Origin of the sequence: Sphingomonas sp. (assembly GCF_035910975.1) — a bacterium.
In the GTDB taxonomy this organism is placed as follows: domain Bacteria; phylum Pseudomonadota; class Alphaproteobacteria; order Sphingomonadales; family Sphingomonadaceae; genus Sphingomonas.
Map to the genome: position 1 here is coordinate 115,344 of NZ_JAMHWM010000026.1, position 220,017 is coordinate 335,360.

Sequence of the window (220,017 nt, forward strand, 5' to 3'; positions counted from 1 at the left end):
CCGCGAAGGTCAGGGCAGCGAACGCCGGCGTATTGTCGGCGATCAGCAGCAACGGTCGATCGGCCGGCGCGTGATCGAGCAGCCACTGCGTCGCCGCGTCGATCCGCCCCTTCAATTCACGATAGCTAAGCGTCGCCCAGCCATCGCGCCCGGCCTCGCGCCACGCCAGCGCGACCTTGTCGCCCTGCTGGCCCACACTGTCGGCCAGCGCGCGGGGCAGGTTCGCGTCGAAATCGCCGATCGGCACGTTGCTGCGCAGCAGGATCGTGCCGTCGTCGCGCCGTTCGACATCCAGATCGACCGGCAACAGCTTCGCTTCGCGGAACGGGGGAAGTGCGCCCTCGGTCATCGTCAGACGGCCGGACGGTCCAGCATCGCGTCGACGGTCGCCCGCACACCCTTGCCGGCGATCTGTTCCTCCTGCAGCCGGCCTTCGAAATATTCGCGCCAGTGGCGGATCTTGCCGCCTTCGTAATTCAGGATGCCGCAATAGGGGATGGCGACGCGGGTGCCGTCGATCGTGTCGAATTCGTCGACACCCTCCATCCACACCGTGTCGCCCACCTGCGCCACGTCGAACAGCCGCCAGCGGTTGTTCTTCAGCCGGCCCTTCATCGCCTCCAGCGTCTTGGCCATCTGCGCCTTGCCCTGGATCGGCGGCTTCAGCCCGCCCGAATTGTTCCAGGTCACATCGTCGTGCAGTTCGGCGAGCACGCCGTCCGCATCGGCGCGATGCCAGCTTTCGATCACGCGCTTCAGGCTGGCGATATGGTCGGCCATGTTTCTCTCCTTCGCTAGTGCCGGATAGGTGACGGCGACAGCCATCCCCCCGATCAGTATCGTCCTGCGATCGATCACCGCTGCACCACCAGACTGACCGTGGTCGTGGTCGATCCGCCGATGTTGAGCGTCTGGACGGTCCGCGCCCCTTCGACCTGATAGTCGCCGGCGGTGCCCGTCACCTGCTTGAACGCGTCGAGTGCCATGCGCACGCCGGTGGCGCCGACTGGATGGCCGCAACCGATCAGCCCGCCCGATGCGTTTATCGGATTGGCGCCGCCGATCGCGATCGACCCGTCCTCGACGCGTTTCCACGCCTCGCCCGGCGCGGCGAGGCCGAGGTGCTCGATCGCCATATATTCGGTCATGCTGAAACAGTCGTGGACCTCATAGGCGTCAACCCGGTCCACCCCGGCGCGCGCGCGCGCTTCGTCCGCCGCGCGCTTGACCTGCGGAAAGACATAGCCCGACGGGTCGCGCGCATCGAGCTTGCGCCGCGCCGCGATCGGCGCGGAGCGATGCCCCCAGCCGGCGATGCGCGGCAGGCTGGCGACATCGATCCCGCGTTCTTCGGCATAACGCTTCGCCCGGTCGGCGCTGGCGAGGAAGATCACGCTGGCGCCGTCGGTCACCTGGCCGCAATCGGTCTTGCGCACGCGGCCCTCGACGATCGGATTGGCTTCGGGATCGTCGGTGAAGCTCGCCGCGCCGAACTGCCAACCGCGGGTCTGCGCGTTGGGATTGCGGCGACCGTTGGCGAAATTGATCTCGGAAATGCGCGACAGATGGCGCGGATCGATGCCGAAACGCCTGTCATACTCCTCGGTCAGGTCGGAAAAGGCGCGCGGCCAGACATAGGTGGCGTCGCCGAATTCATGCCCGGTCCATGCCGCCGCGCCCAGATGCTGCGCAGCAATCAGGCCCGGCACGTTGCGCATCTGCTCCATGCCCACAACGCAGGCGAGGTCGTAGCGCCCCGCCTCGATCTCCGCCGTCGCCGCCAGGATCGCGACCGATCCGCTGGCGCAAGCGGCCTCGTGGCGGCTGGTCGGCAGGCCGTCGAAATCCGGGTGGACCAGCCCGAAGAAACCGCCGAGCAGCCCCTGTCCGGCGAACAGTTCGGCGACGAAATTGCCGACATGGCCGGTCTCGACCTCCCTCGCGTCCAGCTTTGTCGCGTCGAGCCCGGCCTCGACCGTCTCGGCAAAGGCATCGGCCAGGTCGACGCCGCGGCGCGACCAGTTGTCCGCGAAATCGCTCTGCCAGCCGCCGAGGATATAGGTCACCGGGCCTCTCCGATTCGTGCTGACGCAAAGTCAGTCTGATTAAGCAAGCTTATGTCGGGATAGCGCCGGGGTCAACCGGGTTCGCCGCCGCCAACGCGCTCACCGCGCGGCCGAACGGGCGGATCGACAGCAACACCATCGTCCCCGCGATCGGGCCCAGTATCACCGTCGCCAGCGCGATCGCCGGCCCCAGCGCTGCAGGATCGCCAAGCACATGTTCGGTGATGAGCGCGACGCTGACCGGGCCGATCGTCAGCCCGACCAGCCCCAGCACGAAATAATAGAGCGCCGCCGTGCGGCCGCGCAGGTCGCCCGGCGCCGCCTCGCACAATGCCGCGACCGCGATCCCGCCCGACGCGGTGAAGGCGACCATGCCCGGTGCAAGGATGTAGAGCGCGGTCCAGCCGTCTGGCGCGAGGCATGCGGCGATCAGCAGCGGGGTGACCAGCAGGATCGACAGCCCGGTCACCTTCAGGCTCGCCGCCTGCACGCCGCGCATCGCCAGCCGCGACGCCAGCCACCCGGCGCCGGCCAGTCCGAATCCACCGAACACCATCACGACGAAGCCGTAGCGCAGCCCCACCTCGCCCGCCGTCCAGCCGAACGCACGAATGAAATAGGCCGGCATCCAGCTCAGCACGCCGTAGATCAGCACGCAGTAGCAGGCCATGCCGCCCAGGTGCAGGACATGGAATCCGCGATGCCGGCGGATGTGGGCGATCAGCCCGCTGCCGCCCGTTTCCTGACGCACCGCCGCCTCGCGCCGCGCCGGCTCCGTGACGAAGGCGAGCAGCACGACGACGATCAGCCCGCCCAGCCCGACGATCACGAACGTCGCCTGCCACGGCGCGAGCAGGCCGACGATCGGCAGTTTCAGCCCCTGTGTCTTCGAAATCGCCTGGATCGCGGCACCGCCCAGCATCAGCGCGAGGCCCGCGCCGATCGACGACGCCATCGAATAGACGCTGATCGGAAACGCGCGCTTCTCCGGCGGGAAGCTGTCGCCGATCATGCTGATCGCGGCGGGCGACAATGTCGCCTCGCCCGCGCCCACGCCCATCCGCGCGACGAATATCTGCCAGAAGTTCGACGACAGCCCGCATGCTGCCGTCGCCAGGCACCAGAAGGTGACGCCGCCGGCGATCACCTTCTTGCGCGATACGCGATCGACCAGCCAGCCGAGCGGCATGCCCATCGCGATGTAGAACAGCCCGAACGCCAGCCCCTGCAGCAGCGCGATCTGCGTATCGCTCAGCCCCAGGTCGGCCTTGATCGGATCGATCAGCAGGCTCAGGATCGTGCGGTCGACGAAGCTGACGGTGTAGCCCAGCGTCAGCACCGCCACCGTGAGCCAGCTGCGCGCCGGGGACGGCCAGCCGCCCGTCACGCCCGCCGACGGTGCCGTCGCCCCGGCCATCACCGCGTTGCTGAATCGAAGTCCTGCACCACGCCCATCTCGCTCAGCAGATGGTGGCGGTCATAATATTCGCGCCAGACCTTGATCTTGTCGCCCTCGAACTCGAGCGCGCCGCACACAGGCGCGGCACCGGGCTTGCCGTTGCACACGAAGGTGTCGAGCCGCTCCATGTACAGCGTCCCGTTGATGACGCCCATGTTGCGAACCTGCAGGTCGATCGACGAGGCAAGCGCGCCGAGCCCGGAAATCCGTTTGTGGATCGCATCGCGGCCGACGATCGGGTCGATCATCATCGAATGCAGCACGGCATCCTCGGTCATCAGCGCGGCGGCGGCGTCCCAGTCCATCGCGTTCCACGCCGTGATCATCTCGTGACCGACCTCGATCTTGCGTGCGTCGGATGCCTCGCTCATCGCCTGTCTCTCCAGTTAAGTCGTTTTATGCAAGTGAAGGTGCCGCAGCGGACCGGCCGTGTCAACGCCGACCCAGTCCGGCCTGTCACCGACCACCCGTCGCACCTAATCCGGCGGGTTGCGGACGCTCTTGACAAGGATCAACTCCGGGCAGATGTTCGTGCCGCTTGCTTAAAGCGACTGAGTTCGACCGCCCGATACGGGGCGGCGACGACCAGGAGAGGATCTGATGGCCGCACGTCCGTTCACCGCCGTTTCGTGTCTCGCGATCGCCGCCGCCTTCGCCGCGCCCGCCGCCGCCCAGTCGGCTCCACCGCCGGCGCAGCAGGAGGCTGACGGTCCGCAGGTCGCCGACGTCGTCGTCACCGCGCGCAAGCGCGAGGAAAGCCTGCAGGACGTGCCGATCGCGGTGACCGCCTACTCGGGCGACGCGATCCGCGACGCGCAGATCGTCGATCTTTCCGCCATTGCCGGCCGCACCCCCAGCTTCACCTTCCAGAAACAGGGGTCGATCGAGCAGGAGGCATTCATCCGCGGCGTCGGCACCGTCCGCCTGACCAGCGCCACCGCCGACCCGTCCGTCGGCCTGTTCATCAACGAGGTCTATATCGGCCGCCGCGGTGCCGCGACGCCCCCGATATTCGATCTCGAGCGGGTCGAGGTGCTTCGCGGTCCGCAGGGCACGATCTTCGGCAAGAACGTGGTCGGCGGCGCGGTCAGCCTCATCACCGGCGCGCCGCGCTTCGAATTCGGCGGCGCGGCCTATATCGCCGCCGGCAATTACGGCACCGTCCAGTCGGAAGCCCATGTGACGGGCGCGCTCAGCGACACCGTCGCCGCGCGCATCGCCTTCGCCACCGACCGCCACGACGGCTACAGCCGCAACATCGTCAACGGCCAGGAACTGGAGGACACCAACGGCTATGCCGGACGCCTGTCCTTCCTGGTCAACGCCTCCGATCGCCTGACGCTCAACTTCGTCGGCGACGTCAGCCACGATTCGGGCGGCGGCCAGGCCCGCCACGCAGTCGATGACCCGACCCGCGCGGGCGTCGGAGCCATCGCGGCGGCGAACCTGTCCAGCGATCCGCGCACCACCTTCACACCGTATGAGCAGTTCCAGCGCCGCACGACCTACGGCTTCTCCGCGCGGGCCGACTATGACTTCGGCGGCGCGACGCTCACCTATCTCGGCGCGCTGCGCGGCGGCGATTCGGGACAGCGCTTCAGCCAGGCCGGCGCCGGCGCACCGCCGTCGCTGACCGATTCGGTGCTCACCCAGTTCGAGAAATACACCGGCGTCACGCAGGAACTGCGCATCGCCTCCGATCCCGCCAAGCAGCTCCGCTGGCTGCTCGGCCTCTACTATCTGCGCGAGGAAACCGATCGCAGCTCGGAAAACGCCGCGCGTTCGGCCCTGCCCGGCGGCCCCGGCGGCACCCGCGACAGCCTCGACGGCGTGAACAACTTCACCCAGAACGGCGTGGCATCCAACTATGCCGCGTTCGGTGAAGTCGAATATGAATTCATGCCCGGGCTGACCGCGTCGCTCGGCGCGCGCTACACCATCGACAACAAGGTGACGGACGCGTCCGCCACGATCATCAGCTTCGGCATGCCCGGCGACATCCTGTCACCCGCGCCGCTGCGCACACCGTACAACATCTCGGTCGAGAACACCTGGCGCGAGCTGACCCCGCGCGCCGCGCTCGAATGGAAGGCGTCGGACAATGTCCTCGTCTACGCATCCGCGGCGAAGGGCTTCAAGGGCGGCGGCTGGCAGGCTGCGACCCCCGATCCGGTCACCGCGGCGCGGCCGTTCAACCCGGAAACCGCGTGGAACTATGAAATCGGCATCAAGAGCGACCTGTTCGATCGCCGTGTCCGCCTGAACCTCGCGGCCTTCCGCCTCGACTTCAACGACCTCCAGGTCGAACAGCTCGACGACGTGCTGCTGACCACCGTCGTAACCAACGCCGCCAGCGCGAAGATCCAGGGTATCGAGGGCGAGGTCTCGCTCGCCGTTACCGAGGGCTTCACCCTGTCCGGCTCCGGCTCGATCCTCGACGCCAAGTACAAGCTCTATGTCGATCCCCGCCGCAACATCACCTACACCGGCAACTCGCTACCGCGCACGCCAGACTATCAATTCTCGGTCGCGGCGGACCTGAAGCAGCCCATCGGCGGCGATCTGGAGCTGATGGCGAACGCCAGCTACACCTATCAGGACACATTCTTCTACGGCCCCGACAACACCAATTTCGAGCCTGGCTACGGCCTGCTCGACGCGCGGCTCGGCATCGGCAAAATCGGCGGCCGCTGGGCGGTGTCGCTTTGGGGCAAGAACCTGACCAACCGTTTGTACCGTACCAGCGTGATCCCGTTCCTGGGCGACGAATCCTCGCTCTACGGCGCCCCACGCACCTACGGCGTCCGTCTCTCGTCGAAATTCTGAGGCCAAAGGGGGCGTGTGACTGGCCGGTGCGGGAGATCGCTCCGGCCAGTCACTTGCATTACGAGACTATCTGGTCTAGGCCAGTAATCAGGCGCAATCCGAAAGACATGTCGTGATGAAGGTCGAACGTCTCCCCCCCGTCGTCACCAGCCTGAAACCCGGCAACCATCCCTATCTCAACGGCGCCTGGACCCCGCTGCACGAGGAGGTGGACGCCGAGGATCTGGAGGTGATCGCCGGCGCGATTCCGGCCGACATCGACGGCGTCTACATCCGCAACACCGAAAACCAGGTGCACCAGCCGCTGGGGCGCCATCACCCCTTCGACGGCGACGCGATGATCCACCAGATCGCGTTCCGGGACGGCAAGGCCAGCTACCGCAACCGCTTCGTCCGCACCCGCTGTTTCGAGGCGGAGCAGGAGGCCGGCCGCTCGCTATGGGGTGGTCTCGCCGATCCGCCGGGCACCTCGGTCCGTCCCGGCTACGGCGCGCATGGCAGCCTCAAGGACAATGCCTCGACCGACGTCGTCGTCCATGCCGGCAAGCTCTATTCGACCTTCTACCAGTGCGGCGAGGCCTATACGCTCGACCCGCTGACGCTCGACGATCTCGGCATCGCGCCATGGGCGCCGATCGACGGCGTGTCGGCACATTGCAAGGTGGACGAGGCGACCGGCGAGCTGCTGTTCTTCAACTATTCGAAGCACGCGCCGTACATGCATTACGGCGTGGTCGATGCCTCGGGCAAGCGCACCACCTACATGCCGATCCCGCTGCCGGGCCCGCGGTTACCGCACGACATGGCGTTTTCGGAACGCTTCTCGATCCTCAACGACCTGCCGGTGTTCTGGGATCCGGGCCTGCTGGAGCGCGGCGTCCACGCGGTGCGCTTCTTCCGCGACATTCCCTCGCGTTTCGCCATCGTACCGCGCCACGGCGGCGACGTCCGCTGGTTCGATGCCGCGCCCTGCTACATCCTCCATTTCCTCAACGCCTATGAGGATGGCGACGAGCTGGTGCTCGACGGCTATTTCCAGGAAGACCCCACCCCGCCGCCGCTCCACGGCTCGGTCGAGGGCCATGAACACATGATGGCCTATCTCGACATGCACAGTTTCAAGAGCCGCCTGCATCGCTGGCGCTTCGACCTGAAGACCGGCGCGACGCGCGAGGAGCGGCTGTACGACGGCATCGTCGAATTCGGCATGATGAACGCGCGCTACGCCGGAAAGCCTTATCGCTACGCCTATTCGGTCACGTCGAAGCCCGGCTGGTTCCTGTTCGACGGCTTCGTCAAGCACGACCTGGAAACGGGCGAGGCGCAGACGATCAAGCTGGAGCCCGGCCGCTACGCCAGCGAAGCCCCATTCGCCCCGCGGGTCAACGCCTCGTCGGAGGATGACGGCTATCTCGTCAGCTTCGTGATCGACGAAAATCGCGGCACGTCCGAATGCATATTGATCGACTGCAAGGATTTCGCCGCCGGTCCGGTGTGCCGAATCGCACTGCCGCACAAGATCTCCAGCGGCACGCACTCGGTCTGGGCCGATCGCGCCTTCATCGAGGGCGGGCGCGCCGCCTGACATGGCCGTGCGGGTGATCCAGTGGGCGACGGGCGCGATGGGACGGACGTCGCTCCGGCGGATCATCGACCATCCCGACCTCAAACTCGTTGGCGTCTACGTCTATTCCGCCGACAAGGCCGGGCGCGATGCCGGCGATCTGGCGAAGCGTCCGGCGACCGGCGTGATCGCCACCGACGATATCGAAGCGATCCTCGCCCTCGACGCCGATGTGGTGATGCATATGCCGCGCATCACCCTGCCCTATGATGCGATGAACGCCGATGTCGCGCGGCTGCTCGCCTCGGGCAAGAACGTCATCTCGACCGCCGGCTTCCACTATCCGCCCGCCCATGCTGCGCATTATGCTGCGCCGCTCGCCGCAGCATGCGTGGCCGGCGACAGCACGCTCGCCGGGCTGGGCGTCAATCCCGGCACGATCGTCGAGCGGCTGACGCTCGCCGCGACCGGGCTGTGCGCGGACCTCGCACATGTCGATATCCGCGAGACGGTCGATGCCTCGTCGATGGCGTCGAAGGAATTCGTGTTCGGCCTGATGGGGTTCGGGGCCGATCCCGCGACCGACGACATCACCGACGGCCCGCTTGCCGCGCTCTATACCGCGCTGTTCTCCGAAGTCCTGCACCTCGCCGCTGCCGGCCTCGACGATCCGGTCGTGGGGATCGCGCCACGCCACGAAATCACCGCCGCGCCGCGCGATATCAACCTGCCCGCCGGGATCATCCCGGAAGGCACCGTCGCCGCGACGCGCTGGCGCTGGACGGCGACGCTGGCGAGCGGCATCTCTCTGACGCTATCGATCCTGTGGACCGCCGATCCCGCGCTTCATCCCGAGGACGGGCGCGGCCACTGGACGATCGACATCACCGGCCGGCCCAACATCCGCCTGACCGTCGCGATCGACGAAGGCGATCCGGCGGCAGCCCCCGCCCGCGCGCTGACCGACGCCACCGTCGCGGTCGCCATCGCCGGCATCCCGGCGGTGGTTGCCGCCCCGCCCGGCTTCTTCGCCTATCCCGCACCGCCCGCCTTCCGCCGGCGGCTGGGGTGACGGCAGGGGTTCAGAAGTTGGATTTCGACTGGCAGCGTCGTCGTCCGATGGCATCTGAATCTTTCCCGCTCCCCGGCGCGCGGCGCGCCTTGCCCACGCCGATAGCCGGCGGGGCGAAGCCGGATCGATCGCGCGCGTTGCCCCTACCCTCGTCAACTTCGGACCTGCGATCATGACCGTCTACATCCGCGACGCGCTGCGCACCCCGCGCGGAAAGGCCCGGCCCGACGGTGGGCTTGCGCAGCATATGCCGCAGGACCTCGTCGCGGCGCTGATCGACGCGCTGGAGGATCGCGCGCCCGGCGCCCGCGCCACCGACAGCCTGATGCTCGGCTGCGTCGGCCAGGTCGGCGCGCAGGGCGGCAACATCGCGGTGGTCTCGAAGCTCGCCGCCGGCCTGCCGGATGGCGCCGCCGCGCAGACGATCAACGCCTATTGCGCCAGCGGCCTCGTCGCGGTCGGCCAGGCGGCCGCGCTGATAGAGAGCGGCACGATCGACACCGCGCTGGCCGGGGGTGTGGAGATGATGTCGCACGTCGGCTTCATGGCCGACAAGGCTGCCTTCTACACCGACCGTAATCTGCCCCGCGCCGCGCAGTTCATCCCCGTAGCGGTCGCCGCCGATCGCCTTGCGACGCGCGAGGGCATCGATCGCGCGGCGATGGATCGCGCGGCCGAGATCTCGCAAGCCCGCGCGCTTGCCGCCGAAGCCGATCCGGCGCTGACGAAATCGCGCATTGTAGTGGGCGACCTTTCCCGAGAGGAAAACCCGCGCGCGGGCATGACGCTCGACAGGCTTGCCGCATTGCCCGCCGCCTTCGCCGATCTCGCCACCGCCTATACCGACGTACTGGGCGACGAGGCGATCACCTATACGCACAGCATCGCCCACGCCCCGCCGATGTGCGACGGCGCCGGCCTTGCCGCGCTCACCCGCGATCCCGCCGGCGCCCGCGCGCGCATCATCGCCTATGCCGAAGTCGGCGGGGACGCATCCGCCTCGCTCACCGCCGGCTTCGCCGCGATGGACCGGGTGCTGGGCCGCGCCAGCCTGACCCTCGCCGATATCGACCGTATCGAGTTCATGGAGGCGTTCGCTGTCGTCATCGCGAAGTTCCTGCGCGACCGCGATGTCGACCCCGCGCGCGTCAACATATCGGGCGGCCATCTCGCCAAGGGGCATCCGATGGGCGCGACCGGGGCGATCCTGCTATCCACCCTGCTCGACACGCTCGACGCCGCCGAAGGGCGTTACGGCATGGTCGTCGTCACCGGCGCGTCGGGAGTAGGCGCGGCGATGATCGTCGAGCGCTGCGCATGATACCGTCGCTGCGTATGCCGGTCGTCGCCGCGCCGATGTTCCTGGTGACCGGACCCGACCTGGTCATCGCGGCGAGCAACGCCGGCATCCTCGGGGCCTTCCCGACCAGCAACTGCCGGACCGCGGAGGAGCTCGACAGCTGGATGGCGCGTATCGCCGGCGCGGTCGGCGATCGGCCGTGGGCGGCGAACCTCATCACCCATTCGACCAACCCGCGCCTTGCCGATGATCTCGCGCTGGTCGCCAAATATCGTCCGCCGCTCGTCATCACCGCACTCGGCAGCCCCGTGCCGGTAATCGATACGGTCCATGCCTATGGCGGCACCGTGCTGGCCGACGTCGTCGATCTGAAGCTTGCCCGCAAGGCGCTGGCCGCCGGCGCCGACGGCCTCGCCTGCGTCAGCCACGGCGCCGGCGGCCACACCGGCAGCCTTTCGCCGCTCGCCTTCGTGTCGGCGGTACGGCAGTTCCATGCCGGCCCGCTCGCGGTGGGCGGCGGGATCGCCGACGGCGCCGGTGTCGCCGCCGCGATCGCGGCGGGCGCCGACCTCGTCTACATGGGCACCCGTTTCATCGCCGCGACCGAGAGCCTTGCCGCGCCGGGCTACAAGGCGATGCTGGCCGAGGCGACGATCGCGGACATCGTCGTCAGCGCCGCCCCCACCGGCACGCCCGCGTCGTGGCTGCGCCCCAGCCTCGCCGCCGCCGGCTACGCCGACGACGCCCCAGCCGGTGCCCGCAACTATGGCGCGCCCGACGAAGCCGTGAAACGCTGGCGCGACATCTGGGCCGCGGGGCAGGGCGTCCACGCCACCACCGCCGAACAGCCGGTCGCCGAGATCGTCGCCGAGCTCGAAACGGGCTTCCGCGCAGCCCAGGCCCGGCTGGCGCGTTTCTAGAGGAGCGCGAGGTCGCTAAGCCGGCCGATCAGGGCAGCCGGCATCGCCCCGACACCCTCGGCGCCGCCACCGAGATCGACCGGCGCATCGGCGTCTTCCAGATAGCGCCACCCCTGGTGGGCCCGCTTGCGGCGCGGCTCGACGACGATCAGTTCGCGGCCCAACTCGATCGCCACGCGCCCGCCCTCCGCCTCGCCGAAGCCGATGATCGGCGACCGCGCGACCAACTGGTGCTTGATGATCCAGTAGAGCGATCCGCCGGGCACGATTTCGCCGTGCCGCTTGGGCAGGTAGCGCGTGGTGAGCAGCAGGCCGCTGCCCTGTTCGGCGCGCAGCCGCGCCCGCTCCTCCAGCGACGCCAGGCTGTCGTGCCCGAAGGCGACCTTGGTCAGATGGAGCGGCACCACGGCGATGTGGGGAGTGCAGCGGCCCCGCTCAACCCACCAGCCCGCTCACCACCGCAAGGCCAAGGAAAGCGAGGAACCCCATCGAATCGGTAATCATCGTGACGAACACCGACGAGGCGACCGCCGGATCCTGGTCGAGCCGCTCGAGCACCACCGGCACCAGAACCCCCGCCAGCCCGGCGACCAGGATGTTGATGAGCATCGCCACCGCGATCACCCCGCCCAACAGCGGATTGGAGAAAACCAGCGCCGCGCCGATCCCGATCAGCACCGCGATCGTCCCGCCATTCAGCACCGCCAGCACGATTTCGCGGCGGATCGTGCGGACGGTGTTCGACCGTGTAAGCTGGTTGGTCGCCAGCGCGCGCACCGCGACCGCCATCGTCTGCGTCCCGGCATTGCCGCCCAACGAGGCGACGATCGGCATCAGCACGGCGAGCGCCACCATCTGTTCGATGGCCGCGCCGAACAGGGCGATGATGGTCGACGCGACGAGCGCGGTGCCCAGATTGGCGATCAGCCAGCGGACGCGGGCGGAATAGCTGGTCCGCACCGGCTCGTTGATGTCGCCGTCGCCCGCGCCCGAGAGCAGCAGCGTGTCCTCGCCCGCTTCCTCCTGGATGATGTGGACGACGTCGTCGACGGTTATCATGCCGACCAGCCGCCCGCTCCCATCGACGACGGCGGCGGAGATCAGCGCGTATTTCTGGAAGCGCAGCGCGACTTCCTCCTGGTCCATGTCGACCGGGATCAGCGTCTGCTCGCGCTTCATCACGTCGGCGATGGCGATGCCGCGCGGCGTACGCAGGATCCACGACAGTTGGCAGGTGCCGATCGGCTTATGTCGCGAATCGACGACGAAGATTTCCCAGAAATCGGTGGTCAGGTCGTCGTTGCGGCGCAGATAGTCGATCGCGTCGCCGACGCTCCAATGCTCGGGCACCGCGATCAGCTCGCGCTGCATCAGGCGGCCGGCGGACTCTTCGGGGTAGCTGAGCGCCTCCTCGATCGCGGCACGATCGTCGGGCTCCATCGCGCGCAGCACCTCGCGCTGCTCGGCGACGTCAAGGTCCTCGATGATCGCCACCGCGTCGTCGGTATCGAGTTCGGCGGCCAGGTCGGCCACCTCCTGCGGTTCGAGCGCGTCGATCAGGTCCTCGCGGACGTGATCGTTCATCTCGGCGAACACGTCGCCGTCGAGCAGTCCGTGCAGCGCATGGGCAAGCACCGGGCGCTGTTCGTGGCCGGCCAGCTCGAACAGGTCGGCGATGTCGGCCGGGTGCAGCGGTTCGACCAGCTCGCGCGCGCGCTCGACCTCGCCGGCCTCGGCCGCGTCGATCACGGCCCGGACGAACTCGGGCTTCAGCCGGTCGTCCTCGTCGAGTTCGCTGTCGTCGATCGGCTCGACGGCGGGCAGGTCTGTCTCGCTCATCGCCGTTCCCTTCGCACGCCGCCGTACCGCCTGCGCGCTTAGCGAAGCCTGACAATGTTTGTCAGCGGAAAAGCGCAGCCGCCCGCGATACGCATCGGCAGGCTCTCCGGAGCTGGCGGGAGGGTGTTGACGCGACCCACGCCCTCCCGCCTTACGCGCGCCGCCCGCTGCATGATTTGCAACGCCACGCGCCCACCGCTAGGGCACCCGCCGAGTTATCCGACAAATCTGGAGCAAGCCCGCGTGTCCGACACCCTTCCCGAAACGCTGACGATGACGCTCGATACCGGCGAGGTCGTCATCAAGCTGCGACCCGATCTGGCCCCCGGCCATGTCGCGCGGATCGTCGAGCTGGCCAATGACGGCTTCTACGACGGCGTCGTGTTCCACCGCGTGATCGACGGCTTCATGGCGCAGGGCGGCGACCCGACGGGCCGCGGCACCGGCGGATCGAAGCTGCCCGACCTGAAGGCGGAGTTCAGCCGCCAGCCGCACGTTCGCGGCGTCTGCTCGATGGCGCGCACGATGGACCCGAACACCGCCAACTCGCAGTTCTTCATCTGCCTCGACGATGCGACCTTCCTCGACGGCCAGTACACCGTCTGGGGCGAGGTGACGTCGGGCATGGACGCGGTCGATGCGCTGCCCAAGGGCGAGCCGCCGGCGAAGCCGGGGAAGATCGTGCAGGCGCGGGCGGTGGCAAGCGCTTAGCGTCCGCTAAGCGCTGTCTCGGCCACCGCCCCGGACGGCGTCACGTCAGTGACGACCGACGGCGTGGCTTTGCCACGCCGGGCCTTCCCCGTTTACCTACTGTCGATATCAGCACCGGGTGAACCCGGATCAGCTCCGCCGATCCGCCCCCGGCGCCGCTAGTCCGCTACGAGCGTTTCGACCAGCCAGTCGTGGAACAGCCGCACCGGGCGAGTCTGGAGCGCGCGCGGGCGACAGGCGAACCAATAGCTATAGTCGCTCTCGGTGGCGACGTCGAAGAGGTGGACGATGCGATCGTCATGCGCCGCCTCGAAGTGCGATTCGAGCATGAACGCGACGCCCAGCCCCTGCGCGGCGGCTTCCAGCATCAGCGATCCCGAATCGAAATGGTCGATCGCCAGCGGCTCCAGATCGGGGTGACCAGCGGCCTTGCGCCACTGGAGGAACGTCTCCGGCATGTCGCGGTGCAACAACGCGGTCAGACCGGTCATCTGTTCGGGCCGCGTGACCGGATTGTCCCCCTCGATCAGCGCGCGCGCGCCGATCGCATAGACCCGATTGCGGTCGAGTCGCCGGGCATAGAGGGTCGGATCAACCTCTCGGGCGAGCACGATCGCCGCGTCGAGCCCGTCCCCGAGCCGGGTGGTGCCGTGCCCGCCGGTGTCGACGTCAAGGTGCAATTCGGGATGGCGCCGCTTGAGCTCGCCCATCCGCGGCAGCAGCCGCTGGGTCGCGAACAGCGGCAGCACGCCCAGCCGCAGCCGCAGCAGTTCGACCCCGCTGGTCATCGCCTCGACCGTATCGGACATCGCGTCGAGCGCCGGGGCGATTCCCGCCAGCAGCCGTTCGCCGTCGGCGTTGAGCTTCAGCGCCTGGTGGCGACGCTCGAACAAAGGCTTGCCGATGAACCGTTCCAGCGCCTGGACGCGGCGGCTGAGTGCGGGCGAGGACAGGGCGAGTTCCTCGGCCGCGGCCTTGATCGACCCGAGCCGTGCGACCTGAACGAACGCCTCGATCGCGGTGAGGGGCGGCAGCCTGCGCATGTGCAGCATAGTGCATCGTGCGACGCTGACTTGTCAAAGCTGCAACTGAAACCGGTCCCATGGTTGCAATAATTGCAACTCACTCGATTTATTTCGCACTTGCACAATAACGCGCTGCACCGCACATAGAGCAGGCCTTTCAGGCATCCTCTCCTAAAACTTTTCCGGCCGGTCCTTCGGGATCGGCCTTTTTTTCGCCTCTCGCACATCCGGAGCCGGCTCCCTATCTCGCACGCTTGCGGATTTCGCGAGTGGAAAAAGGGAGGGCCCGATGGCCGACGACGAGACGCCGACCAGCAGGAAGCTTCAGGTCGCCAACTCACGGCCGGAGGATTCGGGTCGCGGCATCGCCCATCTGCCCCGCGCGCTGATGGCGGCGCTGGGCATCGGCCAGGGCGACGTGATCGAGATCGTCGGCAAGCGGTCCACCCCGGCGCGCGCCGTCTTTCCCTATGCCGAGGACGAGGGGCTGGAAATCCTGCGCATCGACGGGCTCCAGCGCGCCAACGCCGGCGTCGGTTCAGGCGACTTCGCCGAAGTGCGCCGCGCCGAATCGAAGCCCGCGACCCGCGTCGTCTTTGCGCCGGCAGCCAAGAATGTCCGCCTTCAGGGCCAGCCCGGCGCTCTGAAACGCAGCTTCATCGGACGCCCGCTGTGCGCCGGCGACACGGTGGCGACCGTCGGCCAGCAGCGCGTCGCCGGGGGCGATCTGCCGCCCAACGTCGCGCAGATGCTCAACGCGCCTGCTTACGCCCTGCAGGAAATCCGCATGGCGGTGGTGACGACCACCCCGAAGGGCATCGTCCATATCGACGAGGATACCGAGATCGAGCTGCGTGCCGATTACGAGGAGCCAAAGGAATCGCGCCGCGCCGACGTGACCTATGATGATCTGGGCGGCATGGCCGCGACGATCGACCAGTTGCGCGAGATGGTCGAACTGCCGCTGCGCTATCCCGAACTGTTCCAGCGGCTGGGCGTCGATCCGCCCAAGGGCGTGCTGCTCCACGGCCCGCCCGGCACCGGCAAGACGCGCCTCGCTCGCGCGGTCGCCAACGAATCGGACGCCAATTTCTTCCTCATCAACGGCCCCGAGATCATGGGGTCCGCCTATGGCGAGTCGGAGAAACGCCTGCGCGAGGTGTTCGAGGAAGCGTCGCAGAGCGCGCCGTCGATCGTGTTCATCGACGAGATCGATTCGATCGCCCCCAAGCGTGACCGCGTGCAGGGCGAGGCGGAGAAGCGTCTGGTCGCGCAGTTGCTGACGGTGATGGACGGGCTGGAAGCGCGCGCCAACATCGTCATCATCGCCGCGACCAACCGGCCCGAGGCGATCGACGAGGCGCTGCGGCGGCCCGGCCGCTTCGACCGCGAGATCGTGATCGGCGTGCCGGACCAGCGCGGGCGTCGCGAGATCCTGGGCATCCACACCCGCGGCATGCCGCTGGGCGAAGGAGTCGACCTCGACGAGCTCGCGCGCACCACTCACGGCTTCGTCGGCGCCGACATGGCCGCGCTGGTTCGCGAGGCGGCGATCGAGGCGGTGCGGCGGATCATGCCGAAGCTCAATCTCGAGGACCGCTCGATCCCGGCCGAGGTGCTCGATACGCTGTCGGTGACCCGCGAGGATTTCATCGACGCCCTGAAGCGCGTCCAGCCGTCCGCGATGCGCGAGGTGATGGTGCAGGCGCCGACCGTGCGCTGGAGCGACGTCGGCGGTCTCGACGACGCGCAGGAGAAGCTGAAGGAGGGCGTCGAGCTGCCGCTGAAGGACCCGGACGCCTTCCGCCGGCTGGGTATCCGTCCGGCCAAGGGCTTCCTGCTCTACGGCCCGCCCGGCACCGGCAAGACGCTGCTCGCCAAGGCGGTCGCGCGCGAGGCCGAGGCGAATTTCATCGCCGCCAAATCGTCCGACCTGCTCAGCAAATGGTATGGCGAGAGCGAGCAGCAGATCGCCCGGCTGTTTGCCCGCGCACGCCAGGTCGCACCGTGCATCGTGTTTATCGACGAACTCGATTCGCTGGTGCCGGCGCGCGGCGGTGGCCTCGGCGAGCCGCAGGTCACCGAACGCGTGGTCAACACGATCCTGGCCGAGATGGACGGGCTGGAGGAGCTCCAGTCGGTCGTGCTGATCGGCGCGACCAACCGCCCGAACCTGATCGATCCCGCGCTGCTGCGCCCCGGCCGCTTCGACGAGCTGATCTATGTCGGCGTCCCCGACACGGCGGGGCGCGAGCGCATCCTGCGCATCCAGACGCAGAAGATGCCGCTGGCCGACGACGTCGATCTGGGCGTCGTTGCCGCGCGGACCGATCATTTCACCGGCGCGGACCTGGAGGACATCGTGCGCCGCGCCGGCCTGATCGCGCTGCGCCGCGCGCTGTCCGCCCCCAATGTCACGATGGCCGATTTCGAGAAGGCACTGGACGAATCCCGCGCCTCCGTCACGCCGGAGATGGAGGAGGAATATCGCGCCATGTCCGACAAGCTGAAGCGCGATGCGGTGTCGATCCAGCCGATCGGCTTCGTCACTCCGGGCCAGCTGAAGGGCCGTGGGCCGAAGGGCGCAGAGTAAGCACCGCATAGCCGATCAGCACGACAAGCGCGGCCGCCGCCGTCAGGTAGGGCAGCGGCCGCGACAGTTCGTACAGCCCGACGCCGATCGACGGGCCGAGCACGAACGAGGCACCGTTGACCGAGGTGATCTTGCCGGCGACCGAGCTTTGCGCCGCCGCCCCGACCGCCAGCGACGCGCCGGCGGTGTAGCCCGGACGGACGAAGCCGAAGCCCATCGCCGACAGGGCATAGGCGGTGGCGATGCCGTAGAGCGAGGTCGCCAGCGCCAGCGCCGCGCATCCGATCGCGGCGATCACCAGCCCGACACGCACCAGCGTCGGCGGGGTCAGGTCGAGCAACGGGATCAGCCCCCATTGCACCAGCAGCGCGGCGCCAGCGCCCATCATCAGCACCAGCCCGGTCGGCGCCAGCGCCTCCATCGGCGGCAGGCCGAGCCGGTCGATCACCAGGAAGCCGATCGCCTGGCCGGTCATCGCCTGGGCATGCCCCATCACCAGCCCGACGATCACCCATACGCGGATGCGGTGATCGAAGAAGCCGACGCGCTCGCCACGCTCGCCGGTCGCCGCCGTGACGCTGGCGCCGGTCGGCTGGCCGCCGATCGACGGATAGGCCGAAGCCGCGCCATGGGCGGGAAGCTCGCCCGCGCTGTGCGGCAGCATCCGCGCGACGGCGATTCCCACCACCCCGCCCAGCACCAGCGCGAAGAACGCCGGCCCGGCAAGCCCGATCTCGATCGCACCGACATGGCCCAGCACCAGATAGGGCGCGATCGCCGGGCCCAGGATCGTGCCGAGGCCGAAGGCGGACGCGAGCAGCGCCAGCGCGCGCGTCCGCTGCGCGCGCGTCGTCCGTCCCGCGACGATCGCCTGCACCGCCGGGGGCGCGGCCGATCCGAACATGCCGTAAAGCATCCGCCCGCCCACCAGCAGCACGAAGGTCGCGGTGCCAGAGATCCAGCCGTTGATTCCCGCCAGCAGGAACATGCCGACCAGCAGCTGCGCCGCGCAAAAGCCCGCCATGCCCAGCAGTATCATCGCCCGCCGGCCATGCCGATCGGAACGATTGGCCCAGAAGGGCGCCGCGACCACCCACATCAAGGCGGAGACCGAGAAGACGGCCGCGACGACGCTGTCGGTGACCCCCAGCGTCCGCCCCAGCGCCGGCAGCACCGATTGCAGCGCGGTGTTGCCGACCGCGACCGTCAGCATCACCGCGAACATCAGCGTGAAGGTGCGATCGGGGCGAAGCTTGGGGGCGGCCATCGGCCCCGACCCTTGGGCGTTCGCCCGCCGGTTCGCAACCTTTCGTGGCGACGTGCGCTTCGCTCCGGCGCGGAGACGCTTGCAACTTGCCCGCAAACTTGCGACGCACCTTCGCCTTCCAATGGGTTGTTCGGAACAGGGATCCTCATGAATTCATCGGCCACCACCGCGGCGCGCCCGCGCAAGCGCCACGCCGGCCGGCCCTCCCCCTGGGGCATGTTCTTCAAGGGGTTCCTGAAGCACCCGGTGATGGTGGGATCGGTGATCCCGTCATCGGACAAGCTGATCGACCGGATGCTCGGCCAGGTTGATTGGGCGAACTGCAAGGTCTTCGTGGAATATGGCCCCGGCGTCGGCACCTTCTGCGGCCATATCCTCGAACGCATGGCGCCGGATGCGCAGCTGATCGCGATCGATACCAACCCGGATTTCGTCGACTATCTGTCCGACGGCATCCGCGATTCGCGGTTTTCGGCGGTCCATGGCTCGGCGGCGGACGTCGGCGCGATCGTCGCCCAGCACGGCCATGAACAGGCTGACTTCGTGCTGTCGGGCCTCCCATTCTCCACCCTGCCGCCAGGCGTCGGTGCCCAGATCGCGGCGGAAACGCACAAGGTGATCCGCCCGGGCGGCGCCTTCCTGGTCTATCAGTTCAGCCCCAAGGTACGCGATTTCCTGAGCCCGCATTTCGAGCGGATCGATCACGGCATGGAATGGTGGAACATTCCGCCCGCCCAGCTGTACTGGGCGTGGAAGGACTGACGCCCACGCGCACCACCACCGCCTGGCTCAACGCGATCGGGACGGCGGTTCCCGAACACGACATCCACCACGCCTTCATCGACTGGGCGCGCGAGCGGATCCGCGATCCGCGCCAGGCGCGCGTGTTCGATCGCATGGCGGCACGGTCTGGCATCGCGCACCGCTGGTCGGCGCTGCCGCCTACCCGGGAGGGTGGATCGCCGGTCGCCCCCGGCGGCTTCTACGCCAGCGATCCGATGCCCGGCACGGCGGACCGCATGGCGCTCTACGCCTCGTTCGCCCCCGTGCTTGCGCTTAGCGCCATCGCCGCGTTGACCAAGCGAGTTCCACTTGGTGAGGTCACCCACCTTATCGTCGCCAGCTGCACCGGCTTTGTCGCGCCGGGCATCGACCAGCGCATCGCCCAGCGGCTTGGGCTCAAGCCCTCGGTCGAACGGCTGCTGATCGGGTTCATGGGCTGTTACGCCGCGGTGGCCGCGCTGCGCAGCGCACGCCATATCGTCCGATCGCAGCCCGATGCGCGCGTGCTGGTCGTCACGGTCGAGCTGTCGACGCTCCACCTGCAGCCCGATCGCGAGATCGAACCGCTGCTGGCGATGCTCCAGTTCGGCGACGGCGCCGCCGCCGCGATCGTCAGCGCCGATCCGCTGGGTTTCGCGATCGACGCGCCCTTCGCCACCACGCTGCCCGACAGCGGCGACCTGATCCGATGGGACATCACCGACCGGGGCTTTGCGATGCACCTGTCGGGCGAAGTGCCGGCACGCATCGCCGCAGGCCTCGCGGACCCCGATTTCGCGCACGCCGCGACCGGCGGCCATGACGTCGCCATGATCGACGGCTGGGCGGTCCATGCCGGCGGACGCTCGATCCTCGACGCGGTGGAGGCCGCGCTGCACCTGCCAGGCGACGCGCTCGACGCCTCGCGCGGGGTGCTCGCCGATCACGGCAACATGTCGTCGGCGACGCTGATGTTCGTCCTCGCGCGCCTGCTTGGCCGCCCGGTCGAGCGCGGCGTCGCGCTCGCTTTCGGCCCCGGCCTCGCCGCCGAGGGCTTCGGCTTCCATTCGGCATGACCCTCGCCGTCCGCGCCCAGGACGAGGAGCGGATGGATGCGGAAGACCTGCCCGCGGAAACGCTGGCCGCTGTGCTGCGCGATCTGGCGGAGGTCAACGTCGTGACGATGGCGGCACGGCCGACGCTCGCCTTCCTCGACCGCGCGGTGGGGCACTCGACCAGCTTCCGCCTGCTCGATGTCGGCTTCGGCGACGGCGACATGCTGCGCCGGATCGCGCGCTGGGCCGCGAAGCGGGGGATCGCCGCCGAACTGGTCGGGATCGATCTCAATCCGAACAGCGCGCCCACCGCCCGAGCGCATACCCCGGCCGACATGGCGATCGACTATCGCACCGGCGACTATGCCGCACTCGCCGGGGAAGGGTGGGACGTCATCGTCTCCAGCCTGGTCGCGCATCACATGAGCCACGACCAGCTGATCGCCTTCCTGCGCTTCATGGAAGGTGAGGCGGCGCGCGGATGGCTGGTCAACGATCTGCACCGCCACGGCTTCGCGCATCGCGGGTTCCCGATCCTCGCCCGGCTGTTCGGCTGGCACGAAATCGTGCGCCATGACGGCACGTTGTCGATCGCGCGATCCTATCGCCCCGCCGAATGGCCGCCGATCCTGACCGAGGCCGGCGTCGCCCACGCGCGGGCGTACCGCGTCTTCCCCTTCCGCCTGTGCGTCGAACGGCTGCGCTGATGCCGCCATTGATACTGGGCGGCGGCCCGGCGGGCTCGGCGGCGGCGATCGCGCTGGCCGAAATGGGCATCGCCGCGACGATCCTGGAACGTACGCGCGAGCCGGGCGATGCCCTGTGCGGCGGCTTCCTGAGCTGGCGGACGCTCGCAGCACTCGAACGCCTCGGGCTCCCGGCCGACATGCTCAACCCCCGCGCCACGCTACGGCTGCGGCTGTTCGCCGGCGATCATGTCGCCGAGGCAGCGCTGCCCGGACCGGCGCGGGCGGTGTCACGCCGCCGGCTCGATGCCCTGCTGCTCGCGCGCGCCGGGGAAGTGGGGGCCAGCGTAGAGCGCGGCGTCGCTGTCCGGACGCTGGACGGCGGCACCGCCCGGCTGGCCGACGGCGGCGAGGTGACCGGCGACACGATCCTGCTCGCCACCGGCAAGCATGAACTGCGCGGCGCGGCGCGCGATGCCCGCGATACCAACGATCCGATGATCGGCCTGCGGGCCCGGCTGAAGCCCACGCCGGCGATCGGCGACGCGATCGAGCTGCACCTGTTCGACCGTGGCTATGCCGGGCTGGTCGTGCAGGAGGACGGTCGCGCCAACCTGTGCCTCGCGGTCGCACGGTCGCGCCTGCAAATGGCGGGCGATCCGCCCGCGCTGCTCGCTGCGCTCGCCCGCGAGAACCCGGCCCTCGCGACCCGCCTCGACGGGCTGGAGCCGGGCGCGGGCATCGATGCAATCGCCAACGTCCCTTACGGCTGGCGCGCGACATCGACAGTGCCTGCCCTGTACCGGCTGGGGGATCAGGCGGCCGTCATCCCGTCGCTGGCCGGCGAGGGGATGGGCATCGCGCTGGTAAGCGGCAAGATGGCGGCGCGCGCCGTCGCCCGGGGGATCGATGCCCGGCTGTTCCAGACCCGGCTCGCGCATCACGCGGCGCGCCCGCTCGCAATCGCCGGCGCGATCGCCGCGATCGCCCGGCGTCCATCCGGCGCGCGGGCGATCGTCAGGCTTTCGCGCGCGCCATGGCTGGTGCGGGCCGCCGCCCACCTAACCCGGATCAACCAATCGGGCGTTGACGGCGGCGCGTGACGGGCACACATCGGACGGCCATGGATCATCTCAACCTGTCCGAAGCAGAATGGCGCCGCCGGCTGTCGCCCGAGCAATATCATGTGTTGCGCGAAGCGGGCACCGAACGCGCCTTCGCCGGCAGGTACGATGGCAACAAGGCCGACGGCATCTATCGCTGCGCCGGCTGCGCCAACCCGCTGTTCGATTCGGACGACAAGTTCGATTCGGGCTCCGGCTGGCCCAGCTTCACTAGGCCAATCGCGGCGGAGGCGGTGACCGAACACGGCGACACCAGCCACGGCATGACCCGCGTCGAGGTCCGCTGCGCGAAATGCGACGGGCACCAGGGCCATGTCTTCCCGGACGGCCCGCCGCCCGCCGGCCTGCGCTACTGCATCAATTCGGTCAGCCTGGATTTCCGCCCGCGCGAGGCGTGATCCCCAGCCCCTTGTTCAGCTATCGCTAACCGCGTAATCGCTTGGGCTACGCGATGGCCCAACGCTCCCGATCCCGCTCCGCCAAACCGCCGTCGCGCTGGCGCCGCATCCTGAAATGGACGGTGGGTCTGGGCGTCGCGGGGGCCGTGCTCGGCCTGCTCGCGCTGGTCATCGCGGTCTATACCGCGCGCGCCTCGCTCCCCAGCTTCGATGAACTGAAATCCTCGCCCAACGGCCAGATGATCCGCGTCCATGCTGCCGACGGCACGGTGATCGTGTCGCTGGGGCCGAGCTATGGAGAATGGATACCCTATTCGCAGATTCCGCAACCGATGCGTGACGCGATGATCGCGGTGGAGGACCGGCGCTTCCGCAGCCACTGGGGCGTCGATCCGGTCGGCATCGCGCGCGGTATCCAGGTCAGCTTCCAGCGCGATCGCCGCGTCGCCGGCGTGTCGACGATCACCCAGCAGCTCGCGCGCAACGTGTTCCTGACATCGAACCGCTCCTACATCCGCAAGCTGCGCGAAGGCATTCTGGCGCTCGCGCTCGAACGCAAGTTCAGCAAGGACCAGCTTCTCGAACTCTACCTCAACAAGGCCTATTTCGGCGGCGGCGCTTACGGCATCGACGCCGCCAGCCGGAAGTTCTTCGGCCACCCCGCCGCCACGCTCAGCCTGTCCGAATCGGCGATCATCGCCGGGCTGGTGAAGGCGCCGAGCAACTATTCGCCCACCGCCGACGCCGATGCCGCGATCGATCGCGGGCGCGTGGTGCTGCGGCTGATGCGGCAACAGGGGGTGGCGGGCGCCGATGCGGTCGAGGAAGCCGATATCAAGGCGGTCAAGCTCGCGCCCGAGCCGATGCAGAACAGCGTCCGCTACTTCACCGACTGGGCCTTGCCGCAGCTTGAGATGCTGATCGACGAGACGGTCCAGCCGCTGGAGGTGTGGACGACGCTCGACCTCGACATGCAGCGCGCCGCCGACCAGGCGGTGCGCGCCAACACCCCCGGCGGCGCGCAGGGCGCGCTCGTCGCGCTCGATCGCGGTGGCGAGGTGCGCGCGATGGTCGGCGGCAAGGATTACGTCAACTCGATCTACAACCGCGCGACCCAGGCGACGCGCCAGCCGGGATCGGCATTCAAGCTGTTCGTCTATCTCACCGCGCTGGAAGCGGGGCACAAGCCCGACGACCAGGTCGTCGACGAACCCGTCACCATCCAGGGCTGGAGCCCGCGCAATTCCTCGCGTCGCTATTCGGGCGCGATCGATCTGCGCACCGCCTTCGCCTATTCGATCAACACGATCGCCGCCAAGCTGGGGCTGGAGGTCGGCTTCGGCGCGGTCGCCGACATGGCGCGCCGCTTCGGCATCACCACCCCGGTCAACACCCAGCCGTCGATGGTGCTCGGCACGTCCGACGTCCGCCTGATCGACATGACCCGCGCCTTCGCCAGCATCTCGCAGAAAGGCGTGGCGGTGACCCCTTACGGCATCACCCGCGTGACGGCGAACAACCAGGTGATCTACCAGCATCAGGTGGATACCAGCCGCGTGCTGGTCGCTCCTTATGTCGCCGCGCAGATGACCGACCTGTTGCAGACCGCGGTCAACACCGGCACCGCGCGCGCCGCCCAGATCGGGCGGCCGGTCGCCGGCAAGACCGGCACGACCAGTTCGAACAAGGACGGCTGGTTCCTCGGCTTCTCCAGCGGGCTCACCACCGGCGTGTGGATGGGCCGCGACGATGCGAAGCCGATCCCTGGGCTGCAAGGCGGCACCGCGCCCGCGCGCGCCTTTGCCAACTTCATGGGCAAGGCTGTCGCCAAGCGCCCGGTCGAGCAGTTCGACACCCAGGTGACCCTGCCCGATTGGCAGCTCGAACCCGATGACGAGACCTATTTCGGCGAACCCGACAACGCCATGATGGTCGATGCGGACGGCAATCCACTGACCCCCGCCGCGCCCAACGACCCCGCCGTCGATGACGAACGTCCGCCGGCCGAGCCCGCGCCGACGCTCGATGATCTGATCGATCGCATCACCGGTCGTCCCACGCCGCGCCCGGAATCGGCGCCGGTTAGGCCGCCCGCCGGCTCGGGCCCGGTTCGCGATGTGCCCGCGCGGCCGCCCGTCGCTCAGCCCCGCGATCAGGAACCGGCGCGTCCGAACCAGTGAAGCGACGCGCCGTTGGCCTTGAGCCAGCGGCGCGCGGGCGTCGGATCGCCCTCATAGATTTCGGCGACCAGCGCGTGGAACGCCGGCGAATGGTTCATGTGGATGCGGTGCGCCACCTCGTGCGCGACGGTCGCGCGGCGCACCGCGACGGGCGCCAGGATCAGCCGCCAGCTGTAGCGGATCGCCCCCGATGCCGAGCAGCTGCCCCACCGCGAGCTGGTGTCGGCGACCCCCACCCGCTCCACAGCGACTCCGGCCTTCGCCGCATATTCCTGCGTCTCGGTGGCCAGCAGCCGCGCTGCCTCACGCCGCAGCCAGCGCGCGATCCGCGTCTCGAATCCGTCGCGCGGCCCCCCGGAAACCAGCGCCTTGCCCTCGCGGCGCGGCAGGCGCGGCGCGGCCTCGCGCCAGACCAGGGTCACCTCCTCGCCGGCCACGGGAATCGCCGCGCCCGGCTCGAACGGCCGCGCGGCTGGCAGTTTCGCCTTCTGCGCCTCGATCCACGGCCGATGCTCCGCCGCCCAGGCGAGCCCGGCGTCGAGGCTCGCGCGGCGCGGCAGCACCAGCCGCACCCGTCCGCTCGCCGGATCGAACGCCAGCTTCATTCGCCGGGCGCGCGCATGGCGCACCACGTCGATGTCGCCGGCCCCGGCGGTCACAAGTCGCGCTCTACCAGATGATGTTCCAGATCGCCGGCGTCATCCTCGCTCACCGTCCAGCCGCGTGTCGATTCGCCGGCGGCGTGAACCGCGCCGGGATCACCGCTCACCAGATAATGCCAGTCGGGGAGTGGCCTGCCCTCGCCGCGCAGCCGATAGGCGCAGGTCGTCGGCAGCCAGTCGAGCTCCTCCACCAGCCGCGGTGTCAGCCGAACGCATTCCGAGACATAGGCGTGACGATGCTTATAGTCCGAACACCGCCCCATCCGCCGGTCGAGCAGGCGACAGGCGACGTTGGTCGGCATCAGCTCGCCGGTCTCCTCGTCCTCCAGCTTGTGCAGGCAGCATTTGCCGCACCCGTCGCACAGCGCCTCCCACTGCGCGCGGTCGAGCTTCGCGAGCGGCGTCGTCTCCCAGAATCGGTCGCCCGTCGTCACTGGACCCATTTCGCGAGTTCGGCGGCCAGCTCCTGCGGGCCCTTTTCCGCCGGCAGCAGCGCCATCGGCTTGCCTTCCGGGTCCATCAGATAGACCTGGCGCGAGTGATCGACCAGATAGCCACCCTCGGCGGTCGGCGCGCGCTTGGCGAAATAGATGCCGTAAGCCTTGGCCGCGGCCTTGATCGCGTCGACGCCGCCGGTCAGCCCGACCATGCGGGGATGGAAATTGGCGACGAATTCCTTGACGACAGGCGGCGTGTCGCGCTCGGGATCGATCGTCACGAACATCGGCACGACCCTGTCGGCGCGCGCCTTGTCCTGCGCCTCGAACGCCTTCAGCCCGGCGCCGATCACCTGCACGTCGACCGGGCAGACGTCGGGGCAATAGGTGTAGCCGAAATAGACGATCCGGTACTTGCCGGCGAAGTCGCGATCCGTGACGGCCTTGCCGTTCTGGTCGGTCAGCGCGAACGGTCCGCCGATCCGCGCGCCGGCGAGGGGCGGGTCCTGGCGGGGGCCGGGCTGGGTGCCGCAGGCGGAGAGCAGCAGAGCGGCGACAGCGGCGGAGATGAGGCGTGTGTTCATGGCGCGGCCAGCCATGATCTGATAGGCGAACGCACGCAAGCCAATCACACCCAGAGGTACGATCGCCATGTTCCGTCCGTTCGCTTCCGCGCTCGTCGTCCTGCTCGCCGCGCTGCCCGCCGCCGCGCCGGCCCAGCGGATGTCGGACAGCTATGAGTTCCTGAAGGCGGTAAAGGACGGCGACGGCAACAAGGTGACGGAAATGCTCGACAAGCCCGGCTCGTCGATCGTCAACACGCGCGAGGCCGACAGCGGCGACACCGCGCTGCACATCGTCACGCGACGCGGCGACGTCACCTACATCCGCTTCCTGCTCAGCCGCGGGGCGGCGATCAACAGCCAGGACGCGCGCGGCAATTCGCCACTGGTGATCGCGGTGAACGGCAATTGCCGCGAATGCGTCGACGTGCTGCTGACGCGCAAGGCCAATGTGAACCTCGCCAACACCTCGGGCGAGACGCCGCTGATCCGCGCGGTGCAGATGCGCAACCTCGACCTGGCCGACGCGCTGCTCAAGGCAGGCGCCAATCCCGACCAGACCGATCGCGTCGCCGGCAAGAACGCGCGTGACTATGCCAGGCAGGACAATCGCTCGCCCCAGCTCACCAAGCTGCTGACCGACGCGCCGAAGGTCGGCGCGCGCGCGGCGTCCGGCCCGAAGCTGTAACAGGCGCGGCTCTGCCGCTGAAGACAACGCTACTCCGGCCGACGGCGTGACGAATCGTCTTCCTGCTACCGCAGGCCCAGTCCGTCCGCCTCCGGATCGACCAGCCCGATCACCCGCCGCGCCGCGCGCCGGGCCAGCGCCGTGGTGCAGCGGCGCCGCGCCGGAGCCGGCATCGCCACCACCTGCGCCTCGCGCACGATCGCCGCGTCATAGCGATCGGCGACGATCACCCCGGCCCGATCGGGCAGGAAGGCCGGGCCGTCGAGCGGACTGGCGTCGAAGCCCTGCGGCACCGCCCAGAAGAAACGGTCGCAATGCGGCAGATAATCGGTCCATTTCGCATCGCCCAGCAGATCGGCCCGCGATACCTTGATCTCGACGATCACCAGCTCGCCCTTCGGCCCGATCGCCATCAGGTCGGCGCGACGGCCGCCGTCGAGCGGCACCTCGGCGATCGCGACGATATCGTGACGCAGCAGCATCCGGCAGACGCCCCGCGCGACATCGACCGCGATCAGCGGCGCGCAGGACGCATCAAGGGGCACGACCGAAGCCATGCCCCCCGATAGAACATTGGTGGAACGCGGGGAAGCCCCGCGCGCCTCAGCGATAGAAGATGTGGTTGCCGATCGCGGCCAGGCGGGTCTTCTGCCAGCCCGGCGAGACGCGCCGCGCGTGGAAGAACAGCGCATCGTCGGCGGCACCGCCATCCCACAGATCCCGATGCGCGACCTTGGCGACGGCGACCGCAGTCTTCCAGCCGTTGCGGCCCTCGGCGTTCGGCACGACACCGCCGCGCACAAACGAGAACTGGCCGCGCTGGGTCAGCACCGAGCAGATCGACCTGGGGAAGCGCCCGGATTTCGTGCGATTGAGGATCGTCTGGGCGACGGCGAGCTGGCCCGCGAGCGGCTCGCCGTTCGATTCGAAGAACACGCCCGAGGCGAGACAGCGGAGTTCCTCGCCGGAAATCTCGTGATCCTGCGCGGCGACGGCCTGCGCCAGGCTGCCGAAATCGGCATCAGCATCAGCATCGGCTTCGTCGATCTGGTCGGCCGGGACGTAATCGTCCGGCAGCGACTGGACGGTCTGGAAAACCGCCGGCTGGGCGGTCGTCCGAGCCTCGGCGGCGGTTTCCGCGATCGGAACCTGCGGCAGCGTCACGGCGTTGAGTGTAGAGAGATTTGCCCGGTCGAGCTCCTGCGCGATACCGGGGGTCGTGCCGATCAGGGCGGCGGCACAAAGAGTTGTCGCCGCGAGGGTTGCGGCGCGAAAAACGAACGACATTCAACTTCGTTACTGTGCGGTTGGCACGCGAAACGATCGCCGGCCGCGCGAAAACGCGCGACGTCGATCGTCACGAGAAACCACCCGACTGCGTCACCGGCGGTATCGCACCCGCGCGCGGCACAACGCTGAAACCAGGAGCGATTGCCCTTGTTGCCGCAGTGCAGCGGTGTCAATCCGCCGAAATCGTTTCAGCGGCGAACCGTTCTGCCCCTGCGATATCCAGTTCGACCACCCACAGGTCCGGATCACGTTCGCGGCGGCGGCGCCAATAGCCGTCGGCCGCCGCCGGTGTGCCGGTATCCGGCCCGCTGCGGACCAGTGTGGTCGTGCCGTCGGGACCGATTCCGCGCTCCCAGAACGCCGGATCGACACCGCGATCGAGCGTCAGGACCAGCACACCACCCGACATCGCATCGCCCCGCGCCAGGATCATCGCGGAACCGCCGGCATCATGGACGCGCCGTAGCAGCGCCTTGACCCGAAACTCCGCCGTCAGCCGGCTCAAGCGCGATATCCCGGCAAACCCGCGAGCGCGATGCGCGATCGCATGAACGTGCCGGTGCCGCGCGCGGCCTCTTCACCCCCGGCATCGATCAGCCGCGCCTCGGCGATCAGCACCCGTCGCTGCCCGCTCACCCATCGTCCCTCCGCGACCACCGGGCCGGGGCCGAGCGGCCGGGTGAACAGCAGGTTGAACGCTGTGGTCAGCAGGAACCGATCGCTCACCAGGCTGTTCGCGGCATAGAAGGCGGCATCGTCGAGCATCTTGAAATAGGCGGTGCCGTGGACGGCGCCGGCGGCGTGGAAATGGCCTTCATCGAGCGTGAAGGCGATCCGCGACTGACCTGGCGCGGGGATCGTCAGTCGCGACGGGAACCGCGCGTTGATCGGCGCCGCCGCATAGAGCGATTCGAGGCTGCGGAAATGCGCCTCGGCCCCCGACGGCGCGTCAGGCGGCGTCACGCGCCTCGGCCGTGGTCAGCAGGGCATAAAGCGCGTCAGGCGATCCCGCACCGCGCAACTTCTGTGCGAATCCGCGGTCGCGAAGCCGACGCGAAACCCGCGCCAGCGCCTTCAGATGCCCGGCGCCGGCATCGATCGGGGAGAGCAGCATGAACGCCATATCGACCGGCAGCTCGTCCACCGCGGCGAAATCGATCGGCCGATCGAGGCGCGCGAACACCCCGCACACCGCCTCCAGCCCTGCGAGCCGGGCGTGCGGAACGGCGATGCCGCCGCCGAAGCCCGTCGTGCCAAGCTTCTCGCGCGCGGCGAGGCCCGCGGACACGGCCGCCGCATCGACGCCATAGACCTCCGCCGCCGTAGCGCCGAACGCGGCGAACAGCGCACGCTTGTTCGCCGCGGCGACATCGGCCAGCACCGCATCGAGTTGGAGCAGGTCGCTCAGGTCGGTCATGATCCCCCTTCGCGGACGGCGCGGTCGCCCGCGCCGCCGCCTGTTCGCGTCAACCGGCCCGGTTGGGCTCGACCCAGCCGATCGTCCCGTCGTCGCGGCGATAGACCATGTTGAAATTGCCGGTGCCGCTGTTCTTGAACAGCAGCGCGGTGGTGTTGCGCAGGTCGAGCATCATCACGGCGTCGGACACGCTGGCGTCGGGCACATCGACCCGCGTCTCGGCGATGATCAGCGGGGCGTCGGCCACATCCTCGACCGCATCGACGTCGGCGCCGTTGAACACGGTATAGCCGGCATTGTCATAGTCGTTGGCCTCGGCGAACGACGCCGCCTGGCCCGCGTTCCGGTCCTTCAGCCGTCGCATGTAGCGGCGCAGCTGCTTCTCGATCTTGTCGGCCGCACCGTCGAAGGCCAGCTGCGCCTCGGAGCCGGGGTTGAAGTGCGATCCCTTGAGCACCAGCCCCTGCATCACGTGCGCGACGATGTCGCATCTGAAGCCATGGTCGTGCGGTCCCTTGCCGAACGTCACCTGGGCGGAAATGGCGCGGGAGAAATATTTGTCGGCGATACCCTGGAGCCGGTCCTCGACATGCGCCTTCAGCGCCTCGCCGGTGTCGACCTGATGGCCCGATACCCGGATATCCATGCCTTTTTCTCCTTCTCTTGTGGGCGGGGAACGCACCTAGGCACGCGCCCCTCTTTCTTCAACCGAACGCCGTAGCCCCCCACAGGGGTTCCTTCACGGTCCTGAGGAACTCTGCATGCGCGGCCAGCTCGTCGGACGACGCCGCATGCGCGCGCGCCGGACGGATCTCGCCGCGCACGGTCGTTACCGCGACATGGGTCTCGGCCACCGTCTCCACGGCCAGCCCCAGCCCGATCTGCCGCCCGCCGGTCAGCTCGACATAGACCTGTGCCAGCAGCTGCGCGTCCAGCAGCGCGCCGTGGACGATGCGGTGCGACCGGTCGATGCCATAGCGCACGCACAGCGCGTCGAGCGTGTGCTTGGCGCCCGGATGCCGGGTCCGCGCCAGCATCAGCGTATCGACCATCCGGCTGCGGCAGATATCGACGCGGCCCGCGCGCGCCAGCTCGCCGTTGAGGAAAGAGAAGTCGAAACCGGCATTATGCGCCACCAGCGGCGCCTCGCCCAGGAATTCGATCAGTTCCTCGACGACATGGCCGAACAGCGGCTTGTCCGACAGGAAGCGCGCCGACAGCCCGTGCACGCGCTCCGCCTCCTCGGGCATGTCACGTTCGGGGTTGACGTAACGGTGGAAGGTCCGCCCGGTCTCGACACGATTGACCAGCTCGACGCAGCCGATCTCGACCAGCCGGTCGCCCCCGACGAAGCTGAGCCCCGTCGTTTCCGTATCGAACACGATTTCGCGCATACCGCCCTTATCCTCCCGCCGGGCCTCGCAAGCAAGCGATCACCTCGGCCACGGCGGCGCGCGTCGCGTCCAGCGAACCGCCGGTCGGAATGACGAAGTCGGCGCGCGCCCGTTTTTCCGCGTCGGGCAGCTGCTTGGCGAGGATGTCGACGAACCGCGCCTCGGTCATCCCCGGCCGTGCGAGCACCCGCGTGCGCTGAACCTCGACCGGGGCGGACACCACCGCGATACGATCGACGGACCGCCAGCCACCGGTTTCGAACAGCAGCGGCACGTCGAGCACGACCAGCGCCGAATCGGCATGGACAGCCAGGAACGCCGCGCGTTCCTCCGCAACCGCCGGATGGACGATCGCCTCCAGCGCCTTCAGCGCCGCGGGTTCGCCGAACACCGCCTCGCCCAGCGCGGCGCGGTTCACCCCGCCCGGTCCGGTCGTATCGGGAAAGCGCGCCTCGATCGCCGCGACGATGCGGCCCGCCGGGCCTTGCAGTTCGTGGACGGCGGCATCGGCGTCGAACACCGGCACCCCGGCTTCAGCAAACATCGCCGCGACGGTCGACTTGCCCATGCCGATCGAACCGGTCAGGCCTAGGATGATCGTCATGCGACCAGCAGGGCGCGAAGCTCGTCGTCGCGGTCGCGCGGCGGTTCGGCACCGAAGAACAGTTCGAAGGCCAGCGCCGCCTGGCCGACCAGCATTTCCAGCCCATCGACCGTTTCCAGCCCGCACGCCCGCGCCTGCGCGAGCAGCGGCGTCTCAAGCGGCGCGTAGACGATGTCATAGACTACCGCGTCCTCGTCGAGCGGCGACAGGTCGATATCGAGCGGCGGCTGCCCCGCCATCCCGAGCGCGCTGGTGTTGACGACCAGCGCCGCGTCGGACGCCAGCGGCGCGCCCAGCGGCACGACATCGCCCTTCAGTCCGAATTTCGCGAGCAGCCCGGCGGCCTTGAGCGGCGATCGGTTCATCACCGTCACCCGCCCGACCCCCAGCTTCGCCAGCGCGAACAGCACCGCGCGCGCCGCGCCGCCGGCACCGACCACCACGACATGCCGCCCGGTCAGGTCGAGCCCGGCGATCGGCGCGGCGAACCCTCCCGCGTCGGTGTTGGTGCCGATCAACGACCCGTCGGGCTGGCGCAGCACGGTGTTCATCGCCCCGATCGACCCGCGCACATCACCGGGATCGTCGACCAGCTCCATGATCGCGATCTTGTGCGGGATCGTCACATTGCACCCGCGCCACAGAGGCTTGTCGCGCGAGCGGGCAATATAGTCCGCCAGCCCCCCGGCGGTGACGTGCGCGCGGGCGTAATCCCCGGCGATGCCCAGAGCATCGAGCCAGAAACGGTGGATCAACGGCGATTTGGATTGCGCGATCGGATCGCCGATCACCTCGGCAAAGGGCAGGGTCACGATTCCAGCACTCCCCGGACACGCAGATAATCGAGCACCGGCAGCAGCGGCAGGCCCAGAACGGTGAACTGGCTGCCGTCGATCCGGCCGAACAACTGCGCGCCCGGCCCCTCGATCCGGAAACAGCCGACGCAGCCCGAGATCGCCGGCCATTCGACGTCCAGATAGGATCGGATGAAACCATCGCTCAACGGCCGGACGAACAATGTCGCGGTATCGACCTCGCGCCACACCGCGCGGCCGCCTTCGGCGATCACCGCGGCGCTGTGCAGCCGGTGGCGTTTGCCCGACATGCGGCGCAGGTGTTCCTCCGCTTCCTCGCGGCTGGCCGGCTTGTCCAGCAAGGTCCCGTCGTCGAGCGCCACGATCGAATCCGATCCGAGCACCAGTGCCTGCGGGTCGCGCGCCGATACCTTGACCGCCTTCAGTTCGGCGAGCGCGTCGGCGACGTCGCGCGCCAGCGTCTGCGCCGCGGAAAGTGAGGCCTTGGCGGCATCCTCATCGACATGCGGCCGTTCGACGGCGAATGGCACGCCCGCCGCCTCGAGCATCGCCCGGCGCGATGCGCTGCCGGACGCCAGGATCAGCCTCATGTCTCCACCTTCGGCAGCTTGCGGTCGCTGACCAGGGCGATCACCGCCGCGGCGGTCTCTTCGATCGACCGGCGTGTCACGTCGATCACCGGCCAGCCATTGTCGGCGAACAGGCGGCGGGCATAGGCTACCTCACGCGTCACCGCATCCTGCTCGACATAGGCGGTCTCGGCCTTCTGGTTGAGCGAGAGCAGGCGGTTGCGACGGATCTGCACCAGCCGGTCGGCGCTGGTGGTCAACCCGACGACCAGCGGATTTTTGAGCGTGTAGAGGATCGCCGGCGGCGGGCTTTCGACCACGATCGGGATGTTCGCCGTCTTGTACCCGCGATTGGCGAGGTAGATCGATGTCGGCGTCTTCGACGACCGGCTGACCCCGGCCAGCACGATGTCGGCCTGTTCCCAGTCCTCGGATGCGATGCCGTCGTCGTGCGCGATCGTCCACTGGATCGCCTCGACCCGCGCAAAATAGGCGGCGTCCAGCGTGTGCTGCCGGCCCGGGCGCGCCTTCGCTTCCTGCCCCAGCATAGCCGACAGCGCGTCGTTCACGCCGTCGAGCGGCGCCACCGCCGGCAGACCCATCGCACGGCAGCGATCCTCCAGCATCGCGCGGATCGCCGGATTGACCAGCGTGAACAGCACCAGCCCGGGGTGCTGCGCGATCTCGAGCAGGATTCGCTCGAGATGCGCCTCGTTGCGGACCATCGGCCAGAAATGCCGCCGGGTATCGACATCATCGAACTGGGCCAGTGCCGCCTTGGCGATATTCTCCAGCGTCTCGCCAGTGGAATCGGAGAGGAGATGGAGATGCAGGCGCATCAACGGCCGGTGCTGGAGCGATCTGTGGACAACATGGGGGCGAGCGCTAGCGTAACTCGGCCATGCGGCCAAGCGAGGCGATTCCGGTCGATCCATCCACGTCTGTCCACAACGCACATCACATTTCCGGTTTCCCTGCACAGGCTGTGGATTACGGGAATGAACGAATCGAATCGCCGTGCAATCGCGCCGCCGCCATCGTCAATCTGTGGGCAGAGTCTGGACGCCGCCGGAAACCCCGCTACCCACGCGCCAACCACTTTCAACAACCCATAGATTCATTTTCTTCTTTTCTAGTTGGGATGCGCCGTGACCGATCCGCGACCCTCGAAACCACTCCTCGCGACGCTGCGTGGGGAAAAGCCGTCGGTGCCGCCGATCTGGCTGATGCGCCAGGCCGGACGCTATCTGCCCGAATATCGCGCGCTCAGGGCGGAGAAGGGCGGTTTCCTCGACCTCGCGACCGATCCCGAGGCCGCGTGCGAGATCACGCTCCAGCCGATCCGCCGCTTCGGTTTCGACGGCGCGATACTGTTCTCCGATATCCTGATGGTGCCCTGGGCGTTGGGGCAGGATCTGTGGTTCGAGGCGGGTGAAGGACCGCGCCTGGCGCCCAGGCTGGTCGATCATGCCCTGGCGTCGCTACAGGCCGTTCCCGAAAGGCTTGACCCGGTCTACGCCACCGTCCGGCGGGTCGCTGCCGCGCTGCCCCCCGAGACGACCTTCCTGGGGTTCGCCGGCTCGCCCTGGACGGTCGCGACCTATATGGTGGCAGGGCAGGGATCGAAGGATCATGCGGAGACGCGCGGTCTCGCCTACCGCGATGAAACCGCCTTTGCCGAGATCATCGACGCGATCGTCGATCTGACCGTCACCTATCTGTCGCGACAGATCGAGGCGGGCGTGGAGGCGGTCCAGCTGTTCGACAGCTGGGCCGGCAGCCTCAGCCCGGCACAGTTCGAACGCTGGGTGATCGCGCCCAACGCGGCTCTCGTCGCGCGGCTCAAGACGCTGCATCCGGATGTGCCGGTGATCGGCTTTCCCAAGGGGGCGGGTGCCAAGCTGGTCGATTATGTCGCCGGCGTGCGGCCCGATGCGGTCGGCCTCGATGAGACGATCGAACCCGCCTGGGCCGACGCGATGCTCCCCGCCGGCCTGCCGGTGCAGGGCAATCTCGACCCACTGGCGCTGCTTGCCGGCGGGGCCGCGCTCGATGCGGGGATCGACCGTGTCCTGGCCGCGTTCGCGGATCGCCCGCACGTCTTCAACCTCGGCCACGGCATCGGCCAGTTCACGCCGATCGATCATGTGACGCGGCTGGTCGATCGGGTAAGGTCGCGAACATGATAAACCTGCTCGGCGGCGCCTATCCCTGGGTGAAGGCGGCGCATGTCGTCTTCGTGATCTTCTGGATGGCGGGGCTGTTCATGTTGCCGCGCTACCTGGTCTATCATCAGGAGGGGCTGGGCGACCGGTCCGAGGAAGCGCGGTGGATCGATCGCGAGGCGAAGCTGCGCCGCATCATCCTGACCCCGGCGATGGCGGTCGTGTGGGTGCTGGGTCTGCTGCTCGCCGCCAATGCCGGGCTGTTCGATGCGGTGCCGGGGCTCGGCTGGCTCCATGCCAAGCTGCTGCTGGTCGTCCTGCTTACCGGCTATCACGGCTGGGCAGTTGGCTATGGTCGCCGGCTCGCGCGTGGCGTCGCGACGCTGTCGGCGAAGCGGCTGCGCGCGATCAACGAGGTTCCCGCGCTTGCCGCGATCCTCATCGTTGTCCTCGCCGTCGTCCGTCCGTTCTGACGCGCTTGACTTGAGCCGGGCCGCAACTTAACGCGCCAATCGGACGCGACATCGCATGCAGCGGGCGCGTTTACCCCCATCTCGCTACGCGCCGTCGGTTCCTCACGACATCCAAAGCGCCCGCACATCCTCCAAGCCTCCTCAACCGGACGCCCGAAATGCATCTGAAAGACCTCAAGAAGAAATCGCCCGCCGACCTGGTCAGCATGGCCGAGGAACTGGGCGTCGAAGGCGCATCGACGCTGCGCAAGCAGGACCTGCTGTTCGCGATCCTGAAGGTACAGGCCGATAATGGCGACCAGATCATGGGCGAGGGCACGATCGAGGTGCTGTCGGACGGGTTCGGCTTCCTGCGCAGCGCCCAGGCCAATTATCTGGCCGGTCCCGACGACATCTACGTATCGCCCAACCAGGTCCGCAAATTCGGCCTGCGCACCGGCGATACGGTGGAAGGCGAGATCCGCGGGCCGAAGGACGGCGAACGCTATTTTGCGCTGGTCAAGCTGTCGAAGGTCAATTTCGACGATCCCGAAGCAGTGCGCCACCGCGTCAATTTCGACAATCTGACGCCGCTCTACCCGGAATCGAAGCTTGTCCTCGACCAGCTCGATCCGACGCAGAAGGACAAGTCGGCGCGGGTCATCGACATCGTCAGCCCGCAGGGCAAGGGCCAGCGCACGCTGATTGTCGCGCCCCCGCGCGTCGGCAAGACGGTGATGCTGCAGAACATCGCCAAGGCGATCACTGACAACCATCCCGAAGTGTTCCTGATCGTGCTGTTGATCGACGAGCGCCCGGAAGAAGTCACCGATATGCAGCGCAGCGTGAAGGGCGAGGTGGTATCGTCGACCTTCGACGAACCGGCGACCCGCCATGTTGCGGTCGCCGAAATGGTGATCGAGAAGGCCAAGCGCCTGGTCGAGCACAAGAAGGACGTGGTGATCCTGCTCGATTCGATCACCCGCCTGGGCCGCGCCTACAACACCGTCGTGCCGTCGTCGGGCAAGGTGCTGACCGGCGGCGTCGATGCCAACGCGCTCCAGCGTCCCAAGCGCTTCTTCGGTGCTGCACGCAATATCGAGGAGGGCGGCTCGCTGTCGATCATCGCCACCGCGTTGATCGATACCGGCAGCCGCATGGACGAGGTGATCTTCGAGGAGTTCAAGGGCACCGGAAACTCGGAGATCGTGCTCGACCGCAAGGTCGCGGACAAGCGCATCTTCCCTGCGCTCGACGTCGGCAAGTCGGGCACGCGCAAGGAAGAGCTGCTGGTCGAGAAGGACAAATTGTCGAAGATGTGGGTGCTGCGCCGCATCCTCATGCAGATGGGCACCGTCGACGCGATGGAGTTCCTGCTCGACAAGATGAAGAACTCGAAGACCAACGACGATTTCTTCGACAGCATGAATCAATGACGCGTGCGGCTTGAAGTAGCTATGCTATTTCAGGCCGCACCGGCACGGCCGGCGGGCATAGCCCGGCCGACGGCGTGGGCTTTGCCCACGCCTTTTTTGTATCGGACGTATGCGGCCGCTTCCCGCCCGCCGCAAACCCCGCTAGGCACGCGGGCATGAGCGATATTTGGTCCCACATAGTCAATGACATGGCGACGCTGTTCAGCGGCGACGGCGCCGCCTGGTTTGCGTTCGGCCAGGTCCTGCTGATCGATATCGTGCTGGCTGGCGATAATGCGATCGTCATCGGCGCGCTGGCGGCGGGCCTGCCGGCGGACCAGCGCAAGAAGGTGATCCTGATCGGCATCATCGCCGCTTTGGTGCTGCGCATCGCGTTCGCGCTGGTGGTGACCCAGTTGATGCAGGTGATCGGCCTGGTCTTCGCCGGCGGCGTCCTGCTGCTGTGGGTCGCGTGGAAGATGTACCGCGAACTCGGCCACAGCGCCGCCGCGCACAGCCCCGGCTCGCCCGAGATCGAGGGCGACGAGGCGAGCGGCCTGAAGCCCGCCAAGAGCTTTGCCGGCGCCGCCTGGGCGGTCGCGGTCGCCGACGTGTCGATGAGCCTCGACAACGTCCTCGCTGTCGCGGGCGCGGCGCGCGACCATCCGGGCATCCTGATGATCGGCCTGGTCTTCGCGGTCGCGCTGATGGGCATCGCCGCCAACATCATCGCGAAGTATATCGAGCGTTACCGCTGGATCGCCTGGATCGGCCTTCTGGTCATCCTCTACGTCGCCGGCACGATGATCTACACCGGGATCACCGACAAGGAGATCGGGCTGCTCCAGCTGATCGCGTAGCCCGTCGATCCGATCCGATCAGGCCCCGGCGCGATCCGGGGCCTGACAGGTTTCCGCTATTACCCCAGATGTTCGGCGAAGAACGCCTTCGTCGCCGCATCCGCGCTGTCCGCAGCCTCTGGCGATCGCCGGTCGCCCAGTTCAGTCGCGAAGCCGTGATCCTGGCCGGGATAGTCGAGCAGCGTCACCTTGGGGAGATCGTCCAGCCCGGCGTGCATTGCGGCCTGCACCGCCGGCGGCACGAACCCGTCCTCGCCGGCGATATGCAACAGCAGCGGGTGGGCAATGGCGTGCTTTTCTTCAAGCAGCCCGTCGATCCCGACCGCATAATAGCCGACGCTGGCGTCGATATCGGTGCGCGCCGCCGTCATATACGCCAGCCGCCCGCCCAGGCAGTAGCCGACGCAGCCGACCTTGCCGCCCTCCACGTCGCTGCGCGCCCAGCGGATCGTCGCTTCGATATCGCGGATGCCGGCGTCCTGGTCGAACCTGCCGAACAAGTCGAGCCCGTGCCGCAACTCCTCCGGCACGTCGGGATCGAGCTGAATGCCCGGCTCGATCCGCCAGAACAGGTCGGGCGCCACTGCCAGATACCCGTCCTCGGCCAGTCGGTCGCACTTGCGGCGGATGCCGGGGTTCACGCCGAACACTTCCTGGATCACGACGACTGCCGCGCGCGGCGTGCCCGCGGGTCGCGCGACATAGGCGGCAAAGCTGCCGTCGCCGTCGATCGTGGGAATGGTCGCGTCGGTCATGCAAATCCTCCGTGTTTCGCTTCATGATCCAGCAGCCAGCGCTTGGTGACGATTCCGCCGCCGGCCGAATAATTGTCCGCCCCGGCCCGCGTCAGCACACGGTGGCATGGCACGACGATGGGAAAGGGATTGCGGGCGCACAGCTGTCCGATCGCGCGCGGCGCCGATCCCAGCGATGTCGCGAGCTCGCCATAGGTGACGGTAGTGCCGTAACCGACCGCGCTCAGCCCGTCGCGCAGCGCCTGGCCGCGCACCGTCCTGGCGGGCGCCAGCGCGATATCGAATCGGCGAAGCGCACCGGCGAACCATGCCTCCAGCTGCTCGGCCGCCGCGATCACCGCCGGAAATTCGGCCCGTCGCGGCGTCTGCCGGGCCTCATCGATCGCGATTCGATGAATCCGGTGTTCGTCGCCCTCGATCCGCACCATGCCGACAGGCGTTGCGATCAGGGCCATATCGCGCGCATAGGTCATCGTTCACGACTAGCACGGGGGAGCCGGCCCATGAAGATCAACGTCGAGATCGACTGCACGCCTGCCGAGGCGCGGGCCGCGATCGGCCTGCCCGACCTGACTCCATTGCATGATCGCTACGTCGCGATGATGGAGGAGGCGATGCAGGGCAAAGTGCCGCCGGAGATGCTGGAGACGATGATGCGCGGCTGGGCGCCGATGGGCGAGGTGGGGCTCGGCCTGTGGCGCAGCCTGTTCGAAAGCGGCTTCAAGAAGGACGAATGACCGACACCATCTTCGCGTTGTCGAGCGGGGCGCCGCCGGCGGCGCTGGCGGTGGTCCGGATCAGCGGCCCGGCCGCCTTCGCCGCGGTTTCCGCGCTGGCGGGCGGGTTGCCATCACCGCGCCGCGCCTCGCTCAGGCGGCTGCGCCACCCCGGCAGCGGTGAGACGCTCGATCGCGCGCTGGTGCTGTGCTTTCCCGGTCCGGGCAGCGCGACGGGCGAGGATCTGGCCGAACTGCATCTTCACGGCGGTCGGGCGGTGGTGCGCGCGGTCGAGGCGGCACTGCGGACCCTTGCGGGATGCCGCGGTGCCGAAGCGGGCGAATTCACCCGCCGGGCGCTTGAGGCCGGTCGTCTCGACCTGACCGAGGCGGAGGGACTCGCCGATCTGCTCGCCGCCGAGACGGAGGCGCAGCATCGTGCGGCGCTGCGCAGCGCGGAAGGGGGTCTGCGCCGTCGGATCGAGGACTGGAGCGACCGCACTGTCGCTATCTCCGCCATGGTCGAGGCGGCGATCGATCACAGCGACGAGGACGACGCGGCCGATGAGGCTGCCTTGATCGCTCCGGCGCGCGACGCGGCGGGGGCGTTGGCCGTGGAGATCGCAATCCTCGTCGCGCAGCCGACCGTCGAGCGGCTGCGCGACGGCATCCGGGTCGTGCTGGCGGGGCCACCGAACAGCGGAAAATCGTCGTTGTTCAATATGTTGGTTGGTAGAGACGCCGCGATCGTGTCGCCGATCGCGGGGACGACGCGGGATCGCATCGAGGCGCCGGTCGCCCATGCGGGCCTGGCCTGGTTGCTGACCGATACCGCCGGGCTGGTCGATGCGACCGACGATCCGATCGAGGCGATCGGGGTGGATCGCGCGCGCGCCAGCGCGGATGCCGCGGACATCCTTTTGTGGCTCGGTGACGGCGAGCCGCCCGCAAGCATGGCACAGATCATCAAGGTGCATCCACGGTGCGATCAAGCGGGGCGCCGCCCGGTGCCGGAGGGCCGGGTTGGGTCGACGACCGCAGATGCGGGCGGGGCGGCGGCCGTGTGGGCCGCGTTGCAGGATACGGCGACGAGGCTTGTACCCACCGGCGACGTGCCGGCGCTCAACACTCGCCAGCGCGATCTGTGTTGCGATGCGGAACAATATTTATACGAAGCGTCGTCGTCCGGCGACACGCTGATCGTCGCCGAGAATCTGCGGCTGGCCCGGCTGGCGTTCGATCGCATTACTGGACGGTCGCATGTCGAGGATGTTCTGGATGCGCTGTTCGGCCGCTTCTGCATCGGCAAGTGATGTTCCACGTGGAACGCTTTGACGGCCTCTCGCGTCGCCTCTAGAGCGGACGCCATGCAGAAATTCGACGTCATCGTCGTCGGCGGTGGCCATGCCGGGACCGAGGCAGCCGCTGCGGCGGCGCGGCGTGGCGTCCGCGTCGCGCTGGTGACGTTTCGTGCCGACCGCATCGGTGCGATGTCGTGCAATCCCGCGATCGGTGGCATCGGCAAGGGCCATTTGGTCCGCGAGGTCGATGCGTTCGACGGGCTGATTGGGCGCGCGGCCGATCGAGCGGCGATCCATTATCGTATGCTCAATCGCAGCAAGGGTATCGCGGTACACGGTCCGCGCATCCAGGCGGATCGTCGGCTCTATGCCGCGGCGATCCAGCGAATGATCGCGGCATTGCCGAACCTGACCGTCATTGAGGGTGAGGCAAGCGCGCTGGACGAGAACGGCGGCCGGATCGCCGGCCTCAGGCTGGAGGATGGAACCCGGCTCGACGCGCCCGCCGTGGTGCTTGCGACCGGCACGTTCCTTGGCGGACGCATTTTCCGCGGTGAGGCACGGGAGGTTGGAGGCCGGGTCGGCGAAAGCGCCGCCACCGTTCTTGGCGAGCAGCTCCGGGCGCTCGGGCTGCCGATCGGCCGCCTGAAGACAGGGACGCCGCCGCGCCTCGATGGGCGCACGATCGACTGGGGCGCCTTACCCGAACAGCCGTCCGATGCCGAGCGCTGGACGATGTCGCCGATGACACGCGGCCCGCGTCTGCCCCAGCTTGCCTGCGCCGTCACGCGGACGACCGCGCGGACCCATGACATCATTCGCGGGAGTCTCGACCGCTCACCGTTGTTCAGCGGGGCGATCGATGCGCGCGGCCCGCGCTACTGCCCTTCGATCGAGGACAAGGTGCACAGGTTTGGCGACCGGGACGGGCACCAGATCTTCCTCGAGCCCGAGGGGCTGGATGACCATCTGGTCTATCCGAACGGCATTTCGACCTCGCTCCCCGACGATGTCCAACAATCGATGATCGCGTCCATTCCCGGTCTCGAGCGCTGTCGGGTGGCGGTGCCGGGCTATGCGGTGGAATATGACTATCTCGATCCGCGTGCGCTCGATTCGACGCTTGGGTTGCCTGACATGCCGGGCCTGTTCTGCGCCGGCCAGATCAACGGGACGACGGGTTATGAGGAAGCGGCGGGGCAGGGGCTTGTCGCTGGCCTGAACGCGGCGGCACTGGCGCTTGGAGAGTCGCCGATGCGGCTGGACCGCGCGCAAAGCTATCTTGGCGTGATGATCGATGATCTCGTCCTGCAAGGCGTTACCGAGCCCTATCGCATGCTCACCGCGCGCGCCGAACATCGGTTGTCGTTGCGCGCGGACAATGCGGAAACACGGCTTTCCGGTCTGGCAGCGAACATCGGCTGCCTCACGCCGGATCGACGGGCGCATTTCGATGCCGTCGTCGAACAGCGGGCGCGACTCGACGCCCGACTGGCTACACAGGTGACGGCGGATCAGCTTGCTACCGCCGGGGCGGGCATCAGCCAGGACGGCAGCCGTCGGCCCGCGCGCGAATGGTTGCGCTTCCCCGATGTGGCGATCGACATGCTGATCGATGACGCCGACGACTATGATCCGGCGATCCTGTCTGAAGCCATCGAGGATGCGCGCTATCAGCCATATCTGGAGCGTCAGGCGCGTGAGGTGGCTGGCCGGCGAAATGCGGGTGCCGCGGCCATCCCGCGCGACACCAGCTATTCCGACATACCCGGCCTCTCGTCGGAGATGGTCGAGCGTCTCGCGGTGACCCGGCCGGCCAGCCTGGATGAGGCGTCCCGCATAAGAGGAATCTCTCCCGCAGCGCTTTCGGCGATTTTGCTCCACGTGAAACGGAGCGCGGCGTGAACGAGGATCAGGCCATCGGGTGGGTCGGCGAGCGATATGGCGGGCGGCAGGAAATGCTTGGCCGCTATGTCGAGATGCTGAACGCGGAAGCGACGCGGCAGAATTTGGTCGCCCCATCGACACTGGCGGCGATCTGGAGCCGGCACATCGTCGATTCCGCCCAGTTGCTGGATCATGCGCCGCAGCGGTGGGAGAATTGGGTGGACGTGGGATCGGGCGCAGGCCTGCCCGGGCTGGTGATCGGGATACTGAACACCAGCCCCGTCACCCTCATCGAGCCGCGTCGGCTGCGAACCGAGTTTTTACGAACATGCGCGACGGCGCTGGGCCTTGATCACGTCTCGGTGTTGCAGGCGAAGGCGGAAACCGCGCCACTATCCGCGCCTGCGACGATCGTGTCGGCCCGGGCCGTCGCGAGTCTCGACAATCTTCTCAGGGGAGCGGCGCGCTTTACCGACAAGGCCACCCGCTACATCCTGCCCAAGGGGCAGAGCGCGCAATCGGAAGTGGCGCAGGCACGGCGATCGTGGCATGGGACGTTTCACGTGGAACAGAGTATCGTCGATCCGGCCTCGGGCATCGTCATCGCGTCGGGCATCGACCCGCGATGAGGGTCGTCGCGATCGCCAATCAAAAGGGTGGAGTGGGCAAAACCACCACCGCGATCAATGTCGGCACCGCGCTGGCCGCCACCGGATCGCGTGTGCTCCTTATCGATCTCGATCCTCAGGGCAACGCCTCCACCGGGCTGGGCATAGGCCGCAACGATCGCACATCGTCGAGCTATGACCTGTTGCTTGGCGAAGGGGCGCTGTCGGATGCGGCCATGGCTACGCGTGTGCCGCGACTCGATATCATTCCGGCGACGGTCGACCTGTCCGGCGCGGAAATCGAGCTGATCGAGTTCGATGCGCGAACCCACAGACTGGATCGGGCGATCGCGCGGAGCGAGGCGCGATGGGATGTCGTGCTGATCGATTGCCCGCCGTCCCTCGGCCTGCTCACGATCAACGCGATGGTGGCGGCTCATGCGCTGCTTGTGCCCCTGCAATGCGAGTTTTTCGCCCTTGAGGGGCTCAGCCAGTTGCTCGGTACGGTCGAGCGGATTCGCTCGCGCTTCAATCCGGGTCTCTCGATCCTGGGTGTCGTGCTGACGATGTTCGATCGCCGCAACCGGCTGACCGACCAGGTGTCCGACGATGTCCGCGCGGTACTCGGCAAGGTCGTCTTCGACACGGTGATCCCACGCAATGTCCGCCTGTCGGAGGCGCCGAGTCACGGATTGCCCGCGCTTATCTATGACCATCGTTGTGCCGGCTCCGAAGCCTATATGGCGCTCGCGCGCGAGGTGATCCTGCGTCTCCCCGATGTGGTAAAGGTGGCGGCATGAACGATGGTGCTCCGCAATCCGGGCGCAAGGCGCGTCCCGGCCTCGGTCGGGGCCTGAGCGCGCTGCTGGGCGACGCCGCCGTCGAGGCGCCGGTGGCGGGCAGCCAGGGCGAGGTGCGGACGGGCATTCGTACCCTGCCGGTCAGCGCACTCGCCCCGCATCCACAGCAGCCGCGCCGGCATTTCGACGAAGACGCGCTCGACGACCTCGCGAAGTCGATCGCGCAGCGCGGGTTGATCCAGCCGATCGTCGTGCGCCCGCACGGCCATGATTATCAGATCGTCGCCGGTGAGCGCCGCTGGCGCGCGGCGCAGCGGGCGCGGCTCCACGAAGTCCCGGTCATCGTTCGCGATCTCGACGATGCCGAGACGATGGAAATCGCGCTGGTCGAGAATATCCAGCGCGCCGATCTCAACGCGATCGAGGAAGCGGAGGCGTATCGGCGGCTGATCGACCAGTTCGGCCATACGCAGGACGCGCTGGGCAAGCTGGTCAACAAGTCGCGCAGCCATATATCCAACCTGTTGAGATTGCTTGATCTTCCCGTCTCGGTCCGATCGATGGTGCTCGATGGCGCGATCGAGATGGGCCACGCGCGCGCGCTGATCGGCGCGCCCGATCCCGTGGCGCTCGCCCGCCGTGTTGCGGACGAAGGGCTGTCGGTCCGCGAGACGGAGCGCCTTGCCCGCGAGGCCAAGCCGGCCTCGGCCTCGCGCAAGCCCGCGCCCACCGCCGGCGGTGGCGCGCGCGATGCCGATATCGTCGCGCTGGAGCGACAGCTCGGCGACCTGCTCGGGCTGAAGGTGCGGATCGCCCATGGCGGGGCGGGGGGCACGCTGACGCTCGATTACTCGACGCTCGACCAGCTCGACATGGTCTGCCAGCGCCTCAGCGGCGAGCGCATCTAGCGCCGTTCCACGCTCCGGGCGAGACCCACGATCTGGTGCGCGGCGCCCACGGTCGCCGGGTTCCCCCCGGTCAGCAGGCTGCGCTCCGCGCGGCGTACCCGGGCGATGCCGGCGGCGATCTGTGGTGCGCTCCAGCGGCGCAGCGCCTGGACGGTCGATCGCTTCTCCTTCCAGAACACCCGGTGCTTCTCCACCACCTGATCCGGTGAATCGCCGCGGTCGACTTCGCCGCGCATATCCGCCAGTGATATCAATCGTTTGGCGAGCGACCGCAACATCGGGATAGTCATGTTGGCGGCCTCAATCCCGGGCAGCTCCGCGCCGACCACCGCTGGCCGCCCCTCGATCGCCGCGGTAATCGCGATCGTCATCTCCGCTTCGCCCAGATTGGCGCCGATGGCCGCGAGCACATCCTCCCCGGCTTCGCGCGGACGGTCCGGCGCGGCATCAAGGTACAGCGCCAGCTTCTCGATCTCGCGGGTCAGCACGGCGCGGTCGCCGCTCGCCGCATCGGCCATCGCCGCAGCGGTATCGCCCATCAGCCGCACGCCATGCTCGCGCGCGATCCCCGCCGCCAGCCGCACCGCCGCCTCGCCCTCGGGCGGGTAGCAGGAAAGCGCCATCGCGCCGGGCGCCGCGAGCGCCAGCTTCACCAGCTTGCCGGTCGCCTTGGCGTTCGGAGCGACGGCCACCACGGGGTTGCCCACGCTCGCCGCGGCGAGCAGCAGTTCGACCGCCTCGACCGATTCCTCGCCCATCGCGGTCACGCGGATCCACCGCGTATCGCCGAACAGAGAGATCGCCGCTGCCTCGTCCGCGAGTCGCCCGGGTTGGGCCTTCAGCGCCGCGCCGTCGAGGTCGACGCGCTCCGCCGCTGCGCCCAGCGCCCGGCCCAGCCGCGCGGCATGGTCCATCGCCCCGGCCTCGTCGGGGCCGTAGAACAGCATCAGGCGCGGGCCATCGGCGGCGCCGCCACGTCCGATGCGTTCGATCGCGGTGCCGATCTGGGCCGCGCTCGCCTTCATGGTCGCGCGGGGGCGGAGCCGCTCCGCTGGCCGTAGAGCGCGACACGCGCCACGATCTGGTCGGCGACGATGCCCGCCAGCCGTTCCAGCGCGGTCTGTTCGGCGGCGATCGTGGCATATTCTGATCCGACCACGTCGATCCCGGCATCCGACCCCGCCGTCGCGTCGAGCAGCGTGGCACCGCTCGCCAGATCGACCAGTTGATAGCGCGCGCGCAGCGTCCGCCGCTCGCGCGTGATCGCATCGTCGCGACGTACGCCCAGGCCGGTGATGCTGTCGTCGAGCCTTATGTCGAGCCGGTAGCGCGGGCTGGCGCCGTCCACCGCAGCCAGACGGTCCTTCAGCGCCGAAGTGACCAGCCAGCCGGCCTGTCCCTCGATCGGCGCGACCGTGATCTGTGAAAGCGTCGCGCGCGCCGGGCTGTCCACGCCGCCGTACAACGGCCGCAGCCCGCACCCCGCCAGCATCAGCATCAGGGCAAGCGGGGCGGCGCGAGCGATCATGCGACGATGTTGACCAGCCGGTCGGGCACGACAATCACTTTCTTTGGCGTCGCGCCCTCCAGGATGCGCTGGACCCCGGGAGATGCAAGCGCCGCCGCCTCCAGCGCGTCCTTCGCCGATCCCTTGGCGACGGTCAGCGTGTCGCGCAGCTTGCCGTTCACCTGCACCGCAATCGTCACGCTATCGTCGACCAGCAGCGCCGGATCGACCTCCGGCCACGGCGCATCGGCGACCAGTCCATCGTTGCCCAGTATTGCCCACGCTTCCTCGGCGATATGGGGAATCATCGGGGCGGCCAGCCGTACCAGCGTGGTGACGGCGGACGTGCGCGACGCCGATGGCCGGGCCTTCTCGATCACGCTGGTCAGTTCGTACAGCTTGGCGACCGCCTTGTTGAACGCCAGCGCCTCGACATCCTCGGCGACGCCAGCGATCGTGCGGTGCAGCTTGCGGTCGAGATCGGAATCGGTGCCCTCGGCTGCTTCGACGCCATCGACCAGCCGCCACACGCGCTGGACGAAGCGCCACGCGCCCTCGATGCCCGCCTCGCTCCATGGCAGGTCGCGCTCGGGCGGCGAATCGCTCAGCATGAACCAGCGCACCGCATCGGCGCCGTAGCGGTCGAGGATCGGCGTCGGATCGACGGTGTTCTTCTTCGACTTCGACATCTTCTCGACGCGGCCGACGCTCACCGGTTCGCCGGTCGCGATCACCTTGCCGTCCGATACCTCGTCAGGGGCGAGCCAGGCGCCGGCCGGATCCTTGTACGTCTCGTGCGTCACCATCCCTTGCGTGAACAGCCCTGCGAACGGCTCGGCGACGTCGATCTTGCCGATGCGGCGCAGCGCACGCGTCCAGAAGCGGGCGTAGAGCAGGTGGAGAATCGCATGTTCGACCCCGCCGATATATTGCCCCACCGGCAGCCAGCTTTCCGCCACCGCCTTGTCGAACGGCGCATCGCCCGGTTGGCTGGCGAAACGGATGAAATACCAGCTCGAGTTGACGAAAGTGTCGAGCGTGTCGGTCTCGCGCCGGCCGGGCGCGCCGCACGACGGGCAATCGACATGTTTCCAGGTCGCATGGCGATCCAGCGGATTGCCCGGCACGTCGAAGCTGACGTCCTCGGGCAGCACGACCGGCAATTGCGCCTTCGGCACCGGCACCACGCCGCATGCCTCGCAATGGATCACCGGAATCGGCGTGCCCCAATACCGCTGGCGGCTGACGCCCCAGTCGCGCAGGCGCCACACGGTGGTGCCGGTGCCCCAGCCGCCGGCCTCTGCGTGGGTGATGACCGCGCGTTTGGCGTCGGCGACGTCCATGCCGTCAAGGAAGTGCGAGTTCACCAATGTGCCGGCGCCGGTGTACGCCTCGCTCTCGGCGAAATCGGGCGCGGTCCTGTCGCCGTCCGATACGACGCGACGGATCGGCAGGCCGTATTTGCTGGCGAACTCGAAATCGCGCTGGTCGTGCGCCGGCACGCCAAACACCGCGCCGGTCCCATAGTCCATCAGCACGAAATTGGCGATGTAGACGGGCAGGCGGATCGCCGGGTCGAACGGATGGGCGGCGGTAATGCCGGTATCGAAGCCGAGCTTCTCTTGCGTTTCCAGTTCGGCCGCGGTGGTGCCGCCCTTCTTGCACAGCGCGATGAAATCGGCGACCGCCGGATTGCCGGCGAGCGCCTGCGCGATCGGATGGTCGGCGGCGACCGCGACGAAACTGGCGCCGAAGATCGTGTCGGGGCGCGTGGTGAACACCTCGACATCCCCGCCATCGCTCAGCGCGAAACGAAACCGCAGGCCTTCGGACTTTCCGATCCAGTTCTCCTGCATCAGCCGCACCTTGTCGGGCCAGGCGTCCAGCGTCCCCAGACCGTCGAGCAGTTCGTCGGCGAAATCGGTGATCTTCAGGAACCACTGGTTCAGCTTGCGCTTCTCGACCAGCGCGCCCGATCGCCAGCCGCGGCCGTCGATCACCTGTTCGTTGGCCAGCACGGTCATGTCGACCGGGTCCCAGTTGACCGCCGATTCCTTGCGATAGACCAGGCCCGCCGCCAGCAGATCGAGGAACAGCGCCTGTTCGTGGCCGTAATAGGACGGGTCGCAGGTCGCGAACTCTCGCGTCCAGTCGAGCGCGAAGCCCAGCCGCTTCAGCTGCGCCTTCATCGCGGCGATATTGTCATAGGTCCAGGCGCCGGGATGGACGCCCTTCTCCATCGCGGCGTTCTCCGCCGGCATGCCGAAGGCGTCCCAGCCCATCGGGTGGAGCACCTCGTGCCCCGTCATCCGGCGGAACCGCGCGAGCACGTCGCCCATCGTATAGTTGCGGACGTGGCCCATGTGGATCTTCCCCGACGGATAGGGGAACATCTCGAGCACATAGCTCTTGGGGCGGGGGCTGTTATCCTCGGCGGCAAAGGTGGCGCGGTCGTCCCACACCGCCTGCCACCTGGCATCGGCCGATTGCGCGTCGAACCGCGACATGGCTGGTCATCTGCTCCGTAGGCTGGGGCGCGGGTAAGGCGCCCGGATCACTTGGTGATGGCGCTGCGGCGAAGGTCGCGCGCGCGGGTGAGGATGATGTCCTCCAGCTTCTGCACGGTCGCCGCCTGCACCGGGGCCGCGATCCACTGGCCGCCCTGGCTGACCTGGCGCAGCGCCGCGACGCGTACCGCATCGGCGCGCAGATCCTGGTCGAGGATCGACACCGTCACCTTCATCCGCTCGGTCGGGGTGTTGGGGTTGGTGTACCAGTCGGTCACGATCACGCCGCCGTTCGAATCGGTCTGCAGCAGCGGCATGAAGCTCAGCGTGTCGAGCGTCGCGCGCCACAGATAGCTGTTGACGCCGATCGTCGTCACCTGGCTGGCGGCCAGGTCGGCGGTGCGCGGACGGTCGCCGCCGCGCCCGCAGGCGGCCAGCGCCAGCAACATGAGGCTCACGAGAGCGGTACGCGAACGCGGGGTCATCGGCGGGTCCTCAGAAAAAAACGAGCCATGGTTCAGGCGACACGCCTCTATAGATCACCGGCGGCGCGCCGCAAGCGCGCGGCGAGTCTGTGGACAAGCTGCAACACTCGGCAGGAAAAGATTCCTTGCGGTGGAACCGCGCGGCCGTTCCGTGGTAGCGCTCTCACCTGGAGTGGGAATCGTAATGGTCGCAATGCGCATCATCGTCGGATCGGGCCTCGTGCTGGCATTTGCCGGCGCGTGCGCTGTCGTGCCGGCGATGGGTGCCGAGGACGGCCGTACCGCGCCCCGTCGCGTCGCCGATCCGTCGGCGGGTATCGGTTCGTTCACCCCCGCCTCGGGCGATCCGAAGCTTGCCGCCGTGCTGGCGCGCGCCGGTATCGCCGGCAACGGCTTCCGTTTCACCCCATCGGGCGCGGGCAAGGCGGGCCAGCACGCGGTGACCGTCGCGGTGCGCGCCCGCTCGTCGCGTGAGGTCGTTGCGGCTGCTGCGGATCGCGGGCCGGCGACGACGGGCACGATCGCCATGGCGCCGATCGCCTATAACCTGGGTGTCGCGGTGGGCTGGAAGCGGTTCGCCGTGTCGGGCGATCTCGCCAAGGTCGATCTCGCCGGCGTGCCGGGCAGCCGTGAGAGCGCGGATGTCGGCGTCAGCTACACCGGCAACGCCTTCAGCGGCCGCGTGAAGGCGGAGGCCGCGCGTCCGATCGGCAACGAACCGCGCCTGATCGCCGAACAGCCCAGCTATTCGATCGACGTCGGCGGCGCCTATCGCATTACCCGCAACCTCGATGTGACGGCCGGTGTCCGCTACAAGAGCGAGCGCGAGCGCCTGCCGCAACTCACTGACACCCGCCGCGACAGCCAGTCGGTGTATCTGGGGACTGCGTTCAGGTTCTGATGATCCGCCGCAGTTCAGCGAAGCTGGACGCGCATCGCGGATCATCCGGCCGGCCTCGCGAAGCGAGGTCCGACGGCGCGAATTCACTTCGCGCCGCGATCCGGACCCCTGCGGGCGGCAGGCCCGTACGTTATCACCGCGACTAGCCCGTTTCTATCCACGCATCGATCCCCGCCCAGCCGTGGACTCCCGTTCCCCGCACCCGCCGGAACCGCGCCTCGCTCATCCCCCCCAGTGCGACCACAGGCATCGGCGCCCCGCGCACGATCGCGGCCATCCGCACCACACCCAGTTCCCGCGCGCCGGGATGCGACCGTGTTGCGAACACCGGTGACACGAACACCACATCCGCCCCCGCGCGGATCGCAGCCACCATCTCCGGTCGCGAATGCACCGACCGGCTGACCAGCCCGCGCCGCCGTCGCCCATTGTGCGATCCGCCCGGCCCGTCGAGCCCGCCCGCGCCCAGCACCACCAGCCCCTTCCGTTTCGCCGTGTGCGCGATCCGTGCCATCAGCGCCCGCCGCGCGCGCATCGGCCAGCCATGGTGGCGCACCACGATCCCGCTTCCCCGCGGCAACCGGCCGATCGCGTCCCACAATGCGTCGCCCATCCGTTCGTCGGTCATCAGCCAGCGGTGGGGGACGGGGTGGCGGCGGGGCATCGACCCCCCTATAGCGCGCGCCATGCCAGCAGACGATGCCGCCCGGCGCCTTGCCGATGTCCAGACCCGCATCGCCCGCGCCGCGAAGCGTGCGGCGCGCGATGCATCCGACGTTGCGCTGGTCGCCGTATCCAAGACCCATGACGCCGATGCGATCCGCCCGCTGATCGCCGCCGGCCAGCGGGTATTCGGCGAGAACCGGGTGCAGGAAGCCGTCGGGAAATGGCCCGCGCTGCGCGGCGAGACCCCGGATATCGAACTGCACCTCGTCGGCCAGCTCCAGTCGAACAAGGCGGCGGAGGCTGTCACGCTGTTCGACGCGATCCATTCGCTCGACCGCACCTCGCTGGTCACCGCACTCGCGCACGAGGTCCAGGCGCAGGGGCGCCACCCCCGGCTGTTCGTCCAGGTCAATGTCGCCGACGAGCCTCAGAAGGGCGGCTGCGCGGTGCGCGAGGTGCCGGCACTGCTCGCCGGGGCGCGCGCCGCCGGCCTGACGATCGACGGCCTGATGTGCGTCCCGCCGCTCGGCCTTGAACCCGCGCCGTGGTTTGCCCTGCTCGCGAAGATCGCCCGCGATGAAGGGCTCGCCGCGCTCAGCATGGGGATGAGCGACGACCTGGAAACCGCGGTGACGATCGGCGCAACGCATGTCCGCGTCGGCACCGCGCTGTTCGGCGCGCGCTGATGCGGTTCGGCGCGCTGCTGTTCGATTTCGACGGTGTTCTGGTCGAAAGCGAATATGCCGGTAATCGGCAGATCGCCGACTATCTGACCGGCATCGGCCATCCGACCACGCCCGAGGATTCGATGGCGAACTTCATGGGCCTGTCGGGCGCGGATTTCATCGGCGCGATCGAACGCTGGATGGGGCGCGGCCTGCCCGAGGATTTCCACACGGTGCGTGCGGCGGAGGATGCCCGCGCGATCGCCGGAGGGGTGGGGGAGGTCGCCGGTGCGGCGGCCTTCGTCCGATCGTTGCCGGCCGCCCTGCCCAGGGCGATCGTCTCGTCGAGTTCGAGCCGCTGGATCCGCGCTCACCTTGCCCACATCGGGCTCGATTCGGCGTTCGGTGACCACATCTATTCGGGCCGCGAACATGTGACCCGCGGCAAGCCCGCGCCGGACCTCTATCTTCACGCCGCGGCGGCGCTCGGCGTGCGGATCGCCGATTGCGCGATCATCGAGGATTCGCCCGTCGGCGCGACCGGGGCGGTGGCGTCGGGCGGCCATGTCATCGGCCTGTGCGCGGGCAGCCACTGCGCGCCCGGCCACCATACACGCCTCCGCGCGCTCGGCGTCGCCGACATCGCCGACAGCTTCGAGGATGTCGCGCGCCTGCTGGCCTAAAGCTGGTGACCGGTCCGGTCGCGCTTGGTGGCCAGATAGCGTTCGTTGTGCGGGTTGGCGGGCAGCGCCAGCGGCACCCGCTCGGTCACCGCAATGCCTGTGCCTTCCAGCGCCGCGACCTTCGCCGGATTGTTGGTCAGCAATCGCACCCGGCGTTGGCCCAGCAGGCCCAGCATCCGGCCCGCCACGCGGAAATCGCGGGCATCGATCGCGAAGCCCAGCCGGGTATTGGCATCGACCGTGTCGAACCCCTGGTCCTGCAACGCATAGGCGCGCAACTTGTTGGTGAGGCCGATCCCGCGTCCCTCCTGCCGCAGGTAGAGCAGGATGCCCCAACCGCCGCCCGCGATGCGGCGCAGCGCCTCGTGCAGCTGCGGCCCGCAATCACACTTCAGGCTGCCCAGCACGTCGCCGGTCAGGCATTCGCTGTGCAGCCGGACAAGCGGCGGACTGCCGTCGGGGCGGCCGAGGATCAGCGCGACATGCTCGCCCGCGGCCTCTGGCGTGCGGAAAGCGACGATCTCGGCATCGTCGGCCACCGCGACCGGCAGGCGCGCGCGCGTCGCTATGGCGAGCCGGCCGGCATCCTCATGCGCGTCGATGTCGGCGGCGGCGATCGCCACGTCCACGTCGCCGCCCTCCCGCACGAAGAAGGCGGGCAGGACGCCGGCGATCCGCGCGAGGCGCAACGCCGCCGCCGCCGCCTCTGGACGTACGACCGGTATCGCGCGGAACGGGCCCTTCAGCGGAGTCGCAAGGTCGAGTTGCGGATCGGCGAGCGCGGTCGCCGCCGCGAAATCGAGCCATGCCGCGCGCCCGACCAGCACCGGCGCATCGGGGTCCGCCGCCGCGAGCTGGTTGGCGAGCTTCAGCGTCGCCGCCCGCCCTGCCGACAGCAACACGCCTGCCTCGCCTGCGGCGTCGAACGCGGCCAGCCGTACCGGATCGCCGGTCTCGATCGCCAGCATCGCCAGCCCGTCGATCGCGATCGGCCAGCCGCGCCGCAGCGCGTCGATCGCCCGCGCCGCCGCGCGCGGATCGCTCAAAGATCGAACTCGGTCACGATCGGCACATGGTCCGACGGCTTCAGCCAGCTGCGGCATGGCTCGCACACGCGGTGCGACACCGCCTTGTCGGCGACGGCCGGGCTCGCCCACATGTGGTCGAGCCGCCGCCCGCGATCCGACGCCGCCCAGTCCTTCGCGCGATAACTCCACCAGGTATGCAGCCGGGCCGGCGCGGGGTGGAACCTGCGGCCAAGGTCTACCCAGCCGTGCGCCGCCTGCATCCGGTCGAGCGCCGCGATCTCGATCGGCGTATGGCTCACCACGTCGATCAGCGCCTTGTGGCTCCACACATCCTCGGGCAGCGGCGCGATGTTGAAGTCGCCGGTAAGCACCGTCGGCACGTCGAGCGCGGCGGACCAGGCGGTCATCCGCTCGACGAAATCGAGCTTCTGGCCGAACTTGGGGTTCAGGTCGCGATCCGGAATGTCGCCGCCGGCCGGCACATAGACATTCTCCAGCCGCAACCCGTTCGCCAGCCGTACGCCGACATGCCGCGCTTCGCCGTTCGCCTGCCAGTCCAGCCGGTCGTCCTCGATCAGCGGCACCTTGCTGACGATCGCCACCCCGTGATGCATCCGCTGGCCGTGGATGATGACATGGTCATATCCCAGCGCGCGGAACGCGGCGGCCGGGAAATCGGCATCGATCACCTTGGTTTCCTGCAGGCACAGGATGTCGGGTGCTTCCTGCGCCAGAAACTGTTCGACGATGCCGATGCGGAAGCGCACCGAATTGATGTTCCACGAGGCGATGGACAGGGTCATGCGGGCGGGATGTAGGGGCTTTGCGCCGCTGCGTCACGGGGGCGGCGTAGGGATGCGGAGCGTGGAGACCGTCTCCGCTCGCCCTGGGCCGGTCTGAGCCTGGGCCTGTCCAACGGTGCCCTTCCGGTCTGCCCACGCCGCGGCGAAACCGCGTCGTCGGACGGACGTTGCCGGCCGGCCGTGGCGTTTTGGAGTCGCGCCGCAGGATGCGGCGTGCCCCAAATGCCAAAAGGCCCCCGCTCCGGGGGCATGGAGCGAGGGCCGACCTGGCGTTCGTCACGCAGGCAGGAGGGGGGGCCGGATCATCCGGGCAACAGGGGGAAATCCCGGAACAGGATGGCCCCCGCCTCCGCAAGGGAGGCAATAGCCGTGTTTTCCTGTCGCTTAGATGAACGCGCGGTCAGTTTCGCGGGCCGCGGCTCTGCGGATCGCGCCAGCGGAACGTCCCGTCGCTCACCGGCACGTCGAACCTCTGGTTCGACAGGCGGATGGTGGTGCGGTTGTTCTGCGAATCCAGCGCCACCCAGCCCTGCAGCATCAGCCCGCCCGGCGCCGACGCCTGTTTCTGGAAGATCAGCGTGATGCGGCCGTATTCGGGCCGCTTGGGATCGTGGGCCTCGATGCTCAGCACGTTGGGCGCGTTGCTCGACACCACCGTGGCGAATCGCGAAATGTCCTTCGACGGATCGAGCAACACGCCCAGCGGCGAATTGCCGACCGGCCAGCGCTGGCGCTGTCCCACCGAATAATCGAGGAACCACAAGTCCTTACCGTCGCCGACGATAAGGATCGGCACGCCCTTTTCATACTGGAACCGAATCTTGCCCGGCTTCTTCAGCGTCATCACGCCGGTCAGCACCTTGCCGGCGCGATCGGTCTGGCTGAAGCTGGCGGTCATCGTGTTGACGGCGCGCAGGTGCTGCTGGATCTGCGCCAGCTCGGGCGCCTGCGCGGCGGCAGGAACGGCGATCGCGAACGCGGCCGCGGCAATAATCATCGGTCTGTACATGTCTGCCCCTTGGCTGAACGGCGTTGAACGCGGTGTGAACCCGGATGGTTTCAGCTACACCAGCGGCCGGCCGTCCTCGTCCATCAGCACCTCGCGGCGGCCGACGTGGTCGGGGCGGCTGACCAGGCCGTCCTGTTCCATCCGCTCGATCAGCCGCGCGGCGCTGTTATAGCCGACGCGCATCTGGCGCTGGAGCCAGCTGGTCGAGGCCTTCTGGCTCTGCGCGACGTGCTGGATCGCCTTGCGGTACAGCTGGTCCTCGGGCGAATCGTCACCGGTCGGCGCGCCGTCCATCGAAAAGCCGCCGTCGCCGTCGGGTTCGTTGGTGACGGCGTCGATATAGTCGGGCTCGCCCTGGCCGCGCCAGAAATCGGCGACCGCCTGCACTTCCTCGTCGCTGACGAACGGGCCGTGGACGCGCGCCGTCCCGCGCCCGCCGGGCATGTACAGCATGTCGCCCTTGCCCAGCAGCTGTTCGGCGCCCTGTTCGCCCAGGATGGTGCGCGAATCGATCTTCGACGTGACGTGAAAGCTGATGCGCGTCGGCAGGTTTGCCTTGATGACACCGGTGATGACATCGACCGAGGGGCGCTGCGTCGCCATGATGAGGTGGATGCCCGCCGCGCGCGCCTTTTGCGCCAGCCGCTGGATCAGGAATTCCACTTCCTTGCCCGCCGTCATCATCAGGTCGGCCAGCTCGTCGACGATGATGACGATCTGGGGCAGCACCGCCAGGTCGAGCGTCTCCTCCTCATACTGGGGCTTGCCGTTGTCGTCGTAGCCGACGTGGACGCGCCGCCCCAGCGCCTGCCCCTTGGCCTTGGCCGCGCGCACCTTGTCGTTGAAGCTGGCGAGGCTGCGGACGTTGACGCTCGCCATCATGCGATAGCGGTCCTCCATCTGCTCGACCGCCCATTTCAGCGCGCGGACCGCCTTGGGCGGCTCGGTCACCACGTCGGCCAGCAGGTGCGGGATGCCCTTGTAGATGCTGAGTTCTAGCATCTTGGGGTCGATCATGATCATCCGGCACTGATCCGGCGTCATCCGGTACAGCAGAGACAGGATCATGCAGTTGAGGCCGACCGACTTGCCCGATCCCGTCGTGCCGGCGACAAGCAGGTGCGGCATCGGCGCCAGATCGGCGACCACCGGATCGCCGGCGATGTTCTTGCCCAGCACCAGCGGCAGGCCGGTCGCCTGGTCGAACGCGTCGCTGCCGACCAGTTCGTGCAAGGCCACCGCCTCGCGCCGCGCGTTGGGCAGCTCGATGCCGATCACGCTGCGTCCCGGAATCGTCGCGACCCGCGCGGAGATCGCCGACATGTTGCGCGCGATATCGTCGGCCAGCGCGATCACGCGCGTCGCCTTGATGCCTGGCGCGGGTTCCAGCTCGTACATCGTCACGACCGGGCCGGGTCGCACCTCGACGATCGCGCCCTTGACGTGGAAATCGTCGAGCACGCTTTCCAGCAGCCGCGCGTTGCGTTCCAGCGCGGCCTTGTCGATCGTCGGATTGGCGCTCGGCGGCGCGGGCGTCAGCAGGTTGATCGGCGGCAGCTTGTAATTGTCGCGCAGGTCGAGAGAGGCCTGGCGTGCTTCCTTCTTGGCTGGTGCCGGCGCCACCTGGCGGTCTGCGATCAGCGGTCCGGGCCGGTCGGTCGGCACCGCGACCTTGCGCGGCATCGCCGCCACGGGGGCCGGCGGCTCGTCGACCGGCGCCTCGATCGCGCGGCGATCGTCGGCGCCGGACCCGCGCCGGTCGCGGCCGAAGCGCGGCAACGCCAGCCGGCGCTCGCTCAGGTCGATGTTGACGCCCTTCACCCACACCGCGATGCCCGCCAGGCCCAGCGCGACGCCGACGCCGCGCTGCGTCCACAGCGCCACGGTCGGCTCGCCGATCAGGGCGATCACCCATTTGCACGCATCGGCGACGGCCAGGCCGACGATCCCGCCCCAGCCGCCCGGCAGCGCCAGCACCGATTCGGACGAGAGGAACGCGAACGCGCTCGCCATCAGTGCCACGCCGATGAAGGTCGTGCGCGTCATCCGCCCCCAGCGCCCGACCGGCACGTCGCGCCACAGCCGCGCGGAAAACACCAGCCCCAGCGGCAGCATCAGCGCGACGGCCGGGCCCAGCACGATCAGCAGCAGGTCGGCGATCACCGCGCCGGGCGCGCCGATCAGGTTGCGCGCCGGCCCGCCCGCGGCGGTGTTCAGCGACGGATCGCCGGGATGATAGCTGACCAGCGCCAGCGCGACGACGATCGTCGCCAGCAACAGCGCGACGGCGCCCAGCATCGCGCCCGATCGCCGCGCGCCCGCCTTCATCGTGTCGCGCCACAGATAGGGCGCAGCCCGGCTCGCCATGATTCGTCCACCCCCGAATTTCAGGCACATATTGTCCGCCTGCGCGGACTCGGCGTCAAGGCGCCGCCATTGGCAGCCACCGCCTTCGTGCTTAGAGAACCGGGGCAACCTTCATTTCCGTTCGCCCTGAGCCCGTCGAAGGGCCGCCTTTCTTCCTCGCCAGAGAAGGACAGTGCTACGACAAGCTCGGCACGAACGGTTGCGGATCAGGAGTGAGCAATAGATGCAACGCGCGGACGTCCTCATCCTCGGCGGCGGGCTGGTCGGCAGCGCGCTCGGCGTCGCGCTCTCGGCGCATGGCCTGACTAGCGTCATTGTCGACATCGCCGATCGCGACACGATCCTGGCGGCGGGCTTCGACGGCCGCGCCTCGGCGATCGCCAGCGCGCCGTACCGGATGTTGGAAGCGATCGGGGTGACCGGTCGGCTGGCCGGCGTCGGCTGCCCGATCGAGGGGATCCGCGTCAGCGACGGGCTGGAACCCGGCGCGCTCGATTTCGCGCCCGACGCCGACGGCGATCCGCTCGGCACGATGTTCGAGAACCGCCACCTGCGCCGCGCGCTGCTCGACGCCGCCGACGCCGCGCCGAACGTCGATCTGCGCATGCGCACCCGCGCGGTCGCGGTCGATCGCACGCCCCACGGCGTCACCGCGACGCTCAGCGACGGGACCGAGGTCGCCGCCGCGCTGCTGATCGCCGCCGAAGGCCGCAATTCTCCCACCCGCGACGCCGCGGGGCTGCGGGTGGCGCGCTGGACCTACGATCACGCGGCGATGGTCTCGTCGTTCCACCACGAACACAGCCACGAAAACATCGCCTACGAGATCTTCTATCCCGCCGGCCCCTTCGCGCTGCTGCCGCTCAACGACGACGCGGACGGGCATCGTTCGGCGATCGTCTGGTCGGTCCGCGCCGCGGACGGCCCCGGTATGCTCAAGCTGTCGGACCGCGCCTGGCTGTACGAAGCGGAGAAGCGCATGGGCGGCTTCCTCGGGACGCTCAGCGGGCTCGGTCGGCGCTCGAGCTATCCGCTCGGCTTTCACCATGCGGCGAAGATCACCGGCACGCGGCTCGCGCTGGTCGGCGATGCCGCGCACGGCATCCACCCGATCGCGGGACAGGGCGTCAACGTCGGCTTCCGCGACGTCGCGACGTTGGTCGAGGTGCTGGTCGAAGGCCGCCGCACCGGCATGGATCTGGGCGATGCGCAGCTCCTCGCCCGCTACGAACGCTGGCGCAGCCTCGACACCTTCATGGTCGCCGCCGCCACCGACGGCCTGACCCGCCTGTTCGGCATCCCCGGCCGCACCGCCAGCGCGGTGCGCCGCCTCGGCCTGTCGACGGTGCAGAAGCTGCCACCGCTGAAGGACCGCTTCATGGCCGAGGCGCGGGGCGAAAGCGGGCAGGTGCCCCGGCTGCTGTCAGGCTTCCTCGTCTGAGCGTTCGCCCACACTGTCCACACCGGACTCACATCAAAATATTTTTCGTTCCCTCGATGTTCGCTTGCGTTTGCCGAACATCAGAGAAGTCCACGCGTCGCGCCTGATCTCCTTCGCCTTCGGCGCTGTGAGACGAGTCAAATCATCGACGAACCGTTGATCGTCCGCGCTTGCGTTAATTGGCGAACAGGCACAATCTGTTGTGGTTGTGTCGGGGGACCAACCCAAGCCTTGGTGATTTCGGTCCGTGATACCATATCGCGGAGCGAAAGGAACCTTGCCCCGGCACCGGCTACGGTCTCGATTTGTTCTCGGACAATCGCGGCCAAGGGTGGTAGCATGGCGGTGCGCCCGAGTCGGGCCCGCCGCACGAACGGACAGGGAACGGGCGATGGATTTCAGGGATAGTGCGGAGAGTGGAGTGAGCGACGCGACGACCATGCTGGAGGCGCCGGTGGATACCGTGGCCACCGATGCGAAGGATTCGCGCCACATCGCCAGGCCCTATCCGGTCGAGGTCGATCACGGCCGTGACGCGCTGCTCACCGAATTCGGCAAGGATACGCTGAAGGACCGCTATCTGCTGCCGGGCGAAAGCTTTCAGGATCTGTTCGTCCGCGTCGCCTCCGCGTATGCCGACGATGCCGCGCACGCGCAGCGCATCTATGATTACATCAGCCGGCTGTGGTTCATGCCGGCGACGCCGGTGCTGTCGAACGGCGGCACCGGGCGCGGCCTGCCGATTTCCTGCTTCCTCAATTCGGTGCCCGACAGCCTGAACGGCATCGTCGATACCTGGAACGAGAATGTCTGGCTCGCCTCGCGCGGCGGCGGCATCGGCACCTATTGGGGCAATGTCCGCGGCATCGGCGAGCCGGTGGGGCTCAATGGCAAGACCAGCGGCATCATCCCGTTCGTCCGCGTGATGGATTCGCTGACGCTGGCGATCAGCCAGGGGTCGCTGCGGCGCGGCTCGGCCGCCTGCTATCTCGACATCTCGCATCCGGAGATCGAGGAGTTCCTGGAAATCCGCAAGCCCTCGGGCGATTTCAATCGCAAGGCGCTCAACCTCCACCACGGCGTGCTGATCCCCGACGCCTTCATGGAAGCGGTGCGCGACGGCGCGGAGTGGGAGCTCAAGTCGCCGAAGGACGGCTCGGTGCGCGGCAAGGTCGATGCGCGCTCGCTGTTCCAGAAGCTGGTCGAGACCCGCCTCGCCACCGGCGAACCGTACATCGTGTTCTCGGACACGGTGAACTCGACGATGCCCAAGCATCACCGCGATCTGGGCCTCAAGGTCTCGACCTCGAATCTCTGCTCCGAAATCACGCTGCCGACCGGCAAGGATCACCTGGGCAACGAGCGTACGGCGGTGTGCTGCCTGTCCTCGCTCAACCTCGAGACCTGGGATCAGTGGAAGGACGAGAAGGGCTTCGTCGAGGACGTGATGCGCTTCCTCGACAACGTCCTCCAGGATTACATCGATCGCGCCGAGCCCGGCATGGAAAAGGCCGCCTATTCGGCCGGCCGCGAGCGTTCGGTCGGCCTCGGCGTGATGGGCTTCCACTCCTTCCTCCAGGCGCGCGGCCTGTCGATGGAAGGCGCGATGGCGAAATCGTGGAACCTCAAGATCTTCAAGCATGTCCGTGCCCAGGCCGACGCCGCGTCGATGGCGCTCGCGGTCGAGCGCGGCCCGTGCCCCGACGCCGCCGACATGGGCGTGATGGAACGCTTCAGCTGCAAGATGGCGATCGCGCCGACCGCGTCGATCAGCATCATCTGCGGCGGCACCAGCGCGTGCATCGAACCGATCCCGGCCAATATCTACACCCACAAGACGCTGTCGGGCTCGACCAGCGTCAAGAACGTCCACCTCGAAAAGCTGCTGTCGGAGAAGTCCAAGAACTCCGACGCGGTGTGGAATTCGATCCTCGAACGCGGCGGATCGGTGGCGCACCTCGATTTCCTGTCGGACGATGAGAAGGCGGTGTTCAAGACCAGCTTCGAGATCGACCAGCGCTGGCTGCTCGAACTCGCCGGTGATCGCACGCCCTATATCGACCAGGCGCAGTCGCTGAACCTGTTTATCCCGGCCGACGTGGAAAAATGGGACCTGCTGATGCTCCATTTCCGCGCCTGGGAACTGGGGATCAAGTCGCTCTACTATCTCCGCTCGAAGAGCATCCAGCGCGCGGGCTTCGCGGGCAGCGAGGGCCAGGGCGGCGTGGAAGCCGACAACACGCTCGACAAGCCGCAGTTCACTTTGGGCGAGACGACGGATTACGACGAGTGCCTGGCGTGTCAGTGACACGGGCGGCCTGACCTTGCGCCAGCAAGGTCAGGACTCGCCACGCCGGGCAGCGGTGCGGGCATGGCCCGCAACGTCTGACGACGGGGCGGATGGAGTGAACGGATGCCACAGCCCCCGCACCCCTCCGGCGCTTCGCGCCTCCATCCCTCTCTCACAAGGGAAGAGGGAAGCGAGGGCGATCAAACCCCCTCTCCCCTTGTGGGAGAGGGAGGGGCCCGCGCCGCACAGCGGCGTGGGAGGGTGAGGGGGAATGTCGAAGGCCTGACCAAGCGTCAGTTGCTGCCGCCGCTGACCGTGCTTCGATCCCGCGAATTGCGCCGCAACGCGACCGAGGTCGAGAAACGGTTCCGGCGCGCCATTCGCGAAGCCGCGCCGGTCGCGAAATTCCGGTTCCAGGTACCGATCGGGCCATATCATGCCGACTTCTGTTCGCATCGCGCGCGGTTGATCGTCGAACTCGATGGAGGCCAGCATGATGAGGAGCGCGACGCGCGTCGGACGCAGTATCTGGAGGGCGAGGGTTACCGCGTGATTCGGTTCTGGAACAACGATGTGGTCGAAAATCTGGAGGGCGCGATCCTGCGGGTGCTGGAACATCTTGGAGAGGTGCGGGCGTGATCTTTGCGTCCCCCTCACCCTTCCGGCGCTATGCGCCTCCCTCCCTCTCCCACAAGGGGAGAGGGACAGCAGGTGCGCGTCCCCTAGTCCGCTTCTTCCTCGAACAGCATCGCGTTTGCGGCCGTCGCGCTCAGGCGCACCGTGTCGCCTTCCACCTCGGCGACCAGGCCGATCGGGATGCGGTGATGGTGCCCTTCGTGGCTGCCGGTCGCGCCCTCGACCTCGGCGGAGGAATCCTTCTTCGTCAGCTTGATATGGTCGCCCTCGACGCGGTCGACGGTGCCGACATGGACGCCGTCGGCGCCGATGACGTCCATATGCTCGCGGATATTGCTGGCGTCGGTCATGGCCTGTCTCCCTGGATGGTTACCGCGGCAGAACGCGTGCGGGCGGAGTTGGCTGCATGACCGGTCCCTCGCCCCGCAAACCGCTTTCCTATTTGGATTCCGGCGCTCACGATGCCGCTGTCATGGATCGCCGCGCCAGCCCTGAGTCGCGCTTTCGCACACGCCTGCGCGCCGTCGTGACACGGATCGCAGCGGCAAAGGTGACAAAGGTGACGAAGGCTGACGAATGCACCGCGTTCGCGTCACCTTTGGCGCTCGCGCTGCTGCTCCCGCTGGCGGCCTGCGCGAAACAGGTGTCGTCGGTGGTCAGCGCCGCGCCCGACACGCCGGGCTTTCTGCTCGGGGCTTGGCACGGCTTCATCTTCCCCGTCGCCTGGGTGCTGTCGCTGTTCCTGCCCGACGTCGCCGTCTATGCCGTGCCCAACAACGGCGGCTGGTATGATTTCGGCTATTTCCTCGGCATCGTCGTGTTCGGCGTCGGCGCGCGCAAGACGAAGACGGTGACGGTCGTGAAGTGGCGGGAACGTCGATGAGTGCGGGTGTGGGCGCCCTTGCTTTGCGCGAGCAAAGCAATGAGTCGCCACGGCCGGCGGCGGGATCGGCGCAGCCGGTCACGTCCGACGGCGTGGCGCTTGGTGAGGCGAACGCGTGATGCCGCTCGAAACCGTCATCATGTACGCCGTCGCGGCGGTGCTGGCGGCGACCGGCGCCACGCTGCTGCTGATGCTCACCCGCCCGCGCCCGGCCGGGCAGGTCTATGCCTTCCGCATGATCGGCATCATGGCGCTCGCCGGCGGCACCGTGCTGGCGATGAGCGCGACGATGATGTGGCAGTGGAGTGTCGAGGGGTGAGTATCCTGCTCGAAACCAGACCTTACCATCTGTTCATCGGCTTCCTGTTGCTGGTCGGTGGCATGGTGGTCATGCCCGCTTTGGCGAGCGCGGTTATCGGGCTGGCCGTCAAGCTGAACTTGCTGATACTGGGTTCATTGTACGAATGGCAGAAGGTGGGTTTCGCTCACCTGGGCACCTTTTTTGCAGTCATCTCCGCTCTGGTCGCCGGCTACGGCGCTGCCATGCTCGCCGCAGCCATGGCCGTCCGCGTAGGTCTTATATCAAATCCTTGGGAGTAACCCTCAATGTCCCTCCTCTCCGCCCGCAAGACCTACAAGCCCTTCGAATATCCCTGGGCGTATGAATTCTGGAAGCGCCAGCAGCAGATCCACTGGATGCCCGAGGAGGTGCCGCTGGGCGAGGATTGCCGTGACTGGGCGCAGAAGCTGACCGATCACGAGCGCAATTTGCTCACCCAGATCTTTCGCTTCTTCACCCAGGCCGATGTCGAGGTGCAGGATTGCTACCACGAGAAATACGGCCGCGTGTTCAAGCCGACCGAGATCAAGATGATGCTCGCCGCCTTCTCGAACATGGAGACGGTGCACATCGCCGCCTACAGCCACCTGCTCGACACCATCGGCATGCCCGAGAGCGAATATGGCATGTTCCTCGAATATACCGAGATGAAGGACAAGCACGACTATCTGCAGACCTTCGGCGTCGACAATGACGAGGATATCGCAAAGACGCTGGCGATGTTCGGCGGCTTCACCGAGGGGCTTCAGCTGTTCGCGTCGTTCGCGATGCTGATGAACTTCCCCCGCTTCAACAAGATGAAAGGGATGGGCCAGATCGTGTCCTGGTCGGTGCGCGACGAAAGCCTGCACTGCGAAGGCATCATCAAGCTGTTCCACACCTTCGTGAAGGAGCGTGACTGTCTGACCGCATCGGTCAAGAAGGACATTCGCGACATGTGCCACACGACGGTGGACCTGGAGGATGCCTTCATCGACCTGGCGTTCGAACAGGGCCCGGTCAACGGCATGAGCCCCGACGAGATCAAGCGCTACATCCGCTACATCGCCGACTGGCGGCTGGGGCAACTGGGGCTGAAGCCGATGTTCATGATCAAGGAACACCCGCTGCCCTGGCTCGCACCGCTGCTCAACGGCGTCGAGCACGCCAATTTCTTCGAACAGCGCGCGACCGAATATTCGAAGGGCGCGACGCGGGGCCAGTGGAACGAGGTGTGGTCGAGCTTCGACAAGCGCCAGAAGGCCAAGGCCGCGCCCGCCGCTAACGAGGATGCCGGCGAGGATGGCGAGGGCGACATGTTCGCGCAGGCGGGCGTGGCGGCCGAGTAAGCGGCCCGATCCGCTACCCTGGATTGGCACCGGATCGGATGCGTTCGGTCTGGACGGATAGGGTCGGGCCATGATCCCCTCTCTCGAAAGGAGGACGATCATGGCCGACTATTATGTGAACAACCGCGCGCAGACGAATGGTGACCATGAGGTGCATGTCAGCGGATGCGGCTACATGCCGGGTGATGCGAAATATCTCGGTGATTTCGCATCCTGCTGGCCGGCGGTTACCGAGGCCAGGCGAACGTACAGCACAGCCAATGGCTGTGCCTATTGTTGCCCGGCCTGCCACACGAGCTGACATCTGTTCTCGCTTCAACGATAGCGACCAGTCTGCAAGCGATCGTGGCCGGCGGGTTGGCCGTTTGGCGGGTGTACTGGGCGGGCTCGCGCTGCTCGCGTCGCCTGCCATGGCGCAGGAGCCGGTGGCGGAAGTCGTCGTCACCGGTCGCGGGCTCGATCCCGCTCCGGGTGACCGCACTGGCGCGGTGGTGACGATCGACCGTGATCGCATCGCCGCCAGTGCCGCCGCCCGGCTCGAAAGCGTCCTTGCCGACGTCGCCGGGCTCCAGCAGTTCCGTCGGTCCGATTCACGCAGCGCCAATCCGACCAGCCAGGGGCTGTCGCTGCGCGGTATCGGCGGCAATGCCTCCAGCCGGGCACTGCTGATCCTCGACGGTGTGCCCCAGGCCGATCCGTTCGGCGGCTGGGTCGCCTTCCCCGCCTATGCCACCGACCGGCTGGGAAGCGTGCGGGTGACGCGGGGCGGCGGCAGCGGATATCACGGCCCCGGCGCGCTCGCCGGGACGATCGAGCTGGAAAGCGCGAGCGCTGCTCAATTGACGCCGCTGACCGCGCGCCTCGCCTATGGCGGCCGCGCCGCGTTCGAGGGGCAGGGGAGCACCGCGCTGATCGAATCCGGCGGGTTCGCCACCCTGTCCGCCGCCTACGCCCGCGGGGAAGGCTTTGTGCCGGTCATCGCCGAAAACCGTGGCCTGGCCGACCGCGCCGCGCCTTATGAGCAAGCGTCGGTCGCGGCGCGCGGCGTGATCGGTGTCGGTCGTTCGACCGAGCTTCAGGCCAATGTGTCGGCCTTCACCGACCGGCGCGATCGCGGCACCGATTTCACCGTCAATCGCAGCGAGGGCGCCGACGCCAGCCTGCGCCTCGTCGGGCGCGGCACGTGGAAATGGTCGGCGCTCGGCTATATCCAGACCCGTGCCTTCGCCTCCAGCTTTGCCGGTGTCGACGCGGCGCGCACCGTCGCGACCCGGACACTCGACCAGTATAACACCCCCGCAACCGGGCTCGGCGCGCGGATCGAGGCATCGCCGCCGGTCGGGGGCGACGTGTCGCTGCGGTTCGGCGCCGATGTGCGCGCGGTCGAGGGGCGGACGCAGGAGCTCTACAGCTTCGTCGCGGGCCAGCCGACCCGGCGGCGCGCGACGGGCGGAGCCAGTCGGACGATCGGCGCCTTCGCCGATGCCGCCCTGGAAGTGGGCACCCTGACCCTCACGCTCGGCGCCCGGCTCGACCGCTGGCGCATCGCCGACGGAACGCTCGCCGAATATCCGCTTGCCGGTGGTGCCCCGACGAGCGATCTGCGGTTCGCCGACCGGAGCGGCAACGAGGCGAGCGGGCGGATCGGCGCGGCCTGGGCCGCGCTGCCCACGCTCCAGCTGCGCGCGGCTGTCTATCGCGGCTGGCGGCTGCCGACGCTCAACGAACTCTATCGCCCGTTTCGCGTCGGCGCCGACGCGACAGCCGCCAACCCGTTGCTCGCGCCCGAACGGCTGGCCGGCTATGAAGCCGGCGCACGCTGGCGTCCGGCGGGCGGCGTCACCCTCGCCGTGACCGCATTCGACAATCGGCTGACGGATGCCGTCGCCAATGTCGCGGCGGGCAGCGGACCCGGCAGCTTCCCCGGTGTCGGCTTCATCGCGGCAGGCGGTGTCTACCGGGTACGGCAGAACCTCGATGCGATCCGCGCCCGCGGGATAGAATTCGATGCGGAAGCCGGTCGCGGGCCCGTTTTCGTCCGCGCTTCATGGAGCCATGTCGTGTCGCGCGTCGAGGCGACGGGATCGGCCGCCGCGCTCGATCGTCTCGCCCCGGCGCAGACGCCGCGGGATCAGCTGTCCGCGACCCTCGGCTGGCGGCGCGATGTGGCGGCGGCCTCGGTGACGCTGCGCCATGTCGCCGCGCAGTTCGAGGACGACCAGAATCTGCGCCGCCTGGCCGCCGCGACCACCCTTGATGCGTCCGCCGCCCTGCCTCTCATGCCGACGCTGGTGCTGGAGGCCCGCGCCGAAAATCTGGCCGACGCTCGTGTGGAAGCGGGGATCAACGGCGCCGGCGTGGTCGAACGCGCGACTCCGCGCACGCTCTGGATCGGCCTGCGCTATGGTGGCCGCTAGCTGTTCAGCCCTGTCATCTGGTGGATCGGGTTGCGGGTGAACCGGCCTGGCTCTGCCGTCCGGATTTTGGCGATCTATTCGCAGGGTGTGACACCGCATCTCGATGAACAAATCACAAACAAGCCTTCGGCCACCCCGCATGGTCATACCGGCGTCGGCCCGTCCGTCTTCAGAGCGATCAGGGTGGCGTCAGGCTATCGATCGGCGCTGTCAGTCGGACGCGAGCTGGTCTCCATCGGATGCACGTCAGGCAGGTAGGGCGGGATCTCAGGCGGCAAGATTTCGCTGCCCGGCCAGCGCGGCTGACCTATCACGCTTCCTGGTGAAATCGCTTTCCAAAGCCGCGCCTTCGTGGCCCATGGCACACTACGAAAACGCCATTTTGCCATTGGGCTTGGCGCTCGATCTCCGTCGCTTCCGCCGCTCCTGTCACAGCTTTCGGCTCGCTGCCTCGTCCGTCTGACAGACCCGCTTACGTTGGCGAACCGGGGCCGGATACGCGCACCCCGGTCCGTAGAAACAGGTAAGCCCCGTCGCTTTCGCGGCGGGGCTCCCCAAGAACGATCGTCCGCACGAGGCTTCCGGTCGTTCAAATCGCTCGTTCTTTCGTTCAAGCGGGGTATCAACGCCGGCCCGTCGCGGCTAGTTCCGTCGGCGACGCAATAATTCTTCGGGAGCCTGCCGGTGATCGTCCTCGCCCTTCTTCTCGCCACGCCGCAGGCCGCCGATCCGGCGATCACGTCTCGCGTGGCGCGCGTGCTCCAGACGGCGCCGGTGATCGACGGACACAACGACCTCCCCTGGGAAATCCGCGAACGGCACGAATCCAGGGTCGAGAGCATCGACCTGACAAAGAACACAGCCGCCCTGCCCTTCCCGATGCAGACCGATATCCCGCGCCTGAAGAAAGGCGGCGTCGGCGGACAGTTCTGGTCGGTGTACATCCCCGCCACCACGACCGGCCCGCGGGCGGTGGAGATGACGATCGAGCAGATCGACATCGCCCGTCGCTTCGTCGCCGCCAATCCGCAGGCGTTCGAAATGGCGACGACCGCCGCCGACGTGCGCCGCATCGCAAAGGCCGGCAAGGTCGCGTCGCTGCTGGGCATCGAGGGCGGCCATTCGATCGACGGCCGCCTGTCCGTGCTGCGCCAGATGAAGGAACTGGGCGTCGGCTACATGACGCTGACCCATGGCCGCAGCCTCGACTGGGCCGACAGCTCGACCGACGCGCCGCGCTCGGGCGGGCTCAGCGATTTCGGGCGCAAGGTCGTCCAGGAAATGAACCGCGTCGGCATGATCGTCGATGTCAGCCACGTGTCCGACGCGACGATGGCCGCCGCGCTCGACGTGTCGAAGGCGCCGGTGATCGCCAGCCATTCCAACGCCCGCGCGCTCGCGGACCGGCCGCGCAACATCTCCGACGCGCTGCTGGCGCGGATCGGCCGGGCGGGCGGCGTGGTAATGCTCAATTTCTACCCCGCCTTCCTGTCGAAGGACTGGAGCGACTGGGACAACCGCCGCCGCGCCTTTGCAAGGTCGGCTGGCGTATCATCGGATGTCTATGGCCCGCGCGGGCCCGCACCGCTGGTCGAATGGGTGCGCGCCAACCCGATGCCGCTGGTCGATGTTAAGGCGGTGGCCGACCATGCCGAACATATCGCGAAGGTCGCCGGCAAGGGCGCAGTCGGCTTCGGCGGCGACTATGATGGCATCAGCGGCACGTCGCCGGAAGGGATGACCGGCGTCGACAGCTATCCACTGGTGCTCGCCGAACTGGCGCGGCGCGGGTGGAGCGATGCCGATCTCGCCGGGCTGACCTCGGGCAATGTGCTGCGCGCGATGGAGGCGGTGGAAGGGGTCGCCGCGTCGATGAAGGGGCTGCCGCCGATTGACGCGACAAACCGCGAGTAACACGGCGCCTCAGAACCCGTCGAGGAAGCTCGCGACATTGGCGCCGAGCGCGCTTACCGCATAGCCGCCCTCCATCAGGACGACGCAGGGCAGGCCGCGCGCGGCGATGTCGCCGGCCAGTATCGCATAGTCGGGCGTGCGCAGGCGGAACGCGCTGATCGGATCGCCTTCCCAGGTGTCGGCGCCGAAGCTGACGACGACTATTTCCACGCCGAACGCCGCGATGGCGTCGAGCGCCCGCGCCTGCGCCGCGCGGAACGGCGCCAGCGTCGTCCCCTGCGCGAGCGGCAGGTTCAGCGTCGTACCGGCACCCTCGCCCTCGCCCGCCTCGTCCGCATGTCCCCAGTAGAACGGATAGTCGGTGGCGGGATCGGCGTGGATCGAGGCGTAGAACACGTCGCCGCGCGTCCAGAAGATATCCTGCGTGCCGTTGCCGTGGTGATAGTCGATGTCGAGGATCGCGACGCGCGCCACGCCGCCATCGCGCGCGGCCTGGGCGACGATCGCGGCGGTGTTGAGATGGCAATAGCCGCCGCAATAGTCGGCGCCGGCATGATGCCCCGGCGGCCGGCACAGCGCGAAGGCGGCGCGGTCGCCCGCCAGTACGGCGTCGAGCGCGGACAGACCCGACTGCACGCTCCAATAGGCCGACGTCCAGCTGTCGGCGGTCAGTGGCGTCGCCGCGTCGATGCTGTACCAGCCGGCCAGCGCGTCGATCCGGTCGAGCCGCAGCGGCCGGCGCCGTACCGCCGGCCAGGTGTAGCCGATCACGTCGCCCTCGCGCCCGTCAGCCAGCCAGCGCGCGGGTGCGGTCTTCAGATAGTCGAGATAGGCGGCGGCATGGACGCGGGCAATCGGGGTCTCGCCGTGGTCGGCCGGCCGTTCGGTCCCGCCGATCGCCGCCAGGATCGCCTCGGCCCGCGCCGGCACCTCGGCATAGGCGCTCCAGCCGCCGTTGTGGAACTCGCGCGATGGCGCATGGGCGAGCTGGCGCGGGTCGAAAAAGCTACGCATCGGCGGTCCTTCGATGTGCGAACCGCAGTACCAGATAGCCGATCGCGCCCGACAGCAATGATCCCGCCAATACCCCCAGCTTCACGCGGTCGGCGAGCAGCGGATCGCCGGGAAAGGCGAGCGCGCCGATGAACAGGCTCATCGTGAAGCCAATCCCCGCCACCGCCGACACGCCGTAGATCTGCGCCCAGCCGGCGCCGGTGGGTCGCGGCGCGATACCCGCCTTCACCGCGATCCAGATCGCCCCGAAAATGCCGAGCTGCTTGCCGACGACCAGCCCGGCGGCGATCCCCAGGACCACCGGCTCCGCGAGCGTCTCCAGGCTCATGCCGAACAGCCGGACGCCCGCGTTGGCGAAGCCGAACAGGGGGACGATAAGGAAGGCAACCCACGGATTCAGCCGGTGTTCCAGCCGTTCGAGCGGCGCGCCGGCCGGCACCAGCATCGCCGTCATCACGCCGGCGATCGTCGCGTGCACGCCCGACATCAGCGTCAGCAGCCACAGCAGCGCGAAGCCCGCCATGTACGGCCACAGGCTGCGCACGCCGCGCCGGTTCAGCACGTACATCAGTCCGACAACCACCGCCGCGCCGGCGAGCGCCGCGACGTTGATCGAATCGGTATAGGCGACCGCGATGATCGCCACCGCGCCCATGTCGTCGACGATCGCCACCGTCGTCAGGAACAGCTTCAGCGCGGGCGGTGCGCGACTGCCGAGCAGGGCCAGCACACCGATCGCAAACGCGATATCGGTCGCCGCGGGGATCGCCCAGCCGCGCGTCAGCCCCGGTGTCCCCTGCGTCACCGCGAGATAGATGAGCGCCGGCACCGCCATGCCGGCGATCGCGGCGATCACCGGCAGCCGCCGGGCATCGGGCGTCGACAGCCGCCCGCCGGTAACCTCGCGCTTGATCTCCAGCCCGACGAGCAGGAAGAAGATCGCCATCAGCCCGTCGTTGATCCACAGATGGATCGTCATCGGGCCAAGCTTGGGGTTGAGCACCGGCCCGGTCGCGTAGTGCAGGGCGGCGTCGTAGAAACCCGACAGCGCGACCGTGTTGGCGACGATCATCGCCACCGCCGCCGCCGCCATCAGCACGACACCGCCCGCCGCCTCGCTCTGGAAGAAGGCGCGCGACGCGGCGGTCTGTCCGGGCGGGATCGTGTCGCGCACCATGCCGGACACCCTTAGACCACGGCGGGAACCGGGCAAGGCGAACCCGCGCGGATCGGGGCCCGCGACGACGGACCCCGGCCAGCCGGGATCAGAAGCTGTAGTAGAGGCTCAGCACCGCCGACCGCTTCTCTCCGGGCACCGCCCAGCCGTTGTTGCGGATGCCGGTGAAATAGCGCGCGTTGGTGAGGTTCTGGACGTTCAACTGGGCGGTGAGGCCCTGCATCACTTCATAGGAAAGGAACGCGCGGTGCGTGGTGTAGGCCTTGCTCGCGAACACCGGCGTCAGCGCGGTGGTGGGCGCCAGCGGCGTCACCAGCGCCGAGTTGTTGAGCGTGAAGCTGCCCTGATAGGTCAGGCCGTAGCCGAACTGCAGCCCGAACGGCAGCGTGTAGGTGGTGAACAGGCTGCCCGAATGGCGCGGCGTGTTGCCCAGACGCTGGCCGGCCTGGGGATCGGGGATGGCGGTGGAATTGCCGCACGGACTGCTCACCGTCGTACCCACCGTGCGCGGCCCCGGATTGGCTAGGCAGTAGTTCGACACGCTCTGGATCACCTCGCCGTCGAGGTAGGTGTAGTTGGCGAAGATCGACCAGGCCTTGGTGATGTTGCCCGATACGCCCAGCGCAATGCCGTCGACCCGGCTGCGCCCGTCGGTGACCGGCAGGGTGGTGACCACCGGGTCGTTGGTCGCGACACGGTAATTGGTGCGTTCGTTGCGGAACACGGCGGCGGTCAGCTGGAGGTGGCGATCGAACAGGTCGGCCTTGGCGCCGATCTCGAAGCTGCGACCCTTTTCGGGAGGCACGTCGCACGGATCGAGGGTGGTGCCGGCGATGACCGTGCCGCAGCCGGCCCGCACGCTGGCCGCACCCGGTGTCCTGGTGGTGCCGTGCGCGATGTAGAGCGCCGTGGTGGCCGAAGGCTTGAAGACCGCGCCGACACGGTAGGAGAACAGCTCCTCGTCGCTCAACTGGTCAGCGCCGCGCGCGTATACGGAGCCCGTCGCCGGGGTGGTGAAGGTATCGGCACGGAAACGCGTCCTGACCTTTTCCCAGCGCGCACCGCCGTTCAGCTCGAACATCGAGCCCAGTTCCAGCGTGTCGAAGGCATAGACCGCGAAATTGTCGGTATCGCCGTAGGATTTGCCGGAACGGATAAAGTTGATCGGGCCGGCATAGGTGGTGTCGGGATTGGCGATCGAGACCGGCGCGATCACCGGGTTGGGCAGAGCGCCGCCGGCATTGCGGAACAGGTTGCCGGTATCGAGTTCATAGTCCTCGTTCGATGCCGAGGCTCCGACCGCCAGCGTGTTGTGGATGCGCCCCCTCTCGCCCGAAACGATGCGCAGGTCGAGTTGGTTGACCAGCAGGCTGTTCATCTGATTTCGCACGAAACCGCGCGGACCGCTGGGATAATAGGTCCCCGGCACGTTCTGCCCGGCGGGGCACGCGACACCGAGCGGGGTCTGGCCGTTCGCTAGGCAATAGGTGCCCTGCGGCGCGCTGGTCGCGGTGTTCTGCACGACGCGCTGCCAGCGGGTCAGATTGCGCAGCGACACGCCGTCGCTGAACTGGTGGCGGAAGGTGGCCGACAATCGGTCGATCGTCGAATCCTGGTGATCGGTGTTGACGGTACCGAAATAGTCGCTGTCATCGACGCCGGGCACCGGTCCGCCGATGATCGCGTAATAGGGCACCCCATAGACCGGCGTGTTCTCGTCCTTCTGGTGAACATAGCCCAGCGTCAGACTGGTCGGCCCTTCGACGCCGATCGTCACCGACGGTGCCACGCCCCAGCGCTTGTATTGCTCGATATCGCGGCCCGGCACGTCGTTGCGGTGGATCATTGCGTTCAGCCGCACCGCGAGCAGATCGTTGACGCGGTGATTGGCATCGATCGTGCCGCGATAATAGTTGTCGGTCCCGACGCCGCCCGAGACGATCGTCAGGTCGCGCGCCTGCGGCACCTTCGACACCATGTTGATCGTGCCACCCAGCGAGCCGGCGCCGCTGGAAGCGGAGTTGGCGCCGTTATAGACTTCGATCTGCTGCAGGTTGAACGGATCGGTGCGGCTGTACTGCGCGCTGTCGCGCAGGCCGTCGACGGTCAGGTCGTTGTTCGCGCTGTAGCCGCGCAGGTTGATCGAATCGCCGTAACCGCCGCCGCCTTCACCGGCGCCGAAAGTAATCCCCGGGATCGTCTGAAGCGCGTCGCGCAGCGTCAGCAGGTTCTGTTTCCGGAGCGTCTGGTCGGAAATGACGGTGATCGTCTGCGGTGTGTCGAGCAGCGGCGCCGTGGCCTTGGGGCTTTCCACCTCGGCATCGCGCATGCCGGTGACGATCACGTCGCGGCGACTGTCGCTGCCGCGTTCCTGCGCCTGGGTCTGGGGCGTGCCGCCGCCCTGGTTGGGCGTGTCACTGGCGTTGGCGGGCGCGCTGGCGATGAAACCGACGGCCGAAAGGGCAAGAAAGCTTGCGGATGCGCGTGTCACGGAACGGTTCCCCCGAGGATTGAATCGAGGGCCTGCTATTGAGAGTCGTTCGCACCGTCAAGGCTATTGCGAGAGATTCTCATCAATATCTGGCGTCTGTAACAATTGTTGCGCGAGCAGCCAGGTGCGCAACGCGCTGGCGAGGTTCGGGGGATCGTCCGCAGTGATGCGCAGGACGTCGATGCTGGCGATCAGGGCGTTGAGCGGGAGGCGGTGGCGCCGCGCGGCATCCTCCAGCGCCGCCCAGAAAACGGGTTCAAGGCTGATCGACGTCTGGTGCCCGGCGATGGTGACCGATCGCTTGACCGGCCCGGTGAAGCCTCCGGGCGGAGCCGCGATCGTCACCACGTCCTTCCGTCCGGGGAAGGCGCGCCGATCACGACTTCTCGTCGAACAGCCCGGCGAGCTGCTCGATCATCGTGCCCGCCAACTGCTCGGCGTCCATGATCGTCACCGCGCGCTCGTAATAGCGCGTCACATCGTGGCCGATGCCGATCGCGACCAGTTCCACCGGCGAGCGCCCCTCGATCCAGCCGATCACCTGCCGCAGATGGCGTTCGAGGTAGCTGCCGCTGTTCACGCTGAGCGTCGAATCATCGACCGGCGCGCCATCGGAAATGACCATCAGGATCTTGCGGTCCTCGGGCCGTCCGATCAGCCGGCTGTGCGCCCAAAGCAGCGCCTCACCGTCGATATTCTCCTTCAGCAGCCCCTCGCGCATCATCAGCCCGAGCGAGCGCTTGGCGCGGCGCCATGGCTCGTCGGCCTGCTTGTAGACGATATGGCGGATGTCGTTGAGCCGGCCGGGCTGCGGCGGGCGGCCGGCGGCCAGCCAGGCCTCGCGCGCCTGGCCACCTTTCCACGCGCGGGTGGTGAAGCCCAGGATCTCGGTCTTGACGCCGACCCGCTCCAGCGTGCGCGCAAGGATGTCGGCACTGATCGCCGCGATGCTGATCGGTCGCCCGCGCATGGATCCCGAATTGTCGATCAGGATCGTGACGATCGTGTCCTTGAATTCGGTGTCGCGCTCGATCTTGTAGCTCAGCGACAGCATCGGATTGACGACGACGCGCGCCAGCCGGGCGGCATCGAGGATGCCTTCGTCCTGATCGAAATCCCACGATCGCGACTGCTGGGCCATCAGCCGGCGCTGGAGCCGGTTGGCGAGCTTGGTCGCAACGCCCTGCAAATGGACGAGCTGCTGGTCGAGATAGGCCCGCAGCCGATCGAGTTCCTCCTCGTCGCACAGGTCGGTCGCGGCGATCTCCTCGTCGAACGCGCGGGTGAAGGCCTTGTAGTCGAACTGCGGCGACAAATCGCTGAACGGCCGGTTGGGGCGGACGGGCATCATGCCCTCCTCGCCCTCGTCGCCGGGTTCGCCGTCCATGTCGTCCAGGCTGTCCTCGCCCTGTTCGGTGCCTTCGCCGTCGTCGGTGTCGCTATCGCGCGCCTCGCCGCGCGCATCGACCTGGCCCTCGCCGGTGTCGCCGGCCTCGTCACCTTCCTCGCTCTCGTCCTGCTGCTGCTCCTCGGTCCCCTCGTCGTCGCTGCCGCCGTCGTCGTCCTCGTTGGGCAGCATCTCCCCCTCGACGAGTTCGAGGTCCTCGAGCAGCTTCCCGACCAGGCGTGCGAACGCCTGCTGGTCGTCGACCGCCAGGCCCAGCGCATCGAGATCGCCGCCGCCCTTCTCCTCGATCCAGTCACGGACCAGCGCCAGGCCGGTCGCAGCGGACGCCGGCGCCTCGCGTCCCGTCAGCCGCTCGCGCACCAGCAACCCGATCGCGCTCGACAGCGGCACCTCGTCGGCCGAACGCGCGCGGGCGATCGGATCGGACCTCATCCGCATCGTCAGCGCGTGATCGAGGTTGTCGGCGACGCCGGCATATCCCTTTGATCCCAGCGCCTCGACCCGCGCGGTCTCCACCGCGTCGAACACGGCGCGCGCCACCGCCTCATGTGGCGCGCCCCTCGCATGCAGCGCGGCATCATGGTGCTTGAGCCGCAGCGAAAAACCATCGGCGAAGCCGCGGGCCTCGGCGACCTGATCCGGTGGCAGCGTGCGCGCCGGCATCGGCACCTTCAGGTGCCGCCCCGCCTGGGTCGGCGCGTCGGCCGTGAAGGCGAGCTCGATATCACCCCGCCCGGCCAGCGCACGCGACGCGCCGGCGAGTACGGACTTGAAGCGGTCGAGGGGTGTTTCGGAAGCCATCGCTGCATCGGCATGTGACCGCGAGGCCGCGCGAAATCAATGGACCTCGATACGAACCGCCCGCCGTTAGCGCGTTGTTGACCATATCGGTGCGATAAGGCGCCCATGATCCGCGTTGCCACTCCGATCGCTCTGCTGGTCGCGTTCATCACCTTGCACGCCGCGACGGCGGGAGCGCAGACGAACAAGATGGCGCATCGCGCGGCGGACGAACGGATCGAGCCGATCTTCGATCTCCCGGACGCACCGCCCTATCGCCGGGCCGGTCGTGATCTCGATCTGGGATATCGCTATCCCGTCCGCCCGGACGGTACCGTCACGGTCGATGCCTATCGGGCGGGAAGCTACGTCCTGTTCTTTGACGACCGCTATCTTCCGGTCAGCGACCAGACGTTGACCCTTATCGCTCAAAACATCGGCGAGGATCCGCTGGCCGCCCATTATGTGCGCCGCGATCAGGGCCAGCCCGCCCCGATCGAGCCCGAGGGGGCGACACCGTCGGCATCGGCAAAACCCCTGTCATGGGCCGGCGGTGCCGAGGCGACCGCCCCGGCGCGGGGTCAGCCGGTCACGATCGGTAGCGATGCGTCGGCGGAAGCCGACGAGGCACCATCTCCCGCCGACGGGAGCTTGTTCCAGCTCGACAACCGCGCGCTGGGCGCCGCCACGGCGTTGATCCTGCTGCTGGTCGCGGGTTTCCGGCTGGCGGGCGTGATGCGAACGGTGCGTGGCCGGGAAGGGCGCGGCGAAACGAGCGCCGCGGCCGGTGCCGGGACGTCGCGACGCCGCCTTCCGATCAGCGATGTCGAGGGACTGATCTGACGAATCAGGCCTTCGCCACCACGCTCTCCGGCAGGTCCTTTCCAAACACGCGCTGGTAATATTCGGCCACCAGCGGCTTCTCCGCCTCGTCGCACTTGTTGAGGAACGAGAGGCGGAAGGCGAAGCCGACGTCGTTGAAGATCAGCGCGTTCTGCGCCCAGGTGATGACGGTGCGCGGGCTCATTACCGTCGAAATGTCGCCGTTGATGAAGCCGCGCCGCGTCAGATCGGCGACACGGACCATGTTCTCCACCGCCTCCTTGCCGCCGGGCTTGTCATATTCGCCCGATTTGGCGAGCACGATCTGTGCCTCGGTGGTGGCGGGCAGGTAGTTCAGCCCGACGACGATGTTCCAGCGGTCCATCTGGCCCTGGTTGATCTGCTGGGTGCCGTGATAGAGGCCGCTGGTGTCGCCCAGCCCGACCGTGTTTGCGGTGGCGAACAGGCGGAACCACGGGTTCGGGCGGATCACCCGGTTCTGGTCGAGCAGCGTCAGCTTGCCCTCGGTCTCCAGCACGCGCTGGATCACGAACATCACGTCGGGGCGGCCGGCGTCATATTCGTCGAACACCAGCGCGGTCGGGGTCTGCAGCGCCCACGGCAGCAGGCCCTCGCGAAATTCGGTGACCTGCTTGCCGTCCTTCAGCACGATCGCGTCGCGGCCGATCAGGTCGATGCGACTGATGTGCGCGTCGAGGTTGATGCGGATGCACGGCCAGTTGAGGCGCGCCGCGACCTGCTCGATATGGGTCGACTTGCCGGTGCCGTGATAGCCCTGCACCATCACCCGCCGGTTGTGCGCGAAGCCGGCGAGGATTGCGAGCGTGGTATCGGGATCGAACACATAGGCGGGGTCGAGATCCGGGACGCGCTCGTCCGCCTCGCTGAACGCGGGGCATTCCATGTCGATGTCGATGCCGAAGAGATCGCGCACCTTCACGCTCTTGTCCGGCGCGTCGAGCACCGTCGTCTCGCGGCTGTCTGGCTGGGTGTTGGGGATGTCGGTCATCGGGAGCCTTTCGCGCGTCGCCTTACTCCAACGCACGCGCGCTTCAAGTGAGCGCGGCCTTGTCCGGCATGGGAAAATAGTCGCGCAGGCGGCAGGCGAGATCGCGGTCGCCCGCGACCGTCAGCTTGCCGTCCGCCTCCAGCGCATCGATCGGCACGCCGGCATAGACCAGCGCGGCGACCGCTCCGGGCTCGCCACCGAATACAATGTGCGGATCGGGGGGCAGGCCACGGCCGAGTGCGATAGCGCCGTGATCGATCGTCCAGTGAAACTCCTCGTCGCCGAAGCGGAACCCCAGCCGCGCGACCATATCGCCGGCGGCGCCCACGTCGATCATCGTCCTGAGCGACAGCATCAACGAGACCGGGCTGAACGGCTTCGTCGGATCATGGAGCGGCGAACGCGCCGCCCAGCGCCCCAGCGCCTGGAACACCGGCCCGGCCTGTTGCCCCCATTCGGTCAGGGCATAGACCTGCACGCTGGCCGGCGGCGGCAGCCTGGTGCGCAGGACGATCCCCGCCTCCTCCAGCCCCTCAAGCCGCTGGGTGAGGATATTGGCGCTGAGCGCGGGCAGGCTGCGACGCAGTTCGCCGAACCGTCGCGGGCCGAGCATCAGTTCGCGCATGATCGGCAGCGCCCAGCGCTCGCCGATGATGTCCATCCCGTGCGTTGCCGCGCAGGCATCGTCGTATCGCCGTTTCAGCCTGTCCGGGCGCATTTGGTTACTTTTTCTAACTTCATGGTTGTATTTTGTAACTATCAAGTTCAGTTACGCTGCAAAGGAGTCGCTTTCAAGGAGTCGTGACATGACCAGGATGATTTTCGTGAACCTGCCGGTGCAGGACATGGGCTTCGTGGACGGCTGCGGCTTCGAGGGGCCTGACGGCCATCTCTTCGAGCCGAGCTGAATGGGTATCGACGCGGCGATAGCGGCCTTGGCCGGCGGCGGCGCGCGGGACGCCTGAGATGTGTGCGTCGCGCCGCATCCTTATGGGCGTAGCGGCGTTCGGGATGACGGTGGCCGTCCGCGCGCTGGCCGGCCTGCGCGCCGGTCAGACGGGTGAGCGTCCGGCGGAGTTCGCCCGGTTTCTCGCGAAGAACGAAAAAGGAGAGAAGGCATGACCTACGTCGAAGGCTTCGTGCTGGCGGTGCCCACCGCCAAAAAGGAGGAATATGTCCGGCACGCCGGGGAATTCCAGCCGATGTTCGACCGCTGCGGCGTCCGCCGCGTCGTCGAGACCTGGGAAGACGACGTGCCCGACGGCAAGGTCACCGATTTCCGCAAGGCGGTGCAGGCGAACGAGGACGAGAGCATCGTCTTCAGCTGGTTCGAATATCCCGATCGAGCCGCGCGCGATGCCGGCGTCGCCCGGATGATGGCCGATCCCGAGATGGACAGGATGAGCAAGACCGAGATGCCGTTCGACGGCAAGCGCATGATCATCTCGGGCTTCACATCGATCGTCGACGAAGGATCGGGGCGCGGCGGCTATATCGACGGCTTCGTCGCGCCGGTGCGGCCGGCGAAGAAGGAAGCCTATCGCGAGATGGCCCAGCATGCGGCCGGGATCTTCCAGGAATATGGCGCGGTGCGTGTCGTCGAGGGCTGGGGCGACGACGTGCTCGACGGCAAGGTCACCGACTACAAGCGCGCGGTGAAGGCCGAAGGCGACGAGAATGTCGTCTATTCGTGGATCGAATGGCCCGACAAGGCCGCGCGCGACGCGGGCTGGGCCAAGGTGATGGCCGACGAACGGATGAAACCGCCCGGCGACATGCCGTTCGACGGCAAGCGGATGTTCTGGGGCGGTTTTCTGCCCATCCTCGACAAGTAAGGAGCGCGCGTCATGAGCAACCCGCACGGCACGCCGATCTGGTACGAGCTGCTGACCGCCGACCCCACCGCGTCCAAGGCGTTCTACGACGACGTGATCGGCTGGGCGATTTCCGACAGGAGCGACCAGCCGGGGATGGATTACCGGATGATCGCGGTCTCGCCCGGCGATTTCGTCGGCGGGATGATGCCGCTGACGTCCGAGATGCAGGCCGGCGGCGCGAAGCCGGGCTGGCTGTTCTACATCGGCGTCGATGATGTCGATGCGACGGCCGAGCGGCTCAAGGCGGCCGGCGGCACCATCCACATGGCGCCGTTCGATATCCCCGGCGCCGGCCGCGCGGCGATGGTCGCCGACCGTCAGGGCGTGCCCTTCTACATCATGCGCGGGTCGAGTCCGGAGTCGAGCACCGCCTGGGGCCGGATGGCGATGGGCAAGTGCAACTGGAACGAGCTCAACACCTCCGACCAGGCCGATGCCCAGGCGTTCTACGCCGACCTGTTCGGCTGGCAGTACCCCGACAAGATGCCGATGGGCGCGATGGGCGATTATGTGTTCGTCGAGGCGGCCGGCGAGACGATCGGCGCGACGATGACCGCGCCGGAAGGCAGTCCGCCGCCGGCATGGCAATTCTACTTCCGCGCCCCCGATATCGAGGCCGCGGCCGCCAGGGTATCGGCCGGCGGCGGCACCGTCCATTACGGCCCGGCCGAAGTGCCCGGCGGCGACCGCATCATCGTCGCCAGCGATCCGCAGGGCGTGATGTTCGGCGTGGTCGGCCCCGGCGACGCCACGGACGATTGAGGAGACACAGGATGCCCGACAAGCTGACGACGGTGCTGTGGTTCGATCACGGCGAAGCGCGCAAGGCCGCCGAATTCTATGCCGCCACCTTCCCCGACAGCCATGTCGGCAGCGCGGCGGCCGCACCCACCGACTTCCCTGGCGGCGGCGCGGCGGGGGTAGAGATCACGGTCGATTTCACCGTGCTCGGCCGCGCCTTTTCGGGGCTCAACGGGGGTCCGATGTTCAAGCCCAACGAATCGGTCAGCTTCATGGTGGTGACCGAGGATCAGGCGGAGACCGATCGCTACTGGAACGCGATCGTGGACGGCGGCGGTTCGGAAAGCGAATGCGGCTGGTGCAAGGATCGCTGGGGCTATTCGTGGCAGATCACCCCGCGCACGATGCTAGACGCGCTGAACGCCGGCGGTGAGGAAGCGAAGCGCGCCTTCGCCGCGATGATGACGATGCGCAGGATCGACGTCGCCGCGATCGAGGCCGCCCGGCGCGGGGACGGCTGACGCGCCGGTCGCTCGACGGCGTGATCCAGGCAACGGCGCGCGGGGTCAACCCTGCCCGTTACGGTTCGAGTTCGGCGGCGCATGCTGCAGGGGTGACGTCGGTCGCGCTCGACATCCCGTGCTTGCGGCACAGCTCCGACATCACCACCGCGCCCGCCTCGGTCTCCTTCGGGAAGCCGATAATCCGCTCTTCAGAAAACTGCTTCCGCCTCCCCTGTCCATCCCATCAAGGGGTCGGCCTCCACTCCGGAAATGAGCGCGCGTCACGGACACAGGACAGGGAGGCCGCCGTCGCGAGGCCCCCGTCCCGGCACGCGCACGCCCGCATGCCAGTCGGGTACGCGGCCATGCGGTTGCGGAGGCGGCAGCGCCATCGACGGAACCCTCTAGACGCGGATCATCCTGTCAGCTCCGCATTCCCCTCTCGTCGTCCGTAGCGGGCGTACAGTGTCGGCAGGACGAACAGCGTGAGCAGCGTGGCCGAGATCAGCCCGCCGATAACTACCGTCGCGATCGGCTTCTGCACCTCGGCACCGGCACCGGTCGCGATTGCCATCGGCACGAAACCGAACGAGGCAACCAGCGCGGTCATCACCACGGGCCTCAGTCGCGCCAGAGCGCCTTCGCGCGCCGCCGTTGCCCTGGCCATCCCGCGATTTATCAGGTCCTGGATCGACGTCACCATCACCAGTCCGTTCAGCACCGCGATGCCCGACAGGGCGATGAAGCCGACCGCCGCCGAGATCGAGAACGGCATGCCGCGCAGGAACAGCGCGAGCACGCCGCCGACCAGCGCGAGCGGAACACCGGTGAAGACGATCGCGGTATCGCGCACGCTGCCCAGCGCTCCATAGAGCAGCAGCAGGATCAGCGCGAAGCACGCCGGCACCACCAGTGCCAGCCGGTCCCGCGCCGACGCGAGATTTTCGAACTGGCCGCCCCATTCCAGATACATGCCCGCGGGCAATCGGACCGTTTCGGCGATCGTAGCCTGTGCGTCCGCGACCACGCCGGAGATGTCCCGACCGCGGACGTTGGCCTGCACGACCACCCGTCGCTTGCCGTTTTCGCGACTGATCTGGTTCAGGCCCGAACTGACCGCGATGTCCGCGACGCTGCCCAGCGGCACGAACGCGCCATCGGCGGTCGGCACCGGAACCTGGCCGAGCGCATCGAAATCGGCGCGCGTTTCATCGCCCAGCCGGATCGTCACGGCGAAGCGCCGGTCGCCTTCGAAGATCAGGCCGGCATCGCGCCCGCCGATCGCGGCCGCGACGATATCCTGCATCGTTGCCGCCGTGATCCCCAGCCGGGCCATCGCGTCGCGGCGCGGCCTGATGTCGAGCATCGGCAACCCCTCGGTTTGCTCGACGCGGACGTCGGTCGCACCTTGCGTTGCGCGCAGCGCGGCCGCGATCCTTTCGGCGGTGGCATTCATCGTGTCGCTGTCCTCGCCGAAGACCTTGACCGCGATGTCGCTGCGAACGCCCGCGGTCAGTTCGTTGAAGCGCATCTGGATCGGCTGGGTGAACTCGTAACTGTTGCCCGGCAGCTTGCTGACCTCCGCTTCCATCCGCTCCAGCAGATCGGCCTTGGCAAGGCGCGGGTTCGGCCATTCCCTGCGCGGTTTCAGGATGATGAAGGTGTCCGCCAGATTGGGTGGCATCGGATCACCGGCGAGGTCGGCGGTGCCGATCTTGGAGAACACCACCCGCACTTCCGGCAGCCTGGCGACCGCGCGTTCGACCTGGAGTTGCATCGCTTGCGCCTGATCGATCGATGTGCCGGGCACGCGGATCGCATGCATCAGCACATCGCCCTCATCGAGTTGCGGCAGGAACTCCTGGCCAAGGGCGGTATAGGCGCCGATCGCGATCAGGAATGCGCCGATCGCCGCGCCGATCGTGGCGGTAGGACGACGCATCGCCCGGTCAAGTCCGGGCTCATAGTGCCGCTTCAGCCATGCGATGACCCGGCCTTCCTTTTCCTCGACCGGCTTCGACAGCCAGATCGCCAGCATCGCCGGGACGAAGGTGAGCGACAGCACGAACGCGGCGGCCAGCGCGAGGATGACCGTGACCGCCATCGGGGTGAACGTCTTGCCCTCGACGCCCGACAGGGTGAGCACCGGGACATAGACCAGGATGATGATCGCCTGGCCATAGACGGTCGGGCGGATCATCTCCCGCGCCGCGGCGGCGACCACCGCCAGCCGTTCCTCTACCGTCAGCGTGCGGCCGTGATGATGCTGCCTGTCGGCGATCCGGCGCAGCGCGTTCTCGACGATGATGACCGCGCCATCGACGATCAGGCCGAAATCCAGCGCGCCCAGGCTCATCAGGTTCGCCGACACGCCGGCCTGCAACATGCCAAAACCGGTCATCAGCATGGTGATCGGGATCACCAGTGCCGCGATCAGCGCCGCGCGGAAATTGCCGAGCAGCAGGAACAGCACGACGATGACGAGCAGCGCGCCTTCGCCAAGGTTCTTGACCACGGTGGCGATGGTCGAATTGACCAGCGCGGTGCGATCGAGCACCGGTTCGATGATGATGTCTGTCGGCAGCGAAGCGTTGATCTCGGTCAGCCGCCCGGCGACGGCCGAAGCCACGTTGCGACTGTTCTCCCCGATCCGCATGATCGCGGTGCCGATCACCACCTCGCTGCCGTTTTCAGAGCCGGAGCCCATGCGGACTTCCTGGCCGGTACGCACGGCAGCGACCTGGTTCAGCAGGATGGGTACGCCCCCGCGAGTCGCGATCACGGTTTCGGCGAGTTGCTGCGCATTTGCGACGCGTGCGTCGGATCGCACCGACAGCGCTTCGCCGTTGCGGTTGATCACGCTTGCGCCGATCCCGCGATTGCCGGCCTCCAGCGCGGTGGCGAGATCCGCCAGGCTGAGCTTGATCGCCGCAAGCCGCTGGACGTCCGGCACCACCTGGAACTGCTTCACATAGCCGCCGATCGTGTCGATCCCGGCGACGCCCGGCACGGATTTGAGCAGCGGCGAGACGATCCAGTCCTGCGCCGTGCGCAGGTAGGTGGCCTTGTCCTTTTCGGTGGTCAGCCGTTCGCCTTCGGGCGTGACATAGCTGCCGTCGGGTTGCAGGCCCGGTTCGCCGGGACGGTGGCTGTCCTCGGCGCGGTGCGCCATGCGCACCGTCCACATATAGACTTCGCCCAGCCCGGTGGCGATCGGCCCGAGTTCCGTCACCGCACCGTCGGGCAGGTTTTCCTCGGCGCTGCGCAATCGCTCGGCAATCTGCGCGCGGGCGAAGTAGATGTCTGTCTTGTCGCTAAAAACGGCGGTGATCTGGGCAAAGCCGTTGCGGCTCAGCGACCGCGTGTCTTCCAGCCCCGGAATGCCCGCCAGCGCGGTCTCGATCGGGAAGGAGACCTGTTTTTCGATCAGATCGGGTGACAGCGCGGGTGCGCGGACGTTGATCTGGACCTGATTGTTGGTGATGTCGGGGACGGCATCGATCGGCAGCCGGCTCAGCGAGACGGCACCGATCACCGCGGCGATCAGCGTGAGGAGCAGCACCAGCCAGCGCCGCTCGACGGCGAATGTTACGATCCGTTCGATCATGGCTCAGTGCCCATGTTCCGCTTCGCCCTTGCCGAGCTCCGCCTTGAGGATGAAGCTGTTGGCGGCGGCGATCTCCTCGCCGCCGTCCAGCCCGGCGGTGATCGTCACCGCCCCGCTGCCGCGCGACCCGATCGTGACCGGGGTGACCCTGAAGCCCGTGCCCGTGCGCACGAATACGGCCGGACGATTCTCGATCGTCTGCACCGCACCGGACGGCACGGTGACGCTGCGCGCGCCTTCGCCGCCCAGCCTGATGACCGCGCCGACCGCCTCCCCGACGCGCCACAGCCCGGCGCGGTTGTCGATCAGCGCGATCGTCGTCACCAGTCGCGTTGTTTCGTCGAGGACCGGCGACACGAAGCTGATCCGCGCGGTCGTGCGTCGGCCGCCGGAGCTGATTTCCACCGCCGTTCCGGTCGATATGCGCGAGGCGTCGTCCGGCGACAGCGACACTGTGACTGCAACGCGCGCCAGGTTCGACACGCGGTACAGCTCGGCGTCCGCTGTGACGGTCTGGCCCAGCGTGACGGAACGTGCCGTTACGCGGCCGGCGATCGGCGCGGTGATGCCGACACGGTTCAGCGCGCCGCCACCGACGCCCGCTGCCGCGACCTGTTGCTGTGCCAGGCGATGCGCGATCCGGGCTTCGGTCGCGGCGGTGCGCGCCGCGATCACATCGCGTTCGGGCGAGACGCGCAAGCCGAACAGCCGCTCCTCGCGCGCCAGGTTCGACTGCGCCAGCGCCAGTCGCGCGCGCGATGCTTCCACCTCGGCCTTCAGCGACGCGGCCTCGCGGCTCTCGATCACCGCCAGCACCTGGCCGCGCGATACCGGATCGCCCAGGTTGCGATTGAGCGCGACCACACGCCCGCCGATCGCCGCCGACACGACCTGCGTGCCCTGCGGATCGCCGTCGATCGTCGCCGGCAGCGTCAGCGTGCCGCTGCCGCCGATCGTCGGCCGAACGATCTCGATCCCCGATGAGCGGATTTGCTGGGCGGAGAGTATCACTACGCCTTCTTCGTCCTGATGGCCGTTTTGGTCGCCATGGCCTGCATCCCCGTCCGCGTCCCTGGCGGCGGTTTCTTCCGGGCCGGCCGTGTTGACGGTGCCGGCCTGGTCACCGCCGCAAGCGGGAAGCAGCATCGCCAGGGCGAGTGGGGCTGCTGCCCGAAACATGAGCGTCGTCATCGTCAATTCCCCCTAGCCGCCGGCATCGGTGCCGGGGCGGTCAGCCGGGCGAGGCGCGCCTCGGCTTCGTGATAGCTGGCCAGCGCGTCGATCGCGGCGCGGCGGGTATCGAGCAGCGTACGCTCGGTATCGAGCAGCACCATCTGGTCGAACTTTCCCTCGCCATATCCGATCCGCGCGATCCGCGCGGCTTCGATCGCCGCGTCGAGCGATGGCCTGGACGATCGCGCCGCCACCGCCGCACGGTCCCGGTCGGCGACTGCCTGAGCGATCTCCCGTTCCGCCTCGAACAGCGTCATTCGCCGCTGCGCATCGGCCCGGTCGCGCTCTGCGATCGCCTGCGCGACGCCGGCCCGGCCGTTGTTGAAGACCGGCAGCGGCACCGACACGCCGAAGACCATCGCCCGATCGTTGGTCGCTCCGATCCGCCGCGTACCGGCGCTGAGCGTCAGATCGGGGACGCGCTGGCTGCGCGCCAGTCGCACCCGCGCTTCGGCAGCCGCCACATCGGCCCGCGCGACGGCGGGCGACAGCGTACCCTCCGCGCTGGCGGCGGGCTGTGGGCCATGGGATGCCGCCCGGTCGAACCACGCGCCGTCGAGAGGTTGGGCCAACGTGCGGCCGATAAACCGCGCGAGCGCCATCCGCGCCGCATCGGCCGCGCGGCGTGCCTGCTCCAATTCGGCCTGGGCGTTCAGTTGTTGCAGCTGCGCGCGTTGCTGGTCGATCGGGGAATTGGCGCCGACCATCACGCGGTCATGGGCGACGCGCAGGTTTTCTGTCGTCACCCCGACCTGGCTTTCGGCGACCGCCAGGTGCCGGTCGGCGGCGATCGAGCGGACATAGGTCTGCGTCACCGCGAGCCGCAGATCCTGCGCGGCGATCGCCTGCTGTGTCTCGGCGCGTATCAGCTCGGCATTCGACACGGCGATCCGAGCCGGGCGCTTGCCGCCGAGTTCGAACGGCAGCGCGAATCCGACCGTCGTCTCGGATTCGTCGAGTCCGCGATATGGCCCGGTGCCGAGCACATTCTCGGCCTCTACATTCAACGTCGGGTTGGGCCGCAAGCCGGCGATCGTGCGCCCGGCCTGGGCCGCGCGGACGCCGGCTTCAGCGATCGCGGCACCCGGCGATCCGGCCTCGGCCAGTGCCTGATCGAGCGTAAGGACGTCACCCGCCGCGGTTGGGGGTGGCGTCTGCGCCTGCGCGATCCCTGCGCAGGACGCCGCGGCCAGCATGGCCGCGAGGACAATCTTCATCTGGGATAACTCCTGACTGAACCGTCAAAGCCGCGAACGGTGTCGCGGCGGTGCGGTCGTCAGGCTTGGGGTGGCCTCAGGCCGGGGTCCGTCAGGGCCGAAAGCAACGCCTTGGCGCGTTTGGCGGTCGGCGCGATATCGAGGCCGGACGGCTGTTGAAAACGATCACCGTTGCCCATCGCCGCGACCTGGTGGCCATGACAATTCACCTGATGGTCAGGCACGGCCTTGCTGGATTTATCGGGCGCGCCGCCCGCATCGCTCACATGCGTGGCGTGATCGCCATTCACCTGCTCGACGCACACCTGCGATTCGATCGCGTGCGCGGTCGACGTCGTGCCGACGGAGACCGCCAGCAACGCGCACATCAGGGCCAGCAGGATACGCGGCATGGTTCACGACATACCTCGACGCTTATCGTCTGTCACGCGGGATGCGGCGACGCTCATCGCAATACCGCGCCCGGTGGCGGCCGCGCAGCGCGACACGCACCTTGAACGCGGAGCGCAGAAACAACAGAGCGATGGCCGCGCCGACGATCCTCGCGGTTCATGCGCCGGGGTTGATGCGATCACCGTCGCACGCGTTGTCGAGGTCGACCGGAAGCCCGCCGTCCTGCAAGTGCTCCGTAGCGAGCTGGCTCGCCGGCTGGATTGTCGCAATCGGCCTGCCCTGCGCCAGGACGACCCTGGCCTCACGCAGCTTGCCGATGGTCTCTTCTGGCTATCGAATGCCGGAATCAAACACTCAAGCCAGTTCCTCGTCGGCAAAGGTCTCGGTGTCGATCTGAGCCTGCATCGCGGCTGTGTAGCGCGCGCCGCGGATCGCGCCGGGGGCGAAGATCGCCGTCACCCGCTCGAGCACCGCGTCGGGCAGCGCCAGTTCAGCCGCCGCGACATCCTCCCTCAGATGCGCGATGCTGGTGGTGCCCGGGATCGCCACGACATGCTCGCCGCGCGACAGCACCCAGGCGAGTGACAGCTGGGCGGGCGTGCAGCCGGCCTCCGCCGCCAGCGCGACGAAGGCATCGACCGCGTGGAGATTATGCGCCAGCCGCTCGCCTCGGAAACGCGGCATCGGCAGGCGGATGTCGCCGTCTACGAAATCATCGTCGCGCACCGCCCCGGTCAGCAGCCCGCGCGCCACCGGCGAGAAAGCGACGAACGCGATGCCAAGGTCCCGACAGGTGTCGAGCACCGCGATCTCGGGATTGCGCACCACCGGTGAATATTCGCTCTGCACCGCGGCGATCGGATGGATGGCGTGCGCGCGGCGGATCGTCGCGGCGGACATCTCGCTCAGCCCGATCGCGCCGATCTTGCCGGCGTCCTTCGCGCGAACGAGCGCGCCGACCGACTCCTCGATCGGCACCTCGCGATCGAGGCGGTGCATGTAATAGAGGTCGATATGGTCGGTGCCGAGCCGCCCCAGCGCCGCGTCGAGCGTCCTGGCGATCGACGCGGGCGATCCGTCGAGCACGCGCCTGCCGTCGCGCATGTCGAGCACGCACTTGCTCGCGAGCAGGAATTCGCCGCGCCGACGCATCACCTGCGCCACCAGCTGCTCGTTGTCGCCGCCGCCGTAAAGCGCGGCGGTATCTAGGTGGCCGATCCCCAGGTCGAGCGCGCGGTTGAGCAGCGAGAGGCCATCCGCCGCGCCCGGCGGGGTGCCATAGGCGTGGCTGAGGTTCATGCACCCCAGCCCGATCGCGGATACGCTCCGCGACGCGAGCGCGCGTTCGGGTAAAGACATCAGAGCGGCAGTCCCACGTAATTTTCCGCGATCGCGGTCTGCATCGCGCGCGAGCTCGCGACATAATCGAGCTCGGCGGCCTGCATCCGGTGTTCGAACGCGCCGTCTTCGGGGAAGCGGTGCATCAGCTTGGTCAGATACCAGCTGAACCTTTCCGCTTTCCAGATGCGCGCCAGTGCCCGCGCCTGATAGCCGACAAGTCCGACCTCATCGCCACTCGCGAAGAACGCGGCAAGCGCATCGGCCAGATAGGCGACGTCCGATGCGGCGAGGTTGAGGCCCTTGGCCCCGGTCGGCGGCACGATATGCGCGCTGTCGCCGGCCAGGAACAGCCGCCCGTGGCGCATCGTCTCGAACACATAGGACCGCAGCGGGGCGATCGACATTTCCAGCGCCGGCCCATGCGTCACGCCGTACTTGCTCAGCGGATCGAAGCGTTGCGCCAGTTCGTCCCACAGCCGGTCCTCGCTCCAGTCCTCGACCCGGTCGGTCAGCGGCACCTGGATATAATAGCGGCTGCGGGTGGTGGAGCGCATCGAGGCGAGCGCGAAGCCACGCGCGGTATTGGCATAGATCAGTTCGGGGTGGCACGGCGGCACGTCGGCCAGGATGCCCAGCCAGCCGAACGGATATTCGCGCTCGAACTCGCGTACCGCGCCCGCCGGGATCGCCCTGCGCGAGGGGCCGTGGAAGCCGTCGCAGCCGGCGATGAACTGCGCGTCGATCCGCTGCGCCACGCCGTCCTTCGCATAGGTGAGGTAAGGCGCATCGCCATCGATATCGTGCAGCGCCACGTCGTTCGCCTCGAACACGATCGGCAGGTCGCGGTTCGGCGCGGCGTCCATCAGGTCGCGGGTCAGCTCGGTCTGGCCATAGACCATGACGTGACGGCCGGTCAGGGCAGTGATGTCGATGCGGATCAGCCGGTCGTCGGTGGCGAGATTGAAACCCTCCTCGATCAGCCCCTCCGCCCGCATCCGCGCATCGATGCCCAGTCGGATCATCAGGTCGGTCGTCACGGTTTCCAGCACGCCCGCGCGGATACGGCCCAGCACATAGTCGCGCGACTGGCGCTCGACGACGACGCAGTCGATGCCCGCCCGCTTCAGCAGGTGCCCGAGCAACAGGCCCGAGGGCCCTGCCCCGACGATCGCGACCTGCGTCTTCACCGCACGGCGTCCAGCTGCTTTTCGAGCGCGTCGAGCACGCGGTAGCAGGGCAGCACCTGCGCCACGCTGGCGTTGGGCTCCCGGCCCTCACGGATCGCGGCGACGAATTCGCGGTCCTGCAGTTCGATGCCGTTGTTCGACACCGCGACCCCGGACAGGTCGATCGGTTCTTCCTTGCCGGTCACCAGATCGTCGTACCGTGCGATGAAGGTGCCGGTATCGCCGATATAGCGAAAGAAGGTGCCCAGCGGCCCGTCGTTGTTGAACGACAGCGACAAGGTGCAGATCGCGCCGCTTTCCGCCTTGAGCTGGATCGACATGTCCATCGCGATGCCCAGTTCGGGATGATACGGCCCCTGCACCGCATTCGCCTGAACGATCGGCCCGGCCTGATAGGCAAACAGGTCCACCGTGTGCGCGGCATGGTGCCACAGCAGGTGATCGGTCCACGACCGCGCCTCACCCTTGGCGTTCATGTTCTTGCGCCGGAAGAAATAGGTCTGGACGTCCATCTGCTGGACGTTGAGTTCGCCGGCGGCGATCCTGTCGTGGATATAGTGGTGGCTCGGGTTGAAGCGGCGCGTATGGCCGACCATCGCGACAAGGCCGGTGTCCTGCTGTTTGCGCAACACCGCCTCGCCGTCCGCAAGGCTGTCGCACAGCGGGATTTCGACCTGGACATGCTTGCCCGCATCCATGCACTGGATCGCCTGCTCGGCGTGCATCTGGGTCGGCGTGCACAGGATCACCGCGTCGAGCCCGGGCTGGTCGAGCGCCTCCGACAGGTCGGTGCACGCATGCGGGATGCCGTATCGGTCGGCGACGGCCTGCGTCGGTTCCAGCCTGCGACCAACCACCGAGATCACCTCGACCCCGTCGATGTTCTTGAGGCCGTCGAGGTGCTTTTCCCCGAAGGCGCCGGCGCCGGCGAGTGCGATCTTCATGGCTTCAGCTCCAATCGTCGCCCCAGCGAACGCCGGGGTATCATGAGGTGTGTCATGCCGTTCGATGCCCCTGCCTGCGCAGGAGCGACGGCAGTGCTCAGGTCAGGCGTATCCGCTGCCCGTCATGTCCAGCCCCTCGCCGTTGTCCGGTCGCAGGACGAGGTGGCCGATCGCGGTGTTGCTGCATGGCACATGATAATGACGGTGCAGCGCCGCGGTGCGCCTGCCCAGGCTCCCTCGCATGATCAGCCACATCACCATCTCGATGCCCTCGCTGCCCGTCTCGCGCAGATATTCGATGTGCGGCACGCGGCGCAGACGATCGTTCTCGCCGATCATCCCGTCGAGGAAATCATTGTCCCATTCGGCATTGATGAGGCCGGCGCGCGGGCCCTGCAGCTGGTGGCTCATCCCGCCGGTGCCCCACACCTGGACGTTCAGATCCTCCGGGAAACTCGCCACCGCCCGCGCGATCGCTTCGCCCAGCGCCCAGCATCGGTTGCCCGACGGCGGCGGGTAGGTGACGACGTTCACCGCCAGCGGAATGACCTTGCAGGGCCATTCGGTGACATCGCCGAACATCATGCTGAGCGGCACGGTCAGTCCGTGATCGACGTCCATCTCGTTGATGATCGTCATGTCGAATTCGTCGAGGATCAGGCTCTGCGCGATATGCCACGCCAGATCGGGGTGCCCGTGGACGTCGGGCACCTTGCGCGGCCCCCAGCCTTCGTCGGCCGGGGCGTAGCGCTCGCCGCAGCCGATCGCGAAGGTCGGGATGATCTTCATGTCGAAAGCGGAGGCGTGGTCGTTGTAGACCAGGATGACGACGTCGGGCTTCTCCGCCTTCTCCCACGCGCGCGTCCACTCATAGCCGGCGAAGATCGGGCCGAAATATTCGTCGCCGTCCTTGTTCTGGTCGTGCGCGACGCCCAGCAGCGGCACATGGCTCGACGCGACGCCTGCGGTGATCCGGGCCATCAGCGCTGTTCCTTCTTCGAACGGACGCCGTCGGGAGACCGGCCGCCGGCGTTCATCATCTCGCGATATTCAGGGAAGCTCATGTCGGTCATCGTGCTGACCGCCTCGGCAAAGGAGATGCCGTCGGTCGAGAACAGCTTCGACAGGAAATAGACGTTGCCGCCCAGATCGAGCAGCGCGTTGTAATCGCGCGCCAGCAGCGCCGCCTTCTGCGCGTCGTTCAGCGGCCATTCGTCAAGATAGCCACGCTCGTCGGCCTTGAAGCGTTCGCGGTTCCCGGCCTTCATCAGGCTCATCGCGAACTGGTTCAGATGATAGCCCTGTCGCGCCCGCGCCGCGGTGAACACCCGGGTGCCGGGAATGTCCTCGAACTCTGCGAGATAGGCGTGGATGTCGGTCGGCATCGTCACAGGCCACGTTCCTTCAATCTGGCATCCAGCCGCGGGAAGACACGCCGCGCGTTCCCCTCGAAGATCGCGGCACGCTCCGCATCGCTGATCGCCAGCGCGTCGACATAGCGTTTGGTGTCGTCGAAATACTGGCCCGTCGTCGGATCGATTCCGCGCACCGCGCCAACCATTTCCGATCCGAACAGGATGTTCTTGTTGTCGATCACGTCAGCCAGCAGGTCGATGCCCGGCTGGTGATAGACGCAGGTATCGAAGAAGATGTTGTTCATCAGGTGGTTGTCGAGCGCCGGCTTCTTCAGCATGTCGGCAAGCCCGCGATAGCGGCCCCAGTGATAGGGCACCGCGCCGCCGCCGTGCGGAATGATGAAGCGCAACGTCGGGAAGTCGGCGAACAGGTCGCCTTCCAGCAACTGCATGAAGGCGATTGTGTCGGCGGCGATATAATAGCCGCCGGTCGCGTGCATCGCGGGATTGCAGCTGCCCGACACGTGGATCATCGCCGGCACGTCCAGCTCGACCATCTTCTCGTAAAAGGGATACCAGTAACGGTCGGTCAGCGGCGGGTGGGTGAAGTGCCCGCCGCCGGGATCGGGGTTCAGGTTGCAGCCGATGAACCCCAGTTCGGTGACGCAGCGTTCCAGCTCGGCGACGCTGGCTGCCATGTCGGCCTTCGGGCTCTGCGGCAGCATGCAGACGCCGACGAAGGTTTCGGGGAACAGGCCGACGACGCGGGCGATCAGGTCGTTGCAGCGCCGCGCCCACTCGATCGCTACCCCTTCGTCGCCGACGTGCGGCGCCATCGCGGACGCACGGGGAGAAAAGATCGTCAGGTCGGCGCCGCGTTCCCTGATGAGGCGCAGCTGGTTGGCCTCGATCGTCTCGCGGATCTCGTCGTCGCCGATCTCGGGATAGGGCGGCGCGGCCTCGCCCGCCTTGAACGCCGCCTTCTGCGCCTCGCGCCAGGCGTCGTGCGCCCTGGGCAGCACGGTATAATGGCCGTGGCAGTCGATAATCACGCGGCGCTACCCTTCTTCATGGCGTCCATCCTATCGCTGTCGATCGCGGCGAGCTTCGCCGAAAGTCCGTCCGGCGGCGCGATGCCAAGCGCCCCCAGTTCGCGCTGGCGCGCGATCGTGCCCCGCGTCATCGCGGGATCGACGTCCAGGTCGCTCAGCGTCTTCGCCACTTCCTCCATCTCGGCGGCGCGGCGAACGCCATGCGCGAGCATCCGGTCGAGGTTGTAGTCGATACGCTCGGCCCAGCCTTGCGGCTTCCAGCTTGCGTCGAGCGAGGCGAGCACCGCCTCGGCGACACCCGCGTGGTGCGCCGCCAGCGCGCATTCGGCGCTCAGCGCCTCGATCCCCTTGACCATCACCGACCGGATCATCTTGATCGACGAAGCGTCGCCGACGGTCGGACCGGCGATCGCGACATTGGCGAAGCCATGGTCGGCCAGGGCCGTCGCGGCGTCCCGGGCGTGGGGCCCGGCCAGCAGCAGCGGCGTATCGAGCCGCGCGGGCAGCACCGGCGACATCACCGCGACATCGACATACCGCCCGCCCGCGCCCTCGATCGCCTCGGCGGCGGCGCGCTTGGTGCCCGGCGCGACGCTGTTCATGTCGAGCCACAGCGCGCCGGGCGCGAGGACGGCGGCACAGCCGCGCGCGGCGGGCAGCGCCTGGTCTGCGGTGACGAGCGAGAAGATGACGGCTGCGCCGGCCAGCGCCCCCGCCGCGTCGGCCGTTCCGGTCACGCCGGCGGCGGCATAGTCCGCCTGCTTCGCGGCATGGCTCATCGCGTCATAGGCCATGCATCCGGCGCGGGCGAAAGCGATACCGGCCTCGCCGAACCCGATGAATGCCGTATGCGCCATCAGCGCCGGGGAATGACGAATACCGACATGCGGCTTTCCTAAACGTGCGACATGCGATGTTCCCAATCACATTGCCGGCGGGGCTATCCGATTTCCTGATGTCTGGTTTCAGATGCTGCGCGATGGAGCAGCTCGATCAGCCGCGCCTGCGCGCGCGTCGGACGCCAGCCGGCCCGCGTGCTGATCCCGATCGTGCGGACCGGGTCGGGCAATTCTGGGCCGATCTGCACCAGCATCCCGCTGTCGACCTCCAGCGCCACCTGATCGGGGGACAACAAGGTCAACAGGTCGCTCTGCGCAAGCAACCCGCGGATCACCATCACCGAACCGCATTCGATCGGGACGGCGGGCGACGGCAGGCCGGCGAACAACGCCTCCCAATGCGATTGCAGCGGCGTGCCACGCGGACCGACCACCCATTGCCGTGCGGCGAGTTCGGCGAGCGACGGGGTGCGCCCGGCCAGCGGATGCCCGGCCCTGGCAAAGATCGCCAGCCGGTCGCGAAACAGCGATGTCTGCTCGATGCCCGGCGGCACGTCGTCACGCAGTGCCCCCACCATGATGTCGACCACCCCGTCCAGCAGCGGATCGACCAGCTCGCGCCAGGACCCTTCGATCACGTCGACCACGGCACACGGCACGCCATCCAGGAACAGGGCCAGCGCGCGGGGTAGCAGCAGGGCGCGGCTGAGCGGCATCGCACCCACCGCTATCCGGCTCGCGGCGCCCCTGTCGTCCAGCGCCTCGCCGATCCCGGCGGCGATCTCGCCACGGGCCAGCCGGATGCCGCGCGCCAGCGCGCGTCCCGCTGGCGTCAGCATCATGCCGCGTCCGCGTCGTTCGGCGAGCGGCGTGGCGCAAATCTGCTCCAGCTCGCGCACCGCGCGGTGGATCGCCGGCTGGGACAGGCCGCTCGCGTGCGCCGCGCCGGCGAAGCCCTGGGCATCGGCGAAGTGCAGGAACGCCTCGATCTGCGTCGATGTCATCAGCCGGTCCGGCCGGGCGAAGCCGCGCGAACCTGGCCGACCGCCGCGTCGTACGGCGGTGGCGAGGTAGGCGAGAGCGCGGGTCGCGCGATCGGCCATCACGATACCGGCCGCGGTGGGCGTCACGCCGCCGGAATGGCGTTCGAACAGCGGCAGGCCCAGTTGCCGCTCGACCTTCGCCAGCCCCTGCGTCAGCGCGGGTTGCGACAGGCCGACCTCGTCCGCCGCTCGGCTGAAACTGCCGGATGCGACGACCGCGCCTATCGCGCGCAGGTGACGCAGGTTGAGGGCGAAAGGGTTCAACATGGCGGTGTCATATATCCGAAATTCTTATGGCCTGCGAACACTTCGCGCTGGGAACATCGCGCAACCGGTGTTTAGAGATTGCGCGACACGGACGCCGACATTCACCGGAAGGAAAAAGGAATGACGAACGTTGTGGTGCAGAACATCGAGCGCGCGGATGCGGGCGTTATCGACGGGCTGGCTTCGGCCGGGGTGGCGACGGTGCATGAGGCACAGGGGCGGACCGGCCTGCTCGCGCATTACATGCGACCGATCTACGCGGGTGCGCGGATCGCCGGCAGTGCGGTGACGATCTCCGCCGCACCGGGCGACAACTGGATGGTGCACGTCGCGATCGAGCAGTTGAAGGACGGCGACATATTGGTGCTCGCGCCGACATCCCCGTGCGTCGATGGCTATTTCGGCGACCTGCTGGCGACGAGCGCGATAGCGCGGGGATGCCGCGGACTGGTGATCGACGCAGGGGTACGCGACGTGCGCGACCTGACGCAGATGGGCTTTCCGGTGTGGTCGAAGGCGGTGTTCGCGCAAGGAACGGTCAAGAACACGCTGGGATCTGTCAACGTGCCGATCGTGTGCGCGGGCGCGGGCGTGGAGGCGGGCGACGTGATCGTGGCCGACGACGACGGGGTTTGCGTGGTGAGGCGCGCCGAGGCAGCCGTCGTGCTGGAGAAAGCGCGGGCGCGCGAGGCGGCGGAGGAGGGCAAGCGTCAGCGGCTGGCGGCGGGCGAACTGGGCCTCGACATCTATGACATGCGGCCCCGGCTTGAGGCGATGGGACTGAAATATGTGTGAGGGCGGGACGGACCGTCGATGTCCTGCCATCACCCTTCCGGCGCCGCGCGCCTTCCTCCCTCTGCCGGCGGGAGGGGGACAGTGAACGCCGTCCGCTGCATGTGGATGCGGGGCGGATCGTCGAAGGGCGGCTATTTCCTGAAGGACGACCTGCCCGCCGACACCGCGGCGCGCGACGCCTTCCTGCTGCGCGTGATGGGATCGCCCGATCCGCGCCAGATCGACGGCATGGGCGGCGCCGATCCGCTGACCAGCAAGGTCGCGGTGGTGAGCCGGTCGACGCGCGAGGGCGTCGACGTCGACTATCTGTTCCTCCAGGTGTTCGTCGATCAGGCGATCGTGACGGACGCGCAGAATTGCGGGAACATCCTGGCCGGCGTCGGCCCGTTCGCGATCGAGCGCGGGCTGGTCGCGGCGCGGGACGGCGAGACGCGGGTCGCGATCTTCATGGAGAATACCGGGCAGGTGGCGGTCGCGACGGTGCGGACGCCGCGCGGCGACGTGACCTACACCGGCGATGCGGCGATCAGCGGCGTGCCGGGGACGGCCGCACCGATCCCGCTGACGTTCCGTGATACCGCCGGTTCGTCTTGTGGTGCGCTACTGCCGACCGGCCGGGGCGTCGATACCATCGACGGCGTCGCCGTGACGATGATCGATAACGGCATGCCCTGCGTGGTGATCGCCGCCGCCGACGTCGGCATCACCGGCTATGAGGATCGCGATACGCTCGACGCCGATGCTGCGATGAAGGCGAAGGTCGAGGCGATCCGGCTGCAGGCCGGGCCGCTAATGAACCTGGGTGACGTGCGTGAAAAATCGGTGCCAAAGATGATGCTGGTCGCCACCCCGCGCGACGGCGGCGCGATCGCGGTGCGATCGCTGATCCCGCACCGCGTCCACGCCTCGATCGGGGTACTCGGCGCGGTCAGCGTGGCGACCGCCTGCCTGATCCCCGGATCGCCCGCCGCAAAGGTCGCGACGGTGCCCGAGGGGCGTCAGTTGACGCTGGGCGTCGAGCATCCGACCGGCGTCACCGAATGCGTGGTAACGCTCGACCAGGACGGTCAGCCGGTCGAAGCCGGCATGCTGCGCACCGCGCGCAAATTGATGGACGGGGAGGTGTTCGCATGAAGGACGCAAGCGGGCGCATCCGCAGCTGGACGCTGGAGCCGTCGAAGCCGCGCTACACTCCGCCGCCCGGCGCGGTGGACGCGCATTGCCACGTCTTTGGCCCGATGGCGGATTTTCCGTTCAGCCCCAAGGCGAAATATCTGCCTCAGGATGCCGGGCCCGACGCGCTGTTCGCGCTGCGCGAGCGGCTGGGCTTCGCGCGTAACGTGATCGTCCAGGCGAGCTGCCACGGGACGGACAATCGCGCGACGCTGAACGGCATCGCGGTGTCGAACGGCACCTGTCGCGGCGTCGCTGTGGTCGATCCGGCGATTTCCGATGCCGAACTCGACGCGCTGCATGCGGGTGGCATCCGCGGCGTGCGGTTCAATTTCCTCAAACGGCTGGTCGACGACGCACCGAAGGATCGGTTCCTCGACGTCGCGCGGCGGATCGAGCGGCTGGGCTGGCACGTGGTGGTCTATTTCGAGGCCGACATCCTCGACGAGATGCGCCCGTTCCTGGCCGCGATTCCGGTGCCCGTCGTGATCGACCATATGGGTCGCCCCGACGTCTCGCAGGGGCCGGACGGGGCCGACATGCGCGCGTTCCGCAGCCTGCTCGACAGCCGCGACGATATCTGGACGAAGGTGACCTGCCCCGACCGGCTCGACCCCGCCGGGCCGCCCTATGCCGATTTCGTCCGCGCGGTGCGGCCGCTGGTAGAGGATTATCCCGATCGCGTGCTGTGGGGCACCGACTGGCCGCATCCGAACATGGAAACCGTGCTGCCCGATGACGGCGCGCTGGTCGATGTCATCCCGGAGATCGCGCCGAGCGCGGAACTGCAACGCAAGCTGCTGGTCGACAATCCGATGCGCCTCTACTGGCCCGAGGAGGCCTGAGGCGGCGGGTCAGCGCGCCGCTGCCTCGGCGGGGAAGAAGCGGTCGATCACGTCGCGCGCCAGCCGCGCGGGGCGCAACGTCTCGGCATCGACGCAGCACCAGCTCGACCGCACCTCGGCCAGCACCTCTTCGCCCCGGCGGATCACCGTTTCGTAGAACGCACGGGCCCCCTGCACCTTTTCGAGCAGGACGGTGGCGATCACCTCATCCCCCAGGAAGGTCGGGCGGCGATAGGTGATCTCATGCTTCAAGGCGACCCACAGGTGCCGCGCGACCGCATCGCCGGGCGCGAGCGAGCGCCAGTGGTCGATCACCGCATCCTGCACCCATTTGAGGTAGCTGGCGTTGTTGACGTGCCCCATGAAATCGATGTCCGCGGGATCGACGCCGATCGGGTAGAGATGGGGCACAGGCTTGTTCACATCGGTGTCAGTAGCACGGCCAGGCGACTACGGCCAGCCGTGACGCGGCGCTCACCGCGTGCGGCGATGGCGTGAGAGAAACGCCCACAGCGCGTCATTGTCCACCACCCAGCTATGCCCGCCGCCGACCGTGATGCGCCCCGACACGTCGGCGCCGCCGCGACAGCCGGTATAGAGTTCCTCGTACACGCCCGGCGCGAGCCAGCGCGTCGTCGGTGCCGTGGCGCAGCCGTTGAGCTGCGCCCAGCGCTGTTCGGCGGCGTGCATCGTATATCGCCAATAGCCGGCACCGCCGCCCTGGATCGGGTTGGTTTTGTCCCTGTCGCCGGCGAAGGCGATGATCGGCATCGGCCGCGTCGGGCGGCAGGTGGCAGGATCGGGTCGCGACGGATCTTCCTTCGCCGGATTTCCCGCACGCAGGCCGACGACCGGTGCGATCGCGGCGAAGCGATCGGCGGCAACGCAGCCCAGCCATGACGTCATCCGTCCGCCGCCCGACAACCCCGTCGCATAGACGCGGGTACGATCGACACAGCCCTGCCTCACGAACCAGTCGATCGCGCGTGACAGATAGGCGACGTCGTCGGCATCGTCCGGCCCCGGCACCGTGCCGGCGATCGTCGGCACGCCGGGGATGTTCCAGACGAAGCCCTGCCCGTGCGCGATGCCGCCATCGGGCGCCGCGACGATGAAGCCGTGCGCGTCGGCCGCCTCGGCCAGCTTCGCGTCGCGCAGCATCGCCGCCCCGTTCGATCCGCTGCCGTGGAGGAGGAAGACGAGCGGCGCAGGGCTGGCGGGGTCGAAACCCCGGGGCAGATGTACCGTCATCGCCCGGCCGGTAGCGCCGATCTCCACCCGCTGGGTCGCGCCGGCAATACCGATCGCGCAGGTCGCGGCCTGGGCGGGCGCGGCGATCACGCAGGCGAGGACGAGGGCAAGAAATCGGATCACGCGGGAGGCTTTCGACACGAGGAAGTGGCGGCGACCTTTATCCCCCGCGCCCGGCCCCGCAAACCCGCGCTTCGGCGGAAGCAAGCGATACCCCCTGTCCCGCCGCCGCCGACCTGTGCAAAACCTGCGGACATGACCGATCCCCGCAACACCGACGTGCTCATCATCGGCTCCGGCGCGGCCGGGCTGACTGCCGCGCTCAACCTGGCGGACACGCACCGCGTCACCGTGCTGGCCAAGGGCGGCTTCGACGAGGGATCGACCGCCTGGGCGCAGGGCGGGATCGCCGCGGTGCTCGAACCCGGCGACACGTTCGAGAACCATGTCGAGGACACGATGACCGCCGGCGCGGGCCTGAACGACCGCGCGATCGTCGAGTTCGTCGTGGAGGGCGCGCCGGCCGCGATCGCGCGGCTGCAGGCGCTGGGCGTACCGTTTGCGACCGAGGGCGATGCGCTGCACCTGACGCGCGAAGGCGGCCATTCGCATCGCCGCATCGTCCATGTCGCCGACGCGACAGGCTGGGCGGTGCAGGAGGCGCTGCTGAAGGCCGCGCTGGCCCATCCCAACATCACGATGGTGCCCGACATGGTCGCGATCGACCTGGCGACCGGGCGGCACGAGGAACGCTATTCGGGTGCGGGCAACGTCTGGGGCGTTTATGCCTTCAACCGGCGCACCGGGCGGGTCGAGACCTATTGTGCGCGGGCCACCATCCTGGCGACCGGCGGCGCCGGGCGTACCTATCAATTCTCCACCGCGCCGCGCGGCGCGACCGGCGACGGCATCGCGATGGCGTGGCGCGCGGGGTGCCGCGTGTCGAACATGGAATTCATGCAGTTCCACCCGACCTGCCTGTGGAACCTGGAGGTCAAGAACTTCCTCATCACCGAGGCGGTACGGGGCGAAGGCGGCATATTGAAGATCCCCGAGACCGGCGAACGCTTCATGCCGCGATTCGACGACCGCGCCGAACTGGCCCCGCGCGATATCGTGGCGCGGGCGATCGATCACGAGATCAAGCGTCTGGGCCTGGATTACGTCCACCTCGACATCAGTCACCGCGAGCCAGAATTCGTCCGCGCCCACTTTCCCAACATCTATGAAAAGCTGATCGGCCTCGGCATCGACATGACGCAGGCGCCGATCCCGGTCGTGCCCGCGCAGCATTATACCTGCGGCGGCATCGTCGTCGATCGCAAGGGTGCCACCGACCTGCCGGGCCTGTGGGCGGCGGGCGAATGTACCCAGTCGGGCCTGCATGGCGCCAACCGGCTGGCGTCCAATTCCCTCCTCGAATGTTTCGTGTTCGGCGAGAGCGCGGCGCGGGCGATCGCGGCCGCCTGGGACGATCTGCGCCCGCCGCCGGTGATCCGCGCGTGGGACGAGAGCCGCGTCACCGATTCGGACGAGGAAGTCGTCATCAAGCAGAACTGGACCGAAATCCGGCGGTTCATGTGGAACTACGTCGGCATCGTCCGCACCACCAAGCGGCTCGAACGCGCCCAGCACCGCATCCAGATGCTGAACGACGAGGTCGCCGACTATTACGGCCATTTCCGGGTGACGCCCGACCTGATCGAAATGCGCAACCTGCTCCAGGCCGCAGACCTGATCGTGCGATCCGCGCTGCACCGCCGGGAATCGCGCGGGCTCCACTATACGCTCGACTACCCCGAAACCGCGGCCGGGGCGGTGGATACCGTCCTCGTTCCATGACAGTTCACATTTCGACGCTATGATGAGTCGTTCCGTCGCAATATGTTAGCATCGACGGTTGCCGCGACACCGTGACCGGCGGCACACAGGATGACGGGCAGGGGTAGTTTTGATCGCGTGAGTTTTCTGGGCAGCTTTTCACCACTCGAACGGGCGATCACGCTCGGTGGCCTCGCGCCGATCGCGCTGATCGGCGCGGGCGTCCACGGCTCACCCGTGCCCAGCGGCCTGCCCGCACCGACCTACCAGAGCTTTCTGCCCGTGCCGGCGGCGTTGCCGAGGGCGAAGGCGCCGGCGACCCTGACCGCGGGCATCGACGCTCTGCGCAACGCCTTCGACGGGCTGGCCGGCATCTCCGTCCGCAGCGTCGATGACGGCTGGACGGTCGACAGCGCCGACGCCGACCGCCGCCTGCCCCAGCAGAGCGTGTCGAAGCTGTGGGTCGCGATGACCGTGCTCGACCAGATCGATTCGGGACGGCTGACGCTCGACACACCGGTGACGATCCGCCGCGAGGATCTGACGCTGTTCCACCAGCCGATCGCCGCGCTGGTGACCAAGGAGGGCGTCTACACCACCACGGTGCGCGAACTGCTGACGCGCGCGATGACGCAGAGCGACAACACCGCGAACGACAGCCTGGCGCGCACCGCGGGCGGGCCGGCGGCGGTACGCAGCTTCCTGGCACGCAAGGGGCTGAGCGAGATCCGATTCGGCCCCGGCGAGCGGTTGCTCCAGGCGGGTACCGCGGGCCTGACGTGGCGACAGGACATGGCGATGGGCCGCGCGTTCGAGGCCGCGCGCGCGAAGCTGCCGCCGAACGTGCGCCGTACCGCGTACCAGAGCTATATCGCCGATCCGCCCGACGGTGCGGCGCCGTCGGCGATTACCGCGGCGCTGGCCCGGCTGAAACGCGGGCAGGTGCTGTCGCCGCAATCGACCGCCTATCTGCTGGGCATCATGGAAAGCTCGAAGACCGGCAAGTTCCGCCTGCGCGGCGCGGTGCCGCCGGGCTGGAGCTTCGGGCACAAGACCGGGACCGGCCAGAACCTGCTGAGCCGCACGGCCGGATACAATGATGTCGGCCTGCTGACCGCGCCGGACGGCCGCAGCTATGCCATCGCGGTGATGATCGGTGACACCGCGAAGACAGTGCAGGCTCGGCAGGAACTGATGCAGGCGGTGGTCGCCAATATCGTCGCGACCCACAAGGCGACGGGGTTCGAGTGACGGGCGGCTTCGGATTGCGGGAGCAATCCGAAGCCTCGCCACGTCGGCCAGCGGGCGCGCACCGCGAGCTCGTCTGACGACGTGGCGCCATCGCGGCAACCCACAACTGCCCTTTGAGCCCGGCGCGCCCGCTGCTATCCCCCCGCGATGCCCCACCTCTACCTCGTCGATGGCTCCAGCTTCATCTTCCGCGCCTATCATGTGATGCCCAAGCTCACGAACCGGCACGGCGAGCCGGTGGGGGCGGTGCACGGCTATACGACGATGCTGTGGAAGCTGGCCGACGCGCTGCACAAGGCGGACGGGCCGACGCACCTGGCGGTGATCCTCGACAAGTCCGAGCATACGTTCCGCAACGACCTGTACGACCAGTACAAGGCGCACCGCCCGCCGGCACCCGAGGATCTGGTGCCGCAGTTCCCGATGATCCGCGACGCGACGCGCGCCTTTTCGCTGCCCTGCATCGAGGAACTGGGGTGGGAAGCCGACGACCTGATCGCATCCTATGCCAAGGCGGCGCTGGCGCAAGGGTGGCAGGTGACGATCGTCAGTTCCGACAAGGACCTGATGCAGTTGCTGACCGAACCCGGCATCGACATGCTCGACACGATGAAGGACAAGCGTTTCGGCCCCGAGGACGTGGTCGAGAAGTTCGGCGTCGGCCCGGACAAGCTGGGCGAGGTGCTGGCGCTGATGGGCGACAGCGTCGACAACGTTCCCGGTGTGCCGGGGGTGGGGCCCAAGACCGCCGCCAAGCTGGTGCTGGAACATGGCGACGTCGAGGGCGTGCTGGCCGCGGCGCCGACGATGAAGACCGGCAAGCTGCGCGAAAACCTGATCGAGCATGCCGACATGGCGCGGCTGAGCCGCAGGCTGGTCGAGCTGGCGTGCGACGTGCCGCTGCCCGATCCGCTCGACGCGCTGGTGCTCGACGGCATCCCCGACGCACCGCTGCGCGCGTTCCTGGAGCATCATGGCTTCAAGTCGTTGCTTACCAAGCTCGGCACCGCCGCAAGCGCGGGGGATACGGCGAGCGCGACGCCGGACGTGCCGCACATGCCCGAGCCGGAGCCCGATCCCCCGTGCGATCATGACGGGTACGAGACGGTGGTCGGCGCCGACCGGCTCGATCACTGGGTCCAGATCGCCCGGCACCAGGGCTTCGTAGCGATCGATACCGAGACGACCGCAAAGGACCCGATGCTCGCCGAACTGGTCGGCGTGAGCCTCGCGCTCCACCCCAATCTCGCCTGCTACGTGCCGCTCGGCCATGGCGGGACCGACATGTTCGCCGAGAAGCCCGTGCAGATCGATCGCGCCGTCGCGCTGGCCAAGCTCAAGCCGCTGTTCGAAGACCCGGCGGTGCTCAAGATCGGGCACAACCTGAAGTACGACCTGATCGTGCTGCGGCGGCTGGGGATCGATGTCGCGCCCTATGACGATACGATCGTGATGAGCTTCGATCTCGACGCCGGACTGCACGGGCATGGCATGGATGAGCTCGCCGCGACCCACCTGTCGCACAGCTGCATCGCCTACAAGGACGTCGTCGGCACCGGCAAGAAACAGCTCGGTTTCCACGAGATCGATCTGAAGACCGCGACCCGCTACGCCGCCGAGGATGCCGATGTGACGCTCCGCCTCTGGCGCCGGTTCAAGCCGCGCCTCGCGTTCGAGGGCGGGACGCGGGTGTACGAGATGGTCGATCGCCCGCTGCCCGCCGTGATCGCCGGCATGGAGATGGCGGGGGTGAAGGTCGATGCCGGCATCCTTTCGCGCCTGTCCGCCGATTTTTCCGCGCAGATCGCCGCGCTGGAGGAGCAGATTCACGCTATCGCCGGGTTCAAGTTCACCATCGGCAGCCCCAAGCAGCTGGGCGACGTGTTGTTCGACAAGATGGGGATCAAGGGCGGGCGCAAGGGCAAGTCGGGCGTCTATTCGACCGATGTGAACGAGCTGGAGCGGATCGCCGCCGACAAGACATCACCGGGCCGCGATATGGTGGTGAAGGTGCTCGACTGGCGCCAGCTGTCGAAGCTGAAGTCGACCTATACCGATGCGCTGCAGGCGCAGATCCATCCCCAGACGGGGCGCGTCCACACCAGCTATTCGCTGACGGGCGCACAGACGGGGCGGCTGTCCTCGACCGATCCGAACCTGCAGAACATCCCGATCCGCACCGAAACCGGCCGTCAGATCCGCGACGCCTTCGTGGCCGAACCGGGCAACGTCATTCTTTCTGCGGACTATTCACAGATCGAGCTGCGGCTGGCCGCCCACATCGCCGACGTGCCGCAGTTGCGCGAGGCTTTCGAGCGCGGCGCCGACATCCACAACATGACCGCGCAAGAGCTGTTCGGCGAGGTCAATCGCGACACGCGCGGCCGCGCCAAGACGATCAACTTCGCGATCCTCTACGGCATCAGCCGCTGGGGCCTGGCCGGCCGGCTCGACGTCAGCGCAGACGACGCGCAGGGCATGATCGACCGCTATTTCGAGCGGTTTCCGGGCATCAGCCGCTACATCGCCGACACTCTGGGCGAGGTGAAGGAGCGCGGCTACACGACGACCTTGTTCGGCCGGAAGACGCATTTCTCGCGGATAAATTCGAAGATCCAGCACGAACGGCAGGGCGCGGAGCGTGCCGCGATCAACGCACCGATCCAGGGGACGTCGGCCGACATCATCAAGCGCGCGATGACGCGGATGGGGCCCGCGCTGGCCGCGGCGGGGCTGGGCAACGTGCGGATGCTGCTCCAGGTCCATGACGAACTGGTGTTCGAGCTGCCCGAAGGCGACGTCGAGGCGGCGAGCGCGGTGATCCGCGACGTCATGGCCAAGGCGGCGGAGCCGGCGGTGAGGCTGACCGTGCCACTGGGTGTCGAGATCGGAACCGGCGCGAGCTGGGGCGCGGCGCATTGATCGCAATCGCCGGTCAAACTTCCGTTCGCCCTGAGCCTGTCGAAGGGCCGTGCTTCGTGCCGCGAGTCATCAGCGGGCGTATCGGAGTATGGCCCTTCGACAGGCTCAGGGCGAACGGTGGGCGATCGAGCCGCCGGTGACTCAGCCCCAGCAGGACATCGCCGCTCTGGCCAAGGGCGGGCGCACCAACATCCTCGGCTTCGTGCTGCGGCTACTGGCGCGCCTGCCGTTCCTGTTCATCGCCGGGCGACTCTACGGCCCGGATATCGTCGGGCGTTTCGCGCTCGCGGTCGTCGTGCTCGAATTCGCCGCGCTGGTTTGCACGCTGGGGCTGAAGCGCGGGCTGGCGCAGGCGCTGACCACCACCGACCGACCGCATGCGCATGTCGTGTGGGACGCGATGGCGGTCGCCTTCGTCGCCTCGATCGCGGCGAGCGCGATCCTGTTCGCCTTTCCGCAGGCGATGTACCCCAACAGCGAGCTGTACGGGGCGGAACGCTTCCTGGTGCTGGCGGTGATAGCGGTCGCCTGGTCCGACATCAGCCTCGCCGCGCTCGCCTATCGCCTCAACGTCAAGGCGACCGTCACCGCGCGCGCGGTGGTCGAGCCATGGACGATCTCGATCGCGGCCTGGGCACTCTATTACGTCTCCGCACGCGACGGGCTGATCCTCGCCTATGTCGCGTCGATGGTGGCCGCGCTCGCCGCATCGCTGATCCCGTTCATCAAAAGCTACGGCCTGCCGCGCGGCTGGAAACCGGAGCTGCGCCCGCTGTTCGCGCTCGCCCGCCGCAACGCGCCGCTGGCCGGCGCCGACACGATCGAATGGGCCACGCGCAACGTCGATCGCTTCATCCTGGGGCTGATGTTCGCGCCCGCCGTCGTCGGCATCTATTACATGGCGCAACAGGTCGCCTCGCTGCCGCAGAAGCTGAAGACCAGCTTCGATCCCGTACTCGCGCCCGTCATCACGCAGAGCCTGAAGGACAATGATCGCGCCGCCGTCGCGCGCCAGATCCGGCAGGTCGGCTTCTGGATCATCGCCGCGCAGGGCGCGCTGGCGCTGGCCGGATCGATTCCGGGCGAGGCGGTGATGGGCGTTGTCGGGCCGCAGTTCGTCGCCGGTACCGCCGCGCTCGCCTTCCTGCTGATCGCCGAAGTGCTGGCATCGCCCGGCGCGGTCAGCGAGACCGGGCTCGTCTATGTCGCGCGGCACCGTAATCTGATGATCTCGATTGGCGTGCTGGTGTTCCAGGTCGCGCTCAGCTTCGCGCTGATCCTGGCGATGCGCGCGGTGAACTGGCCGATCGCCTATCAGGCGGCAGGCGTCGCGGTGGCGTTGATGGTCGCGCTCGCGTGCGGATCGCTGGTCAAGGCGTGGTTCCTGTCGCGCCTGCTCGGCGCGAGCGTCAATCCGTTGCGCTGGCCGCTCGTGTGGGCCGCGCTCGCCGCGATCGTCGTCGGCTGGGGCTTCACCCGCCTGCCGCATGAATATGAATGGGTCGAACTGGTGATCGGCGTGCCGGTGATCGTCGCGGTCTATGGCTTCGTGCTGTGGAAATGGGCCTTTCACAACGAAGACCGCGCATTGTTCCGCAAGATGCCGAAGGCGGAGGCGACCGCCTCCGCCTGACCGCATGGTCAGTGGCGAAAATGCCGCATGCCGGTGAAGACCATCGCCAGCCCGGCCGCGTCCGCCGCGGCGATCACCTCGTCGTCGCGGATCGAGCCGCCCGGCTGGATCACCGCCGTCGCCCCCGCCTCCACCGCCGCCAGCAGCCCGTCGGCGAAGGGGAAGAAGGCGTCGGAGGCGACCGCCGATCCGGTCGTGCGGGGCTCCGCCCAGCCCGCCTTCTCCGCCGCGTCCTTCGCCTTCCATGCCGCGATGCGCGCCGATTCGAGGCGATTCATCTGCCCGGCGCCGATCCCCGCGGTCGCGCCGTCCTTTGCATAGACGATGGCATTGGACTTGACGTGCTTGGCCACCGTCCAGGCGAAGCGGCAGTCGGCGAGTTCCTGCGCGGTGGGCGCGCGCTGCGTCACCACCTTCAACTCGCCCAGCCGGCCATTGTCGCGGCTCTGGAGCAGCATGCCGCCGGCTACCGACTTCAGCATCATGCCGCCGCGCGCCGGGTCGGGCAGGTCGCCGGTCAGGATCAGGCGCAGGTTCTTCTTCCGCGCGAACACCGCCTTCGCCGCATCGTCTGCGGCAGGCGCGGCGACGACTTCGGTGAAGATGCCGCTGATCGCCTCCGCCGTCGCGCCGTCGAGGGGGCGGTTAACCGCGATGATGCCGCCGAACGCCGACACGCTGTCGCACGCCAGCGCCTTTTCATACGCCTCGACCAGCGTCTCGCCGGTTGCGACGCCGCACGGGTTGGCGTGCTTGACGATGACGACGGTCGGTGGCCCGTCGCGGAATTCGGACACCAGTTCCAGCGCGGCATCGGCATCGGCGAGATTGTTGTAGCTGAGCTCCTTGCCCTGCACCTGCTCGTGATCGGCGAGCGAGCCCGACGGCGCGAAGGCCGGCAGGTAGAGCGCGGCCGACTGGTGAGGATTCTCGCCATAGCGCAGCGCCTGACCGAGCCTGAGCGGCACGCTGAGCGACGGCGGGAACATCTGACCCTGATCGGCGAAGGCGAACCATGACGCGATCATCGCGTCATATTCGGCGGTCGCGGCATAGGCTTTTGCCGCGAGCAGGCGCCGGGTGGCGAGATCGGTCACGCCTTCTGCGACCAGCGGATAATCGGCCGGATCGGTGACGATCGCGACGCTCGCATGGTTCTTCGCCGCCGAGCGGACCATGCTGGGGCCGCCGATGTCTATGTTTTCGATGATCTCGTCGCGGTTCGCGCCCTTGGCGACCGTCGCGGCGAAGGGATAGAGGTTGACGACGACGAGGTCGATCATGCCGATCGCATGCGCGTCCGCCGCCGCCATGTGCTCGGGGCTGTCGCGCCGCGCGAGCAGGCCACCGTGGACGACCGGATGCAGCGTCTTGACCCGCCCGTCCATCATCTCCGGGAAACCGGTCAGGTCGGAGATGTCGCGCACCTCCAGCCCCGCGTCGCGCAGCGCCTTCGCGGTGCCGCCGGTCGATACCAGCTCGACACCCTTCGCCGCCAGCGCCCGCGCCAGCTCGACGATGCCCGTCTTGTCCGAAACCGACAGCAGAGCGCGGCCGATCGTCACCTGATCCGTCATGGGTGTTTCCTCAAACCTTCTATCGTGCGCGGTGGAACCACCAGCTTACACTCGTTCCGCCGGGTGCCGCCTCGCCCTGGATCACCAATTGCTCGGTCGGATGGGGGCGGCCGTCGCCGTCGATCCACAGGCTTTCCTCGACGCTGACGCCCGCACCCTTGCAGCGGAACTGCCACAGGATGTTGCCGGGCAGGCGCAGGACGGCGGCCTGACCGTCGGCCGTGGGGGACACCTCGACCTGGGGGGCGAGGTGGAAGCGGATCGCGAAGGCCGGAGGCGCCTTGCGCGGGCGGCCCTTGCCGGCGGGGATCAGCGAATCCTCGCCGCGTACGTCGCGGCCGTCGCTGCCCACCGCGATCGTGCGCCGGTGGGTCAGCCCGAGGCGGCGGACATAGCCGTCATGGCTCGCCTCGATCCGGCTGACGGCGTCGCTCTCGCCGCGCGCCAGTTCGACCGCGGTCACGCCCTTGCCCAGCGTGCCGTCGGCGTGGATCGCGGTGGAATTGGAATCGCCCAGCACCAGAGTCGAATGCGCGGCGGTGGTTCGCAGCCCCTGAGCGAGTGCCGGCGGCAGCTGGGCATTGGCCATGCGTCCACCACCGCAATTGACGACGATCCGGTTCGGCCCGTCGGACAGTTCGAACGCCAATGTCGAGGCGCAGCCGCCATCGACCGCGCGCGCCACCGGCGGCGGGGCGGCATCCATCACCAGCAAGGTGCCCTGGTTGGCGACGCGCTGATATCCCCAGCCGCGCGCCTGGCGCAGCGGACGGGTGCGCACGCCGCTGGCCGCCGCCACCGCGTCGATCGTGTCGCCAGACAGCGGCGCGCCGCCCTGCCAGCTGCCCAGACCGCGATCGCCGTGGCAGACGGCGAGCAGCGGCGGCACCAGTTGGACGATCGCCGCCTCTATCGCGGCGGGCATCTCCAGCCGGCGCGCGGCATAGGTCGCCCGCAAAGCGACCAGCATCATCAGGGCGTCGAGCTGGCCCACCGGAGAGCGTCCGACGATACCACCGTCGGAAGTGATCGAGTGCCCCAGCGCGCGGAGCAGCCCGGCCTCGCCGAATGCCCTGCGGATATCGCCGCCGGGAATCATCAGCCCCGCCGCGACGACGCCCGACCACGCCGCGATCCGCGCCGGCCCCGGCGGCGCCTTGTCGGCGGTCCGCTCCAGATGCCGCGCGCCGCGCGCGAGCGTATGGAGCAGCTTCGAGCGATAGACGAGGTCGGTCGATGACAGGATCAGCGGGGCATGCGCCACCCAGGCGAGGATGCGCCGCCCCCACAGATCGGGCCGCCACGCCGGATCGGACACGCGGTCGCCGTGCGCGGCGAGCCAGCGGCGGGTGATATCCTCGGCGATCGGGGCTCCCTGCGCGCGCGGCGCGACAGTCGACAGGTCGCGCAGCCAGGCGAAGCCGTGGAGATGTTCGGCAAAGGCGTGCGAGACCGCCGGTTTCGCCATGTCGAGCGTCGCCGCCGGATGCCGCTCGCCGCGCAGCGTCAACGTGCCGTCGAGCAGCGCGCGGCCGCGCGCGGCGTCGCCCGCGAAGGGATCGTCGGCGACGGTGATGAGCTTCAGCGGATGGCGCCCGCGCAGCTTCAGGCCGTGGAGCGGGGTGCGCCACGCCAGTCGCTGGAACCGTTCCGAAATCTTCTCCGCCAGCGACAGCCCCTTGTCGCCGCCGACCCGGACGAGCCGCTTGCCCTCGTCGATCCCGTCGGCGCCATCGGTCGCGGTATCGCCATCGAACGGCGGCTCGTCGGTCATAATCCCTTCAGGGCGCGGATGTTGTCGGCATAGGCGGCCGGACCGCCCTTGAACGTCGCGGTGCCGGCGACCAGCACGTCGGCGCCGGCATCGACGCACAGCCGCGCGGTGCGCACATCGACGCCGCCATCGACCTCCAGGTCGATCGCCCGGCCGGTGGCGTCGATCATCTTGCGGATCGCGGCGACCTTGCGGAGCTGGCTGTCGATGAAGCTCTGCCCGCCGAAGCCGGGATTGACGCTCATCACCAGCACCAGATCGACCATGTCGATCAGGTAATCGAGCATCTTGGCCGGGGTGGCGGGGTTCAGCACCACGCCGGCGCGCTTGCCCAGCGCCTTGATCCGCTGGACGGTGCGGTGGATGTGCGGCCCGGCCTCCGGGTGGACGGTGATGATGTCCGCCCCGGCCTCTGCAAAGGCATCGAGGAACGGGTCGATCGGCGCGATCATCAGGTGGACGTCGAACGGCTTGGTCGTGTGCGGGCGCAGTGCCTTCACCACCGCCGGCCCGATCGTGATGTTGGGCACGAAATGGCCGTCCATCACATCGACATGGATCCAGTCGGCGCCCGCGGCGTCGATCGCCCGGATTTCCTCGCCCAGTCGAGCGAAATCGGCGGAAAGGATCGACGGCGCGATACGGACGGGCTGCATGGCCGGGCCTTACGCACGCTGACGCGGAGGGGCAAGTCAGCCCGTGCGCATCATCCGCGCGACGAAGAAGCCGTCCAGCGCCCCCGTGTCCGCCAGCATCGACGGCAGGGTGCGAATCCAGCCGTGCTGACAGGTCGGAACGCCGTCTGGCAGTTCGTCGGCCAGCACCGGATCGATCGCATAATCCTTTCGCGCGGCGATGAAGGCGGCAAGCTGTTCCTCGCCCTCGGCAGGTTCCAGCGAGCAGGTGGCATAGACCAGCAGCCCGCCGGGCCGCACCCAATCGGCCGCCCGCGCCAGGATGGCGGCCTGCACCTCCGCCATTTCGGCGACGATGCGCGGCGTCGCGCGGTAGAGCACGTCGGGATGCCGGCGGAAGATGCCGGTGGCGCTGCACGGCGCGTCGATCAGGACGGCGTCGAACGGGGCGTCAGGCGCCCATTTGAGCGCATCGGCGACGACGATGTGAGCCGACAGGCCGGTTCGCTCCAGATTTTCCGAAAGTCGCGCCAGACGACTTTGCGCGATGTCCAGCGCGGTCACGTCCCAGCCGGCGGCGGCGAGCTGCATCGTCTTGCCGCCGGGCGCGGCGCACAGATCGAGCACCCGCCCGCGCCCGCCCCCGATCAGCCGCGCGGGCAGCGAGGCGGCGAGGTCCTGTACCCACCAGCCGCCCTCGCCATAGCCTTCCGCATCGCGCACGCCGGTGCCGGCGGGCAGGCGGACGTGGCGCGGCATCAACGACATGCCATCCGGATGCGCGACACCGTCGGCCCTGAGGCTGAGGTCGAGCGGCGGCGGTGCGGCGATTGCCTGCGCGGCGGCGGACACCATGGCGTCACCCCATCTGGCGCGCCACCGCTCGGCGATCGCGGCGGGCAGCGTCGGCACCTCGGGCAGCGCGGCGCCGTGCCGCATCAGCGTGCCGAACACGCCGTGGACCAGCTTGCGCGGGCCGCCGTCGACCAGCGGCAGTACGGTCGAGATCGCCGCATGCGGCGGCGTGCCCAGCCCCAGCGCCTGGCCGATCGCGATGCGCAACGCGGTGCGCGCCTTGGCGTCATCGGGCAGCGGCAGCTTCGTCGCCGAATCGATCAGCGCGTCGAGATCGGGCAGGCGGCGCAGCACCTCGGCCGCGATGGCATGCGCCAGCGCGCGATCGCTGGGGTTGTCGAGCCCGTGTGTCGCATTGTGCAGCGCCGATTCCAGCGCCTGTCCGCGCCTGAGCACCGCGTCGAGCAGGCGCAGCGCGGCGCGGCGGGCGGGCACGCCGGGGGGATCGTCGCGCGAGGGGTTGTACGGGCGGGTCATCGCGCCGATGTGGCGGAGGCACGTTCGAAGGACAAGCGTCATGGGCAAGCGACCCGCCAACCTGATCCCGCCCGATCTGCCTCCCAACCCGCCGATTCCCGAACCCGCGCCGGTGGAACGCCCCGAACGCGACCCGCTGGGCCGCGATCCGGTGCGCTATGGAGACTGGGAGCGGAAAGGGATCGCGGTTGATTTCTGATCGCGGCGAGGGAACCAAGCGCGCGCCCGCACGTCCGGGCGCGATGGCGTTCGCCGCACGACCCTGGGTGAAATGGACGCTCGGCGCGCTGGGGCTGCTTCTGGTGCTCGTGCTGGTCGCCGTCGCCGCCTTTCCGGTCGGGATGTTCCGCGAAAGCGCCGAACGCGAGCTTAGCGAGAGGTTCGGCCGCCCGGTGACGATCGGTGCGCTGGAACGTACGCCGGCATTGTCGTTCACCCCGACCATCCACGCGCGCGACATCCGCATTCCACAGGCCGGATGGGCCGGGCGGGGCGACCTCGCCCGGATCGCCGACCTGAGCGTCCGCATCCGCGCGCTGCAGTTGCTGACCGGCCGGGTCGATCCGCAGGCGATCACCGCGCAGGGCGTGCGGCTGGACCTCGTCCGCGCCGCCGACGGGCGCGAGAACTGGCGCACCGGGCGCGACGGCGGGTCGCGCGGACCGCTCCGCCTCGACGGGCTGACGGTGCGCGATGCGGCCATCTCCTATCGCGACCTGAAGCAGGACCGGCGCTTCACCGTGGCGGTGACCGCCGACGACAAGGGCGTGGAGGCGCGCGGCACCGGCGTCGTGCGTGGCGCCGCGGTGCGGATCGCCGCCGCCGGCCCCGCGATCACCGACAGCACCGCGCCCTGGCCGTTCGATGCGATGATCGACGGCCCCGCGCTGGCGATATCCGTAAAGGGCACGATGGATGCGCCGCTCGATACCGATCGCATGACGCTGGCGATGACGGCGCGCGCCAGCGACCTCAAGCTGATCGACGCGGTGATCGAGGCGGGGCTGTTCGGCACCCGGCCGGTCCGCCTGTCCGCCGACGTCCGCCGCGACGGGCCGGTGTGGAAGGTGACGGCGCTGAAGGGTAATGTCGGTCAGTCCGATATCGCCGGCCACGTCACCGCAGACAAGTCGAGCGGGCGAACCAGGCTGGACGGCGAGGTGCGTTCGCGCCGGCTCGATTTCGACGACCTCGCCGACGATGCGGGCCGGGCGGCGGCGATCGCGCTCGAGCGACGCGAGGGGTTGAAGCTGGTGCCCAACACCCGCGTCGATATCGGCAAGATCACCTCGACCGACGGGCGCATCGCCTTCCGCGTCGATCGTATCGTCAGCGCACGGCGCCCGTCGTCGCTGACCAGCGCATCCGGCGTGCTGACGCTCGATCGCCAGTTGCTGACGGTCGAGCCGTTGCGGGTCGGCCTCGCCAAGGGCACGATCACCGGCAAGGTGACGGTAGATCAACGCGGCGGGCGGGCCGCGCCTATCGTCACGCTCGCGCTCGACATGACCGATAGCAGCATCGCGGCGCTCGCCGGCGGCGGCGAGGTGAGTGGTCGGGTCGACGGGCGGGTGCGGCTGACCGGCACGGGCGAGACGATCCGCGCCGCAGTAGGGCGCTCTACCGGAACGATCGGCATCGTCGCGCGTGACGGCGCGCTGCCGGCGAAGATCGCCGCGCTGCTCGGCTTCGACGCGGGCCGCGCGCTGACCGCCGACGATACGGATCGCGCGCGGCTGCGCTGCGCGGTCATGCGGCTGGAGGTAGCGAGCGGGCGCGGGCGCTTCGCCCCGCTGATCGTCGATACCAGCGCCAGCCAGACGCGCGGGACCGGCGGCGTCGCCTTCCCGGCGGAGACGATCGCCGCGACGCTGACCGGCGCGCCCAAGCGCGATTCGATCCTGCGCGTGCCGGGCTCCGCCACGGCGGGCGGGACGCTGCGCAACCCCAGCGTCACCGTGCCGCCGGAAGTGAAATCCGCCGGCAACATCCTGAAGGGGATCGGCCGCGCGATCGCTGGAAAGCAGGGGCCGACTGCCGGCGACGCCGATTGCGCCGCGCTCAGCCGCCAGGCGATCGGGCGCTGATCCTCACCGCGTCCAGTGGCGCCAGACGAACCAGCCGGTGATGCCGAACGCGATCGCCGCGCACAGCCCCACGATCGCGTCGAACGCCCAGGGCTCGTGCGCCCAGGGCAGCCCGTCTACGTTCATGCCGTAGAGCCCGGTCAGGAAGGTCAGCGGCAGGAACACCATCGCGGCGATGGCGATCACCAGGCTGCGCTGGTCGATCAGCTCGCCGCGCAGGTCGGTGAGCGTTTCGTGCATCAACCCCGCGCGCTCGCGGATCGCCTCCACCTCCTCCGCCATGCGCGCGGCGCGATCGGCGGCGGACGACAGGTGCATGCGATCGTCATCCTGCAGCCACGGCGCGGGCAACGCGGCGAGCTTTTCCAGCGCGGCGCGCTGCGGGAACAGGAAGCGGCGGTATCCGATCGCCTCGATCCGCACCCGGTTCACGTCGCGGCGCAGCTCGAACGCGCGGTGGGCGTCGAGCTTCTCCTCGCAATCGTCGAGCCGGTCGCCGAGTTCGGCGACGACGGGATCGAGCTCCTCGGTGATCGCGGCGGCAAATTCGGCGATCAGGTCACCGGGATCGACGATCCGGCCCGAGGCGATCGCGGCCCTCACCGTTTCGAGCGCATCGAGCGGGCGGCGCGTGACCGAACAGACGCGGCCCGCGCTGGCGAAGAGGCGCACCGATGCGAGCAGATCGGTGCCCAGTTCCTCGTTCGACAGGCCGCGCAGGTTGACCAGCGCGCCGTCGGCCATCGGCGTGCAGCGGGGGCGCGTCTCGGCGGCGACCAGCCCCTCGACGGCATAGTCAGGCAGCCGCGCCTCACCCGACAGCCAGTCGCGTGCCTCGTCGTTCGACACGCACAGATGCACCCAGACAAGATCGGCGGTGCGCGCGGGCGCGGACTTGAGCGGGATCTCCTCGGCATGGCCGCCGGTCACCGCATAGGCGAAGCCGCTCATCGTCCCTCCAGCCATACATGGTTGCCCGCGGGCAAAGCGGCCGGCGGGGCGCCGGCGATCCGTGAGGCGTCGGCGCGGGCGCGGTCGAGGATCGCGGGCGCGACGTCTCCGCCGTGATAGACATGATCGGCCAGCGCGAGCGCGCGCGCCTGGGCGAGCGTGAGGTCGTCGGGGTCGGACGGCGCGGCGAAGCGGGTCAGCGCGGGCGGCGAGGGCGCGTCGGACGCCAGCCAGCTGTCGATGTCGGACCTCTGTTCCAGCGGATCGAGTGGCCCGCCCTCGGCCAGCGCCGCACCGATCGCGCGGCGCCGGTCGCCGCTGTCGGGCCAGCGGGCACGGATCGCGGCCCGCGCGTTACGCAGACCCGCCACGAGATCGCCAAGCCGCGCGGGAAGCCACCCCTCGATCCGCTGCCTGAGCGCCGCGGCCAGACCGGCCGACGCCCCGCCGGTGCCCACCGCGACGATCACATCGCCGCGTTCGACGATGGCCGGCAGGGTGAAGTCGCACAGGTCCGGCCGGTCGACCGCGTTGACCAGCACGCCGCGCGCCTTGAGCCGCAGGACAGCGGCTTCATCGTCGACGACGATCGCGAGTGCGGCGGGGTCATTCTCGCCGGCTACCACGGCGCCGGCGCGCTCCAGTAGCCGCCGCTTGGCCTCCGCCGCATCGCCTTCACCGATCAGGATGACCGCGCGGCCACGCAGCCGCAGGAAGACGGGCAGGCTGTGGAGGCTCGTCATATCCTACCGTCCGTCATCCCAGCGCAGGGGAAAGGGCAAGGCAGGATCGGCGGGCACCGCGATCACAGCCAGTCGGGCACCCGTTCGGCGCCCATCACCGTCTCGGCGGCGATGCGATCGGCGACGACGGCGTAGCGGTCGCCATCGACCAGCACCTCGGGCACCAGGGCGCGGCTGTTGTAGGTCGACGCCATCGTCGCGCCATAGGCGCCGGCGGTGCGGAACACCGCGAGGTCGCCGCCTTTCACCAAATCGATCTCGCGATTCTTGGCGAAGGTGTCGCCGCTCTCGCACACCGGTCCGGCGATGTTGGCCACCATGCGTTCGCCGGTCGGCTTCACCGCGACGAAATCGTGGAAGGCGTCGTACAGCGCCGGGCGGGCGAGATCGTTCATCGCCGCATCGACGATCACCCAGGGATCGCCGACCCCCGGCTTCACCCAGATCACCTTGGTCAGCAGCACGCCCGCGTTGCCCGCGATGACACGGCCGGGTTCGAACATCAGCGTGACGCCCCAGTCCTTCGTCACCCGCGCGACCATCGCACCGAGTTCGGCCGGCGTCGGGAAAACGTCGTCGGAGCGGTAGGGCACGCCCAGGCCACCGCCGAGATCGACATGAGTGATGGCGTGTCCGTTCGCGCGAAGTTCGGCGACCAGTTCGCCGATGCGCGTATATGCCTTTTCCAGCGGGTCCAGGCTCTGGAGCTGGCTGCCGATGTGGATCGCCACGCCGCGCAGGTTCAGGCCGTCGAGCGGGGCGAGCCGGTCGAAGATCGCCGCCGCATCGCTGATCGCGACGCCGAACTTGTTCTCGGCCTTGCCGGTCGAGATCTTGGCGTGGGTGCCGGCATCGACGTCCGGGTTGACGCGCAGCACCGCCGGCGCGCGCACCCCGCGCTTCGCGGCGAGCGCGGCGAGCACGCTGCCTTCCTCCTCCAGCTCCAGGTTGAACTGGCCGATCCCGGCATCGAGCGCGGCGTCCAGCTCGGCCACCGTCTTGCCGACGCCGGAAAAGACGATGTCCTGCGCCTTCATCCCCGCCGCCAGCGCACGGCGCATCTCGCCGACCGAGACGACGTCGGCGCCATAGCCCATGTTCGCCATCAGCCGCAGTACGGCGAGGTTGGGATTGGCCTTGATCGCATAGGCCAGGTGCACGTCGCCGGCGACCGACAGGCCGTCGCGGAACGCCTTCGCATGGCGTTCGAACGTACGGCGCGAATAGACATAGACGGGCGTCCCCACCTCGGCCGCGATGCGCGCCATCGGAACGTCCTCGGCGAACATCTCGCCGTTCAGAATCGCAAAATCGTCCATCGGTCTCGTCTTATCGGGTCGGGGGCAGATCGAAATCGTCGCGCGGGCGCTCCTCGCTCGATTTCAGCAGTTCGTCCTTGCGTTCGGGCCGGGCCTGGGGCGCGGGCTCCATCAGCTGGCTCGGCGTCGGCGTGGCGGTCGCGCCATAGGGTTTGACCGGCAGGCTGCCGCCCGGCGCCGGTTTCAGCTCGCCCCGCGATCCGCAGGCGGCCAGCGCCAGCAGCGCGATCGGGATCAGGTAGCGCATCACCCCTCCTTCGCGCGCGCATCGCGCGCCGTGGCGATCGCGGCGCGGACACGGTCGGGGGCGGTCCCGCCGAAGCTGCGCCGGCTGGCGACCGAGGCATCGACCGTCAGCACCGAATAGACACGCTCGTCGATCCGCGCGTCGATCGCGGTCAGGTCCGCAAGCGGCACCGCGTCGAGGCTCACGCCCAGTTCCTCGGCGCGCTTCACCGCGCGGCCCGTCACATGGTGCGCCTCGCGGAACGGCAGGCCGGCCTCGCGCACCAGCCAGTCGGCCAGATCGGTGGCGGTGGCGTATCCGCTCTCCGCCAGACCGCGCATGCGATCGGTGCGGAACGTCGCGCTTTCCACCATGCCCGTCATCGCCGCGATCGACAGCGCGAGCAGCGAATGACACTCGAACACCGGCGGCTTGTCGTCCTGCATGTCCTTGGAATAGGCGAGCGGCAGGCCCTTCATCGTCACCATCAGCCCGGTCATCAGCCCGACGATGCGCCCCGAGTGGCCGCGCACCAGTTCGGCCGCGTCGGGGTTGCGCTTCTGCGGCATGATCGAGCTGCCGGTCGACCATTGATCGGACAGCGACACGAAACCGAACGGCTGCGACGCCCACAGCACGAATTCCTCGGCCAGCCGGCTGAGGTGCAGCGCGCACTGGCTGGCGCACGTCAGATATTCGATCGCGAAGTCGCGGTCGCTGACCGAATCCAGGCTGTTGCTGGTCGGCGCGTCGAAGCCCAGCGCGGCGGCGGTCGCCTCGCGGTCGATCGGAAAGCCGGTGCCCGCCAGCGCTGCGGCACCCAGCGGGCAGCGGTTGGCTCGTGCGCGGGCGTCGGCAAAGCGGCTGCGGTCGCGCGCCACCATGTCGTGATAGGCCATCAGGTGATGACCCAGCGTCACCGGCTGCGCGCTCTGCAAATGGGTGAAGCCCGGCATCACCGCGTCGGCGTGCTCGTCGGCCCGCGCGATCAGCGCGTCGAGCAATGCGCCCAGCGCGACATGCGTCTCGTCGATCGCGTCGCGCACCCACAGGCGGAAATCGGTCGCGACCTGGTCGTTGCGGCTGCGCGCGGTGTGCAGCCGCCCTGCGGCCGGGCCGATCAGTTCGGCCAGCCGCGCCTCGGTCACCATGTGGATGTCTTCGAGGCTCAAGTCCTCCGGCACGCCGTTCGCCGCATATTCGTCGGCGATCGTCTCCAGCCCGGCGGTGATCGCATCGGCGTCTTGCGGAGAGACGATGCCCTGCGCGGCCAGCATCGCGACATGCGCTTTCGATCCGGCGATGTCCTGCCGCCACATTTGCTTGTCGAACGGGATCGAGGCATTGATCGCGCGCATCACCGCCGAGGGCCCTTCGGCGAACCTGCCGCCCCACATGCTGTTGGAGGAATTCATGCGCCTGTTGCTTCTACCCGTGGTCGTGGCGGCCGCCCTGCTGGCCGGCGGCTGCGATAGGCAATCGGGCGCCCCCGCACAAGGAAACGTCGCGGATGCCGATGCCGCCAACATGCTCAGCCCCGACGAGGTGCCACCGTCCGCCGCCCCGGCCGCGGTCCCGCGCGGCGCCGATCGCGCCAACGCGGGGCAACCGGCGCCCGACTTCGCCTTCGCCGACATGGCCGGCAAGACGACCAGCCTCGCCGCGTTCCGGGGTAAGCCGGTGCTGGTCAACCTGTGGGCGACGTGGTGCGCGCCGTGCGTGAAGGAACTGCCGACGCTCGACACGCTCGCCGCGCGTGAGGCGGGCAAGCTCCACGTCGTGGCCCTCAGCCAGGACATGGAGCCCGCCAAGGTCGCGCCGTTCGTCAAGGACAAGGGCTACAAGGCGCTGCCGATCTATACCGACGACAAGATGGCGTGGATGCCCGGCGTCACACCGACGCTGCCGACGACGATCCTGTACGATTCGGCCGGGCGCGAGGTGTGGCGGCTGACCGGCGACTTCGACTGGGCGGGCGCGGAGGCGGTGAAGCTGATCGCCGAGGCGAAGTAGCGCCGCGATACCGTTCGCCCTGAGCTTGTCGAAGGGCCGTCCTTCTTTCCGCGCCGCCAGGTCTGCGGCCCGAAGAAAGGGCAGGGCTTCGACGGGCTTAGCTCGAACGGGTCGGGTCAGGGTTTCGGCGCCGCCACGGGCGCCCGCCGCACCGTCAGCACCTTGACCTCGGGCTCCAGCATCTCGCCCTTCATCACGCCCTCGCCCTTCGTCGGCGAACGCGGCGCGGTCCAGATCGTCTTGACCACGTCCATCCCCTCGACCACGCGGCCGAACACCGCGAAGCCGGGGTCGTCGGCCTTCGCGTCCAGCCCGGTCATGTCGCCGACGACGATCGAGAAATCCGCCGTCGCGGTGCCCGGCGCCAGCCGCGCCATCGAGATCGCGCCCTCGCTATGGGTCAGCCCCGTCTTCGACGTCGGCTCGTGCGCGATGCCCGCATAGCGCAGCCGCGGGTCGCGCTGCCCGGCCTGGATCAGCCCGGCGTTCCACGGCAGCCGCATCGACCGGTAGAAGACGATGTTGTCGAGCCGTTTCGCATCGACGTAGCGCAGGAAATTGGCGGTGGTGACTGGCGCGCGCTCCTTCTCCAGCGCGATCACGATCTTCCCCGCGCTGGTCGTCATCACGACGTTGACCGTTGCGGGAACCGGGGCGGCGGGCGCGGGCGTTGTGACAGGGGCTGGTACGGATGCCGGAACGTCCTGCGCCACCGCGCCGGCCGGAGCCAGCGCCAGCAGCGCCGCGATTGCCAGATGCCTCATCCCTCGTCTCCCTTCTCCGCGCGGCCCTTGAAGCCCTGCGCCACGACATACCATTCGCTCGATCCCTTGCGGCTTGCCGGTGGCTTGGCGTGCTTCACGGTCGCGAAATTGCGTTTCATCTCCGCGACCAGCGCCGAATCCGCGCCGCCCGCGAACACCTTGGCGACGAAGGTGCCGCCCGGCTCCAGCACGTCGATCGCGAAGGCGACCGCCGCCTCGACCAGCGCCATCGTGCGCAGCGCGTCGGTCTGCGGATGCCCGACGGTGTTCGCCGCCATGTCGGATATGACGAGGTCCGGGGCGCCGCCCAGCGCCTCGACCAGCGCGTCGGGCGCGCGATCGTCCATGAAGTCCATCTGAAAGATGGTGACGCCCTCTATCGGGTCGACGGGCAACAGGTCGATGCCGACCACCGCCGCCTTCGGCCGCTTGCGCCGCACCACCTGCGCCCAGCCGCCCGGCGCGATGCCCAGATCGACCACGCGCTTCGCGCCCCGGATGATGTCGAACCGTTCGTCGAGCTCGATCAGCTTGTACGCCGCGCGGCTGCGATAGCCTTCCGCCTTCGCCCGCTTGACATAGGGGTCGTTCAGCTGGCGCTCCAGCCAGCGGGTCGATTGCGCGGTGCGCCCGCGCGCCGTCTTTACCCGCGTCCGCAAGCCGCCGCCGTCCCTGCTCATCGCCGTGTTCCCATCAGTCGCCGCAATATGCCCTCCCGGATGCCGCGATCGGCGATGCCGAGCTGTTCGGCGGGCCAGATATCCAGGATTTCCTCCAGGATCGCGCAGCCCGCGACGACCAGGTCGGCGCGCTCGGCACCGATGCACGGCACCGCCGATCGCCCGGCCATGTCGAGTCCGGCGATCCGCTGGCTGACCGCGCGCATCGCCGCCGCCGGCATGATGAGCCCGTCCACCGCCGAGCGATCATAGCTGCTCAGCCCCAGATGCACGCTCGCCAGCGTAGTCACCGTGCCCGACGTGCCGAGCAGGCGGCGCCGCGCGCCGTCCTTCGGCAATCGCCCGGCGAAGGCGGCGAAACTCTCGCGTACGTGTGCCCGCATGACGTCATAGGTGCCGGGCCCTGCCTGGCCGACGCTCTCGGTCAGCGAGACGACGCCCCAGGGCGCACTGTGCCAGTCGAGCACGGTCGGCTGCGCGGCATGCGCATCGACCAGCACCAATTCGGTCGATCCGCCGCCGATGTCGAACACCAGCGCCTTGCCCTCGCCCGGTTCGATCAGCGCGTGGCAGCCGAGTACCGCCAGCCGCGCCTCCTCCTCGGCGGAGATGATGTCGAGCATGATGCCCGTCTCGTCATATGCCCGACGGATGAAGTCGGTCCCGTTCGAGGCGCGGCGGCATGCCTCGGTCGCCACCGACCGTGCGAGGGCGACGTCGCGGCGCCTCAGCTTGTCGGCGCATACCCTCAGGGCAGCGATGGTCCGCTCGATCGCCTCGTCGGAGAGGCGGCCGGTCGCGGACAGCCCCTCGCCCAGCCGCACGATCCGGCTGAACGCATCGACGACGGCAAAGCCCGTCCCCTGCGGACGGGCGATCAGCAGGCGGCAATTGTTGGTGCCCAGATCGAGCGCGGCATAGTGCCGCGCCTGCGGCCAGCGCCCGCGCGCTGGCGACTGGTGGGCCGGACGGGGCGCGCTCTCACGCGGGCCGAACGGCGCTTGGGCGGGTCTGTCCCCCACGGCCGTATACTCTCTTATGTTCTCGTCCGTCACGAACGCGAGATGCGCCGCTCGGTGCTTGACCGCGATGCTAGCGGAGCCCGGGCCGGAGAACAAGGCGATCGGCCGATAAGGCCTTGACCCTGCGGGGGCAGCGGCTTAGGGAGCCCGCCGATTGCCCGATCCTCTAATGGTAAGAGAGCGGACTCTGACTCCGTCAATCAAGGTTCGAGTCCTTGTCGGGCATCCACTCCTTCGGTATCCCCTGACGCGGTTGGCTTGCCCTTTGGGACAGCAATCCTTGACGCCGATCAGACCTGGCTAAAGCCGGCACCGGCCCCTCAGATTCTCCAGTCCACCCACTGGAGAAGCCGCTTGCCGATATCGACGCTCGTTCACATAGGCCCCGTTGACGCTCCACCGATAGTGACGCGCCGCGCGTCCCGCGCTATCGCCCCGGCCCATGATAAAACACGCCCTGCCCGTCACCCGCGAGGCCGATTTCGCCCAATGGTATCAATCCGTCATCGCCGAGGCCGATCTGGCCGAGGAATCGGGGGTGCGCGGGTGCATGGTGATCCGGCCGTGGGGATATGGCATCTGGGAACGCATCCAGCGGCTGCTCGACGATCGCATCAAGGCGACGGGGCATGAGAATTGCTATTTCCCGCTGTTCATCCCCCTGAGCTATTTCGAGAAGGAGGCCGAGCACGTCGACGGCTTTGCCAAGGAAATGGCAGTCGTCACCCACCACCGGCTCGTGGCGGACGGCAAGGGCGGGCTCGTGCCCGATCCGGCGGCGAAGCTGGAGGAGCCGCTGGTTGTCCGTCCGACATCCGAGACGGTGATCGGCACCGCCTTCGCCCGCTGGGTCCAGTCGTGGCGCGACCTGCCCGTGCTCATCAACCAGTGGGCCAATGTGGTGCGCTGGGAAATGCGCACGCGCATGTTCCTGCGCACGTCCGAATTCCTGTGGCAGGAAGGGCATACCGCGCATGCCACCGCCGACGAGGCGCGCGAGGAAACGTTGAAGATGCTGGAGGTGTACCGCGAGTTCGCGGAAACCTGCCTGGCGCTGCCCGTCGTCGCGGGCGAAAAGCCGGAGAACGAACGCTTCCCCGGCGCGGTGGCGACCTACAGCATCGAGGCGATGATGCAGGACGGCAAGGCGCTGCAGGCGGGCACCAGCCATTTCCTCGGCACCAATTTCGCGCACGCCCAGAACATCCGTTTCCAGAACGCGGCCGGCGAACTGGACTATGCCAACACGACAAGCTGGGGCGTCAGCACGCGGATGATCGGCGGGGTCATCATGGTCCACGGCGACGACGACGGGCTGCGCGTGCCGCCGCGCATCGCGCCGTGGCAGGTGGTGATCGTGCCGATGCTGCGCGACAGCGGCGAGGACGCGGCGATCGTCGACTATTGCAAGGCACTCCAGGCCGATCTGGCTAAGCAGAGCGCGCTGGGCGAGCCGGTGCGCGCGCTGCTCGACCTCAAGCCCGCCAAGGCCGCGACCAAGCGCTGGGGCTGGGTGAAGAAGGGCGCGCCGATCGTGATCGAGGTCGGCGGGCGCGACGTGGCGGGCGGCAACGTGTCGGTGATCCGCCGCGACCGGCTGTACCGCGAGGACGGCAAGCTCGATTCGGCGATCGTCGCGCGCGATGCGTTCGCGAAGGACGCGGCGGCGATGCTGGAGGATATCCAGGCATCGCTGTTCGGCGAGGCCGATGCCCGGCTGAAGGCGAGTATCGCGCCGGTCGACGACTGGGCGGGCGTCGAAGCGATGTTCGCCGATGCCGACAGGCCCGGCTGGGCCGACGTCCGCTGGTCGAAGCCGACCGGCGCGGTTCTCGACACGGTGGTCGAACGGCTCAAGGCGCTCAAGCTGACGATCCGCAACGCGCCGATGGGCCAGACCGGCGCCGACGCCGGGCCTTGCGTGTTCACCGGCGAACCGGCGGTCGAACGGGTGCTGATCGGGCGCGCATACTGATGACGATCTGGAAGCGCGCTTTCACGATAGCCGACCTCACCGCGCTCGGTGCGACGTCGATGCCCGGGCTGATCGGGATCGAGTTCACCGGTCATGACGCGAACGCGCTGAGCGCGCGGATGCCGGTCGATCACCGCACCCATCAGCCGTTCGGGCGGCTGCATGGCGGCGCATCGGTCGCGCTTGCGGAAACGGTCGCGTCGGTCGGCGCGACGATGGCGGTGCCCGAGGGCAAGGTCGCGGTGGGGCTGGAGATCAACGCCAACCACATCCGCCCGGCGATGTCGGGCTATGTCCACGCGACCGCGACCGCGGAAAGCATCGGCCGCACGACCCAGGTGTGGACGATCCGCATCACCGACGACGCCGGCAAGCTCGTCTGCCTGTCGCGGATCACGCTGGCGATCATCGACGCGGGTTGATGGAGGGCCGATACGACGCGATCGTGCTGGGTGGCGGCGCCGCCGGGCTGATGGCCGCCGCCACCGCCGGGCAGCACGGGCGGCGGGTGCTGGTGATCGACCACGCCCCGCACGTCGGCGCGAAGATTCTGATCTCCGGCGGCGGGCGGTGCAACTTCACCAACATCAACACCGCGCCCGACCGCTATATCTCCGCCAACCCGCATTTCGCCAAATCGGCGCTGGGCCGCTACACGCCGGCCGATTTCATCGCCCTGGTCGATAGCTATCGCATCGCCTGGCACGAGAAGACGCTGGGGCAGCTGTTCTGCGACGGATCGGCGCGGGCGATCGTGGAATTGCTCCTCGCCGAGTGTGCGAGGGGCAGGGTTGAGATCGCGACTGGGCACGCGGTGCGCGACATCGGGCATGCCGACGGGCGTTTCTCGGTCACCCATGGCGATCGCACCGCGACGGCACCAGCACTGGTGATCGCCACCGGCGGGCCGTCGATCCCGAAGCTGGGGGCATCCGGCTTCGCCTATGATGTCGCGCGGCGTTTCGGCCTGAAAGTGGTGGAACCGCGCCCGGCGCTGGTGCCGCTGACGCTGGGCGGCGACGAGATGCTGTTCCGCGAGATTTCGGGCGTTTCGGCCGAGGTGATTGCCCGCGCCGGCAAGGCGAGTTTCCGCGAGGCGGCGCTGTTCACCCATCGGGGCCTTTCGGGTCCGGCGATCCTGCAGGTGTCATCCTATTGGCGCCACGGCGAGCCGATCGCGATCGACCTGCTGCCCGATCGCCGGCCCGGCTGGCTGCGCGACGCCAAGCGGGCGACCCCGCGGATCGGCATGAAGCGTGCGCTGGGCCTGCCCGAAAGGCTGGCCGACGCGCTTGTCGAGCGGCTCGCACTGGCGGGCGAACTCGCCAACATTCCCGATCGCGCGCTGGAGGGGGCCGAACGCCGCCTTGCCGACTGGCGTTTCCATCCCAACGGCACCGAAGGCTTCGCCAAGGCCGAGGTGACGATCGGCGGCATCGCCACCGACGGCCTGTCGCAGAAGACGATGGCGGCGAAATCGGTACCCGGCCTCCATGCGATCGGCGAGGCGGTGGACGTGACCGGCTGGCTGGGCGGCTACAACTTCCAATGGGCCTGGGCGAGCGGCCGCGCCTGTGGGGAAGCAATCTAGGGCCTGACCCTAGGACCGATCGACAACCAGCGTGACCAGCTCATGGCGGCGGCGAGGTGGACGAAGCCGATGAAGTGGGCGGTGCGGCGATCGTGGCGCGTGGCGAAGCGGCGGAGGTGTTTGAGGTGACTGAAGCATCGCTGCGATCTGGCTACGTAAGTCATTGTTATCATACGCGTTGTCGGCGAGTAGCGCTTTGCCGTGCGGGCCTTCGAGCAGCCCGGGCGCTGAAGCAGTGTCGCTGGCCTGCCCGGGCGTGATGCGGAACCGCAAGGGGCGGCCGAACGTGTCGGCCGAGCATGTGAACCTTGGTCGTCAGTCCGCCTCGGGAACGCCCCGGCGCCTGATCCCTGGCCCCCTTTTCCGCTCGCCCCCTGCTGGTGGGCGCGAACCACGGTGCTGTCGATCATCAGATACCGGTTGTCCCGACCGGCCGTCAGCCTCCACAAATATCTGTTCATAAACAAATGGTTATCGGCCTTGTCTGCCCATGAGTCAGCCTTCAGGCCGTTTGAAAATCCTGAATGTCGATCCGGCCTAGTAAGCCAGCGCGCAGCCGTCGGCGCGCATTTCGCTCGCCGCGGCGTAGACGCGGGTTCGCCCGTCCATGCGGTGCTCGATCGCCTGATACCGGCCGAAGCCGCCGTCGGGTGCGCCCAGCGTCCAGCCGATTTCCGCCAGCCGCTTCTTCGTCGCCTCGGGCACGCCGGTCTCCAGCCGCAACAGGCCGTTGGGGCCGAGCCCGGCCGCATCCTCGCCCATCCGCTGGCTCGATCCCTCATGGTGCCAGCGCGGCGAATCGCCCGCCGACTGGATTTCCAGCCCGTAATCCACGCTGTTGAGGATGATCTGCGTCTGCCCCTGCGGCTGCATGTCGCCGCCCATCACGCCGAAGCTGAGCCACGCCTGGTCCCCACGCGTCGCAAAGCCGGGGATGATCGTCTGGAACGGCCGCTTGCCCGGCGCATAGACGTTGGGGTGGCCGTCCTCCAGCACGAACAATTGCCCGCGATCCTGGAACATAAACCCTAGGCCGTCGGCGACCAGCCCCGATCCCATGCCGCGGAAGTTCGACTGGATCATCGACACCATCATGCCGTCGCTGTCCGACGTGGTGAAATAGGTGGTGTCGCCGCGCGACGGCGCGTCGCCGGGGCGGACCGGTGAAATGCGGTCGGGGCGGATCAGCTTCGCGCGTTCGCGGGCGTACTCTTTCGATACCAGCCAGTCGGCCGGCAGCTTCGTGAAATCGGGATCGGCATAATATCGCGCGCGATCCTCATAGGCCAAACGCTTGGCCTCGGCCTGGAGGTGGATCGACAGCGCCGTCTGGAAACCGGCCGATTTCATGTCGAGTTCGTTCAGCATCGCCAGCATCTGGAGCGTCGCCAGCCCCTGCGTGTTGGCGGCAAGACCGTGGACGGTGGTGCCGCGATAATCGATCGCGTGCGGCGTGATCCACTCGCCCTTGTGCGCGGTGAGATCGGCCTTCGACAGCCAGCCGCCGATCCGCTTGAAATAGCGGTCCATCGCCTCGGCCAGCTCGCCCGTGTAGAAAGCGTCACGCCCACGTGCCGCGATCGCGCGATAGGTGCGGGCGAGGTCGGGGTTGCGGAACACCGCGCCCGCCGCCGGGGTGGTGCCGTTCGGCGCCCAGGTCTTCACTGCATTGTCGATCTCCTCGATCCCCTGTCCGGGGCGACGGAAATTGGCCATCGCGCGGCCGATGTACCAGGCGATGATGTCGGGCACCGGCGCGCCCGCCTCGGCATGGTGGATCGCGGGTTCGAACAGCTCGGCCCATTTCAGCTTGCCGTAGCGCTGGTGCGCCATCCACCAGCCGTCGACCGCGCCGGGGACGGAGACCGTGACCGCGCCGTACGGCGGCAGCACGCCGTTCCTCGCCCGCGACCGCACCGTCTCCAGGCTCAGCGCGCGCGGGCTGCGGCCAGAGCCGGCGAGGCCCATCACCGCCTTCGCCTTCGGGTCCCACAGCATCGCATAGACGTCGCCGCCGATCCCGCACGCGGTCGGCTCCAGCAGGCCCAGGCAGGCGTTGACCGCGATCGCCGCGTCGATCGCCGATCCGCCCTTCTTCAATATGTCGATCCCCGCCTGCGTCGCCAGCGGATGCGCCGATCCGACCGCGCCCGACAGGCCGTACACCGCCGTGCGGCTGGCGAAGCTCGCGCCGACCGGCCGGTCGCCGGGTCCGATGTCCCGGCGCACGAATCGCGCCTCGCCCTTCGCCCAGGTCGCGGGCGGCGGGGTGTCCGGCCGGGTCTGCGCCAGCATCGGCGCGGCCGCTGCGGTCGCGGGAACGGTGGCGAGGAAGGTACGGCGGCGCATGGGCGTGCTCCTGAGCAGATGCGCGCCCGTTCTCCGCACTCGCCGCCGCGATTGCAACACTCGCGATTTCGCCGCGATCGGCGTAAAGGCGCGTCCATGGCCGACGATCCCATTGACCTGTTCGACACGTGGCTGCGCGAGGCCGGAGCCGGCGAGCCCAATGATCCCAACGCGATGGCGCTGGCCACGGCGGATGCGGTGGGCCGTCCGTCGGTGCGGATGGTGCTGCTCAAGGGCCACGACGCGCGCGGGTTCGTGTTCTACTCCAACGGCGAGAGCCGCAAGGCCGACGAACTGGCCGCCAATCCCAGCGCCGCGTTGCTGTTCCACTGGAAATCGCTGCGCCGGCAGGTGCGGATCGAGGGCGCGGTCACCCGCGTCTCGGACGGCGAGGCCGACGCCTATTTCGCCAGTCGCAGTCGCGCCTCGCAGCTTGGCGCCTGGGCGTCGGACCAGTCGCGCCCGCTTGACGCGCGCGAGACGTTCGAGGCGCGCTATGCGGAGGTCGATCTGCGCCATGCCGCCGCCCCGGTGCCGCGCCCCCCGCACTGGGGCGGCTGGCGCGTCGTGCCGGACCGGATCGAGTTCTGGGAGGATCGTCCCGGCCGCCTGCATCACCGTCGCCTGTTCGTGAAGACCGGAGAGGGCTGGACCGAAGGCCTGCTCTACCCATGAGCCACCGGCCATGATGACGGAAAGCGAACGCCGGCGGATCATCCCGCTGGCGATGCGCGCGGCGTTGTTCAGCGTCGGCGTCGCGCTGTTCCTGCTTGTGCTCAAGGGATACGCCGCCTGGGCCACCGGATCGGTGGCGATGCTCGGCAGCCTCGCGGACACCGGGCTTGATCTGCTCGCCAGCCTCGTCACCCTCTACGGCGTGAAGGTCGCCGCCGAACCCGCCGATCACGATCACCGTTTCGGCCACGGCAAGGCGGAGGCGCTGGCCGCATTGTTCCAGGTCGCGCTGATCACCGCATCGGCGATCGCGATCGGCTGGCGCGCGATCGTCGCGCTGGGTGATCCCGCGCCCACCGCCAGCGTCGATATCGGTATCGGCGTGTCGGTGATGGCGATGGGGGCGACACTGCTGCTGCTCGCCTATCAGCGCCGCGTGATCCGCCAGACCGGATCGGTCGCGATCATGGCCGACAACGTCCATTACCAGTCCGACCTGCTGCTCAACGGCGCCGTCATCGTCGCGCTGGTGCTCGATCAGATGGCGGGCCTGGCCGGTGCCGATCCGCTGTTCGGCATCGCCATCGCGCTGTGGCTGCTGTGGGGCGCGTTCCAGGCGTCGTCGAACGCGATCGACCAGCTGATGGACAAGGAATGGCCCGAGGATCAGCGCAAGGCGTTCATCGAGGTCGCCGCGCGCCAGCCGGGGCTGAAGGGCATCCATGATTTCCGCACCCGCCGCTCGGGCAGCCATGATTTCGCGCAATTCCACATGGAAGTGCCGCGTGACCTGACCGTCGCCCAGGCTCACGACGTGGTCGAGGCGGTCGAATCCGCGCTGCGCCGGGCCTATCCCAAGGTCGAGGTGCTGATCCACCTCGATCCCGAAGGCCATGTCGATACCGATAATCCGCTGGTCGAGGCCGACGTCACCCCCCACTGGTTCGGAAAGCGCGTATGAGAATCCCCTTTGCCCAGATCGACGCCTTCGCCGCCCGCCCGTTCGAGGGCAATCCGGCGGCGGTGATGCCGCTCACCCACTGGCTGCCCGACGACACGCTCCAGCGGATCGCGCAGGAAAACAACCTGAGCGAGACGGCCTTCATCGTGCCGGTCGCCGGCAGCGAGGATGATGGCGGCTCCGGTGCCGATTTCGAGCTGCGCTGGTTCACGCCCGCGGCCGAGGTCGCGCTGTGCGGCCATGCGACGCTGGCGAGTGGACATTTCGTGTTGTCGGGCGATCCCGCGCGCGAACGCGTCCAGTTCGCGACCCGCCAGGCCGGCGTGCTGGAAGTCACCCGCGATGGGGAGGGGTACGCGATGGCGCTCCCAGCCTGGGCACCCGGCCCGAAGGCGATGCCGGAGATCGTCGCCGCGCTCGGCGTCGATCCGGTCGAGACGCTGTGGCACGACAAGGGCTATGCGCTGGTGATCGTCGCCGACGAGGGCGCGGTGCGCGCCGCCGCGCCCGACGGCCGCGCGCTGAAGGCGCTCGGCCCGATCGTCCATATCGTCGCCGCGCGGGGCGAGACCGCCGACGTCGTCAGCCGCGTCTTCACCGACTATTTCGATATCCCCGAGGATCCGGTGACCGGATCGGCGCATGCGGTGATGGTGCCGTACTGGGCGGACAAGCTCGGGCGCGACAGCTTCGCCGCCTATCAGGCGAGCGCGCGCGGCGGCCATGTCGGCTGCACGCTGGCGGGCGACCGCGTGGTGCTGCGCGGCGGCTGCGTGACGGTGATCGAAGGGGTCTTCCTGCTGTAGAAGTCCTGCCCGAGACAAGCTCGGGGAGGAATTCGCTCACGCCGCCACCGCCACCCGCGCCCGTTCGGTCTGTGCGATCCAGCCGCCGCCCAGCACCCGATCACCGGCGTAGAGCACCGCCGCCTGCCCCGGCGCGACGCCATATTCGGGCGCGTCGAACACCAGCCGCTCGCCGTCCAGCAGCGCCGGCACGGGCTTCGCCAGGCTGCGCACCTTGGCGGTCAGCGGGCCCGTGAAGTCGCCGCCCAGCCAGTTGATCCGTTCCAGCCGCGCGGCGTCGACCGCCAACGCCGACTTCGGCCCCACCACCACGCGCTTCGCCGCCGCGTCGAGCCGCACGACATAGAGCGGGTCGTGCCCGCCGCCGATGTCGAGTCCCCGCCGCTGCCCGACGGTATAGTGGATCAGGCCCCGGTGCGCGCCCAGCACGCGCCCGGCCTCGTCGACGATATCGCCCGCGGTGTCTGCCTCCGGCCGCACCTTGCGCACCACGTCGGCATAGCTGCCCTGGGGGACGAAGCAGATGTCCTGGCTGTCGGGCTTGGCCGCCACGCCCAGCCCCAGTTCGGCGGCGATCTCCCGCACCCGCGCCTTGGGCAGGTCGCCCAGCGGAAAGCGCAGATAGTCGAGCTGTGCCTGCGTGGTCGCGAACAGGAAATAGCTCTGGTCGCGCGCCGGATCGTGCGCGCGGTGCAGCGCCGCGCCGCCCGCGCCCGCCACCCTGCGGACATAGTGGCCGGTCGCCAGCGCGTCGGCGCCCAGATCGCGCGCCAGCGCGAACAGATCGGTGAACTTTGGCCCCATGTTGCACTTCACGCAGGGAATCGGCGTGCGTCCGGCGAGATACTCGTCGGCGAAATCCTCGATCACCTGCTCGCGAAAGCTGGAGGCGTGGTCGAACACATAATGCGCGATGCCGAGTTGGTCGCACACCGCGCGCGCGTCGCGGATGTCGCGACCGGCGCAGCATGCACCCGCGCGGCCCACCGCCTCGCCGTGATCGTAGAGCTGGAGCGTGACCCCGATCGTCTCGGCGCCGCTCGCATGGGCCAGCGCGGCGACCACCGACGAATCGACTCCGCCTGACATGGCGACGACGATTCGCCGCGCGGAAAGCGGCTCGGGCAGGTCGAACGAAACCGGAAACATCGCGCGTGGCCTTAGCGCGGACGCGGCGCCCGCGCAAAAAATGCCGCCGCCTTTACCCCGCCTTCAGCAGTGGTGCGGCAAAGCGGCGGTCCCGCCAACAGCCAGGCTGTGCCCGACCCTTGGACCTGAGTTTCGCCCGTTTCCCGTCCGGCCGCATAACCGCGCTCCCCGTCGAGCTGGCGATCGTGCTGGTCGGCGTGGCGAGTCGCCAGGCGGCCAGCCCGACCGCGCGGGTGCAGGCGGCGATCGATCGCATCGCCTGCACCGGCCGCCGGCTGGCCCCGGCGGACGGGTGTTTCGACGGCGCCACGGCGTCGGCGCTAACCCGATGGAAAGCGGAATGAATGCCGCGTTTACTTAGCCGTTTGAGAGGATGTTCAAGGTCGGCGGCTAATGGTCGTTACACAGTCAATGAGTATGGGAAGACGCCCCCACGTTTTCCGGTTTTGAGGTACGAATGATCGAGAACCAGAAAATCCGGCCCGCCAAGGTCATCGGTCCGCTCGGCGAACCGCTGACGCTCGACACGCTGCCGCCCGCCGACACGACCCGCTGGGTGGTGCGGCGCAAGGCGGAGGTCGTCGCGGCGGTCAACGGCGGTCTGCTCTCGGTCGATGAGGTGTGCGACCGCTACAGTCTGACGGCGGAGGAATTTGCCGGGTGGCAGCGCGCGATCGACCGTTCGGGCATGCCGGGGCTGCGCGTCACCCGTATCCAGCACTACAAGTCGCTCTACGAGCGCCAGCAGAAATACTGATCGACCGTTCGGTGCCAATCTCTCCCCTGGTGCCAACCGCAGGAACGGCCCGTCGCTCACCCGAGCGGCGGGCCGTTTCGTATCTGTGGGTCAAAACGGCGGCGGAACAAAACCCGCCGTTCGCACGTCCTGCCGCTACACGGTCCGAGGAAAGGGGCCGCGCGTAACAACGGAGGGACTGAACGTGATCGATTTCATCATATGGATTGTGATCGGCGGCGTCATCGGCTGGCTTGCCAGCATCGTCATGCGCACCGATGCGCAACAGGGCATCTTCCTGAACATCGTCGTTGGCATCGTGGGTTCTTTTATCGGCGGCCTCATTCTGCGCAGCATGGGCAAGATCAATGACGGCGATTTCTCGCTGTCGGCGCTGATCGCTGCCTTTGTAGGCGCGATCGTTCTGCTGGGAATCGTCAACCTGGTCCGTCGCGGCAGCGTCCGCTGACGCCAGCGCCCGGGGCAGGGCGATACGGGAAAAAGGCTCTCCCGCCCGCGCGGGGGAGCCTTTTGCTTTTTTCTCAGTCCCGGAAGCGGCGCTCGGCGGATGCGGGATGGCGTTTCAGCGCGTCACCCGTCCGCGCCGGCCGGTCGAGCAGTTCGCCCCCGCAGTTCGGGCACCGCTCGTCGAGCGCATCGGCGCAGTCCGCACAGAAGCTGCACTCGAACGAACAGATGAACGCTCCCGCCTGATCGGCGGGAAGGTCCGCGCCGCACCGCTCGCAATCGGGCCGCATTTCCAGCATGTCGCGGCGTGTAGCGCGGCCGGGCAGGGCGGGGAAGGCACGAGCCGTAAGAACGCTCGTCCACGCCGTCCCGCCCGCGAGGCTGAAATGGCCTGAATGTCGATCCTTCCTAGTCCCCCACGAAGCCGAACGGCGATACCCCCGCCTCGCGTTCGTTGACCACCATCGCACGCCCCGCCGGCGGCGCGGATCGTTGCGGGCAATCGGGCCGCGTGCATGCGCGACAGCCCAGACCGATCGGTACCGCTTCGCCGCGCAGGTCCAGCCCGCGCGCCGCCGCCAGCACGCCGGCCGCCTCCGCCGCCAGCCCCAGCGTGACCGCGAATCGCGCGCGCACCGCGCCGCTCCACCCGCCCGCCGGCCCGACGCAGCGCGACGAGGTGAACCAGCGGCTGCCGTCCTCCAGCGCGACCAGTTGCACGATCCGTTCGTCGGGGCGCTGGAACACCGCGAACGTATCGAGCAGGGGGCACAGCCCGGCCCCTTCGGTCAGCGGCGATCCGCTGGCGCCGGCGAATCGCTTCGATACCTGCCCGGCGCGATCGGTGCGCAGCATGAAGAAGGGCAGGCCGCGCGCGCCGACCCGGCTCAAGGTGGTCAGCCGGTGCGCGACCTGTTCGGCCGACGCGCCGAATCGCCGCCGGATCAGTTCCAGATCGTATCCGGTCGCCTCGCACGCGCGCAGGAACCGGGCGTAGGGCATCATCACCGCGGCGGCGAAATAACCGGTCAGGTGGCGGCGATAGAGGCGTTCGGCGGTGCGATCGGGAAAGGCCGCGCCCTTCACCAGCGCATCGATCTCGCCGCGCGCCTCGACACTGCCGAGCTGGCGGGCGAGCGCGAAGACGCGACTCGGCGGGTCGAGCGTCTCCGACAGCTGCAGCTGCCGCGCGTGCAGGTCGACGCGCACCCGCACGTCGGGCAGCACCTCGATCGGCAGAACCCGGATCGACAGCTGGTGCGTGACGCGCAGCCGCTCGGCCATGCTGCCGAACAGGTCGCCGGCCTGCTGGCGCAACTCGTCGGCCAGTCCCTCCGCCGCCGTATCCAGGTCGGCGAAATGGTTGCGCCACCGCTCGATCTCGCGGCGGACGGCGGTGGTCGCATCGTCGCCGTCGGGCGCCGCCGGGCCCGATCCGCCGCGGTCATAGGCGCGGGCGAACGCCTCCGCCCCGCCCGGCGCGCCGGCCAGCCATTCCTCCAGCTCGCTGCGGTCGATCGCGATGTCGGCGAACAGCGGGTCGGCCAGCCGGCGGCGCATCGCCTCCGCGCCGCCGCCCGGTTCGGCCGCCGCCAGCGCGCGCGGATCGAAATCATAGACTTCGGCCATACGCAGCAACAGCGCGGCGGTGATCGGCCGCTGGTTGCGTTCGATCAGGTTGAGATAGCTTGGGCTGACCTCCAGCGCCTCGGCCATTGCCGCCTGGGTAACCGCTATCTGGCGCCGCAGCCGGCGCACCGCATGCCCGGCGAACAGCTTGCGCTCGGCCATTTTCCTACATGCTCCGTTTCTGATATGTTCTCCCCCATCGCCCGATGGGGAGATGTAAATAATTTACAGCACGACATTCGCTTTACCGCCGATTGACGACATCACAACCCCGTCGCGCCCTTTGCGAAGCTTGATGGCAACCACCAACTTTCTCAACTTACGCCCAAGCCAACCCGCGAATTGTAAAGGACGCGACAATGACGACGACGTTTGAAGATCTGGTCCCCGCCCCCAAGGGCCGCTTCGACGGCATCGTCCGCCCCTATGCGCCGGCCGATGTCGAGCGGCTGCGCGGCTCGGTGCCGATCGAGCACAGCTTGGCCCGGCGCGGCGCGCTGAAGCTCTGGGAACTGCTCAATAACGAGCCGTACATCAACTCGCTCGGCGCGATGAGCGGCAACCAGGCGATGCAGCAGGTCCGCGCGGGGCTGAAGGCGATCTACCTGTCGGGCTGGCAGGTCGCCGCCGACGCCAACACCGCCGGCACCATGTACCCGGATCAGTCGCTCTACCCGGCCAACGCCGGCCCGGAACTGGCGCGCAAGATCAACAACGCGCTGCTCCGCGCCGATCAGATCGAACATTCCGAAGGCGGCGCGACCCGCGACTGGATGGCGCCGATCGTGGCCGATGCGGAAGCCGGCTTCGGCGGCCCGCTCAACTGCTTCGAGATCATGAAGGCCTATATCGCCGCCGGCGCCGCGGGCGTGCATTATGAAGACCAATTGGCGGCGGAAAAGAAGTGCGGCCACCTGGGCGGCAAGGTGCTGATCCCGACGCAGGCGCATATTCGCAACCTCGACGCGGCGCGTCTGGCAGCGGACGTCAGCGGTGTGCCGACGATCATCTGCGCCCGCACCGACGCCGAGTCGGCGAAACTCATCACGTCGGACATCGACGAGCGCGACCATGAATTCCTGACCGGCGAGCGCACGCCCGAAGGCTTCTTCCGCCTGAAGGACGGCACCGGCGTCGATCACTGCATCAAGCGCGGCCTGGCCTTCGCCGAGCATGCCGACCTGCTGTGGTGGGAAACGTCGAAGCCCAACATGGACGACGCCCGCCGCTTCGCCGAGGCGATCAAGAAGGAGTTCCCGAACAAGATGCTGGCGTACAATTGTTCGCCCAGCTTCAACTGGGAAAAGAACCTCGACAAGGACGATATCGCCCGCTTCCAGCGCGAGATCGGGGCGATGGGCTACAAGTTCCAGTTCGTCACGCTCGCCGGCTTCCACCAGCTCAACTACGGCATGTTCGAACTGGCGCGTGGCTACCGGGATCGCGGCATGGCGGCCTATTCGGAGTTGCAGCAGGCCGAGTTCGCCGCGGAGGTCAACGGCTATACCGCGACCAAGCACCAGCGCGAGGTCGGCACCGGATATTTCGATCTGGTCGCCACCACCCTCGCCGGAGGCTCGAGTTCCACCACGGCCTATTCGGAAAGCACCGAGGCCGATCAGTTCACCAAGCAAGCCGCATAGAAAGGAGAATACCGATGACCAACGAACCTACGAGAAGCCGCGCGGTGTTCTCGACCGAGGATTTCGGCCTGATGAAGGAAGCGATCGGCGACTACGTCCGCCGCATCGCCGACGAACCCCGCTCGGCCAAGTTCAGCAACCTCTACCACCGCCTCGGCCGGCTCGGCTGAGGCGCGGGAGCCGGCGCGTCCCCCTTTCGCGCCGGCTTCCTCATCCTTGCCGGTTCCTGGGGAGGAAAGGTGCCCGTCCGGACGTCTGCGTCCGGGCGGGCATTTTCCGCAATCGAAGATGCGGTATGCACAGCGACGCTTGCCGTAGAGGGGCGAGCACGATAGGCGGTCGTCGTTGTAGAAAGGAGCGGATGCCGCAATGGCCCTCGACGCCGAGACCTTCGACGCGCTGCTCGACCACATCCGCCGCTTCGTCGCCGAACGGCTCCGCCCGCTCGAAGCACAGGTCGAGGCCGAGGACGCCATCCCGCAGGACGTGATCGACGAGATGAAGGCGATGGGCCTGTTCGGCCTGTCGATCGCCGAGGACCATGGCGGGCTCGGCCTGACCATGTCGGAGGAAGCGCGGGTCGCGATCGAACTGGGGCGCACCACGCCCGCGTTCCGCTCGGCGTTCGGCACCAACGTCGGTATCGGCTCGCAGGGTCTGGTGATGGCGGGCACGCCGGACCAGAAAGCGGAATGGCTGCCACGCATCGCCAGCGGCGAGGTGGTCACCAGCTTCGCGCTGACGGAACCCGACGTGGGATCGGATAGCGGTGCGGTGAAGGCCCGGGCGGTGCGGGACGGCGACGTCTACCGCCTGTCGGGCACCAAGCGTTTCATCACCAACGCCGACAAGGCCGACCTGTTCACCGTGATGGCGCGCACCGGCGACGATCCCGGTGCGCGCGGCGTCTCCGCCTTCCTCGTGCCCCGCGACCTGCCGGGCGTCTCGATCGGGCACCCTGAGAAGAAGATGGGCCAGAAGGGTGCGAAGGTCGCCGACGTGATCTTCGACGACGTCGCCGTGCCCGCTGCCAACCGACTGGGCGCAGAGGGCGAGGGGTTCCGCATCGCGATGCGCGTACTCGATCGCGGGCGGCTGCACATCTCGGCGGTGTGCGTCGGCGTCGCCGAGCGGCTGATCGCCGATTGCGTCGCCTATGCGACCGAGCGGAAGCAGTTCGGAAAAGCCATCGCCGAGCATCAGCTGATCCAGGCCATGATCGCCGATTCGAAGACCGAGGCGCTGGTCGCCCGCGCGATGGTGCTCGAAACCGCCGCCGCCAAGGATGCGGGCAAGGATGTGGTGATGGAATCGGCGGCGGCCAAATATTTCGCGTCGGAAATGGTCGGCCGCGTCGCCGACCGCGCGGTGCAGATCTTCGGCGGCGCGGGCTATATCGCCGACTATGGCATCGAACGCCTCTACCGCGACGTCCGGCTGTTTCGCATCTACGAAGGCACCAGCCAGATCCAGCAGATCATCATCGCCCGCGAGACACTGAAGCGCGGGGGGTGATTCCCGATCCGTCGCCCCTGCGGAAGCAGGGGCCTCTGGCCGCACCATGCCCCCGTTTCCGCAGGGGCGACGACTATGGAGATTTGACATGGACACCTCCGCCCTCTTCCGCCTCGACGGTCGCGTCGCCCTTGTCACCGGCGGGTCGCGCGGCATCGGCAAGATGATCGCCGCGGGTTTCATCGCACAGGGGGCGAAGGTCTATATCTCGTCGCGCAAGGCCGACGCCTGTTTCGCGGCCGCGGAAGAGCTGGGGCCGAACTGCATCGCGCTGCCGCAGGACGTGTCGACTGTCGCCGGCTGCAAGGCGCTGGCCGCGCAGTTCGCCGAGCATGAGGACCGGCTAGACATCCTCGTCAACAATGCGGGCGCCGCCTGGAGCGCCCCCCTCGACGAGTTCCCGGAAAGCGGCTGGGACAAGGTGATGGACCTGAACGTCAAGTCGCCGTTTTTCCTGACGCAGGCGCTGCACGGAGCGCTCAAGGCGGCAGGATCACGCGCCCGCCCGGCCAAGGTCATCAACATCACCTCGATCGACGGCCAGCGGTTGAACCCGTGGGAGACGTATAGCTACCATGCGTCCAAATCGGCGCTGATCTACCTCACCAAGCGGATGGCGGCGCGGCTGATCCGCGACGCGATCAACGTCACCTCGATCGCGCCGGGTGCCTTCGCCAGCGAGATGAACAAGGCCGCGCGCGACCATGGCGGCGAAGTGGCGCGCGCGATCCCCGCACAGCGTATCGGCGTGGACGAGGACATGGCGGGCGCCGCCATCTACCTCGCCAGCCGTGCGGGCGACTATGTGGTGGGCGAGACGATCACCGTCGACGGCGGCCTGGTCCACGCTGCGCTGGGTGCTAGCATAGACGGCTGACCGTCACTGCGCGCTGCCGCCAGCACCGCCGGCCGGATCCGTTCCGGTGCCGTGGCTCAGCGGGCCCACAAACTCATGGCGCCGGCCAGCAGGACGAAAGGCAGGAAACCGGCGGCGCCGATCAGGATGGACAGGGACCGCAGGACCGCTCCATCCCGCGAGCGGATGCCCCACAGCAAGAGGAACGCCGCCGGCGCCAGATTCGCGAGAAGATGGAGCCCCCCGGAGGCGAACAAGATGCGATTGGACGCCAGGCCGATCAGCGCCAGCGCAACCGCAACGCCTCTCCACCACCAGCCATCGGACGATATGACCGCGCGGACGATCAGCAGCAGGCATGCCAGTGACAGGAGCCAGGGCGTCATTTCAGTTTACCGCGCGACGCCGCCTGCCGCGAGTACCGCCAGCGTCACCAGTTCGCTGGCAGTCGAGGTCATCGGGGCGATCTGGACGGGCTTTTCCATCCCGATCAGCATCGGTCCGATCATCGTGTCACCGCCCAGCTCGCGCAGCAGCTTGGCCGAGATATTGGCCGACTGCAGCCCCGGCATGACGAGCACGTTGGCCGGGCCGGAGAGGCGCGCGAACGGGTAGTTGGCGAGCTGGCGCGGGTTGAGTGCGACGTCGGGCGACATCTCCCCTTCATATTCGAACTGCACATTGCGCTCGTCGAGCACGCGCACCGCGCCGCGCAGATTCTCCAGCCAGTTGCCTTCGGGATTGCCGAAGTTCGAATAGCTGAGGAACGCGACGCGTGGCTCATGCCCCATGCGCCGGGCGACCGCCGCGGTCTGTTCGGCGATGTCGGCGAGTTCCTCCGCCGAAGGACGCTCGTTGATCGTCGTGTCGGCCATGAACACCGTGTGGCTCTGGCCGACGAGGATGTGGATGCCGAAGGGCACGCGCGCGCCGGCGGGATCGATCACCCGGCGCACTTCGCGCATCGCGTGCGCATAGGTGCGGGTGATGCCGGTAATCATCGCGTCGGCTTCGCCGAGCTGGAGCAGGGTCGCGCCGAAGGTGTTACGATCCTGGTTGATCATCCGCTCGACGTCGCGGCGCAGATAGCCACGGCGCTGCAGCCGCTTATAGAGGAAGTCGACCATCTGCGGCACTAGCTTCGAAGTGCGGCTGTTGTGCACCTCGTAGCTTTCGGGATCGGTGACGCCCAGCGCGCGCAGGCGATCAAGGACGTCGTCGCGCCCGACCAGCACCGGCGTGCCATAGCCCCCTTCCCTGAAGGCGATGGCCGCGCGCAGCACGACTTCCTCCTCGCCTTCGGCGAACAGCACCCGCTTGGGATGGGCGCGCGCGCCCTCATAGGCAAGCGTCAGCACCGCCGTTGTCGGATTGAGCCGCGCGCGCAGCGACTGGCGATACGCGTCCATGTCCGCGATCGGCTTGGTCGCGACGCCCGAATCCATCGCGGCCTGGGCGACGGCGGCCGACACCATCTCCATCAGTCGCGGATCGAACGGAGCGGGAATGATATATTCGGGACCGAACACGTGGCGGACGCCATAGGCGGCGGCGACTTCCTCGGGCACCCGCTCGCGAGCCAGTTCGGCGATCGCTTTGGCCGCGGCGATCTTCATCGCGTCGTTGATGCCGGTTGCCCGCACGTCGAGCGCGCCGCGGAAGATGAAGGGGAAGCCGAGCACGTTGTTGACCTGGTTCGGATAGTCCGACCGGCCCGTCGCGACGATTGCGTCGGGACGCGCGGCCTTCGCCAGCTCCGGGCGGATCTCCGGTTCGGGGTTCGCCATCGCGAAGATGATCGGGGCCGGCGCCATGTCGGTCACCATTTCCGGCTTCAGCGCGCCGGCCGCCGACAGGCCGAGGAACACGTCGGCACCGACCAGCGCCTCGGTCAGGCTGCGCCGGTCGGTGGCGACGGCGTGCGCCGACTGCCACTGGTTCACGTCGTCGCGGTCGCGGTGGATCACGCCCTTGCGATCACAGATCAGGACATTGTCCGGGCGCACGCCCATCGCCTTGATGAGTTCGGTGCAGGCGATCGCCGCCGCGCCGGCGCCGTTCACCACCAGCTTCACCTCATCCAGCCTGCGCCCCGTCAGCAGGCAGGCGTTGATGAGTCCGGCGGCGGTGATGATCGCGGTGCCGTGCTGGTCGTCGTGGAAGACCGGAATGTTCATGCGCTCGCGCAGCGTCTGCTCGATGATGAAGCATTCGGGGGCCTTGATGTCCTCCAGGTTGATGCCGCCGAACGTCGGCTCCATCAGCTCGACCGCGTCGATGATCCGGTCGACGTCCTCGGTCTTCAGTTCGATGTCGATCGCATCGACATCGGCAAAGCGTTTGAAGAGGACAGCCTTGCCTTCCATCACCGGCTTGGAGGCGAGCGCGCCAAGGTTTCCCATGCCGAGGATCGCCGTGCCGTTGGAGATGACGGCGACCAGATTACCCTTGGCGGTATAATCATAGGCGGTGGCGGGATCGTCCGCGATCGCCTGCACCGGCACCGCGACGCCGGGGGAATAGGCCAGCGCCAGGTCGCGCTGCGTCGCCATCGGTTTGGACGCGACGATCTCGATCTTGCCGGGACGGCCTTCGGAGTGGAAGCGCAGCGCTTCGCGGTCGGAGAACTGGACGTTGGACTGCGCTTCTTCGGACATTCGCTTCCTCTCCTCGCCTGCGTCCCTCCTTAGGGGGTGTCGCGCGTTTAGGGAACCATGGGTTCCGCGAGGGAAACCACCCTGCCGTTATGGATCGCGCCGCGGACTGTGCATGAATCCACACAAAGCATGACGCTTCACCCGCCGCCCGCGCTCGGCTAGGCCGCTGGCTCCATGGCTACCGCCCCGACCCCGATGATGGCGCAGTATCTGGCGCTCAAGGCGGATGCCGCCGATTGCCTGCTGTTCTACCGGATGGGCGATTTCTTCGAGCTGTTCTTCGACGATGCGAAGGTGGCGAGCGGGGTGCTCGACATCGCGTTGACCGCGCGTGGCGAACACGAAGGCGCGCCGATCCCGATGTGCGGCGTGCCCGTGCATGCCGCGACCGCCTATCTCCAGCGGCTCATCAAGGCCGGGCACCGCGTCGCCATCGCCGAACAGACCGAGACGCCGGAGGCCGCCAAGAAGGCGCGCGGCAGCAAGGCGCTGGTCGGCCGCGCGATCGTCCGCGTGGTGACGGCGGGGACGCTGACCGAGGAGGCGCTGCTCGATTCGCGCAGTTCGAACTGGTGCGCCGCCGTCGGCGAGTCGGGCGGCGGCGGCGTCGCGGTGGCGGCAGCGGATATCTCGACCGGCGATTTCGTGGTGATCGAGACGAGTCGCGTCGCTTTGAGCGCCGAACTCGCCCGACTGGGGGCGGCCGAGGTCGTTGCTGCCGATGGGGCTGACGTCGACGCCACCTCGTGGCGCCCGCGCGGCGATTTCGACAGCGCGCGGGGGGAAGAACGGCTGAAGCGGCTGCACGGCGTCGCGACCCTCGACGGCTTCGGCGCGATCAGCCGCGCGGGGCTGGCGGCGGCGGGCGGGCTGGTCGCCTATCTCGACCATACTGCGAAGGGCGCGCTGCCGTTCCTGCGACCGCCGCGCGTGCTGCGGTCCGACGGTACGATGGCGATCGACGCGGCGACGCGCGAGAGCCTGGAGATCACGGTGTCGCAGGCGGGAAGCCGCGCGGGTTCACTGCTCGACGCGATCGACCGCACGGTAACGGGGGCCGGCGCGCGGCTGCTGGGACAGGATCTTGCGGCGCCGTTGATGGACCGCGCGGCCATCGAGGCGCGGCTGGCGACGGTGGCGCATTTCCATGACGATGGCGGGCTGCGGGAGAGCGTCCGCGCGGCCTTGCGCGCGCTGCCTGATATCGGCCGCGCGCTGGGGCGGCTGGCGGCGGGGCGCGGCAGCCCGCGCGATCTCGGCCAGTTGCGCGACGGGCTGGATGGCGCGTGGCGGCTCGGCGAGCGGCTTGGCAAGATCGCCGCCGCCCCGCCGCTGCTGGCCGCGCTCGCGCCGCGACTGCGCGGGCATGGCGAGCTGATCGACCTGCTCCAGCGCGCGCTGGTGCCGATGCCGCCGATCGACGCCGCGCAGGGCGGCTATATCGCCACGGGCCATGACGCGGCGCTGGACGACCTGCGCGATGCGGGCGCCGGCGGTCGCCGCGCAATTGCCGCGCTGGAGGCGCAGTATCGCGGCGGCACCGGCATCACGGCGCTGAAGATCCGTCACAACGGCGTGCTCGGCTATCATATCGAGGTGCCGGCGAGGGTCGCGGACCCGCTGATGGCCGCCGACAGCGGTTTCACCCACCGCCAGACGCTGGCGGGTGTCGTGCGGTTCAATGCCCCCGAACTGCACGAGGTGGCGGTGAAGGTCGGCCAGGCCGGTGCCCATGCGCTCGCGGCCGAGGCGGCGCACCTGGAGGATCTGACCGCGACCGCGCTCGCCCGCCGCGAGGCGATCGCCGATACCGCCGACGCGCTCGCGCGGATCGACGTCGCGGCCGGTTTCGCGGAGCGTGCGGCCGAGGGCGGCTGGGCGCGGCCGGTACTGGTCGACCACGCCTGTTTCGAGGTGACCGGCGGGCGGCATCCGGTGGTCGAGGCGGCGGTCGCGAAATCGGGCGGGCGGTTCGTGGCCAATGATTGCGCGCTGTCGGAAAGCTCGCGGCTGTGGCTCGTCACCGGCCCCAACATGGGCGGCAAATCCACCTTTCTGCGCCAGAATGCGCTCATCGCGGTGCTGGCGCAGGCGGGCAGTTTCGTGCCCGCGACATCTACGACACTGGGGCTGATCGATCGGTTGTTCAGCCGCGTCGGCGCGTCGGACAATCTGGCGCGCGGGCGATCGACCTTCATGGTCGAGATGGTCGAGACGGCGGCAATCCTCGCCCAGGCGACCCCCCGTAGCTTCGTGATCCTCGACGAGGTGGGGCGTGGCACCTCGACCTACGACGGCCTCGCCATCGCCTGGGCGGTGGTCGAGGCGATCCACGAGGACAACCGCTGCCGCTGCCTGTTCGCGACACATTACCACGAGCTGACGCGGCTGGCGGAGCGCTGCGACGCGCTGACCCTCCATCACGTGCGCGCGCGCGAATGGAAGGGCGATCTGGTGCTGCTGCACGAGGTCGCGGAAGGGCCGGCGGATCGCAGCTACGGCCTGGCGGTTGCGCGGCTGGCGGGGCTGCCGCCCGTCACCATCAAGCGCGCCAAGGCGGTGCTCGACAAGCTGGAGGCGGGCCGCGCGAAGACTGGCGGTCTGGCCGCGGGGCTCGACGATCTGCCGCTGTTCGCCGCGGCGATGGAGGCCGAGGAGGAGGCGGTCGACAACCTGCGCGCCGAACTCGCGGCGCTCGACATCGACGCACTCTCGCCGCGCGATGCGCTGGAGGCGCTCTACCGGCTCAAAGGGCTGGCCGAATGACCTCATAACTAACAATAATCGCTAGCTCGACCTGCCTTATCCACATGCTATCCCGCCGCATCGCACAGAGATATTCGCAACGATTTTTTGTCACAGGGATTCCCAAGCTCGGCCTCATATGCGAGTCGGCCGTCAGGGGTGTGTGCGTTATGCGGCGATTGACTTCCATCGTAGCTGTGGCTCGAGAAGGAGCTATCGGGGCGGGCAATCGTCTGCCTTGGCGCGTGAAAAGCGATATGACGTTTTTCCGCAGCACTACATCCGGGAACGTCGTAATCATGGGGCGGCGCACGCGAGATTCTTTAGGAGGATGTCTACCAAACCGCGAGAATATTGTGGTGACACACGGCTTTGCCCTTTTTCCGGAGACTGCGACCTGCCGCTCCAGTGGGAGCATCCCAGAAGCGCTAGCACTTGCCGACAAATTAGCACGCTCACGTAAAGACATTTATGTTATTGGTGGCGCTATGATGTACGGGCAATTTGCGCCGTATGTTGATCGTTATCTCGTAACCTATATTGATAAGTCCGTTCCGGACGCCGATACTTTTTTCAACCCAATTGATGTTAACAATAACGAATTGTGGATTAGGAAAGTTCTTCACGAGGGAGTTGCAAATAGTGCCGGTGATGAAGCCGATTATAAAATTGTTGAGTATGTAGCTCGAGATAGTTCTCGTATTAAGGATCTTAGAGCGCGTACGATAGAAACCTTTAGAGAGCCTTCGCGTCGCCGTTTGGAACATTCTACGTTGTCAGGAATATCGCTGGTAGCATAGGTTGCGCGGTCGATACTTTGCAGTCGTAACGGCATTAGCGCTCCTCGCCGCCGCGCTGTTCTTCACCCTCGCGCCCGGCATGGTCGAGCGGTCGATGAACAAGGTCGTCGAGGCTCCGCTGCCCGCCGTATCGCCGCGCGCGCAGGCGCTGCACGCACGGCTCCGCATCGCAGACATGCACGCCGACACCCTGCTGTGGTCGCGCGACCTGTTGAAGCGTGCAGATCGCGGGCAGGTCGATCTGCCGCGCCTGCAGGATGGCAATGTCGCGCTCCAGATCTTCTCGTCGGTGACGAAGACGCCCAAGGGGCAGAATTATGACGGGAACGACGGCGACAGCGACAATATCACGCTGCTGACGATCGCGCAGATGCAGCCGCCGCGCACCTGGACGTCGCTGCTCCAGCGGTCGCTCTGGCATGCCGAGAAGCTTCGCCGCGCCGCCGCGGCATCGGACGGCGGGATGCGCGTGATCGCCACCCCGGCCGATCTCGACGCGTTGCTGGCCGCCCGCGCAAAGGGCGCGCGCACGGTCGGCGCGATGCTGTCGATCGAGGGATTGCAGGATATCGAGGGCGACATCGCCAATCTCGACCGGCTGCACGCGGCGGGATTTCGCATGGCGGGCCTCGCGCATTTCTTCGACAACGACGTGTCGGGATCGATGCACGGGCGCGAGAAGGGCGGCCTGACTCCGCTGGGGCGGCAGGTGCTGGCGCGGATGGAAGCGCTGGGGATGGTGATCGACATCGCCCATGCCAGCCCTGCGGCGGTCGACGAGATACTCGCGCGCGCGACCCGGCCGGTGGTGTCGAGCCACGGCGGCGTCCAGGCGACGTGCAAGGTGAACCGCAACCTTTCCGACGCGCAGATCCGCGGCGTCGCGCGGACCGGCGGCGTCGTCGGAATCGGTTACTGGGACGGCGCGATCTGTTCGACCGATCCCAAGGCGATCGCCGCCGCGATCGACCATGTCCGCCGCCTTGTCGGGATCGGCCATGTCGGGCTGGGATCGGACTTCGACGGGGCGGTGACGACCGGGTTCGACACCGCGCGGCTCGCGGTGCTGACGCAGGCGCTGATCGATCGCGGCTTCACCGACGCGGAGATCGCCAGGGTGATGGGCGGCAATGTCCTGCGCGTGCTGCGCGCCGGGATTGTGCCGCGCGCCGCCGCCCCGCTCAGTTGAGCGGGGCGACCAGCGACGCGCGCAGGCCGGGGTCGCGCGGCTCGTATGTGACCGCCGACTGCAGGCTCTGCGCCATCGTGCGGACCAGCTTGGTGCCGAGCCCGGTGCCCTTCGGCGCACCGTCGGTCATGCCCACGCCGTCGTCCTCGACCGCCAGCTCGAACGTCTCGCCGTCCCGCTTCCTCAGCAGCACGCGGATCTCGCCGCCGCCCATATCCTCATAGGCGTATTTGCAGGCGTTGCTGACGAGCTCGTTGACGATCACGCCGATTGACACCGCGCGATCTGTCGGCACGCGCAGTTTGTCGGCGAGCAGCGTGATGTTGAACGTATTCGACCAGCTTTGGGCCAGTTCGCCGACCAGCGCCGCCAGATATTCGCTCAGCTCGACACCCTCGACATCGTTCGATGTGTAGAGCCGGCGGTGGACCGATCCGATCGCGGCGATGCGACGCTGGGTATCCTCCAGCGCGGCCCTGGCCTGCGCGTCCTCTATCGCGCTCGATTGCAGGCGGACGAAGGCCGAGACGAGTTGCAGCGAATTGGCGACGCGGTGGTTGACCTCGCGCAGCAGCGCCTCGAGCCGGCTGTGGCTCGCGCGCAATTCCCATTCGGCGGCGTCCTTGCCGCGCGACAGTTCGACGCGGGCGAGTTCGTTCTCGATCGCCCTGGCGAGCAGGTCGAGGAAATCCTCGCCGACCGACTTCACCACATAATCGACCGCCCCCGCGCGCAGCGCGGCGATCGCGACGCGCCCTTCCTCGGACCCCGTGACGTAGATCACCGGCGGCGCGGTCGGCAGCGCGCGCAACCGCTTCAGCGTCTCCAGCCCGTCGAGGCCGGGCATGTAATGATCGACTGTCACCAGATCGAAACGGCGCGACGCGGCGAGCGCGATACCGTCCTCGCCGGTTGCCGCCAGCGTGACGTCGAACCCGCGGCGCTTCAGTCCGCGCTCGGCAAGCCGGCGCAGGCCCTCGTCGTCATCAATGTACAGGATCGCGGGGATGCGCGCGCTCACTGGACCTCCGGATCGGGCACTTGGATCACCGACAGGAACAGGCCCAGCTGGCGGATCGCCTGCGCGAAATTCTCGTAGTTCACCGGTTTGGTGATGTAGACGTTGCAGCCGAGATCGTAGCAACGCTGGATTTCCACCTTGTCGTCGGTGGTGGTCAGCACGACGACGGGGGTGCGCTTGATCGCCGATCCTTCGGCCTTCACCCTGGCCAGGATATCGGTGCCGCTCATGTCGGGCAGGTTGAGGTCGAGCAGGATCAGCGCCGGTCCGTTCAGCGCGGGCCCCTCGGCATGGTTGAACATATAGTCCAGCGCGCTCGTCCCGTCGGTGAAATGCTTGATGTCGTTCAGGATCCCGGCGCGGCGGATATTCTTCTCGATCAGCCGGGCATGGCCTTCGTCGTCCTCGATCATCACGATGGTGACGGATTGGTGGGCGTTCATGCGGGCGTCCCCTGGGTTTCTGTGAGCTGGAGCGGCAGGTTGATACGGAAGGTCGCGCCCTCGCCGAGCATGGAGGCGACATCGATGGTCCCGCCCAGGCGGTAGGTCAAGGCGCGGACATGGGCGAGGCCGATGCCCTCGCCGGGCTGGTCCTGGGTGCCGGATCGGCGGAACAGGTCGAATACGCGGGCGTGATCGGTGGCGGCGATGCCGCGCCCGTTGTCGGCGATGTCGAACCGGGCACGCGCGCCGTCCACGCGGCCGCTCACGACGATCCTGACGGCGCGGTCGGGATGGCGATATTTGACCGCGTTCTCGATCACGTTGGCGAACACCTGTTCGATCGCCAGCCGGTCACTGACGATGCCGGGCAGCGCGCCGCGGACCACGATCTCGCCGCCCTGTTCGTCGAGCCGGTGCTGGAGCGTCTCGCGGATGCCGTCCACCAGAGCCGTCATGTCGATCGGCTCGGGCGTGATGATCCGGCGGCCCTCGCGCGACAGCTTGAGGATCGCGTTGATGAGCCGGTCCATCTTCTGCGTCGAGGTACGGATGAAGCTGATCGCTTCGGGCAGGTCTTCCCGCGCGGCGAGTCGGGCCTCCTCGCTGACGATGGCGGGCGCTTCGGCCTCGGCCCGCTCGACGAGTTCGCCGAGTGTGCGGGTGCCGGCTTCCAGCTCGGCGGTGAAGCCCATCACATTGACCAGCGGCGATCGCAGGTCGTGGCTGACGATATAGGCGAAGCGCTGGATTTCCTCGTTGGCGAGGGCGAGGTCGGCGGTGCGTTCGGCGACCTGTTCCTCCAGCGTGTCGTTCATCCGGGTGAGCGCCGCCCGCGATGCCGCGATGTCGCGGGTGAAGCGGAACACGGTCACGAACGAGACGGCGGCGACGACGACGACCAGCAGGCCGGCGACGCCCAGCATGAACAGGAAGTCGTTCATGCTGTCGCGCTGGTCGGCGCTGCGTTCATAGAGCAGCGTGGATTCGTTTGCCTCCATCGCCCTCAGCCGGGCGCGGATCGCTCGCATGCCGATCACCGTGGTGCCGGAATCGAACATCCGCCGCGCGAAGGCCGCATCGCCGTTACGGACAAGTTCGACCGAACGGTCCCGTTCCGCCTGCACCCGCGTCATCAACCGGCGGATGCGTGCGACCGCATCGACCTGCACGGGATTGTCGAGGGTCAGCGACTCGATCGCGTCGAGTTCGTCGGCAAGCCGCCCGGCATTGGTGCGATAGGTCTCCGCAAACAGCGGCTGGCCGGTGAGCAAATAGCCGCGACGCGCGGTTTCCGACTGTTCGAGCGAAACCTGGAACGTCGAGAGTGCGTCGCGGACCTGATAGGTATGATCGACCATCGCGCTGTAGCGCAGATTGCGCTCGCTGTTCGACCACGCGGCCCATGCCACGATCAGCAATGCGATGAAGCCCAGCGCCATCGCGCCGAGCAGCAGCCGGCGCAGCGCGCGATCGTCGTCGCGGATGACGGTCGATACACCCCAGGCCACGACTTCCCATTAGGGGAAGATTACGATATTGCAATGATTTAGAGTAGGAGCTCCTGCGCGGATGCGCGCCCGATCTCGCCGCCGCCCCGACGCCGTGCCAGTTCGGTCTCCGCCGTGAACCGGATGTCCGGGTCGCGATCGGTCAGGAAACCGGCCAGGCTCTCGTTGTCGATCTCGCGCCACTCCTTGCCGCGATCGGGGCCGTAGCGCACGCGCGGCAGCAGGCCGGGGGCCGCCGACCATTCGATCAGTTGTGCGACCGACGCCTCGTTCAACTGGTCGCGCAGGTGGTGCGCGGTTACATAGGCATCGGGGAAGGCGCGGTGTGCGGGAAGGCCGCGCTCATGCTCGAGCCCGTCGGGCCTGCGCCAGTAGCGCAGCATCTGGTTCGAGAAACCGGGACTGTCGGGCCAGAGGCGCAGTGCGCATTTCCAGGTGCAGATCCACTGGTTACCGTGGGTGAGCGCCGAGGTGCAGAACTGTTCCTCGAAGCTTGCGCGGTGGGCGGCGAGCGCCACCCGGCGCGGCCATGGATCGAGCACCGGCCGCGCGACATCGTGCCAGTACCGCGCGTCGGCGACATCCTCGTCGCGGATATGATGCACCGCCATCGTCAGCGGGGGGATGGGGCGGCCCGGATTGACCAGCAGGTGCCCGCCCTCGCCCTCCAGCTCCCAGCGCCCGTCCGGCCCCAGCGCCACGTCCTGCCAGCCGATCTCCACCACCGCATGCTGCGGCGGGGCGTTGCCGGTGGTCTCGAGGTCGATGACGCGGACGATGCTGGGGGTGGGGCGCATGGGCTTCATGTGGGGTTTTTGCCGGGAAGAGGAAAGAAGGGTGGTTCAGAGAAGGCGCAAAGGCGCGAAGAGAAGAAGGCGGTTTGTTCGCGCAGAGGCGCAGAGGGCGCGGAGGTGTCTCGCCTGCCGCGTCGTTTCGCGCCAGCGAAACCCATCTGCCAGAGGCGCTTGATGATGCAGAGCCGCTGTCGCGGCACGCCCTTCATCTCCGCGCGCCCTGCGCCTCTGCGCGAAAATCTTTCCTTCGCGCCTTCGCGCCTTCTCTGAACCCGCTCTTCTTCAATGCCCCGCCTGCGGCCCGCGCTCCAGCCCGCTTGCCGCCAGTTGCGCGTCGATCTGCGCCATCAGCCGGTCGAGCCCGGCCTGGTCCTTCGCCTCGGCGCGGGCGACCAGCACGTCCTGGGTGTTCGACGCGCGCAGCAGCCACCAGCCGTCGGCCGTATTCACCCGCGCTCCGTCGGTGCGGTCCACGTCGGCGCCTTCGGCCTCCAGCCGGTCGAGCACTTCGTCGACCACTGCGAACTTGCGGGATTCATCGACCTGGAAACGCATTTCGGGCGTGTTGACGAACGCCGGCATCTCGCCCCTGATCTGCGTCATCGGCTTGCCGATCAGGTGCACCGCGTTGATGAGCTGGACGGCGGCATATTGCGCGTCGTCGAACCCGTAATAATCCTGCGCGAAGAAGATGTGGCCGCTCATCTCGCCGGCCAGCGGGCTGCCGGTCTCCTTCATCTTGGTCTTGATGAGGCTGTGGCCGGTCTTCCACATCAGCGGCTGACCGCCCAGTTCGGCGATGCGGTCGTACAGCATCTGCGACGCCTTCACATCGGCGATGATCGTCGCGCCGGGCGCCTTGCGCAGGACAGGTACCGCCAGAATGGACAGAAGCTGATCGCCCCAGATCACGCGGCCTTCGCCGTCGATCGCCCCGACCCGGTCGCCGTCACCGTCGAAAGCCAGTCCGAAATCGAGCTGCTTGTCGGCGACAAGCGCCTTCAGGTCGGTAAGGTTCTTTTCCTCGGTCGGATCGGGATGATGGTTGGGGAAATTGCCGTCTATGTCGGTGAAAAGCGTGTGGTGCTCGCCAGGCAGCAGCTTCACGAGCTTTTCGATGACGCGGCCGGCCGCGCCATTTCCCGCGTCCCACCCGATCCGGTAGGTGCCGCCGGCATAGCCCGCGAACAGCCGGCCGACATAATCATCCTCGATATCGGCGTCGGTGACCGTGCCGGCGCCGTCCTCCCAGTCGCCGTCCGCCGCCATCGCCCCGAGTTGCTGGATTTGCTCGCCGAAAAACGGGCGGTGCTGCAGCACCATCTTGAAGCCGTTGTAGTCGGCGGGATTATGGCTGCCGGTTATCTGGATGCCGCCATCCACTTCTAGCGTCGCCTCGGCATAATAGAGCATCGGCGTGGGGCCGAGGCCAATGCGGACGACGTCCACGCCCGACGCGGTCAGCCCCTCGACCAGCGCGGCCTCCAGCACCGGCGACGACATGCGGCCGTCGCGCCCCACCGCCACGCGGGTGCCGCCGGCGCGGCGCACCAGCGTGGCGAAACCGCGTCCGATCGCGCGGGCGTCGTCGGGGCCGAGCGTCTTCCCGACGATCCCGCGGATGTCATATTCGCGCAAGCTGGTCGGATCGAAGCGATGCGTCACGAGGAAATCCCTTTCGGCTGTGCTGGCCCCGACCGCCCAAAGCGCCAGGGCGAGGTAAGTTTCATTCGCCGCGCAGCAGCGTGTCGCGGGCGGCGTTGACCTGGCGGGTCAGTTCCTCCGATCCCCCGCGGTCGGGATGCACGCTGGCGATCAGGCGGCGGTGCGCGGCGCGGATCATGTCGGCATCGGCGTCCGCAGCGACGCCCAGGATGCGCCGCGCCTCGCCATCGGCCAGTAGCACGGCCGGCAAGGGCACCACTGGCGGCGGCTTGGGCGTCCCCGGCATCGGTCGCCCGAAACCGTGCCACAGTCGCCATGCGCCATAGGCCAGCACCGCAGCGACCAGCAGCTTCAGGATCATGCGGCGAGCTTCATGCGGCGAACAGCGGCATCACCGGTTCGGGCAGCGCCAGGCCGGACATCATCTCGCGCAGTTCCTGCCGCGCGGCGACGTGGCTCAATCCCATGCCGCCGAACTCCTTTGAATCGAGCATGGTGAGGCCGGAGGGGAACAACTCGCGATAGATCACCCGCTCGCTGAGTCCGGGGATCACGCGAAAGCCGACGCGCTTGGAAAGCTGCTCGATCGCCTCCGACACGCGGCGCATGTTGCGCGCCTCGATATGCTGGAGCCGGTTGCGCAGCACCACCCAGTCGATCGTCGCGCCGTCGGCGCGGGCACGCGTCTTGCGCGCGTCCCAGATCAGTTCGGAATAGAAGCTCGGCCGCGTCACCTTGAAACTGTCGGGATCGACCTGGCCGATCAGGTCGAAATCGACGAAGCTGTCGTTCATCGGGGTGACGAGGGTGTCGGCGCCTGTCGCCGCCAGCCGTGCGAACCGATCGTCGCGGCCCGGCGTGTCGATCACCAGATAATCTGCGCCCGCGCTCAGCCGGTCGAGCGTCTCTGCGAAGAAATCGTCGCTTTCCCCGTCGTGCGTGGCGTGGACCGGCGTCACCAGTTCGCGCCCGGTGCGCTTCTGCGTCGCGGCCCGATTGTCGAGGTAACGCCCCATGGTGCGCTGGCGATGGTCAAGGTCGAACGCGGCGACACGCGCGCCGCGCACCGCCAGCGCGATCGCGACATGGACGGCCGTGGTAGATTTGCCCGTGCCGCCCTTTTCATTGGCGAAGACGATGAGGTGAGGGCTGTGCGTTGCGTCGGCCAAGGCGGCGACAATCCTTAGTTTGTTGATCGGAGAATCCCGCGCGCCTAAAGGCTGCCTCCTCGCTGTATCGAAGGGCTTTCCACCGTGCAAACCATCCGTCGCGTAAGCGACCTCCGACCCGCGCTTGCCGCATATCGTGCCGCCGGAGAGGATATCGCGCTGGTGCCGACGATGGGCGCGCTCCACGCCGGCCACATGGCCCTGGTGGCAGAGGCGAGGCTGGCGGCGAAGCGGGTGGTGGCGTCGATCTTCGTCAATCCCAGGCAGTTCGGGGCGAACGAGGATCTGGGCCGCTATCCGCGCAGGGAGATGGCGGATGCGCGGATGCTGTCGGATGCCGGGGTGGACCTGTTGTGGCTGCCCGCCGTGGAAGAGGTCTATCCCGAAGGTTTCGCGACCAACCTGTCCGTCTCGGGCGTCAGCGACGGCCTGGACGGGGCGATGCGGCCGGGCCATTTCGACGGCGTCGCGACGGTCGTCGCAAAGCTGTTCAACCAGGTCCGTCCCGATATCGCACTGTTCGGCGAGAAGGATTTCCAGCAACTTGCGGTGATCCGCCGCATGGCGACCGATCTGGATTTCGGCATCGACATCCGGGGAGTGCCCACGCAGCGCGACGACGACGGCCTGGCCCTGTCCTCGCGCAACATCTATCTTGATGACGAAGATCGCGTCCGCGCGGTGGCGCTGCCCCGCGCGCTGGGCGTGGCCGCCGCCGCGATCGAAAAGGGCGGCGACGTGGCCGATGCCCTCGCGACCGCGCGCGACAGCCTGACCGCCGCCGGCTTCGAAGTCGACTATGTCGAACTGGTCGACGCGGAAACCCTGGGTGAGCCGCGACCCGATCGTTCCCGCCGGCTGCTTGCGGCTGCGCGGATCGGCGGCACGCGCCTGATCGACAATGTCGCGGTGAACGAACACGGTTAACAGCGTTAACCATTCCCTTACATTTGGTCGCCAAACCTGCCCTCACTGAAATTGGGGGTATGGAACATGGGCAGCAGTCTGAAGAGTGCGACGTTCCTGATGGAAAGCCGGTTGCGCGACGCGGCGCGGGGCAATCCCGGCGCCTATTACGAGCTAGGCATGGTGTTCTCGAGCGGCAGCGAAGGCGTCGATATCGACCTGGTCGAGGCGCACAAATGGTTCAACCTGGCGGCGATCGCCGGCAACACCCGCGCGCAGGAATGCCGCGCGGAGATCGCCGACGAGATGTCCGCGCGCGAAATCATCGAGGCGCAGAAGGCGGCACGCGCCTGGCTCGGCGGGATGGCCCGCGCGGCGGCCTGACACGGCCTCCTGATCCCTAACCCGTTCGCACTGAGCTTGTCGAAGTGCTGCCCTTCCTCTCCCGCGCGGCATGCGCGGTGCGAAGGCAATGCAGGGCTTCGACAAGCTCAGCCCGAACGGATTTGCCTCAAGCCTTCTTCGCCGCCGGCTTCTTCTTTGGCGCGGCCTTCTTCGCCGCCGGCTTCTTTCGGCCCTTCTTGGCCGGTGCCGCCGCCGCCCGCGCGTCAATCAACTGCGCGGCTTCCTCCAGCGTCAGCGCGTCCTTTTCCAGCCCCTTGGGCAGGGTCGCGTTGGTCTCGCCGTCGGTGACATAGGCGCCGTAGCGGCCCTCCATCAGCCTGATCTCCGCCTCGGTGCGCGGATGCTTACCCAGCACCTTCAGCGGCTCGCGCGCGGCGCCGCGCGCCGGACGGCCGCCGTTCGCCGCCGCCTCGGCCAGCTTGACGACGGCGGCGTTCATGCCGGTCTCGAACACCTCGGCGGTCGAGGTGAGGCGTGCGTACTTGCCGTCATGCGCCAGATAGGGGCCATAGCGGCCGATCGAGGCGGTGATCGTTTTCCCGCTTTCGGGGTGCACGCCGATCTCGCGCGGGAGGCTGAGCAGCTTGAGCGCCCATTCCAGATCCAGCTCGCCGATATCCTTGGGAATCGACGCGCGCTTCGCGTCCTTGCCCTCGCCGAGCTGGATATAGGGGCCGAACCGGCCCGACTTGCGCTCGACAGGCAGGCCGGTTTCCGGGTCCTTGCCGAGCTCCTCCGGGCCGGTATCGCCGCTCTCCGCGCCGCCCGGCTGCGCGAAGCGGCGGGTGTATTTGCACTCGGGATAGTTGGAGCAGGCGACGAACGCGCCGAAGCGGCCCCCGCGCAGGCTCAGCCGGCCGTCGCCGCAGCTCGGGCAGGCGCGGGGATCGCTGCCGTCATCCTTCGGCGGAAACAGATAGTCCGAGAGGAATTCGTCGAGCGCGGCTGTCACCTCGCTCGGCTGGCGATCCTTCACCTCGTCGGTGCGCGGCTTGAAATCGCGCCAGAAGGCGTCGAGCACCGCCTGCCACTGGGCGCGGCCGCCCGATACGTCGTCCAGTTCCTCCTCCAGCCCGGCGGTGAAATCATAGGAGACGTATTTCTCGAAGAAGCGTTCGAGGAAGGCGGTGAGCAGCCGGCCGCTTTCCTCCGCGAAGAAGCGGTTCTTCTCCAGCCGGACGTAGCCGCGGTCCTTCAACACATCGATGATCGAGGCATAGGTCGACGGACGGCCGATGCCGAGTTCCTCCAGCCGCTTGATGAGCGACGCGTCGGAGAAGCGGGGCGGCGGCTGGGTGAAATGCTGTTCGGCGGCGACGCCCTTCTTGGCCGGCGCGTCGCCGGATTTCAGGTGCGGCAGGCGGCGCGAGTCCTCGTCGTCAGCGGCGTCGGCTTGTTGGCCAGAGCCGCCAACAACGCGATCGTCCCGGCCTTCCTCATAGAGCGCGAGATAGCCGGGGAACAGCACGACCTGGCCGGTCGCGCGGAGAACCGCCTTGCCGGTGCCGTCCTCCAGCTCGATCGAGGTGCGTTCCATCCGCGCCGCCGCCATCTGGCTGGCCAGCGCGCGCTTCCAGATCAGCTCGTACAGCCGGCCATGGTCCCCCGATCCGGCGCGATCGCGACCGAAATCGGTGGGCCGGATCGCCTCGTGGGCTTCCTGGGCGTTCTTCGCCTTGGTCTGGTACTGGCGCGGCTTGTCGGGGACGTAGCCGCCGTCGTAGCGCTCGATCACCGCCTTGCGCGCGGCATCGATCGCCGATCCGTCCATCTGGACGCCGTCGGTCCGCATATAGGTGATCGCGCCGTCCTCGTAGAGGCCCTGCGCCACGCGCATGGTGTGGCTGGCCGAGAAGCCGAGCTTGCGTGCGGCCTCCTGCTGAAGCGTCGAGGTGGTGAACGGCGGCGGCGGGTTGCGCGTCGCGGGCTTGGTTTCGACGCGGGCGACGGAAAAGCGCCCGGCCTCGACATCGGCCCTGGCGCGGTTCGCGGTGCCTTCGTCGCCGATCGACAGCCGGTCGAGCTTCCTGCCCTCCCACTGCGTCAACCGCGCGGTGAAGGTGGTGCCGTCCTGTTCGAATGCGGCTTCGACCGACCAATATTCCTGCGGGCGGAACACCTCGATCTCGCGTTCGCGCTCGACGATCAGGCGCAGCGCGACCGACTGGACGCGGCCCGCCGATTTCGCGCCGGGCAGCTTGCGCCACAGCACCGGCGACAGGGTGAAGCCGACCAGATAATCGAGCGCCCGGCGCGCGCGATAGGCGTCGATCAGGTCGGTATCCAGCTCGCGCGGGGCCTTCATCGCGGCCAGGATCGCGGGCTTGGTGATCGCGTTGAAGGTAACGCGTTCGACGTCTGCGGGCAGCACCTTGCGGTTCCGGAGCACTTCCTGGACGTGCCAGCTGATCGCCTCGCCCTCGCGGTCGGGGTCGGTCGCCAGGATCAGCCGGTCGGCCTTCTTTGCCTCGTCGGCGATCGCCTTCAGCTGCTTCGATTTATCGGCATAGGTTTCCCATTCCATCGCGAACCCGTCGTCGGGGTTCACCGACCCGTCCTTGGCCGGCAGGTCGCGGACATGGCCGTAGGAGGCGAGGACGCGGTAATCGCCGCCCAGATATTTCTCGATGGTTTTTGCCTTGGCGGGCGATTCGACGATGACGAGCTGCATGGGTGCCTTGTTTGGATAAGCGTTACGTGTACGCGCGAGGGTGACGGACCGGGTCCGCGTGCGTCAACCCGCGAAGCTCGCTCGGACGCCGTCGATCACGAACTGCGCGGCGAGCGCGGCCAGGATCACGCCGAGCAGGCGGGTGATGACCGTCTCCACCTTGGCGCCCAGCACGCGCATCATCGGACCCGCAGCGATCAGCGCGACGAGTGTCAGCAACAGGATGGTGCCCAGCGCCGCCAGCACGACCAGCGACTGCGGCAGGCCCTGGCTGCGCGACATCAACAGCATCACCGACGCGATCGATCCCGGCCCGGCGATCATCGGCATCGCCATCGGGAAGATCGAGACGTCCTCGACCTCGGGCGTGCCCTTGACCTTCTCCGCGCGCTCCTCGCGGCGCTGGGTGCGGCGTTCGAACACCATGTCGAGCGCGATCAGGAACAGCATGATCCCGCCGGCGATGCGGAATGCGTCGAGCCCGATGCCCAGCGCCTTGAGCAAAGCCTCGCCGAACAGCGCGAAGACCAGCAGGATGATCGTCGCCACGAACACCGCGCGCACCGCCATCGCGCGGACGTGCGCCGGCGACGCCCCGCTGGTCAGCCCGGCATAGATTGGCGCGCAGCCTGGCGGATCGATCACCACGAAGAAGGTGACGAGCGCGGAGATATAGAGTTCGATCACCTCAGATCGCGTCCTTGTCCAGCGCGACACCCGCGTTGCGATGCGCGGCGACCAGGGTGTTGCGCAGCAGGCAGGCGATCGTCATCGGGCCGACCCCACCCGGCACCGGCGTGATCGCGCCGGCGACGCTCGCCGCGCCGTTGAAGTCCACATCGCCGACCAGCCCGTCGTCGGTGCGGTTTATGCCGACGTCGATCACCGTCGCGCCGGGTTTCAGCCACTCGCCCTTGACGAAATGCGGAATGCCGACGGCGGCAACAACGATGTCCGCGCGCGCGACATGGCCGGGCAGGTCACGGGTGCGCGAATGGGCGAGCGTGACGGTGGCGGAGGCGGCGGTCAGCAGCGCGGCCATCGGCTTGCCGACGATGTTCGACCGGCCGATCACGACGGCGTCCTTGCCGGACACGTCGCCCAGTTCGTCCTTGAGCAGCATCAGGCACCCGAGCGGCGTGCAGGGCACGAAGCCGTTCAGCCCCGTCGCCAGCCGGCCGGCGTTGACAGGGTGGAAGCCGTCGACATCCTTGTCGGGGTCGATCCGCGTCAGCACCGCGGCTTCGCGGATGTGCCTGGGCAACGGCAGCTGGACGAGGATGCCGTCCACCGCCGGGTCGGCGTTGAGCGTGTCGACCAGCGCGATCAGCGCGTCCTCGGTCGTGTCGGCGGGCAGGCGGTGTTCGAAACTCGTCATGTTGGCGGCGAGCGTCGCCTTGCCCTTGGATCTCACATAGACCGCCGATGCCGGATCGTCGCCGACCAGCACCACCGCCAGCCCCGCCTTGCGGCCCGCCGTGCCCTCGAAAGCGGCGGCGAACTCGCCCACCCGCTCCCTCAGCCGCGCGGCGGCGGCCTTTCCGTCGATGATCCTTGCGCTCATGGCGCCGGCCCATAGAGCGCCGCGGCGATCGGCGCCAGCGCCTGCGGATCGCCGGCGACATGCACGCGCTTGTCGCGCGACGTCTCGCCCGACAGGATCGTCACCGCGCGTTTGGGGACGCCGAAGCTTTTGGCGACCAGCGCGATCACCGCGGCATTGGCCGCCCCATCCACCGGCGGCGCGTTCACCCGCGCGGCGAAACTGCCCTCGCGCCCCTTTGCCAGCCTTTCCCGCGACGATCGCGGGGTGACGCGCAGGGTCAGGACGATGCCGTCGTCGCGCAGGACGAACGCGTCAGGCGCCGACGTAGAGCGCCGCGATCTGGTTGTTGATGACGACGTTCAGGATCGCCAGGAGGATCAGCACGACCATCGGCGACAGGTCCAGCGCGCCCAGATCGGGCATCACCCGACGGATCGGGCGATAGATCGGCTCGGTCAGGACCCCGAGCGCATTCCAGACGTTGCGGACCAGATCGTTGGAGGTGTTGATGACGTTGAACGCGATCAGCCACCCCAGGATCACCTGGACGATGATGATCCACCACACGACGTTGAGGAGGATCTGGATGATCTGAAGAACTGTCAGCACCGCGTCATTCCTGTATCTGTATTATGCGCATATAGCACCCGATCAGCGCCGGACCAAGGTGCCCGCGCCGCGCTCGGTGAAAATCTCCAGCAGCATGCCGTGCGGAATGCGGCCGTCGATGATGACGGCGGCATCCACCCCGCCCTCGACCGCCGCCACGCACGTCTCCAGCTTGGGGATCATGCCGCCGGTGATCGTGCCGTCGGCGCGCAGCCCGGCGATGTCGGCGGGCTTCAGGTCGGTCAGCAGCTGCTTGTTCTTGTCGAGCACGCCGGGCACGTCGGTGAGCAGGAAGAAGCGGGCCGCGCGCAACTCTGCGGCGATCGCGCCGGCCATCGTGTCGGCGTTGACGTTGTAGGTATGCCCATCGTCGCCCAGCGCGATCGGGGCGACGACCGGGATGAAGCCCTGCGCGCCCAGACTGGTGAGGATCGTCGCGTCGACCCGCGCGGGCTCGCCGACGAAGCCCAGGTCGACATGGCGCTCGATGCCCTGCAGCGGATCGGCCTCGCGCCCCGTCACCTTCTCGGCGCGGACCAGCCCGGCGTCCTTGCCAGAGATGCCGACCGCGCGGCCGCCGGCGGCGGCGATCCACGACACGATTTCCTTGTTGATCGATCCGGCCAGCACCATCTCGGCGATCTCGGCGGTGACCTTGTCGGTGATACGCAGGCCGTCGTGGAAGCGCGATTCGACGCCCAGCCGCTTCAGCATCGCGCCGATCTGCGGGCCGCCGCCGTGGACCACCACGACATTGATCCCGACCATCTTGAGCAGCGTCACGTCCTCGGCGAAATCGCGCGCCAGCTCGGGATCGCCCATCGCGTGGCCGCCGTATTTCACGACGAAGGTCTTGCCGGTGTAGCGCTGGAGGTAGGGCAGCGCCTCGGTGAGGGTCTCCGCCTTGGCGAGCATCGCGGGCGAGGGGGCGTGATCGGAAGCCGGCTGATTCATGGGAGCCGCGATTACGCGGGCGTGGGCGTTCCGTCCAGTTTGCGGCCCAGGCCGACGGCGAGGTAGATGAGGACGGGTACCAGCACCGCCGACAGCACGACCTTGGCGATCATCTGGCCGACCAGCAGCTCGGCGATCGGGAACACGCCGTAGAAGGCGATGCCGATGAACAGCAGCGTGTCCACGATCTGGCTGAGCACGCCGGCGATCGCTGATCGCAGCCACAGCAGCTTGCCGCCTTCGCGTCCCTTCAGCCACGAAAAGATCGTGACGTTCAGCGTCTGCGACACGCCGTAGGCGATGATCCCGGCGAGCCAGATGCGCCACGTCGATCCCAGCATGAGTTCGAAGGCCGCCTTGCGGTCGGGCGCCATTTCGGGCGAGGTCGGCAGCGCGAGCACGCCCCAGGTCAGCAGCATCGAGGCGATCAGCGGCGCGAAGCCGATCCGCACCAGGCGGTTGGCCCAGGTCTGGCCGTGGAGTTCGGCCACGGCGCTCGACGTGACGACCAGCAGGAGGAACGCGAAGATGCCCGCCTCCACCGCCAGCGGCCCGAGTGCCACCTGCTTGTTGCCCAGCACGCCCGCGATGCAGACCATCCCGCCGTAGAACAGCGAGAAGACGAACAGCGACATCGGCATCGCGCGCGGGGCGGTGGGCGTGGGTTCCATCGCCGCGACGCTAGCGGGTTTTCATGGGGTGGGAAGTGGTTTTGAGAGGGCGGGCCAGCCCACTCCGCAAGGCGGGGCGGGGCGAGCGACAATTCCACCCTAGCCCGCGCCGCGTCGCCGTGTATGTTCACGTGCTTCGCCATGGGGCGGCGCGGGGGGCGTCGCGGCGGGAGGGTTCTGAATGGGTTACCTGATCGGTATCGCCGGCATGGCTGCGATCCTGGCGATCGCCTTCGCGCTGTCGACCAACCGCCGCGCGATACGTCCGCGCGTGATCGGCGCTGCGTTCGCGCTGCAGGCGGGCATAGCGGTGCTGGTACTCTACACCAGCTGGGGCCGCGCGGGCATCCAGGGGATGGCGCACGGTGTGTCCAACCTGCTCGGCTATGCCAACAAGGGCACCGAATTCCTGTTCGGGCCGGCGGCGTCCAATCCACTCGCCAACACCTTCGCGCTCGGCGCGCTGCCGGTCATCATCTTCTTCGCAGCGCTCGTCTCGATCCTCTATTTCCTCGGCATCATGCAGCGCGTGGTGCGCTGGGTCGGCGGCGCGATCGGCTGGATCACGGGCATCAGCCGCGTCGAATCGCTGGGGTCGGCGGCCAACATCTTCGTCGGGCAAAGCGAATCGCCGCTGGTCGTGCGGCCGTATCTGGCCGCCCTTCCCGCGCCGCAGCTGTTCACGATCATGGTGGTCGGCATGGCGGGCGTCGCGGGCACGATCCTGGCCGCCTATGCCACGCTGCTCGGGCCGACCGCGCTCCCCTATCTGCTCGCCGCCGCCTTCATGTCGGCGCCCGGCGGCATCCTGATGGCCAAGATCATGATGCCCGACGATCCTGCGCCGGCGGGCGAACTGCCGCTGCCCGGCGTGCCGGTTGGCGACCAGGCGATCGACGTCGCGGAGACGTTCGAGGAGGGCGAACGGCCCGCCAACATCATCATGGCGGCGGCCCAGGGCGCGCAGACCGGCGTAAAGCTGGCGGTCGCGGTCGGCGCGATGGTGCTCGCCTTCGTGGCGCTGGTCGCGCTCGCCAACGGGCTGCTGGGCGGGGTGGGCGGCTGGTTCGGCTACCCGGACCTGAGCTTCCAGCGCATCGTCGGCCTGATCTTCCAGCCGATCATGTTCCTGATCGGCGTGCCGTGGCACGAGGCAGGAACGGCCGGCGGGCTGTTCGGCACCAAGATCGTGCTCAACGAATTCGTCGCCTTCATCGACCTGGGCCAGATCGCGCCCGAGGCGCTCAGCGACCGCAGCCGCGTGATCGTCACCTTCGCGCTGTGCGGCTTCGCCAATTTCAGCTCGATCGCGATCCAGATGGCGGTGACCGGCGGCCTAGCCCCCAACCAGCGCCCGGTGATCGCGCGCCTCGGCATCCGCGCGCTGATCGCCGGCAGCCTGGCGAACCTGATGTCGGCGGCGCTGGCGGGGTTGCTGGTCGGCTGACGTGAGCGACGACCTGGTGCCCCTGGAAGGCGCCCCCCCGCCGGCCGCGGTGGGTGACGCGACATCCTGCGCGCGACTGCCCGAGCCGGCGCTCGCCTACGACTATTTCAAGAGCATGGCATCGATCAGCGTCGCGACGCTGGGCGGCATCCTGGCGCTTGGCGAGGCGGTGTTCGGCGCGCGGATGGCGCCGTGGCAGATGGGACTCGCGGCGCTGCCGGTGGCGCTGTCCGGCATCCTCGCGCTGCAGGGGAAGACCGACGTGATGCAGATGTGCCAGGGCATCAAGCCGCCGCTCGACAGCACGCGGCTGGCACTGCGGCTGGTCCCGGCGCTCTATGGCTTGGGGATCGGCGCCTTCCTCGTGTTTCTGGTGTCGTCCTACCTGGCCTGAACGGCCGGGCTCACGTCGTCTTCACCGCCGCGATCGCCTGGCCCTGCTCCAGCGTCTCGCCATTGGTGACGATCACCGTGTCGCCCAGCTTGACCACGTCGAACAGTTTCCGGGCGAACTCGATCGGCACGCCGACACAGCCGTGGGTGGCGGCGTCGGGGCGCATCGCCTCGCTGCCGTGGATCGCGACGCCGTCGTTGGTCAGGCGCAGCGTGTAGGGCATCGGCGCGCCGTAGATGCTGGAGACGTGCTTGGCCTTGCGGAACGACACGTTGAATACGCCCAGCGGGGTGGGCTTGGTGTCGGCGCCGTAGATCATCACGGCGGTGCCGATCTCGTGCCCGTCGCGGAACACCGACAGTACCTGCGCCTTCAGATCGACCGTCACGATGATCCTGCCGCCCCTGTCGGCCGGGGCGGCGGCGTCGTCCCAATACCAGTCGCCGTGGACATAGGGCTTCTTGACCGGCAGCACGCTCTTGACGGTGTAGGCCGAAAGATTTTCGACCGGCGGGGTCGAGACGGGCGCGGTGGCGGGTGCCGGCTTCGGAGCGCTGGGCGCGGCGGCAGCCGCCTTCTTCGCCGTCGACTTCGCCGGGGCGGCTGGTTCGGCCGACAGACGATCGGCGACGTGCGCGGCGCCCAGGAAGCAGCCCGCGCAGCCCAGCGTCAGTCCGATCCGCTTTACCCAAAGTACCGCCTGCGTCATTCCGCTATCCCGCGCCTGTGATCGAATCCGTCGTGCGAGCATGACAGATCGGGCTTAACGGCCGGTTTGGGAACCCGCGGATTTCGCCCTGTTCCGTCGCGGGACAGGGCCTGCGCGCGTTTACCCTTCGGTGCGGGTCGGTATCTTGTTGGGCAGATCCTTCCCCCTGGTACGGCGCGACGGCACCTGCACCGGGTGCTTCTTCTTCCATTCGCCGAAGGTCATCTTGCCCTCGGGGGTGTCGATCAGGCGGTCGTCGAGGGTCATCGTGGGCGGCTCAACGCGTGGGAACGGGTTCGGTGCCCGAATAATCGTAGAATCCGCGGCCCGTCTTGCGACCGTACCAGCCGGCCTCGACATATTTGACCAGCAGTGGGGCGGGGCGGAACTTGGGATCGCCGGTCCCGTCGAACAACACGCGGGTGATCTCCAGGCAGGTGTCGAGTCCGATGAAGTCGGCGAGCGTCAGCGGGCCCATCGGGTGGTTGAGCCCCAGCTTCACGGCCGTGTCGATGTCGCGGATCGTCGCCACGCCCTCGCCCAGCGCGAAGCACGCCTCGTTCAGCATCGGCATCAGCACCCGGTTGACGATGAAGCCCGGCGCGTCGTTGGCGTGGACGATCTCCTTGCCCAGCGTCCTGCCATAGGCCTCTACCGCCGCGACCGTCGCGTCGCTGGTGGCGAGGCCGCGGATCAGTTCGATCAGGCCCATGATCGGCACGGGGTTGAAGAAATGCACCCCCATGAAACGCGCCGGATCGGGCGACGCCTGCGCGAGGCGCGTGATCGGGATCGACGATGTGTTGCTGGCGAGGATCGCCTGCGGCCCCATCACCTTGCCGACGCTCTCGAAGATACGGCGCTTGATCTCTTCGCGCTCGGTCGCCGCCTCGATCACCAGGTCGGCCTCGGCCATCGCCGCCGTATCCCCGATCGGCGCTATGTTGGCGAGCGTGGCGTCGCGCGCGGCGGCGTCGATCTTTTCCTTCTCGACCAGCCGGCCAAGCGCCCTGGCGATGCCCGCCTTGCCGGCCTCCGCGCGGGCGGCATCGACGTCGGACAACAGCACGCGGTAGCCTGCCGCCGCCGAGACCTGTGCGATCCCCGCGCCCATCTGCCCCGCTCCGATCACGCCAACCGTCTTCATGTCCGTCTCCCTTCGCGCGCTTCCATAGCGCCTGTTGCGCGCCGCGCCACCCGCGCTAGGCTCCACGCCATGTTCGCCCGTATCGCCCTGTTCGCCCTTGCCGTCACCGCCTGCTCGCCGGAGGGCGGCAACGCCTCGGCGCCGGCCGACACGACCGTAGTGCCCGCACCGGAGGCGACGTCGGTCGCGCTATCCGCGCCCGCCGGGCCGCCCAGACCGGGTGAGCTCAAGACCTTCCGCGACTGGACGGTGGGGTGCGACAACGGCGGCGGCTGCAAGATGGCCTCGCTCGGGCCGGAGATGGGCGATTTCCCGGTCGTCACGATGAGCGTCGCGCGCGATGCCGGGCCGAACGGCGGATGGAAGGTCGAATTGTCGGCCAACGACGCAGATCCCGACGGTGTCAGCGTCGACGGCAAGCGGATCGCTCGCGGTGGCGATGATTATCAGGGCGCGGAGGCGGCGGCGATCGTCACGGCGATGATCAACGGCAAGGCGCTGGCCGCGCTCGACAAGGCGGGCACGGCGATGGGCAACGTCAGCCTGGCCGGGGCATCGGCGGCGCTCCGCTATATCGACGCGGCGCAGGGTCGCGCGGGCGGCGTGACGGCGGCGGTGGCGAAGGGGACGAAGTCCGCCGATGCGGTGCCGCAGGCGCCCGCGCTGCCGGTCATCGCGTCGCCGAAGCCCGGCGGGGATGCGGCCAAACCGACGGCGGCGCAGGTCGCCGAGATGCGCAAGACGGCTGGCTGCGATGCCGACGGCTTCGTCAGCGAGCAGGCGGCGGAGAGCCATGCGCTGGGCGACGGCGCGACGCTCGTCTTCGTGCCGTGTTCGACGGGCGCCTATAACCTGTCGTCGGCGCTGTTCATCCTCAGGGACGGCGCGGTCACGCCGGCGACCGTCGACGTGCCGACCGGCTTCACCGAAGGCGATGCCGCGACCGCCCCGGCACAGGTCGTCAACGGCGATTTCGACGACGGGCGGGTGACCAGCTACGCCAAGGGGCGGGGTCTGGGCGATTGCGGTGTGGCGCAGGAACTGGCGTGGGACGGCACCCGCCTGCGCCTGGTCGAACAGAGCCAGATGGGCGAGTGTCGCGGCAACACCGACACCATCACCACGTGGCGTGCGCGGGTGGTGCGGAAATAGCGCCTATCGCTGGGCGCCGGGGACCCACAGCACGTCGCCGCCGGCCTGCTGGTTCGCATGGCGCGCGGCGACGAAGAGATAGTCGGACAGCCGGTTGAGATAGGCGAGCGCGTCGGTCGACAGATCGGCCTGCGCCGCAGCGGCGACAGCGGTGCGCTCCGCGCGCCGGGTGACCGCGCGGGCCAGGTGCAGCGCCGCCGCGCCCGGATCGCCCGAGGGCAGGATGAAGCTGGTCAGCGGCGCCAGATCGGCGTTGAGCGTATCGATCGCCGCCTCCAGCCGCGTGACCTGCCCCGGCACCACCCGAAGCGCTCCGCTTATCTCCGCCGGGGTAGCCAGATCGGCGCCCAGATCGAACAGGTCGTTCTGGATGCGCGCCAGTTCGTCGCGGATCGCGCCCGCCGCCAGCGCGCCGATCGCCACGCCGATCGCCGAGTTCGCCTCGTCCACGTCGCCGATCGCGGCCATGCGTGCATCTGCCTTCGACACACGGCTGCCGTCGACCAGCCCGGTCGTGCCGCCATCGCCGGTGCGGGTGTAGATCTTGTTGAGCTTGACCATGCGCGCGCGGTCAGGTGCGGCCCGCGGCGAACAGGATGACGACCACGATCAGGATCGCCAGCGCCTGGAAGAAGATGCGAAACTGCATCATCTTGTTCGATTTGAGCGCCGACGCGCTCGGCCCCCCCTCGCCCTTCAGCTCGGCCTCGGTCGTCTTGAGGAAGGTGACGACGCCGCGCACCAGCGCGACGACCGTGGCGATCATCGCCGCGATGAGCAGGATGGCGAGGAACATTTGCATGCGCGCCGTCTACGCCCTTTGCCGCCCAAAACCAACAGGCAGACGGCCCGCGCGCAGATCGTCCGCCACAGCACCACCGTCCGCGCCGTCCCCGCGCAGATCGGCGAGCGTGGGCGCGCCGTCGCGCTTGGCGAGCCGGCGGCCGTCCGGCCCGGTCAGCAGCGGGTGGTGGTGGTAGCGCGGCGTCGGCAGGCCGAGCAGCGCCTGGAGCAGGCGGTGGACATGGGTGCTGGCGAACAGATCGTCGCCGCGCACCACGTCGGTCACCCCTTGCGCGGCGTCGTCGACGGTGACCGCGAGGTGATAGCTCGCCGGTGCATCCTTGCGGGCCAGCACGACATCGCCGTGCGACAGCGGATCGGCGTTGACGATGCCGGCGGTCGCGTCGTGCCAGTCAAGCGGACCGGCGATCGCCACCGCCTTCGCCATGTCGATCCGCCAGCAGTGCGGCAGTGCCGGGTCGATGTCACGGACACGGCAAGTGCCGGGGTAAGGCGCGCCTTCCGGCCCGTGCGGCGCGGAGAGGCTGGCGGCGATGTCGGCGCGGGTGCAGGCGCAGCGATAGAGCAGCCCCACCGAGCGCAACCGATCGAGCGCGTCGTCGTACAGCGCAAGCCGCTGCGACTGGCGCGCCACCGCCCCGTCCCAGGCCAGCCCCAGCCATGCCAGATCCTCGATGATCCCAGCCACATGCTCCTCGCGGCTGCGGGTGCCGTCGATATCCTCGATGCGCAGCAGGAAACCGCCACCTGCGCGTCGTGCGAAATCATGCGCGCGGATCGCGGAACAGGCATGGCCCAGGTGCAGCCGCCCGGTCGGGCTGGGGGCGAAACGGGTGGCGATTCGGCTCATCGCGAAAAGGTTAACACCAAGCTTGACCGCGAGTCGCGGCATATGCTGTCATGCCCGTGTCATCCTTCGCGGCGATGGCGCGAGGCGCGACGCGAGCGAAGGGAGACGCATGTTTCATCCCGATCTGATGCGGCATCCGGACAGTTGCCCGGCACTGGTGCTCAACGCCGACTATACGCCGCTTTCCTATTATCCGCTGTCGGTGTGGCCGTGGCAGACCGCGGTCAAGGCGCTGTTCCTCGACCGCGTCGATGTCGTCTCGCATTACGAGCGCGAGGTGCGCAGCCCCAATTTCGCGGTCAAGCTGCCGTCGGTCATCGCGCTCAAGCAATATGTGAAGCCGTCGCAGTTCCCGGCCTTCACCCGCTTCAACCTGTTCCTGCGCGATCGCTTCGCCTGCCAATATTGCGGGACCGGCAGCGACCTGACCTTCGACCACGTCATCCCCCGCGCGCACGGGGGGCGCACGACATGGGAGAATGTCGCGACCGCCTGCGCGCCGTGCAACCTGAAGAAGGGCGGGCGCACCCCACGACAGGCGGCGATGCCGCTCCACGTCCAGCCGATCCGCCCGACCAGCTGGCAGTTGCAGGAACATGGCCGCGCCTTCCCGCCCAATTACCTGCACGATACGTGGCGCGACTGGCTCTACTGGGACATCGAGCTGGAGGCGTGAGGCCCTTGCCGCAGCCGTATTAAGCAGATAATACAGCACGTATAATGCGTCTGGCTTCCCTGTTTTCCCTCGGGGGTGGCGGTACGGCCGCGGGCGCGCCGCCGACGCCCGCCACGCCCGATCCGCTGCATTTCGAACCGCCGCCGCCGAAACGCCCGGTGCGTTGGGGGCGCTGGATCATGCGCGTGTTGGGCGTGCTGATCGTCCTGCTGGTGGTCGCGATCCTGTGGCTTGCCGTCACCGCGCCGCTCTCCCGCTCGCTCAAGCCCCCGACGCCGCCTAGCATCACTTTGCTCGCCGCCGACGGCACGCCGATCGCGCGGCGCGGGGCGGTGATCGGCGACCCCGTCGATGTCGCCCGGTTGCCGAAGCACATCCCGCAGGCGTTCATGGCGATCGAGGACCGGCGGTTCTACAGCCACTGGGGCATTTCCCCGCGCGGCATCACCCGCGCGATGTGGAACAATTTCCGCGCCGGCGGCATGCGCGAGGGCGGATCGACGATCACCCAGCAGCTGGCGAAGAACGCGTTCCTGACGTCCGACCGCACCTTCGGCCGCAAGGCGCGCGAGCTGATGATATCCTTCTGGCTGGAAGCATGGCTGACGAAGGACGAGATCCTCAGCCGCTACCTGTCGAACGTCTATTTCGGCGACAATGTCTATGGCCTGTCGGCGGCGGCGCGGCATTATTTCAGCAAGCGGGCGGAGGAACTGTCGGTGTCGCAGGCGGCGATGCTCGCCGGCCTCGTCAAGGCACCGTCGCGGCTGGCGCCGACCGTCAACCTGTCGGGCGCGCGGGCGCGGCAGAAGCTGGTGGTCGGCGCGATGGTCGATACCGGGTTCCTGACGAAGGCTGAAGCCGCCGACGCCGGCCCGGCGCGACTGAACGTCGAACGGACCAAGGAATTGCCGACCGGCACCTATTTCGCCGACTGGGTGCTGCCCGAGGCGCGGGACCGTTCGGGCGAGATTTCGAACGAGATCACCGTCACCACGACGCTCGACACAAGGCTCCAGCGCGCCGCTGAACGCGCGGTGCGCCGGGCCGGGCTGCGCCAGGCGCAGGTCGCGCTGGTCGCGATGCGGCCCGACGGCACCGTCGTCGCGATGGTCGGCGGCAAGAACTATCGCGAATCGCCGTTCAACCGCGCGACGCAGGCGCGCCGCCAGCCGGGATCGACCTTCAAGCTGTTCGTCTATCTGGCCGCGTTGCGCAGCGGGATGGACGCCAATTCGACCGTGCTCGACGAACCGGTGACGATCGGCGAATGGAGCCCGAAGAATTCGGACGGCCGCTATTCGGGCGAGATCAGCCTGGCGCGCGCCTTCGCCAAATCGTCCAACGTCGCCGCCGCGCGGCTGACGAAGGACGTCGGCGTCGCCAACGTCATCCGCGCGGCGCGCGACCTTGGCGTGACGACGCCGATCGCGAACGAGGCGTCGATCGCGCTCGGCACCTCGACGATGAGCCTGCTGGAACTGACATCCGCCTATGCCGCGATCGCAGCGGGCGGATACCCGGTCCGCGCACGCGGCCTGACCGCCGAGCAGGAGGGGACCTGGCTGGAGCGGCTGCGCGGTCGATCGACGCAGTTCGGCGACCGCGAGCTGGAGGGGATGCGCGAACTGCTGTCGCGCTCGATCGCCAGCGGCACGGGTCGCTCGGCGGCGCTCTCCATCACCGGCTTCGGCAAGACGGGGACGACGCAGGACAATCGCGACGCGCTGTTCGTCGGCTATGCCCAGGGGCTCGTCGCGGGTGTGTGGGTCGGCAATGACGACAACAGTCCCAATCCCGGCCTGCAGGGCGGCGGCATCCCGGCGCGGATCTGGCGCGATTTCATGATCGACGCGCTGGGTGTGCCGCCGCCGCCTGCGCCGGTCGTCGAGGAGGAAGACCCGGTCGGCAACCTGATCGAGGGCATCGCCAACGATGCCGATGCGGTGACGCCGGATGGCGTCGAGGCGGAGATCGAGGGGCTGGGACTCAACGTGCGGCTCGGCCGTGACGGCAGCATCGCTGTGGGATCGTCCGACCGCCGCCGCGATCCCGCCCTTGCCGACCGCCGCGACGAACGCCGCCCGCCACCCGAAGACGAGGTCGGCACGCCCCCGCGGCGTTGACGCGGCAGGTCACGCAATAGACACGATTTGCCGCTATGAAACCGTTCTCATGACCCGTGATTCGATTGCCGAGAGCTATGCCCGCGACGGTTATGTCGTCGTCCGCCGCTTCTTCACCCCTGCCGAGATCGCGCGGGCGTCCGCCGCGATCGACCAGCTGTGGAACGAGGGCGTGGGGCTGGGCGCGAACTGGCGGCACGGCAATTTGTTCTACAATGTCGCGACGGGGGCGGACGGTGCTCCCAAGGTGCGGATGGCGCAGTGGCCGTCCTATCACCAGCCGGTGATGAACGCGCTACGGCTCGATCCGCGCTTCGCCGCGCTGCTTTTCCCCCTGATCGGCGGCGACCTGAAGCAGATCATCAACCAGGTCCACTGGAAGGAGCCGGGTGGCGCGGGCGACTTCGCGTGGCACCAGGATTCGCGCTTCCGCAAGCCCGACCACGTCTATCGCAACCTGGGCACCAGTTATATCCAGACCGGCCTGGCGATCGATCCCCACACGCGTGCGTCGGGTTGCATGCGCTTCGTCCCCGGCAGCCATCTGCTGGGCGACGTCGATCTCGACGTCGATGCCGAAGTGCTGGGCCGCGCGATGGACGACGCGGCGCTGGGCAAGATCGGCTATACCACCGACGACGTGGTCGACCTGGAACTGGAGCCGGGCGACCTCGCTTTTTGGAACCCCTATCTGGTCCATGCGTCCGGCCGGAATACCGAGGGGCATATGCGGCGGCTGTACATCAACGGCTATGTGACCGCCGCCGACTGCGATCGTGGCGAGTGGGCGTTCCGCGACGGGCAGCCTGTCGAGCTCGGCGCGGAACCCGCGTTGGTCCATTACGAGGCGCTCCCCCAGGATCGCCACCCCCACTACGTTTGAGGCGTTGACCGCGGCGTCCGGCGGCGCGAAGGCTCGGTGATGCGCTTCTTCTCCGACAACGCCGCCCCGGTCCATCCGGCGGTGCTCGATGCGATTGCCGCCGCGAACGTGATCGACACCGCTTATGACGGCGACGCGTGGAGCCGCCGCCTCGACGGCGCCTTCTCCGACCTGTTCGGCACTGCGGTGCGCGTGCTGTGGGTGCCGACGGGGACGTCGGCCAATTGCCTGGCGCTGACCGTGCTGTGTCCGCCGCACGGCGGCATCGTCTGCCACCGTGACGCGCATATCAACGTCGACGAGGCGGGCGCGCCCGAATTCTACACGCATGGCGCCAAGCTGCTGCTCGGCGAGGGGCCGGGCGCGAAGCTGACCCCGGAAGCGATAGCCGCGGTGATCGATCCGATCCGCAAGGACGTGCACCAGGTCCAGCCGCACGCGATCTCGATCACGAATGCGACGGAGTATGGCCTCGCCTATTCGCCCGAGGAGGTCGCCGCGATCGGCGATCTCGCCCGTACGCGCGGGCTGGGCCTGCACATGGACGGCGCCCGCTTCGCCAATGCCGTCGCGCATCTGGGCCGCGCGCCCGCGGAAGTGACGTGGCGCGCCGGCGTCGATGCCCTGTCGTTCGGTTTCGTCAAGAACGGCGGAATGGGGGCGGAGGCGCTTGTCTTCTTCCGGCCCGACCTCGCCGATCCGATCCTCTATCGCCGCAAGCGCGCGGGGCTGCTGTTCTCCAAGGGCCGGTTCCTCGCCGCGCAACTGCTGGCGATGCTGGAGGGCGATCTGTGGCTCGCCAACGCCCGCGCGGCAAACGCTGGAGCGGCGCTGCTGGCGCAAGCGGCGGGCGACCGGCTGGTGTCTCCGGTCGAGGCGAACGAGGTGTTCCTGCGCGTCTCTGCACAGGAAGCGGCATCGCTGCGCGCGCTGGGCTTCGACTTCTACGACTGGGGCGCCGACGAGGCGCGGCTGGTCGTATCTTGGAACCAGACCGAGGCGGAGATCGCCCCGCTGGCGACGGCGATCGGGGCGCTGTGACGCGCCGCCGCTTCGCCTGCAGCTTTCGGGGTATCGCCGCTCGCTGCTCGCGCTAAGGGCGAGGCATGACCGCCCCCGATCGCCCCCAGTCGACCCGCCTCGCGGTTCTCGTGCCGTTCGGTATCGTCACGGTGATATGGGGATCGACGTGGCTGGTGATCGTCGGCCAGCTGGGCGTGGTGCCGCCGAGCTGGTCGGTCGCCTATCGTTTCGTCGTGGCGGGCGTCGCGATGCTCGCCTGGGCGGCGTGGCGGGGTGAGCTTGTGAGGCTCGACGCGCGCGGCTGGGCCTTCGCGCTGGCGCTCGCGGTCGGGCAGTTCGTGCTCAACTTCAACTTTGTCTACCGCGCCGAAAGCTACATCACCTCGGGGTTGGTCGCGGTGGTGTTCGCGCTGCTGCTGGTGCCCAACGCGGTGTTCGCGCGTATTTTCCTCGGCCAGAGGATGGGCGTGCAGCTACTGGTGGGATCGGGGATCGCTATCGTCGGCGTCGCGCTGCTGTTCCTGCACGAGGTCCGCACCAGCCCCGGCGGCACGGCCGCGCTGATGACGGGGCTGGGTTTCACGCTGGCCGGCATCCTCTCCGCGTCGAGCGCCAATATCCTGCAGGGGACCGCGACCGCGAAACGCTATCCGATGATCGGGACACTGGGCGTCGCGATGCTGATCGGCGCGGCGATCGATGCGGCCTATGCCTGGGCCACCACCGGCCCGCCGGTATTTCCGGCCAGCCCGGCCTATTGGGCAGGTGTATTGTATCTGGGAATCGCAGCGTCGGCGATCGCCTTCCCGCTCTATTTCGGGGTGCTGCGGATCATCGGCCCGGCCAAGGCGGCCTATTCGGGCGTGCTGGTGCCAGTGATCGCGATGCTGCTTTCGACCCTGTTCGAGGGTTATCGCTGGTCGCTGCTGGCCGGGGCCGGAGCGGCGCTGGCGATGGTCGGGCTGGTCGTCGCCTTGAGGGCGCGCAGGCCGAACCGGTAATCGGGATAGCGCGGGCGCCAGTTCAGCACCCGCTTCGCCTTGCCCGTCGCGACGCGCCGGTTCTCGCCGTAGAAGGCGCGCGCCTGCGGGCTGAGCTGCTCCAGCGTGACGACCGGCGGCGGCGGCAGGCCGAGCAGCGCGGCGGCGAAGGCCGCGACGTCATCCTGGCTGGCGGGCACGTCGTCGGCGAGGTTGTAGGCCCCGGCCGGTGCCTCGAACGCTGCGACGACGCCCGACGCGATGTCATCGACGTGTACGCGGCTGAACACCTGGTTCGCCAGCCCGGTGCGATGCGCCTTGCCCTCCGCCACCCGATCGAGCGCCGAGCGGCCGGTGCCGTAGATGCCCGGCAAGCGGAACACGCGCGCGCCCAGCGCCAGCCACCGCGCGTCGGCCGCGTTGCGGTTCGCCCGCCGCCCGATGATCGGTGCGCCTTCATCGACCCATGCGCCGCCGGCATCGCCATAGACACCCGTCGAGGAGAGATAGCCGAGCCACTTTCCACCGAACGCATCGCCGTAGCGATCGAGCACCGGATCGCCCGCGTCGGGCGGCACCGACGACAGCACATGGCTGGCCACCGCGATCGCCGTGCGGACGGCGGCCTCGTCGGCGAAGTCGAGATCGCCCCGGCTGCCGGTCGCCATAACCGCGCCGCCGCGCGCGCGCACGCGCTCGGCGATGCGGAGCGCGGTATAGCCCAGCCCGAAGATCAGCAGCTGCGTCATGCCTTAGCCAGCACGCTATCGACCCATTCGGGCACCAGCATTCCGGCAGGCCCCATTCGGCTTTCGTCGAAATGGAAACTGCCGTCCGACGGATCGAGATTGAGCTCCAGCGTGGCTGCGCCGTGCCATTTCGCGGTGCGGACGAACCCGGCCGCCGGATAGACCGCCCCCGACGTGCCGATCGACACGAAGAGGTCGCACGCGGCCAGCGCCGCCTCGATCCGGTCCATCGCGTAGGGCATCTCGCCGAAGAATACGATATCGGGCCGCAGCGCGGGCGCGCCGCACGCGGGACAGGCGGCGCCGGGCGGCAGGCCGTCGCTCCACCCGGTACGCGTCTCGCACGCCGCGCACAGCGCCGACTTCAGCTCGCCGTGCATGTGTAGCAGCCGGCGTGCGCCCGCTCTCTCGTGCAGGTCGTCGACATTCTGCGTGACGATCAGCAGGTCGTCCGGCCACGCCGCGTCGAGCCGTGCCAACGCATCATGCGCTGCATTGGGCGCCACCGTGGCGAGCGCGGCGCGGCGCAGGTCGTAGAAACGGTGCACAAGCTCCGGATCGCGCATCAGCGCCTGCGGCGTGCAGACATCCTCGACGCGGTGCCCCTCCCACAGCCCGCCGGGGCCGCGAAAGGTGGCGATCCCGCTCTCGGCGGAAATACCCGCGCCGGTCAGCACTACGATATTGCGGATGTCGTCCATGCCCCACTTTACCGCAGGCCGCGCTTTCTGCCACAGGCGCGCTTGCGAGAATGGGGAGAGCGTGCGTGGCGGCGATCGGCATCTACGGCAGCCTGGGCCGGATGGGGCAGGCGATCCTGGCTGAACTGGCGCCGGCCGGCGCGCGGCACGCGGGCGGCGCCGATTCGGGCGATGATCCTGCCGCGCTGGCGGAGGCGGCGGACGTGCTGGTCGATTTCTCCGCGCCGTCCGCGATCGAGGGGCATCTGGCCGCGGCGCGCGCGGCGGGCACACCGATCGTGATCGGCACCACCGGCCTGGGGCAGGATCATCACGCGATGATCGATGCGGCGGCGGCGGAGATCGCGGTGCTCCAGACCGGCAACACGTCGCTCGGCGTCACCCTTCTGGCGCAGCTGGTGCGCGAGGCGGCGGCACGGCTCGACGCCGACTGGGACATCGAGATCGCCGAGATGCACCACCGGCACAAGGTCGATGCGCCGTCGGGCACCGCGCTGCTGCTGGGCAGCGCGGCGGCGGACGGGCGCGGCAGCCCGCTCGGTGAGCTCAGCGTATACGACCGTGTCGGCGTGACCGGCGCGCGCAGCGAGGGAACGATCGGCTTCGCGTCCTTGCGCGGTGGATCGGTGATCGGCGACCACAGCGTCGTCTTCGCAGGCGAGGGCGAGCGGATCGAACTGGTCCACCGCGCCGACAGCCGGGCGATATTCGCGCGCGGTGCGGTGCGCGCGGCGCTGTGGCTGGCGAAGCAGCGGCCGGGCCGGTACGCGATGTCCGAGGTGCTGGGGCTTTGAAACGGGGGGACGTCGCCGAATTCTTCCGGCGGCTGGCGGAGGACAATCCGCACCCCGAAACCGAACTCGAATATTCCAATCCCTATACGCTGCTCGTCGCGGTCGCGCTGTCGGCCCAGGCGACCGATGCCGGGGTCAACAAGGCGACCCGGCGGCTGTTCGCCGAGGTCGATACGCCAGACAGGATGGTCGCGCTGGGCGAGGCCGGACTGAAGGATCACATCAAGACGATCGGCCTGTTCAACACCAAGGCGAAGAACGTCATCGGCCTGAGCGAACGCCTGATCGCCGAGCATGACGGGCAGGTGCCGGAGGATCGCGACGCGCTGGAGGCGCTGCCCGGCGTGGGCCGCAAGACCGCCAACGTGGTGCTCAACACCGCCTTCGGCCATGAGACCTTCGCCGTCGATACGCACATCTTCCGCGTCGCCAACCGCACCGGTCTGGCCCGGGGCAAGACGGTGCTGGCGGTCGAGAAGGGACTGGAGCGCGTCGTTCCCCAGCCTTTCCGCCTCCATGCGCACCACTGGCTGATCCTGCACGGTCGCTATACCTGCAAGGCGCGGCGGCCTGAATGCTGGCGGTGCGTCGTCGCCGATCTCTGCGCGTTCAGCCCCAAGTCAGCCCCGCCGAAGGACAGGGGTGTGAAGGAGAGTCGCTCATGAAAAACCTGCCGCTCGCGCTGTTGCTCGCAGCCGCCGCAGCGCCCGTCGTCGCCGGCCCGCGCGACGTTCCGGCCGCAACGCCGGCCGGTGATCCGGTCGACTGCATCTCGACCGTCGGCATGCGCAGCCAGGTGCGCAGCGATCAGGTCATCGACTTCACGGTGAACGGCCGGACCTATCGCAACACGTTGCCGCACGGCTGCCCGTCGCTCGGTTTCGAGCAGCGGTTCACCTATACGCTGCCCAGCCCGCGGCTGTGTTCGATCGATATCATCACCGTGCTGCAGGGTTCGGACCTGCAACGCGGCGCCGGCTGCGGCCTCGGCAAGTTCCAGCCGGTGACGCTGGAGAAGGCGCGCTAGCCCCAGACCTGCCGGGCGACGTCGAGCACCAGCCGCATCTTCGCCGCCTGCTGCTCGACCGCGATGTCGTTGCCGTGGACGGTGGAGGAGAAACCGCACTGCGGGGACAGCGCGAGCTGGTCGAGCGGCGCATATTGTGCCGCCTCGTCGATCCGCCGCTTGATATCGTCCGCGGTTTCCAGCTCGCCGAGTTTGGTGGTGACGAGGCCGAGCACCACCGTCTTGCCCTTGGGCAGGTGCCGCAGCGGCGCGAAGTCGCCAGAGCGCGGATCGTCATATTCCAGGAAGTATCCGTCGATCGCCAGTTCGTTGAACAGCACCTCGGCGACGGGTTCATAGCCCCCTTCGGCCGCCCAGGATGACCGGAAATTGCCGCGGCACAGGTGGACGCACACCGTCATGTCCGCCGGCCGGTCACGGATCGATTCGTTGATGATACGCGCATAGAGGCGCGGCAGTTCGTCTGTGTCCATCCCGCGGCGGCGCGCGTTCTCGCGCTGGGCGTCGTCGCACAGATAGGCGAGGTTGGTGTCGTCGAGCTGGAGGTAACGGCAGCCTGCGTCGGCCAGGCTGGCGATTTCCGCGCGATAAGCGGCCGCGAGGTCGGCGTAGAAATCTTCCAGATCGGGATAGGCATCCGCGTCGATCGCGTCGCGGCCGCCGCGGAAGTGCAGCATGGTCGGGGACGGGATCGTCACTTTCGGCGTGCGCGTGGTGCAGGATGCGAGGAATTCGTAATCGGCACGCTGGATATCGCGGGCGTGCGCGACCTTGCCGGTGATCGTCATCACCGGCGGGGCATATTCCAGTTCCTTGCCGCCATGCTGGTGGAATTTCACCTGCGTGCCGCCCGCTTCATCGACCCCGTCGAGCTGGAGCAGGAAGTCCGTGTGGAAATAGGTGCGGCGGAACTCGCCGTCGGTGATCGATTCTAGGCCCAGCCCTTCCTGCATCGCGACGACGTCGCGGATCGCTTCATCCTCGACGGCGCGGAGCTCGGCCGCGCCGATGGCCCCTGCGCGGTGCGCCTCCCGGGCGTCGATCAGCGCCTTGGGTCGCAGGAAGCTGCCGACATGGTCGGCGCGAAAGGGCGGGTTGGGCATGGTTGTCTCCGGCATGTTGTATGTATTGCTTACGAGTTCTGGGACCACTTAGTCCGGCGGGCGGGGTCGGCGCAACCGGCCTTGTACCCGGCGCTTGCCGGGGTCGGCGCGACGCGATAGTTGCTGTGCAGCATAACAATCGCTGCATGCCGGCGATCGGGGAGGAACCATGGCCGAGGATCCACGCGCAACGCTCGATCGGGCACCGATGTCGCGCTTCCAGTGGGGCGTCGTCGCGACGATGATCGGGCTCAACGCGCTCGACGGGTTCGATGTGCTGTCGATCAGCTTCGCCTCGCCCGGCATCGCGGCCGATTGGGGTATCGATCGCGCCGCGCTGGGCATCGTGCTGTCTATGGAACTGGTCGGCATGGCGATCGGGTCGCTGTTCCTGGGCGGCGTCGCAGACCGGATCGGCCGGCGTAACACGATCCTCTGCTGCCTGGGCCTGATGACAGTGGGCATGCTGGGCGCGGCGAGCGCGAGCGGGATCATGATCCTGTGCGCCTGGCGGGTGCTGACCGGGCTGGGCATCGGCGGCATGCTGGCCGCGACCAACGCGGCGGTGGCGGAGGCCGCGAACGCGCGCAATCGCTCGCTGGCGGTGGTGTTGATGGCCGCGGGCTATCCCGTAGGCACCATCATCGGCGGGTCGATCTCCGCGGTGCTGCTTGCCCATTATGACTGGCGCGCGGTGTTCGTGTTCGGCGCGATGTGCAGCGTGTTCTTCGTCCCGCTGGTGTTGTGGCGCGCGCCCGAATCGATCGCCTTCCTGATGCACAAGCGCCCGCCAGATGCGTTGGAGCGGATCAACAAGACGCTGGTGCGGATGGGGCATGCGCCGATCGACGCACTGCCGGCGGCGGACGCGCAGCCCGACAAGACACCGATCGCCGCGTTGTTCTCACCCCTGCTCGTGCGGGCGACAGTCCTGCTGACGATCGCCTATCTGGCTCACATCATGACCTTCTACTTCATCCTGAAGTGGATTCCGAAGATCGTCGTCGACATGGGTTTCCCGCCGCCGCAGGCGGCCGGCGTGCTGGTGTGGGCCAGCATCGGCGGCGCCACCGGATCGCTGATCCTGGGCCTGCTGACCGGTCGCATCCGCCTGCTGGCGCTGACGATAGCCGCGATGCTGCTGTCGGCCGCGCTGGTTATCGTGTTCGGGCGCGAACAGAGCGGCCTTTCGGCGCTGTCGGTCGTCGCGGCGGCGGCCGGTTTTGCGACCAACGCCGGCGTGGTCGGGCTCTACGCGCTGATCGCTCAGAGTTTCCCGACGGGCGTGCGCGCGACCGCGACGGGGTTCGTGATCGGCGTCGGGCGTGGCGGATCGGCACTGGCGCCGGCGCTGGCCGGGTTCCTGTTCGCCGCGGGCTACGGCCTTCAGACGGTCGCGATCTTCATGGGGCTGGGGTCGCTTGTCGCCGCATGCGTGCTGCTAGGGTTGCGTGGCTGGAGCAAGCCCGCGGAGGGCGCCGCCGTCTGATGTGCGGGGGCGGATGACGGAGATCCACGATTGCCCCCTTGTGCTTCGCGAATTAGGTTATAATATATAACAATATTTGGAAGAGGCGTCCATGGTAACGATCGCATCGCCGGCTGCCGGCAAGACCTTCACCCGCCTGAACCCGGTGACCGGCGAGGTTGCGACCACGGCGCCCGCCGCCGGCGTGGAAGAGGCGAACGCCGCGGCTGGCGCGGCGGCGGCCGCGTTTCCGGCGTGGTCGGCACTCGGCCCCAACGCGCGCCGTGCGGCGCTGACCAAGGCGGCCGATGCGCTTGCGGCGAAAGCGGATCAGTTCGTCGATGCGATGATGGGCGAGATCGGCGCGACCGAGGGTTGGGCACGTTTCAACCTGATGCTCGCGGTGAGCATGGTACGCGAGGCGGCGGCGTTGACGACGCAGATCAGCGGGGAGGTGATACCGTCGGACAAACCGGGCTGTATCGCGATGGCGCTGCGCGAGCCGGTCGGCGTGATGCTGGGCATCGCGCCGTGGAACGCGCCGATCATCCTGGGCGTCCGCGCGGTCGCGGTGCCGCTCGCCTGCGGCAACACCGTGGTGCTGAAGGCGAGCGAACAATGCCCGCGCACCCACAGCCTGATCGCCGAAGCCTTTGCCGAGGCGCTGCCCGAGGGTGCGGTGTCGATCGTCACCAACGCGCCTGAGGATGCCGGCGAGGTTGTCGGCGCGCTGATCGACAATCCCCATGTGCGCCGGATCAACTTCACCGGATCAACGGCTGTCGGCAAGATCATTGCGAAGCGCGCTGCGGAGCATCTGAAGCCGGTGCTGCTCGAACTCGGCGGCAAGGCGCCGCTGGTCGTGCTGGAGGACGCCGACCTGGATGAGGCGGTGAAGGCCGCGGCGTTCGGCGCGTTCATGAACCAGGGCCAGATCTGTATGTCGACCGAGCGGATCATCGTCGTCGATAGCGTCGCCGATGCCTTCGTCGAGAAGTTCGCGGCCAAGGTCGGGACGATGCCGGTCGGCGATCCCCGCGAAGGCAAGGCCCCGCTGGGCGCGGTCGTTGATGCGAAGACCGTCGATCATGTGAAGTCGTTGATCGCCGATGCGGTGGGGGCCGGCGCGGTGCAGGTCAACGGCGGCGACGCCGATGGCGTGCTGATGCCCGCGCACGTCATCGACAAGGTGACGCCCGAGATGAAGCTGTTCCGCGACGAAAGCTTCGGCCCCGTTGTCGGCGTGATCCGCGCGCGCGACGAGGCGCATGCGATCGAGCTCGCCAACGACACCGAATACGGCCTGTCGGCGTCGGTCTTCACCCGTGACACCGCGCGCGGGCTGAGCGTCGCCAAGCGGATCAAGTCCGGCATCTGCCACGTCAACGGCCCCACCGTGCATGACGAGGCGCAGATGCCGTTCGGCGGGGTCAAATCATCGGGCTACGGCCGTTTCGGCGGCAGGGCCGGCATCGACGCGTTCACCGAATTGCGCTGGATCACGATTGAGACCCAGCCCGGCCATTATCCGATCTGATCGAAGGGCCAGCGCGATGTCGTCGATCCCCCGCATCCTTAAACCTGCGGTCGCGGCGGCGGCTGTTGCCGCCGCCGGACCGGCGGCGATCGGCCAGTCGGCTCCCGCGCCGACGCTGACCTACGCCTTTTCGGCGCGGATCGACGTCGCGCCGCCGGTCGAACAGGGCGAGATCGACGGCGCGCGCAAGCGCTTCATCCCGATCACCGGCGGGACGATCGCCGGTCCGCGCCTGACCGGCACGGTGATGCCCGGAGGCGGCGACTGGCAGGCGATCCTGCCCGGCGGACTGGCGAAGGTCGAGGCGCGATACTTCCTGCGCGCGGCCGATGGCACCGTGATCGGCATCCATAATGTCGGCGTCCGCGTCGCCAGCCCCGAGGTGACCGAGAAGCTGGCGCGCGGAGAGAAGGTCGATCCCGGCAGCTATTATTTCCGCGCGACCCCGGTGTTCGATCCGCCGCCCGGACCGCACGCGTGGCTGCGTACCAAGACTTTCGTCGGCCGCGGCATCCGGATGCCCGACCACGTCGTGATGGACGTCTACATCGTCGAATGAGCGCCTGCGCGCGCGAACATGAGGACCAAGCAGAAATGACCGAGACTTCGAGCAACGGCGTCGTCGCCTATGATGTCGATAACGGCATCGCCTGGGTGCGCTTCAACCGCCCGGACAAGCGCAACGCGATGAGCCCGACGCTCAACCGCGACATGATGGAAGTGCTCGACCTGCTCGAGCATCGCGACGACGTGGGCGTGCTGGTGTTGTCGGGCGAAGGGCCGGCGTGGACCGCAGGCATGGACCTGAAGGAATATTTCCGGGAAACGGAAGCGGACGGCCTTAAGGGCACGCGGAAGGCGCAGCGCGAAAGCTATGGCTGGTGGCGCCGGCTGCGCTGGTATCAGAAGCCGACGATCGCGATGGTCAACGGATGGTGCTTCGGCGGCGGCTACGGCCCGCTGTTCTCGTGCGATCTGGCGTTCGCGGCGGAAGAGGCGAAATTCGGTCTTTCAGAGATCAACTGGGGCATCCTGCCCGGCGGCGGCGCGACCAAGGTGGCGCAGGAACTGATGCCGTTCCGCAAGGCGATGTACCACGCGATGATGGGCGAGAACATCGATGGCAGGACCGCGGTCGAATGGGGCCTGGTCAACGAAGCGCTCCCGCTGGCGCAGCTCAAGGACCGGGTGACCGAGGTCGCGAACGTCTTGCTCGCCAAGAATCCGGTCGCGCTGAAGGCGACCAAGGACGCGATGAAGCGTGTCGGCGTGATGAGCTACGACGATGCCGAGGACTATCTGGTCCGCGCGCAGGAGGCGGCGAACAGCTACGACAACACCGGCCGCAAGGAAGGCATCCGCCAGTTCATCGACGAGAAGAGCTACAAGCCGGGGCTCGGCGCCTACGACAAGGACCGCGTGAAGGCGTAAGGCCCGCAGCGGTGCTCAACTGGCGAGGATCGCTCCCCCCGTTCGTGCTGAGCCTGTCGAAGCACTGACCTTCTTCGCGCCGTCGAGCCTTGAGCAAGAAGAAGGGCAGCCCTTCGACAAGCTCAGGGCGAACGGTCTGGATAAAGCGCCTGGCGCTCAATGAGGCTTTCCCATGCCCGATCTTTCCCGCCTGCTGACCCCACGCTCGGTTGTGATCGTCGGCGCGTCGCCGACGCCCGGCGCGCTGGGCAATTCGGTGCTGCGCAATCTGGAGCGCCACGGCTATTCGGGCGACATCCACCTTATCAACCCCAAGCGCGACGAGATCGACGGGCGGCCGTGCCTGAAGTCGATCGACGATCTGCCGCGGGGTGTCGATGCGGCGGTGCTGGCGATCCCCGGCGGCGCGGTGCTGGGCGCGGTGCAGGCGCTTGCGGCGCGCGGCGTGGGCGCGGCGATCATTTTCTCCGCGGGCTTCGCGGAAGGCGGCGAGGAAGGCCTGGCCGCGCAGGCGGAGGTTGCGCGGATCGCCGCCGAGCACGGCATGGTCGTCGAGGGGCCGAACTGTCTGGGTCTCGTCAACTATGCCGCCGGTGTGCCGCTGACCTTCGTGGAGGCGCCGGTGCTGGATCTGGCGGGCAAGCCCGCCGTCGCCATCGTCAGCCAGTCGGGCGCGATGGCGGTGGTGCTGGGCACCACGCTGATGGCCAAGGGGCTGGGCATCACGGTCTCGGTCTCGACCGGCAACGAGGCCGCGTCTGGCGTCGAGGATTATGTCGAGCATCTGCTCGACGATCCCGTCACCCCAGCGATCGCGATGATCGTGGAGCAGTTCCGGAAACCCGCGCGCTTCCTCGCACTGGCGGAAAAGGCGCGGGCGGCCGGCAAGCCGATCGCGCTGCTCCATCCCGGCACCTCGAGCGCAGCGCGCGAGAGCGCGGCGACACATACCGGCGCGATGGCCGGCGACTGGCAGTTGATGAAGGCCAAGGTCGAGCGCGCCGGCGTCATACTGGTCGACAGCCTGGAAGCGCTGGGCGATGTCGTCGAACTCGCGGTGCGGAGCAAGGCGCTCCGCGCCGGCGGAACGGCGGTGCTGACCGAAAGCGGCGCATTCAAGGCGCTGACGCTCGACCTTGCCGAGACGATCGGTCTCGATCTGCCGGAGATGGCGGGCGAGACTGCGGCGGCGATGCATGCGGCGATCCCCGATTTCATCCCGGTATCCAACCCGATGGACCTGACCGCGCAGGCGCTGGTCGATCCCGACCTCTATCGCCGCACGATGATCCCGCTGCTGGCCGACGATCGGTTCGCCGCGCTCGTCTTCGGCATCATCCAGACCGACCCGGCGACCAGCGCGCGCAAATTTCCCGCGATCATCGATGCGGTCACGGGGTTGAAGCCGGACAAGCCGGTGATCTTCGCCGGGCTCGACGATGGCGCGCCGGTTCCAGCCGAATATATCGACGCTCTGCGCGCGATCGGCGTCACCTATTTCCCGTCGCCCGACCGCGCGTTCCGCGCCTTGCGCCACCTGCTGCGCCGCGCCGAGCGCGACTTCGGTCGTGCCGATGCCGCGCCGGTCTCGCTTGATCTGCCCGCCGGGGTGATCCCCGAGTATCGCGCCAAGCAACTGCTCGCGCCGCCGGGCATCCCGTTTCCTCCAGGCGGGTTCGCCGCAACCATCGACGAGGCGAAGGCGATCGCGAGCGACGTCGGCTATCCGGTGGCGATCAAGGCACAGGCGGCGGCGCTCAGTCATAAGAGCGATGCGGGAGGGGTCATCCTGAATATAGCCGACGATACGGCGCTGGAGGCGGCGTGGGCGCAGCTGTACGGCAACGTCGCCGGCTATGACGCCGCGATCACGCTCGACGGCGCGCAGGTCGAGGCGATGGGAGGGCGCGGCGTCGAGCTGATCGTCGGCGCTCGCAATGATCCCGACTGGGGGCCGGTGATCCTGGTCGGTTTCGGCGGCGTCACCGCCGAACTGCTCCACGACGTGCGGCTGTTGCCGATCGACCTGACCCATGATGCGATCGTCGCCGAACTGCGCGCGCTGAAGCAGGCGGCGCTGCTCGACGGATATCGTGGTTCTCCCGTGCTCGATGTCGATGCGGTGGCGGACCTGATCGCGAAACTGGGCCGCGTGCTCGCCGGCACGCCGGCGATCCGCGAGGTCGATCTCAATCCGGTGGTGGTCTATCCGAAGGGCGGGGGCGTGGTCGCGCTCGATGCGCTGATCCTCGCCGGATAGAAGCGGGCGCGCATGGACGTGGTGACGCTGAAGACGATCCGCTGATCGCCGGGTCGCTCGATTGCGCGGGCCTGCTTCCCGACGACCACCGCGCCAGTGCCGCATCCTATGCGGGCGGGGCACCGCGCCTTTCGATCCGCCCGAGAAAATCGAGCAGCATGTTCTTTTCCGCTGCGGTGAAGCCGGCCAGCAGGCGGTCTTCGTGCGTCTCGATCTTGCGCAGGCAGGCCGCGAGCAGCGTCGCCCCGGACGGTGTCACCGTCAGCGCGAAGGCGCGGCGATCGGCGGTATCTACGACGCGCTCGATCAGGTCGGCATCGACGAGTTCGTTAATGAGCGACACCATGTTCGCGCGCTTGATCCCCAGGACCCGGCCGACCGCGCCCTGATTTATGCCCGGACTGCCCGATACCACCGCGAGAATGCCGATCAGCACCTGTCGCATGCCGGTGCCTTCCATCGCGGCGGCAAAGTCGGCGGCGAACACCCCCGACGCACGGCGCAGATGGTAGCCGACGACCGGGGCGAGATCCCCGACCATGTTGCTCCGTTCGCTCATCCACCGTGGAAGCCAGTTTTTGACGGTCGCGTCAATCGGCGGCGGGTGCCCCGTCAGCGCCGTGGTTGCTTATTCCTGGCATGTGATGTCGTGAAGATATCTGGCTTTGATTCTCGGAGCTATTCGATGGCGTCGTAGGGTGTCTTGACGCGCGGTGTCTTGAGCCGCCTGGCGAAATTGTAGGCGAAGAGCCAATCGCGGACGCGGCGGCGAATTTGGTCGCCTGGCGATAGAAGCGGGCAATCCGCTGACCCCGTGGCGTTGCAAACAGCTATGAAGCGACGAGCGCGTCAGGTGCGGTGTCATACTGCCGCGCGCCGCGCCGAGTCCCGCCCGAGGAGGCGGCCCAGACAGGCTGGCGCATGGCAGGCCCGGTCATCGGGCGAACGGGGCTCGGGGAGATCGATCGGGATCGCGATCGTGCTGCCCAGGCACGTGCGAACGGTGATCACGCCATTGGCAGCCCCCGTCGGCGAGGGCGCGGCGATCACGGCGATCGCGACGACGGCCAGTGCGACGCCAAGCAGATTCGCCCGTCCGTTCATGGGATTTTGCGACCGGGCTCATCAACTTCCTCGTCGATCAGGATACGCATAGCGGCGCCGTCGAGATCCTCGAACTGGCCGCTGCGCATCGACCAGAAAAAGGCGACGAGCCCGGTCAACCCGAGCAGCAGTGCGATCGGGATGAGGAAGGCGAGCCCGGTCATCGCGCCGCCCCGCGCAGTCGTAGCGCGTTGGCGACGACGATCACCGACGATCCCGACATCGCCAGCGCGGCGACCAGCGGCGTGACCTTGCCGGCGAAGGCGAGCGGCACGGCGATCACATTGTAGCCGACGGCCAGCCAGATGTTCTGGCGCACCACGCGCATGGTCCGCCGCGCGGCGGCGACGGCGATCGCGATGGGGGCGAGCCGGTCGCCGAGGAAGACGAGGTCGGCGGCCTGCTGGCCCACGTCGCTGGCCGAGGACGGGGCGATGGAGACATAGGCCGCCTGCAGCGCCGGCCCGTCGTTCAGCCCGTCGCCGACCATCAGCACGCGGCGTCCCTCCGCCTGCGCCGCGGCGATCGTCGCCAGCTTGTCGCCGGGGGCCATGCCGCCGCGCGCGTCGATCCCCAGCCGGGCGGCGACCGGGGCGACCGCCGCGTCGCGATCGCCGGAGACGATCGTCGGGGCAAGGCCCATCGCGCGCAGCCGTTCGATCGTGGTGCCGGCGTCGGGGCGCAGGGCGTCCTCGAACGCGAGCAGGCGGACGGGGCCATCGCCGCTGCGGAACGCGGTGACGAGCGTCGCGGCCTGCGCGTCGCCGCCGACCCAGTCGGGGCGACCGAGCCGGACGCGCGCACCGTCGATCCACGCCTCCACGCCAAGGCCAGGGTGTTCGGCCAGATCGTCGAGCGTCGCCGGGCGGACACCCTCCGCCGCCAGCGCCGCGGCCAGCGCGCGCGACAGCGGATGACGGCTGGCCTGGGCGAGCGCGAGCGCGAGCGGACGTTCGCCCTCGTCCAGCGCCAGCGCGCCGGCCGGCGTCGGGCGACCGAGCGTCAGCGTACCGGTCTTGTCGAACAGCGCGATATCGGCCTCCGCCAGCCGCTCGAGCGCGGCGCCGTCCTTCACCAGCACACCCTTCCTCATCAGCGCGCCGACGGCGACGACCTGCGCGACCGGCACGGCAAGCCCGAGCGCGCACGGACAGGTGATGATGAGTACCGCCACCGCGATCAGTACCGACTGGTGGACGCCCGCACCCAGCGTCATCCACAGGACGAAGCTGGCCGCGGCCAGCGTGTGGACGGCCGGCGCATAGAGCCGCGCGGCCCGATCGGCGATGCGGACGTAGCGCGACTTGCCCTGCGCCGCCGCTTCCATCATCCGCGCGATGTCCGCAATCGCGGTCGCCTCGCCCGCGGCGGTGACGCGCACCGTCAGCACGCCGTCGATATTGGTCGTGCCGGCGAGCACCGCGCTGCCCGGTCCGACGCCTTCCGGTACGCTCTCGCCGGTGATGAGCGCGCGGTCGATGCTGCTGCTGCCCGTCTCGACCACGCCGTCGGCCGCCAGCCGCTCGCCGGCCGCAACCAGCATCCGCATGCCGGGCGCCAGTTCGTCGGCGCGGCGCCATGTCGCCGTGCCGTCCTTGCCGATCACGCTCGCGCCGGCGGGCGTCTGGCGCAGCAGCGCGGCGACGCCGTCGTGCGCCCGCGCGCGCATCATCGCGTCGAGCGCGCGGCCGGCGAGGAGGAAGAACAGCAAGGTCACCGCACCGTCGAAATAGGCGTGCGGCCCCCAGGTCGCGGTCTCGTACAGGCTGATCGCACAGGCCATCAGCACGCCAATCGCGATCGGCACGTCCATGTTGGTGCGCCCGCGCCTGAGCGCCCCCCAGGCGCTGGCGAAGAAGCTGCGCCCGGCATAGGCGACGGTGGGCAGCGCGATGGCGGCGGACAGCCAGTGAAACAACTGGCGCGTCGCCCCGTCGGCCCCCGACCAGACGGACACCGACAGCAGCATCACGTTCATCGACGCGAATCCGGCGACGGCCAGCGCCTTGAGCAGCTCGCGCGTCTCGCGCCCCTGCGCCGGATCGGCATCGCCCAGGAACGGATCGGCGGGAAAGCCGAGGTCGGCGATCGCCTCGCGCACATCGGCGTCGGACAGTTCGGGCAGGTGCGTCACGCGCACCCGCTTCGCGGTGAAGTTGACCCGCGCTTCGACCACGCCAGGCGTCGCGGCCAGGCCGTTCTCCAGTTTGGCGATACAGCCGGCGCAGTGCAGCGTCGGCACGTTGAACAGGCTGATCGCGCACGCCGCGCCCGGCTGGATCGCGGCGGGGGCGGTCACGCAGGCACCTCGTCGTCGAAGATCGCGCGGTTATCCCCCTGCTGCACGGTGATGCGCAGTTTCCAGCGGCCCGCCGGAAGCGGTTCCGCCGAACGGAACCGGCCTTCGCCGATGGGCACGAAGCCGAGCATGCGTTCCTCGGCGCGGCCGATCGGGTGGGCGACGATCGCCCTGATCGTCGCGGCCGGCAGCGGTCCGTCGGGGCTGTGCGTGCCGATCTTCACGCGGCGCGTGTCGTCCAGCGCGACGTCCAGCGTCCAGCCGAGCGCCTTCTGCGCTTCGGCGGCGGCGAGCCAGCGGTTGAAATGCTGGCTGGCGACATAGCTGTTGTCGACCACCGTCCCGCTGAACGTCGTCACCGCGAAGCGCGCCATGATGAGGTTGACGGTGATGATGACGCCGAACATCGCAACCAGGATCGTGGTGGCATGCCACCCGGTGAAGCGTTTCGTCATTGTCCGGTCCCCGGCCGTTCGAAATAGCTCTGGTCGGCGTCCTGCCCGCCTTCGCGATCGAGCGCGCGGACGACAATCTCGATATCCTCGCGCGGTTCGCCCGCCGCCGGGGCGACGACGAAGATGCGGGTCCGTCCCACCTGGTCCGGGCCGACGGGCAACCGCACGCTGCGCGCCGCCGTCTCGCGGCTGCCGTTCTCGCCCCACATCACCGCGCCGTCCAGGCCGCGGATCGCGATTTCCATCTCGCGCGGGCGGTTCTCCATGTTGCGGATCTTGACGGTATAGGCGTTGCGGACGTGCCCGTCGGACAGCACGACATATTGCGGGTTACGCGTCTGTTGGACCGCGATGTCCAGCCGGGTGCGCGTGCCCAGCGCGAACAACATGCCCACGCCGATGCCCGCCCACACCAGGAAATACAGGATGGTGCGCGTGCGCAGGAGCCGCTTCACCGCCGGCACCGGCTCGCCGCCTTCCGCGGCGATCACCTCGTCGGCGACGGTGCTGTAGCCGATCAGCCGCTTGGGCCGGCCGACCTTTTCCATCACCTCGTCGCAGGCATCGATGCACAATGCGCAGGTGATGCAGCCAACCTGCGCGCCCTCGCGGATGTCGATCCCGGTGGGGCAGACCGCGACGCACGCGTTGCAGTCGATGCAATCGCCGATCTGGGTTGCCGCTTCCGGGTTGGCGGCCAGCATCACCAGGCTGGGCAGCCCGGCCTGCGGCCGGGCCGCCGCGTCGCCGTCGGGCTGGTGCACGGCCGGCGCGGCGCGTTTCAGGCCGTGGGTGCGGGGTTCGCCGCGCCAGTATTTATACGTCACCATCAGCGACTTTTCGTCGAGCATGGCGCTCTGGATGCGCGGCCACGGGCACATGTAGATACACACTTGCTCGCGCAGGATCGCGCCGAGCGTATAGGTGGTGCCGGTCAGCACCGCGATCGTCGCATAGGCGGTCAGCGGCGCGGTGCCGTCGAACACCTGCGCCAGCAATGTCGGCGCGTCGGCGAAGTAGAATATCCACGCCCCGCCGGTGGCGATCGAGATCAGCAGCCAGATCGCGTGCTTGGTCACCCGCCTCGCGGCCTTGGCCGGTCCCATCGGCGCGCGCTGGAGCTTGATCTGGGCGTTGCGATCGCCGTCGATGAAGCGTTCGACATGGACGAACAGGTCGGTCCACACCGTCTGCGGGCAGGCGTAGCCGCACCACGCCCGCCCGACGGACGAGGTGACGAGGAACAGCCCGATCCCGGCCATGATGAGCAGGCCGGCGACGTAGTAGAATTCGTGCGGCCAGATCTCGATCGAGAACATGTAGAACCGGCGGTTGGCGATATCGACCAGCACCGCCTGGTCCGGTGCATAGGGTCCGCGATCCCACCGCAGCCACGGCGTGACGTAATAGATCGCCAGCGTCACCGCCATGATCGCCCATTTCAGGCGGCGGTAAATGCCGTCGATCGCCTTCGGGAATACCTTCTTGCGAGCCTCGAAATACTGGATCTTGGGTTCGATCAGGTCGTCAGGGCTGGCCATCGGCTCTGGCCCGGGTGATGGGAGTCGCGGTCTCCGGATTGGTGGCCGCCGCCCGGACTTCGGCCGGCGTTTCGGGAACGAACGCCTCGCCCCCGCCCAGCGAATGGACATAGGCGGCAAGCATCTTGATCGTCACCGGATCGAGCCGCCCGCCCCATGCCGGCATCACGCCGTTTCGCGAATTGTGCACGGTCTGGGTCAGCGAATCGGCGTCGCCACCGTACAGCCAGATGCCGTCTGTCAGGTTGGGCGCGCCGAATTTGCGGTCACCCTTGCCGGCGGGGCCGTGGCAGGCGGCGCAATTGTTGGCGAACACGCTCGCCCCGCGCCGCGCCGCGGGGCTGACCGCGTCCTGCCGCGAGATCGCACGGACATAGGCGACGACATCCTCGACCTCGTTCGCCTTCAACAGGCCGTCGCGGCCGAACGCGGGCATGATCGACAGGCGCGTCTCGCCGTGGCCCGGCTGGCGGATGCCGTGCGCCAGCGTGTACTGGATCGCCTTCAGGTCGCCGCCCCACAGCCAGTCGTCGTCGTTCAGGTTGGGATAGCCCTTCGATCCGGCCGCGCCCGATCCGTGACACTGCACGCAATGCGCCTTGAACGCCGCCGCGCCGCCGGCGACGGCCGCCTGCATCAGGCGTGAATCCTCCGGCAGCCGCTCGATCGGGATGCGCGACAGCGCCAGTTCGACCGGCGCCCGGCGGGCCGCTTCGGTCGCCATCTCGTCGGCAAGCTGGCCGCGGCTCGACCAGCCGAGCACGCCCGCGGTCGCGCGGTCGATCAGCGGCCACGCCGGATAGGCGATGCAATAGCCGATCGAAAAGATGATGGTGGCGTACAGCGAATAGAGCCACCAGCGCGGCATCGGGGTGTCGAGTTCCTCGATCCCGTCCCATTCGTGGCCGACCGTCGCGGTGCCGGTCGCTTCGTCGATGCGCTTGCGATCAGCCATCGCGCTCGTCCTCGTTCTCGAAGATCATGTTGGCGGCGCGTGCGTGTTGCTCGCTCGCGCGCCTGCGGAAAGTCCAGCCGATCAGGATCAGGAACACGACCCCCAGAAAGATCAGCCCATAGCTGTCGGCGATGTGGCGCAGTTCGTTGTAGCTCACCGCCGCATCTCCTGCGGGCTGGCGGAGCGGACATCGACGGTGGTGCCCAGCATCTGGAGATAGGCGACCAGTGCGTCCATCTCCGTCAGCCGGCCCGGATCGCCGTCGAAATCGCGGACCTGCACCTTGGGATAGCGTTTCGCCAGATCCTCGGCATCGCCGTCGGGCGTCGCCTGCAGGATCATGTCGGCCGCCGCCTTTTCGATGTCGGCGTCGGTGTAGGGCACGCCGACGCGCCGGAGCGCGACCAGCCTGCGCGCCGCGCCCGACGTGTCGAGATCGCGTTCGGCCAGGAAGGCGTAGGGCGGCATGATCGATTCGGGCACCACGGACCGGGGGTCCTTCATGTGCTGGACGTGCCATTCGTCCGAATAGCGGCCACCCACGCGGGCCAGGTCCGGGCCGGTGCGCTTCGATCCCCATTGGAACGGGTGGTCGTACATGCTCTCCGCAGCCAGGCTGTAGTGGCCATAGCGTTCCACCTCGTCGCGGAACGGGCGGATCTGCTGGCTGTGGCAGCCGTAGCAGCCTTCGCGGATGTAGATGTCGCGCCCGGCCTGTTCGAGCGGGGTGTAGGGCCGCACGCCCTGTACCTTCTCGATCGTCGAATCGATCCAGAACAGGGGCGCGATCTCGACGATGCCGCCGATCGTGACCGCGACGAACGACAGTACCGCCAGCAGCGTTACGTTGCGTTCGATCTTCTTGTGGCTGAGGAGCTTGGAAGCCATCGTATCGCGCCCTTATTCGGCGGGGAGGGGCTGGAGCGGCCGCGCTGCGGGGGCGAGCGGCCGATCGGCGTCCGGGTCATAGGCGGGGGTGGACATCGGCGCCTCGTCCCGCACGCGACCCTTGATCGTCATCCAGACGTTCCACGCCATCAGCACGGCACCCGACAGGTAGAACAGGCCGCCGACGACGCGGATCAGGTAATAGGGCTGCATCGCCGCCACGACCTCGGCGAAGGAATAGACGAGGTAGCCGTCAGCGCCGTATTCGCGCCACATCAGCCCCTGGGTAATCCCGGCCACCCACATCGACGCGGCGTAGAGAACGATGCCCAGCGTCGCGAGCCAGAAGTGCCAGTTGACCATCCTGAGCGAGTAGAGCCGCGTGCGGCCCCACAGCCTGGGCGTCATGAAATAGACCGCGGCGAAGGTGATCATGCCGTTCCAGCCGAGCGCGCCGGCGTGGACGTGGCCCACGGTCCATTCGGTATAGTGGCTGAGCGAGTTGACCGCCTTGATCGACATCATCGGCCCCTCGAAGGTGGCCATGCCATAGAAGGCGAGCGCGGCGACCATCAGGCGGATGATCGGATCGGTGCGGATCTTGTCCCACGCGCCGTTCAGCGTCATCAGGCCGTTGATCATGCCGCCCCACGACGGCATCCACAGCATCACCGAGAACACCATGCCCAGCGTCTGCGCCCAGTCGGGCAGCGCGGTGTAGTGCAGGTGGTGCGGTCCCGCCCAGATGTAGAGGAAGATGAGCGACCAGAAATGGATGATCGACAGCCGATAGCTGTAGACCGGCCGCTCGGCCTGCTTGGGCACGAAATAATACATCATGCCCAGGAAGCCGGCGGTCAGGAAGAAACCGACCGCGTTATGGCCGTACCACCATTGGGTCAGCGCGTCCTGCACCCCGGCGAAGGCCGAATAGGATTTCGAGCCGAACAGCGACACCGGTACCGCCAGATTGTTGACGATATGCAGCATCGCGATCGTCAGGATGAAGGCGAGGTAGAACCAGTTGGCGACGTAGATGTGCGGTTCGCTACGGCGGACGACGGTGCCGACGAACACCGCCAGATAGGCGACCCAGACGATCGTCAGCCACAGGTCGACGTGCCATTCGGGCTCGGCATATTCCTTCGACTGGGTGATGCCGAGGACATAGCCGGTCGCCGCCAGCACGATGAACAGCTGGTAACCCCAGAACACGAAGCGCGCGAGCGCGGGGAAGGCGAGCCGCGCGCGGCAGGTGCGCTGAACGATGTAGAAGCTCGACGCGATGAGCGCGTTGCCGCCGAACGCGAAGATGACGGCCGAGGTGTGCAGCGGCCGGAGGCGCCCGAAGGTGGTGTATTCCGAATGGAAGTTGAGCGCCGGAAAGGTGAGCTGCGCGGCGATGACGACGCCGACGATCAGCCCGACGATGCCCCAGAATACGGTGGCGATCACGCCCCAGCGGATCGGCTCGTCGTCGTAGCGGCCGGCGGGGACGCGAGGTGCCGCGTCGGCATCGACATTCTGGACGCGGCGCATCGTCAGAAAGGCGACCGACAACGCGGCCAGGCTCATGATCGCCATGTGCACGGCAAAGCCGCCGTCGGCTGCCAGCAGCGTGGCGAACAGCGCGACGATGCCGAGCATCAGCCAGGCGAACGCGGTCGAAACGATCGAATCCATCTAAAGCCCCGTCGAGATGTGCGACGCGAGGGAGGGCGCCGCGGTCATGGCCGCTGGACGCCCACCTGGCCGGACCGGCCGATGTCCGGCCCGATCACGCGCGCGAAATAAAGAAGGAAGAAGGCGCCGATCCGGGCCATCGCCAGCAGGAAGATGGCACCGGCCGGGCGGACCCGCCCGCACCACCCGGCGCGCGGTGAACGGCAGATACAGTCCCCATACCGGCGGCGGCGCCGCCGGTATCGCGAACCCGTCCGTGATCACGCTGGTCGGCACGTCTCTTCTCCCCACCAGGCGATCGACGCGCGGCGTGTTCAGTCGATGGCATGATTGCGCCGCGCTGAATTTGACGGCGGTCAAACAGCGGCGCCACGGGTCGCTATCCCTCACCGATCGCAGCCAGGCGCGTGCGATCGACGATAGTGACCCTGCCGCGCCCCGCCGCGACGATGCCGCCGCGGTGCCAGCGGCTGAGGAGCCGGCTGACGGTGTGCAGTGTCGTCGCCGTCAGTTCGGCGATCTCCTGCCGCGACAGCGCGATCTCGTCTGTCTTGTCCGCGATCGTCGCGCGGACCAGCGTTCGGGCCACGCGCGGCCCGACCCCGAGCGTCGAAACCTCGTGCAGGCGCTGGAGCAGCTCCTCGTTGCGGGCCGCGACGGAATCGAGCAGGTTGGCGGCCAGCCGCGGATGCGCCGCGAACAGGCCGCGGATGCGCTCCGCCGGCCACATCAGAACCCTGGCAGGCGATTGCGCCGTCGCGGTGGCGGGATAGGGTGTGCGCCGGATCACCGCCGTGCATCCCGGCAGGTCGCCCGGCCCGAGCCGATGGAGCGTGATTGCCGACCCCCGCGGTGACGTGCGCCAGACGCGGACGCTGCCGGCGACGATCAGCACCAGCTGATCCGCGGAATCCTCTTCGCGGAACAGCGCGGTTCCCTTGGCGAAGGTCCGTTCGGTCGCGGCCGCCAGGATATCGTCGGCCACGCCGGCGGAAAGCCCGGCAAGGAATCGCGCGGTCACGCGAGGTTCCTGTCGCGATAGAACTGCACCCCCAGTTGCAGGCTCTCGGCGATGCGATCCGCCTTCTCCTGGAACGCCGTGGCCGCCGCGGGTTCGAGCATCTCGCCGCTGACCGTCTTCCAGAGCGCAAGCCAGCGGGCGAAATTCTCCGGCGTCATGGCGCGCTCGTGGCGGACATGGGCGATCATCGGCTGGCCCTTGTATCGACCACTGGTCAGCATGACCGACGACCAGAACGCCTGGAGCTTGTCCAGATGATGCGGCCAGTCCGTGATCGCGGCGTCGAAGATCGGGCCGAGCACCGGATCCTGACGGACGCGCGCGTAGAAGGCCGGAACAAGCCGGGCGATATCGTCTTCGGTGACCTGCACGGGCCGTGTCCTGTCGTGGAAAAGCGGAGACCGGGATGCGCCGGGCGGTAAGCCCGGCCCTTGCGGCCAGCGTCAGGCCGCCTTCTTCCAGATCGGTTCGAGCGGGACGTGTGGCGGGCATTCGGCGACCGCGCCGACAGGCAGCCCGGCAAGCTCGTTGGCGAAGCCGTGGTTGACGTCGCGGTGATGTGCCTCGTCCGCGCGGACCACCAGCACCACATCGCGCAGGGTCGCGTCATCGGCCAGGCCCCAGTATCGCCTGGCGATTTCCGGCGCCGGCACGTTGGGGCTGCGGCCCTCGTCGATCTCGGCGAGGTAATGCGTGTAGCTGATCACCGCTTCCTCCTCGAAATAGCCGACCACGCGGTGCGCGGTTTTCGAACTGACGAGGTAGAGCGCGAAGAAGAACAGGTAGAACACCCATTGCACGCCGATGATGACGGTACGCTCGAACCAGGTAGGCTTCGCCACCTCGATGAAGGTCATCAGGTGCATCCGCTCGTTCTCGGCCTCGTCCATCAGCGTCTTGATCCAGCCCTTGTCGTCACACATGCGGCGCAGACAGGCGAGATGGTTGATCGTCGCGCCGACCATGCCGGGCACCGCGGCGACCGTCTCCAGCACCACCGCGCGGTGGCCGTAGCGCTTGGCGAAGAAGGTGTCGGCGGTCCAGCGCAGCAGCTTGGTGAAGCCGAATGCGATCCGGTCCGACACCCCCCTGGGCTGGTGGTGGATACCGAGATCGATGAATGGTGCGGTCATGTGAAATCTTCCCGGATGGAGGATGCGTCTCGTCCGGCGCGGCATCTAGGACCCGGCGCACTCGCCCGGAATTCGGATGTTCTCCCTAGCGTGGTTCCCCTAAGGGCCATCCCGGAGGTAGCGCCTCCATCGCAGGCGGTGGCATAGGGGGTCGCGTGATCAAGATTCCTTCTGCCTTCCTGCGCCGGCTCCCCACGCCCCTGACGCTGGCGATCGCGGCGGCGGCAATCCTGCTCGGTGTCGCCATCCGCCTGGTTTTCGCCGAGGAGCTGGGGCAGCGCGCGACCTATATCTTCTTCGTCCCCGCCGTGGTGGTCGCGGGCGCCTTGTCGGGGCTGCGTGCCGGCGTTCTGACGAGCATCGCCGGCGCGGCGGCCGGCCTGTGGTGCGATCGGGCGGTCGGTCCCGTCGCTGCGGGCAGCCTGATCGCCGCTGCCGCCTTCATCGCGATCGGCGGCGCGATCGCGCTGGGCGGCGAATGGTTCCAGCGCGCGCGCGCCGAGGCGGAGCGCGTGACGGCAGGCCTGGCGCGGCGTGAGGCCCATCTGCGCTCGCTGCTCGATACCGTGCCCGACGCGATCGTGGTGATCGACGAAGGCGGGCTGGTCCGCGATTTCAGCCCCGCGGCTGAGCGGATGTTCGGCTGGGACGCGGAGGAGGTGCGCGGCCGCAACGTCAGCGTCCTGATGCCCGATCCGTATCGGGCCTCGCACGACGCCTATCTGGAACGCTATTACGCGACGGGCGAGCGTCGCATCATCGGCAAGGGCCGCGTCGTGGTCGGTGCGCGCCGTGACGGATCGACCTTTCCCCTGGAGCTTGCGGTTGGCGAGATGCGCGTGGGCGGACAGCGCCATTTCACCGGTTTCATCCGCGACCTGACCGAGCGCCAGCAGGCGGAGGCGCGGCTGCAGGCGCTGCAGAACGAACTGGTCCACGTCTCGCGCCTCACCGCGCTCGGCGAAATGGCGTCGGCGCTCGCGCACGAACTCAACCAGCCGCTGTCGGCGATCGCCAACTATCTGCAGGGCAGTCGACGGCTGCTGGCCCGCGCCGATGTGCCGATCGACCGGGTCGGCGATGCGATCGATCGCGCCGCGGCGCAGGCGTTGCGCGCCGGCGACATCATCCGCCGCCTGCGCGAGTTCGTTGCGCGGGGCGAAACCGAACGGTCGGTCGAGAACCTGCCCAAGCTGGTCGAGGAAGCGAGCGCGCTTGCCCTGCTCGGCGCGAAGGAACACGGTATCCGCGTCCATTACTCTTTCAGCCGCGACGTCGATCTTGTGCTCGCCGACAAGGTGCAGGTCCAGCAGGTCGTGCTCAACCTGGTGCGCAACGCGATCGACGCGATGACGGACGCGGCCTCATCCCGCCGCGAACTCGCGATCGCGCTCGCGCCGGCCGGCGACCGAATGGTTCAGGTGACGGTCGCGGATACAGGGCCGGGCATCGACCCAGACGTCGCCGGGCAGTTGTTCCAGCCCTTCATCACGACCAAGCGGACGGGTATGGGCGTTGGCCTGTCGATCTCGCGTACGATCGTGGAGGCGCATGGCGGGCGGATCTGGGCCGAGCCGCGCGCGGGCGGCGGTGCGCTGTTCGGCTTCACGTTGCGGCAGGTGGGCAAGGAGGAGCTGTACGATGGCGAGTGAACCGATCGTCTATGTGATCGATGACGACGAGGCGGCGCGCCATTCGCTGGAGTTCCTGCTCGACTGCGCCGGTATCCGGGTGCGCTCGTTCGTGTCGGCCGATGCCTTCCTCGCCGCCTCGCCGCCGCTGGCGGGCGCCTGCATCGTCACCGACGTCCGCATGCCGGGCACCACCGGGATCGCGCTGGTCGAGGAGATGAAACGGCGTGGCGCCGCGGTGCCGGTGATCGTCATCACCGGCCATGCCGACGTGCCGCTTGCCATCCAGGCGATGCACGCCGGCGTCGCCGACTTCATCGAAAAGCCGTTCGACGACGAACTGATGCTCGGGGCGATCCGCACGGCGCTGGCGGCGCAGGCCGATGACGACCAGGCGCGGGCCGACCGGCAGGCGGTGCTTGACCGCATCGCGAGCCTGAGCGGGCGCGAGCGCGAGGTGATGGAGGGGCTGGCGCGCGGCAACGCCAACAAGATGATCGCCTTCGATCTCGGCATCAGCGCGCGTACCGTCGAGGTCTATCGCGCCAACGTGATGCTCAAGATGCAGGCGAAGACGCTGTCGGACCTGGTGCGGATGGTCACTGTCGCGCGCCTTGCCTAGGGCTGGATCGGCATTGCAGGATTCCCGACCGCACTGAAGGCGGATTCACAGGGCGGACAGGGTCGGATAACCATTTGTTTGTGAACGGATGTCTGCGGGTGCTGTGCTCTGGCGCGCATTGGTCCGATCTTCCGCCCGCTGCGGCAAGTGGCAGACGGTGCATCGGCGTTTCAGCCGCTGGTGCCGTGCCGGCGTCTGGGAGCGGGTGTTCGAGGCGCTGACGGCCGCGCTTTGAACGCCTCAAACACTTCCGATGCTTTGCTACACGCCACGACACGCGCACCATTCCCTGCCGAACCGCATCCAGTAGAGACGGGTTCGCATCGGACTGACGGCCGACTACGCAATCATATTAAGTGTATCGGCCAATTCCTTCAGTTCACTTCGCATTGCGGCAAGTCGCGCCTTGCCAAAATGCTCCTCATACTGACGAAGAATCCTCATCGTGTGCTCAGCCGTATGCTCAACCACAGCCCTGCCTTCATCGGTAAGGGCGATGAATGAACGTCGTCCATCTGTTTCGTCGGCGGAGCGGACGATTAGTCCCTTATCGAGCAAATCCCGTAGAATTCGCGTCACGCTCGGGGGGTGCAGCATCGCGTGGGTAGCCAAGGTCGATGGGTCGAGGCGAGTTGCATCCGACAGAACCCGCAACACCCGCCATTGTTGCTCCGTAACCCCCGCCTCACGAAGAAATGGTCGTATCGGCGCCATCACGGCCTCACGCGCGGCGAGCAGCGTGCCGGCGAGCGAAATATTATAAGGGAGCAACGAAGGACGAGTCATACGGTATCGTCAACCTTTCGACATCACCGGCACGAGCCAGCGACATTCGCGGTTCCGACTACACGGCGGGCCACGCGCGCGACAGGGTTTTCTCGGCGCGCGCTTAGTTCGGAGAGCTGCGGCCGACAACCCGATTCCGCGGCGGGATTCGCAAATTTGAGTGCGGTTGCATGAAGCCTTGATTTAATTAACATGTGAAGTATATCTGCGGCACATTTCCTGATGGACCTTGATCTGATGACCAGACGTGACGCCGCACTCAAAGCGATTGAGAATCACAGAATCGTGCCCCTGGGGCATTTCATCGGCGGCGATACCGTGAAAGGTGTGGGCCAATCTTATGACGTACTGGAGCCCGCAACCGGGCAGGTGCTGGGCAAGGTGCGAGACTCCACCCCGGAGGAAACCGAAGCCGCCGTTTCCGCTGCGCGCAGCGCATTTCTGGAATGGTCCAGAACTCCCCCCGGACACCGCCGCCAGATCCTGAACAAGGTTGCCGACGGAATTGTCGCACGCGCAGATGAAATCGCGGCGGTCGAATGCCTTGATACGGGCCAATGCTGGCGCTTCATGTCCAAGGCAGCGATTCGTGGCGCAGAGAATTTCCGGTTTTTCGCCGATCGCGCACCCGCCGCAGCAGATGGGCAAATGCTCCCCACCGCCGACCACCTCAACTACACCAGTCGTTCACCGATTGGCCCCGTGGCGGTGATCACGCCGTGGAACACGCCTTTCATGCTATCGACCTGGAAGATCGCTCCCGCTCTCGCCGCCGGATGCACCGTCGTTCACAAACCGGCGGAATGGTCCCCCTATTCAGCACGGCTTCTGGTCGAGATCGCGCACGATGCCGGTGTCCCACCCGGCGTGTTCAACCTGGTCAACGGCCTGGGCGAAACCACTGGAAAGCGGCTGACCGAGCATCCGGATATCAAGGCGGTGGCGTTTGTCGGAGAGTCTTCGACCGGCTCCGCGATCATGCGGCAAGGCGCGGCGACACTGAAGCGCGTGCATTTCGAGCTTGGCGGTAAAAATCCCGTCATCGTGTTCGAGGACGCCGATCTGGACGCGGCACTCGATGCGGCCATCTTCATGATCTATTCCCTGAACGGACAGCGCTGCACGTCATCGTCGCGCTTGCTGGTACAGCGATCCATCTATGACGCCTTCGTCGAAAAAGCCGCGGAGCGTGTTCGCAAGCTGAAGGTGGGGGACCCATTCGACCCCGCAACCGAGGTTGGACCACTGATCCACCCGCGGCACCTGGCAAAGGTTTCCAGCTATGCTGATATCGCTACCAGCGAGGGCGCACGGATCGCCGCGGGCGGCGCGGTTGTACAAGGCTCGGAAGGGTATTTCTTCCAGCCCACGCTCTTCACCAATGCAACCCAGGATATGCGCATTGCGCGTGAAGAGATTTTCGGGCCGGTGCTGACCGCGATCCCGTTCGACGACGAACGGGACGCCATCAGCAAGGCGAATGACATCGACTATGGTTTGGCGGCGTATCTGTGGACCCGCGATCTGGAGCGTGCGCTGCGTGTATCCGATGCGCTGGAGGCGGGCATGGTCTGGGTCAACAGCGAGAATGTTCGACATCTTCCGACGCCCTTTGGCGGGGTGAAGGCGAGCGGAATCGGGCGAGACGGCGGCGACTGGAGCTTCGATTTCTATATGGAGACGAAGAACGTCGCGTTGGCGCGTGGCACGCACACCACTCCCCGGCTGGGGCTGTGAGCAGCTTTGCAGAGATTGTCCCATCCGGTTGCCTGATCGGCGACACATGGGTGACGAATGCAGAGATGATCGACGTTCGCAATCCCGCTGACGGAACCCTGGTCGGCCAAGTTCCTTCACTGGGCGCTGCGCACACACAACAGGCCATCGACGCGGCCGCTCTTGCCTTGCCTGGATGGGCGGCAAGGACAGCGAACGAACGTGCCGAGATCCTGATGCGCTTTCATGCGCTAATCCTTGGCCATGAAAGCGCGCTGGCTGCCTTGCTGACCGCCGAACAGGGAAAACCCCTTTCGGAAGCGGTCGGCGAAATCCGCTATGCTGCACGCTTCATCGAATGGTTCGCCGAAGAAGGAAAGCGCATCGACGGCAGGGTCATCTGCCCGGAGGATGCGGACAAGCGCATCCTTGCGATCAAGCAGCCGGTCGGTGTGGTCGCGGCGATCACGCCCTGGAATTTTCCGGCCGCAATGGTCACGCGCAAAGTCGGCCCAGCCCTGGCCGCGGGCTGCACCGTCATACTCAAGCCCGCCGAGCTGACCCCGCTCACAGCCCTCGCTCTGGGGGCGTTGGCCCGGCAAGCTGGCCTGCCTGACGGCGTATTGAACATCATTACCGGCGATCCCGCCACGATCGGAAAGGTCCTGACAGCCAGCCCGGTAGTACGAAAACTCAGTTTTACGGGCTCCACCGCGACGGGCGCGCTCCTCTATGCCCAATGCGCACCGACCGTGAAGAAGTTGAGCTTGGAACTGGGCGGCAACGCGCCCTTCATCGTGTTCGACGACGCGGATATCGAAGCGGCCGTTGTAGGGGCGATTCAATCGAAATTCCGCAATGCGGGACAGACCTGTGTTTGCGCGAACCGCTTCTATGTGCAGGCCGGTGTCTACGACGAGTTCGTGGGTTCGTTCAGCAACTCCGTCAGCAGACTTCGCGTTGGCGCGGGTGATATCGAAGGCAACCAGATCGGTCCGCTGATCGACGAAGCCGCCATCGCCAAAGTCGAACGGCATATCGCGGATGCGACCGACAAGGGGGCAAGGGTCACGACCGGGGGCGCGCGCCACCCGTCCGGGCCGTTGTTCTTCACACCCACCGTTCTTGCGGATGCGAACGGGACGATGCTCGCGACGCAGGAAGAGACGTTCGGCCCCGTAGCCCCGGTGATCCGGTTCGACACCGAGGCGGAAATGATCGCCCATGCGAACCACACCCCATTCGGCCTAGCCGCCTATTTCTACACGCGCGACATCACGCGCGTCTGGCGTGTCGCCGAAGCGGTTGAAGCCGGGATGATCGGCGTCAACACCGGGTTGATCTCTACCGCCGTTGCACCGTTCGGTGGCGTCAAATCCTCTGGGCTGGGGCGTGAGGGTGCGCGTGAGGGCATCGAGGAATATCTCGAAACCAAGATGGTGTGCATGGCGCTATGATCGTCGGAAATATCTATGGCGTCGTTCTGAACGACCAACGGCAACTCGGCCGCCTTGCACCACTGTTTGGCGAGAAGCCCTATGGGAAGCCTCCGGGAGCTCCGGTGGTATACATGAAGCCACGCAGTGCCACGAATGGCGGCCCCATCCGGATCGCGGCGGACACGGTGCTGCACGCCGGGGCGACGCTGGGCCTGTTGTTCGGACGCGACGCGACGCGTGTCAGCGAAGCGGAAGCGTTCGGCCACGTCGCGGCGACCTGTCTGGCGATTGACCTGATGATGCCCGCCGACAGCTATTACCGCCCGACAATCGCGCAACGTAACGGTGACGGCTTTTTGCCGCTGGGTGAATTTTCGGCCCCGGCCCTGCCGGACGCAATCGATACCGCGGTCGATGGACAGAATGTCGATCGCCTGCCCCTCGACCAGCTCGCACGCAGTGTACCCGCACTTGTCGCGGAACTATCCGAGTTCATGACCCTGCAAGCCGGTGATCTGCTGCTTGTCGGCCTTTCCGGCGATGCGCCAAACGTGCGCGCGGGACAGGAGGTTACGGTGACGGCTGACTCCTTCCCTCCGCTCTCCATCGCAATCGAAAGGCTTCGGGCATGAAGCGTGCCCGTATTGCTCACCGCGGCCGTGAACAATGGGTTGAGGTCGTCGACGACGACCAGGCGCTGAAACTTCCCGGCGGTGAACTGATTGGAGCGGAGCACGCTCACTGGCTACCGCCCGTCACACCCGGCGCGGCTGCCTACGCGCTGGGACTGAATTATGCCGATCATAATCGAGAACTCGGCTTTTCAGCGACACGCGCCGTACCGCTGGTCTTCATGAAGGGCAGTAACTGCTTCGTCGGACATGATGGAGACACGCCGCGCCCGGCAGACGCCAACCAGATGCATCCGGAAACCGAACTCGTCGCGATCATCGGGCGACCGGCTCGCAACGTAAATGCGCAGGATGCTCTTTCCTACGTCAGCGGTTTTACGATCGCGAATGATTATGCGATCCGCGAGTATCTGGAAAATTATTACCGCCCCAACGCCCGTGTGAAGAACCGGGACGCGACAACGCCGATCGGGCCGTGGATCGTGGACGCTTCCGTCATCCCAGATTGCCAGCGCCTGGGCATTTCGACCCGCGTCAATGGCCGCGAAGTCCAGCATGGCTCAACCGCAGACATGATTCTCGATACCGCAGGACTTGTCGCGTATCTGTCGTCATTCTCAACACTGATGCCTGGCGACATGATCCTGACGGGAACGCCGCATGGCGTATATTTTTGCGATGCTGGCGACACGGTAGTCAGCGAAATCGAAGGTATCGGCAGACTGGACAATCATCTGGTGGCGGTGCCGTGAGCCTCTACACCGTGTCCAAGCTGCTCTACGTCCTCAATCGCGACGAAGAAGCCAAGCAGCAATTTCGGGACGACCCGGCATCGTTCACACATCAGTTCGAACTGGATGATGAGGAACGCAATGCGATCCTCGGACACGATATCGGCAAACTCTATGTGCTGGGCGTGAACGGACAGATCCTGATGCATTTCGCCGCCCTGTGCCAAATCGAATGGTCTGACTATCTGGAACGCATGCGTGAAGGGGTCCGACGGCACGGGCCGGTGCGCGCAGGGATCTATGCGATGACGACGAATGTGAACGAAAAGGTGGCCGGGGCATGAGTCTGGTCTTTGCAGGCGTGTGCAGTCACGCTCCTGGCATCACCGGTCGCGCCGAGCGCGCAGACCCCGCCCAGCGCAACGCCTTTTATGGCGCATTCGACGCGATGCGAGAGCAGCTGGTTGCCACGCGCGCCGAGGCGATCATCGTGATTGCAGCTGAGCATTTCGCCAATTTCTTCATGAACAACATGCCTGCCTATGCGATCGGCATGGGCGCGGAATATGCGGGGCCGATCGAGGATCCCGCCTGGCTGGGCATTCCCAAACGAGTCGCGCGCGGAGATCCCGACCTGTCGAGCCGGCTCATCGCCGAAGTGATGCAGACGGTGGACACCGCCTATTGCGAGGAATGGGTGTTCGACCACGGCATCATGGTTCCACTCCATTTCCTTGATCCGGAAAACAGGCTGAAGGTCATCCCGATCAACATCAATTGCCAAGGACCGCCGCTAACCCCGCTTCATCGGGCCTGGGCATTCGGAGAGGCGCTGCGCCGCGCGGCGGACTCGGTTCCCGAACGTATCGCCCTGATCGGAACCGGGGGAATCTCGCACTGGCCCGCCACACCTGACAGTGGACGGGTGAACGAGGCCTGGGACCGGGACTTTCTCGAACGCTGGTCGATGAACGACAGGGAGCGTCTGCTCGCTTACAACGATGCAGAAATCTATTTGGAGGCGGGGCAGGGCGGCTTTGAAATCCGTACCTTCATTGCAACTGCGGCCGCCGCGCGCGGGCAGGGCCATGTCCAGTTCTATGCGCCGATCCCGATCTTCGCGGTGGGGTGCACGGTCGCGACAATGGATATTCAATAATGGCGCATGCGACGGTCGAGTGGACAGACAATCTGGAGCATGATCTCGACCTGGGCGAATTGCTCGGCCTGATCGCCGGTTGGATGCGTGACCATGCGGATGGTGCCTTTCCGATCGGCGGCATACGCGTGCGGGGCATCCGCATTACCGATTATGTGATCGCGGACGGGAACGGCGCGGACGACGCATTCATCAACATCGATGTGAAGATGGGCATCGGCAGATCGGAAGCGTTCCGGCGCACCTTCTTTGACGGCCTGTTTGCCGTGATCAAGCGACAGTTGGGCGACCTGTTCGAGCGGCGTCCCGTCGCACTCTCCCTTTACGTACAGGAAGTCGATGGCTGGAAACATAATTCGATCCACCAGCGACTGAAGAAGGACAAGTGATGCCCCTGGATCCACACATCATCGCTACCCTCGCCGCACGTCTCGATCAGGCAGAGCGCGAGCGGACCCAGGTTGAGCAATTCTCGCTCGAATACCCCATGATGACGCTTGAGGACGGCTATGCGATCAGCCGCGCCTGGGTCGGCAGCAAACTGGCGTCCGGGCGGCGCATCATCGGCCACAAGATCGGGCTGACCAGCCGGGCGATGCAACGGTCGTCGAATGTCACGGAACCGGATTTCGGTACATTGCTGGACGATATGTTGTTTCCGGACGGACAGGATATTCCCGTCGCCCGTTTCATTGAACCGCGGGTTGAAGTCGAACTGGCCTTCATCCTCGGCAAGCCGCTACGTGGACCGAACTGCACGTTGTACGATGTGTTGGCCGCCACCGAATATGTCACCCCCGCCATCGAGATCATCGACGCGCGGATCGAACGGATCGATCGGAACAGCGGCGTTACCAGAAAGGTATTCGACACGATCGCGGACAATGCCGCCAATGCGGGCATCGTATTGGGAGGTCGCCCGGTCAAGCCGGATGCCGTCGATCTGCGCTGGGTTTCGGCCCTGTTGTACCGCAACGGCGTGATCGAGGAATCGGGCGTTGCCGCAGCGGTGCTCAACCACCCCGCCAATGGCCCTGCCTGGCTGGCGAACAGGATCGCGCTGCATGGCGAGAGTCTGGAGGCGGGACATATCGTGTTGGGCGGCAGCTTCACGGCGCCGGTCTTCGCGAATGCCGGTGACAGCTTCCATGTCGATTACGGCGACCTAGGCTGCATCTCGGTGCGCTTCCAGTGAATCCGTTCATCCAGGCGCTTCGGGAAAAGCGGCCCCTGCTCGGGCTGTGGCAGGCTCTCGCCTCTCCGTACACGGCGGAAATCTGCGCACGCGCGGGCTATGACTGGCTGCTGTTCGACGGCGAACACGCGCCCAATACCCTGCAGACCCTGCTCGCACAGCTCCAGGCGGTCGCCCCCTACCCCGTCGAGCCGATCGCGCGCGTGCCGATGGGCGAACCGGTAGCGATCAAACAGTATCTCGATATCGGATTTCGCACCCTGCTGGTTCCCATGGTGGACAGCGCGGAGCATGCGCGCGCCGTTGTCGCCGCAACCAGATTTCCCCCCAAAGGCGTGCGCGGCGTTGCCAGCGCCACCAGCCGCGCATCAGGCTTCGGCGCCGATAAACGCTATTTGCATGAAGCGCATGAACGGGTTTCGGTGATCGTGCAGATTGAATCCGGCGCGGCACTGGAAGCGATCGAGGACATCGCGGCTGTCGAAGGCGTGGCGGCGCTGTTCATCGGTCCGGCCGACCTTGCGGCATCGCTTGGGCATCTGGGTGATCCCGGGCACCCAGAAGTGCAGACCGCGATCGCATCGGCGTGGGCACGGGTCGGCCATTCCATACCGGTGGGTATTTTTGCGACCTCGGAAGAGGATGCGAGAGAAAAGATCGCCGCCGGGTTCGGATTCGTTTCCGTCGGAACCGATATAGGCGTCCTCTCCAAGGGCGCGCAGATACTCAGAGCCACCATCGCCGGCTAGCCGAGGGCGATAACCATGTACCTTCGCACAGCCAGGGAGCTGGCGAGGGACAGTATCCGGCAGGAGAGCCATGATCATGGATGCGCAGCCTGGAAAAGATACCGTCCGGGATGTCACGATGAAGTTGCTGCGTGCGCTGGATGTTCGCACGATTTTCGGCAATCCCGGATCGACAGAGCTGCCGATGTTCAGGGATTTTCCGGACGATTTCCGCTATATTCTGGGTCTTCAGGAATCGATCGCCGTCGGCATGGCCGACGGATACGCGCAGGCGACGCGCAATGCCGCGATGGTCAATCTCCATTCGTCCGCCGGGGTCGGCCATGCGCTGGGCAACCTGTTCACCGCATACAAGAATCAGACGCCGCTCATGGTGACGGCGGGTCAGCAGGCACGCTCTATCCTGCCGTTCGAACCATTTCTGTTTGCAGAGCAGGCAGCCGAGTTCCCAAAGCCGTTTGTCAAATGGTCGATCGAACCGGCACGCCCACAGGATGTACCCGCCGCGATCGTCCGCGCCTATTATATCGCGATGCAGCCGCCGCGCGGGCCGGTCTTCGTATCCGTGCCGGTGGATGATTGGGATGTCGTCTGCGATGCGCCGCCTTCCGTACGCCGCGTAAGCAATTCCATCGCCGGCGATCCTGCCCTTATCTCCGAAGCGGCAGCCGCCCTGGCAACGGCCAAGCGCCCGGCGCTGATCCTTGGCGCGGGCGTTGCGCGCGACGACGCGTGGCATGATGTGATCGCTCTGGCCGAACAGCATCAGGCGGCGGTCTGGGTGGCTCCGTTCTCTGCACGGAACAGTTTCCCCGAAAATCACCCTCTGTTCGCCGGGTTCCTGTTACCGTCCCGCGAGAAAATCGTCGCGGATCTGAACGGGCATGACCTGATCCTTGTTCTGGGTGGCCCGCTTTCGCTCTACCATACCGAAGGGTTCGGCCCACATACCCCGGAAGGCAGCGACGTTATCCAGCTCGTGGATCATCCGGGCCAGGCCGCATGGGCACCCACAGGGATGTCGATCATCACCAGCCTGGTCCCCGGCATCCGCGCGTTGCGGGAACAGACGCAGCCGGTCTCCCGCGCGGCGCCGCCCTTGCGCAAACCCAGCCCGGCGCTGGACGGAACGACGCTCAGCGACGCCTATCTGCTCCAACAGATCGCCAGGCTGCGGCCAGGTGGCGCGATCATTGTCGAAGAGGCTCCGTCCAGTCGCGGCGTCATGCACGATTATCTGCCGATCATCGATCGCGACAGTTTCTATACCTGTGCCAGCGGTGGACTTGGACACGGGCTCCCTGCGGCAATCGGTATCGCGCTGGGGCGACCGGGAGCGCGCGTCATTGCATTTCTGGGTGACGGATCGAGCATGTATTCGATCCAGGGGTTGTGGACCGCCGCGCAACTCAATCTGCCGATCACCTTTGTGATCGCGAACAACGGGCGTTACGAGGCGCTGCTCCAGTTCGGCAGGCATTTTGAAATCGAAAATCCTGTCGGCAGCCGACTTCCACAGATCGACTTCGTCAGCATCGCGAGCGGTCAGGGCGTGCCAGCACGTCGTGTCACACAAAGCAGCGAACTGGACGCCGCCCTGCGCGCATCCTTTGCGACCGACGGTCCCACGCTTGTCGAAGTGATCATTTCATAAAAATGGAACACCGCCGGAGCAGGGCTCTGCTCCGGCGAGGCTGCGCCATCATGGCGGTCAGTTCACGACTTCAACCTGCGGCAGAACATCAGAAGTGCGGCGATTGCCAGACCGCAGGCAAGCGCGGCAACGATGAAGCTCCACTTGTAGCCGTTCACCGGGTCAAACGCCCAGCCGGCCAGCGTCGGTGTGGAAACCCCGGCCGCTGCCTGCAAAAGAAACACGATACTTGCAGCCTTGGCGAAGCCCTGTGCGCCGAATCGATTCGCAAGCGTCGCAGGCTGGCATACGATCGCCCCGCCCAGGCCAATGCCCACAAGCGCAGAGTAAAGGATAAGCCCGGGCCCCTGCACGGCAAACGCGGCGACCAGAAGCCCCATTGCCGATGGCACAAGCAGCGCCGCCCACAACGTCGCCGGATTCATTCGATCACCAAGCCAACCCACCAGCGCCTTCGCGAGTACGCCCGTGAGCGCATATAGGGCCAGTCCGGTGCCTACCGCCGCCTGGCTGTGTCCTTTATCCAGCGCGTTTGCCGCCCCGTGCGCCAGCACGAGGCTCAATCCTCCGGTAATCACCGCGGAGGCCAACACGATCGTCCAGAAATCCGAGCGGGTCAGGATCTGGCGCAGCGTCAGCGCCGCAGCGGATGCAACAGCCAGGCGATCGGCAACGTCCGCCGGCGCTGTGTCGCCGTCAGCATATTGGCCAACATCTTCTGGAGCTTCACGGACCAGTGTGGCCGCGAGCAGCGTCGCGACCGCGCCAAAACCGGCGACGACCCACCACCCGGACCGCCATCCGGAACTATCTTCCCCGATCAGTGCCGTCAGAACCGGCGCTATGAAGATGCCGCCCGCCGCCGACGCTGTGAGCATGATGGCATATGCGAGAGCGCGTCGTCTTACAAACCAGCGAGGGATGGCGGTCTGAGCCGTCAGATTGCCGCCCGATGCCACGGCGAAGCCGATCACCAGGCCAAAACAGAGCATCGCCGCCATTGGGCTGGCAACGATGGTGGCCATCGCTAAAGAACCAAGAGTAAGCAGCGCATTGCCAAGAGTCAGGGTCCAGCGGATTCCTATGCGCCCGATCATGGTCGCGACCAGGGGGGAACTGAGGCCGATTACGCCGAAATAGACAGAAAATGGCAGGCCCATCTGTTCCCGTGTGAACCCGAGATCACGCGCCATCGCCGTATTCAGCAGTGAACCGCCTGTCATCGGGAAGGCGAGATTTGCGACCAGGATGAACCAGAATACTGCGAGCAATATCCAGCCGTAGAATATACGAGATGCGCTTTCGCCAATCTCAGGGGTGCGCGATTGCAACACGATGCCAATCCTCTCATACGCCGCTACCGTCTATTCCACACGGCTTTATTTCGGTTATCGAATAATATTTCGCAAAGCGCAACCGCAGATGTTACCAGGCGTGAGCCGACAGGAGCGTCCGGGCGGAGGGATGAGGCATTTTTTGGGGGGGACTATAGTGGCTGAGGAACGTAAGGAGGGAATGGGAGGGCTCGCCAAGGGGCTGGACGTCCTGCTGGCGTTCGGCGAGGGGCGCCCCGAATTGACGCTGAGCGAGGTGGCGGAACGCACGCAACTCGCGCCCGCAACCGCGCGTAGGTGCCTGCTCACGCTTCAAGACGAAGGCTTTGTCGGACACAGCGAACGCCGCTTCTTCCTGCTACCGAAGGTGCTAAAGCTCAGCGCCGCCTTTCTGGAGGCGCTAGATATAGAGCGAATGACGCTGCCGCATCTGACGTCGCTTGCGAATGCGACGGGTGATGCCGCGTCGGTGACCACACTTCAGGGGCGTGATATCGTTTACCTCGCCCGATCGTCGGCACGCACGATGATGCGGCTGGATGCCCATGTCGGCAGTCGCTTTCCCGCTTTTTGTACGGCAACGGGACGGATATTGCTGGCAGCGCGCACGGATGCCGAGATCGACGCCTATCTCAAAGGTCCGCTTCCCGCATTGACCGAGGAAACAGTAACTGATCCGGCTGCGCTCAAGAAAATTTTGGCGGCAGCACGCATGGACGGATATGCCGTGGTCGAGGACGAACTGGCCTATGGCGTGATCTCCCTGGCCGTGCCCCTGCACGACGAAAACGGGCGAATCGTGGCGGCGCTGAACAGTTCCGGCCATTCCAAACGGATCGACAAGGAGCGCATCGTTCGCGAGCAACTGGCGATGGTACGCGAGCATGCTGGCCTGATTTCCGCAGAATTCCGCCAAGTTCCACAGGTTAGCCGGATGTTGCGCGACGAGTGACCTCGACAATGTCCGCATAACGAAATATACTTCGCTCAACGAAATCAGACGGAGAGCGATGATGCGGCAACACCTTTTCCTTGCACTGACGGATCCCACATCCGGCCGCGAGGCCGATTTCAACACCTGGTATGACCAGCATCATATTCAGGATGTCGTCGATTTCTGCCCCGGCTTCGTGCGCGGAAGGCGATACTGGCGGGTTTCGACCACGTCCGAGCGCGAAGGACAGAGCTGGCAGAGCATCGCGCTTTATGATCTGGAAGCCGATGATGTCGCGGCGCTGCACGCCAATGTATTTGCCAACGTAAGCCGCTTCACGCCGGGGAACGGCGTCTATGCACCCGACCATGCAGCCTGGGTCTACACCCCTGTGCACGGCGGCCCGATTCCGGCATTCGAACAAGGATGCGACGACTCCCGCATCGTCATCTTCGCCTTCTTCGACAGCGATCCCAGTACGTACATTGAAGGCGGCAGCAGCGACGCCATCATACTGGAACGAAGCCCGGATCAACGCGAGGGACAATTCCCGACATGGCGTTACCTGGTCGCCCGTGATGTGCCGGCAGACCAAGCGGAACAGGAGGCGCGGCGCATAGGCAGCGCAGAGGCGCCCGCTGCGCTCTGGATCTATAGCTCTCGGGGCGAACTGCACGTGTCCAATGCGGACGCGTCGCGGGCAATCGTCGATTGACGTTGATCCAATACGACTTTATTTCTTATAGCGAACTATATTTCGAATAACGAATTTCTGGAGAGTGTCATGTCCGTGGATTATGCTGAGCGCACCCTTGACCAGGATGTGAGTGACTGGCTTTCCCTTCGGCGTGATGCGCCACTGGATCGCTGGGGTGTCTATGAACGCCTCCGCAACGAAGCGCCGTTCTATCAGCACGGCGACGTCTTTTTCCTGTCACGGCATGCCGATTGTTCAGCGGTGCTGCGTGACCACCGTAACTTCCTGAGCGGTTTCGACCCGGAAAGCGACCGCGTCCAGAAGGTTCTGCGCAGTCTCGATCCCGAAAAACGTGCCAAATATCAGGAAGTACTGGAACATCAGTTACGGTGGCTGACGTCGAGCAACGGCGACAAGCATGTTGCGCTGCGCACGCTGGCGACGCGGGTGTTCTCCGTTCGTGCGATCGAGGACATGAGAGCACGCGTTCAGCGCGAGGTGGACGAGCGGCTGGAGGAATTGTCATCACGCGATTCGATCGAGATCATTTCGGAGTTCGCTTATCAGCTGCCACTGACCATCATCTCCGAAATGCTCGATATTCCCGAAGAGGTACGGGAAAGTATCCACACGTCCTGGCAGAGCATGGTCAAGCTGATCGGCAACCCGCCCGAACAGGTTCCGCTGGTGATCGATGAGGTACATGCCGGCATGCGCGAGCTGGAATCGCGCCTGAAGCACACGTTCGACCTGCGCCGGGGCCAACAGACTACCGACCTTCTGACACGCATGCTCGAAGCGCAGCACGATCAGGGCGGCGCGCTGACCGAACAGGACGTGATGGGCATCGTGGCGCAGATGGTGATCGCCGGCCACCAGACCACGCAGGACACGATCGGCAATTCGCTGCTGGAATTCTTCAACCACCGCGACCAGTGGGACGCGATCCGGGCGGAGCCGGAGTTGATACCAAATGCGGTGGAAGAAATACTCCGCCTGCGCACGCCCGGCCAGATGGTTTCGCGCAATGCCCGCATCGACATGCAGGTGGGCGATCATCTCATTCCGGCAGGCAGCCGGGTGACCTGTCTGCTGGGATCGGCCAATCGCGACGCCAACGTGTTTCCCGATCCCGACCGGTTCGACATCCGGCGCGAGAACGCAAAGCAGCATCTGGCGTTTTCGTCGGGCGTCCACTTCTGCCTGGGCGCATCGCTTTCCCGCATGGAGGTCTCGATCTTCCTCAAGACCTTTTCCCGGCAATTCCCGGACGCACACCTAGAAACGCAAAAGCCGGAATGGCTGGCGAACAGCTTCCTGCTGGGACTTGAGGAACTGCGCGTCCGCCTGAGGTAGGAAGTCCCGGACCGGGGGAGCGCGCTCCCCCGGCTCACGTCATCCATTGTCCTTTTCAGGACCGTCGTAGCTGATCGCGGCCGCAGCGGCACCCGACATGATGAAGCCGATCGGGCGGGCTGCCTCTTCATTCAGATGGCCGATCAGGCCGGCGGTCCGCGCGAGCAACGAAACCCCCTTGAGCGCGTGGAGCGGGAAACCGGCGTCCAGCATGACGGCGGCGATCGCACCGTTCACATTGATCGGCAGCGAGCGCCCGATCGCCTCGGGGAGCGTGGTGAACACGGTATCGAGCATCGCGCAATAGGCACCCGCGACGCCTTGTTCATGGGCAAGCGCGATCAGCCGGTGGGCACGGGGATCTCCACCCGAATGCTGGGGGTGCCCAAACCCCGGAATCACTTGACGCTCCGCACGCAACGCAGTGATTTTTGCCCGCGCGGCGTCCATCGGCGAGGAGTCCGCCGCCGCATCGACACATGCGGACAGGAACCGCCCGGCCTCTTCCGCGCTTCCCAGCACAACCGAACCACAGCCGAGCAGGCCGGCGGCAACGGCGCCCTGCAATGCCTCAGGCGCGGCGGCATAGGTCATGCGCGCCGCAACGACACTGGGCACCAGCCCATGTTCGGCGATCGCCGCCAGCACTGCATTGGTCATCGCGCCTTGTGCAGGCGTCGGCATCACGCCGGTGACGAGCAGCCAGAAATAGCTGGTGAAATCGACCTTTCCGATGATCTCGTCGCACAGATCCATGCCGCGAACGTAGATATGCTCCGCATCAGAGGCGCAGATTGCCGAAAAGGGTGAATCCTGTTTGCCGATACGCATCATTCTTCCATTTTTTCGTTTTGCGAAGTTGAAATCGCTATCCGAAAAGTGTAGCGATCTGTCAAGGCGAGGCTCGGTACGGTCCGGGTCTAGAAGCTCATATCAGAGCGGCTGCGGCCGGGGAGAATGATGCCAAATCCGTTGCGCGACATCACCGTTCTCGAAATGGGAACGTTTATCACCGGCCCGGCAGCAGGGATGTTGCTGGCCGACATGGGCGCGCGCGTCATCAAGGTGGAGCGCCCCGATGGCGGCGATCCATTCCGCGCCTATCGCGGCACGCTCTATGCCCCGCATTTCCAGACCTATAACCGTAACAAGCAGTCGATCACGCTGGATACACGCCAGCCCGAGGATCTTGAGGCGTTCGACGCGCTGGTGCGCACAGCGGATGTGTTCATCCAGAATTTCCGCCCCGGAGTGGCCGAGCGCCTGGGCGTTTCCGCTGAACGGCTGCGCGAAATCAATCCGCGGCTGATCTATTGCTCAATCTCCGGCTTCGGGCCGGATGGGCCAGAATGCGACCGGCCGGCATTCGATACGGTGGCACAGGCAGCCAGTGGCTTCCTGCGCCTGCTCGTCAATCCGGAGCATCCACGTGTGGTGGGTCCGGCGATCGCCGATTCGCTGACCGGTTTCTATGCCGCCTACGGCGTGTTGTCCGCGCTCTATGAACGCGAACGCGTCGGGGAAGGGCGGCTGGTCGAAACATCGATGTTCGAAGCGATGTGCCACTTCAATCTGGACGATTTCACGCACCTGTTTTCCGCAGGCCAGGTGATGGGCCCACATAGCCGCCCGCATGTATCGCAATCCTATGTTTTCGCGTGCTCCGATGGAGAGTGGATCGCGTTGCACATGTCTTCCCCGCCGAAATTCTGGGAGAATCTGGCGGCGGCGCTGGGGCAGCCGGACCTGCTTGCGCGACCTGAGTTTGAATCGCGCGACGCGCGGATCGCGCATTATGAACAGGTTGTCGATCAGCTTGCGCCCCTGTTTGCCACACATCCACGCGACTGGTGGACAGAGCGCCTGGCCGAGCATGAGGTGCCGCATTCCGCCGTGCTCAATTCGAACGAGGTGATCTGCACCCCGCAAGCGCAACATCTGGGCTTGGTCGTCGAGGGCGATGGACCTCATGGGCCGTTCCGCACGATCCGGTCACCGGTCAGTTTCGACGGACAGCACGACGACACGGTTCTCGCGCCGCCGACGCTGGGCCAGCACAACGCGGAAATATTGTCCGGAATCAACAAACGACCGGCGGATGCGCAGAAATAGATCGCACGCCACCACGATAGAGAGAGGAAGATTATGACACAGATGCTGCCAAACCGTCTTCATCACACAGCCTATGTCACCAAGGATCTGGAAGCGACACGCGCCTTTTACGAGGATGTGATCGGCCTGCCGCTCATCGCGACATATTGCGAGGCAGACGAACTGTTCGGGAAGGAGCGGGTCTATTGCCATTGTTTCTTCGGACTCGCTGATGACAGCGCCCTTGCCTTCTTCCAGTTCGCGGATCCGTCGGATCAGGCCGAATTTGGGCCGGACATCCCATCTTCGCCCTTCCACCATATCGCCCTGAACGTAACCGCCGAGGCCCAGGCCGCACTGGAAAAGCGGATCGCCGATCGGGGCCTGGAGGCGCCGGACACCTATGTACTCGAACATGGCTATTGCCGGTCCGTCTACATCAAGGATCCAAACGGTATGATCCTGGAATTCACCTATGACGCGCCCGCGGCTCTGACCGGCGATGCGGAGCGACGGGCGACCGCGCATGCCGAGCTCAAGCGGTGGCTGGCCGGCGACCACCGGAATAACAACCTGTTCCGGGTCGAGCAGCACGCGGACTGAATTACCGGGCTGGCTGCGGTACCCGCGCGGCAGGCACGCACATCTTGAACACAGCCGCGTCCGGCGGGGGGCGGCGGTGCTCCTGCGCTCGCGCTGCGTCGAGAACGTCGAGCAATCCATCGTGCAACAGGCGGACAAATGGATGCGAATCCCCGTTGCATCGACCAGACAACAATGATAGCCATTCGCTTATCGAATACAATTTCGATTAACGAAATTAATGAGAAGGTACCGTCATCTCGGCGCAACGGCTGGGGACTGGAGTACCGATAGGGAGGTTGCATGAGAGCGAAACTGTTTCGGATGCTGGCGGGAACGACTTGCCTGTGCGCCATGGCCTCTGGCGCGCAAGCGCAGAGCGGAGCCACGAACGCGGCAGATGCAGCGGAAACCGCACCCAGCGCAGAACAAACGATCATCGTTACCGGATCGCGCATCACGCGTGACGGTTATCAGGCTCCGACCCCTGTGACGGTGGCGGTGGCCGACGATCTGCTGAAAGGATCGCCCGCCAGCATTCCGGAGGGCCTGAACAAGCTGCCGCAGTTTATCGGATCTTCCGGGCCGAACCGCAGCGCGGCGACGTTCGCAACGCCCAATCACGGCAATATCCTGAACATGCGCGGTCTGGGCGGCATCCGTACCCTGATCCTGATCGACGGCGTGCGCGCATCGCCCTCAACCTACCTCGGCACCGTCAATGTCGATCTGTTCCCACAGTTGCTCACCCAGCGTGTCGATGTCGTCACGGCGGGCGCATCCGCCTCTTACGGTTCCGATGCCGTCGCCGGCGTCGTGAACTTTGCCCTCGATACGAAATTCAAGGGCGTAAAAGGCGTGGCGCAGGCCGGCATATCCGGCCACGGCGACAACGCCACGAACCGCCTGGGCATCGCCGGTGGTTTCAACGTGACCGACCGTCTTCATGTGCTGTTGAGCGTCGAGCATAGCCAGAACGACGGATATCTGGTCGGAGATCGCCCGAAACTGGCTGAGCGCGGCATCGCGGTGGGATCGGTGATCGGCGGCGGCTCTCCCGGATCGGTGGGCAACCCACTGCACTTTGTTCGCAACGCCCGCTATAATTTCGCGAGTTTCGGCGGACTGGTCAGCACGGGGCCGTTCGCCAACACGGTATTCCTCAGCGGCCCGAATGATTACCGCACCGCGATCACGGGCACGCCAACCGGGTCGAACGGCTATTTCGTCGGCGGCGATTATTACCATTCCCCGGACAGCCTGACCGCAAGTGCGGCAATGAAGAGCCAGTCGCTCTTCGGCCGTGCGGACTTCGAGGCAACAAACGACCTGACCCTGTTCGCCCAGTTCATGGGCGCCAAGTCGGACATAAGCTACAACTCGCTGCCGAACCTGTTGCTGACGCCGCCGATCTTCAGCGGCAACGCCTTCCTTCCTGCCGCGCTGCAAGCTCAGCTCACGGCCAGCGGCACACCGTCATTCACCTTGCGCAAGCTGTTCGATGAATTCGGCCCGATCACGGCATATGAACGGGTATACAGCTGGCAGGCCATTGCCGGTGCCAAGGGCAAGGTCGGCGCGTTCGACTGGAACCTCGCCTATTCGCACGGCAGCACCATCTTCAAGTTCCGTCAACCTGCGCAGTTCGAACAGACGAAGCTGGCCGCGGCGCTGGACGCCGTGGTCGATGGCAACGGCAACATCGTCTGTCGCCCGACACTGAGCACCAATGCCGATGTTCGTGCGCGCTATGCGGGCTGCGTTCCGCTCAATCCGTTCGGCTACGGCGCGGCTTCGGCGGCAGCGCGCGACTATGTAATGGGAACGTCCCTCTACCGGGCAGAGATGGTCACGGACAATATCGTGGTCGGCCTGTCCGGCGACCTGATCGACCTTCCCGCCGGGCCCGTTTCGATCGCGGTCGGCGGCGAATATCGCAAGCAGACACTCAACCTGACCTCGAACTCAGATCCGGCTGTGTTGCAGGATCATACAGGCCTTCGTGGTTTGCTGCCGAATGCAACGCGTTACTATCTGACCAACACCGGCGTTGCCCACGGTTCCAGCGTGGTGAAGGAAGGCTATGCCGAGATCGCGGTCCCGGTCCTCAAGGATGCCCCGCTCGCGGAAACGCTCGATCTCAGCGCCGCGGTCCGCTACACCGATTACAGCACCAGCGGTGGCGTCACGACATGGAAGCTGGGCGGCATCTGGGCTCCGGTAAGGGACCTCAAGTTCCGCGCCACACGCTCTCGCGACATTCGGGCACCTACCTTGTTCGATCTGTTCGCCGGTCCGCAGTTCATCCAGCAGGCATCGCTCGATCCCCACACCAACACCAATGTCGGCTACTTCCAGCGGTCGAGCGGCAACCCCAATCTGCAGCCGGAAATCGCAGACACGATCAGCCTGGGCTTCGTTCTGCAGCCATCATTCCTGCCCGGCTTCGCGCTCTCGGTCGACGCGTTCAACATCAAGATCAAGGGCGCGATCTCGACGCTCAGCGCGGCCCAGCTCCTGCTGGACTGCGATCTGAGCGGCGGCACAGCGCCATCCTGCGCATCGATCAGCCGCCCGCTGCCCTATTCGGACCGTTCGCCGGCGAATGCGCCGACCGAAGTCCGCGTGGCCGGTGTGAACGTGTCGACGTTCGAGACACGCGGCATCGATTTCGACGCCTCTTACCGTACCCGTCTGGGCGAAGGGCAATTGGCGTTACGTTTGTACGCGACATATGTTGATCGTTTTCGGACCCAATTGAGTGCCAGCGAGCCGGTAATCGAATATGCCGGGTTCAGCACCTTGGGTGCCCGTGCCGACACGACGATCCCTAACGTCAAGGGCAGCATCAGCGTCGCCTATGACAAGGAAAATTTCTCGATCTTCGTTCAGCAGGGTCTGATCGGTCGGGTCAAGCTCGGGCCGAGACTGCACTATACAACGGAAAAGTTGCCCGCAGTGTCGAACACTGACGCCACGCTGACACTGCGTCCCGACATGATCCGCGGAAAGGGAGAGTTCTTTTTCACGGTCAACAACCTGTTCGACAAGACACCCCCGCAATTCTACGTCAACACCGTTCCGGGCCTTGGGCCGGGGACCCTGATCAATCTCTACGATACGACCGGACGTCAGTTCACCGCAGGTGTCCGTTTCAACTTCTGATCAACAGGGGGAGCGGCGATGCCGGAGACCCGGCATCGTCGCTCCGTCCGGTGCAAATGAGGGCAATCGATGGCGCGCGTCCTGATCCTTTATTATTCCAGCTACGGTCATATCGAAACACTCGCCCGCGCGATCGCAGAGGGTGTGGCTGAGGTTCCCGGCGCCGAGGCGGTGGTCAAGCGCGTGCCCGAACTGGTACCGGAAGACGTCTGCCGGGCATCCGGTATCAAGACGGACCAGGAAGCGCCGGTCGCGGACCCGGCGGAGCTCGGCGATTATGACGCGATCATCATCGGCACGCCGACCCGTTTCGGCAACATGGCCGCGCAGATGCGTAACTTCCTCGACCAGACCGGTGGCCTGTGGGCGCGCGGCGCGCTGATCGGCAAGGCCGGCAGTGTCTTTACCTCTACCGCGAGCCAGCATGGCGGACAGGAAGCCACGTTGCTGTCCACCCAGGTGACGCTGATGCACCACGGCATGGTGATCGTCGGCTTGCCTTACAGCTGGCCGGGCAATGCGCAGATGGCGGAGATCGGCGGGGGCACACCCTATGGCATTTCCACTATCGCCGGTGCGGACGGTTCGCGGCTTCCCAGCGAGAACGAACTGGAGGGCGCGCGCTTCCAGGGCCGGCACGTCGCGCAGATCGCGTCGAAGCTGGCCGCATGATCTGGAAGCGGGAATGAACCGTCCTTCCTGCACCGATCCGGTTTTTGGCGGCACCATCACCGATATTCCCGTTTCCGGTGGCACGATACGGGTAGAGTCGCTCGGATATGGACGGGCGATCCTGTTCCTGCATGGCTGGACTCTCGATCGGCGAATCTGGGAACCGCAGGCGCGCGCGCTGGCCGACAGGTACCGGATCGTGACGCTGGACCGGCGCGGGTTCGGCGAATCGTCGGCTCCGCCGGCCCTGCCGCAGGAACCCGCCGATATCCTTGCGATTGCCGACGCGCTCGGACTGGAGCGCTTTGCACTGGTGGGAATGTCGCAAGGCGCGCGGATCGCGCTGCGTTTCGCCATTGCCCACCCAGGCCGGGTCAGCGCCATCGTGCTGCAGGGTGCGCCGCTGTCCGACGTTCCCGGAGCGGACGAGGAAACGCCGATCGTTCGGATGACGGATCTTCTCGCATCCGGACAGCTGGAGGAAATGCGCCGGATCTGTCTGGCGCATCCGTTGATGCGGGTCGCCGGTGAAGGACGGGCGCTGCTGGAGCGGATCGCGTCCGGCTATTCGGGCCGCGATCTGGCGACCCCCTCCACGCTGGAAGTGACCAGCGCAGATTGTGCCGTGATACAGGCTCCAGTCCTTGCGATCACTGGTGGAAATGAAAGCGCCTGGCGTCACCGCGTCGCGCGGACGCTGAAAGAGACCGCCGGGGCCGCGCGGCTGGATATCCCGGATTGCGGACATCTGTGCAATCTTGAGCGACCCGACATCTACAACGCGGCGATCGTCGATTTTCTTGAACAGCGCGCGGCCGCCATTCGCCCGCGCGCCGCATGACTGCACCTATAGGGAACGGGTAGATGTCCGGAAGATTCCTCACGACCCACACCGGCAGCCTGCCGCGGCCTGACGCGCTGATGCGGATGATGTTCGCGCAGGAAGAGGGCGTGCCGGTCGATCGCGCCGCACTGGATACCACGATCGATACGGCGGTCGCCGAGATGGCGGAATGCCAGATCGCTGCCGGCATCGACATCATCGGCGATGGCGAAATGTCGAAGCCCAGCTATGCGACCTATATCAAGGATCGCCTGTACGGCTTTGGCGGCGAGGGCGGCAGCTACGCCTTCCAGGACCTTGACGATTTTCCCGGAACGAAGGCGAAGGTGTTCGGAGATTCCGGGCGTTCGCGGCGGCGTGCGCCCGCCTGTGACGGCCCGATCAGCGTGAAGGATATGGAAGCGCCGCGTATCGATGCCGCCCGCCTGATCGAAAAGGCGAACGGCCGTGCCACCTTCATGAGCGCCGCATCGCCGGGGGTGACGGCGCTGTTCTTCCCCAACACCTATTATCCCGACCACGAACAATATCTCTTCGCGATCGCAGAGGCGTTGCGCCACGAATATGAAACGATCGCGGCGGCCGGAATCACCCTTCAGGTCGATTGCCCCGATCTGGCGATGGGACGCCACGTCCAATATACCGATCTGGACCTGCCCGAGTTCCGCAAACGGATCGGCATGCACATCGCCGCGCTGAACCATGCGCTGGCCAATATCCCCGCGGAACAGCTGCGCATGCACCTGTGCTGGGGCAATTATCCGGGACCGCATCATTGCGATGTCCCGCTTGCCGATATCATCGACCTTGTATGGACCGCCAAACCGTCCACCATCCTGTTCGAGGGGGCCAATCCGCGCCACGCGCATGAATATGCCCTGTTCGAGCATGTAGGCGTCCCGGAGGGCAAGATTCTGTGCCCCGGCCTGATCGAGCCGCAATCGCCCTATATCGAGCATCCCGAACTTATCGCACAGCGGATCGGGCGCTTTGCGGATCTGGTCGGGCGTGAACGGGTGATCGGCGGCGTCGATTGCGGATTCAGCATCCATGTCGGTAGCGGCGGGATGGACCCGGAACTGGTCTGGGCAAAGCTTGGCGCGCTCGCTGAAGGCGCCGCTATCGCCAGCAGCCGTTACTGGTAACCCGCGAACCCGCGCAATTCCCGGCCTGAATCAGAAGATGACGGGCAGAACCAATGAGACAGGAGCAGAGTTTAGATGAAGACCCGCGCCGCCGTGGCATTTGAGGCGAAGAGGCCGCTTGAGGTTGTGGAGCTGGACCTGGAGGGTCCGAAGGCGGGCGAGGTGCTCGTCGAGATCATGGCGACGGGCATCTGCCACACCGATGCGTACACGCTTGACGGACTGGACAGCGAGGGTCTGTTCCCGAGCGTGCTGGGGCATGAGGGCGCCGGCATC

General features: G+C 67.6%; 220 protein-coding genes, 1 tRNA gene and 4 pseudogenes (1 of these 225 cut by a window edge). 110 read left to right on the top strand and 115 right to left on the bottom strand.

Annotation, left to right across the window (positions count from 1 at the left end; translation table 11 throughout):
* The 5 genes from VYI76_RS05060 to VYI76_RS05080 all read right to left on the bottom strand — a co-directional run.
* A protein-coding gene (locus VYI76_RS05060) for an AMP-binding protein (RefSeq protein WP_326523678.1) crosses the window boundary here: on the bottom strand, positions 1-349 show its beginning. Its footprint begins 1,433 nt before the window's first position; 349 of the gene's 1,782 nt are visible here — the first part of the coding sequence; its start codon is at positions 347-349; its stop codon lies beyond the left edge, outside the window.
* Between the two features lie 2 nt (positions 350-351).
* Complete coding sequence (locus tag VYI76_RS05065) at positions 352-780, bottom strand: nuclear transport factor 2 family protein (protein ID WP_326523679.1); 429 nt, start codon at positions 778-780, stop codon at positions 352-354.
* Between the two features lie 74 nt (positions 781-854).
* A complete protein-coding gene (locus VYI76_RS05070; RefSeq protein ID WP_326523680.1) occupies positions 855-2,066 on the bottom strand; it encodes an acetyl-CoA acetyltransferase in 1,212 nt (403 codons plus the stop codon).
* A gap of 49 nt (positions 2,067-2,115) precedes the next feature.
* On the bottom strand, positions 2,116-3,483 hold the full coding sequence (locus VYI76_RS05075) for an MFS transporter (RefSeq protein ID WP_326523681.1): 1,368 nt from the start codon (positions 3,481-3,483) through the stop codon (positions 2,116-2,118).
* Positions 3,483-3,896 (bottom strand): nuclear transport factor 2 family protein, encoded by a 414-nt coding sequence (locus VYI76_RS05080; RefSeq protein WP_326523682.1) that lies wholly within the window; start codon positions 3,894-3,896, stop codon positions 3,483-3,485. The genes VYI76_RS05075 and VYI76_RS05080 overlap by 1 nt, the downstream gene beginning before the upstream one ends.
* 229 nt (positions 3,897-4,125) lie before the next feature.
* Between VYI76_RS05080 and VYI76_RS05085 the strand changes: the two genes are divergently transcribed.
* The 5 genes from VYI76_RS05085 (at position 4,126) to VYI76_RS05105 (ending at position 11,207) form a co-directional block, all read left to right on the top strand.
* Positions 4,126-6,351: a TonB-dependent receptor gene (locus VYI76_RS05085; protein WP_326523683.1), complete on the top strand. Its 2,226-nt coding sequence runs from the start codon at positions 4,126-4,128 to the stop codon at positions 6,349-6,351.
* 115 nt (positions 6,352-6,466) lie between these two features.
* Entirely contained in the window at positions 6,467-7,936 is a 1,470-nt protein-coding gene (locus tag VYI76_RS05090) for a carotenoid oxygenase family protein (RefSeq protein WP_326523684.1), read from the top strand.
* A gap of 1 nt (position 7,937) precedes the next feature.
* Positions 7,938-8,987: an NAD(P)H-dependent amine dehydrogenase family protein gene (locus tag VYI76_RS05095; RefSeq protein WP_326523685.1), complete on the top strand. Its 1,050-nt coding sequence runs from the start codon at positions 7,938-7,940 to the stop codon at positions 8,985-8,987.
* Positions 8,988-9,159: 172 nt separating this feature from the next.
* On the top strand, positions 9,160-10,308 hold the full coding sequence (locus VYI76_RS05100; protein WP_326523686.1) for a beta-ketoacyl synthase N-terminal-like domain-containing protein: 1,149 nt from the start codon (positions 9,160-9,162) through the stop codon (positions 10,306-10,308).
* Positions 10,305-11,207, top strand: coding sequence for an NAD(P)H-dependent flavin oxidoreductase (locus tag VYI76_RS05105; RefSeq protein ID WP_326523687.1), 903 nt, complete (start codon positions 10,305-10,307; stop codon positions 11,205-11,207). The genes VYI76_RS05100 and VYI76_RS05105 overlap by 4 nt, the downstream gene beginning before the upstream one ends.
* On the opposite strand, the gene VYI76_RS05110 is transcribed toward VYI76_RS05105, so the two are convergent.
* A complete protein-coding gene (locus tag VYI76_RS05110; RefSeq protein WP_326523688.1) occupies positions 11,204-11,611 on the bottom strand; it encodes a DUF1489 family protein in 408 nt (135 codons plus the stop codon). The two genes, VYI76_RS05105 and VYI76_RS05110, sit on opposite strands and share 4 nt — an antisense overlap.
* 31 nt (positions 11,612-11,642) lie before the next feature.
* On the bottom strand, positions 11,643-13,046 hold the full coding sequence (gene mgtE, locus VYI76_RS05115; protein ID WP_326523689.1) for a magnesium transporter: 1,404 nt from the start codon (positions 13,044-13,046) through the stop codon (positions 11,643-11,645).
* Between the two features lie 273 nt (positions 13,047-13,319).
* Here mgtE and VYI76_RS05120 point away from each other — a divergent pair, with 273 nt between their 5' ends.
* Positions 13,320-13,757, top strand: coding sequence for a peptidylprolyl isomerase (locus VYI76_RS05120; protein ID WP_326523889.1), 438 nt, complete (start codon positions 13,320-13,322; stop codon positions 13,755-13,757).
* A 158-nt stretch (positions 13,758-13,915) separates the two neighbouring features.
* Here VYI76_RS05120 and VYI76_RS05125 read toward each other — a convergent pair whose 3' ends face one another.
* Entirely contained in the window at positions 13,916-14,800 is an 885-nt protein-coding gene (locus VYI76_RS05125) for a LysR substrate-binding domain-containing protein (protein ID WP_326523690.1), read from the bottom strand.
* A gap of 271 nt (positions 14,801-15,071) precedes the next feature.
* On the opposite strand from VYI76_RS05125, the gene VYI76_RS05130 reads away from it, so the two are divergent.
* Complete coding sequence (locus VYI76_RS05130) at positions 15,072-17,375, top strand: CDC48 family AAA ATPase (RefSeq protein ID WP_326523691.1); 2,304 nt, start codon at positions 15,072-15,074, stop codon at positions 17,373-17,375.
* On the opposite strand, the gene VYI76_RS05135 is transcribed toward VYI76_RS05130, so the two are convergent.
* Positions 17,329-18,642 (bottom strand): MFS transporter, encoded by a 1,314-nt coding sequence (locus VYI76_RS05135; protein WP_326523692.1) that lies wholly within the window; start codon positions 18,640-18,642, stop codon positions 17,329-17,331. The two genes, VYI76_RS05130 and VYI76_RS05135, sit on opposite strands and share 47 nt — an antisense overlap.
* A gap of 147 nt (positions 18,643-18,789) precedes the next feature.
* On the opposite strand from VYI76_RS05135, the gene VYI76_RS05140 reads away from it, so the two are divergent.
* The 6 genes from VYI76_RS05140 to VYI76_RS05165 are packed head-to-tail and all read left to right on the top strand — an operon-like array spanning position 18,790 to position 24,847.
* The gene (locus VYI76_RS05140) at positions 18,790-19,404 is read left to right on the top strand and encodes a class I SAM-dependent methyltransferase (RefSeq protein WP_326523693.1); all 615 of its coding nucleotides are present in this window, start codon (positions 18,790-18,792) and stop codon (positions 19,402-19,404) included.
* The gene (locus tag VYI76_RS05145) at positions 19,392-20,480 is read left to right on the top strand and encodes a type III polyketide synthase (RefSeq protein WP_443018901.1); all 1,089 of its coding nucleotides are present in this window, start codon (positions 19,392-19,394) and stop codon (positions 20,478-20,480) included. Before VYI76_RS05140 ends, VYI76_RS05145 begins: the two co-directional genes overlap by 13 nt.
* A complete protein-coding gene (locus VYI76_RS05150) occupies positions 20,477-21,166 on the top strand; it encodes a methyltransferase domain-containing protein (protein WP_326523694.1) in 690 nt (229 codons plus the stop codon). Before VYI76_RS05145 ends, VYI76_RS05150 begins: the two co-directional genes overlap by 4 nt.
* Positions 21,166-22,248, top strand: a complete 1,083-nt coding sequence (locus VYI76_RS05155) for an NAD(P)/FAD-dependent oxidoreductase (protein WP_326523695.1) — start codon at positions 21,166-21,168, stop codon at positions 22,246-22,248. The genes VYI76_RS05150 and VYI76_RS05155 overlap by 1 nt, the downstream gene beginning before the upstream one ends.
* Before the next feature lie 20 nt (positions 22,249-22,268).
* Positions 22,269-22,667: a peptide-methionine (R)-S-oxide reductase MsrB gene (gene msrB, locus VYI76_RS05160; RefSeq protein ID WP_326523696.1), complete on the top strand. Its 399-nt coding sequence runs from the start codon at positions 22,269-22,271 to the stop codon at positions 22,665-22,667.
* 53 nt (positions 22,668-22,720) lie between these two features.
* Positions 22,721-24,847, top strand: coding sequence for a transglycosylase domain-containing protein (locus VYI76_RS05165; RefSeq protein ID WP_326523697.1), 2,127 nt, complete (start codon positions 22,721-22,723; stop codon positions 24,845-24,847).
* On the opposite strand, the gene VYI76_RS05170 is transcribed toward VYI76_RS05165, so the two are convergent.
* From VYI76_RS05170 to VYI76_RS05180, 3 genes are read right to left on the bottom strand one after another with little or no spacing between them, the layout of a single operon-like run.
* Complete coding sequence (locus VYI76_RS05170; protein WP_326523891.1) at positions 24,820-25,452, bottom strand: M48 family metallopeptidase; 633 nt, start codon at positions 25,450-25,452, stop codon at positions 24,820-24,822. The two genes, VYI76_RS05165 and VYI76_RS05170, sit on opposite strands and share 28 nt — an antisense overlap.
* A 50-nt stretch (positions 25,453-25,502) precedes the next feature.
* Positions 25,503-25,952: a YcgN family cysteine cluster protein gene (locus VYI76_RS05175; RefSeq protein ID WP_326523698.1), complete on the bottom strand. Its 450-nt coding sequence runs from the start codon at positions 25,950-25,952 to the stop codon at positions 25,503-25,505.
* The gene (locus VYI76_RS05180; RefSeq protein WP_443018908.1) at positions 25,940-26,545 is read right to left on the bottom strand and encodes an SCO family protein; all 606 of its coding nucleotides are present in this window, start codon (positions 26,543-26,545) and stop codon (positions 25,940-25,942) included. The genes VYI76_RS05175 and VYI76_RS05180 overlap by 13 nt, the downstream gene beginning before the upstream one ends.
* Positions 26,546-26,597: 52 nt before the next feature.
* On the opposite strand from VYI76_RS05180, the gene VYI76_RS05185 reads away from it, so the two are divergent.
* Entirely contained in the window at positions 26,598-27,197 is a 600-nt protein-coding gene (locus VYI76_RS05185) for an ankyrin repeat domain-containing protein (protein WP_326523700.1), read from the top strand.
* A gap of 65 nt (positions 27,198-27,262) precedes the next feature.
* Here VYI76_RS05185 and VYI76_RS05190 read toward each other — a convergent pair whose 3' ends face one another.
* The 11 genes from VYI76_RS05190 to VYI76_RS05240 all read right to left on the bottom strand — a co-directional run bounded on the left by VYI76_RS05190 (position 27,263) and on the right by VYI76_RS05240 (position 34,125).
* On the bottom strand, positions 27,263-27,754 hold the full coding sequence (locus VYI76_RS05190) for an MmcB family DNA repair protein (protein ID WP_326523701.1): 492 nt from the start codon (positions 27,752-27,754) through the stop codon (positions 27,263-27,265).
* 46 nt (positions 27,755-27,800) lie between these two features.
* On the bottom strand, positions 27,801-28,484 hold the full coding sequence (locus VYI76_RS05195) for a cell wall hydrolase (protein ID WP_326523702.1): 684 nt from the start codon (positions 28,482-28,484) through the stop codon (positions 27,801-27,803).
* A gap of 172 nt (positions 28,485-28,656) precedes the next feature.
* Positions 28,657-28,992, bottom strand: a complete 336-nt coding sequence (locus VYI76_RS05200) for a DUF1491 family protein (RefSeq protein WP_326523703.1) — start codon at positions 28,990-28,992, stop codon at positions 28,657-28,659.
* Complete coding sequence (locus VYI76_RS05205) at positions 28,989-29,450, bottom strand: PaaI family thioesterase (RefSeq protein ID WP_326523704.1); 462 nt, start codon at positions 29,448-29,450, stop codon at positions 28,989-28,991. Before VYI76_RS05205 ends, VYI76_RS05200 begins: the two co-directional genes overlap by 4 nt.
* Positions 29,437-29,904, bottom strand: coding sequence for a PTS sugar transporter subunit IIA (locus VYI76_RS05210; RefSeq protein WP_326523705.1), 468 nt, complete (start codon positions 29,902-29,904; stop codon positions 29,437-29,439). Before VYI76_RS05210 ends, VYI76_RS05205 begins: the two co-directional genes overlap by 14 nt.
* A gap of 49 nt (positions 29,905-29,953) precedes the next feature.
* Positions 29,954-30,550 carry a ribosome hibernation-promoting factor, HPF/YfiA family gene (hpf, locus tag VYI76_RS05215; RefSeq protein ID WP_326523706.1) on the bottom strand — a complete coding sequence of 199 codons (597 nt, stop codon included), beginning with the start codon at positions 30,548-30,550 and terminating at the stop codon, positions 29,954-29,956.
* A gap of 58 nt (positions 30,551-30,608) precedes the next feature.
* Positions 30,609-31,298, bottom strand: a complete 690-nt coding sequence (gene dnaQ, locus VYI76_RS05220; RefSeq protein ID WP_326523707.1) for a DNA polymerase III subunit epsilon — start codon at positions 31,296-31,298, stop codon at positions 30,609-30,611.
* Positions 31,299-31,305: 7 nt separating this feature from the next.
* Positions 31,306-31,902, bottom strand: a complete 597-nt coding sequence (gene coaE, locus VYI76_RS05225) for a dephospho-CoA kinase (RefSeq protein WP_326523708.1) — start codon at positions 31,900-31,902, stop codon at positions 31,306-31,308.
* Positions 31,899-32,708 carry a shikimate dehydrogenase gene (gene aroE, locus VYI76_RS05230; protein ID WP_326523892.1) on the bottom strand — a complete coding sequence of 270 codons (810 nt, stop codon included), beginning with the start codon at positions 32,706-32,708 and terminating at the stop codon, positions 31,899-31,901. The genes coaE and aroE overlap by 4 nt, the downstream gene beginning before the upstream one ends.
* A gap of 2 nt (positions 32,709-32,710) precedes the next feature.
* Positions 32,711-33,307: a Maf family protein gene (locus VYI76_RS05235; protein ID WP_326523709.1), complete on the bottom strand. Its 597-nt coding sequence runs from the start codon at positions 33,305-33,307 to the stop codon at positions 32,711-32,713.
* The gene (locus VYI76_RS05240; RefSeq protein ID WP_443018902.1) at positions 33,304-34,125 is read right to left on the bottom strand and encodes a pyruvate, water dikinase regulatory protein; all 822 of its coding nucleotides are present in this window, start codon (positions 34,123-34,125) and stop codon (positions 33,304-33,306) included. The genes VYI76_RS05235 and VYI76_RS05240 overlap by 4 nt, the downstream gene beginning before the upstream one ends.
* Before the next feature lie 309 nt (positions 34,126-34,434).
* Between VYI76_RS05240 and hemE the strand changes: the two genes are divergently transcribed.
* From hemE to VYI76_RS05260, 4 genes are all read left to right on the top strand, one after another.
* Positions 34,435-35,472 (top strand): uroporphyrinogen decarboxylase, encoded by a 1,038-nt coding sequence (hemE, locus tag VYI76_RS05245; RefSeq protein ID WP_326523711.1) that lies wholly within the window; start codon positions 34,435-34,437, stop codon positions 35,470-35,472.
* Positions 35,469-35,924 (top strand): CopD family protein, encoded by a 456-nt coding sequence (locus VYI76_RS05250; protein ID WP_326523712.1) that lies wholly within the window; start codon positions 35,469-35,471, stop codon positions 35,922-35,924. The genes hemE and VYI76_RS05250 overlap by 4 nt, the downstream gene beginning before the upstream one ends.
* A 158-nt stretch (positions 35,925-36,082) precedes the next feature.
* Positions 36,083-37,339 (top strand): transcription termination factor Rho, encoded by a 1,257-nt coding sequence (rho, locus tag VYI76_RS05255; RefSeq protein ID WP_326523713.1) that lies wholly within the window; start codon positions 36,083-36,085, stop codon positions 37,337-37,339.
* Between the two features lie 155 nt (positions 37,340-37,494).
* Complete coding sequence (locus tag VYI76_RS05260; RefSeq protein ID WP_326523714.1) at positions 37,495-38,178, top strand: YjbE family putative metal transport protein; 684 nt, start codon at positions 37,495-37,497, stop codon at positions 38,176-38,178.
* A 59-nt stretch (positions 38,179-38,237) separates the two neighbouring features.
* On the opposite strand, the gene VYI76_RS05265 is transcribed toward VYI76_RS05260, so the two are convergent.
* Positions 38,238-38,933, bottom strand: coding sequence for a dienelactone hydrolase family protein (locus tag VYI76_RS05265; RefSeq protein WP_326523715.1), 696 nt, complete (start codon positions 38,931-38,933; stop codon positions 38,238-38,240).
* The gene (locus VYI76_RS05270) at positions 38,930-39,388 is read right to left on the bottom strand and encodes a methylated-DNA--[protein]-cysteine S-methyltransferase (protein WP_326523716.1); all 459 of its coding nucleotides are present in this window, start codon (positions 39,386-39,388) and stop codon (positions 38,930-38,932) included. The genes VYI76_RS05265 and VYI76_RS05270 overlap by 4 nt, the downstream gene beginning before the upstream one ends.
* Before the next feature lie 48 nt (positions 39,389-39,436).
* Between VYI76_RS05270 and VYI76_RS05275 the strand changes: the two genes are divergently transcribed.
* From VYI76_RS05275 to VYI76_RS05300, 6 genes are read left to right on the top strand one after another with little or no spacing between them, the layout of a single operon-like run.
* Positions 39,437-39,670 carry a DUF6489 family protein gene (locus VYI76_RS05275; protein WP_326523717.1) on the top strand — a complete coding sequence of 78 codons (234 nt, stop codon included), beginning with the start codon at positions 39,437-39,439 and terminating at the stop codon, positions 39,668-39,670.
* Complete coding sequence (gene mnmE, locus VYI76_RS05280; RefSeq protein WP_326523718.1) at positions 39,667-40,962, top strand: tRNA uridine-5-carboxymethylaminomethyl(34) synthesis GTPase MnmE; 1,296 nt, start codon at positions 39,667-39,669, stop codon at positions 40,960-40,962. Before VYI76_RS05275 ends, mnmE begins: the two co-directional genes overlap by 4 nt.
* 54 nt (positions 40,963-41,016) lie before the next feature.
* Positions 41,017-42,855: a tRNA uridine-5-carboxymethylaminomethyl(34) synthesis enzyme MnmG gene (mnmG, locus tag VYI76_RS05285; protein WP_326523719.1), complete on the top strand. Its 1,839-nt coding sequence runs from the start codon at positions 41,017-41,019 to the stop codon at positions 42,853-42,855.
* Positions 42,856-42,908: 53 nt separating this feature from the next.
* On the top strand, positions 42,909-43,466 hold the full coding sequence (gene rsmG, locus VYI76_RS05290; protein ID WP_326523893.1) for a 16S rRNA (guanine(527)-N(7))-methyltransferase RsmG: 558 nt from the start codon (positions 42,909-42,911) through the stop codon (positions 43,464-43,466).
* A complete protein-coding gene (locus VYI76_RS05295) occupies positions 43,463-44,245 on the top strand; it encodes a ParA family protein (RefSeq protein WP_326523720.1) in 783 nt (260 codons plus the stop codon). The genes rsmG and VYI76_RS05295 overlap by 4 nt, the downstream gene beginning before the upstream one ends.
* The gene (locus VYI76_RS05300) at positions 44,242-45,153 is read left to right on the top strand and encodes a ParB/RepB/Spo0J family partition protein (protein ID WP_326523721.1); all 912 of its coding nucleotides are present in this window, start codon (positions 44,242-44,244) and stop codon (positions 45,151-45,153) included. Before VYI76_RS05295 ends, VYI76_RS05300 begins: the two co-directional genes overlap by 4 nt.
* On the opposite strand, the gene holA is transcribed toward VYI76_RS05300, so the two are convergent.
* The 4 genes from holA to VYI76_RS05320 are packed head-to-tail and all read right to left on the bottom strand — an operon-like array spanning position 45,150 to position 49,652.
* The gene (holA, locus tag VYI76_RS05305; protein ID WP_326523722.1) at positions 45,150-46,178 is read right to left on the bottom strand and encodes a DNA polymerase III subunit delta; all 1,029 of its coding nucleotides are present in this window, start codon (positions 46,176-46,178) and stop codon (positions 45,150-45,152) included. The two genes, VYI76_RS05300 and holA, sit on opposite strands and share 4 nt — an antisense overlap.
* Entirely contained in the window at positions 46,175-46,681 is a 507-nt protein-coding gene (lptE, locus tag VYI76_RS05310; protein ID WP_326523723.1) for an LPS assembly lipoprotein LptE, read from the bottom strand. The genes holA and lptE overlap by 4 nt, the downstream gene beginning before the upstream one ends.
* Positions 46,678-49,167 carry a leucine--tRNA ligase gene (gene leuS, locus VYI76_RS05315; RefSeq protein ID WP_326523724.1) on the bottom strand — a complete coding sequence of 830 codons (2,490 nt, stop codon included), beginning with the start codon at positions 49,165-49,167 and terminating at the stop codon, positions 46,678-46,680. Before leuS ends, lptE begins: the two co-directional genes overlap by 4 nt.
* 47 nt (positions 49,168-49,214) lie before the next feature.
* On the bottom strand, positions 49,215-49,652 hold the full coding sequence (locus tag VYI76_RS05320) for a DUF3576 domain-containing protein (RefSeq protein WP_326523725.1): 438 nt from the start codon (positions 49,650-49,652) through the stop codon (positions 49,215-49,217).
* Positions 49,653-49,836: 184 nt separating this feature from the next.
* Between VYI76_RS05320 and VYI76_RS05325 the strand changes: the two genes are divergently transcribed.
* A complete protein-coding gene (locus tag VYI76_RS05325) occupies positions 49,837-50,553 on the top strand; it encodes a hypothetical protein (RefSeq protein ID WP_326523726.1) in 717 nt (238 codons plus the stop codon).
* A gap of 142 nt (positions 50,554-50,695) precedes the next feature.
* On the opposite strand, the gene VYI76_RS05330 is transcribed toward VYI76_RS05325, so the two are convergent.
* Positions 50,696-51,217 carry a thiamine phosphate synthase gene (locus VYI76_RS05330; protein ID WP_326523727.1) on the bottom strand — a complete coding sequence of 174 codons (522 nt, stop codon included), beginning with the start codon at positions 51,215-51,217 and terminating at the stop codon, positions 50,696-50,698.
* Positions 51,218-51,239: 22 nt separating this feature from the next.
* Between VYI76_RS05330 and VYI76_RS05335 the strand changes: the two genes are divergently transcribed.
* Positions 51,240-51,905: a YggS family pyridoxal phosphate-dependent enzyme gene (locus tag VYI76_RS05335; RefSeq protein WP_326523728.1), complete on the top strand. Its 666-nt coding sequence runs from the start codon at positions 51,240-51,242 to the stop codon at positions 51,903-51,905.
* The gene (locus VYI76_RS05340; protein ID WP_326523729.1) at positions 51,905-52,567 is read left to right on the top strand and encodes an HAD family hydrolase; all 663 of its coding nucleotides are present in this window, start codon (positions 51,905-51,907) and stop codon (positions 52,565-52,567) included. Before VYI76_RS05335 ends, VYI76_RS05340 begins: the two co-directional genes overlap by 1 nt.
* Here VYI76_RS05340 and ribA read toward each other — a convergent pair.
* From ribA to VYI76_RS05360, 4 genes are all read right to left on the bottom strand, one after another.
* On the bottom strand, positions 52,564-53,613 hold the full coding sequence (gene ribA / locus VYI76_RS05345) for a GTP cyclohydrolase II (RefSeq protein WP_326523730.1): 1,050 nt from the start codon (positions 53,611-53,613) through the stop codon (positions 52,564-52,566). The genes VYI76_RS05340 and ribA overlap by 4 nt on opposite strands.
* Positions 53,610-54,398 carry an exodeoxyribonuclease III gene (locus VYI76_RS05350; RefSeq protein WP_326523731.1) on the bottom strand — a complete coding sequence of 263 codons (789 nt, stop codon included), beginning with the start codon at positions 54,396-54,398 and terminating at the stop codon, positions 53,610-53,612. Before VYI76_RS05350 ends, ribA begins: the two co-directional genes overlap by 4 nt.
* 400 nt (positions 54,399-54,798) lie before the next feature.
* Positions 54,799-55,395, bottom strand: coding sequence for a LolA family protein (locus tag VYI76_RS05355; RefSeq protein WP_326523732.1), 597 nt, complete (start codon positions 55,393-55,395; stop codon positions 54,799-54,801).
* A gap of 66 nt (positions 55,396-55,461) precedes the next feature.
* Entirely contained in the window at positions 55,462-57,774 is a 2,313-nt protein-coding gene (locus tag VYI76_RS05360) for a DNA translocase FtsK (protein WP_326523733.1), read from the bottom strand.
* A 223-nt stretch (positions 57,775-57,997) separates the two neighbouring features.
* On the opposite strand from VYI76_RS05360, the gene VYI76_RS05365 reads away from it, so the two are divergent.
* The 3 genes from VYI76_RS05365 (at position 57,998) to VYI76_RS05375 (ending at position 62,144) form a co-directional block, all read left to right on the top strand.
* Positions 57,998-59,215: an FAD-dependent monooxygenase gene (locus VYI76_RS05365; RefSeq protein WP_326523734.1), complete on the top strand. Its 1,218-nt coding sequence runs from the start codon at positions 57,998-58,000 to the stop codon at positions 59,213-59,215.
* Positions 59,216-59,606: 391 nt separating this feature from the next.
* Entirely contained in the window at positions 59,607-61,523 is a 1,917-nt protein-coding gene (locus VYI76_RS05370) for a ribonucleoside-diphosphate reductase subunit alpha (protein ID WP_443018903.1), read from the top strand.
* Positions 61,524-61,766: 243 nt separating this feature from the next.
* Positions 61,767-62,144: an endonuclease domain-containing protein gene (locus VYI76_RS05375; RefSeq protein ID WP_326523735.1), complete on the top strand. Its 378-nt coding sequence runs from the start codon at positions 61,767-61,769 to the stop codon at positions 62,142-62,144.
* An 83-nt stretch (positions 62,145-62,227) separates the two neighbouring features.
* On the opposite strand, the gene VYI76_RS05380 is transcribed toward VYI76_RS05375, so the two are convergent.
* Positions 62,228-62,491, bottom strand: coding sequence for a DUF2171 domain-containing protein (locus VYI76_RS05380; protein ID WP_326523736.1), 264 nt, complete (start codon positions 62,489-62,491; stop codon positions 62,228-62,230).
* A gap of 209 nt (positions 62,492-62,700) precedes the next feature.
* Here VYI76_RS05380 and VYI76_RS05385 point away from each other — a divergent pair, with 209 nt between their 5' ends.
* From VYI76_RS05385 to VYI76_RS05415, 7 genes are all read left to right on the top strand, one after another.
* Positions 62,701-63,024 (top strand): hypothetical protein, encoded by a 324-nt coding sequence (locus VYI76_RS05385; protein WP_326523737.1) that lies wholly within the window; start codon positions 62,701-62,703, stop codon positions 63,022-63,024.
* A gap of 118 nt (positions 63,025-63,142) precedes the next feature.
* Positions 63,143-63,343, top strand: coding sequence for a hypothetical protein (locus tag VYI76_RS05390; RefSeq protein ID WP_326523738.1), 201 nt, complete (start codon positions 63,143-63,145; stop codon positions 63,341-63,343).
* Entirely contained in the window at positions 63,340-63,624 is a 285-nt protein-coding gene (locus tag VYI76_RS05395) for a hypothetical protein (RefSeq protein ID WP_326523739.1), read from the top strand. Before VYI76_RS05390 ends, VYI76_RS05395 begins: the two co-directional genes overlap by 4 nt.
* Before the next feature lie 6 nt (positions 63,625-63,630).
* Positions 63,631-64,692 carry a ribonucleotide-diphosphate reductase subunit beta gene (locus VYI76_RS05400; protein WP_326523740.1) on the top strand — a complete coding sequence of 354 codons (1,062 nt, stop codon included), beginning with the start codon at positions 63,631-63,633 and terminating at the stop codon, positions 64,690-64,692.
* A gap of 100 nt (positions 64,693-64,792) precedes the next feature.
* Positions 64,793-64,993: a hypothetical protein gene (locus VYI76_RS05405; RefSeq protein ID WP_326523741.1), complete on the top strand. Its 201-nt coding sequence runs from the start codon at positions 64,793-64,795 to the stop codon at positions 64,991-64,993.
* Between the two features lie 109 nt (positions 64,994-65,102).
* On the top strand, positions 65,103-67,109 hold the full coding sequence (locus VYI76_RS05410; protein WP_326523895.1) for a TonB-dependent receptor: 2,007 nt from the start codon (positions 65,103-65,105) through the stop codon (positions 67,107-67,109).
* 684 nt (positions 67,110-67,793) lie between these two features.
* A complete protein-coding gene (locus VYI76_RS05415; RefSeq protein ID WP_326523742.1) occupies positions 67,794-69,023 on the top strand; it encodes a dipeptidase in 1,230 nt (409 codons plus the stop codon).
* Between the two features lie 9 nt (positions 69,024-69,032).
* Here the strand turns inward: VYI76_RS05415 and VYI76_RS05420 are convergent, their stop codons facing one another.
* The 5 genes from VYI76_RS05420 to cobT all read right to left on the bottom strand — a co-directional run bounded on the left by VYI76_RS05420 (position 69,033) and on the right by cobT (position 75,914).
* Positions 69,033-70,037: a histone deacetylase family protein gene (locus tag VYI76_RS05420; protein WP_326523743.1), complete on the bottom strand. Its 1,005-nt coding sequence runs from the start codon at positions 70,035-70,037 to the stop codon at positions 69,033-69,035.
* Entirely contained in the window at positions 70,030-71,214 is a 1,185-nt protein-coding gene (nhaA, locus tag VYI76_RS05425; RefSeq protein ID WP_326523744.1) for a Na+/H+ antiporter NhaA, read from the bottom strand. Before nhaA ends, VYI76_RS05420 begins: the two co-directional genes overlap by 8 nt.
* Before the next feature lie 88 nt (positions 71,215-71,302).
* Positions 71,303-73,705, bottom strand: coding sequence for a TonB-dependent receptor (locus VYI76_RS05430; protein ID WP_326523745.1), 2,403 nt, complete (start codon positions 73,703-73,705; stop codon positions 71,303-71,305).
* 63 nt (positions 73,706-73,768) lie between these two features.
* Entirely contained in the window at positions 73,769-74,053 is a 285-nt protein-coding gene (locus VYI76_RS05435; protein ID WP_326523746.1) for a ribbon-helix-helix domain-containing protein, read from the bottom strand.
* A 28-nt stretch (positions 74,054-74,081) separates the two neighbouring features.
* Positions 74,082-75,914, bottom strand: coding sequence for a cobaltochelatase subunit CobT (gene cobT / locus VYI76_RS05440; RefSeq protein ID WP_326523747.1), 1,833 nt, complete (start codon positions 75,912-75,914; stop codon positions 74,082-74,084).
* Positions 75,915-76,019: 105 nt separating this feature from the next.
* Here cobT and VYI76_RS05445 point away from each other — a divergent pair, with 105 nt between their 5' ends.
* Positions 76,020-76,736: a hypothetical protein gene (locus VYI76_RS05445; protein ID WP_326523748.1), complete on the top strand. Its 717-nt coding sequence runs from the start codon at positions 76,020-76,022 to the stop codon at positions 76,734-76,736.
* 4 nt (positions 76,737-76,740) lie between these two features.
* Here VYI76_RS05445 and cobS read toward each other — a convergent pair whose 3' ends face one another.
* Together cobS and VYI76_RS05455 are read right to left on the bottom strand one after the other, a co-directional pair.
* Positions 76,741-77,745 (bottom strand): cobaltochelatase subunit CobS, encoded by a 1,005-nt coding sequence (gene cobS / locus VYI76_RS05450; protein WP_326523749.1) that lies wholly within the window; start codon positions 77,743-77,745, stop codon positions 76,741-76,743.
* 43 nt (positions 77,746-77,788) lie between these two features.
* Positions 77,789-78,463, bottom strand: coding sequence for a winged helix-turn-helix transcriptional regulator (locus VYI76_RS05455; RefSeq protein ID WP_326523750.1), 675 nt, complete (start codon positions 78,461-78,463; stop codon positions 77,789-77,791).
* A 400-nt stretch (positions 78,464-78,863) separates the two neighbouring features.
* Between VYI76_RS05455 and VYI76_RS05460 the strand changes: the two are divergent.
* The 4 genes and pseudogenes from VYI76_RS05460 to VYI76_RS05475 all read left to right on the top strand — a co-directional run.
* Positions 78,864-79,163, top strand: a pseudogene (locus VYI76_RS05460) (DUF1428 domain-containing protein); the annotation flags it as partial.
* Positions 79,164-79,181: 18 nt separating this feature from the next.
* Positions 79,182-79,580: a DUF1428 domain-containing protein gene (locus VYI76_RS05465; protein ID WP_326523896.1), complete on the top strand. Its 399-nt coding sequence runs from the start codon at positions 79,182-79,184 to the stop codon at positions 79,578-79,580.
* 12 nt (positions 79,581-79,592) lie between these two features.
* The gene (locus VYI76_RS05470) at positions 79,593-80,384 is read left to right on the top strand and encodes a VOC family protein (protein ID WP_326523751.1); all 792 of its coding nucleotides are present in this window, start codon (positions 79,593-79,595) and stop codon (positions 80,382-80,384) included.
* A gap of 11 nt (positions 80,385-80,395) precedes the next feature.
* The gene (locus VYI76_RS05475) at positions 80,396-80,884 is read left to right on the top strand and encodes a VOC family protein (RefSeq protein ID WP_326523752.1); all 489 of its coding nucleotides are present in this window, start codon (positions 80,396-80,398) and stop codon (positions 80,882-80,884) included.
* A 58-nt stretch (positions 80,885-80,942) separates the two neighbouring features.
* Here the strand turns inward: VYI76_RS05475 and VYI76_RS05480 are convergent.
* The 13 genes and pseudogenes from VYI76_RS05480 to VYI76_RS05540 form a co-directional block, all read right to left on the bottom strand.
* Positions 80,943-81,086, bottom strand: a pseudogene (locus tag VYI76_RS05480) (hypothetical protein); the annotation flags it as partial.
* A 195-nt stretch (positions 81,087-81,281) separates the two neighbouring features.
* The gene (locus VYI76_RS05485; RefSeq protein ID WP_326523753.1) at positions 81,282-84,473 is read right to left on the bottom strand and encodes an efflux RND transporter permease subunit; all 3,192 of its coding nucleotides are present in this window, start codon (positions 84,471-84,473) and stop codon (positions 81,282-81,284) included.
* A 3-nt stretch (positions 84,474-84,476) separates the two neighbouring features.
* Positions 84,477-85,664: an efflux RND transporter periplasmic adaptor subunit gene (locus tag VYI76_RS05490; RefSeq protein ID WP_326523754.1), complete on the bottom strand. Its 1,188-nt coding sequence runs from the start codon at positions 85,662-85,664 to the stop codon at positions 84,477-84,479.
* Positions 85,665-85,666: 2 nt separating this feature from the next.
* Complete coding sequence (locus tag VYI76_RS05495; RefSeq protein WP_326523755.1) at positions 85,667-86,923, bottom strand: TolC family protein; 1,257 nt, start codon at positions 86,921-86,923, stop codon at positions 85,667-85,669.
* Between the two features lie 59 nt (positions 86,924-86,982).
* Positions 86,983-87,315, bottom strand: a complete 333-nt coding sequence (locus tag VYI76_RS05500) for a hypothetical protein (RefSeq protein ID WP_326523756.1) — start codon at positions 87,313-87,315, stop codon at positions 86,983-86,985.
* 355 nt (positions 87,316-87,670) lie between these two features.
* The gene (locus tag VYI76_RS05505) at positions 87,671-88,675 is read right to left on the bottom strand and encodes an aldo/keto reductase (RefSeq protein ID WP_326523757.1); all 1,005 of its coding nucleotides are present in this window, start codon (positions 88,673-88,675) and stop codon (positions 87,671-87,673) included.
* On the bottom strand, positions 88,675-89,844 hold the full coding sequence (gene pobA / locus VYI76_RS05510; RefSeq protein WP_326523758.1) for a 4-hydroxybenzoate 3-monooxygenase: 1,170 nt from the start codon (positions 89,842-89,844) through the stop codon (positions 88,675-88,677). Before pobA ends, VYI76_RS05505 begins: the two co-directional genes overlap by 1 nt.
* Positions 89,841-90,788, bottom strand: coding sequence for a Gfo/Idh/MocA family oxidoreductase (locus VYI76_RS05515; protein ID WP_326523759.1), 948 nt, complete (start codon positions 90,786-90,788; stop codon positions 89,841-89,843). Before VYI76_RS05515 ends, pobA begins: the two co-directional genes overlap by 4 nt.
* A gap of 102 nt (positions 90,789-90,890) precedes the next feature.
* Positions 90,891-91,769, bottom strand: a complete 879-nt coding sequence (locus VYI76_RS05520; protein WP_326523760.1) for a class III extradiol dioxygenase subunit beta — start codon at positions 91,767-91,769, stop codon at positions 90,891-90,893.
* Positions 91,769-92,173, bottom strand: a complete 405-nt coding sequence (gene ligA, locus VYI76_RS05525; RefSeq protein WP_326523897.1) for a protocatechuate 4,5-dioxygenase subunit alpha — start codon at positions 92,171-92,173, stop codon at positions 91,769-91,771. The genes VYI76_RS05520 and ligA overlap by 1 nt, the downstream gene beginning before the upstream one ends.
* Before the next feature lie 2 nt (positions 92,174-92,175).
* Positions 92,176-93,195 carry an amidohydrolase family protein gene (locus VYI76_RS05530; RefSeq protein WP_326523761.1) on the bottom strand — a complete coding sequence of 340 codons (1,020 nt, stop codon included), beginning with the start codon at positions 93,193-93,195 and terminating at the stop codon, positions 92,176-92,178.
* Positions 93,192-94,055, bottom strand: coding sequence for a DUF1932 domain-containing protein (locus VYI76_RS05535; RefSeq protein ID WP_443018909.1), 864 nt, complete (start codon positions 94,053-94,055; stop codon positions 93,192-93,194). The genes VYI76_RS05530 and VYI76_RS05535 overlap by 4 nt, the downstream gene beginning before the upstream one ends.
* 80 nt (positions 94,056-94,135) lie before the next feature.
* Positions 94,136-95,344, bottom strand: a complete 1,209-nt coding sequence (locus VYI76_RS05540; RefSeq protein ID WP_326523763.1) for a LysR family transcriptional regulator — start codon at positions 95,342-95,344, stop codon at positions 94,136-94,138.
* A gap of 120 nt (positions 95,345-95,464) precedes the next feature.
* Between VYI76_RS05540 and ligK the strand changes: the two genes are divergently transcribed.
* The 3 genes from ligK (at position 95,465) to VYI76_RS05555 (ending at position 98,157) form a co-directional block, all read left to right on the top strand.
* The gene (ligK, locus tag VYI76_RS05545; protein ID WP_326523764.1) at positions 95,465-96,139 is read left to right on the top strand and encodes a 4-carboxy-4-hydroxy-2-oxoadipate aldolase/oxaloacetate decarboxylase; all 675 of its coding nucleotides are present in this window, start codon (positions 95,465-95,467) and stop codon (positions 96,137-96,139) included.
* 99 nt (positions 96,140-96,238) lie between these two features.
* Entirely contained in the window at positions 96,239-97,273 is a 1,035-nt protein-coding gene (locus VYI76_RS05550; protein ID WP_326523898.1) for a 4-oxalomesaconate tautomerase, read from the top strand.
* Entirely contained in the window at positions 97,270-98,157 is an 888-nt protein-coding gene (locus VYI76_RS05555) for an amidohydrolase family protein (RefSeq protein ID WP_326523765.1), read from the top strand. The genes VYI76_RS05550 and VYI76_RS05555 overlap by 4 nt, the downstream gene beginning before the upstream one ends.
* A 9-nt stretch (positions 98,158-98,166) precedes the next feature.
* Here VYI76_RS05555 and VYI76_RS05560 read toward each other — a convergent pair whose 3' ends face one another.
* Together VYI76_RS05560 and VYI76_RS05565 are read right to left on the bottom strand one after the other, a co-directional pair.
* Complete coding sequence (locus VYI76_RS05560) at positions 98,167-98,580, bottom strand: acyl-CoA thioesterase (RefSeq protein WP_326523766.1); 414 nt, start codon at positions 98,578-98,580, stop codon at positions 98,167-98,169.
* Between the two features lie 51 nt (positions 98,581-98,631).
* A complete protein-coding gene (locus tag VYI76_RS05565) occupies positions 98,632-99,531 on the bottom strand; it encodes an alpha/beta hydrolase family esterase (protein WP_326523767.1) in 900 nt (299 codons plus the stop codon).
* 132 nt (positions 99,532-99,663) lie between these two features.
* Between VYI76_RS05565 and nadB the strand changes: the two genes are divergently transcribed.
* From nadB to VYI76_RS05585, 4 genes are all read left to right on the top strand, one after another.
* Complete coding sequence (gene nadB / locus VYI76_RS05570) at positions 99,664-101,250, top strand: L-aspartate oxidase (RefSeq protein ID WP_326523768.1); 1,587 nt, start codon at positions 99,664-99,666, stop codon at positions 101,248-101,250.
* A 117-nt stretch (positions 101,251-101,367) separates the two neighbouring features.
* The gene (locus VYI76_RS05575; RefSeq protein ID WP_326523769.1) at positions 101,368-102,480 is read left to right on the top strand and encodes a serine hydrolase; all 1,113 of its coding nucleotides are present in this window, start codon (positions 101,368-101,370) and stop codon (positions 102,478-102,480) included.
* Positions 102,481-102,627: 147 nt separating this feature from the next.
* Positions 102,628-105,402: a DNA polymerase I gene (gene polA / locus VYI76_RS05580; protein ID WP_326523770.1), complete on the top strand. Its 2,775-nt coding sequence runs from the start codon at positions 102,628-102,630 to the stop codon at positions 105,400-105,402.
* An 88-nt stretch (positions 105,403-105,490) separates the two neighbouring features.
* Positions 105,491-107,035, top strand: a complete 1,545-nt coding sequence (locus tag VYI76_RS05585) for a lipopolysaccharide biosynthesis protein (RefSeq protein WP_326523771.1) — start codon at positions 105,491-105,493, stop codon at positions 107,033-107,035.
* Positions 107,036-107,043: 8 nt separating this feature from the next.
* Here the strand turns inward: VYI76_RS05585 and purH are convergent, their stop codons facing one another.
* The 4 genes from purH to VYI76_RS05605 are packed head-to-tail and all read right to left on the bottom strand — an operon-like array spanning position 107,044 to position 112,353.
* Positions 107,044-108,612, bottom strand: a complete 1,569-nt coding sequence (gene purH / locus VYI76_RS05590; RefSeq protein ID WP_326523772.1) for a bifunctional phosphoribosylaminoimidazolecarboxamide formyltransferase/IMP cyclohydrolase — start codon at positions 108,610-108,612, stop codon at positions 107,044-107,046.
* 19 nt (positions 108,613-108,631) lie between these two features.
* Positions 108,632-110,386 carry a heparinase II/III family protein gene (locus VYI76_RS05595; protein WP_326523773.1) on the bottom strand — a complete coding sequence of 585 codons (1,755 nt, stop codon included), beginning with the start codon at positions 110,384-110,386 and terminating at the stop codon, positions 108,632-108,634.
* A complete protein-coding gene (rpe, locus tag VYI76_RS05600; protein WP_326523774.1) occupies positions 110,383-111,042 on the bottom strand; it encodes a ribulose-phosphate 3-epimerase in 660 nt (219 codons plus the stop codon). Before rpe ends, VYI76_RS05595 begins: the two co-directional genes overlap by 4 nt.
* A 36-nt stretch (positions 111,043-111,078) precedes the next feature.
* Positions 111,079-112,353 carry an RsmB/NOP family class I SAM-dependent RNA methyltransferase gene (locus VYI76_RS05605; protein WP_326523775.1) on the bottom strand — a complete coding sequence of 425 codons (1,275 nt, stop codon included), beginning with the start codon at positions 112,351-112,353 and terminating at the stop codon, positions 111,079-111,081.
* Between the two features lie 40 nt (positions 112,354-112,393).
* Between VYI76_RS05605 and VYI76_RS05610 the strand changes: the two genes are divergently transcribed.
* Positions 112,394-112,552 (top strand): DUF1674 domain-containing protein, encoded by a 159-nt coding sequence (locus tag VYI76_RS05610; protein ID WP_326523776.1) that lies wholly within the window; start codon positions 112,394-112,396, stop codon positions 112,550-112,552.
* Positions 112,542-114,440 (top strand): AsmA family protein, encoded by a 1,899-nt coding sequence (locus VYI76_RS05615; protein ID WP_326523777.1) that lies wholly within the window; start codon positions 112,542-112,544, stop codon positions 114,438-114,440. Before VYI76_RS05610 ends, VYI76_RS05615 begins: the two co-directional genes overlap by 11 nt.
* 3 nt (positions 114,441-114,443) lie before the next feature.
* On the opposite strand, the gene VYI76_RS05620 is transcribed toward VYI76_RS05615, so the two are convergent.
* The 5 genes from VYI76_RS05620 to argH form a co-directional block, all read right to left on the bottom strand.
* The gene (locus VYI76_RS05620; protein WP_326523778.1) at positions 114,444-115,391 is read right to left on the bottom strand and encodes a zinc transporter ZntB; all 948 of its coding nucleotides are present in this window, start codon (positions 115,389-115,391) and stop codon (positions 114,444-114,446) included.
* Positions 115,388-116,134, bottom strand: a complete 747-nt coding sequence (locus VYI76_RS05625) for a precorrin-2 dehydrogenase/sirohydrochlorin ferrochelatase family protein (protein ID WP_326523779.1) — start codon at positions 116,132-116,134, stop codon at positions 115,388-115,390. The genes VYI76_RS05620 and VYI76_RS05625 overlap by 4 nt, the downstream gene beginning before the upstream one ends.
* A gap of 62 nt (positions 116,135-116,196) precedes the next feature.
* Positions 116,197-117,453, bottom strand: a complete 1,257-nt coding sequence (gene lysA, locus VYI76_RS05630; RefSeq protein WP_326523780.1) for a diaminopimelate decarboxylase — start codon at positions 117,451-117,453, stop codon at positions 116,197-116,199.
* A gap of 10 nt (positions 117,454-117,463) precedes the next feature.
* Positions 117,464-117,700, bottom strand: a complete 237-nt coding sequence (locus tag VYI76_RS05635) for a hypothetical protein (RefSeq protein ID WP_326523781.1) — start codon at positions 117,698-117,700, stop codon at positions 117,464-117,466.
* Positions 117,700-119,076 carry an argininosuccinate lyase gene (argH, locus tag VYI76_RS05640; protein WP_326523899.1) on the bottom strand — a complete coding sequence of 459 codons (1,377 nt, stop codon included), beginning with the start codon at positions 119,074-119,076 and terminating at the stop codon, positions 117,700-117,702. Before argH ends, VYI76_RS05635 begins: the two co-directional genes overlap by 1 nt.
* A 16-nt stretch (positions 119,077-119,092) precedes the next feature.
* Between argH and VYI76_RS05645 the strand changes: the two genes are divergently transcribed.
* A complete protein-coding gene (locus VYI76_RS05645; RefSeq protein WP_326523782.1) occupies positions 119,093-119,692 on the top strand; it encodes a TlpA family protein disulfide reductase in 600 nt (199 codons plus the stop codon).
* A gap of 116 nt (positions 119,693-119,808) precedes the next feature.
* Here the strand turns inward: VYI76_RS05645 and VYI76_RS05650 are convergent, their stop codons facing one another.
* The 3 genes from VYI76_RS05650 to VYI76_RS05660 are packed head-to-tail and all read right to left on the bottom strand — an operon-like array spanning position 119,809 to position 122,158.
* Positions 119,809-120,456 (bottom strand): peptidylprolyl isomerase, encoded by a 648-nt coding sequence (locus tag VYI76_RS05650; protein ID WP_326523783.1) that lies wholly within the window; start codon positions 120,454-120,456, stop codon positions 119,809-119,811.
* Positions 120,453-121,136: an RlmE family RNA methyltransferase gene (locus VYI76_RS05655; RefSeq protein WP_326523784.1), complete on the bottom strand. Its 684-nt coding sequence runs from the start codon at positions 121,134-121,136 to the stop codon at positions 120,453-120,455. Before VYI76_RS05655 ends, VYI76_RS05650 begins: the two co-directional genes overlap by 4 nt.
* The gene (locus VYI76_RS05660) at positions 121,133-122,158 is read right to left on the bottom strand and encodes a Ppx/GppA phosphatase family protein (protein ID WP_326523785.1); all 1,026 of its coding nucleotides are present in this window, start codon (positions 122,156-122,158) and stop codon (positions 121,133-121,135) included. Before VYI76_RS05660 ends, VYI76_RS05655 begins: the two co-directional genes overlap by 4 nt.
* Positions 122,159-122,313: 155 nt before the next feature.
* Between VYI76_RS05660 and VYI76_RS05665 the strand changes: the two genes are divergently transcribed.
* From VYI76_RS05665 to VYI76_RS05680, 4 genes are all read left to right on the top strand, one after another.
* Positions 122,314-122,387: transfer RNA gene (locus VYI76_RS05665), tRNA-Gln, on the top strand.
* 213 nt (positions 122,388-122,600) lie between these two features.
* Positions 122,601-124,133, top strand: a complete 1,533-nt coding sequence (proS, locus tag VYI76_RS05670) for a proline--tRNA ligase (protein WP_326523786.1) — start codon at positions 122,601-122,603, stop codon at positions 124,131-124,133.
* Positions 124,133-124,555, top strand: a complete 423-nt coding sequence (locus tag VYI76_RS05675) for a hotdog fold thioesterase (protein ID WP_326523787.1) — start codon at positions 124,133-124,135, stop codon at positions 124,553-124,555. The genes proS and VYI76_RS05675 overlap by 1 nt, the downstream gene beginning before the upstream one ends.
* Complete coding sequence (locus tag VYI76_RS05680) at positions 124,555-125,724, top strand: NAD(P)/FAD-dependent oxidoreductase (RefSeq protein ID WP_326523788.1); 1,170 nt, start codon at positions 124,555-124,557, stop codon at positions 125,722-125,724. Before VYI76_RS05675 ends, VYI76_RS05680 begins: the two co-directional genes overlap by 1 nt.
* A gap of 9 nt (positions 125,725-125,733) precedes the next feature.
* Here the strand turns inward: VYI76_RS05680 and VYI76_RS16815 are convergent.
* Positions 125,734-126,003, bottom strand: a pseudogene (locus tag VYI76_RS16815) (hypothetical protein); the annotation flags it as partial.
* A 258-nt stretch (positions 126,004-126,261) separates the two neighbouring features.
* Positions 126,262-128,073: a gamma-glutamyltransferase family protein gene (locus tag VYI76_RS05685; protein ID WP_326523789.1), complete on the bottom strand. Its 1,812-nt coding sequence runs from the start codon at positions 128,071-128,073 to the stop codon at positions 126,262-126,264.
* A 96-nt stretch (positions 128,074-128,169) separates the two neighbouring features.
* Here VYI76_RS05685 and pdxH point away from each other — a divergent pair, with 96 nt between their 5' ends.
* The 3 genes from pdxH to VYI76_RS05700 are packed head-to-tail and all read left to right on the top strand — an operon-like array spanning position 128,170 to position 130,515.
* Positions 128,170-128,748 (top strand): pyridoxamine 5'-phosphate oxidase, encoded by a 579-nt coding sequence (gene pdxH / locus VYI76_RS05690; RefSeq protein WP_443018904.1) that lies wholly within the window; start codon positions 128,170-128,172, stop codon positions 128,746-128,748.
* A 13-nt stretch (positions 128,749-128,761) separates the two neighbouring features.
* Positions 128,762-129,709: a cation diffusion facilitator family transporter gene (locus VYI76_RS05695; RefSeq protein WP_326523900.1), complete on the top strand. Its 948-nt coding sequence runs from the start codon at positions 128,762-128,764 to the stop codon at positions 129,707-129,709.
* Positions 129,706-130,515 (top strand): PhzF family phenazine biosynthesis protein, encoded by an 810-nt coding sequence (locus tag VYI76_RS05700; RefSeq protein WP_326523791.1) that lies wholly within the window; start codon positions 129,706-129,708, stop codon positions 130,513-130,515. Before VYI76_RS05695 ends, VYI76_RS05700 begins: the two co-directional genes overlap by 4 nt.
* A 36-nt stretch (positions 130,516-130,551) precedes the next feature.
* On the opposite strand, the gene mnmA is transcribed toward VYI76_RS05700, so the two are convergent.
* Positions 130,552-131,664 carry a tRNA 2-thiouridine(34) synthase MnmA gene (mnmA, locus tag VYI76_RS05705; protein ID WP_326523792.1) on the bottom strand — a complete coding sequence of 371 codons (1,113 nt, stop codon included), beginning with the start codon at positions 131,662-131,664 and terminating at the stop codon, positions 130,552-130,554.
* Between the two features lie 119 nt (positions 131,665-131,783).
* Between mnmA and VYI76_RS05710 the strand changes: the two genes are divergently transcribed.
* The 3 genes from VYI76_RS05710 (at position 131,784) to VYI76_RS05720 (ending at position 132,869) form a co-directional block, all read left to right on the top strand.
* Entirely contained in the window at positions 131,784-132,008 is a 225-nt protein-coding gene (locus tag VYI76_RS05710; protein ID WP_326523793.1) for a hypothetical protein, read from the top strand.
* Positions 132,009-132,121: 113 nt separating this feature from the next.
* Positions 132,122-132,421: a CtrA inhibitor SciP gene (sciP, locus tag VYI76_RS05715; RefSeq protein WP_326523794.1), complete on the top strand. Its 300-nt coding sequence runs from the start codon at positions 132,122-132,124 to the stop codon at positions 132,419-132,421.
* Between the two features lie 187 nt (positions 132,422-132,608).
* Positions 132,609-132,869, top strand: a complete 261-nt coding sequence (locus tag VYI76_RS05720) for a GlsB/YeaQ/YmgE family stress response membrane protein (RefSeq protein WP_326523901.1) — start codon at positions 132,609-132,611, stop codon at positions 132,867-132,869.
* 73 nt (positions 132,870-132,942) lie between these two features.
* Here the strand turns inward: VYI76_RS05720 and VYI76_RS05725 are convergent, their stop codons facing one another.
* The gene (locus VYI76_RS05725) at positions 132,943-133,167 is read right to left on the bottom strand and encodes a DUF1272 domain-containing protein (RefSeq protein ID WP_326523795.1); all 225 of its coding nucleotides are present in this window, start codon (positions 133,165-133,167) and stop codon (positions 132,943-132,945) included.
* 109 nt (positions 133,168-133,276) lie between these two features.
* The gene (locus tag VYI76_RS05730; RefSeq protein ID WP_326523796.1) at positions 133,277-134,659 is read right to left on the bottom strand and encodes a helix-turn-helix domain-containing protein; all 1,383 of its coding nucleotides are present in this window, start codon (positions 134,657-134,659) and stop codon (positions 133,277-133,279) included.
* Positions 134,660-134,856: 197 nt separating this feature from the next.
* Here VYI76_RS05730 and aceA point away from each other — a divergent pair, with 197 nt between their 5' ends.
* From aceA to VYI76_RS05750, 4 genes are all read left to right on the top strand, one after another.
* Positions 134,857-136,140 carry an isocitrate lyase gene (gene aceA / locus VYI76_RS05735; protein ID WP_326523797.1) on the top strand — a complete coding sequence of 428 codons (1,284 nt, stop codon included), beginning with the start codon at positions 134,857-134,859 and terminating at the stop codon, positions 136,138-136,140.
* 14 nt (positions 136,141-136,154) lie between these two features.
* Complete coding sequence (locus VYI76_RS05740) at positions 136,155-136,310, top strand: hypothetical protein (protein WP_326523798.1); 156 nt, start codon at positions 136,155-136,157, stop codon at positions 136,308-136,310.
* A 199-nt stretch (positions 136,311-136,509) separates the two neighbouring features.
* Positions 136,510-137,655: an acyl-CoA dehydrogenase family protein gene (locus VYI76_RS05745; protein ID WP_326523799.1), complete on the top strand. Its 1,146-nt coding sequence runs from the start codon at positions 136,510-136,512 to the stop codon at positions 137,653-137,655.
* Positions 137,656-137,743: 88 nt separating this feature from the next.
* Positions 137,744-138,532, top strand: a complete 789-nt coding sequence (locus VYI76_RS05750) for an SDR family oxidoreductase (protein WP_326523800.1) — start codon at positions 137,744-137,746, stop codon at positions 138,530-138,532.
* A 56-nt stretch (positions 138,533-138,588) separates the two neighbouring features.
* Here VYI76_RS05750 and VYI76_RS05755 read toward each other — a convergent pair whose 3' ends face one another.
* Positions 138,589-138,897: a hypothetical protein gene (locus VYI76_RS05755; protein WP_326523801.1), complete on the bottom strand. Its 309-nt coding sequence runs from the start codon at positions 138,895-138,897 to the stop codon at positions 138,589-138,591.
* Positions 138,898-138,903: 6 nt separating this feature from the next.
* Positions 138,904-141,168: an NADP-dependent malic enzyme gene (locus VYI76_RS05760; protein WP_326523802.1), complete on the bottom strand. Its 2,265-nt coding sequence runs from the start codon at positions 141,166-141,168 to the stop codon at positions 138,904-138,906.
* Positions 141,169-141,363: 195 nt separating this feature from the next.
* On the opposite strand from VYI76_RS05760, the gene mutS reads away from it, so the two are divergent.
* The 3 genes from mutS to VYI76_RS05775 all read left to right on the top strand — a co-directional run bounded on the left by mutS (position 141,364) and on the right by VYI76_RS05775 (position 145,902).
* Positions 141,364-143,934: a DNA mismatch repair protein MutS gene (mutS, locus tag VYI76_RS05765; protein ID WP_326523902.1), complete on the top strand. Its 2,571-nt coding sequence runs from the start codon at positions 141,364-141,366 to the stop codon at positions 143,932-143,934.
* Between the two features lie 158 nt (positions 143,935-144,092).
* A complete protein-coding gene (locus VYI76_RS05770) occupies positions 144,093-144,713 on the top strand; it encodes a dihydrofolate reductase (RefSeq protein ID WP_326523803.1) in 621 nt (206 codons plus the stop codon).
* A gap of 1 nt (position 144,714) precedes the next feature.
* Positions 144,715-145,902, top strand: a complete 1,188-nt coding sequence (locus VYI76_RS05775) for a dipeptidase (RefSeq protein WP_326523804.1) — start codon at positions 144,715-144,717, stop codon at positions 145,900-145,902.
* On the opposite strand, the gene VYI76_RS05780 is transcribed toward VYI76_RS05775, so the two are convergent.
* The 7 genes from VYI76_RS05780 to VYI76_RS05810 all read right to left on the bottom strand — a co-directional run bounded on the left by VYI76_RS05780 (position 145,895) and on the right by VYI76_RS05810 (position 152,505).
* Positions 145,895-146,923, bottom strand: a complete 1,029-nt coding sequence (locus VYI76_RS05780) for a sensor histidine kinase (RefSeq protein ID WP_326523805.1) — start codon at positions 146,921-146,923, stop codon at positions 145,895-145,897. The two genes, VYI76_RS05775 and VYI76_RS05780, sit on opposite strands and share 8 nt — an antisense overlap.
* On the bottom strand, positions 146,920-147,366 hold the full coding sequence (locus VYI76_RS05785; RefSeq protein WP_326523806.1) for a response regulator: 447 nt from the start codon (positions 147,364-147,366) through the stop codon (positions 146,920-146,922). Before VYI76_RS05785 ends, VYI76_RS05780 begins: the two co-directional genes overlap by 4 nt.
* Positions 147,363-148,877 (bottom strand): sensor histidine kinase, encoded by a 1,515-nt coding sequence (locus VYI76_RS05790; RefSeq protein WP_326523807.1) that lies wholly within the window; start codon positions 148,875-148,877, stop codon positions 147,363-147,365. The genes VYI76_RS05785 and VYI76_RS05790 overlap by 4 nt, the downstream gene beginning before the upstream one ends.
* A gap of 38 nt (positions 148,878-148,915) precedes the next feature.
* The gene (locus VYI76_RS05795) at positions 148,916-149,674 is read right to left on the bottom strand and encodes a 3'-5' exonuclease (protein ID WP_443018905.1); all 759 of its coding nucleotides are present in this window, start codon (positions 149,672-149,674) and stop codon (positions 148,916-148,918) included.
* Between the two features lie 279 nt (positions 149,675-149,953).
* Positions 149,954-151,336 (bottom strand): phosphoglucomutase/phosphomannomutase PgmG, encoded by a 1,383-nt coding sequence (gene pgmG / locus VYI76_RS05800; protein ID WP_326523809.1) that lies wholly within the window; start codon positions 151,334-151,336, stop codon positions 149,954-149,956.
* A gap of 61 nt (positions 151,337-151,397) precedes the next feature.
* Positions 151,398-151,697, bottom strand: coding sequence for a J domain-containing protein (locus VYI76_RS05805; protein ID WP_326523810.1), 300 nt, complete (start codon positions 151,695-151,697; stop codon positions 151,398-151,400).
* A 10-nt stretch (positions 151,698-151,707) separates the two neighbouring features.
* Complete coding sequence (locus VYI76_RS05810) at positions 151,708-152,505, bottom strand: division plane positioning ATPase MipZ (protein ID WP_326523811.1); 798 nt, start codon at positions 152,503-152,505, stop codon at positions 151,708-151,710.
* 84 nt (positions 152,506-152,589) lie between these two features.
* Here VYI76_RS05810 and panC point away from each other — a divergent pair, with 84 nt between their 5' ends.
* Both panC and VYI76_RS05820 read left to right on the top strand, forming a co-directional pair.
* A complete protein-coding gene (panC, locus tag VYI76_RS05815; protein WP_326523812.1) occupies positions 152,590-153,432 on the top strand; it encodes a pantoate--beta-alanine ligase in 843 nt (280 codons plus the stop codon).
* 66 nt (positions 153,433-153,498) lie between these two features.
* Positions 153,499-153,795 (top strand): hypothetical protein, encoded by a 297-nt coding sequence (locus tag VYI76_RS05820; RefSeq protein ID WP_326523813.1) that lies wholly within the window; start codon positions 153,499-153,501, stop codon positions 153,793-153,795.
* Between the two features lie 127 nt (positions 153,796-153,922).
* On the opposite strand, the gene topA is transcribed toward VYI76_RS05820, so the two are convergent.
* From topA to VYI76_RS05855, 7 genes are all read right to left on the bottom strand, one after another.
* On the bottom strand, positions 153,923-156,487 hold the full coding sequence (topA, locus tag VYI76_RS05825) for a type I DNA topoisomerase (RefSeq protein ID WP_326523814.1): 2,565 nt from the start codon (positions 156,485-156,487) through the stop codon (positions 153,923-153,925).
* Positions 156,488-156,550: 63 nt separating this feature from the next.
* The gene (locus VYI76_RS05830; protein WP_326523815.1) at positions 156,551-157,174 is read right to left on the bottom strand and encodes a MarC family protein; all 624 of its coding nucleotides are present in this window, start codon (positions 157,172-157,174) and stop codon (positions 156,551-156,553) included.
* Position 157,175: 1 nt separating this feature from the next.
* Complete coding sequence (gene folD / locus VYI76_RS05835; RefSeq protein WP_326523816.1) at positions 157,176-158,051, bottom strand: bifunctional methylenetetrahydrofolate dehydrogenase/methenyltetrahydrofolate cyclohydrolase FolD; 876 nt, start codon at positions 158,049-158,051, stop codon at positions 157,176-157,178.
* Complete coding sequence (locus tag VYI76_RS05840; RefSeq protein WP_326523903.1) at positions 158,048-158,335, bottom strand: DUF167 domain-containing protein; 288 nt, start codon at positions 158,333-158,335, stop codon at positions 158,048-158,050. Before VYI76_RS05840 ends, folD begins: the two co-directional genes overlap by 4 nt.
* A gap of 10 nt (positions 158,336-158,345) precedes the next feature.
* Positions 158,346-158,642, bottom strand: a complete 297-nt coding sequence (locus tag VYI76_RS05845) for a YggT family protein (RefSeq protein ID WP_326523817.1) — start codon at positions 158,640-158,642, stop codon at positions 158,346-158,348.
* Positions 158,643-158,684: 42 nt separating this feature from the next.
* On the bottom strand, positions 158,685-159,596 hold the full coding sequence (gene argB / locus VYI76_RS05850; RefSeq protein WP_326523818.1) for an acetylglutamate kinase: 912 nt from the start codon (positions 159,594-159,596) through the stop codon (positions 158,685-158,687).
* An 11-nt stretch (positions 159,597-159,607) separates the two neighbouring features.
* Positions 159,608-160,267, bottom strand: coding sequence for a queuosine precursor transporter (locus VYI76_RS05855; protein ID WP_326523819.1), 660 nt, complete (start codon positions 160,265-160,267; stop codon positions 159,608-159,610).
* Positions 160,268-160,448: 181 nt separating this feature from the next.
* On the opposite strand from VYI76_RS05855, the gene VYI76_RS05860 reads away from it, so the two are divergent.
* Entirely contained in the window at positions 160,449-161,714 is a 1,266-nt protein-coding gene (locus VYI76_RS05860) for a NupC/NupG family nucleoside CNT transporter (protein ID WP_326523820.1), read from the top strand.
* 1 nt (position 161,715) lies between these two features.
* The gene (locus tag VYI76_RS05865) at positions 161,716-162,108 is read left to right on the top strand and encodes a hypothetical protein (protein ID WP_326523821.1); all 393 of its coding nucleotides are present in this window, start codon (positions 161,716-161,718) and stop codon (positions 162,106-162,108) included.
* A gap of 10 nt (positions 162,109-162,118) precedes the next feature.
* Here VYI76_RS05865 and VYI76_RS05870 read toward each other — a convergent pair whose 3' ends face one another.
* The 3 genes from VYI76_RS05870 to VYI76_RS05880 form a co-directional block, all read right to left on the bottom strand.
* Complete coding sequence (locus tag VYI76_RS05870) at positions 162,119-162,817, bottom strand: L,D-transpeptidase family protein (protein WP_326523822.1); 699 nt, start codon at positions 162,815-162,817, stop codon at positions 162,119-162,121.
* Positions 162,818-162,937: 120 nt separating this feature from the next.
* On the bottom strand, positions 162,938-163,084 hold the full coding sequence (locus VYI76_RS05875) for a hypothetical protein (protein ID WP_326523823.1): 147 nt from the start codon (positions 163,082-163,084) through the stop codon (positions 162,938-162,940).
* A gap of 10 nt (positions 163,085-163,094) precedes the next feature.
* Entirely contained in the window at positions 163,095-163,964 is an 870-nt protein-coding gene (locus tag VYI76_RS05880; protein ID WP_326523824.1) for a 3-hydroxybutyryl-CoA dehydrogenase, read from the bottom strand.
* Between the two features lie 69 nt (positions 163,965-164,033).
* Between VYI76_RS05880 and VYI76_RS05885 the strand changes: the two genes are divergently transcribed.
* Positions 164,034-165,116 (top strand): DUF1176 domain-containing protein, encoded by a 1,083-nt coding sequence (locus VYI76_RS05885; RefSeq protein ID WP_326523825.1) that lies wholly within the window; start codon positions 164,034-164,036, stop codon positions 165,114-165,116.
* 3 nt (positions 165,117-165,119) lie between these two features.
* On the opposite strand, the gene VYI76_RS05890 is transcribed toward VYI76_RS05885, so the two are convergent.
* The 3 genes from VYI76_RS05890 to gluQRS are packed head-to-tail and all read right to left on the bottom strand — an operon-like array spanning position 165,120 to position 166,770.
* The gene (locus VYI76_RS05890) at positions 165,120-165,677 is read right to left on the bottom strand and encodes a cob(I)yrinic acid a,c-diamide adenosyltransferase (protein WP_326523826.1); all 558 of its coding nucleotides are present in this window, start codon (positions 165,675-165,677) and stop codon (positions 165,120-165,122) included.
* 10 nt (positions 165,678-165,687) lie between these two features.
* Complete coding sequence (locus VYI76_RS05895) at positions 165,688-165,918, bottom strand: twin transmembrane helix small protein (protein ID WP_326523827.1); 231 nt, start codon at positions 165,916-165,918, stop codon at positions 165,688-165,690.
* 9 nt (positions 165,919-165,927) lie between these two features.
* Complete coding sequence (gluQRS, locus tag VYI76_RS05900; RefSeq protein WP_326523828.1) at positions 165,928-166,770, bottom strand: tRNA glutamyl-Q(34) synthetase GluQRS; 843 nt, start codon at positions 166,768-166,770, stop codon at positions 165,928-165,930.
* Positions 166,771-166,879: 109 nt separating this feature from the next.
* On the opposite strand from gluQRS, the gene VYI76_RS05905 reads away from it, so the two are divergent.
* The 5 genes from VYI76_RS05905 to VYI76_RS05925 all read left to right on the top strand — a co-directional run bounded on the left by VYI76_RS05905 (position 166,880) and on the right by VYI76_RS05925 (position 172,479).
* A complete protein-coding gene (locus VYI76_RS05905) occupies positions 166,880-167,446 on the top strand; it encodes an HNH endonuclease (RefSeq protein WP_326523829.1) in 567 nt (188 codons plus the stop codon).
* Between the two features lie 44 nt (positions 167,447-167,490).
* Positions 167,491-169,572, top strand: a complete 2,082-nt coding sequence (locus VYI76_RS05910; RefSeq protein ID WP_326523830.1) for a transglycosylase domain-containing protein — start codon at positions 167,491-167,493, stop codon at positions 169,570-169,572.
* A gap of 49 nt (positions 169,573-169,621) precedes the next feature.
* Positions 169,622-170,455 (top strand): phytanoyl-CoA dioxygenase family protein, encoded by an 834-nt coding sequence (locus VYI76_RS05915; protein WP_326523831.1) that lies wholly within the window; start codon positions 169,622-169,624, stop codon positions 170,453-170,455.
* A gap of 39 nt (positions 170,456-170,494) precedes the next feature.
* A complete protein-coding gene (locus tag VYI76_RS05920; protein ID WP_326523832.1) occupies positions 170,495-171,496 on the top strand; it encodes a threonine aldolase family protein in 1,002 nt (333 codons plus the stop codon).
* A gap of 65 nt (positions 171,497-171,561) precedes the next feature.
* Entirely contained in the window at positions 171,562-172,479 is a 918-nt protein-coding gene (locus VYI76_RS05925) for a DMT family transporter (protein WP_326523833.1), read from the top strand.
* Here VYI76_RS05925 and VYI76_RS05930 read toward each other — a convergent pair.
* Positions 172,389-173,207, bottom strand: coding sequence for an NAD(P)-dependent oxidoreductase (locus tag VYI76_RS05930; RefSeq protein ID WP_326523834.1), 819 nt, complete (start codon positions 173,205-173,207; stop codon positions 172,389-172,391). The two genes, VYI76_RS05925 and VYI76_RS05930, sit on opposite strands and share 91 nt — an antisense overlap.
* The gene (locus VYI76_RS05935; RefSeq protein ID WP_326523835.1) at positions 173,204-173,908 is read right to left on the bottom strand and encodes an NAD-dependent deacylase; all 705 of its coding nucleotides are present in this window, start codon (positions 173,906-173,908) and stop codon (positions 173,204-173,206) included. Before VYI76_RS05935 ends, VYI76_RS05930 begins: the two co-directional genes overlap by 4 nt.
* A 65-nt stretch (positions 173,909-173,973) precedes the next feature.
* Here VYI76_RS05935 and dapB point away from each other — a divergent pair, with 65 nt between their 5' ends.
* The 3 genes from dapB to VYI76_RS05950 are packed head-to-tail and all read left to right on the top strand — an operon-like array spanning position 173,974 to position 175,729.
* Complete coding sequence (gene dapB / locus VYI76_RS05940; RefSeq protein ID WP_326523836.1) at positions 173,974-174,702, top strand: 4-hydroxy-tetrahydrodipicolinate reductase; 729 nt, start codon at positions 173,974-173,976, stop codon at positions 174,700-174,702.
* Positions 174,699-175,367 carry an endonuclease III gene (nth, locus tag VYI76_RS05945; RefSeq protein WP_326523837.1) on the top strand — a complete coding sequence of 223 codons (669 nt, stop codon included), beginning with the start codon at positions 174,699-174,701 and terminating at the stop codon, positions 175,365-175,367. The genes dapB and nth overlap by 4 nt, the downstream gene beginning before the upstream one ends.
* Complete coding sequence (locus VYI76_RS05950; protein ID WP_326523838.1) at positions 175,364-175,729, top strand: hypothetical protein; 366 nt, start codon at positions 175,364-175,366, stop codon at positions 175,727-175,729. Before nth ends, VYI76_RS05950 begins: the two co-directional genes overlap by 4 nt.
* Here the strand turns inward: VYI76_RS05950 and VYI76_RS05955 are convergent.
* Positions 175,726-176,847, bottom strand: a complete 1,122-nt coding sequence (locus tag VYI76_RS05955; protein ID WP_326523839.1) for a 5-methyltetrahydropteroyltriglutamate--homocysteine S-methyltransferase — start codon at positions 176,845-176,847, stop codon at positions 175,726-175,728. The two genes, VYI76_RS05950 and VYI76_RS05955, sit on opposite strands and share 4 nt — an antisense overlap.
* Before the next feature lie 154 nt (positions 176,848-177,001).
* Here VYI76_RS05955 and VYI76_RS05960 point away from each other — a divergent pair, with 154 nt between their 5' ends.
* From VYI76_RS05960 to VYI76_RS05980, 5 genes are all read left to right on the top strand, one after another.
* Positions 177,002-178,321 (top strand): MFS transporter, encoded by a 1,320-nt coding sequence (locus VYI76_RS05960; RefSeq protein WP_326523840.1) that lies wholly within the window; start codon positions 177,002-177,004, stop codon positions 178,319-178,321.
* Positions 178,322-178,412: 91 nt separating this feature from the next.
* A complete protein-coding gene (locus VYI76_RS05965) occupies positions 178,413-179,837 on the top strand; it encodes an aldehyde dehydrogenase (RefSeq protein ID WP_326523841.1) in 1,425 nt (474 codons plus the stop codon).
* 16 nt (positions 179,838-179,853) lie between these two features.
* Positions 179,854-180,396, top strand: coding sequence for a DUF3237 domain-containing protein (locus VYI76_RS05970; RefSeq protein ID WP_326523842.1), 543 nt, complete (start codon positions 179,854-179,856; stop codon positions 180,394-180,396).
* 35 nt (positions 180,397-180,431) lie between these two features.
* Positions 180,432-181,268, top strand: a complete 837-nt coding sequence (locus tag VYI76_RS05975) for a p-hydroxycinnamoyl CoA hydratase/lyase (RefSeq protein ID WP_326523843.1) — start codon at positions 180,432-180,434, stop codon at positions 181,266-181,268.
* A gap of 172 nt (positions 181,269-181,440) precedes the next feature.
* Positions 181,441-183,528 (top strand): acetate--CoA ligase family protein, encoded by a 2,088-nt coding sequence (locus VYI76_RS05980; RefSeq protein WP_326523844.1) that lies wholly within the window; start codon positions 181,441-181,443, stop codon positions 183,526-183,528.
* Between the two features lie 106 nt (positions 183,529-183,634).
* On the opposite strand, the gene VYI76_RS05985 is transcribed toward VYI76_RS05980, so the two are convergent.
* From VYI76_RS05985 to VYI76_RS06045, 13 genes are all read right to left on the bottom strand, one after another.
* Positions 183,635-184,087, bottom strand: a complete 453-nt coding sequence (locus tag VYI76_RS05985; protein WP_326523845.1) for a MarR family winged helix-turn-helix transcriptional regulator — start codon at positions 184,085-184,087, stop codon at positions 183,635-183,637.
* Between the two features lie 302 nt (positions 184,088-184,389).
* The gene (locus VYI76_RS05990) at positions 184,390-184,632 is read right to left on the bottom strand and encodes a hypothetical protein (protein ID WP_326523846.1); all 243 of its coding nucleotides are present in this window, start codon (positions 184,630-184,632) and stop codon (positions 184,390-184,392) included.
* Positions 184,629-184,796, bottom strand: coding sequence for a cbb3-type cytochrome oxidase assembly protein CcoS (gene ccoS, locus VYI76_RS05995; RefSeq protein ID WP_326523847.1), 168 nt, complete (start codon positions 184,794-184,796; stop codon positions 184,629-184,631). Before ccoS ends, VYI76_RS05990 begins: the two co-directional genes overlap by 4 nt.
* A complete protein-coding gene (locus VYI76_RS06000) occupies positions 184,793-186,931 on the bottom strand; it encodes a heavy metal translocating P-type ATPase (RefSeq protein ID WP_326523848.1) in 2,139 nt (712 codons plus the stop codon). The genes ccoS and VYI76_RS06000 overlap by 4 nt, the downstream gene beginning before the upstream one ends.
* The gene (locus VYI76_RS06005; RefSeq protein ID WP_326523849.1) at positions 186,928-187,386 is read right to left on the bottom strand and encodes a FixH family protein; all 459 of its coding nucleotides are present in this window, start codon (positions 187,384-187,386) and stop codon (positions 186,928-186,930) included. The genes VYI76_RS06000 and VYI76_RS06005 overlap by 4 nt, the downstream gene beginning before the upstream one ends.
* A complete protein-coding gene (locus tag VYI76_RS06010; RefSeq protein ID WP_326523850.1) occupies positions 187,383-188,927 on the bottom strand; it encodes a 4Fe-4S dicluster domain-containing protein in 1,545 nt (514 codons plus the stop codon). Before VYI76_RS06010 ends, VYI76_RS06005 begins: the two co-directional genes overlap by 4 nt.
* Positions 188,914-189,882: a cytochrome-c oxidase, cbb3-type subunit III gene (gene ccoP, locus VYI76_RS06015; RefSeq protein ID WP_326523851.1), complete on the bottom strand. Its 969-nt coding sequence runs from the start codon at positions 189,880-189,882 to the stop codon at positions 188,914-188,916. The genes VYI76_RS06010 and ccoP overlap by 14 nt, the downstream gene beginning before the upstream one ends.
* Complete coding sequence (locus VYI76_RS06020; protein ID WP_326523852.1) at positions 189,875-190,039, bottom strand: cbb3-type cytochrome oxidase subunit 3; 165 nt, start codon at positions 190,037-190,039, stop codon at positions 189,875-189,877. Before VYI76_RS06020 ends, ccoP begins: the two co-directional genes overlap by 8 nt.
* Complete coding sequence (gene ccoO / locus VYI76_RS06025; protein ID WP_326523853.1) at positions 190,036-190,770, bottom strand: cytochrome-c oxidase, cbb3-type subunit II; 735 nt, start codon at positions 190,768-190,770, stop codon at positions 190,036-190,038. The genes VYI76_RS06020 and ccoO overlap by 4 nt, the downstream gene beginning before the upstream one ends.
* Before the next feature lie 12 nt (positions 190,771-190,782).
* Positions 190,783-192,453 carry a cytochrome-c oxidase, cbb3-type subunit I gene (ccoN, locus tag VYI76_RS06030; RefSeq protein WP_326523854.1) on the bottom strand — a complete coding sequence of 557 codons (1,671 nt, stop codon included), beginning with the start codon at positions 192,451-192,453 and terminating at the stop codon, positions 190,783-190,785.
* Between the two features lie 379 nt (positions 192,454-192,832).
* Positions 192,833-193,474: a Crp/Fnr family transcriptional regulator gene (locus VYI76_RS06035; protein WP_326523855.1), complete on the bottom strand. Its 642-nt coding sequence runs from the start codon at positions 193,472-193,474 to the stop codon at positions 192,833-192,835.
* On the bottom strand, positions 193,471-193,845 hold the full coding sequence (locus tag VYI76_RS06040) for a group III truncated hemoglobin (protein ID WP_326523856.1): 375 nt from the start codon (positions 193,843-193,845) through the stop codon (positions 193,471-193,473). The genes VYI76_RS06035 and VYI76_RS06040 overlap by 4 nt, the downstream gene beginning before the upstream one ends.
* Before the next feature lie 72 nt (positions 193,846-193,917).
* Positions 193,918-194,607 (bottom strand): alternative oxidase, encoded by a 690-nt coding sequence (locus VYI76_RS06045; RefSeq protein WP_326523857.1) that lies wholly within the window; start codon positions 194,605-194,607, stop codon positions 193,918-193,920.
* A 155-nt stretch (positions 194,608-194,762) separates the two neighbouring features.
* Between VYI76_RS06045 and VYI76_RS06050 the strand changes: the two genes are divergently transcribed.
* The 3 genes and pseudogenes from VYI76_RS06050 to VYI76_RS06060 form a co-directional block, all read left to right on the top strand.
* Positions 194,763-196,259: a sensor histidine kinase gene (locus VYI76_RS06050; RefSeq protein ID WP_326523858.1), complete on the top strand. Its 1,497-nt coding sequence runs from the start codon at positions 194,763-194,765 to the stop codon at positions 196,257-196,259.
* Positions 196,249-196,860: a response regulator FixJ gene (gene fixJ, locus VYI76_RS06055; RefSeq protein ID WP_326523859.1), complete on the top strand. Its 612-nt coding sequence runs from the start codon at positions 196,249-196,251 to the stop codon at positions 196,858-196,860. The genes VYI76_RS06050 and fixJ overlap by 11 nt, the downstream gene beginning before the upstream one ends.
* Before the next feature lie 41 nt (positions 196,861-196,901).
* A pseudogene (locus tag VYI76_RS06060) lies at positions 196,902-197,083 on the top strand (transposase); the annotation flags it as partial.
* A gap of 116 nt (positions 197,084-197,199) precedes the next feature.
* Here VYI76_RS06060 and hpaR read toward each other — a convergent pair.
* Entirely contained in the window at positions 197,200-197,646 is a 447-nt protein-coding gene (hpaR, locus tag VYI76_RS06065) for a homoprotocatechuate degradation operon regulator HpaR (RefSeq protein WP_326523860.1), read from the bottom strand.
* A 222-nt stretch (positions 197,647-197,868) separates the two neighbouring features.
* On the opposite strand from hpaR, the gene hpaE reads away from it, so the two are divergent.
* From hpaE to mdlC, 10 genes are all read left to right on the top strand, one after another.
* On the top strand, positions 197,869-199,383 hold the full coding sequence (gene hpaE, locus VYI76_RS06070; RefSeq protein ID WP_326523861.1) for a 5-carboxymethyl-2-hydroxymuconate semialdehyde dehydrogenase: 1,515 nt from the start codon (positions 197,869-197,871) through the stop codon (positions 199,381-199,383).
* A complete protein-coding gene (locus VYI76_RS06075) occupies positions 199,380-200,819 on the top strand; it encodes an NAD-dependent succinate-semialdehyde dehydrogenase (RefSeq protein WP_443018906.1) in 1,440 nt (479 codons plus the stop codon). Before hpaE ends, VYI76_RS06075 begins: the two co-directional genes overlap by 4 nt.
* Positions 200,816-201,433, top strand: coding sequence for a fumarylacetoacetate hydrolase family protein (locus VYI76_RS06080; protein WP_326523862.1), 618 nt, complete (start codon positions 200,816-200,818; stop codon positions 201,431-201,433). Before VYI76_RS06075 ends, VYI76_RS06080 begins: the two co-directional genes overlap by 4 nt.
* Positions 201,430-202,185 carry a fumarylacetoacetate hydrolase family protein gene (locus VYI76_RS06085; protein WP_326523863.1) on the top strand — a complete coding sequence of 252 codons (756 nt, stop codon included), beginning with the start codon at positions 201,430-201,432 and terminating at the stop codon, positions 202,183-202,185. The genes VYI76_RS06080 and VYI76_RS06085 overlap by 4 nt, the downstream gene beginning before the upstream one ends.
* A complete protein-coding gene (locus VYI76_RS06090) occupies positions 202,182-202,508 on the top strand; it encodes an aromatic ring-opening dioxygenase subunit LigA (protein WP_326523864.1) in 327 nt (108 codons plus the stop codon). Before VYI76_RS06085 ends, VYI76_RS06090 begins: the two co-directional genes overlap by 4 nt.
* Entirely contained in the window at positions 202,505-203,323 is an 819-nt protein-coding gene (locus tag VYI76_RS06095) for an extradiol ring-cleavage dioxygenase (protein WP_326523865.1), read from the top strand. Before VYI76_RS06090 ends, VYI76_RS06095 begins: the two co-directional genes overlap by 4 nt.
* Complete coding sequence (locus VYI76_RS06100; protein ID WP_326523866.1) at positions 203,323-203,712, top strand: 5-carboxymethyl-2-hydroxymuconate isomerase; 390 nt, start codon at positions 203,323-203,325, stop codon at positions 203,710-203,712. The genes VYI76_RS06095 and VYI76_RS06100 overlap by 1 nt, the downstream gene beginning before the upstream one ends.
* A complete protein-coding gene (gene hpaH / locus VYI76_RS06105) occupies positions 203,712-204,518 on the top strand; it encodes a 2-oxo-hept-4-ene-1,7-dioate hydratase (protein ID WP_326523905.1) in 807 nt (268 codons plus the stop codon). Before VYI76_RS06100 ends, hpaH begins: the two co-directional genes overlap by 1 nt.
* Positions 204,515-205,267: an HpcH/HpaI aldolase family protein gene (locus VYI76_RS06110; protein ID WP_326523867.1), complete on the top strand. Its 753-nt coding sequence runs from the start codon at positions 204,515-204,517 to the stop codon at positions 205,265-205,267. The genes hpaH and VYI76_RS06110 overlap by 4 nt, the downstream gene beginning before the upstream one ends.
* A 70-nt stretch (positions 205,268-205,337) precedes the next feature.
* The gene (gene mdlC / locus VYI76_RS06115; RefSeq protein WP_326523868.1) at positions 205,338-206,921 is read left to right on the top strand and encodes a benzoylformate decarboxylase; all 1,584 of its coding nucleotides are present in this window, start codon (positions 205,338-205,340) and stop codon (positions 206,919-206,921) included.
* Positions 206,922-206,983: 62 nt separating this feature from the next.
* Here mdlC and VYI76_RS06120 read toward each other — a convergent pair whose 3' ends face one another.
* Entirely contained in the window at positions 206,984-208,255 is a 1,272-nt protein-coding gene (locus VYI76_RS06120) for an MFS transporter (protein ID WP_326523869.1), read from the bottom strand.
* A 157-nt stretch (positions 208,256-208,412) separates the two neighbouring features.
* On the opposite strand from VYI76_RS06120, the gene VYI76_RS06125 reads away from it, so the two are divergent.
* From VYI76_RS06125 to VYI76_RS06135, 3 genes are all read left to right on the top strand, one after another.
* On the top strand, positions 208,413-209,207 hold the full coding sequence (locus VYI76_RS06125) for an IclR family transcriptional regulator domain-containing protein (RefSeq protein ID WP_326523870.1): 795 nt from the start codon (positions 208,413-208,415) through the stop codon (positions 209,205-209,207).
* Positions 209,208-209,265: 58 nt separating this feature from the next.
* On the top strand, positions 209,266-209,904 hold the full coding sequence (locus VYI76_RS06130) for a hypothetical protein (protein ID WP_326523871.1): 639 nt from the start codon (positions 209,266-209,268) through the stop codon (positions 209,902-209,904).
* Between the two features lie 69 nt (positions 209,905-209,973).
* Positions 209,974-211,242: a cytochrome P450 gene (locus VYI76_RS06135; protein WP_326523872.1), complete on the top strand. Its 1,269-nt coding sequence runs from the start codon at positions 209,974-209,976 to the stop codon at positions 211,240-211,242.
* 39 nt (positions 211,243-211,281) lie between these two features.
* Here VYI76_RS06135 and VYI76_RS06140 read toward each other — a convergent pair whose 3' ends face one another.
* Positions 211,282-212,076: a citryl-CoA lyase gene (locus VYI76_RS06140; protein WP_326523873.1), complete on the bottom strand. Its 795-nt coding sequence runs from the start codon at positions 212,074-212,076 to the stop codon at positions 211,282-211,284.
* Between the two features lie 138 nt (positions 212,077-212,214).
* Here VYI76_RS06140 and VYI76_RS06145 point away from each other — a divergent pair, with 138 nt between their 5' ends.
* The 7 genes from VYI76_RS06145 to VYI76_RS06175 all read left to right on the top strand — a co-directional run.
* Positions 212,215-213,354: a CaiB/BaiF CoA transferase family protein gene (locus tag VYI76_RS06145; RefSeq protein ID WP_326523874.1), complete on the top strand. Its 1,140-nt coding sequence runs from the start codon at positions 212,215-212,217 to the stop codon at positions 213,352-213,354.
* A 33-nt stretch (positions 213,355-213,387) separates the two neighbouring features.
* Positions 213,388-213,936, top strand: a complete 549-nt coding sequence (locus tag VYI76_RS06150; RefSeq protein WP_326523875.1) for a VOC family protein — start codon at positions 213,388-213,390, stop codon at positions 213,934-213,936.
* 282 nt (positions 213,937-214,218) lie between these two features.
* Positions 214,219-217,080, top strand: a complete 2,862-nt coding sequence (locus tag VYI76_RS06155; protein ID WP_326523876.1) for a TonB-dependent receptor plug domain-containing protein — start codon at positions 214,219-214,221, stop codon at positions 217,078-217,080.
* Between the two features lie 69 nt (positions 217,081-217,149).
* Positions 217,150-217,752: an NAD(P)H:quinone oxidoreductase gene (gene wrbA, locus VYI76_RS06160; protein WP_326523877.1), complete on the top strand. Its 603-nt coding sequence runs from the start codon at positions 217,150-217,152 to the stop codon at positions 217,750-217,752.
* A gap of 13 nt (positions 217,753-217,765) precedes the next feature.
* The gene (locus tag VYI76_RS06165) at positions 217,766-218,593 is read left to right on the top strand and encodes an alpha/beta fold hydrolase (protein ID WP_326523878.1); all 828 of its coding nucleotides are present in this window, start codon (positions 217,766-217,768) and stop codon (positions 218,591-218,593) included.
* A 23-nt stretch (positions 218,594-218,616) separates the two neighbouring features.
* Positions 218,617-219,741 carry a cobalamin-independent methionine synthase II family protein gene (locus VYI76_RS06170; RefSeq protein WP_326523879.1) on the top strand — a complete coding sequence of 375 codons (1,125 nt, stop codon included), beginning with the start codon at positions 218,617-218,619 and terminating at the stop codon, positions 219,739-219,741.
* A 75-nt stretch (positions 219,742-219,816) separates the two neighbouring features.
* On the top strand, positions 219,817-220,017 hold a 201-nt coding region (locus VYI76_RS06175), incomplete at its 3' end, for an alcohol dehydrogenase catalytic domain-containing protein (RefSeq protein ID WP_326523880.1).

What these genes read in the sequence shown, in the direction of transcription:
- VYI76_RS05065 (WP_326523679.1), bottom strand. Translation starts at nt 780, where the DNA reads ATGGCCGACCATATCGCCAGCCTGAAGCGCGTGATCGAAAGCTGGCAT.
- VYI76_RS05075 (WP_326523681.1), bottom strand. Translation starts at nt 3,483, where the DNA reads ATGGCCGGGGCGACGGCACCGTCGGCGGGCGTGACGGGCGGCTGGCCG.
- VYI76_RS05080 (WP_326523682.1), bottom strand. Translation starts at nt 3,896, where the DNA reads ATGAGCGAGGCATCCGACGCACGCAAGATCGAGGTCGGTCACGAGATG.
- VYI76_RS05085 (WP_326523683.1), top strand. Translation starts at nt 4,126, where the DNA reads ATGGCCGCACGTCCGTTCACCGCCGTTTCGTGTCTCGCGATCGCCGCC.
- VYI76_RS05090 (WP_326523684.1), top strand. Translation starts at nt 6,467, where the DNA reads ATGAAGGTCGAACGTCTCCCCCCCGTCGTCACCAGCCTGAAACCCGGC.
- VYI76_RS05095 (WP_326523685.1), top strand. Translation starts at nt 7,938, where the DNA reads ATGGCCGTGCGGGTGATCCAGTGGGCGACGGGCGCGATGGGACGGACG.
- VYI76_RS05100 (WP_326523686.1), top strand. Translation starts at nt 9,160, where the DNA reads ATGACCGTCTACATCCGCGACGCGCTGCGCACCCCGCGCGGAAAGGCC.
- VYI76_RS05105 (WP_326523687.1), top strand. Translation starts at nt 10,305, where the DNA reads ATGATACCGTCGCTGCGTATGCCGGTCGTCGCCGCGCCGATGTTCCTG.
- mgtE (WP_326523689.1), bottom strand. Translation starts at nt 13,046, where the DNA reads ATGAGCGAGACAGACCTGCCCGCCGTCGAGCCGATCGACGACAGCGAA.
- VYI76_RS05120 (WP_326523889.1), top strand. Translation starts at nt 13,320, where the DNA reads ATGACGCTCGATACCGGCGAGGTCGTCATCAAGCTGCGACCCGATCTG.
- VYI76_RS05125 (WP_326523690.1), bottom strand. Translation starts at nt 14,800, where the DNA reads ATGCGCAGGCTGCCGCCCCTCACCGCGATCGAGGCGTTCGTTCAGGTC.
- VYI76_RS05130 (WP_326523691.1), top strand. Translation starts at nt 15,072, where the DNA reads ATGGCCGACGACGAGACGCCGACCAGCAGGAAGCTTCAGGTCGCCAAC.
- VYI76_RS05135 (WP_326523692.1), bottom strand. Translation starts at nt 18,642, where the DNA reads ATGGCCGCCCCCAAGCTTCGCCCCGATCGCACCTTCACGCTGATGTTC.
- VYI76_RS05140 (WP_326523693.1), top strand. Translation starts at nt 18,790, where the DNA reads ATGAATTCATCGGCCACCACCGCGGCGCGCCCGCGCAAGCGCCACGCC.
- VYI76_RS05150 (WP_326523694.1), top strand. Translation starts at nt 20,477, where the DNA reads ATGACCCTCGCCGTCCGCGCCCAGGACGAGGAGCGGATGGATGCGGAA.
- VYI76_RS05155 (WP_326523695.1), top strand. Translation starts at nt 21,166, where the DNA reads ATGCCGCCATTGATACTGGGCGGCGGCCCGGCGGGCTCGGCGGCGGCG.
- msrB (WP_326523696.1), top strand. Translation starts at nt 22,269, where the DNA reads ATGGATCATCTCAACCTGTCCGAAGCAGAATGGCGCCGCCGGCTGTCG.
- VYI76_RS05165 (WP_326523697.1), top strand. Translation starts at nt 22,721, where the DNA reads ATGGCCCAACGCTCCCGATCCCGCTCCGCCAAACCGCCGTCGCGCTGG.
- VYI76_RS05170 (WP_326523891.1), bottom strand. Translation starts at nt 25,452, where the DNA reads ATGAAGCTGGCGTTCGATCCGGCGAGCGGACGGGTGCGGCTGGTGCTG.
- VYI76_RS05175 (WP_326523698.1), bottom strand. Translation starts at nt 25,952, where the DNA reads ATGGGTCCAGTGACGACGGGCGACCGATTCTGGGAGACGACGCCGCTC.
- VYI76_RS05180 (WP_443018908.1), bottom strand. Translation starts at nt 26,545, where the DNA reads ATGGCTGGCCGCGCCATGAACACACGCCTCATCTCCGCCGCTGTCGCC.
- VYI76_RS05185 (WP_326523700.1), top strand. Translation starts at nt 26,598, where the DNA reads ATGTTCCGTCCGTTCGCTTCCGCGCTCGTCGTCCTGCTCGCCGCGCTG.
- VYI76_RS05190 (WP_326523701.1), bottom strand. Translation starts at nt 27,754, where the DNA reads ATGGCTTCGGTCGTGCCCCTTGATGCGTCCTGCGCGCCGCTGATCGCG.
- VYI76_RS05195 (WP_326523702.1), bottom strand. Translation starts at nt 28,484, where the DNA reads ATGTCGTTCGTTTTTCGCGCCGCAACCCTCGCGGCGACAACTCTTTGT.
- VYI76_RS05210 (WP_326523705.1), bottom strand. Translation starts at nt 29,904, where the DNA reads ATGACCGACCTGAGCGACCTGCTCCAACTCGATGCGGTGCTGGCCGAT.
- hpf (WP_326523706.1), bottom strand. Translation starts at nt 30,550, where the DNA reads ATGGATATCCGGGTATCGGGCCATCAGGTCGACACCGGCGAGGCGCTG.
- dnaQ (WP_326523707.1), bottom strand. Translation starts at nt 31,298, where the DNA reads ATGCGCGAAATCGTGTTCGATACGGAAACGACGGGGCTCAGCTTCGTC.
- coaE (WP_326523708.1), bottom strand. Translation starts at nt 31,902, where the DNA reads ATGACGATCATCCTAGGCCTGACCGGTTCGATCGGCATGGGCAAGTCG.
- VYI76_RS05235 (WP_326523709.1), bottom strand. Translation starts at nt 33,307, where the DNA reads ATGAGGCTGATCCTGGCGTCCGGCAGCGCATCGCGCCGGGCGATGCTC.
- VYI76_RS05240 (WP_443018902.1), bottom strand. Translation starts at nt 34,125, where the DNA reads ATGCGCCTGCATCTCCATCTCCTCTCCGATTCCACTGGCGAGACGCTG.
- VYI76_RS05250 (WP_326523712.1), top strand. Translation starts at nt 35,469, where the DNA reads ATGATAAACCTGCTCGGCGGCGCCTATCCCTGGGTGAAGGCGGCGCAT.
- rho (WP_326523713.1), top strand. Translation starts at nt 36,083, where the DNA reads ATGCATCTGAAAGACCTCAAGAAGAAATCGCCCGCCGACCTGGTCAGC.
- VYI76_RS05260 (WP_326523714.1), top strand. Translation starts at nt 37,495, where the DNA reads ATGAGCGATATTTGGTCCCACATAGTCAATGACATGGCGACGCTGTTC.
- VYI76_RS05265 (WP_326523715.1), bottom strand. Translation starts at nt 38,933, where the DNA reads ATGACCGACGCGACCATTCCCACGATCGACGGCGACGGCAGCTTTGCC.
- VYI76_RS05270 (WP_326523716.1), bottom strand. Translation starts at nt 39,388, where the DNA reads ATGGCCCTGATCGCAACGCCTGTCGGCATGGTGCGGATCGAGGGCGAC.
- VYI76_RS05275 (WP_326523717.1), top strand. Translation starts at nt 39,437, where the DNA reads ATGAAGATCAACGTCGAGATCGACTGCACGCCTGCCGAGGCGCGGGCC.
- mnmE (WP_326523718.1), top strand. Translation starts at nt 39,667, where the DNA reads ATGACCGACACCATCTTCGCGTTGTCGAGCGGGGCGCCGCCGGCGGCG.
- mnmG (WP_326523719.1), top strand. Translation starts at nt 41,017, where the DNA reads ATGCAGAAATTCGACGTCATCGTCGTCGGCGGTGGCCATGCCGGGACC.
- rsmG (WP_326523893.1), top strand. Translation starts at nt 42,909, where the DNA reads ATGCTTGGCCGCTATGTCGAGATGCTGAACGCGGAAGCGACGCGGCAG.
- VYI76_RS05295 (WP_326523720.1), top strand. Translation starts at nt 43,463, where the DNA reads ATGAGGGTCGTCGCGATCGCCAATCAAAAGGGTGGAGTGGGCAAAACC.
- VYI76_RS05300 (WP_326523721.1), top strand. Translation starts at nt 44,242, where the DNA reads ATGAACGATGGTGCTCCGCAATCCGGGCGCAAGGCGCGTCCCGGCCTC.
- holA (WP_326523722.1), bottom strand. Translation starts at nt 46,178, where the DNA reads ATGAAGGCGAGCGCGGCCCAGATCGGCACCGCGATCGAACGCATCGGA.
- lptE (WP_326523723.1), bottom strand. Translation starts at nt 46,681, where the DNA reads ATGATCGCTCGCGCCGCCCCGCTTGCCCTGATGCTGATGCTGGCGGGG.
- leuS (WP_326523724.1), bottom strand. Translation starts at nt 49,167, where the DNA reads ATGTCGCGGTTCGACGCGCAATCGGCCGATGCCAGGTGGCAGGCGGTG.
- VYI76_RS05320 (WP_326523725.1), bottom strand. Translation starts at nt 49,652, where the DNA reads ATGACCCCGCGTTCGCGTACCGCTCTCGTGAGCCTCATGTTGCTGGCG.
- VYI76_RS05325 (WP_326523726.1), top strand. Translation starts at nt 49,837, where the DNA reads ATGGTCGCAATGCGCATCATCGTCGGATCGGGCCTCGTGCTGGCATTT.
- VYI76_RS05330 (WP_326523727.1), bottom strand. Translation starts at nt 51,217, where the DNA reads ATGCCCCGCCGCCACCCCGTCCCCCACCGCTGGCTGATGACCGACGAA.
- VYI76_RS05335 (WP_326523728.1), top strand. Translation starts at nt 51,240, where the DNA reads ATGCCAGCAGACGATGCCGCCCGGCGCCTTGCCGATGTCCAGACCCGC.
- VYI76_RS05340 (WP_326523729.1), top strand. Translation starts at nt 51,905, where the DNA reads ATGCGGTTCGGCGCGCTGCTGTTCGATTTCGACGGTGTTCTGGTCGAA.
- VYI76_RS05350 (WP_326523731.1), bottom strand. Translation starts at nt 54,398, where the DNA reads ATGACCCTGTCCATCGCCTCGTGGAACATCAATTCGGTGCGCTTCCGC.
- VYI76_RS05355 (WP_326523732.1), bottom strand. Translation starts at nt 55,395, where the DNA reads ATGATTATTGCCGCGGCCGCGTTCGCGATCGCCGTTCCTGCCGCCGCG.
- VYI76_RS05360 (WP_326523733.1), bottom strand. Translation starts at nt 57,774, where the DNA reads ATGGCGAGCCGGGCTGCGCCCTATCTGTGGCGCGACACGATGAAGGCG.
- VYI76_RS05365 (WP_326523734.1), top strand. Translation starts at nt 57,998, where the DNA reads ATGCAACGCGCGGACGTCCTCATCCTCGGCGGCGGGCTGGTCGGCAGC.
- VYI76_RS05370 (WP_443018903.1), top strand. Translation starts at nt 59,607, where the DNA reads ATGGATTTCAGGGATAGTGCGGAGAGTGGAGTGAGCGACGCGACGACC.
- VYI76_RS05380 (WP_326523736.1), bottom strand. Translation starts at nt 62,491, where the DNA reads ATGACCGACGCCAGCAATATCCGCGAGCATATGGACGTCATCGGCGCC.
- VYI76_RS05390 (WP_326523738.1), top strand. Translation starts at nt 63,143, where the DNA reads ATGCCGCTCGAAACCGTCATCATGTACGCCGTCGCGGCGGTGCTGGCG.
- VYI76_RS05400 (WP_326523740.1), top strand. Translation starts at nt 63,631, where the DNA reads ATGTCCCTCCTCTCCGCCCGCAAGACCTACAAGCCCTTCGAATATCCC.
- VYI76_RS05405 (WP_326523741.1), top strand. Translation starts at nt 64,793, where the DNA reads ATGGCCGACTATTATGTGAACAACCGCGCGCAGACGAATGGTGACCAT.
- VYI76_RS05410 (WP_326523895.1), top strand. Translation starts at nt 65,103, where the DNA reads ATGGCGCAGGAGCCGGTGGCGGAAGTCGTCGTCACCGGTCGCGGGCTC.
- VYI76_RS05420 (WP_326523743.1), bottom strand. Translation starts at nt 70,037, where the DNA reads ATGCGTAGCTTTTTCGACCCGCGCCAGCTCGCCCATGCGCCATCGCGC.
- nhaA (WP_326523744.1), bottom strand. Translation starts at nt 71,214, where the DNA reads ATGGTGCGCGACACGATCCCGCCCGGACAGACCGCCGCGTCGCGCGCC.
- cobT (WP_326523747.1), bottom strand. Translation starts at nt 75,914, where the DNA reads ATGGCTTCCGAAACACCCCTCGACCGCTTCAAGTCCGTACTCGCCGGC.
- VYI76_RS05445 (WP_326523748.1), top strand. Translation starts at nt 76,020, where the DNA reads ATGATCCGCGTTGCCACTCCGATCGCTCTGCTGGTCGCGTTCATCACC.
- cobS (WP_326523749.1), bottom strand. Translation starts at nt 77,745, where the DNA reads ATGACCGACATCCCCAACACCCAGCCAGACAGCCGCGAGACGACGGTG.
- VYI76_RS05455 (WP_326523750.1), bottom strand. Translation starts at nt 78,463, where the DNA reads ATGCGCCCGGACAGGCTGAAACGGCGATACGACGATGCCTGCGCGGCA.
- VYI76_RS05465 (WP_326523896.1), top strand. Translation starts at nt 79,182, where the DNA reads ATGATCATCTCGGGCTTCACATCGATCGTCGACGAAGGATCGGGGCGC.
- VYI76_RS05470 (WP_326523751.1), top strand. Translation starts at nt 79,593, where the DNA reads ATGAGCAACCCGCACGGCACGCCGATCTGGTACGAGCTGCTGACCGCC.
- VYI76_RS05475 (WP_326523752.1), top strand. Translation starts at nt 80,396, where the DNA reads ATGCCCGACAAGCTGACGACGGTGCTGTGGTTCGATCACGGCGAAGCG.
- VYI76_RS05485 (WP_326523753.1), bottom strand. Translation starts at nt 84,473, where the DNA reads ATGATCGAACGGATCGTAACATTCGCCGTCGAGCGGCGCTGGCTGGTG.
- VYI76_RS05490 (WP_326523754.1), bottom strand. Translation starts at nt 85,664, where the DNA reads ATGACGACGCTCATGTTTCGGGCAGCAGCCCCACTCGCCCTGGCGATG.
- VYI76_RS05495 (WP_326523755.1), bottom strand. Translation starts at nt 86,923, where the DNA reads ATGAAGATTGTCCTCGCGGCCATGCTGGCCGCGGCGTCCTGCGCAGGG.
- VYI76_RS05500 (WP_326523756.1), bottom strand. Translation starts at nt 87,315, where the DNA reads ATGCCGCGTATCCTGCTGGCCCTGATGTGCGCGTTGCTGGCGGTCTCC.
- VYI76_RS05505 (WP_326523757.1), bottom strand. Translation starts at nt 88,675, where the DNA reads ATGTCTTTACCCGAACGCGCGCTCGCGTCGCGGAGCGTATCCGCGATC.
- VYI76_RS05515 (WP_326523759.1), bottom strand. Translation starts at nt 90,788, where the DNA reads ATGAAGATCGCACTCGCCGGCGCCGGCGCCTTCGGGGAAAAGCACCTC.
- VYI76_RS05520 (WP_326523760.1), bottom strand. Translation starts at nt 91,769, where the DNA reads ATGGCCCGGATCACCGCAGGCGTCGCGTCGAGCCATGTGCCGCTGCTG.
- ligA (WP_326523897.1), bottom strand. Translation starts at nt 92,173, where the DNA reads ATGCCGACCGACATCCACGCCTATCTCGCAGAGTTCGAGGACATTCCC.
- VYI76_RS05540 (WP_326523763.1), bottom strand. Translation starts at nt 95,344, where the DNA reads ATGTTGAACCCTTTCGCCCTCAACCTGCGTCACCTGCGCGCGATAGGC.
- ligK (WP_326523764.1), top strand. Translation starts at nt 95,465, where the DNA reads ATGACGAACGTTGTGGTGCAGAACATCGAGCGCGCGGATGCGGGCGTT.
- VYI76_RS05550 (WP_326523898.1), top strand. Translation starts at nt 96,239, where the DNA reads ATGTGGATGCGGGGCGGATCGTCGAAGGGCGGCTATTTCCTGAAGGAC.
- VYI76_RS05555 (WP_326523765.1), top strand. Translation starts at nt 97,270, where the DNA reads ATGAAGGACGCAAGCGGGCGCATCCGCAGCTGGACGCTGGAGCCGTCG.
- nadB (WP_326523768.1), top strand. Translation starts at nt 99,664, where the DNA reads ATGACCGATCCCCGCAACACCGACGTGCTCATCATCGGCTCCGGCGCG.
- polA (WP_326523770.1), top strand. Translation starts at nt 102,628, where the DNA reads ATGCCCCACCTCTACCTCGTCGATGGCTCCAGCTTCATCTTCCGCGCC.
- VYI76_RS05585 (WP_326523771.1), top strand. Translation starts at nt 105,491, where the DNA reads ATGGCCCTTCGACAGGCTCAGGGCGAACGGTGGGCGATCGAGCCGCCG.
- purH (WP_326523772.1), bottom strand. Translation starts at nt 108,612, where the DNA reads ATGACGGATCAGGTGACGATCGGCCGCGCTCTGCTGTCGGTTTCGGAC.
- VYI76_RS05595 (WP_326523773.1), bottom strand. Translation starts at nt 110,386, where the DNA reads ATGACCGACGAGCCGCCGTTCGATGGCGATACCGCGACCGATGGCGCC.
- rpe (WP_326523774.1), bottom strand. Translation starts at nt 111,042, where the DNA reads ATGCAGCCCGTCCGTATCGCGCCGTCGATCCTTTCCGCCGATTTCGCT.
- VYI76_RS05605 (WP_326523775.1), bottom strand. Translation starts at nt 112,353, where the DNA reads ATGACCCGCCCGTACAACCCCTCGCGCGACGATCCCCCCGGCGTGCCC.
- VYI76_RS05610 (WP_326523776.1), top strand. Translation starts at nt 112,394, where the DNA reads ATGGGCAAGCGACCCGCCAACCTGATCCCGCCCGATCTGCCTCCCAAC.
- VYI76_RS05620 (WP_326523778.1), bottom strand. Translation starts at nt 115,391, where the DNA reads ATGAGCGGCTTCGCCTATGCGGTGACCGGCGGCCATGCCGAGGAGATC.
- VYI76_RS05625 (WP_326523779.1), bottom strand. Translation starts at nt 116,134, where the DNA reads ATGACGAGCCTCCACAGCCTGCCCGTCTTCCTGCGGCTGCGTGGCCGC.
- lysA (WP_326523780.1), bottom strand. Translation starts at nt 117,453, where the DNA reads ATGGACGATTTTGCGATTCTGAACGGCGAGATGTTCGCCGAGGACGTT.
- VYI76_RS05635 (WP_326523781.1), bottom strand. Translation starts at nt 117,700, where the DNA reads ATGCGCTACCTGATCCCGATCGCGCTGCTGGCGCTGGCCGCCTGCGGA.
- argH (WP_326523899.1), bottom strand. Translation starts at nt 119,076, where the DNA reads ATGTGGGGCGGCAGGTTCGCCGAAGGGCCCTCGGCGGTGATGCGCGCG.
- VYI76_RS05645 (WP_326523782.1), top strand. Translation starts at nt 119,093, where the DNA reads ATGCGCCTGTTGCTTCTACCCGTGGTCGTGGCGGCCGCCCTGCTGGCC.
- VYI76_RS05650 (WP_326523783.1), bottom strand. Translation starts at nt 120,456, where the DNA reads ATGAGGCATCTGGCAATCGCGGCGCTGCTGGCGCTGGCTCCGGCCGGC.
- VYI76_RS05655 (WP_326523784.1), bottom strand. Translation starts at nt 121,136, where the DNA reads ATGAGCAGGGACGGCGGCGGCTTGCGGACGCGGGTAAAGACGGCGCGC.
- proS (WP_326523786.1), top strand. Translation starts at nt 122,601, where the DNA reads ATGATAAAACACGCCCTGCCCGTCACCCGCGAGGCCGATTTCGCCCAA.
- VYI76_RS05675 (WP_326523787.1), top strand. Translation starts at nt 124,133, where the DNA reads ATGACGATCTGGAAGCGCGCTTTCACGATAGCCGACCTCACCGCGCTC.
- VYI76_RS05680 (WP_326523788.1), top strand. Translation starts at nt 124,555, where the DNA reads ATGGAGGGCCGATACGACGCGATCGTGCTGGGTGGCGGCGCCGCCGGG.
- VYI76_RS05685 (WP_326523789.1), bottom strand. Translation starts at nt 128,073, where the DNA reads ATGCGCCGCCGTACCTTCCTCGCCACCGTTCCCGCGACCGCAGCGGCC.
- pdxH (WP_443018904.1), top strand. Translation starts at nt 128,170, where the DNA reads ATGGCCGACGATCCCATTGACCTGTTCGACACGTGGCTGCGCGAGGCC.
- VYI76_RS05695 (WP_326523900.1), top strand. Translation starts at nt 128,762, where the DNA reads ATGACGGAAAGCGAACGCCGGCGGATCATCCCGCTGGCGATGCGCGCG.
- VYI76_RS05700 (WP_326523791.1), top strand. Translation starts at nt 129,706, where the DNA reads ATGAGAATCCCCTTTGCCCAGATCGACGCCTTCGCCGCCCGCCCGTTC.
- mnmA (WP_326523792.1), bottom strand. Translation starts at nt 131,664, where the DNA reads ATGTTTCCGGTTTCGTTCGACCTGCCCGAGCCGCTTTCCGCGCGGCGA.
- sciP (WP_326523794.1), top strand. Translation starts at nt 132,122, where the DNA reads ATGATCGAGAACCAGAAAATCCGGCCCGCCAAGGTCATCGGTCCGCTC.
- VYI76_RS05725 (WP_326523795.1), bottom strand. Translation starts at nt 133,167, where the DNA reads ATGCTGGAAATGCGGCCCGATTGCGAGCGGTGCGGCGCGGACCTTCCC.
- VYI76_RS05730 (WP_326523796.1), bottom strand. Translation starts at nt 134,659, where the DNA reads ATGGCCGAGCGCAAGCTGTTCGCCGGGCATGCGGTGCGCCGGCTGCGG.
- aceA (WP_326523797.1), top strand. Translation starts at nt 134,857, where the DNA reads ATGACGACGACGTTTGAAGATCTGGTCCCCGCCCCCAAGGGCCGCTTC.
- VYI76_RS05740 (WP_326523798.1), top strand. Translation starts at nt 136,155, where the DNA reads ATGACCAACGAACCTACGAGAAGCCGCGCGGTGTTCTCGACCGAGGAT.
- VYI76_RS05745 (WP_326523799.1), top strand. Translation starts at nt 136,510, where the DNA reads ATGGCCCTCGACGCCGAGACCTTCGACGCGCTGCTCGACCACATCCGC.
- VYI76_RS05750 (WP_326523800.1), top strand. Translation starts at nt 137,744, where the DNA reads ATGGACACCTCCGCCCTCTTCCGCCTCGACGGTCGCGTCGCCCTTGTC.
- VYI76_RS05755 (WP_326523801.1), bottom strand. Translation starts at nt 138,897, where the DNA reads ATGACGCCCTGGCTCCTGTCACTGGCATGCCTGCTGCTGATCGTCCGC.
- VYI76_RS05760 (WP_326523802.1), bottom strand. Translation starts at nt 141,168, where the DNA reads ATGTCCGAAGAAGCGCAGTCCAACGTCCAGTTCTCCGACCGCGAAGCG.
- mutS (WP_326523902.1), top strand. Translation starts at nt 141,364, where the DNA reads ATGATGGCGCAGTATCTGGCGCTCAAGGCGGATGCCGCCGATTGCCTG.
- VYI76_RS05785 (WP_326523806.1), bottom strand. Translation starts at nt 147,366, where the DNA reads ATGAACGCCCACCAATCCGTCACCATCGTGATGATCGAGGACGACGAA.
- VYI76_RS05795 (WP_443018905.1), bottom strand. Translation starts at nt 149,674, where the DNA reads ATGCGCCCCACCCCCAGCATCGTCCGCGTCATCGACCTCGAGACCACC.
- VYI76_RS05805 (WP_326523810.1), bottom strand. Translation starts at nt 151,697, where the DNA reads ATGATCCTGAAGCTGCTGGTCGCTGCGGTGCTGGCCTATGGCGCATGG.
- VYI76_RS05820 (WP_326523813.1), top strand. Translation starts at nt 153,499, where the DNA reads ATGGGCAGCAGTCTGAAGAGTGCGACGTTCCTGATGGAAAGCCGGTTG.
- topA (WP_326523814.1), bottom strand. Translation starts at nt 156,487, where the DNA reads ATGCAGCTCGTCATCGTCGAATCGCCCGCCAAGGCAAAAACCATCGAG.
- folD (WP_326523816.1), bottom strand. Translation starts at nt 158,051, where the DNA reads ATGAGCGCAAGGATCATCGACGGAAAGGCCGCCGCCGCGCGGCTGAGG.
- argB (WP_326523818.1), bottom strand. Translation starts at nt 159,596, where the DNA reads ATGAATCAGCCGGCTTCCGATCACGCCCCCTCGCCCGCGATGCTCGCC.
- VYI76_RS05855 (WP_326523819.1), bottom strand. Translation starts at nt 160,267, where the DNA reads ATGGAACCCACGCCCACCGCCCCGCGCGCGATGCCGATGTCGCTGTTC.
- VYI76_RS05860 (WP_326523820.1), top strand. Translation starts at nt 160,449, where the DNA reads ATGGGTTACCTGATCGGTATCGCCGGCATGGCTGCGATCCTGGCGATC.
- VYI76_RS05870 (WP_326523822.1), bottom strand. Translation starts at nt 162,817, where the DNA reads ATGACGCAGGCGGTACTTTGGGTAAAGCGGATCGGACTGACGCTGGGC.
- VYI76_RS05875 (WP_326523823.1), bottom strand. Translation starts at nt 163,084, where the DNA reads ATGACCCTCGACGACCGCCTGATCGACACCCCCGAGGGCAAGATGACC.
- VYI76_RS05880 (WP_326523824.1), bottom strand. Translation starts at nt 163,964, where the DNA reads ATGAAGACGGTTGGCGTGATCGGAGCGGGGCAGATGGGCGCGGGGATC.
- VYI76_RS05885 (WP_326523825.1), top strand. Translation starts at nt 164,034, where the DNA reads ATGTTCGCCCGTATCGCCCTGTTCGCCCTTGCCGTCACCGCCTGCTCG.
- VYI76_RS05890 (WP_326523826.1), bottom strand. Translation starts at nt 165,677, where the DNA reads ATGGTCAAGCTCAACAAGATCTACACCCGCACCGGCGATGGCGGCACG.
- VYI76_RS05895 (WP_326523827.1), bottom strand. Translation starts at nt 165,918, where the DNA reads ATGCAAATGTTCCTCGCCATCCTGCTCATCGCGGCGATGATCGCCACG.
- gluQRS (WP_326523828.1), bottom strand. Translation starts at nt 166,770, where the DNA reads ATGAGCCGAATCGCCACCCGTTTCGCCCCCAGCCCGACCGGGCGGCTG.
- VYI76_RS05905 (WP_326523829.1), top strand. Translation starts at nt 166,880, where the DNA reads ATGTTTCATCCCGATCTGATGCGGCATCCGGACAGTTGCCCGGCACTG.
- VYI76_RS05910 (WP_326523830.1), top strand. Translation starts at nt 167,491, where the DNA reads ATGCGTCTGGCTTCCCTGTTTTCCCTCGGGGGTGGCGGTACGGCCGCG.
- VYI76_RS05915 (WP_326523831.1), top strand. Translation starts at nt 169,622, where the DNA reads ATGACCCGTGATTCGATTGCCGAGAGCTATGCCCGCGACGGTTATGTC.
- VYI76_RS05920 (WP_326523832.1), top strand. Translation starts at nt 170,495, where the DNA reads ATGCGCTTCTTCTCCGACAACGCCGCCCCGGTCCATCCGGCGGTGCTC.
- VYI76_RS05925 (WP_326523833.1), top strand. Translation starts at nt 171,562, where the DNA reads ATGACCGCCCCCGATCGCCCCCAGTCGACCCGCCTCGCGGTTCTCGTG.
- VYI76_RS05930 (WP_326523834.1), bottom strand. Translation starts at nt 173,207, where the DNA reads ATGACGCAGCTGCTGATCTTCGGGCTGGGCTATACCGCGCTCCGCATC.
- VYI76_RS05935 (WP_326523835.1), bottom strand. Translation starts at nt 173,908, where the DNA reads ATGGACGACATCCGCAATATCGTAGTGCTGACCGGCGCGGGTATTTCC.
- VYI76_RS05950 (WP_326523838.1), top strand. Translation starts at nt 175,364, where the DNA reads ATGAAAAACCTGCCGCTCGCGCTGTTGCTCGCAGCCGCCGCAGCGCCC.
- VYI76_RS05955 (WP_326523839.1), bottom strand. Translation starts at nt 176,847, where the DNA reads ATGCCGGAGACAACCATGCCCAACCCGCCCTTTCGCGCCGACCATGTC.
- VYI76_RS05960 (WP_326523840.1), top strand. Translation starts at nt 177,002, where the DNA reads ATGGCCGAGGATCCACGCGCAACGCTCGATCGGGCACCGATGTCGCGC.
- VYI76_RS05965 (WP_326523841.1), top strand. Translation starts at nt 178,413, where the DNA reads ATGGTAACGATCGCATCGCCGGCTGCCGGCAAGACCTTCACCCGCCTG.
- VYI76_RS05970 (WP_326523842.1), top strand. Translation starts at nt 179,854, where the DNA reads ATGTCGTCGATCCCCCGCATCCTTAAACCTGCGGTCGCGGCGGCGGCT.
- VYI76_RS05975 (WP_326523843.1), top strand. Translation starts at nt 180,432, where the DNA reads ATGACCGAGACTTCGAGCAACGGCGTCGTCGCCTATGATGTCGATAAC.
- VYI76_RS05980 (WP_326523844.1), top strand. Translation starts at nt 181,441, where the DNA reads ATGCCCGATCTTTCCCGCCTGCTGACCCCACGCTCGGTTGTGATCGTC.
- VYI76_RS05985 (WP_326523845.1), bottom strand. Translation starts at nt 184,087, where the DNA reads ATGAGCGAACGGAGCAACATGGTCGGGGATCTCGCCCCGGTCGTCGGC.
- VYI76_RS05990 (WP_326523846.1), bottom strand. Translation starts at nt 184,632, where the DNA reads ATGAACGGACGGGCGAATCTGCTTGGCGTCGCACTGGCCGTCGTCGCG.
- ccoS (WP_326523847.1), bottom strand. Translation starts at nt 184,796, where the DNA reads ATGACCGGGCTCGCCTTCCTCATCCCGATCGCACTGCTGCTCGGGTTG.
- VYI76_RS06005 (WP_326523849.1), bottom strand. Translation starts at nt 187,386, where the DNA reads ATGACGAAACGCTTCACCGGGTGGCATGCCACCACGATCCTGGTTGCG.
- VYI76_RS06010 (WP_326523850.1), bottom strand. Translation starts at nt 188,927, where the DNA reads ATGGCCAGCCCTGACGACCTGATCGAACCCAAGATCCAGTATTTCGAG.
- ccoP (WP_326523851.1), bottom strand. Translation starts at nt 189,882, where the DNA reads ATGGCTGATCGCAAGCGCATCGACGAAGCGACCGGCACCGCGACGGTC.
- ccoO (WP_326523853.1), bottom strand. Translation starts at nt 190,770, where the DNA reads ATGGCTTCCAAGCTCCTCAGCCACAAGAAGATCGAACGCAACGTAACG.
- ccoN (WP_326523854.1), bottom strand. Translation starts at nt 192,453, where the DNA reads ATGGATTCGATCGTTTCGACCGCGTTCGCCTGGCTGATGCTCGGCATC.
- VYI76_RS06045 (WP_326523857.1), bottom strand. Translation starts at nt 194,607, where the DNA reads ATGACCGCACCATTCATCGATCTCGGTATCCACCACCAGCCCAGGGGG.
- fixJ (WP_326523859.1), top strand. Translation starts at nt 196,249, where the DNA reads ATGGCGAGTGAACCGATCGTCTATGTGATCGATGACGACGAGGCGGCG.
- hpaR (WP_326523860.1), bottom strand. Translation starts at nt 197,646, where the DNA reads ATGACTCGTCCTTCGTTGCTCCCTTATAATATTTCGCTCGCCGGCACG.
- hpaE (WP_326523861.1), top strand. Translation starts at nt 197,869, where the DNA reads ATGGACCTTGATCTGATGACCAGACGTGACGCCGCACTCAAAGCGATT.
- VYI76_RS06080 (WP_326523862.1), top strand. Translation starts at nt 200,816, where the DNA reads ATGATCGTCGGAAATATCTATGGCGTCGTTCTGAACGACCAACGGCAA.
- VYI76_RS06085 (WP_326523863.1), top strand. Translation starts at nt 201,430, where the DNA reads ATGAAGCGTGCCCGTATTGCTCACCGCGGCCGTGAACAATGGGTTGAG.
- VYI76_RS06095 (WP_326523865.1), top strand. Translation starts at nt 202,505, where the DNA reads ATGAGTCTGGTCTTTGCAGGCGTGTGCAGTCACGCTCCTGGCATCACC.
- VYI76_RS06100 (WP_326523866.1), top strand. Translation starts at nt 203,323, where the DNA reads ATGGCGCATGCGACGGTCGAGTGGACAGACAATCTGGAGCATGATCTC.
- hpaH (WP_326523905.1), top strand. Translation starts at nt 203,712, where the DNA reads ATGCCCCTGGATCCACACATCATCGCTACCCTCGCCGCACGTCTCGAT.
- mdlC (WP_326523868.1), top strand. Translation starts at nt 205,338, where the DNA reads ATGATCATGGATGCGCAGCCTGGAAAAGATACCGTCCGGGATGTCACG.
- VYI76_RS06130 (WP_326523871.1), top strand. Translation starts at nt 209,266, where the DNA reads ATGATGCGGCAACACCTTTTCCTTGCACTGACGGATCCCACATCCGGC.
- VYI76_RS06135 (WP_326523872.1), top strand. Translation starts at nt 209,974, where the DNA reads ATGTCCGTGGATTATGCTGAGCGCACCCTTGACCAGGATGTGAGTGAC.
- VYI76_RS06140 (WP_326523873.1), bottom strand. Translation starts at nt 212,076, where the DNA reads ATGATGCGTATCGGCAAACAGGATTCACCCTTTTCGGCAATCTGCGCC.
- VYI76_RS06150 (WP_326523875.1), top strand. Translation starts at nt 213,388, where the DNA reads ATGACACAGATGCTGCCAAACCGTCTTCATCACACAGCCTATGTCACC.
- VYI76_RS06155 (WP_326523876.1), top strand. Translation starts at nt 214,219, where the DNA reads ATGAGAGCGAAACTGTTTCGGATGCTGGCGGGAACGACTTGCCTGTGC.
- wrbA (WP_326523877.1), top strand. Translation starts at nt 217,150, where the DNA reads ATGGCGCGCGTCCTGATCCTTTATTATTCCAGCTACGGTCATATCGAA.
- VYI76_RS06165 (WP_326523878.1), top strand. Translation starts at nt 217,766, where the DNA reads ATGAACCGTCCTTCCTGCACCGATCCGGTTTTTGGCGGCACCATCACC.
- VYI76_RS06170 (WP_326523879.1), top strand. Translation starts at nt 218,617, where the DNA reads ATGTCCGGAAGATTCCTCACGACCCACACCGGCAGCCTGCCGCGGCCT.